The organism is Agrobacterium sp. lyk4-40-TYG-31, assembly GCF_030209855.1.
Taxonomy (GTDB): Bacteria; Pseudomonadota; Alphaproteobacteria; order Rhizobiales; family Rhizobiaceae; genus Agrobacterium; species Agrobacterium vaccinii.
Genome location: NZ_JARVRE010000005.1, coordinates 1 through 228,329 on the forward strand (window position 1 = coordinate 1; position 228,329 = coordinate 228,329).

The window sequence follows — 228,329 nt, forward strand, 5'->3', positions numbered from 1 at the left end:
GGCCCTGATCGAGCAGCTTGCGGAACATTTCAACGCCGGTAACCGTCGTCTTCGAGGTTGCCTTGATGCCGACGATTTCGACTTCTTCACCAACCTTGACGATACCGCGCTCAACGCGACCCGTCACAACCGTACCACGGCCAGAGATCGAGAACACGTCTTCGATTGGCATCAGGAACGGCTGGTCGATTGGACGCTCTGGCGTTGGGATGTAGGCGTCAACCTGAGCCATCAGCTCGCGGATGGCGTCTTCGCCGATCTTCTTGTCGCTGTCTTCAAGAGCAGCAAGAGCAGAACCCTTGACGATTGGAATATCGTCGCCTGGGAAGTCGTAGGACGACAGAAGTTCGCGAACTTCCAGTTCTACCAGTTCCAACAGTTCTGCGTCGTCAACCTGGTCAACCTTGTTGAGGAACACAACGATGGCAGGAACGCCAACCTGACGCGCCAGCAGGATGTGCTCGCGGGTCTGTGGCATTGGGCCGTCAGCAGCCGAGCAAACCAGGATCGCGCCGTCCATCTGGGCAGCACCGGTGATCATGTTCTTCACGTAGTCGGCGTGGCCGGGGCAGTCGACGTGCGCGTAGTGACGAGCAGGTGTTTCATACTCAACGTGGGCCGTCGAAATCGTGATACCGCGGGCCTTTTCTTCCGGTGCAGCGTCGATCTGGTCGTACGCCTTGAACTCGCCGAAGTACTTCGTGATCGCAGCAGTCAACGACGTCTTGCCGTGGTCAACGTGACCGATCGTGCCAATGTTGACGTGCGGCTTATTGCGCTCAAACTTGCTCTTTGCCATGTGAATTGCTTCCTGTGAACGTGAAGTCGTTTCCCCGGCGAACCGGTTTGGTGTCGCCGTTTAAGGCTTTGCACGCGAATGCGCAAGACTTAATTGCAAGTGTGTCTGTTGAGCCGGGAAAAGCGACGTGATGAGCCTCATATGGTGTGCATATTTCATATTATCAACGCCCGCTTACGTGGTTGATCAACGCATTAAGGGACACGCACTCTTTACGAAGATGTGATTCATGACATATTGACAGCAGGATTAGCCTGTGGGGACAGGCCGCCGGCTGCCTTGATGCCGGTACTCACACATCGCCTTTGACGCCGTTTTCTCCCACGGCACCCATTCGAATCCGCTTCGGGATCTACCATGGAAATTTTTACTGCTGCCGGTTTTACGGCATTTCTTCAGGTCATCGCGATCGACCTCGTTCTTGCGGGCGATAATGCCATCGTCATCGGCCTTGCCGCTGCCGGCCTCCCCGCAGAACTTCGCCGCAAGGCTATTCTCGTCGGTATCATCGCTGCCACCGTTCTGCGCATCGCTTTTGCTGCCGTGACGGTACAATTGCTCGCCATTGTCGGCTTGCAGCTGTTCGGTGGACTTCTTCTCGCATGGGTTTGCTGGAAGATGTGGACCGAGCTGCGTTCGCAAAGCAACAATGCAGACGGCCACGCCACCAATGACGATGCCGACCTGACGAAGGGAAACAAAACCTTCTTCCAGGCGGCGGTTCAAATCGTCATCGCCGACGTATCGATGTCGCTGGATAACGTTCTGGCCGTGGCAGGTGCTGCGCAAGACCACATCACCGTTCTCATCATCGGCTTGATCTTCTCCATTGCCTTGATGGGCCTTGCCGCAAACTACGTCGCGAAGCTGCTGCATCGCTACCAGTGGATTTCCTATCTCGGCCTCGCCGTCATCGTCTATGTCGCGGGCAACATGCTTTATCACGGCTTCGTTGAGGTCTGGCCTTACGTGCAGCCCTACTTTAGCTAAGCTGATAGCATTGCCGCTTTTTGGAACCCGGAGATCATCAAAATCTCCGGGTTTTTTATTGCCCGACCCGACGCGAAATTATTTCCACGGCCAAATCACCACGGCACCGACCGCAAGTCGTAAAACTCGCCTACACCTTTTCATGATTGCAGTAAGCCACGGGCAAGCTTAGAGACCCATTACTTTAGATATAAGAAATAACTACAAAGGTTATCTGAACAATGGCTTATGACTGGTCCGGCGGACGTGTTCGCCGTTTTCGCCAACTTAAATTCGGCGTCGCTGTAAGCGCGGCTTTTCTCACGCTGCTTATGCTGGGAACGTTATACGTGACGCTATAAAGCCTGAACGCTCATGGCGTCGATATCGGCACGTTCACATTGGATGCATCTGCGGTGGATGAGGCTGGGCTATCGAAGACTACACCGCTGAACAGCGTCGCGACGCCATCGACGTGGCGATAACATTTTCCAATTTCGGTGATCTTTGCGAATCCGTCGCCCCGGCGCACGCGGTAAACCATCTCGAAGGCCTCACCGGCCAGGACGGAATTTTTGATACCTTCCGCGACATATAGTCGGTCGTCTTCGTGGATGATTGGCATCATGCGCTCTACCGGCAGACCACCATCCAGTTCTTCTGGCGTAAAACCCATGATTTTGGCGAAGACCTCATCCGCCCAAAAGAGGTTTTGCTGGACATCCCAGACATAAAATCCACCGAGGTTCATTGCGACATAGCGCTGAATGGGTGTGTTATCAGGCATTCTCAATCCAGGGTTTACTCTAAACCGCGAAACCACCTTATGCGGTATCAGAGGACCGCACAATAAGGCAAAACTGTGTTTTCGCTCAAACAGAGTGATTGCAGAATGGTTCCACGCAGATAATTGATTTCTATCAATTCCGCTGGTCACGACCAAATGTCGTGCCAAAGCAAGCAGAAAGCCACAAACTGAAGTGTGTGGCGTACCGGTACACTGCTTGGTGGAGATGGAGCGGGTAGCGGGAATCGAACCCGCGTATTCAGCTTGGAAGGCTGCTGCTCTACCATTGAGCTATACCCGCGGTGGTGGTTTCGATCCGTGCAGAATGGTGGAGGAAGTTGGATTTGAACCAACGTAGGCTGAGCCAACGGATTTACAGTCCGTCCCCTTTAACCACTCGGGCATTCCTCCAGTATTCTACGAGGATCAAGCGACCAAGCTTCGTCAGATTTCCGGCCCGGCGTGTTGCCGTTTCGTCGTCTGTGGCCGCGTATATGACTGCCCTCGCCGCGTCTGTCAACACGATGTGTGTCGAAAAATCACGAAAAATTCGAACAGAGTCATAGGCCTGTGGATTACCGCAGTATCCTGGGTAAGAGAGCCTCAACTTTCACCATGACAGTCGGTAAAAAGGGAAAACGACGTGCAGCACTATAGAGAAAGGAAAGTGCGTCGGGCGTTTGAGGGTACTGGTGCGGAAGCAGCGCTGGAGATATAAGGCCCCATGAGCAAAGACGATCCCAACGAAAAATCCACCCGCGACACCCACTATGCAACGCTGCGCCGCCAGGTGCGCGATGCCAAGAGAGAACGTGGCGAAATTCCAACGCCAGCTTTCCAGAAGCGCAAGCCGAAAGGCGGCGAGGACTGGAAGGCACCGCAACTGGCGCCTGATCAGGTGCATCTTTATGGCCTGCACACGGTGCGCGCCGCCTTGGCAAACAAGGAACGGCAGATCGTCAAACTGTCCGTCACCTTGAATGCGCTGGCGCGTCTGGAAATCGGCACCGCGGAAGAACAGCCTTTCCCCGTCGAGATGGTTTCGCCGCAGGATATCGACAAGGTTCTGGGCCCCGACGCCATCCATCAGGGCGTGATGCTGGAAACGAAGCCGCTGCCCGTTCGCAGGCTTTCCGCACTCAAAGACAGTCCCCTCATTCTGGTGCTGGATCAGGTCACGGACCCGCACAATGTCGGTGCGATCATGCGCTCCGCCGTTGCCTTCAACGCGGGCGCATTGATCACCACCATGCGCCATAGCCCAACGGAATCAGGTGTGCTGGCCAAATCGGCCTCCGGTGCGTTGGAATTGATTCCCTATATTCAGATCACCAACCTTGCAGACGCTCTAGGTGAGCTTCACAAGCTGGGCTTCACCTCCATCGGCCTCGATTCGGAAGGCCCCGCGCCACTTGAGCAAACATTTCAGGGCGAGAAGATCGCTCTGGTGCTGGGGGCCGAAGGCAAGGGACTGCGGCAGAAGACGCGCGAGACCGTTTCCGCGCTGGCACGACTCGATATGCCCGGCGAAATCAAATCGCTGAATGTCTCGAACGCCGCAGCCATCGCGCTTTACGCCACCCGCCAGTTTTTACCCAAAACCTGATTTTCTTTTCATCGCTGCATTTTCATAGGGAGCCACAATGCCAGAACAGATCAAGCCCACCGGTGAACTTACACTTCGCACGCTGGCAATGCCTGCAGATGCCAATCCGGCAGGCGATATTTTCGGCGGTTGGGTGATGTCTCAGATGGACTTGGCCAGCGGCATCAGGGCAGCTGAACGTGCCCGCTGTCGCGTGGTCACGGCGGCGGTCAAGGAAATGGCGTTCGAACTGCCAGTCAAAATCGGAGACACGCTCTCCATCTACACCGATATTTCCCGCGTCGGACGTACCTCGATAACACTGACCGTGGAAGCATGGGCCCAGCGTTCGCGTTACGACGCCCTGGAAAAGGTCACGGCAGGCACCTTTATCATGGTGGCGATGGACGACGAAGGAAAGCCAAGGCCCATCATCAGCGCCTGATGGACAGGAGCGCCGTGGCGGTCTGCCATGGCGCTCGCACTCACACCTTTAGGTAGGATGATGACCTGTCGAAGTTGAGGCCCGGGAATACGCCGTTGGTCAAAGCTTCACTGCCGACATCGAACTGGCGATAGAGCATGGCGGCGGCCAGTTCCCGCACATCACCCGTGGGCATCAGATCCCGATCATCAAGCAGCTTGCCATCGCCAAGTCCAGGCCAGTTGCCCAGCACCCGCCCACCATCGATACCGCCACCGGCCAGAATGGCAGCGCCACCGGTGCCGTGGTCGGTGCCCTCCGTGCCGTTCTCACGGGCAGTGCGTCCAAATTCCGTCATCGCCAGCACGACGGTTTTCTTCCAGACATCCGGGCCCAGCGCATCCTTGAGCGTTGTCAGTGCAATCGTCAGGTCTTTGACCGTGCGGGCAAACTGGCCTTTCTGGCCTGCATGGGTATCCCATCCATCCACCGAAAAGCTGGCGATGCGATAATCTTCCCGCAACAAACCACCGGCCAGCTTGGCGACATCGCGAATGCCCTGCCCGCGCTTTTCATCCTGAAACAGTTGCTCGGCGGACATGTCTGTGCGCAACGCTTCCGCCAGCACACGGTTGAAATCCGCATCATTGGCGTAGAGCCGCTTGAAAAACGCGACGTCATCCGCGCCCATCGTCATGTTGGATGTCGAAGCCCAGACATCCGCATCGTTCGGCCCGGAGAGAATGAGCTCCATGGACGTGTTGATATCGATTGCCTTTCGATCTTCGGATCGGGGAATGGCCGATAGCGCGCGATTGAGCCAGCCGGTTCGCTCGCCATGCACGTGCTCGGCACCGCTTTCCAGCATATCCTGGCCGTCGAAATGGCTGCGCTGGTCGCGGTAGGGCGTCGAAACGGCATGAATGAAGGCCAGCTCCTTCGCCTGCCAGAGCGGCATCAAGGCTTGGGCCGCCGGGTTGAGGCCGAAATGACCGTCGAGATCGATCAGGCCGGTGTCCGGCGTCAGCGCCAAAGTGGGACGAAAGCCCGCAAAAGCTGCATCGCCATAGGGCTGAACCAGATCCAGCCCATCCATAGCCCCACGCAAAACGATGGTCACGAACCGTTTCTCGCCAGGCATGGCGGCGAAACTTACCGGTGAAAACATTGGCACAGCAGCGGCGCAACAGGCGGTGGCCAGAAAACTGCGGCGGCTGATGATCATATCCTGAGAGAAGGCCATTATCCTATCTCCTGTTGAATTCGGGCGAAGACAGCGCCAGCGTCATGCCGCTCACACGGTTGGGAGCCTGACTGACGACGCGGATCGTATCGTCACGCGCCATATCGGCCATGGCCACCTCCAGAAGCCGTTTCGGCTCCATATCACCACCCAGTGACTGCGATGCTTTGCGGGCCCAGAAAATCCGCTCGCTCATCTGGCTGGGTGAAAGCCATGACGCCACACCCTCCTCAAAACCGGCGGGGCTTGGCGGTTGCCACACAGGCTGGCCCATGCGCCGCAGCGAAGCGAGCGTCAGCGTCCGTGCAAGGCTCTGCTTTGGCTTAGGCGGTTGCATGGGCCCGGTCGCAGACTTCATGTCGGTGGCAGGTTTGTCCATCGTCATCTGGTCGCCATCTGCCTTCATGGCAGCGGCGGCCTCATCCTTCACCGCTGCCGGCATGCTGGTTACGGACTGCGCGACATCTTCGTCACCGGCTGGAGACATGCGGCTCTGCCAGTTCTTTTGCGTTATGCCGAAGGCGCGCAGGCCCGAAACGACGTAATCGAATGGAAGCTTCATTTTACGCCCCGGTTCTGCCCAAGCCCTGGGGTGGTTCAGCATGGCGGCATAGACTTTGACGAGATGGCCGTTGCTTGCCTTCCACTCATCCACCATTGCCGTCAGCACATCGGCTGGCACGTCATCGGCGATGAAATGCGCTGCCAGTTTGCGACAGACGTGAATGGCGGTTTCCGGTCGCGTCGCCAGATCGTCCAGCATATCGAGACAATCATCGGCAGTGCGCTTATTTCCGCCATAGGACACGCCCAGCACCTTGATCTGGCCGGGTTCTGCCATGCCGGGGCGGAACAGCATTTCATTGCGGTCATCCACCGTCATACCCGTCAGAACAAGTGCGGCTGAGCGCACATCCGTCTGCGTATAGCCGCTGCCTGCACCCATGGTGTGGAGTTCGAGCAATTCACGACCGAGATTTTCGTTCAAGCCACGCTTGTTTTTTTCGGCAGCGGCTGATTCCGGTCCCGCCGAGCGGTTCTGGTCCAGATAAATCAGCATTGCGGGGTGCAGAACCGCGGCCTGTAGAAGATCGCGAAATGTACCTGCCAGATGAGGACGGATCGCTTCGACTTCATAAAGAGGGGTTATCAGCCGCATCGGCACCGCCTTGCGGGCATTGACCGAAAAATGGTCCACCCAGAAAGACGAGAGGCGTTCGTGGAAGCCATAGGGCGAAAACACCGCCTGCATGACCCGCGCCAGACTGTCCCGCTGGAAGCTTTGCTCGGCCTTCTGCTGTATGATCTTGCGGCCATCACGATCCAGCTCGCCACCGTTGTTGCGTGCACTGGTCGCGATCAGTCTATCAGCGAGATCGTCTGAGCGCTGGCGCGCCTCGAATGCGCCGCCCACGGGAAAGAACGCCTCCTTCAGAGGCGCGTCGGCAAGCTGTACCAATAGATCATCTGCATTCCGGTCGAGTACCTGGCCGGGCGAGAGCCCGTAACCATAGCGGATCGCCGCCATCGTTGGAGAAAAAGGAGCCATTTCAGCCACTCCTGCCAACTTGAAGATGGCAATGAAAATCCTCGCCAAATCGGGCAAAAAAGTTGCCGGATCATGGCATTTTCCCGACATGGACAATTTGTAATTCGCCGGCAGCATGGACCGGAAAGCCAGGAAAAGCGCACTCTGTCGCAGTGACAATGCGGAAAAACTGTGGCACGTCACGAAGCATGAGGTTCTTACGCAAGATCATGCAGGACAAAAGTTCGGCTGGCGCCATCGCCATGCTGGCTGTTCTGCTGTTTCTCCTGCAAGGCCTCGCCAATGGTGTAACCAACGGAAGCATGGCTGCCTTGGCACTGGAAGCGGATGGGATCATCTGTTCCAGTCATCTACCGGAAGGCATATCCGGCAAGCAGGACCCGGCGGGTAAACTGGCCAACAATTGCTGCGGCACGCTCTGCCGTCTGGCTTCTACATCTGCCGCTGCGCTACTGGTCACGCCAATCGAACTCATCGGCAACGATGCCTCAAAGGTTGAAATCACCTTCTTCGGCCATGCTGCTGCAAGCCCGCCCCTGACGATAAATCGGGATTCGCAACCGCGCGGACCTCCCTCTCTCCCGCAAATCTGAGAATCATCCGGCCAAACGCCGTTGCGCCACCGTGCCAGCGCGCTCGCCACCGTAACCTCATCGTCTTGCGGAGACATCCCATGTCCGTGACAGCTTCTTCCGAAGCGGTGCGCGCACCTGCGCAATCCTCTTCCATCAATCTCTATCGCGCCGTCTGGCGCTGGCATTTTTATGCCGGTCTTTTCGTTCTGCCCTTTTTGATTTCACTGGCTATCACCGGTGCACTGTATCTTTTCAAGGATGAGATCGACGGCGTTGTCCACGCCGATGTGAAGCGCATCGAAGCGGTGCAGAATGCCGCAAAGGCAAGCCCATCCACTATCATCGCATCGGCACTTGCTGCCGTTCCCGGCACCGCCGTCAAATACACGACCCCCACCGACCCAGGCGCTTCAACGGAGATCACCGTCAATACGGCGGAGGGCAAGCGGGCCGTTTACGTCAACACCTATACAGGCGAAACTCTGGGTTCCCTGCCGGATCGCGGCACCGTCATGTGGACCATCCGTTACATCCACAGCCTCAAATATTTCGGAACCTTCGCCCGTTATTTCATCGAGATCGCGGCTGGCTGGTCCATCCTTCTGGTGGCGACGGGCATCTATCTTTGGTGGCCCCGCAGGCAGACGGGCGGCGTCATCACCGTGCGCGGCACGCCGAAAAAGCGCGTCTTCTGGCGCGATACCCATGCTGTCACAGGCATATTCGTCGGCGTCTTCATTGTCTTCCTCGCCATCACCGGCATGCCATGGTCAGGCGTGTGGGGCGCCAAGGTCAATGAATGGGCCAACGGCAGCAATTTTGGATATCCGGCAGGTGTACGCACCGATATTCCCATGTCCGGGCAGCATCTGAACGACGTCGCGAAAACCTCATGGTCACTCGAGCAGGCGCAAATCCCGCAATCCAGCACTCATGACCACGGCCAGCATATGGACATGGCGAACGATATGGCACCGATGGACGACCAACCGTCCATGCCACCGATCGGCATCGACAAGGCCGTCGCACGCTTCAATGAACTCGGCCTTCAGCCCGGCTACACCGTGGCCCTGCCAACCGCGACCACCGGCGTCTATAGCGGCTCGGTCTACCCGGACGATCTGTCGAAACAGCGCGTCGTCCATCTCGATCAATATAGCGGCGAACCGCTGATCGACATGAGCTATGCCGATTACGGCCCACTCGGCAAAGGTCTGGAGTGGGGCATCAACGTCCATATGGGCCAGCAGTATGGCTTGGCCAACCAGATCATCCTCGCCCTCGCCTGTCTCGGCATCGTTCTCCTCGCGGTCTCCGGCGGCATCATGTGGTGGAAACGCCGCCCGAAGGGTTCTCTCGGCGTACCGCCACTGCCACAGGAAAAACGCGTGCTGCGTGGGTTGATCGCCCTGCTCGCCATTGGCGGCGTGATCTTTCCGTTGGTCGGCGTGAGTTTGCTGGTGATGCTGGTGCTTGATTTTGTGGTGCAGAAATTGAGCAAGCCTCAAGCCGCTTGAAATGGAGGCCGGGAGCAATCCCGGCACTTTGCCTTTATAGATCGAGGCGGCATCCTGTCAAAGCCGGATGGCCGTCTCGTCTTTCGCCGTCCTGATAACGATCATCGTAAAAAAGCGCGCGACATTGGTCTGATCACGGAAAAGCCTGTCGCAGAGTGCATCGAACTCCTCCATATCCCTCAAACGCAACATCAGGACCACATCCGTTTCACCAGTCACCGCATAGGCTTGTGAAACGGCCTCCTCTTTAGACGCGATGTCCAGAAAGCGGCGCATGTGCTGCTCGCCATGCAACTTCAGTTCCACCGTAACCAGCGCCTTGATACCACGCCCAGATTTAGCGGGATTGAGAATCGCGACAATACGGTCGATCACACCTGATTTCCGCAGCCGCTGCATACGACGCAGGCAACTGGAAGGTGATAGCCCAACCTCATCCGCCATATCGATATTCGTGCGCGACGCATCACGCTGCATCAAATTCAAAAGTTTGCGATCAATCCCGTCCATCGAGACAAAATATCCGAGTGGACTGAATTTGCAATAATATTGCAAAGAAATGCAATTTTTGACCACAAGTTCGAAACGGCTCGCGCTAGCAGATGGAGACCGACGAAGAGGAGTCCTCCATGAAATTTTTGACGCCGTTCTTGCAAAATACACGCGCCACACTTGCGATTTATTGGGTGCTTATTCGGATCACGATTCCTATTGCGATCATCACGGAAATTCTCTCACGCATGGGGGCGATCGAAGCGGTGTCGCCGGCGTTTGCGCCAATCATGAACCTGATCGGCTTGCCTTCCGAGTTGGGCTTGGCATGGCTGACAGCCATGCTCGTCGGCATATGGGGTGCTGTCCCGCTCATTTTCACGCTCCTTCCGGCGTCGTCGCTGAGTGTTGCGGACGTTACGGTATTCTCGGCGCTCATTCTATTTGCGCATGGACTGCCGATCGAGCAAAAGATCATTCAGCAAGCCGGTCCCGGCTTCGTCACCACAACGACACTGCGCATCGCGGGTGGTTTGCTCTATGCGTTTCTTCTGCATCATCTCTTGCAGGCCACCGGCTGGCTATCCGATCCCGTCAATTCGGCCTGGATACCGATGACCGCCACGCCCGACTGGGCCGTGTATTTTTGTGGTCTCCTGGAGACGATGATCTCCATGCTCGTCATTCTCTTCGCCCTGTCGTGGAGTCTCGAAATCCTCAAAGCGATAGGACTGATGAGGGTGATGATGACGGCTCTGGCACCCGTATTGCGTCTTGCTGGCATCAAGGGTGAAGCAAGCCATCTCACTACTATCGGCTTGTTCCTGGGCATTTCCTATGGCGCAGGTCTGCTCATCCGCGAAGCGCGATCCGGCGCGATATCGCCGCGCCAAATCTTTCTCTCCTGCATCTTTATGGGATTTGCGCACAGCGTGATCGAGGACACACTTCTGATGGTCTCGCTCGGTGCCGATATCTACAGCATTCTCATCGGACGTGTCGTATTTGCCGTGGTCGCGACGGCAGCGATTGCCGCTCTGCTTTACAGGCTGTCGGATAGAACATTTTTCGCACGCATCTTCAGACTGCACGCGAGAGAGGTGTGAAGCCACAGAGGATATCAGAGAGTCGGGAAAATCCCGGCTCTTTCAGACGTCATCCAAGCTAAACTCAAGGCATCATTCCACTCGATAGGACTTGCATACCCGCCCCTCTGGGGTGCGATACGTCCGAAACCCCATTGCCTCATAATAGGCCTGCCCCAGCGGATTATCCGCGCCGATGCTGGCGTCTATGTTCTCAAGCCCGGCGGCTTTTGCAGCCGCCAGCGTCGCGCGAAACAGGGCTGAACCAACGCCCTGACGGGCAGCGTTCGGGCTGACATGGGTTCCGATGATGCCCCAGCCCTGCTCGACACCATAGGGATTGCCAGCCGCCGTCGCCAATCTCAGCGACTGGAATCCGAGAATACGGCCATCATCATCGACAGCCACCGTGCACTGGATACGGTCATCCGGCGTAAGGTAGTTGGCCAGTACAGTCGCGACATCCGTTGGCGTCTTGCGCAGGCCTGCCGCAAAGATTTCGTTTTGCACGGCGGCCATGCCCTCGGCATCGTCTAACTCTGCGGAACGCACGATCATCTTCTATCCAATCAAAGCAACGGTCAGCTTTTCAAATCACACAGCTTGAGGAACTGACCCAATTCATTCTGCATATCGTCGAACTTGAAAAATGCGGAATGCCCATTTTCGCTGGCGAACTCGAGGTAGCCTTTTGCATCGCCCATCGCTTTCAGATGCTTCGCTGCAGCCGCGCCCTCGAAGCCGAGATACTCTGCGACACGCGTGTACTTTCTCTTTTCCGTCGTCTGGCCGTACATCATCGTAACATTTTGCGGCTGCGTCTGATTCCGGCCTACGCCGAAATCGACACCGATGGCGAACCCGTTTGGCTTTTCTTCTGGCACGCACATGAACATGACCATGATCTCACGACCGTCCCATGACGTGGCCTGCTGCGCGATACCGTTTGCGACCCTGCCACCGCTGCTGAACTGCGGCATTAGCGATGTCACGCCGGTTTCCCTGTTCTGCCGCTTGGATTGCTCAGAACCATTATCCGACGAGAAGTTCAGTGTTAATTCGCGCCAATCGTCGTAGCTATCCGCGAATTTCGCTAGATCAAACGGCGCACAGCGCAGAACGGCACGCCGCGCCGCTTCCGCATAGACTGCGAACGAGGGGTCCTCTGAATGATTGGCGACGACAACGGACTTCACCGATCCGTCCCGTTCAAGCTGAGCATTCAAAATCGGTAGGACCACCGGCGGTTCAGCCGCCACGGTCCAGCAGGACGCGATTTGCGGAGCAAGCGCGGCAGAAACGCGCGGATCTGGTTCCTTGGCCTGCGACTGACCTGCGAGAAACGCCATCAGGAAGGCAGCGGAAATTGCTGCGGTCCAATTGGAATTCATAACAACGCCCTGTTTAAGACTTGAAGAGGAACGACGCGCCGAATGCAATCAGGGCAAAGCCGATCGCGTGGTTTATCGTCAGGCTTTCCTTGAGGTAAAATACCGAGAACAGCGCGAAGACCGTCAGCGTAATGACTTCCTGCATCGTCTTCAACTGCGCTGTCGAATAGACCTCGGAGCCCATGCGGTTAGCCGGCACGGCAAGGCAATATTCGAAGAAGGCGATGCCCCAGCTGGTCAGGATGGCCATGAACAACAGGCTACCCTTATGCTTGAGGTGTCCATACCAGGCGAATGTCATGAAGACATTCGAAGCAATCAACATGACAACCGGCCAGATGTGCGCAGGGGTGATGGAAAAAGGCATGACAGACCTTTGAAATTGGGAGGGAATAATCTCGCAAGAGGGGAACCTGTTCCGGCTTGCGGCGTATTGCTTAGCGCAGGACGCAGCAAACGGGAACAGGATTTTTGACGCGCGCTTCACCAGATTGTGAGAGCGCGTGAAGAACGCAAAACTTCGCAACACGTTCCCGAGCGCCCAACGTTTCCTGTTTGTACTCATTTTTTCGACCCCGCCCCTTTCCTTTCAACAGGACTCTCTCCATATTCCGACCATGGCCAGATCACCCAAAAAATCTCCCGACAAGACCTCCCGCTCCGATGGCTTCGCAGAAATGCCGCAGGCACCGTTCGAAGGTGCGCCGCTGTCCGGCAGCGTTTCCGATTGGGTGAAGCAGTTGGAGGCAGACGCCGAGGCGTCTTCTGTCGAGACCCAGCGTGAGGTTGCGTCGAAAGCGGGCAAGCACCGCAAGAAGATCGAGATCGAGGCACGCAAACAGGCGATCGATGAGGCCGAGAAGGCCAAGAGCGGCGGGAGCGTCAACAAGAAGGCCACCGCCCAGAAGACATCGCGTGGCGTCTCCATCGGTGCCTCCAACGATCCGAAGACGCGCGCCGCCGCTGGTTTGAACCCCGTCGCGGGTATGGATGTCAGCCTCGAGGATGCCGAAACCCTTGCCACCGGCGCGGTCACGGCGACGGTCGAGGCCCTATCGGCGCTGATCGAGAGCGGCAATCCGCTGTTCAAGGACGGCAAGATGTGGACGCCGCACCGCCCTGCCCGTCCGGCCAAATCCGAAGGCGGCATCACCATCCGCATGGCATCGGATTTCGAACCGGCGGGCGACCAACCAAGGGCGATTGCCGATCTGGTCGAGGGCATCAATTCCGGCGAGCGCAGCCAGGTGCTGCTCGGCGTCACCGGTTCCGGCAAGACCTTCACCATGGCCAAAGTCATCGAGGCCACCCAGCGCCCCGCCGTCATTCTCGCGCCCAACAAGACGCTGGCGGCGCAGCTTTATTCGGAGTTCAAGAACTTCTTCCCCGACAATGCGGTGGAATATTTCGTCTCCTACTACGACTATTATCAGCCCGAAGCCTATGTGCCGCGCTCGGATACCTTCATCGAGAAGGAATCCTCGATCAACGAACAGATCGACCGCATGCGCCACTCCGCCACCCGCTCGCTGCTGGAGCGCGACGACTGCATCATCGTCGCCTCGGTCTCCTGCATTTACGGTATCGGCTCGGTGGAAACCTACACCGCCATGACCTTCCAGATGGCGATTGGTGACAGGCTGGACCAGCGCCAGCTTCTGGCCGATCTCGTGGCCCAGCAATACAAGCGCCGCGATATGGATTTCCAGCGAGGTTCCTTCCGCGTGCGCGGCGATACCATCGAAATCTTCCCCGCCCACCTGGAGGATGCCGCCTGGCGCATCTCCATGTTCGGCGACGAGATCGACTCGATCACCGAGTTCGATCCGCTCACCGGCCAGAAGACTGGCGATCTGCAATCGGTCAAGATTTACGCCAACTCGCACTATGTCACGCCTCGCCCCACGCTGAACGGCGCCATTCGCTCCATCAAGGAAGAGCTGAAGGGCCGCCTTGCCGAACTGGAAAAGGCCGGACGCCTGCTTGAGGCACAGCGGCTTGAACAGCGCACCCGCTACGATATCGAAATGCTGGAGGCCACCGGCTCCTGCGCTGGTATCGAGAACTATTCGCGCTATCTCACCGGCCGCAACCCCGGCGAACCGCCGCCGACATTGTTCGAATATATCCCCGATAACGCCCTGCTGTTCATCGATGAGAGCCACGTCTCCGTCAGTCAGATCGGCGGCATGTACCGGGGCGACTTCAGGCGCAAGGCGACGCTGGCCGAATATGGCTTCCGCCTGCCGTCCTGCATGGACAATCGCCCGCTGCGCTTCGAGGAGTGGGATGCCATGCGCCCGCCGACGGTCGCCGTGTCGGCCACCCCCGGCAATTGGGAAATGGAACAGTCCGGCGGCGTCTTTGCCGAGCAGGTCATCCGCCCCACGGGCCTCATCGATCCGCCGGTCGAAATCCGCTCTGCCCGTAGTCAGGTGGATGACGTGCTGGGCGAAATCCGCGAGACGGCCGCCAAGGGTTATCGCACCCTCGTCACCGTGCTGACAAAGCGCATGGCCGAGGACCTCACCGAATATCTGCATGAACAGGGCGTGCGCGTGCGCTACATGCACTCGGACATCGACACACTGGAACGCATCGAAATCATCCGCGACCTGCGGCTGGGTGCGTTCGATGTGCTTGTCGGCATCAATCTGCTGCGCGAAGGCCTCGACATTCCCGAATGCGGCTTCGTCGCCATTCTAGATGCCGACAAGGAAGGCTTCCTGCGCTCGGAAACATCGCTCATCCAGACCATTGGTCGCGCGGCGCGTAACGTCGATGGCAAAGTTATTCTTTACGCTGATAACATCACCGGCTCCATGAAGCGCGCCATGGAAGAAACCTCCCGGCGCCGCGAAAAGCAGGTGGCCTACAACACCGAACACGGTATCACGCCCGAATCCGTCAAGGCCCGCATTTCGGATATTCTCGACAGCGTTTACGAGCGCGACCACGTCCGCGCCGATATCTCCGGCGCATCCGGCAAGGGCTTCGCCGATGGCGGCCACATGGTCGGCAACAATCTTCAGGCCCACCTTAACGCGCTGGAAAAATCCATGCGCGACGCCGCCGCCGACCTCGACTTCGAAAAAGCCGCCCGCCTGCGCGACGAAATCAAACGCCTCAAAGCCGCCGAACTCGCCGCCATGGACGACCCGATTGCCAAGGAAGAGGCGAAATCGCTTGAGAGTGGAGGCAGAAAGGGCACGAAGAAGGATCCTTCGAGGCTCCGCCCTTCGGGCTCCGCGCCTCAGGATGAGGACCGTGGTGCCGGTAGCCTTTATGGTGAAGACGGCGCAACAATGAGCCCTCATGGTGAGGAGGCCCAAGGGGCCGTCTCGAACCACGAGGGCGGCACCTCCAAATCCCTCTTCACCAAACCCAGCCTCGACGACATGGGCCCCGGCACCGACACCGCCAAACCTCTGTTCCGCAAGAACAACCTCGACGAAATGACCGTTGGCCGCACGGAAAAGCCGGTCAAGGGCGCCACCCCGACAAAGCCCGCGACCGAGCCCGGCAAACGCTTCTCGCCTCTGCTGGAAGGCCAGCCGGAGCGCGCCGCGGGAGGCAAGGACGACCCTCGCCCCATCGCGCGTGGCAAGGTCGGCGTCGGCTCTTACGAAGACCCCGGCGAGCAGAAGCGCAAGGGACGCACGAAGGGAAAGACCGGCAGGCCGGGGCGGTAAACACCCGGCCCGTCATGGCTGTTTTCAGGTCCGCGCGTTGCGGTGAAACGGCATGGACGCGAACTGAAGGTGAAAGGTAGAGGTGAGCATGCACGCGAGACTGTTGGCATTGTCCGTCATGGCCTTCCTATCTGCAGCCTCTGCCAGCATCGCCGGTACCCTCGCAGATGCCACCTTCCACAGCAAAGCTCTGAACGCCGATCTGCCGGTCAATATTTACCGCCCGGATGGCGATCCGCCGGACAATGGCTGGCCGGTGATCTATCTGCTGCATGGCCATGATGGCGATCAGAACAGTTGGCGCGATCTCGGCAATATCCAGAAGACGCTGGATGGCATGATTGCGTCAGGCACGATCCGTCCCGTCGTCGTTGTCATGCCGGGCGTGGAAAACAGCTGGTATGTCGATTCCGCCGATGTTGGCGGCCCCGGCAATTACGAGACTGCGCTGACCGGCGATCTGCGCGTGCATGTGGAAAAGACCCTGCCGGTGCGCAAGGACAGACAGGGCCGCGCCATCATCGGCCTGTCCATGGGCGGTTTCGGCGCGCTGCATCTGGCCTATGCCCATGAAGACCTCTACGCCGCCGTCGCCAGCCTCTCGGGCGCAATCTGGCAGAACGTGCCCGCGACCGATCTCGACAAGACGCCCGCCGAACTGAAACTCATTCAGGACAGCGCCTTCTTCCACCGCGTCGACCGTACGACCATCACCAGCGGCATCGTGCTCCCCTCGACCGGCGATCACTTCTCCGGCTCCTTCGGCACACCCTTCGATGCCCGACGCTTCAACGAACAAAACATCTTCACGACCGTCGCCCAGCACGTTGTCAAAAAACAAGACCTCCCCGCCACCTACCTCACCGTCGGCGACGATGACGGCTTCTCCCTATGGCGCGGCGCCGTCGCCCTCCACGAAACCCTGCAAGCCGACAACCGCAAATCCGAACTGCGGATCACGGACGGGGATCATGTTTGGGAGGTGTGGAAGGTGTCGATTATTGATGCGTTGAAGTTTGTGGATGGGGAGTGGTGAATACAGTAGTAAACATAAAGACGCCTCTACAATCATTGGCTGAACGATAAATTGACGCTATAAATTATTTACACTAATTTGATTCGAAGTTGGGGTTTTACTTGAGTAAAAGGCTACGGGATCCAGTCCACGGCTTAATCGTCTTCGATGAAAATAAGGCGGTTGATAAATTAGCGTGGCGTCTAATAGACACTCCAGAATTTCAAAGACTTCGCCGTATCAGGCAATTGGGAGTTTCGGAATTTACCTTTCCGGGCGCAGTTCACACTCGTTTTGCACATTCAATAGGTGTTTTTCATACTGCACGCTTGCTCGTCGAAATCGTTGAGCGTGAAATGAAACGAATTGATCAACTGCCAATACCAGCAAAAGCTGAAGTAGCAATGATCGCTGCACTCTTGCACGATCTGGGGCATGGTCCTTTCAGTCACACGTTTGAATCCGTGCAAGCGTCACGCGGCGTTAAAAAGAAACATGAAAAGTGGACGGCTGATATCATCCGGAATCCATTGGGAAAAGTTCAGCCGATTCTAGAAAGTTTTCGGCCGGGCTTCACCGATGAAGTTGCAGACCTTCTCGAGAAAGAAGATCCAGAGGACATATATCACTCTGTAGTCTCCAGTTCGTTCGATGCTGACCGTCTTGATTATTTGCGAAGAGACCGATTGATGACCGGCACCGGCGCTGGCGCGATCGATTTCGATTGGCTGAGAGATAATGTAAGAGTCGCGGAAATCGAGCTTGATGCCCCAGACGGGAATGAAGATGGTGAGCCTCGACGCGTGCCTACATTTTGTCTCACCGAGAAAGCGTTGCCTGCTGCTGAACAATTTCTTCTGGCAAGGTTCACATTATCTGAGCAGGTTTATTTCCACAGAGCTACGCGTTGCGTGGAACATATGATCGCAAGAATGTTACGAGGTATCGCGAGGGTCGCCGTAGGATCAAAGGCAGAAAGAAAAAAATCTGGTTTGCAGGATAATCATCCACTTCTTCGTTTCTTCGGTAAAGAAGGAGAAACGGTTGCGAACTATCTTTCACTTGACGACGCCCTTATTTTTGGGTCGCTCGAAGCGCTGTCAAACGCAGAAGATTTTTCGATAAAAGATATAGCGTGCCGACTCAGAGAGCGACGTTTATATAAAACGATGGATATTGCGGAGTTTGGAGCGGACTCAGGAAAACAGCGGCAACAACTCAGAAAAATCAAAGCCCAATTCGAAAAAGAAATTGAGAATGAGACTGTCATTGTCGACGATAAAGGTTCATTCGGCATTTACTCTGAAATAGGCGGCGAATCAGAAAAGATGCATAAAAAAATTCACATCCTCGAGGGGACCACTCCTGTAGAGATCACCGAGAAATCAAAACTCATCTCCGCTTTGGGTACAAAAAAGCTTTCTCGAATTTATTTCGCTGATGAAGAACAAAGAACACAGGCAAGAGGAAAAGCGGCCAATGGCAATCGAACCTGAAAATCGCATCGCAGAAATTATTTCTGCCGCAGGAGGCAGGCTTGTCAGTAAGATCCGACTGCAAAAAATTGCGTATCTGCTTGATCAGGTCAGCGGAGAGCACAACTTCGACTTTGTGTACTATCACTATGGTCCGTTTTCCAGAGATGTTGAAAACGCAGTTTTAGATGGCGAAGCGTTTGGCCTCATTGATGAGGAGGAGGCTTCAAGAGCGAGCGATGGTGCTAAATACAGTGTTTTCACGCTCATCGAAGAGGTCCGTGAGTACAAAGCGTTGACGACTAAAAAGCTACGAGACATGACGGCAGAATTGGCTCATGAAAACGTGATCGTGCTTGAACTCGCAGCAACTGCTCATTGGCTCGTAAAGCATGAAAATATCGTTGATTGGGAAATTGAGATCAGGCGCCGTAAAGGTTCAAAGAATGATAATGGGCGCTTAGAAAAAGCTAAAGATTTGTTAAATAAGCTGTCGCTCAAACTTGCCGGGTGATTGGATCATATAAGTCATGGGAACCAAACCCATCCCAACCCGTTCTTCCCCCGGACACCATGTCCGACACTGAAAAGGGAAGAAACATATGAAAAACAAGGTTTTCGCACTGGCTGCTGCGGCGGTTCTGACATCTTCTGTTGCGTTTGCGCAGACAGCGACGACGGCTCCTTCGGCGGCACCGGCCGCTGGCGCTGATGCGACAATGGCTGGCCCTGGTATAACCATGGGCACCAAGGCAAACGGCCCTTTGAAGTTCGTCAATGTGCAGAAGACCGACCTCACCGCTTCGCAGCTGGATGGCATGGACATCTACAATGCGAAGAACGAGGAGATTGGTGAGATCGAAGATGTGGTGATCGGCGATGGCAAGTCTGTCATCGGTCTGGTTGCCAGCGTTGGCGGTTTCCTCGGCATCGACAAGAGCTACGTCGTTCTCGACCCGGCCTCCGTTGCCATCAACAACGACAACGGCACATGGAAAGCCTACGTAGACACGACCAAGGAAGCGCTCGAAGCTGCTCCGAAGCTCGACTACGATAAGATGGACGACTAATTCTGCGAGATAGGCGGTAACATTCCGCCGGTCTTCTAGCCCACCGACAGTTGGTTCACTCCAATCGTCGGTGGGCTTTTTTGTTTGAGCCTCCATAGCTGCGCAGCGCAAATGGAGGATTTCTGCCACGTTGTGCTTAGGCGTGATATAGTCAGATCCTCGACACAAGGCCGAGGATGACGAAGGAGAGAGTTTAGATGCCCTCCGTACTCGTCCTCTTTCTGCTTACCCGCCGAACTTGCCGCTACGCGGAAAACCCTTGGGCACGGTGCGGCCTGCGGTGGCGCGGTCGGCCATCCATTCCAGCAGCTCGTCGCCCACCTTGGAGAAAGAGCGCCCCGCGCTATCTTCCCATGTGAGGCCTGTTGCCAGCGCAAAGCACTTCACGTCTGATATGCCGCCATCCTTGTAGCGTTGCAGGCGCACACCCTTGCCGCGTGACATTTCCGGCACTTGCGAGAGCGGGAAGGTCAGCATCTTGCGGTTTTCGCCAACGACGGCGACGTGGTCGCCCGTGACAGGCACCAGCAGCTTCATTTCATCTGGCATGGAGACGTTCATGATCTGCTTGCCCTTGCGGGTATTGGCGACCATTTCCGTTTCCGCGATGACGAAGCCGTTGCCGGCGGTGGAGGCCAGCAGCAGCTTGCGCGATGGGTCATGCACGAAGGCGCTCAGGATGTCCTGATCGTTTTCCATATCGACCATGATGCGCACCGGCTCGCCGTGACCGCGCCCGCCCGGCAGCTTGTCAGCACCCAGCGTATAGGCCTTGCCGCCTGTCGTCACCAGCAGCAGCTTGTCCGTCGTCTGCGCCGGGAAGGCCAGCTTCGGTCCGTCGCCTTCCTTGAAGGTCAGGGCAGAGGTGTCGGCCATATGGCCCTTCAGCGCCCTGATCCAGCCCTTCTGGGAAATGACGATGGTCACGGGTTCTTTTTCGATCATCGACTGTTGGATGGCATCGACATCGGCCGTCGGCGCCATCGCAAACAGCGTGCGACGCGCGCCGAGCTTGGTGGCTTTGGCGTATTTCTTTTTGACCTCTTCGATTTCCCAGGCAACCGTCTTCCACTGCTTGTCCGGCGATGCCAGCAGCGACTCGATCTCGGCCTTCTCGCTGCTCAGGCCTTCGAATTCCGTGCGGATCTCGAATTCTTCCAGCTTGCGCAGAGAGCGCAGGCGCATGTTGAGAATGGCTTCGGCCTGAATATCGGTCAGGTTGAAGCGTGCAACCATGACCGGCTTCGGCTCATCTTCCTCGCGGATGATGGCGATGATCTCATCGATATTGAGGTAAGCAATGAGGAAGCCGCCAAGAATTTCAAGGCGACGGTCGATGGCGGCCAGACGGAAGCGTGAGCGGCGCAGCAGCACATCGCGGCGGTGGTCCAGCCATTCCTTCAACACCTCGTTCAGCGCCATGACCTTGGGCACACGCCCCATGGACAGAACGTTCATGTTGAGCGGAATGCGGTTTTCCAGATCGGACAGACGGAACAGCGATTCCATCAGCAGCGTGGCATCGACGGTGCGGTTCTTCGGCACCAGCACCACGCGCACGTCTTCGGCGGATTCGTCGCGCACGTCTTCCAGCAGCGGCAAGCGGCGCGCCAGCAGAAGCTCGGCGATCTTTTCGATCAGTCTTGATTTCTGGACCTGATAGGGAATTTCGGTGATGACGATCTGGTAGCCGCCGCGGCCAAGGTCCTCGATTTCCCACTTCGCACGAACGCGGAAGCCGCCGCGACCGGTGCGGTAGGCCTCGATCATGCTTTCGCGGCTCTCGATGATGATGCCGCCCGTGGGCAAATCAGGCCCTTCGATGCCGCCCTTTTCCGGGTGGGCGGGGTCGAACATCAAATCCTCGACGCTCGCTTCCGGGTTCTTGATTAGGCGCAGCGCCGCATCGCACAGCTCATGGGCGTTGTGCGGCGGAATGGAGGTGGCCATACCAACCGCGATGCCGGAGGAACCGTTGGCGAGAAGGTTTGGAAACGCGCCCGGCATGACGACGGGCTCGTCGTCTTCCTCGTTATAGGTCGGGCGAAAATCAACCGCATCCTGCTCGATGCCTTCCAGCAGCAGCGCCGCGACATCGGTCATGCGCGCTTCGGTGTAACGATAGGCGGCAGCGCCATCGCCATCGATGTTGCCGAAGTTGCCCTGCCCGTCGACGATCGGGTAGCGCTGGGAAAAGTCCTGCGCCAGACGCACCAGCGCATCATAAACCGACTGGTCGCCATGCGGGTGGAACTTACCGATGACGTCACCGACGATACGGGCGCATTTCTTGAACGCCGAATTCGGGCGAATACCCATCTCGCTCATGGCGTGAATGATGCGGCGATGCACCGGCTTCAGGCCATCGCGAACATCCGGCAGCGCACGGTGCATGATGGTCGACAGCGCATAGGCCAGATAGCGCTCTTCGAGCGCGGCCTTGAGGTCGATCGGGAGTACGTTGTCGTCGTCTCCGCCGGACGGAGGAACAATATTTTTTGCCATGGCGCTTGACTAGCCGAAATGCCGATTCCCGGCAAGGAATCGCGCCTTTTCCGCTGTGGATGAAAGGCCGCAATCGTATATTTTTCGTTAATCTTGTTTTTATGCCGCAATTCGGCCACCCGTTAGAAAGTACGAATGCAGTGGACCCAGGCTATGCCTCGGATATAAATGCATGATTCCAGATATTGGTCGTCAATTTAAAGACATGTGAGGAAAGAATAGGATGAGACTTCAAACCACCCGGCATTTTCTGTTCGCCAGCGCCGCCGTCGTTGCATTCGCGTCGCCCGCTTTCGCGCTTGACGGTGCAGATGTCCTCAAGAAGATCAATGCTGCCTATGCCGCGCAGGGCGGTGAGATTGCTGCAAAATCCGTTGCGGTCAATGGTTCGACTGTCACCCTCTCCGGCGTTACCTTCGGTGCCTATGGCAACAAGGAACAGACCTTCCCCGTCGGTGACGTGACGCTCGAAGGCGTGGAAGAAGACAATGGCGGCTACAACATCGACAAGATGAGCTTCCAGAACATTGATTACGCTCATGAAACCGTCGCGGTCAATGTCTCCGACCTCTACATGTCCGGCATTGTCGTTCCCGCTGACACGGCGGCAGGCAACGTCGATTCACTGCTGTTTTACGATGAAGCCCACAGCGGCCCGGCGACCGTGAAGATCGATGGCAAGGAAGTCGCCTCCTTCGAAGAATCCACCGCCACCATGACCCGTAGCGAAGACAAGGGCACCATCAGCTTCGATGTAAACGCCAGCGGCTTCAAGGCCGACTTGGCCACTGTGCCGGACCCCAAGAGCAAGGAAGCGCTCGAAAAGCTCAACATGCAGACGCTCGCTGGTGAACTGTCCATCAGCGGTTCGTGGGAAGTCGCATCTGGCACCTTCAACATCGAGGAATACTCCATCGACCTGAAGGATGTCGGCCGTCTCAACATGGCGTTCAGCTTCTCGGGCTATACGCTGAAGTTCATCAAGTCCATGCAGGACGCCATCAAGGCTCAGGCTGCCAATCCCAACAAGGAACAGGCCGATCAGGCCGCTGGCCTTGCCATGCTTGGCCTCATGCAGCAGCTGACCTTCAACAGCGCCGAAATCAGCTTCGATGATGCTGGCGTAACGAAGCGTGGCATTGATTATGCGGCATCCGAACAGGGCACGACCGCAGACCAGCTTTCGCAGATGATCAAGGGCATGGTGCCGATGATGATGGCGCAGCTGAACGTGCCGGAATTGCAGAACGCCGTGTCTGAAGCCGTCAACACCTATGTCGACGACCCAAAGAACTTCACCATCTCCGCTGCACCGGCAAAGCCAGTGCCGTTCCCGATGATCATGGGCGCAGCCATGGGTGCACCAAACACCATTCCGCAGGTGCTTGGCGTTACGGTTACGGCCAACGACTGATCTGAAATCACATGAACTGAAACCGCCTTGCGCATCATCGCAAGGCGGTTTTTTTATTGCGCCGATGTGCGACACAAACAAAAAGGGCCAGCGTTTCCGCCAGCCCTTTGATGTTGAAACGGATTGTTCCGTATCAATCCTTCTTCGGCGTCGGCACCACACGCAGGGCCAATTCGCGAAGCTGCGTTGGCGAAGCGGGTGCAGGCGCGTTCATCAGCAAATCCTGTGCCTGCTGGTTCATCGGGAACAGCGTGATTTCGCGCAGGTTCTTGGTGCCGGTCAGCAACATCACCACGCGGTCCACACCGGCAGCCATGCCGCCATGCGGAGGCGCGCCGTACTGGAAGGCGCGGTAGAGGCCGCCGAAGCGGTCTTCCACGTCCTGCTGGCTAAGACCAACCTTCTCGAAGGCCTTGACCATCAGTTCAGGAGACTGGTTACGGATGGAGCCAGAGGCGATTTCGTAACCGTTGCAGACCATGTCGTACTGGTAGGCCTTGATCGTCAGCGGGTCCTGATTTTCCAGGGCATCCATTCCGCCCTGCGGCATGGAGAACGGGTTGTGCGCGAAGTCGATTTTCTTTTCTTCTTCGTTGTATTCGAAGAAGGGGAAGTCGACGATCCAGCACAGCTCGAAACGATCACGGTCAACGAGGTTCAGCTCCTCGCCTGCACGTGTACGGGCTTCGCCTGCAAACTTGTAGAACTTGGCAGGATCGCCGGCCACGAAGAAGCATGCGTCACCGGCTTCGAGACCGAGTTGCACGCGCAATGCTTCCGTGCGTTCTTCGCCGATGTTCTTGGCAAGCGGGCCGGAACCGACGACCTTGCCGTCCTCTTCCTTCCAGAAGATGTAACCAAGACCTGGCTGTCCCTGTCCCTGCGCCCATGCATTCATGCGATCACAGAATGCTCTGGAACCGCCGGTCTTAGCCGGAATGGCCCAGACTTCGACCTTCGGGTTGGACGCGATCATGTTCGCGAAGACCTTGAAGCCGGAACCGGCGAAATGGTCCGTCACGGCCTGCATTTCAATCGGGTTGCGCAGGTCCGGTTTGTCGGAACCATAGGTGCGGATCGAATCGTCATAGGCGATGCGGCGGAACTTCTGCGTTACGGGCTTGCCCTCGGCAAACTGCTCGAACACGCCGCGAATAACGGGCTCCATGGTTTCCCACACGTCTTCCTGCGTCACGAAGCTCATTTCGAGGTCGAGTTGGTAGAATTCGCCTGGCAGACGGTCTGCGCGCGGGTCTTCATCGCGGAAGCAAGGTGCGATCTGGAAGTAGCGGTCGAAACCGGCCACCATCAGAAGCTGCTTGTACTGTTGCGGTGCCTGCGGCAGCGCGAAGAACTTGCCTTCGTGGATACGGCTCGGCACGAGGAAGTCGCGCGCGCCTTCCGGCGAAGACGCGGTCAGAATCGGCGTGGAATATTCGGCAAAGCCGATATCGCCCATGCGGCGGCGCATATCGGAAATGATCTGCGTGCGCTTGACGATGTTCTTGTGCAGCGTATCGCGGCGCAGGTCGAGGAAGCGGTACTTCAGGCGCACGTCTTCAGGATAGTCAGGCTCACCAAAGACCGGCAGCGGCAGTTCCTTGGAAGCGGCCAGCACTTCGATTTCCTGCGCGTAAAGCTCGATTTCGCCGGTCGCCATGGTCTTGTTGACCGTGTCTTCCGAGCGCGCCTTAACGAGACCATCGATGCGGATGACCCATTCGCCGCGAACGACTTCAGCCGTCTTGAAGGCCGGGCTGTCCGGGTCTGCCACCACCTGCGTGATGCCGTAGTGGTCGCGAAGATCGATGAAGAGAACGCCGCCATGATCTCGCACGCGGTGAACCCAGCCGGACAGGCGAACGGTTTCGCCTACATGCGATTTGCGAAGAGCGGCACAGGTGTGGCTGCGGTAACGATGCATTTTGTTATCCTGAAACATAGCGGCGATCACGCACGTGTATCGCGTATTCTAAATCGGGCGGAAAAGCGCATGGCCTGCCCGATTTGTCAAGGCAAAGCACGATTTTGTGCCATTTCCCGGCCTTTCTCTTCTCTCGACTACGCGCTTCCGTTGACGTGCTTTCGAGCACGAACGGCCTCAAAACCCCAAGCAACTGCCCGATTTGGTCCAGAAAGACGGGACAGACGGACAAGAACAGCCGCCTTTGTATTGACATGGGCGCGTCAAAGGGAAAGTAAGTTCCGTACTTTCCATTGACTGGCAAAAAACAATGATCGACACGACCGCAGCACTCGCCGAAGCCTGTAAGGAACTGGCGAAATCCGAATTCATTACCATCGACACGGAATTCTTGCGCGAGACCACGTTCTGGCCGCAGCTCTGCCTCGTGCAGATGGCAAGCCCGACGCTTGAAGTGCTGGTCGATCCGCTGGCGAAAGACATCGATCTGACGCCCCTGTTCGAACTGATGGCCGATACCAGTGTCATCAAGGTGTTTCATGCCGCACGTCAGGACATCGAAATCGTCCATCATCTGGGCGGCCTCATTCCGCACCCGATTTTCGATACCCAGGTTGCGGCCATGGTCTGCGGCTTCGGCGACTCGATTTCCTACGATCAGCTTGTCCAGAGAATCAAGAACGTCCAAATCGACAAATCCTCGCGCTTCACCGACTGGAGCCGCCGTCCGCTGACCGAAAAGCAGCTGGACTATGCGCTGGCGGATGTCACGCATCTGCGCGATGTCTATCTGGCTCTGAAGGCACAGCTTGAACGTGATGGCCGCTCTTCCTGGCTCAAAGAAGAGATGGATATTCTGGAATCGGTTGATACCTATGACATGCATCCCGATGATGCATGGCTGCGGCTGAAATCGCGCCTTCGCAAACCAACCGAACTTGCCATCCTGAAATTCGTCGCAGCATGGCGTGAACGCGAGGCGCGCTCGCGCAATGTACCGCGTTCGCGCGTACTTAAGGACGATGCCATTTTCGAGATTGCCCAGCAGCAGCCGAAGGATGCCGATGCGCTCTCGCGTCTTCGCACCATCCCCAAGGGCTGGGAACGTTCCTCGTCCGGCACTGCCATCATCGAGACCGTCAATGCTGCTCTCGCCTTGCCGAAGGGTGATATGCCGCACGCTCCGCGTCAGAGCCATTCGCCTGAAGGTTCCGGTGCTGCGGTGGAGCTTCTCAAGGTTCTGCTGAAGTTGACGGCAGACAAGCACGGCGTTGCAGCCAAGGTCATCGCCAACAGCGAAGACCTCGACAAGATCGCTTCCGAGGGCGAAAAGGCTGAAGTCGCTGCCCTTTCGGGCTGGCGTCGCGATCTTTTCGGAGAGCCAGCCTTGAAACTGATCCGGGGCGAAGTCGCACTGCGTTTCGCGGGCAAGAAAGTGGAAGCGCTTGAACTGCCTCAGGAAGCCGAGGCAAGCTGACAACGACACGTCAGCGGATACTCCCACCGGCTGTGTTGTTCGTGACCGATGCAAGTCGGTCACAGGCGGCCCCCATCCGCTAGGCTTTGCCGAAACATCGCTTTTTGACCGGTGGTTTCCACAATAAAGTCGCAAGCGCGGAGGAATCACATTCCGGTCCCCGAGGATAGCGGCATGGTCTCCACCTGCGCTGCAAGCAAAGAGCGTATATGAGGAAATTTCTCGCCATGCTGGACTATGTCGTGCTGTTTCTGGCGATTGCCGGAAGCGGTGTGGCCTATGCCTTCCTGGAATATGGCGGCGGAGCGCTGATCGGCGCGACCTATGCTTTGTTTGCATGCGCGCCTATCCTTGCATTTGAGCGCGGCTATATCATGCCCGGTCTTGCCCGCCGCATCAGCATGCTGCCGACACCCGCTTACATATTGATTGGCCTTATCGTTTACGCCGTGCTGGTGTTTTGCGGCTTCGGTCTGGGTGGCACTATATTGTGGGCCACAGGCATCTTCCCGGTCAGTTGGCGGCGCGCGGTGCATGCCGAAATGCAAACGCTGCTGTTCACGCTCGGCGTCTGCGCCATCATCGTCTTCATCATGCGTGTGCGTGAATTGCTGGGCCGCGATATTTTCATCGACCTCATTCTCGGCAGATACCGCCGCCCAGTCAGCGAAGAACGGGTGTTTTTGTTCATCGATCTGGTCGGCTCGACATCCTTCGCCGAAATCCACGGGGATCTCCGTGCTCAGGAATATCTGGGTGAACTTTTTTCGACCTATGCCGGTCCCGTCAGGCGCCATGGCGGCGTGATCGATGACTATATCGGCGACGCCGCCATCATCACATGGCCCTACCATCTGGCGATCCGCCGTGCTGCCTGTATCAACTGCGTCTTCGATATTCTTTCGACCATCGAAAACAATCGCGCCGAATGGCTTCTGCGTTTCGGCACGGCGCCGAAGCTGCGCTTCGCCATTCATGGCGGCCCTGTCATCACTGCTGAAATCGGCGTCGATCACCACAAGATCACCTATTTCGGCGACACGGTGAACACCACGGCGCGGCTGGAATCGCTGAGCAAGATGCTGGGCCATCCGGTTCTCATCTCGTCCGATCTGGCGCACCAGTTGCTGCTGCCGAAAGGCATAAGAAGCGAATATCTCGGAGAACATGCCGTAAAGGGTCGCGGCCAGACGCTCGGCGTCTGTGCGCTCAGCCGCCAACCGGTCGCCGCCTGATTTCAGGCGCAGCAAATGTCATCAAACCGTCAACGCTACATTACGCCCCTGTCATGAAGTCTGCCTAACGGTCCTGCGTTACAGATGCAAACCGACAGGTGCCCCATGAAGACCATCCTCCTCGCCTCCGCCGCCATTTTTGCCCTTGGCACGGCCTCGGCTTTCGCTGCGGAAAAGGAATTTTCCGCCAAGCTCGTTTCCCAGGCCATCCTTCCGGCAAACACCATCATTCCGGCACCGGCAGATGCGCCGGAGCATCTCAAGACATCCGCGAAGTTTACCACGGCGGACCGCAAACGTGCGGAAGGCCTCGGGACTGTGCCGGGCAAGGATGGTGTCAGGTCAACCGGCCTCTCCATGCCTTTCAACGGTCAGGCGATGCAGGGTTTTTCCGGTATCAAGACCATGGCCGACGGTACGTTCTGGAGCCTTTCGGACAACGGGTTCGGCTCCAAGTTGAACTCCAGCGATGCAATGCTGATGCTGCACCATCTGAAATTCGATTGGGACAATGGCAAGGTAGCAGCGCTCGAAACCGTCTTTCTGTCCGACCCTGACAAAAAAGCGCCCTTCCCCATCGTGATGGAAGGTTCGGAAAAACGCTACCTGACCGGCGCGGACTTCGACGTCGAATCCATCCAGCCAACAAGTGACGGCTTCTGGGTTGGCGAAGAATTCGGCCCCTACATCCTGAAATTCACCCGTGACGGCAAGCTGACGGATGTGGTCTCGACAAAAGCTGGCGATATCGACGTCAAATCTCCCGACCATCCGGCGCTTGCCCTCCCCGGCAACCCAACCCAGAAAATGCCTGCGTTCAACCTCAAGCGCTCTGGCGGTTATGAAGGCATGGCCATGTCCAAGGATGGCTCCAAGCTTTACGGTCTTCTGGAAGGTCCGCTCTACACTGCAGACGGTCAGGTCGAGAAGACCGAAGACGGCGCAACCGGCCTGCGGATCATCGAACTCGACGTCGCTTCCAAAAACTGGACCGGGCGCACGTGGCTCTACCCTCTGGCCGAGGGCGGTGAAGCCATCGGCGATTTCAACATGCTGGACGACAACACTGCACTCGTCATCGAGCGTGACAACGGCGCTGGCACGACAGACAAAGCCTGCGCAGACCCGAAGAAGCCGGAAACCAATTGCTTTGCCGTTCCCGCCAAGCTGAAGCGCATCTACAAGATCGAGTTCAATGATGCGAATGTCGGCAAGGCCGCCCGCAAGATCGGTTACATCGACCTGATGAAGATCGCTGACCCGGACAAAAAGGCCAAACAGGGCAGCGCCAACGGCATCTACACCATGCCGTTCGTCACCATCGAGAATGTCGACAAGGTCGATGCGACGCACATCATCGTCGGCAACGACAATAACCTGCCCTTCTCGGCAGGCCGCGCGCTGGACAAGGCAGACGACAACGAGTTCGTGCTGCTTGAGGTGAAAGACTTGCTGGACGCGAAATAAGATCATGCAGGTGCTGCTCTATGGGCGGCACCTGTTTTTTCTTTATTCGAAAACGAAAGCCAGACGCTTTCCGGTCAGCTTCGACAATTGCTGGAGACGTCCTTCGAGACGCTCACCGGCGAAATCGCTGTACTCATGCGGCACCACGAATTCCAGATCGCAATCGGGGTTTTCGGATTTACGGAATTTCAGGTGATCGACGACGCCTGGCATGGATGCCGAGAACAGATAGATCACCCGCAGCAGGCCGCCCAGCAGCTTGGCAAGCTCCTGCATTCTCTCACCGGCGATCGTCGTCAGGTTCTGCGTCGCGCCGTTATCGTTCAGGCCTTCGAACCGGTAGTAATTGGCAAGCGCAATGTAGGCGCGGCCAGGATGGGTGATGGCGATGAAGGACGAATGAGCGATGATGTTGAGCGCCTGAAGTCCGCGATAATCGGGATGAGCGCGCCAGCTTATGTCGGCTAGTAGGCAGGCGGCTTGACGATAGCGGGCTTCCTCAGGCGTTTCATCGATACCGAAGATCGGAACGGTACGTCCGCTCCAATCGGCCAGTTCGCGGGCGTGTTCCGGTGACCTTGCGCGCAGGATTGCGAGTTCATCCGCGACCACCAGCAAAGGATCTGCGCTTTGCTCGGCTTCCGGCAGCAGCGAATAGAGATAGCCTTCGCGAACACCCTGCGCCGAGAACGCGATCTTAGCGGGCTTCATGGTCTCCAGCACTTCGCGCATGGCAACCGCACCGAATGGCAACAGCGTGCGGCGGTTCTTGGAAACGGCCTGCCATGCAGGGTCCTTGCTATCCTTGGAGGCAATGACCTCGTCCAAGAAGCTCAGCATATCGGCCAGCGGAAGTTCATAGCCCTGCATCATGTGCAGGGGATAGCCGCTGATTTCCATGTGCAGCTTGGCGATGTTACGCCATGTGCCACCCACGGCATAAAAAGTCCGCCCCTCGCCCTTGGCGAGCAGCTTGGCGGTCTTGACCTGCTTTTTTGTGAAGCTGGCAGCCTTTTCGATGGAGCCGCCAGAGTGCTCGGAAAGACGCAAACCACCAAGTGGCAGTGTGATGCCCTCGCCGCAAGTCGTGCCCTTGATATCGATCAGTTCCAGCGAACCTCCGCCAAGGTCACCTGCGATACCGTCGGCATCATGGAAACCGCTGATGACGCCATAGGCCGAATAGAGCGCTTCCTTCTCGCCGGAAAGCACTTCGATTTCGCAGCCGAGAATGGCTTCGGCATCACGGATGAAATCCGGGCCATTCGACGCTTCACGGGCAGCGGCGGTGGCCAGCACGTAGAGTTGTTTGGCCTGCGCCTGTTCCGACAGCGCGTGGAAACGGCGCAACGCTGCTAATGCGCGGGTAACGCCTTCCTCGTCCATGCGACCGGTGAGCGCGAGGCCCTTACCGAGCCCGCAGAGGACCTTTTCATTGAAGAGCACCGCAGGGGCGCGCGAGAGACCTTCATAAACAACGAGACGAACGGAGTTCGAACCAATATCTATGACGGAAACGGGGGCTAGACCGGTAAGCCGCCCCTGTGCTTCTGATCGTGTCATTCAGCCTGTTTCTTGCGGGATGATATCAGCCCAGCAATCAGTTTAGGCGCACTGGATTTCAAGGCTTCACCACGTCCAGAAAGGCTTGGATTGGTCATGAAATAGTGCTGCGCGTTGAACGGTTCCTCGCCTTTGCGCACCTCGATGCGCCTCGACGTTCCGTCCGGCAGTATCTCGTAGCTCTGCTGGTTGTCAATGAGATTGCCCAGCATGATCTGTGAAAGAACCTGCTCGTGCACCGTTGGATTGACCAGCGGCACCATGGTTTCAACGCGTCTATCAAGGTTTCGCGGCATCATATCCGCCGAGCCGATGTAGACCAAAGCCTTGTCGGATGGCAGGCCGTAGCCATTACCGAAGCAGAAGATGCGGCTGTGCTCAAGGAAGCGTCCAACGATTGATTTGACGCGAATATTGTCGGACAGGCCAGGCACCTGTGGACGCAAGCAGCATATGCCACGGATAACCAGATCGATCTCGACACCGGCTTCGCTGGCGCGATAAAGCGAATCGATGATTTCAGGATCGACCAACGAGTTCATCTTCATCCAGATGGCCGCTGGCACACCATTTTTGGCGTGTTCGGTCTCATCATGAATGTGCTTCAATATCCGTGACCGCATGGTGTAGGGCGAGACCGCCAGCTTCATGCCCTCTTCAGGCTCACCGTAACCGGTGATGAAGTTAAAGATATTCGCCATGTCATGGGCGATCTTCGGATTACAGGTGAAGAAGGAAAGGTCCGTATAAACCTTTGCCGTCACCGGATGGTAGTTGCCGGTGCCAAGGTGGCAATAGGTCCGCAGCTTGCCGTCTTCCCGGCGCACGACCATCGACATCTTGGAGTGCGTCTTCAATTCGATGAAGCCGAACACGACCTGAACGCCCGCACGCTCCAGATCGCGCGCCCAGCGAATATTCGCCTCTTCATCGAAGCGCGCTTTCAGCTCTACGAGAGCCGTCACCGACTTACCCGCATCGGCAGCGTCGATCAGCGCGCGCACGATGGGGCTGTCGTTCGAGGTACGATAAAGCGTTTGCTTAATCGCGAGAACGTTCGGATCGCGTGCGGCTTGCAGCAAAAACTGCACGACCACGTCGAAGCTCTCGTAAGGATGGTGAACCACCATGTCCTTTTCGCGGATGGCGGCGAGGCAATCGCCTGCGTGCTCACGCACGCGCTCCGGGAAACGCGCATTGTAGGGTTCGAATTTGAGGTCGTCGCGGGGTGCCTTGACGATTTCCGAAATCGTGTTCAGCGCCAGAAGACCGGGCAAAACGGCAACGCGGTTATCCGGCACGCCCAACTCGTGCACCACGAACTGGCGCAGCGCTGGCGGCATTTCACTATCGGTCTCGATGCGAATGACTGAGCCGCGACGGCGACGCTTCAGCGCGCTTTCGAAGTAACGGACCAAATCTTCCGCTTCTTCCTCAAGCTCGATATCGCTGTCTCTGATAATGCGGAACGTACCGAAACCTCGGACGGTGTAGCCAGGGTACAACCGGTGGATGAAGAGACCGACGACATCTTCCAGCGTGATGTAACGAACAGCGGTTTTTTCATCCGGCAAACGAATGAAGCGGTCGAGCGCAGGCGGCAGACGCAACAGGGCCGTCATCGGCTCGCGACCGTTGACGCTGTCCAGTTGCAGCCCCATGGAGAAGCCCAGGTTCGGAATGAAGGGGAACGGATGGGCCGGATCGATGGACAGCGGCGTCAGCACCGGGAAGATCAGTGCCTCGAACTCGTTCTCGAGCCAGACGCGATCTTCATCCGAGAGAGAGGCCGGGCGAACGATGTAGATGTCTTCCTTCGCCAAGTATTGCTGCAGCACAGCCAGAGACGCCTGCTGCTCCATCTGGAGATTGTCGATCTCTTTCAGGATGTTTTCGAGCTGCTCGGCAGGCGTCTTGCCATCCGGTGTCTTGACGGTAATGGACTGGCGCACCTGCCCTTCGAGACCCGCGACGCGCACCATGAAGAATTCATCGAGGTTGGCAGCGGAGATGGAGAGAAACCGCAGGCGCTCCAAAAGCGGATGATCCGTATTGAGTGTTTCCTCGAGAACACGGCGGTTGAACTGCAGCCAAGAAAATTCGCGGTTCACGAAGCGCGTCGGGCTGTCCCAGAGGTTCTCCACCTCTGTTGGCGTCTGCACGTTCTCGTTGGAACCTTCCTGCACTACCGAATCCATCAAATACTCCGCCCTTTAAAACCTGCTGATCAGCGCTGCACAAAGGCTTGAGCCCAGCAATGCACCCGATCGTGTTGAAGCATCGGGCGATCCTGAAACCACTTTCCGATGCCTAAAGCCCGTATAACAGTTTGACGACGGAACTGTGACAGTCAATCCTCGTCAACGTTGCCGCCAAGCTCTGTCAGCACTTCTGCTGCCATGGCCCGGCTGATGCGCGTGCCTCGCGACAGGCCCAAGCGATCCAATCTCTCAACGATCGTTTGTGCCATGTTCAGCGAACGCTCCATCCTCGCAACGATATAGCTGACAAGTTTGTCATCCATGTAAAGCTGCCGGTCTGCAAAGAGCTTCATCAAAACCTGGCCCAGCAAATCCTCGTCAGGTTCACCGATTTCCACGACCGTCGCGGCCTTGAGGCGCGAGCGGAGGTCTGGCAGCGTCACCGGCCATGCCGCAGGCCACTCGCGTGTCGTGATCAACAGCGAAGTGCCGTTCTCCCGCACGCTGTTGATGACATGGAAAAGTTCTGTATCGTCAAAACCGTTTCTATCGGCATCCTCGAACAGCACAGGACCATGTTCCGCCAACCGGGCGGCTTCAGCATCCTTGAAGGGAATGATCGTGACCGCATTGCTGGTGTTTTTCCAGATGCTGGCGAGATGAGACTTCCCAGAGCCTTGCGGCCCGACCAGAATGACGACCGGCGAAGGCCAGCGCGGCCATTCATCGACGATGCTGACGGCAGCATCCAGGGGTGCTGCGACCAGCAAGTCGTCGCGGCCCGTCGCCGTCTGGTGTGAGAAAGCAAGCGGCAACTGCTCGGCCTTGGGCCGCGCACCACCGGTTTTGTTGTTTTCGCTCATCGGCTCAGCTCTGGGAATCGATCTTTTTAGGGGGCAATTGCTCCACCTGCGCCCCTTCGGCCTCCCAAGGAAGGTTGGCTGCGCGTCCGTGATAAAGGTCGCTGTCCAGATAGCGTGACAGCACGAAACGCACCAGCACACCCACCGCTGCGGCAGCAGGTACGGCCACCAGAAGCCCGACGAAGCCAAAGAGAGCACCGAACGCAAACAGCGCAAACATCAGCCACACAGGGTGAAGTCCAACGCTGCTGCCGACCAGCTTCGGCTGCAAGATATTACCTTCGATGAACTGACCGGAGAAGAACACAGCCAGCACCAGAATAACATCCACGTAATCCGGCCAGAACTGGACCAGCGCAACGCCTACAGCCAGCACCAGCCCAACCATGGAACCGACATAGGGAATGAAGCTGATGGCTCCGGCGAAGAGCCCGATCAACAATCCGAAATTCAGACCGACCAGCGACAGGCCGACCGCGTAGTAAACGCCGAGGATGAGGCAGAGGGACCCCTGCCCGCGAATGAAGCCTGCAATAGTGCTGTCCATGTCGCGCGCGATCTGGCGCACGGTGCCGACATGGTCACGCGGTATCCAGCTATCGACCTTGGAAATCATACGGTCCCAGTCCAGCAGCAGATAGAACGCCACGACTGGCGTCACCACCAGCAACGAAATCACATCCACCAGCGACTTGCCGGAGTTCCAGATTTGCGTCAGCAGCGTACCGATAAATCCCGCACCTTCGGCCAGCAACTTGGAAAAGTTTTCTTTGACCGTATCGATCTGGGAACTGACCCAGCCGGGCAACAGGTTGGAGTCTGCTCCGGCGATGAGTTGTTGAAGCGAGGATATATATTGCGGAATGCGGGTGATAAATTCCGACGCCTGCGCAACGACCAGCGGAATGATGATGATCAGCGACAGCGTAAAGAGCAGCACGAAGGAGACGAGAATCATCACACTCGCCATCATGCGGCTCAAGCCGCGCCGTTCCAGCCAATCCGCAATGGGATCAAGGAAATAAGCGAGCGCCATGCCTGCCACGAAGGGCAGCAGGATGGAGCTGAACACCATGAGGAACACAATGAACACGACGAGCGCACCCAACCAGAAAAAGATCTGGCGTCGCAGATTCAAGCCTCTGATATGTGGTTGCATCGTCTGCTCCTTTGGGCGCCCATACGCTTAACGCCATGGTTAGGAGATAGGATGCGTGGACCGGGCTGGTCAAGTGTGACACCGTTGCCAAATTCGCCGATGCCAACCTTTCCCATGGCAATGCGGCTAAAACATCCAAAAGGCGTGAAAAACATGCCTTTTGACGCGCTCATACTTGCATCGTCACCCGTCTCATGCGAATGGCGACGCCAAATGGAACCAGTGGAGACGACAGCCATGAGCGAGCCAGGCAAGAACGGTCTTACCTACAGCGATGCAGGTGTGGATATCGACGCCGGAAACCTGATGGTCGAAAAGATCAAGCCAGCCGTTCGTTCGACCCGCCGCCCCGGCGCGGATGGCGAAATCGGCGGCTTCGGCGGTCTGTTCGATTTGAAGGCCGCTGGTTTCAAGGACCCGGTTCTCGTCGCCGCCAATGACGGCGTTGGGACCAAGCTCAAGATCGCCATCGACGCCGATTACCACGACACTGTCGGTATCGATCTCGTCGCCATGTGCGTCAACGATCTCGTGGTACAGGGCGCCGAGCCGCTGTTCTTCCTCGACTATTTCGCAACAGGCAAGCTTGATCCCGACCAAGGCGCTGCTATCGTCAACGGCATTGCTGCCGGTTGCCTTGAATCCGGTTGTGCGTTGATCGGTGGCGAGACGGCGGAAATGCCGGGCATGTATTCTGAAGGGGATTACGACCTCGCAGGCTTTGCAGTCGGTGCTGCCGAACGCGGCCAATTGCTGCCCGCAGGCGACATTGCCGAAGGCGACGTCATTCTCGGTCTCGCATCCTCCGGCGTTCACTCCAACGGCTTTTCGCTGGTTCGCAAGATCGTCTCGCTCTCCGGCCTCGGCTGGGATGCCCCTGCGCCCTTCGCAGAAGGCAAGAAGTTGGGTGAAGCCCTGCTGACGCCGACGCGTATCTACGTCAAGCCTCTCCTGAAAGCCATTCGTGAGACTGGCGCACTCAAGGCGCTCGCACACATCACCGGCGGCGGCTTTCCCGAGAATATTCCGCGCGTTCTACCGAAGCATCTGGCCGCTGAAATCGACCTCGACGCCATCAAGGTTCCCTCAGTCTTCTCATGGCTGGCGAAGACCGGCGGCGTTGCTCCGAATGAAATGCTGCGCACCTTCAACTGCGGTGTCGGCATGATCGTCGTGGTTTCCGCAGAAAACGCCCAGACGGTTACGGATGCGCTCTCAGCGGAAGGCGAAACCGTCTTCGCACTGGGCCGCATGGTCGCGCGTGCAGAAGATGGGCACGGCACCATCTACAAAGGCACGCTCGGCCTATGAGCACCGCCCCTGCCCGCAAACGCGTCGTCGTTTTCATCTCCGGCAGCGGCTCCAACATGATGGCGCTGGCGCAGGCGTGTGAGGCACCTGATTTTCCGGCCGAAATCGCCTGCGTGATCTCCGACAAGGCGACGGCGGGGGGGCTTGCAAAGGCACAGAGCCTTGGTATTCCCACACTCGTTTTCGAGCGCAAGACCTATGCGAGCAAGGTCGAACACGAGCAATCCATTCTGGCGGCGCTGAGCGAAATCGCACCCGACATCATCTGCCTTGCCGGCTATATGCGGCTCATCTCCGCGGAGTTTATCGCGCCCTATGAGGGCCGCATCATCAACATCCACCCCTCCCTCCTGCCGCTTTTTCCGGGCCTGCACACGCATGAGCGCGCAATCGAAAGCGGTATGAAGATCACGGGCTGCACGGTCCATTTCGTGACCGAAGGCATGGACGAAGGTCCGGTCGTTGGGCAGGCTGCGGTGCCAGTCCTTCTGGATGACACGCCTGACACCCTCGCAGCACGCGTGCTGGCCATCGAACATCAACTCTATCCGCTGGCACTCAAGCTTTTGGCTAAAGGTGTGGTGCGGATGGAGGGTGGCAAGGTCGTGCGCAGGCAGGATGCATGTGATGCGGAACAACAGCTGATTTCCGCCTGACCTGAATATCCTGTTTCAAGCTCTACCAATCTTTGGTACATTATCTGAATAAAGCAGGAGCAAGTGATGGGAAAAAGCACGTCCGTCAATCTCAATGATCATTTTGATGCGTTTATCGAGCAACAGATAGAAGATGGTCGCTACGCGTCTGCCAGCGAGGTCTTGCGTGCAGGTCTGCGGCTTCTTGAAGAACGGGAGGCTGAGCTTAGCCATCTCCGGGCTGCGTTGATCGAAGGAGAAAAATCCGGCGACGCTGTACCGTTTGACTTCCGTGAATTCGTTTGCGGCAAGAAAAAACCGGGATGAAAGCGCTCCTTCTTACCCCGAAAGCTCGATCTGATATCGAGGGGATCTGGGACTACACCGTTGATAATTGGGGCATCAATCAAGCTGAAGTCTATATCACAGCGATACAAAAAGCCGTTGAAGGCCTAGCTGATGGCTCAACCATCTCACAATCCGCAGAGTCCATAAGAAAACACTACCGCAAGACCATTGTCGGCTCGCACACCGTATTTTTCAGAGAGACCAACGCAGCCATCGAAGTCGTTCGTATTCTCCATCATCGCATGAGTTTGACACGCCTTTAGAGTTGCTCGCGGTTCAGCATTGCCCATTGCAGCAAAATGATTGTCTTGGCGTCGGTAATTTCGCCGGTGGCGATCATCGAGAAGGCCTTATCGAGCGGCACCGAGATGACTTCGATATCTTCACCTTCCGTCTCAAGCCCGCCGCCTTCGCCCGCTTTTTCGTCCAGATCGATCCGCGCGTAAAAAAGACCGATCTTCTCCGTCAATGTGCCGGGGCTGGCGTAGATGTCGAAAAGATATTGCACCTCTTGTACGGCATAGCCGGTCTCCTCCATCGCTTCGCGGCGGATCGCTTCGTCGGGGTGGTCTCCATCGGTCAGACCTGCCGGGACCTCAAGCATGAAACTCGGGTCACCATTAACGAAAGCGCCAGGCCGAAATTGGCGAACCAGAACGACGGCATCCTTATCGGCATCGAACAGCAAAATTGCTGCGGCACTTCCGTGGTCGTGCACTTCGCGGTTCAGACGGACGACCCGCCCGTCCGCCATCGTCTGGTCGAACACGAGTGTTTGCAGATGGACGAAACGCTTCCAGACTGTTTCCTTCGTAATGAGCCGCACGCGGCCCTCATCCTCAGTCACTGACAATTTCGGCTTATCGTTCATCGGAAACTCCATTTTCAGGCTGTGAGAGCAGCCTTGTTCAGGGCAGCCCATTGCAGCAGCATGATGGTCTTGCCGTCGCAAATGTCACCATCCTCGATCATCTTCATGGCGTCCGCCAAGGGAATGACGACGACTTCGATGTCTTCGTCTTCATGCACCGCACCGCCGCCCTCCTCCACCTTGTCAGAGGCGTCGACAATCGCGGCGAAGAAGTGCAGCACTTCCGTGACCGAACCCGGCGACATGAAGGACTTGAACAGGAAGCGCGTGTCGCGCAGCTTATAGCCCGTTTCTTCCATCACCTCGCGGGCGATAGCATCTGCCGGGTTGTCTCCGTCCAGCAGGCCTGCGGGCGTTTCCAGCAACCAGCCGTGATAGCCATTCACATAGGTTGGAACCCGGAACTGTCGAACCAGAATCACGCTATCGATCAGGGGATCGTAGAGCAAAATAGTTGCGCCGTTGCCGCGATCATAAGCTTCGCGCTTCAGCGTTTTGGTTTCACCCTTGGAGTTGGTGTAATTGTAGGTGATGTTGCGAAGGTGGTACCAGTTTTTCGAAAGCGTTTCGTCTTTGAGAATTTCAATTTTTACGTCATCAAATTTCTGCATTCCAAATCCTGCTATTGCCTTTGAAGCCAAACCTTGTTGTCGTGAAAAGCTGCGCCTCCATACGGGGCAACCGCGTCGCCACCCGTCAGCACATTGATGCCCTCTCCATCCAGATGCGCCTTGTTGGGCCACAATCCCTCAGCGATGAGAACACCTGCCCTCGCACCCTCGACGATCTTAACATGTATGCGGAGCGCGCCCCGCTGATTTCCGATGCGTACGATATCGCCGTCGCCAATACCAAGACGCGAAGCATCAGCGGGACAGATCATCAGCTCCGGGCGGCCCTCTTTCTGAACCGACGTCTTCGTCTCGGCAAATGTGGAGTTCAGGAAGTTGCGCGCGGGTGATGTCGCCAGCCTGAACGGATGCTCGGCATCGGCCACTTCGATGACATCGACCTGATCCGGGAATTTCGGCAATTCCGCCACCGGCCCCATGACGGGCACATTTTTCGGCGGCTTGTTGGGGGATGGACCGCTCTGCCAATCCGGGCTGAAGCGGAATTTGCCGTCAGCATATCCGAAGCCTTCGAGATAATGCGCGACCTCGAACGGTGGCTGCGCATCGATCCATTTTTCTTCGGCAAGACTGTCGAAATCGCCCCAACCGCCCGGGTTCAAAATGAGATCGATGTGCTCGCGCTCCGTCATGCCGAAACCCGGCATGTCAGCCACACCGAGGCGCTTGGCCAGTTCCTCGATCACGAAGAGATTGGTGCGAACGGTGTCCGGCGGCTCCACCAGTTTGGGGCCGAGCAGAATGTGGTTCTGGCCACCAGCGCGGTAGATGTCGTCATGTTCGAGGAACATGGTGGCAGGCAGCACGATGTCGGCAAGCTCTGCTGTCTCGGTCATGAACTGCTCGTGCACGGCCACGAAAAGATCATCGCGCAGGAAACCCTGCTTTACCAGCCGCTGCTCGGGGCAGACATTGACCGGGTTGGTGTTCTGGATCAGCAGTGCTGTTACCGGCCCGCCGTAACGCAGAGCCTCGGCGTCTCCGGTCAGCACACGACCGATCTGCGACTGGTCGAGCTGGCGCACATCGGGATCGGCATAGGCCGTGCCCATCAGCTCCGCCTTGTTCAGCCGGAAAATGTCGCCATTGTTGTGAAACGCACCGCCGCCCTCATATTGCCAGGAGCCCAGCACGGTGGCGATGGACAGGGCCGCATGCATGGCCACCGCGCCGTTACGCTGACGGGCAAAACCGTAGCCCAAACGGAAGAAGCTCTTCTGCGTGGTGCCAACGAGCTTTGCGAAAGCTTCGATTTCTTCGACCGAAAGCCCCGTAATGCCTGCGGCCCATTGCGGTGTCTTTGATGCAAGATGCGCTTCCAGCCCAGCAGGATCATCCGCGAATTTCGCCATATAGGCGCGGTCGGCATAGCCATCGCGAAAGGCGATGTGCATCACGGCACAAGCGAGAGCCGCATCCGTGCCGGGGCGCACGATCAGTTTCATATCCGCCTGTTTCATGGTCGGATTGTCGTAGATATCCACGACCACGATTTTCGCGCCACGTTCCTTGCGGGCACGGATCGCGTGGGTCATGACGTTGACCTGCGTGGCAACGGCATTGGTGCCCCAGATGACGACGACATCGGCCTTTGCAATCTCGCGCGGGTCTGGGCCGCGTAGCGCGCCCGTGCCCATGACGTAACCCGTCCAGGCCATGTTGGTGCAGATGGAGCCGAAGAAACCGGAATATTTCTTGGCGTGGCGAAGCCGCTCGATGCTATCGCGCTGCACCTGCCCCATCGTGCCCGCATAGAAATACGGCCATATGGCCTCGGCACCATGCTTTGCTTCCGCCTTTACGAACGCATTGGCGACTTCATCGAGAGCGGCATCCCAGCCAATCTCTTGCCAGTCGCCTACGCCTTTGGCGCCCTTGCGGCGCTTTGGGGTCAGCAATCGTCCCGGATGATAAATACGCTCGGAGTAACGCGCCACCTTGGCGCAGATGACGCCAGCGGTGTAGGTGTTGGCATTGGCCCCGCGCACACGGCCAATCCGACCATCCGCGTTGATATCCACTTCCAGCGCGCAGGCGCTCGGACAGTCGTGGGGACAGACGGTGTGGCCCATGCTGACAGCACCAGTCACGGCTTTGGCGGAAATCGGGGTCGCATCATTCATTGCTTTTGTATATTGCAAAGGCAATGCGGCCAAAAGGGCCAAGTGACGACCATCAAGAATATTCATAAAAGGCATCGGCGCGCATGAACTATCGGCATATCTATCACGCAGGCAATTTTGCCGATGTTCTCAAGCACGCCGTCATGGCACGGCTCGTTCGCTATTTGCAGAACAAGGATAAAGCCTTCCGGGTACTGGATACCCATGCCGGCATCGGTCTCTACGACCTTTCGTCCGACGAGGCGCAGAAAACCGGCGAATGGCAGACCGGCATCGGCAAGCTTCTGGAGGCAGACCTGCCGCCTGCGGTCGCCGATCTGCTGGAGCCCTATCTCATGGCAGTGCGGGAGTTGAACCCGGAGGGTGGCCTTCAATATTATCCTGGCTCTCCGAAGCTAGCCCGCATGCTGTTCAGACCGCAGGACCGTCTGTCAGCCATGGAGCTGCACCCGGATGACTACCGGGCGCTGGCACGCCTGTTCGAGGGCGATTATCAGGCCCGTGTGACGGAGTTGGATGGCTGGCTTTCGCTGGGCGCGCATTTACCGCCAAAGGAGAAGCGTGGCCTTGTGCTGGTCGATCCGCCGTTTGAAAAAGAGAATGAATATGCGCGCATGGCCGAAGGTTTTCACAAGGCCTATCGCCGCTTTGCGACGGGGACGTATTGCCTGTGGTATCCGCTGAAAAAAGGCGCGCCTATCAAGGAATTTCACGAACTGCTTCAATCCTACGAAATTCCGAAGATGCTGTGCGCGGAACTATCGGTGCGCAGCGACCGCTTGGAAGGCCTCAGCGGCTCCGGTCTCATCATCGTCAACCCACCCTTCACCCTGAAGGACGAATTACACACGCTGCTTCCAGTGTTGAAGACCATCATGGCGCAGGATCGCTACGCTTCGCACAGAGCGTTCTGGCTACAGGGCGAATAGTTACTTCTGCTCCAGACGTTGCTCTTCCCTTTCCGCAGCGGCCAATTGTGATCTCTCGAAAAAGAGGATGATGAACAGGCCGATGACGAAGGGAATGATGAGGTAGAACAGGCGGAACACCAGAAGCGCTGCGATGACATCTGCCGGGTTCATGTCCGGCAGGCCGGTGACGAAGACCAGTTCCAGCACACCAAGGCCGCCAGGCGCGTGGGAAATCAACGCTGCGGAAAATGATATCAGGAATATGCCAAGGATGACCATGAAGCCGGGATTTCCGACCTCCGGCAGCGCGTAATAAATGATACCGGCGGCGCCCAGCAGTTCGATCGGGCCGATGATCAGTTGTTGAATGACGAGACGCGGTGCCGGGTAAAACAGCGTGAACGACCCAAGCTTCAGCGGTCGCAGCTTGAGCAGGCTCCCCAGGACGTAAAGCCCGACGATTCCGAGCAGGATGAACCCTGTCGTCCGCGACGCCTCGACCGGCAGGACATTCACGAAGCGTTCGGTGATGTCGGGCTCATAAACGAGCACGAGGCCGATCAGCATGATGGTGCCGATGACGAATGTGAAAGAGCAGAGAGCAACGAGCACGCCTATTTCCGGCACGCTTAGCCCCTTTGAAGTGTACGCCCGGTATCGCACGACGGCACCTGAAAACACCGATCCGCCGACATTGTGAGACAATGCATAGGTGGTGAAGGAGGTGAGCGTGATGAAGAGCCAGCCGACCTTGCGTTTGAGGTGCTGAAGGGCAATGCGGTCATAACCAGCGAGGGCTGCGTATGCGACGAGCGTGCAAACACCAGACATCACCCAGTCATGTGTGCCGATGGCGGCGAGACTATCCCAGACGTCGTCGAGTGAAAGGTGCTGAAGTTCCCTGTAGAGCAACCAGACGGAAAATCCGATTGTTGCCGCCCCGACGACTGGCCAGATGTATTTCTTCAATTTCATGCGGACATGCCCGGGCTTACTCCTCTTCCGGCAGCAATGCCCCGGATGCGTAGAGCTTATTCGTTATACAAGCTCCGTTTCAACCTATGTTTCATTTTTCGGACGCCTGTTTGCCACAGGCGCGAGATGGTATAAAACCCAACAAACGATCAAGACTTCGTCATCATCCAGTGGAAAGACATCTGAGCCGATGAAACAATATGCCGGCTTTATCGCTCTTGGCGTGCTTTCACTTGCCGCCGCTGGGTGGATGATGATGGGAGGCCATGCCTGGGAACCATCTCAGAGCAATATAAGCGTATCTTCTAAATTACCCTCCCCAACACGAACGGCGCAGCCGGTGCAAGGTTCCGGTTTCGACTTCTACGTTCTGTCGCTATCATGGTCACCGGCATTTTGCGCCAGCGATGCCGGTAAAAATAGCCGCCAGCAATGTGGGACGAATCGTAGATACGGCTTCATCGTCCACGGGCTCTGGCCTCAGAACGAGCAGGGCTACCCAGAATTCTGCGGCAAGGATCGTGATGAGCGCGTGCCGGAAGCATTGGGGCGCGATTTGTTCGATATCATGCCGTCCATGGGTCTCATCGGCCATCAGTGGCGCAAGCACGGTACGTGCAGCGGGCTTTCGCAGAAAGACTATCTCACGACGAGTCGCGCGGCTTATGAACGCATCACCCTTCCCGGTAACATCGCTTCCGGCACTAGCAGTCAGACGCTTTCGGCAGATGCGATCGAGACCGCCTTCGTTTCATCCAACCCAGGCCTTTCAAAACGCGGCATCGCCATCAGTTGCGAAGGGCCGAAGCTGGAAGAGGTTCGTATTTGCATGAACAAGGACTTGAGCTTTCGCGATTGCCCGGAGGTGGACCGAAGGGGTTGCCGCGCAAGCTCCACTGAAATCTTACCCATCAGCCAGCCTTAAAGGTCAACATCAATGGAATTACTTTATTCGCCCGCCTCGCCCTACTCCGCCAAGGTTCGCATGGCCTCTCGCTATCTCGACATCGGCATTACCGATGTCCGCGTCGACACCAGCGCCGAACCGGCAACACTGATGGACAACAATCCACTCGGGAAAATTCCGGTCCTACTGCTCGATGACGGTGGTCCTGTCTATGACAGCGTTGCGATCATGCATTATCTAGACCGCCTCTCTGGCAACAAGCTCTACCCGAAAAAGAGCGAAAAGCGCACCGAGGCGGAAATTCTTGAGGCGCTGTGCGATGGCATCATGGATTGTCTGCTGGCCATCGTCTACGAGCGCCGCACGCGCCCGGAGGACAAGGTCCATCAGCCGTGGATCGACAAGCAATGGAGCAAGGTCGTGCGCGGGCTGGACTACCTCAATGCGAACCTGCCGAAAACGGGGAAGAATCTGCACGGTGGCCATTTCGCGCTTGCCGCCATGATCGGCTACCTAGACCTGCGTTTCGCAGGCGAATGGGCCGAAGGGCGCAAGTCTCTGGCCCAGTGGCCTGAAAAATTCGGCAAACGCTTCAAGGACTACGCGGAGATGAAGACCCCTGCTTAAAGCAGCTCGCGAATTTTCTGGCAACGTGTCTAGAGATGCGGCCACCTAAAACGCAAAAAGCCGGGGCGAACCCCGGCTTTTCACTTTAATCTCGGTAAGGATTAGAACTTTACGCCGATACCAGCCTTCACGCTGTGATCGTCGAAGCCGCGAGATACGGAGCCCGTATCGAGGCTGAAGTCCTTGTCCTGGTAATCGCTGTAACGGTATTCAACGCGAGCAGTGATGTTGTTGGTCACCATCGCTTCTACACCGGCACCGACTGTGTAGCCGAGCGCTGTTGCGTTGTCGCTGGACGTGGAATTGCTAACCTTCTGGTCAGCAATCGCCAGACCGCCTGTACCGTACAGCAGGAACGGGTTCATGTCGTAACCGACGCGGGCACGGATCGAACCGTTGACGCCCTGCTTGCCGTCGAGAGGCTCGCCGAGGTTGCCGGTTCCAGCAGAACCCTTGTTGTCGCCGAGGTTGACGTCAGCTTCCGCACCGTAGACCAGCTGGCCGCTCTGCCAGTTGTAACCGCCGTAGAGACCACCGCCAAAGCCGTCGGCATCACGATCGCCGCCGTTACCGGTGAAACGACCCCAGTCGTAGTTGGCAGTCGCACCGAGGTACGCGCCAGACCAGTTGCTGATAGGCGCTGGCTGCTCGTAAGCGACAGGTGCCTGCGGCACTTCGTTCACAGCGTCGGCTGCGTGTGCTGCCGAAAACGCCGCAGCTGCCATTGTGCTCGCCATGAGTGTTGCAACGATAGTACGCATGCTATTCTCCTTTTCATACCCGCGGGGTGCTCAAACACTTGTTCCCAAACGCGGTGTAAAACAGTTTGTTCCCTTGCCCGACTGATGATCAAAATGATTGGTGATTGAGGAGATCACACAGCCAAAATGTGAATTGATTGGGGCAACGACGTGACAGAAATGGGACGTTGCTAAAATGACACAAAAATTTATTAAGGATAATGACCGGTTAAGATAAGAATACTTCAATTTTACAGGTATTTAAATCAAATTACTTGGCATGAAACGTCAGGGCGTAATTCTGTATAAATGACAGTCGCTCTGGGCAAATCTTGCGCTTTCGCTTTATATCGGGTGTGGAAAACCAAGAAGGTAGGATGCAGGTCGGCTTTGAACGAGAATATACCCAAGACCGTACTGATTACCGGAGCCGCCCGCCGCATGGGGCGCGCTATCGCCGAATTCCTTGCGGCAGAAGGCTTTGCGATCGGCATTCATGCCCGCTCCTCGCTGGGTGAGGCGGAGGATTTCGCTAACACATTAAGGCAGAACGGCGGCAAAGCTGCCGTTATCCAGGCGGACCTGGAAGATTCGGCATCGACGGAAAAACTCATGGAGGTCGCGAATTCGGCGCTCGGCCCTATCGGAATTCTCGTCAACAATGCCTCCGTCTTCCGTCATGACAGTGCGGAGACCTTCGATAGCGCTGCTTTCGATGCCCATTTCGCCGTCCATGTCCGCGCGCCCTCGATTCTCGGCGCTGCGCTACTACGGCAACTGCCCGAGAATGCGTCCGGTCTGATCGTCAACATCATCGATCAGCGCGTATTGGCGCTGACGCCACGTTTCTATTCCTACACGCTGTCCAAATCCGCGATGTGGACAGCGACGAAAACCATGGCGCAGAGCTTTGCGCCGCGTGTTCGTGTGAATGCCATCGGCCCCGGTCCATCGTTTAAAAGTGAAAGACAGGAGCCTGAGGACTTTCAGGCGCAGATCGACGCCCTTATATTAAAGCGTGGGCCACGACCGGACGAATTCGGTCGAACCATCAGCTTTTTATATGACACCCCGTCGATCACCGGCCAGATGATCGCACTCGACGGGGGCCAGCACCTCGGCTGGGAAACCCCTGACGTCGCGGAGATACCTGAATGAACGGAAAGAAGCTGCCCGATGGCGGTATTCTCTTCGATGATAATGAAGAAGATGAAGACGACGTAGCCTCCCCTGTCACTGATGTGGTCGGGGAATACGCCGCCGCATCCATGGACTGGAATGCAGGCTGGAAAAACGAATCCGGCCTCAAGGGCATGGATCTCATCGGTGAGTTCGTCAAACATCTGCCCAACAGTCCCGGCGTTTACCGCATGTTCAACGATGCGGGCGATGTGCTGTATGTGGGCAAGGCGCGCTCGCTGAAGAAGCGCGTCAGCAATTATGCGCAGGGCCGGTTTCACTCCAACCGCATCGGTCAGATGGTGCGGGTGACCACGCATATGGAGTTCGTGACGACGCGCACGGAAATCGAAGCGCTGTTGCTGGAAGCCAATCTCATCAAGCGATTGCGTCCACGCTTCAACGTGCTTCTGCGCGACGACAAGTCCTTCCCCTACATTCTTATCACGGCGGATAATCGCGCACCTGCCATTTTCAAACATCGTGGCGCACGGGCACGCAAGGGCGACTATTTTGGCCCCTTCGCATCGGCTGGCGCCGTGGGCCGCACGATCAACTCGCTGCAGCGCGCATTCCTGATCCGCACATGCACCGACAGTGTCTTCGAATCGCGCACCCGCCCCTGTCTTCTGCACCAGATCAAGCGATGTTCTGGGCCTTGCACCCATGAGATCAGCGATGACGGCTATGCGGAACTGGTCAAAGAGGCAAAGGACTTCCTCTCCGGCAAAAGCCAGAGCGTGAAAGCCACCATCGCCTCGCAGATGAACGAGGCCTCCGAAGACCTCGATTTCGAACGGGCCGCCGTCTACCGTGACCGGCTGGCTGCGCTCTCGCACGTCCAGAGCCATCAGGGCATCAACCCGGCGAGCATCGATGAGGCGGATGTGTTTGCCATCCACCACGAAGGCGGCGTGTCCTGCATTCAAGTGTTCTTCTTCCGCACGGGCCAGAACTGGGGCAACCGCGCTTATTTCCCCAAGGCCGACCCATCACTGCCGGGCTCGGAAATCCTGAGTGCCTTTCTGGCGCAGTTTTACGATGACAAGCCTGTTCCAAAGCAGATTTTCCTGTCGGAGACTGTCGAGGAGCAGGAGCTTCTGGCCGCCGCGTTCAGCGAAAAGGCTAATCACAAGGTTACGATCTCGGTGCCGCAACGGGGCGAGAAAAAGGATGTTGTCGCCCATGTTCTCGGCAACGCACGTGAGGCGCATGGCCGCAAGCTGGCGGAAACATCGTCTCAGGCTCGGCTGCTGAAAGGCTTTGCCGAAACCTTTGCCCTTCCCTACGTGCCGCGCCGCATCGAGATTTACGATAACTCGCACATGATGGGCACGAATGCCGTGGGCGGCATGGTGGTTGCGGGGCCGGATGGTTTCACCAAGGCTCACTACCGCAAGTTCAACATCAAATCGACCGACATCACCCCCGGCGACGACTTCGGCATGATGCGCGAAGTCATGACACGGCGCTTTTCGCGGCTGCTGAAAGAAGAGGGACGACCGGACCGAACGCAGACTGTTGCGCCAGAGGATGCCGCTGACATCCCCTTCCCCGCATGGCCCGATGTCATTCTGATCGATGGTGGTCAGGGCCAGATGACGGCTGTGCGCACGATTCTCGAAGAGCTCGGCATCCGCGATTGCGTGACGGCCATTGGCGTTGCCAAGGGCGTGGACCGCGATGCGGGCCGCGAGCGGTTCTTTACCGATACGCGCAGCGATTTTTCACTGCCGCCACGGGATCCGGTTCTCTATTTCATCCAGCGCATGCGCGACGAAGCGCACCGTTTTGCCATCGGCTCGCACCGTGCTAGGCGCAAGAAGGAACTGGTCAAGAACCCGCTGGATGAAATCAGTGGCATCGGCCCCGGTCGTAAGCGCGCGCTGCTGCAACATTTCGGCACGGCAAAGGCTGTGTCGCGCGCAGCGCTGAGCGACCTGATGGCGGTGGGCGGTATTTCCGAGACGGTGGCGAGGCAGGTTTACAATCACTTCCATGAGAGTGGCCGAGAGTAAGGCCACGCTTTCGGGCCGCACCCGCAAAAAAACATAATAGGGTGTTGACGCTTGCTGCTTAGGGCTGCATCAACGTTCCATATCGACTGACAGGTTTCCCCCATGGCTTCGCGCACCTACAACATCCCCAATCTTCTGACCTATGGCCGCATTCTGGCCGTACCGGTCATCGTTTTGTGTTTCTTCGTGGAGGGGAAGCTCGAAAGTTCGGATTTTGCCCGGTGGACAGCGCTGTGGCTGTTCATCATCGCCTCGCTCACCGATTTTCTCGATGGATATCTTGCCCGCATCTGGAACCAGACATCCAATATCGGGCGCATGCTGGACCCCATTGCCGACAAACTGCTGATTGCATCCGTGCTGTTGCTGCTGGCTGCCGATGGTACCATTGCCGGCTGGTCGCTTTGGGCCGCCATCACCATTCTTTGCCGTGAAATTCTGGTCTCCGGCCTGCGCGAATATCTCGCCGCACTCAAGGTTTCTGTGCCGGTCACACAGATCGCCAAGTGGAAGACGACGATCCAAATGGTGTCCATCGCCTTTCTTCTGGCGGGCCCGGCTGGCGATCAGGTCCTGCCCTACACAACGGAAATCGGCATCACCCTTCTGTGGGTCGCTGCGGCGCTGACCATCTACACCGGCTACGATTACTTCAGGGCTGGCCTCAAACACATCGTGGATGCGGAATAATGGTCCATATCGTCTATTTCGCCTGGGTGCGGGAGCGGATCGGCAAGTCAGAAGAGGATTTGGAGCTTCCTGCTGATGTGACGACCGCCGGTGAATTGGTCCAGTACCTGACGACACGCGGCGACGAGTACGAGGCTGCCTTCGCATTTCCCGATGTCATCCGTGTCGCCGTCAATCAGGAACATATCGACCACGATGAGAGCATTGTCGGCGCTCGTGAAATCGGCATTTTCCCGCCAATGACTGGCGGCTGACGGCCATGACTGCTGCAATTACCCCCACAATCCGTGTGCAGCAGCAGGAGTTCGACGCCGCGCTGGAAGCAAAGCGTCTGACGGATGGCAACCTCGCGATCGGCGCCGTCGTCACCTTCACCGGCCTATGCCGCGATGATGGTGGCACACTATCCGCTCTGGAACTCGAACATTACCCCGGCATGGCGGAAGCCGAAATGCTGCGCATTGCCAATCTAGCAATCGAGCGCTTTGATCTCCTCGGCTTCACGGCCATCCATCGCTACGGCAAGATCGCGACGGGCGACACCATCGTTCTCGTCATCGCCGCGTCTACGCACCGGCAAGCGGCTTTCGACGGCGCGAACTTTGTGATGGATTACCTCAAGACCTCTGCCCCTTTCTGGAAGAAAGAGCACGGCAGGGATGGCACGGCCGGTGACTGGATATCCGCCAAGGATGCAGACAGTGCTGCCGAAGATAAGTGGCGCTAAGGCGCTTCCCGCTCGCTTCTGGTGATGACCAGCCACACAATTAACATCGACAGGACCGCTGTATCGCGCCATGTCACCGGGCCGTACGCTGCCCAGAATGTTTCGGCAAAGCCAATCGCGGCTGCTCCGGCTGCGCATTTCAGGGGACTACTGTAACCACCTGCCGCCGAAATCAGCACCACTTTCAGGCCGAAGGCCAGCCCGGCACCGAAATCCATATTGCCGTAATAAAATGTCGCCAGCACACCGCAGATGGAAGCGAAGAGCGCGGCGACGACATAGGCCCCTAGAAACACCCGTCCCGCATCGACGCCAAGCAGCGACGCGGCGAGGGCGTCCTCCGAGACAGCCTTCCATCGTCTTCCAACGTTCGATGTCTGCAATATCGTGTAGCCGACCGCCACCATCGCAACCATGGTTGTCGAATTGACAAGCTGCATCGGCGTGATGGTTACGCCGAAATCCGGGCTTCGCCAAACGTAAAGAGGCTCATTCAGAAAAGGCGGTAGCCATAGGGACCGCGTCCCCGCTGCCAGCCTCGCACTTTCCATCAGCGCAATCAGCGCGCCGATGGATGCCACGGTGACCGCGTTTGGAGACGCCTTCGACAATGGGCGCATCACTGCCCTGCCGATAAAGAGCCCAGCCCAGAGCCCGCCTGAAATACCTGCGACAGCCCCGAGTGCCAGCGTGGCGGGCAGGATCAGCCACAACTCATTCCAGCCGAAATCCGCAAACAGCAGACATGTGAGACCAGCGAACGCAAAGATGGCGCCATAGGTCACATCTGCGCGCTTGGTGATGGAGAAGGCGATGGCGTAACCGAAGGCGAGCGCGGCATAGAGCGCAGCCACCGGCAATCCGTTCAGCAACTGCTGCATGAAATACGCCATACCCCCGCCTTTCAAATTTATAACTGGTAAAATATGCTTTGTCGGTTATATTTACATCATGAATTTTGTCTGGACGCCACATCGTTTTGTCGGAGGTGCACTGGCGCTCGATGTCGCCAACAGCGTCATCCTGCGCTTCGACAACGAGAAATCCGTGGATCGCTTTGCTGTATCGGAACAGATGGACAGTTTTTGCGAGGCAGCGGCCCGGCTATCGGCAGAGCGGGACATATTCCCTGCCCTTGCCCCACCCTCTGCCACAAACCGAGTAAATCTGATCGAACTGCGCGAAGCGACCGACCGCTATTTCCGCCAGTTGATCGAAACGGGACAGGACGAAAACAACCTGCTGGCCGCCCTTCTGACCGCCTCTGCCAAGGCCCTCAAAAACGCGCCTTACAAACACAGCCTCGAAGCCGCAACCGCCCGCTCCGTGCTGAACCTCATGGCAGGGCCGGATCGCACGCGATTGCGGATTTGCGGCCATTGCGGGTGGCTGTTCATCGACCGCAGCAAGAACCGCAGCCGCATCTGGTGCGACATGGCGGTCTGCGGCAATCGCCAGAAAGCGGCCAAGCATTACAGGCGCAAGAAGGAAACGGCGTCATGAAGACGGTCGCCATTCTCCTCACTGCCACTCTCCTGCTCACAGCCTGCCAGCGTGAGGAGCAAAGAGAAATCGTCAGCGTGTCCGGTCGCATGTTCGTCTTCAATTATCGTGTGGCCACCGCGACTTATCTTGTAACGCTACAGCCGACTGCGCCTATCAGGGAAGGAAGCAGCATCGAAGCCAGCTTTGAAAATCCCCGTGGCGGTGGAGCATTCGCCGTGACGGAACGGCTGTTTCCCAAAAGTCCGAAAATCGTGCTGCAAAGCCCGCCAGTCGAATGCGTGAAAGAAGGCCGTTCCTATCAGGTGACGATCCGCCTGAAAGCGCCGGACGGACATGTGATGCAGACGATAAACACGAGCATTACGTCCGATACCGATCAATCGATGCTGCCCGCCAAGCCGCTAGTGGTGGGGCCGCTTTATACGCCCAACCCGGAGGTGTTTAAGGCGGATGGGAGTACGGATATGGCGCCGGTTTCTGGGTGTCCTGCTCGCTGAAATTGGTTGGCGTTTTGCCGTGTGGCTCACCCCCCTCTGGCCTGCCGGCCATCTCCCCCACAGGTGGGGAGATCGACTCGTGGCGGCCACTCGGCCATCTCCAACGTCGAGATGGAAGTAGGTGTTCGCGCCCAGCTGATCTCCCTCCTTGTGGGGGAGATGGCCGGCAGGCCAGAGGGGGGCAAGCCACACGGCAAAACGCCCACCAACGCACGCACAAAAAAACGGAGCCTCTCGGCCCCGTTTTCCAATTCGCATCATCACCTTAAAGCGCGTATCTCACAAAAAGATTCCGCCGCTTCAAAAACTGAATCAGCCGACGATTTCGGTTTCTGCGAACCAGTAGGCGATTTCCTGAGCTGCGGTTTCAGGGGCATCCGAACCGTGAACAGAGTTTTCGCCGATGGACAGCGCGAACTGCTTGCGGATCGTGCCTTCGTCTGCGTTGGCAGGGTTTGTTGCACCCATGATTTCGCGGTTCTTGAGGATTGCGTTTTCGCCTTCCAGAACCTGAACGATGGTCGGGCCGGATGTCATGCCTTCAACCAGTTCGCCGAAGAAAGGACGTTCCTTGTGAACAGCGTAGAAGCCTTCTGCTTCGCGCTTGCTCATCCAGACGCGCTTGGATGCGATGATGCGCAGGCCGTTGTCTTCAAATACCTTGGTGATCGCGCCGGTCAGGTTGCGCTTGGTCGCGTCAGGCTTGATCATCGAAAATGTGCGTTCAATCGCCATGTGTCTGTTCCTTGTCCTTGGAGAAAGTGGGCGGTGTTTACCCGCCCGAAGGCCCGAAAACAAGGGGGACTACCGGATTTGACATGTCCGGTGTCACATTTCACGCCGCTGTCACACTTCGTCCCCTTGCACCGTGCAGATCAAGGCACCGCTCGAACCAGTCGCGCACGGGGTCCTTGTCAGCGAACATGTCCACGCCGGAGATGATGCGGACCCATTGTAGTGCACCGAAAACGATGTAATCGGCAAACAGCGGGCTATCGCCACCAATGAACGGTTGGAAGGTCAGCATGCTACGGATCGGTTCCAGCTTTGCCGGAAACGCCGCAATCTCGGCGTCACGATTGGCAGTTACCTCCTCGAGCGTCCGGCCAAAACGCTTGGTGCGGCTTTCGCGGAAATAGACCCTGTCCTGCTCGTCCAATATGTCGTGAATATCCAAAACGGCAAATTTGGCGATGGCGGGATGAAGCTGGGTCTGCGACCAGCTTTCGACGAAACGGGCCAGAGCCTTGCCGCCCTCCCCATTGAAAAGTGATGGCGCGTCGGGATAGGCCTCGTCCAGATACAGTGCGATTTCAAAACTGTCTTTCACCAGTTGATCGCCATCTCGCAAGATCGGCACCGTTTTGGAATAGCCGTTTTCCACGCCGGGAATGGCGGTGAATGCGAGCGGACGCTCTTCAAAATTTAGCCCTTTGTGCGCCAACGATAAAACCGTCTTCCAGCAATGAGGCGAAAATGGCCGGGCGTCATCTGCTCCGCAAAGAGAATAGAGGGTTCTGGATGTCATGGCTGGTCCTTCCCGCATGTGAAACTGTTTTCATCAAATCAGCGGAAGTCACGATGATCAAATGATGAAATGTCATGGCACTCATCACGCCATCGAATGCAGCCGCTACTTGCAATTGTTGTCCGGCATTTATGGTATTTTAAAGTGTCTTGAACAATAGAATGCTGAAATCGTCAGACGTGCGGCGAGAGCGGCATATCGAGTGTATGGGGATGCGGGGGCATGACGACACCAACCAGCAGCAAAAGTCGGGATACGTCCAGAAGCGGCGTCATCGTCACCAAGGTTACGCAGTTCATTACGAAAATGAACCTTGCGCCGTTGCCACGAAACTATGAGCTTTTCTTCGAGGTTCTGGCCGGACACAACGCCGCCATGGGCCGCGATATCCTGGCGCTGGGAAATTCTCCGCAACAGCACGAAATCGACATGGTCGGCCAAAAGCACAATCTGCCGAGCTTTTCGCGCATGGCGGCGGCACATGCCGCAAGTGAAGCAGCCACCACAATCGAACAGATTTCTGTGCGCCTTTCTGCGGCACTGGACCGTTCCGAAGCCCTGCTGGCATCGGTTTCCGCGAAGTCCACCACGCCGTTGACGCAAGATTACCTCGTCCAGCTGCTGGAAGACATTCATCACGAACAGGCCAGCCTGCATAACTTCGTGCGCCACGGTCTGGAAAAAATCCGCGATCAGGAAAACAGCAGCCGCAAGCTTCAGGCAGCGTCGCTGAAGGACTCGCTGACCGCGCTTCCCAACCGCGCTGCGTTCCTGGCAAAGCTTGCCGAGCTGTTTCAAAGCGAACACAGCGCATCCGCCTGCCTAGTCCTCGTCAATATCGACCACTTCCGCGAGATCAACGAGAAGTACGGCACCATCGCTGGCAACAAGGCGCTGCGTCGTCTGGCCGCGCTGTTTCGCAAATCGATCAAGAAAGACGATTTCGCCGCCCGCATCGGCGGCAATGATTTCGCGTTTCTGTTTTCCGGCGTCTCGCAGGGCACCGCGCAAAGCATTGCCGAGCGCCTGCGCCACACCGTGGAAAACCTGCGTTTTGCTACCAAGGAAGGCGATGGCGAACATTTGACGGTCTCCATGGGCGTTGCCGCCTCGGAAAGCACCGTCAGCCCTGCCGAGTTCTATGGTCATGCCGAACTGGCGCTTCTGGCGGCCCGCAGCGGCGCACGCAATTGCGTCATTCCCTATTGCCGCGAAGTGGCCCAGCGTTCCCGCAACAGTTACTTGATGCAGATTGGCGGATAAAAGCGGTTGGAACTGTGGCTTTCGCGCTCTTGCGTTCGGCTGTGAGTTCGGCCAAAACGGCGCCATGATTACCATTTCAGACGTTTCTGCCCGTATTGCCGGGCGCCTCCTCCTCGATCATGCCACCGTGTCGCTCCCATCGGGCACGAAGGCCGGGCTCGTGGGGCGCAATGGCGCCGGCAAGTCCACCCTGTTCCGCATCATCACCGGCGATCTCGGTGCTGAAACGGGTGTGGTTTCCATCCCCAAGAATGCCCGCATGGGCCAGGTGGCGCAGGAAGCACCGGCAACGGAAGAAAGCCTCATCGACATCGTGCTGGCCGCCGACAAGGAACGTGCCGCGCTGATGCTCGAAGCCGAGACGGCGACCGATCCGGGCCGCATCGCCGATATCCAGATGCGCCTCGTCGATATCGATGCTCACTCCGCCGAAGCCCGCGCATCGAGCATTCTGGCCGGTCTGGGTTTCGATCAAGATGCCCAGCTTCGCCCGGCCTCGTCCTTCTCCGGCGGCTGGCGCATGCGCGTGGCGCTGGCGTCGGTGCTGTTTGCAGAGCCGGACCTGCTGCTGCTGGACGAACCGACCAACTATCTCGACCTTGAAGGTACCCTGTGGCTGGAAGATTACATCCGCCGCTATCCCTACACCGTCATCATCATCAGCCATGACCGCGATCTGCTCAACAACGCTGTCAATGCCATCGTGCATCTGGACCAGAAGAAGCTGACCTTCTATCGCGGCGGTTACGACCAGTTCGAGCGCCAGAAGGCCGAAGCTGACGAGTTGCAGACCAAGGCGAAGGTCAAGAACGATGCGGCCCGCAAACATCTGCAAAGCTTCATCGATCGCTTCAAGGCAAAGGCCTCCAAGGCCAAGCAGGCTCAGAGCCGCGTGAAAGCGCTGGAGCGCATGGGCACGGTGTCCTCCGTCATCGAAGACCACGTCCAGCCCATCACCTTCCCGGAACCGGAAAAGCAGCCCGCCTCGCCCATCGTCGCCATCAACAGCGGTTCGGTGGGTTACGAGCCGGGCAAGCCGATCCTCAAGGGTCTTAATCTGCGCATCGACAATGACGACCGCATCGCGCTCTTGGGCTCCAACGGCAACGGTAAATCCACCTTCGCCAAATTCATCTCCGGTCGCCTCGCGCCAGACAGCGGCGATCTGCGGCTGGCACCTTCGCTGAAAATCGGCTTCTTCGCCCAGCATCAGCTGGACGATCTCGTTCCCGAAGAAAACCCCGTCGAGCACGTGCGCAAGCTGATGCCGCAGGCACCGGAAGCCAAGGTCCGCGCCCGCGTGGCGCAGATGGGACTGGCAACGGAAAAGATGGCAACCCCGGCCAAGGACTTGTCGGGTGGCGAAAAAGCACGTCTGCTGATGGGTCTCGCCGCGTTCCACGCACCGAACCTGCTCATCCTCGACGAACCGACGAACCATCTGGACATCGACAGCCGCCGCGCACTCATCGAAGCGCTGAACGATTATAACGGCGCCGTCATCCTGATTTCGCATGATCGTCACCTCATCGAAGCAACCGTCGACCGCTTGTGGCTCGTCAACAATGGCACGGTGACGACCTTCGAAGGCGATATGGATGAGTATCGCGATCTCATTGTATCCTCGGGTAAAAAAAAAGACGAAAAAATTGAAGTCGTCGTAGACGGCGCTTCAAAAGCGGACCAACGCAAGGCCAACGCTGAAAAGCGCGCCTCGCTCGCCCCTCTTCGCAAAAAGATCAACGATATCGAATCCTTGACGGCAAAGCTTGAGAAGCTGATTCAGGCCCTTGATAAAGAGCTTGGAGACCCAGCCCTTTACGAGAAGGCTCCGGCCAAGGCCGCCCTGAAAGTCAAGGAACGCGGCGAAGCTGCCAGCAAACTGGCAGACGCAGAAGAACAGTGGCTGATGCTTTCCAGCGAGTATGAAGAGGCTATGGCGGGTTGAGACTATATCAGCTGGCCTGAAGCCTGCTGACATACATTTGCGGCAACCCTGTCTATGCCCTACCCCACGCGTACAAAGCTTTGCGTATACTGGCGAGTGATAAGCTCCTCGCAAACAGTAACCACGCGTTAACCATAATCAGCGAAATTCTCGGCAGTTCAATTCGTCCATTTTCCGAGAATCACAATGGTTTTTCGCCACCTCTTCGTCGCTGCATGTGTTGCCGCGTGCCTTTCCAGCTGTGCTGGCAAACCCCAGCCCGATGGCTCGCTCAAGACATCATTTGCGGCAACGATGCCAGCAGGCTCATCGCTCAAGGCACATGATCCCGTCGCACTCTCGCCAGCGGCATGGATGCGTCCGCGCAATCCGGGTGGCCTTGCCGGGCGTGATATCTACGTGTCATCGGTCAAGGACATTGCGCTTGCCAACAAGGAAGTGATCCTCAGTTTCGATGACGGCCCGGTGCCGGGCAAGACGGAAAGCATTCTGGCAACACTGGATGAATTCGGCGTCAAGGCGACGTTTTTGATGGTGGGCGAGATGGCACAGGCGCACCCGGCCATTGCCAAGAAGGTACTTGCCGAAGGGCACAGCATCGGCAGCCATACCTACAGTCACCCCAATCTTCGCAGCCTTTCGTTCGATCGTGCTTTGGCGGAAGTCTCGAAGGGCGCCATGGCGGTTGCCAAGGCCACGGATACCGACGCCTCGTTCTTCCGCTTCCCTTATCTGGCGGACAATGGGCGTTTGCGCCATATGGTATCGGACCGCGGCATGGTCATCATGGATGTGCAGATCGATTCGAAGGACTATTTCACCGATTCTCCGGCAGTTGTCGCCTCGCGAACCATGGCAGCGCTTCGCCATCGCGGCAGCGGTATCATTCTCATGCACGACATCCACAAACGCACCGCCACCATGTTGCCCGCTCTGCTGACGCAGTTGAAAGCCGAGGGCTACAAGGTGGTGCATCTGATTTACAAGAAACCGGCCCATAAGCCGCTGCTTGTCGCCTCGTTGGACTGACGAGGAGAAAAGCGGAGTCCCTTCGCGCTGGCCACGGTAGACGACAGAAGCCAAGGATCACTACTCTCCTCATTCCTGTGCTTGTCACAGGAATCCAGTCGTCGCGCGTCTGCGCGGCGGAGAGAAGTCTTTTCAGCCCAACGACTTGGGCTGGCTGGATTCCTGTGACAAGCACAGGAATGAGGGAGGATAATATCACCCCCCAGCATTTAGAATCCGTAGCATCGTACTGTAGCTGCCACCCTTGCCCACTCCGATGTTTCTGCTAGAACTCGATTAAGTAGTATTATTCGAGTGCAACATTCAGACGGGTTTTCTTACATGTCAGCTACCAAGCTCGCCATCGTCGGCGTCGGTAAAATCGTTCGCGATCAACACCTTCCAGCCATTGCCGCCAATCAGGATTTCGACCTGGTTGCCACGGCCAGCCGTCACGGCACTGTGGATGGCGTGCCGTCCTACGGCACCATCGAAGCTCTGCTCGAGGCAGTGCCGGACGTTCAGGCCGTCTCGTTGTGCATGCCGCCGCAGTATCGCTATACCGCAGCCTATGCCGCGCTGACCGCGGGCAAGCATGTTTTCCTCGAAAAGCCGCCCGGTGCCACGCTTTCCGAAGTGCAGGACCTGTCGCGTCTGGCAGCATCCAAGGGCGTTTCGCTGTTTGCCAGCTGGCATTCCCGCTATGCACCTGCCGTAGAAGCCGCCAAGTCTTTCCTCGCCTCGACAAAAATCAACAGCGTTCATGTCATCTGGAAAGAAGACGTGCGCCACTGGCATCCCAATCAGGACTGGATCTGGCAGGCGGGTGGTCTCGGCGTGTTCGATCCCGGCATCAATGCCCTGTCGATCATCACTCACATTCTGCCGCGAGCGCTGTTCATCACCAAGGCAACGCTGGAATTCCCTGAGAACCGCGATGCGCCGATTGCTGCCGACATCCGCTTTTCGGATGTCACGCAGTTGCAGGTCCATGCCGAATTCGATTGGCGCCAGACCGGCAAGCAGAGCTGGGACATCATTGCTGAAACCGATGCCGGACAGATGGTCCTGTCGGAAGGCGGCGCGAAGCTTTCTATCGATGGCGACCAGAAAATGGCCGAGCCGGAGCGCGAATATCCTGCCCTTTACGAACGCTTCGCCGAAATCATCAAGGCTGCAACATCCGACGTCGATCTGGCTCCGCTGACCCACGTGGCCGACGCCTTCCTTCTCGGTCGCCACAAGTTCGTCGATTCGTTCTTCGACTGATCGACGTCGCGACGTTAGATATTAGAGGGCGCGGCTGATGAAGCGGTTGCGCCCTTCTTTTTTGGCTTGATACAGCGCCTCATCGACGCGTTGCAACAGCGCCGCACGGTCCGCGCCGGCTTGCGGCGCGATGGCACCGCCGATGCTCAGATTGGCCACGACACCATGGCCATCGATATCGAAGGGTTCACGGAAGGCGTTCAAAAGACGCTCGGCGATTCTCTCCAGCGTTTCAGGCGCCTGCGGACGCGGCACGAAGATGGCGAATTCATCGCCTCCCATGCGCACCACCGTATCCTGCGTGCGAATACATGCGCGGATACGGTCTGCTGATTCCTGTAATACGCGGTCTCCAGCGGCATGGCCCAGCGTATCGTTGATAGCTTTGAAGCCATCCATATCCAGATAAAGTGCACCGAATGTGCCGTGATCGCGCAGTTCCGCACCCAATTGCGCGTCGATCAGTAGCTCCAACGCCTTGCGATTATAAAAGCCCGTCAACGGGTCGGTCATTGCGGCGTCGCGCAACTCTCTCTGGGCAAGGCTCATAGTAAAATTTGCGCGCTGCAATCTCAGCAGTGCACCAGCAAGCGTCGCGAACCGTTGAAGATTCGTCTGCTCCTCCGGGCCGAATTGACGCGGTTTGGTATCCGTCAGGCAGAAAGCTCCGACCGCCAATCCCGGCTCAAGCTCGATGGGCGTACCGGCATAGAAACGGATATTCGGGCTGGCAACCACATAGGGCATCGACTTCCATTTCGGATCGCCGAAAAGGTCGGGAATAACCACCGTTTCGTTCGTCATGACGACCACGTTGCAGGCGGAAATATCGCTGCTGCATTCACTGATCTGCTCACCGGACTGGTGCACGATGTGCATCCAGTGGTCGTCAATAATATGCACAGCCGCCCGCGAGGTGCCGAACATCTCTCTGGCAAGCCCCGATAGCGCGGCTAGCTCTTCTGCGGGAGCGTCGGCCAGCGGCAATATCTCGCGCACGGCCATCAGGCGGGCGGCTTCCTCTTTGGAAAATGGTGTCTCTTGCCCCATCAAACGTCCCTCACGCCCATGCGTACCCTGCCCTCATGCCTTCTTCTGCCAGCGGCCTTCCGGCGACTGCTGCCAGTAGGTCAGCGTGTGGCCTTCGCCCTTCAGCTTCTTCCACTGAGCGCGCGCGCCTTCCAGCTGGGCTGCATCATAACCGTCAAACATGAACACGATGCGCTCATAGGCGTCGAAAGCAGAAGGTTCGGCACCATCGACGATAAAGCGGACATTGGCTGCATTGGCGTTGTCGGCAGTCGCCGTCAACAGGACGGGCTGGTTGGCTGCTCTGTCAGACGCGTCGGTGGCGTGGGGCATGAAACTATCGTCACGAAACGTCCAGAGATGAACGTCGAGAGCATCCCGACGCGCCTCTCCAGCCGTCTGGACCGCGACCTTCCAGCCACGCTCCAGCGACTTTTCCAAAAGCGGTGGCAGGGCGTCTTCCAGTTTCGATTCCGTCAAATGGTAAAACAGTATGTCTGTCATCGAAACGCCCGTAGCCAGTTCCGCGTCAAGTTTCAATCCTCATAGTGCGCGCGAACCAGTTCATTCAGCAGCCGCACCCCGTAACCGGAGCCCCAGGACTGATTGATTTCCGTAAACGGCGACCCCATTGCGGTTCCTGCAATGTCCAGATGGGCCCACGGCGTATCGCCGACGAAGCGCTTCAGGAACTGCGCGGCGGTAACGGAACCGGCCAAACGACCGGAGCTGTTTTTCATATCCGCGAACTTCGAATCGATGATCTTGTCGTAGTCCTTGCCCAGCGGCATGCGCCACAAACGCTCCTGCGTCGTATCGCCGGCCTTAGTCAGTCGCTCTGCCAACTCATCATCATTGCAAAACAGGCCAGCCTGCAGATTTCCGAGTGCGACGGTGATCGCGCCGGTCAGAGTGGCCAGATTGACCATGAACTTAGGCTTGAAGCGGTCATTCGTGTACCACAGCGCGTCTGCCAGAACGAGGCGACCTTCCGCATCGGTATTGATGATCTCGATGGTCTGTCCCGACATGGAGGTGACGATATCGCCGGGGCGCTGCGCATTGCCGTCCGGCATGTTTTCCACAAGACCGATCACGCCGATAACATTGGCCTTCGCCTTGCGGGCAGCAAGCGTGTGCATAAGGCCAGTCACGGCGGCAGCGCCGCCCATGTCGCCCTTCATGTCCTCCATGCCTGCACCGGGTTTGAGGGAAATACCGCCCGTGTCGAAAACGACGCCCTTACCGACGAAGGCAATCGGCTCATCCTTCTTGGAGCCACCCTTCCACTGCATGATTGCGAGGCGTGGTGGACGAACTGAGCCCTGCGCAACGCCCAGCAGCGCGCCCATGCCCAGCTTCTTCATTTCCTTTTCGCCAAGGATTTCAACTTCCACGCCGAGTTTCTTCAACTCCTCGGCCTTGTCGGCAAACTCGACGGGTCCCAGAACATTCGGCGGCAGATTGACGAGGTCACGGGCCAGGATGACGCCTTGCGCCTCGGCTTCCGCAGTCTCGAATGCAGTCTTTGCCTCGACGTGAGCGGCGGTGACGATCGTCACATCCACGCTCTTGGGCGTTTTGTCGTCGTCGGATTTCTTTTTCGTCTTGTAGGTATCGAAGCTATAGGCCCGCAGCAGAAGACCGAGGGCGAAATCGGCAGCAGCCTTGCCATCGACTTCGATCCCTAAGGCGTCGAGATAGACGACGACTTTCTCGGCCTTCTTGAACTGGGCAGCGGCTGCCCCACCTGCGCGCAGCCAGTCATGCGCCGTCAGTTTGGCAGGTTTGCCGAGGCCGACCACCACGATCCGGTCAGCGTCAGAACCTTGTGGTGCCAACACGTCCAGAACGCTCATCGATTTTGCGGCAAAACCGGCCACTTTGGTTGCCTTGGCAAGAACACCGGATGGGTCGACCTGCGCCTGCCCTGCGGGGCCGCCATCACCGGTAACCTGCAACAGAATTGCGGTGGCATCTTCAAGATTGGCGGAATTGGCAAAAGAGATATCGAATTTGGCGGACATGTTCTCGCTCATCACTTTATTTCAGGATGCGGCGGATCATGGCTTTTTCCCGGCCCGGCGCAACCCTGCAATCCGCTTCCGCCATGTCAATTTTGTGAATCGGCCCGCGATCCCGATCAGAAATCACCTTCAACAAAAAGACACAGAGGTAAGAAAAATGACCGCACAAAACAGAATTGTGCGTGGTGCGGAATAGCCATTCGCGTTTGTTGCGGCTAGATAGGAGCCGTTCCCGCGGGGGGAACAGGCATGAAGACACCACATCAGGGACCGAATGACGCTTCTTGAACGATACATATTGCGACGTGCGACGCAGATGTTTCTGGTCGCGCTGCTGCCTGTTCTGGCGATTATCTGGACGATTCAGGTTCTTCAGAGAATCAACCTCGTCACCGATACGGGCCAGTCCATGGGGTCGTTCGTGACCCTTGCGACGATGCTTTTACCCACCCTCATCCCCGTCGTTCTGCCGTTTGCGCTGGTGATTGCCATCACCCAGACACTCACGGCCATGAATACGGATTCGGAACTGGCGATCATCGATGCATCTGGCGCGCCGCGCTCCATCATCTTCAAGCCTATCCTCATTCTCGGCACGGTTCTGAGCCTCGTCTCCTTCGGAATCACCAATTTTGCCGAGCCCCCTGCCCGCACCGCTGCGCGGCAGATGGTAGCCGCTGCCTATGCCGACCTTCTCTCGTCGGTGATCGAGGAAAAGACGTTCCGCACCATTCAGGATGGTCTCTACGTTCAGATCGGTCAACGACAGGGTCGCATTCTGCGTGGCCTGTTCGTGGCAGATCGGCGCGACCCGAATTACGACCTTATCTATTATGCCAAGGAAGGCATGATCGATGAAGGCGGCACATCTCTCACCATGCGCGATGGCGAAGTTCAGCAGAAGACGCCGGATGGCAAAGTGTCCGTGGTGAAATTCCTGTCCTACGCCTTCGACCTTTCGACGATGTCGGAGAAGTCCGATAACGAGACATCCATTTCATCCAGCGACGCGAGCCTGTCATTCCTCCTGTCGCCTGATCCGACTGTGGACAGTTACAAGAAATCTCCCGGCGGTTTTCGCTCGGAGCTTCACCGCCGTTTGTCGGACTGGATGTTCCCCTTCGTTTTTGCGCTGATTTCGCTGGTTGTCGCTGCCGATGCACGGTCTCATCGTGAGGCGCGGCTGCATCCGATGGTCGCGGCCCTTATCACCGCTTTCATGCTGCGCTGGCTCGGCTTCTACTTCACCAATCAGGTCAAGCAGAGCGCGGCTTTCATACCCTTCGTCTATGCGGTGCCGTTCGTCAGCGGCGGTATCGCCACGTTCCTGCTGCTCTCTGGCAAGAAGCTGTTGATGCCGCGCGCATTCGGTAATGCCTTGCAGACCATCCAGAAGCGCTTCTCGTCTTCCAAGGCGCCCGGCGCTGGAGGGCAAAGCGCATGATGTTCGGCACCCTCGCCCGCTATTTCCTTAAGCGTTATGCCATGACAACCTTCTGGTTTCTGCTTGGTATTTCCGCAATCATTTTCCTCGCCGATTTCAGTGAGACAGCCCGACGCATGTCTGGCCTGCCCGGATATTCGGTTCCAGCAGCACTTGGCCTGACGGCACTTCGTCTTCCGCTCATTTTGCAGCAGACGGTGCCGTTCATCGCCCTGTTCGTTGGTATGACGACGCTGATTTCGCTCAACCGTCGCTATGAGCTGGTTGTGACGCGCGCTGCGGGCATTTCCGCCTGGCAATTCATCCTGCCCTTTATCGGCGGAGCGATCCTTCTCGGCATTCTGGCCGTGACGGTGCTCAATCCTATCGCTGCCTGGGGCGAGAGCAAGTCACTCGCGGTCGAATCGGGCTGGCGCAATGAAGGTGGATCGACACGCCAGCAGCAGGTCCTCCCCTGGTTGCGCCAGAGCAGCGGCGGGCAAGACACGATCATCGGTGCCAAGAGTTTCGAAGACAACGGAACGCTGCTGAAAGACGTCGTCCTGATTCACCTCGACAAGGCCGGTAACATCCTTCTCAGACAGGATGCGAAGTCGGCTAAGTTGGAAGATGGTTACTGGCTTCTTAACGACGTGGCGGAGATCCGTCCCGGTCATGTACCAAGCCGGGAATCGACCGCACGAATCAGTACCAATCTGAGACGTGAGTTCGTGCAGGAGCGCCTGACACAACCCGAAACCGTTGCTTTCTTTGAGCTTTCTCACAAAATCGAGGTCGCTCAGTCCTTCGGTATCTCATCCAAGGCGCTTGAGACGCAGTACCACTTCCTGTTGTCCATGCCTTTTCTTCTCGTGGCGATGACCTTGATCGCCGCGACTGTTTCATTAAAGTTCAGCCGTTTTGCACAGTCTCGTTCAGTGATTCTGGGTGGAATCGTTTCCGGCTTCGTGCTTTATGTAGTAACCGTGCTCGTAAGGGCATTCGGGAGTAGCGGGGTTGTCCCTCCCTTCGTCGCGGTCTGGGTTCCAGTTGTCGTGGCATTGGCGTTGGGTGCAACCATTCTGCTTCATCAGGAGGACGGCTAGTGGCGGTATTTGACCGCGGGAATATCAGACGGCTGGCAACAGCTCTTCTGACTGGGGCTTCTGTGTGCGCATATGTAGCGACCGCTTCCAGCGTTTTTGCTGAAGACGGCGTTATCGTGGGCGATCCACAAGACCAATCAAAACTCCTGCTTACAGCAAATGAACTGACCTATAATAAGGATTCGCAGCGCGTGGTTGCGACCGGGGGCGTGCGCATGCACTACACCGGCTACCGCATGGTCGCCCAGCGCGTGGAATACAATCAGTCCACCGGTCGCGTTCTTGCGCGCGGCAACATCGAACTGATCGAGCCCGGCGGCAATCGCATCTACGCGGATGAGCTGGATGTCACCGACGATTTCGGACAAGGCTTCGTCAACACGCTTCGTGTGGAAACCACCGACAACACCCGTATCGCCGGTGAGAGTGCCGAGCGCCTGTCACAGGACGTCATGGTCCTCAACAACGGCGTCTACACAGCGTGTCTTCCCTGCGCAGAACGCCCGGACAAACCACCTCTGTGGCAGGTCAAGGCAGAGCGCGTCATTCAGGATGGCAAGACCCACACGGTTCGGCTGGAAAAAGCCCGCTTCGAGCTGTTCGGCAAGTCCATCGCCTATCTTCCGTTCATCACGGTTCCAGACAATACCGTGAAACGTAAGTCCGGCTTCCTGTTTCCGCGCATGAGCGTCACGGACAATCTCGGCTTCGGCATCGGCGTGCCTTACTACCAGATCCTGTCCGATACCGCCGACATGACTGTAACGCCGACCTATTACACGTCGCAGGGTTTGTTGCTGGAAGGCGAGTTGCGTCAACGGTTTGAGATGGGCACGCATACATTTCGTGCGGCCGGCATCAATCAGCAGAATCCACAGGATTTCGATCCGAATACCAGCGACTCCTTGAATGACACGCGTGCGATGGTCGCCTCCAAGGGCGAGTTCAACATCAACCCGCGCTGGGCGTTCGGTTGGGATGCTATGGTGCAGACCGACAACAACTTCTCGCGCACCTACGAAATCAAGGGCTACAAAAACTCTGTCCAGACCAACAGACTCTATCTCAATGGTCTCGGCGAACGTAACAATTTCGATCTGAATGCCTATTACTTCAATGTTCAGGATACCGACGATTCGGAAGCCAAGGAACGTCAGCAGGCCATCGTTCACCCAGCGCTCGACTATCGGTATTTCCTTCCAGATCCCGTTTACGGCGGCGAACTCTCGCTGACCACAAACTTCACCAGCCTGACCCGACAAAGCCAGGACGCCTATGATCTGGGATCATCCGTTCGCTATAACGGTCTCGAAGGCTCCTACACACGTCTGACGACGGAAGCGGAATGGAAGCGGACCTACACGTTCGACAGCGGCTTGCTGCTGACCCCTCTTCTGGCCGCACGCGGAGACGCGATCTGGTCTGATATGTCGGCCAACAGCTTTACGTCTGCCGGAACGTCCTATGTTTACGACGGCATGATCGACAATGACGCGACGTTGCGCGGCATGGCGACATTCGGTCTTGAAGCCCGATATCCGGTGCTCTTCACCGCGCTTCACAGCAATCACGTCATCGAGCCCATCGCCCAGATTTTCGTTCGTCCCAACGAATCCTACGCCGGAGAGCTTCCAAACGAAGACTCCCAGGCTTTCGTGTTCGATGCTACGAACCTGTTTGAACGCGACAAATTCTCGGGCTTCGACCGCATCGAAGGCGGCACGCGCGCCAATCTCGGTGTCCGATACAACGGTACGTTTGACAATGGTTATGGTATTCGTGCCGTCGCTGGTCAGTCGTTCCATCTTGCAGGCGTCAACTCCTTTGCGTCCAACGACCTCGTGAATGTTGGTGCAAATTCTGGCCTCGAAACAGATCGTTCCGATTATGTCGCCATGGCTGCCATTGATGCGCCTATCGGCCTTTCCTTTTCGTCAAGCTTCCGCTTCGACAAGGACAGCTTCGAGGTCAATCGTTCCGAAACGGCTGTTGCCTACACAAGCAATCGTCTTTCGGGCAAGGTCAGCTATACCCAGGTCGAAGCGCAGCCTGATTACGGCTATGACAGAAAGCGCGACATCGTCCAGACGTCCGGCAAGTTGCGCCTAGACGATAACTGGTCACTGTTCGGCGCGATCAACTACGATCTGAACAACAAATTCTCCAGCGAACGTCGTGTCGGCATTCTCTATCAGGATGAGTGCACGATCTTCACCGTCAGCTATTCCGACGAAGGCAGCATCAACGCGGTTCGTGAATCGGCAAATGACTGGTCGATCAATGCCCGTCTCGCCTTCAGAACGCTCGGTGATATCAGCGTTGGTTCTGCTGGAACGGATTGGGATGATGCCGAAATCGGTTGGAAGCCGAACAACTTCTAATTTTTTTGACGGCGGAGTGAAAACTCCGCCGTTATTATTTATTCGATGTGATCGGCAGTGCTATGGTGCGCCACCGTTTCGCCGCAAGATAACTGCACTGTTCTCCGCGCACATGATTGCCGTTTTGCCAGATCCGGTGATATATACGGTCGCGCTCAGATTTAATCTGTAGCAAAATGAAACCTGTTGGTTGACGAACGGCTCTCGCCGCTCCATCCGATCAGGGCCTTTATCAAAAACTAAGCCATGGCGATCTTACCAAGGCTTCGACAGGGAGAGAACAGGATGAAACTCGGAAAGACGGCGTTGCGCAGTGTAGCATTCGCCTTTGCGATTTTCGCAGTTCCCGTGGTCATTGCGCTTCCAACGCATCAGGCCTTCGCAGCAAGCGCCGTCAAAGTCGTTGTCAACAAGACGCCGATCACGAGCGATGATCTTGCGCGCCGCGTCGCGTTTTTGAAACTGCAGCGACAGTCCGGCAACCTTGCCGAAAAGGCCCGCGAGCAGCTCATCGATGAAGCTTTGAAGCGCGAGGAGATTGCGCGCGTCAAAATGTCGGTCAGCACGACCGATGTCGATGCCTCCTTCGCCCGTTTTGCGGCAACCAATAAGATGACGACGGATCAATTGACCAAAGTCCTGTCGCAGGCTGGCGTCGGAGCTGATCACTTCAAATCTTTTATCGCAGTGCAGATGAGCTGGCCACGTCTCGTCAATGCCCGCTATGGCGGTCGCAACAAGATGTCCACGCAGGATTTCGTCACACGGCTGAAAGAGCGCGGACAGAAGCCCGTTACCACAGAGTACTTCCTCCAGCAGATCATCTTCGTAATCCCCGAATCCAAGCGGAATGCGATTACGGGCAAGCGCAAGTCCGAAGCCGAGGCTTCCCGCAAGCGTTATCCCGGCTGCGAACAGGCGAGAACCTTCGCAGCAACAATGCTCGATGTTTCGATCAAGGATCTCGGACGGACGCTTGAACCGGAATTGCCACCGGACTGGAAGCCCCTGGTTGAAAAGACATCAGAGGGCGGCACGACTGGGACACGTGTCACGGAAAAGGGCGTTGAATATTTGGCTGTCTGCAAAAAGCAGCAGGTGTCAGATGATTATGCCGCCGAAATCGTCTTCCGCGCAGAAGACTTGACGAAAGCCGAAAAGGGTGAAAATCCCAACGAAAAGAAATACATCGAAGAGCTGCGGAAGAAAGCCCAGATCACCAGCACCTGACGTGAAAGCGTAATTTGTGACCATACCGCCATTGCCTCTCGCCCTCACCCAGGGCGACCCCGCCGGGATTGGTCCCGACATTACCATTGCCGCCTGGACAAAACGTCACGCGTTGGGGCTAGCACCTTTCCTTTTCATCGGCGATCCCGATGTCATTAAGAGCCGGGCCAATCTTCTCGGCGTCGACATCGAGGTGAAAGTGTGTGAGCCCGAGGAAGCCATCTCGGTGTTCCCCAATGCGCTTCCGGTTCTTGCACTTCCCGTGGGTTTCGAAGTCCTTGCCGGGCAGCCGCATGTCGGTGCTGCTCACGCGACCATCAAAGCTATCGAAACAGCCGTCACGCTGACTATCGAGAAGAGAGTTTCGGCAGTCGTGACCAACCCAATTGCGAAATCCGTTCTCTATGAGGCGGGCTTTGGCTTTCCGGGCCATACTGAATTCTTAGCTGAACTGGCAGCCAAGCTAACAGGGCAGATTACCAAGCCTGTCATGATGATCGCTGGACCAAAGCTGCGGGTCGTGCCTGTCACCATCCACATACCGGTTAAAGACGTGCCGGGTGCACTGAGCGAAGCGCTCATCATCGAGACTTGCCGGGTTGTTGGTGCTGATCTCATCAAGAAGTTCGGCATCGAGGCGCCCCGCCTCGCCGTTGCTGGCCTCAACCCGCATGCGGGGGAAGATGGCGCGATTGGCACCGAAGATCGGGACCTGATCCATCCCGCAACGATCCAGCTGCGAAAAGAGGGGATCGATGCTTTTGGTCCCCTGCCTGCCGATACGATGTTCCATGAAGCGGCCCGCAGGCGCTACGATGTTGCAGTCTGCATGTATCATGATCAGGCTCTGATCCCTGCCAAGGCTCTCGGTTTCGACGATTCCGTCAACGTTACACTCGGCCTGCCCTTCATTCGCACCTCACCGGACCACGGCACTGCCTTCGGCATCGCTGGCCAGGGCATCGCCAATGAATCGAGCTTGGTTGCCGCCCTGAAAATGGCAGCGGAGATCGCAGCACGGCAGGTGACGGTCTAATGGCAGCCATTGATGGTCTTCCGCCGCTGCGCGACGTTATCCAGCGGCACGGGCTCGATGCGAAGAAATCCCTCGGACAGAATTTTCTGCTCGATCTCAATCTCACCCAGAAGATTGCTCGCACCGCAGGTCCCCTCGAAGGTGTGACCGTGTTCGAGGTGGGTCCAGGCCCTGGCGGTCTCACACGTGCCATCCTGTCGCTGGGCGCAAAGAAGGTGATCGCGGTTGAGCGCGACAGCCGCTGCCTCCCCGCCCTTGCCGAAATCGCCGCGCATTATCCAGGGCGTCTCGATGTCATCGAAGGCGATGCCCTGAAGACGAATTTCGAGACGATGGTTCCGGCGGGCGAGCCGGTACGCGTCATTGCCAACCTGCCTTATAATGTCGGTACGCAATTGCTCGTGAACTGGTTGCTGCCCAAAGCGTGGCCGCCGTTCTGGCTTTCACTCACGCTGATGTTCCAGAAGGAAGTCGGCCAGCGTATCGTGGCTGAAGAAGGCGACAACCATTACGGTCGCCTCGGCGTGCTCGCAGGGTGGCGCACAGTGCCGGAAATGGCTTTCGACGTCCCGCCACAAGCCTTCAGCCCCCCGCCAAAGGTCACCTCGACCGTTGTTCACCTCCTGCCCCGTGAAAAGCCTTTTCCATGCGACGTCGCGAACCTCGAAAAGGTTACGGAAGCCGCTTTCGGCCAACGCCGCAAGATGTTGCGCCAGAGCGTGAAAAGCATTGGCGGCGAAGCCTTGCTTGAAAAAGCGGGTATCGATCCCACGCGGCGTGCTGAGACATTGTCGGTGGAAGAGTTTGTTCGATTGGCGAACATGCTTGACGTCAGGGATTAAACCCAGTTTTCGACCCGTAGGCCGGGCATTCGGACAAATTCCCGCATATTGTTGGTGACAACGATCAGACCCTCTGCGCGTGCGTGTCCACCGATCTGCATGTCGTGAACGCCACAAGGTGTTCCTGCGCGCGACAATTCAGCCCGGATTTGTCCGTAGTGGGCAGCCGCTTTATCGCCGAAGGGGAGTACGTCCAGCCTCGATACGAAATTATCGATAGCGGCAAGGTTTTCACTGCGGCGCGCCGATTTTTCAGCGCCGAAACAAAGCTCACCCAGCGTAATACTCGAAATGCAAAGCTGCTCTGCGGTCGCATTGAATCTATCCCTGAGTTCGGGAGGATAGGTCTTCATCACGTAGATGCAGATATTGGTATCGAGCATATAGGAAAGCATCAAAAAGACTCGCGCTCATCAAGAAGCGGCATTTCACGTTCCATCATAAAATCGTCGCTGGTGCGGGGGCCAGACGCGAAGAGATCGTCCCAGCGGCGCCCGTGGGGAACAATAACTCGACTTCGTCCAATTTTCAGTATGTCGACCTGATGAACGTCGTCGGGAAATGCAACTGCCTTTGGCAACCGTACGGCCTGACTTTTATTACTGAGGAATACCGTGGACGTGGTCATAGCGCTGCTCCGTATATCCAATCCGCATATACGTAACGCTTTTGCACTTCTGATTCAAGGCGGCGTACCGCCTACCCCTCACCGACCGGGCAGTGTCGGCACTTCCGCAAGCAGCTCTCGGACGAAGTCGAACATGCCGTGACGGCGGTCGCGGCGGACGCGTTCGGCTTTGACGATGGCTTCGATTGCTTCGAATGCTGCCTGCAAATCGTCATTGAGGATGACGTAGTCGTAGTCGCGCCAATGTTCGATTTCGGATCGGGAATTGGCAAGGCGAGTCTGAATGACCTCTTCGGTGTCTTCGGCACGGCGATGCAGACGAGATTGCAGCTCGGTCATTGTCGGTGGCAGAATGAAGATCGAGACGACGTCCGCCTTCATCTTGTCCTGAAGCTGCTCGGCACCCTGCCAGTCGATATCGAACAGCATGTCCTTGCCTTCTTCCATGGCTGCCTCGACAGGCTCACGCGGCGTACCGTAGAAGTTTCCATGAACCTCGGCCCATTCCAGCAGCTCTTCGCCTTCACGCATGCGTTCGAAATCACGATTGGAGATGAAGTGGTAGTGGATGCCGTCGATCTCGCTCTGGCGGCGCGCCCGGGTGGTGACGCTGACGGACAGGCTGATGTTCTTGTCCTTCTCCAGCAGGTTGCGGGCAATGGTCGACTTGCCGGCACCCGATGGCGACGAAATGACCAGCATCAAGCCTCTGCGGGCAATATGGACGGGAGGAATGCTGGCGGACGCCATGGGGTCTACTCCAGATTTTGGACCTGTTCGCGGAATTGATCGATCACCACTTTCAATTCTATACCAGCAGCGGTTACAGCACTGGCGTTGGATTTGGAACAGATTGTATTCGACTCCCGGTTAAATTCCTGTGCAAGAAAGTCGAGCTTGCGGCCCACCGGCACACCGCTGCTCAAAAGCTCCCTGGCGGCGGCGACATGCCCGTTCAGACGGTCGATCTCTTCACGTAGATCGGCCTTTGTGGCCAGCAATGCCGCTTCGGCGTGGAGGCGATCGCGATCAAGTCCGCTGCTGCCATCGGCAACGAGGGCGATCTGCGCTGCGAGACGCGCACGGATCTGCTCGGGCTGGCGTGATGGGTCTGCTTCGATGCCTTTCGTCAACTGTTCGATCCTGTCGATCTGGCTGGAAAGCACGCCGAACAGAGCCCCACCCTCCCGCTCGCGCATCGCCTTCAATGCCTCGATGGCAGCGGTGAAGCCGTTGATGACATCTCTGTTGCGCGCCTCCTGCGCATCCGCGCTTTCCTCCGGTTCGCGAAACTCCACCAGCCCCCTGACGGACAGTAAAGTATCGAAGCTGAGTGGTGCATCGCTGACGGCATCGCTCAGGTCTCGCTTGAGCGCTAGCACGGCATCCAGTGCATCGCGGTTGACCACGGCTTCCATCTTCACTTCGGATGCAGAAACGCTCAACCCCGCCTGAATATTGCCGCGCGACAGACTTTTGGTCGCGATGTCCCGCAGCTCGGTTTCCAGCCCTTCCAGTCCCGCTGGCAGACGCAGGCGCAGATCCAGCCCCTTGCCGTTGACGGAGCGCAGCTCCCAAGCCCAGCGATAGCGCCCGCATGATCCTTCGCTACGGGCAAAACCCGTCATGGATTGCAATGTCATGAAATACCCCAAACCAAAAGCTGCCGCCGGTTGGGGCGACAGCATCATATAAAATCAATTTCGTGTGGAAGGACGCTCGGCTTGAGAGCCATCAGGCTGTCCATCCACCACCGTCTCGGAGGAGCTGGCGGTGCCGCCGGATGCGGCTTTCTCGGCCTCGATCTTGCGCCAGCGGCGAACATTGGCGTTGTGCTCATCCAGCGTTTTGGCGAAGGTGTGCCCGCCCGTGCCATCCGCCACGAAATACAGGTCATCGGTGCGCCAAGGATTGGCCGTTGCCTCAAGGGCTGCCCGACCGGGATTGGCGATAGGGTGCGGCGGCAAGCCGCGGATGATGTAGGTGTTGAACGGCGTCTCTTTCTGTAGATCGGATTGGTAAATCGGCCGGTCGGATGGCTTACCCTCGCCGCCGAACAGACCATAAATGATGGTCGGATCGGATTGCAGGCGCATGTTCTTTTTCATACGGTTGTAGAACACCGATGCCACATGGCCGCGCTCGTCGTCCTTGCCCGTTTCCTTTTCCACGATGGAGGCCAGCGTTACGAACTCTTCGATGCTCTTGATCGGCAAATCGGGATCACGACGCTCCCAGGTTACCTGCACCAGCCGAGATTGCGCGGCGCGCATCTGGTTGACGATTTCTTCCCGCTTGGTGCCGCGTGTGAAGGGGTATGTATCAGGTCGCAATGTGCCTTCCGCAGGCAGCGCCGCTGGCAGATCGCCCTCAAGAATGGTGTCGGAGGCGAGCCGCGCGAACATCTGCTTCACCGTCAGGCCTTCCGGCATGGACACTGAGTAAAGAATAGATTTGCCGGATTCCAGCAGCGCCAGAATGTCCTTCATGGACGTATGGGCTTTGATTTCATATTCGCCAGGCTTGGGTGTCTGGCTTGGCGTCATGTAACGGTCTGCCATCAAACGGAAGACACGAGCGTTGGAAATCGTACCTTCGCGCTCCAGATTGTTGGCGATTTCCGCAAGACCCGCGCCGTTACGAACCGTCACCGTCTTGCTGATTTCCAGCGGACCGGGCTCATGAAACGAATTGATCATGTAATAGAAGGCGGCGACGCCAACGACGCAGACTGCAACCACCAGCGTCATGAGGAAGTTGAGGAAAATAACCACCTGGCTGTGGGCCTTGCGGGAACGCTTGGGTGGAGCCGGAACTCTCTCGGGTCTCAAAGCTTCGGTCGGTGATTTTGGAATGATCGGGCCGCCCTTGCTCTCGCCAGAGCCGTCACGTCCTTGGGGGGCCCGATTGTTCTCTTTCGTATCGCTCACCGGCGGTCCTTTTCAGTTCGGCATCACAGCGGCTTATTTGAGCAGGCAATGCGGCAAAAACAGGTTCGGCAGGCTATTCTGCACTCGGTACACAGGGAAACTTCGGACATATCTTTGTATCAGGATATGCCGGTTTTCCGGTCCTGACTGCACGCACTGGCAGGCAAGACGGTTATCCCGGCAATGGCCGGGATAGAGATGGTTTTCTGCGATTCCCTTGGGAACGGCAAGTGTCGTTCAATTATGCCTCGTAACGGCGAAGAACGAGCGAAGCGTTGGTGCCGCCGAAACCGAAGGAGTTGGACAATGCAACATTCACCGTGCGCTTGCGCGCCTTGTGCGGCACCAGATCGATTTGTGTTTCGACATCGGGATTATCGAGATTAAGCGTCGGCGGAACGATGTTGTCACGAATGGCAAGCACCGCGAAAATAGCCTCGATCGCACCGGCCGCGCCGAGCAGATGGCCCGTCGCAGATTTGGTGGACGACATGGAAACCTTCGACGCCGCATCCCCGACCAAACGCTCGACGGCACCAAGCTCGATGGTGTCAGCCATGGTCGATGTACCATGGGCGTTGATGTAGTCCACATCAGCAGGAGCCAGACCGGCGCGCTTCAGCGCCATAGTCATGCAGCGGAATGCACCGTCGCCATCTTCCGATGGAGCGGTAATGTGGAACGCGTCGCCGGAGAGACCGTAGCCTACAACTTCGGCGTAAATCTTTGCGCCGCGTGCCTTGGCATGTTCCAGTTCTTCCAGAACGACGATACCAGCCCCCTCGCCCATGACGAAACCGTCGCGGTCACGGTCATAGGGGCGAGATGCCTTTTGCGGATCGTCGTTGTGTTGGGTGGAAAGCGCCTTGCAGGCTGCGAAGCCAGCGAGCGAAATGCGGCAGACGGGCGATTCTGCACCGCCAGCGACCATAACGTCCGCATCACCCATCATGATCAGCCGGGCTGCATCGCCAATGGCGTGCGCACCAGTAGAGCACGCCGTGACAACCGAGTGGTTCGGGCCGCGCAATTTGTGGCGAATGGAGACCTGGCCGGACACGAGATTGATGAGACGACCCGGAATGAAGAACGGCGAAACGCGGCGTGGCCCCTTGTCCCGCAGGGTATAACCGGCTTCGACGATGCCATCGAGGCCGCCGATACCCGAGCCGATGAGAACACCGGTCATGATCTGGTCTTCGTCGGTGCTGTCGATGGGATGCCAGTTGGCGTCGTTGAGCGCCATTTCGGCGGCGGCCATGCCGTAAACGATAAAGGGATCGACCTTGCGCTGCTCTTTGGGCTCCATCCAGTCATCGGCGTTGAAAGTTCCGTTGGAACCATCGCCGACGGGAATGCGGCAGGCAATTTTAGCGGGCAGATCGTCGACTTGGAACTCCGTTACAAGACGCGCACCGTTCTGGCCGGCCAGCAGACGCTCCCAGGTAATTTCCGTTCCGCAGCCAAGAGGAGATACCATGCCGGTACCGGTGATAACGACACGTCTCATCGCCAATGCTCCGCCCTTATCCAAACATCGCTTTATGTGTTGTGACACTTACGCGATGCAAAGTGCCACAGAATAAATATTGGCCCGGACTGGCCGGGCCATATCGGGAAGGCTGGCGCCTTCCCTTACACGGATCAAACGATTAGGCCTGAGCCTTTTCGATGAACTTTACAGCGTCGCCGACTGTGAGGATCGAGTCAGCTGCGTCGTCTGGAATTTCAACGCCGAATTCTTCTTCGAACGCCATAACCAGTTCAACGGTGTCGAGCGAGTCAGCGCCCAGATCGTCGATAAAGCTTGCGCCTTCAACGACTTTTTCGGCGTCAACGCCAAGATGGTCAACTACAATTTTCTTTACGCGTTCTGCGATATCGCTCATGTCGGTTTCCTCGACCTTTACTTTGAAAGGAATGCCTCTTCAGACATCCTGCCCTGTTAAAATCCCAAAGCGCCTGTCATTGAGGCACCGTGGGCAAACCCGTTCAACCCGGTTCAAGCTAAACATCGTCGCATAAAATCGCAACGGTCGCTTTTCGTTCCGGAACGACTGTTCACAGTCTTCGCCCGCTTAACACGGTTTCCTGCGGGAAAAAAGCCTTAAAATAGTGCTAACCATCTTGCTCTACAGGCAATTTTTCCAGCAAGTCGCCTTGCGGAGCGAATATTAAATCATCGCCATGCCGCCATTCACGTGCAAGGTCTGACCTGTCATGTAGCTCGCTTCGTTGGAAGCAAGGTAGAGAACGGCAGATGCGATTTCCGCACCGGTGCCCATGCGCTTCATGGGAATGGCACCCATGATGGCTTCTTTTTGCTTGTCGTTCAACTTGCCGGTCATTGCGCTTTCGATAAAGCCCGGTGCCACACAGTTGACGGTCACGTTGCGGGTGGCGATTTCCTGCGCCAGCGACTTGGAAAAGCCGATCATGCCAGCCTTGGACGCGCAGTAATTCGCCTGTCCCGGATTGCCCGTCACGCCGACGATGGAGGTGATGTTAATGATGCGGCCAAAGCGGCGGCGCATCATTGGGTGGGTCAACTCGCGCGTCAGGCGGAACATCGACGTCAGATTGACCTCGATCACCTTGTCCCAGTCGTCATCGCTCATGCGAACGAAGAGACCGTCTTTGGTGATCCCGGCATTGTTGACGAGAATGTCTACGCCACCCAGCTCGGCTTCCGTCTTTTCGCCCAGAGCCTTGACCTCGGCGCGGTCGGCAAGGTTGGCAGCAAAAACGTGCGCACGCTCGCCAAGCTCGGCGGCCAGCGCCTCCAGCTTTTCGACGCGTGTGCCGTGCAGGCCAACGGTTGCGCCCCGCGCATGCAAAGTGCGGGCGATTTCTTCGCCGATGCCACCGGTTGCGCCTGTGATGAGAGCCTTGCGGCCTGTCAGATCGAACATAGGATTATCCTTTGATTTCTTTTGAACTCAGCCAAGAAGCGTTTGCAAGGCGGCGTCGATATCGGCAGCCGTATTGACCGAGATACCCGTAACCGTCTTGTCGATACGGCGGGCAAGCCCGGTCAGCACCTTGCCGGAGCCGATTTCATAGAGAGTAGTGACATCGTTGGCTGCAAACCATTCAACGGTTTCGCGCCAGCGCACCTGACCCGTCACCTGCTCCACGAGAAGGCCTGCGATCTCGTCGGCATCAGAAACAGGGGCAGCGCGCACGTTTGCGATGACAGGCACGACCGGGGCGCGCTTCGTCACATTCGCCAGTGCCTCACGCATCGCTTCGGCAGCAGGTGCCATCAGTGCGGAGTGGAAAGGAGCGGACACGGGAAGCATGATGGCGCGCTTGGCGCCTTTTTCCGAGGCAAGGGTTGCGGCCTTTTCAACCGGAGCCTTCGAGCCCGAGATGACCAGCTGTCCACCACCATTGTCATTGGCGATCTGGCAGACGCCGCCGATTGCGGCTTCCCGGCAGATGGCATCGACGTCGCCATGTTCGAGGCCGATAATGGCCGCCATCGCGCCCTCGCCCACCGGCACTGCGGCCTGCATGGCGTTGCCGCGAATGCGCAGCAAGCGTGCGGTATCGGCGAGCGAGAATGTTCCAGCGGCACAGAGCGCGGAATATTCGCCGAGCGAATGACCTGCAACATAGGAAACCTTTTCGGCAAGCTTCAGGCCACGGGCCTCCAGCACGCGCATGACAGCAACGGAGACCGCCATCAGCGCGGGCTGGGCGTTGGCTGTCAGCGTCAAGGTTTCTTCCGGTCCGTTCCAGATGATGTCGGAAAGCTTCTGGCCAAGCGCCTCATCGACCTCTTCGAAGACCGCGCGGGCCTCGGCAAAGTTTTCTGCGAGTTCCTTGCCCATGCCGACAGCCTGGCTGCCCTGACCTGGAAACGTGAATGCAATAGCCATGGGATATGGTCTTTCTTTTTCGGCCCGTTTGCCGGGTCTTGCCTTCAAATCGTGGTTTTCCATTCACATTCCAGCTTCGGAAGTCAAGGCTTTCCGCCTTTTACCCCCGTTTTGGGAGGTTTTTCAGCCGACTCATCCACAGACATCGATGAGAATATTTTTTCTTGCGCTGCGGTAATTCGATACTACGTTCTACCCACCTTCCAAGCGAGCGAGATCTCTCATGAAACAGAATACATTGGGTCGCACGGGTATTTCCGTGTCCGAAATTTGTCTTGGCACGATGACATGGGGTACGCAGAACACCGAAGCTGAAGCCCATGAGCAGATGGATTATGCCGTCGAGCAGGGCGTGAATTTCTTCGATACCGCTGAACTTTATCCCACCACGCCCGTATCTGCCGAAACGCAGGGGCGCACGGAAGAACACATCGGGACATGGTTCCAGAAGACGGGCAAGCGCAAGGACATCGTCCTCGCCACCAAAGTCGCCGGTTCTGGCCGCGATTACATCCGGGGCGGACGCGAGATCGACGCAGCCTCCATCCGCGAGGCCGTAGAAAGCAGCCTGACGCGTCTGAAGACAGACTATATCGACCTCTATCAGGTTCACTGGCCCAACCGCGGCACCTACCATTTTCGAGGTACGTGGGGTTTCGATGCCTCGACGCAGGATACGGCAAAGACGCTTGCCGAAATCACCGAGAAGCTGGAAACGCTTGACGAACTGGTCAAGGCCGGAAAAATCCGTGCCATCGGCCTTTCCAACGAAAGCGCATGGGGTACGCAGAAATACATCGACATCGCCGAAGCTAAAGGCCTGCCGCGTGTGGCATCCATTCAGAATGAATATAACCTGCTCTATCGCCCCTTCGATCTCGATCTGGCCGAAGTCGCGCATCACGAAAATGTCGGCCTGCTCGCCTATTCTCCACTCGCTGGTGGCATTCTGACAGGCAAGTACCAGAACGGTGCCCGCCCGGCGGGCTCGCGCGCGTGCATCAATGAGAACATCGGCGGGCGCTTGCAGCCTTTGCAGGAAGCACCTGTTAAGGCCTACCTTGAGCTCGCCTACGAACACGGTATCGACCCTGCCCAACTGGCCATCGCCTTTACATTGTCCCGCCCCTTCATGGCTGCTTCGATCATCGGTGCCACCACGATGGAGCAGTTGAAAGTCGATATCGCTGCCGCCGACGTCAAGCTCTCCGACGAAGTTCTCAAAGGCATTGCGGATATTCACCGCCAGTACCCGATGCCGATCTAAGGGCAGCCTTCCCCGCTTTTTAGGGCAGCGCGCTTGCATTCTCACGAGAAATCCGTATAAGCGCGCTGTTCACAACACCCGGTCCAATTGGCTGGTGGCTGAACGGAGGGCTGGTTTCGGTGACGAAACAGCAGGACCATAAGGTTTCCGGCCTCCCGTGTCTCCGCTCTCGACCGTCTCGAACAACGCTTTTCTTGCCCTTGGCTTTTGCCAAACAGGAGCAGTCGTTGAGGCTTAGCGCCGTTGCCGGGTGATGAATGAAACGCAAGAAAGGCAAAGCTTAAATGGCTCTTTACGAACACATCTTCCTTGCCCGGCAGGATATCACTGCCCAGCAGGTCGACGCACTTGTCGAGCAGTACAAGGGCGTTATCGAATCGTACGGCGGTAAGGTCGGACGCGTCGAAAACTGGGGCCTCAAGTCCCTCACATACCGCATCAAGAAGAACCGCAAGGCTCATTACGCTCTGATGGATATCGATGCTCCGGCAGTGGCAATCCACGAAATCGAGCGTCAGATGCGCATCAACGAAGACGTTCTTCGTTACATGTCCATCGCTGTTGAAGCCCACGAAGAAGGCCCATCTGCAATGATGCAGAAGCGCGACCGCGACGACCGTCCACGTGGCGACCGTCCTGACCGTGGCCCTCGTGAAGGTGGCTTCGACCGTGGTCCTCGTCCGCCCCGCGAAGGTGGCTTCGGCGATCGTGAAGACCGTCCGCGCCGTCCGCGCGAAGACCGTGCATAAGGAGACTATATAATGGCTGACTCTTCTTCTTCCCAGGCACGCCGCCCGTTCCACCGCCGTCGCAAGACGTGCCCTTTCTCCGGCGCAAACGCACCGAAGATCGACTACAAGGACGTACGTCTTCTGCAGCGCTACATTTCCGAGCGTGGCAAGATCGTTCCTTCCCGTATCACAGCTGTTTCGCAGAAGAAGCAGCGCGAACTCGCTCAGGCGATCAAGCGCGCTCGTTTCCTCGGCCTGCTGCCATACGTTCTGTCTTAATTGACAATGGCGAGGCTGCGCATTTGCGCGGCCTCGTTTCTTCTCGAAGTCGCTCGCTCTTCGTCAGCGGGCCGATAATTCCAAAATCCTTCCGCGTTGGGCGCGGATCGACATGAACTGAAAACCCATGTTGGGGACGTCATTCGAATGAATGGTCCTCTAACTGCTACCGTATCCGGGCAGGACAGCGACGTTGAAACAACTGAACCAGACAGTGCTGATTTCCGGCATCCTCGCCGGTGTATGCGCAGCGTTTCTCACGCTTGGCGCAACGGCGCAGTCGTCCATGTCATTCCTGCTTTATGCCGCCTCCGCGATGCCCATTCTCGTGGCCGGTCTCGGCTGGGGCAATGCTGCGGCCATCGTCGCCGTTCTGTCTGCCGCCTTCCTTGGCGCACTCGCCGTTTCGCCGATCTTTGCCGTGACGATTGCGATTTTTACGCTCGTCCCTGCCGGCTGGCTGTCCCACCTTGCCAATCTGGCACGTCCCGCATCGGAAATCGGCGGCCCTGACGACCTTCTGGCTTGGTATCCGTTGTCGGGCATCGTGCTGCATCTGTGTGGCATCATCACGCTCTCCGTTATCATTCTCGGCACGATGATCGGCTACGGCCCTGATCTCGTTTCTCAGCTGGTGGATGTGATGATGGCCTCGGTGCAGACGCGTGAAGCCGCATTCACGCCGGATGCGACGGCGCTTGCCCAGACGAAATCCCTGCTGGTGCTGATGCTGCCGATGATCCAGGGCGGGCTTTGGGTCATCATGCTGTTTGCAGCCTATTATTTCGCCAGCCGCATGGTTCGCTCCTTCGGCAAGGGCCTGCGCCCGCGCGAAGACATCGCAGCGGCCCTGCGCATGCACCGCAACGCGATCTTCATTTTCCTCGGCGGCATCGTGCTCACCTTTTTCGGCGGCACCGTGGCCATGGTTGGCGCAGTCATCTGCGGCACGTTCGGCGCGGGCTTCCTGATGGCGGGTTATGCCTCTCTGCACCACCGTTCCAAAGGCAAGGACTGGCGCTGGCCGGTTCTGGTCCTGTCCTATATTTCAGCGATCTTCGTCTTTCCGCTGTTCATCATTCTCGTACTGGGTCTCAGCGACGTGCGCAGCACGATCTCTCTTACCCCGGCACGGAAAACCGACAACACCAACGAAACCGAAAACTAGAAAGGATCAAGAAGATGGAAGTCATTCTTCTCGAACGTATCGCCAAGCTTGGCCAGATGGGCGAAACCGTAAAGGTTCGCGATGGCTACGCACGTAACTTCCTGCTGCCGCAGGGCAAGGCGCTCCGCGCCAATGCAAGCAACAAGACCCGTTTCGAGTCCGAGCGCGCAACGCTCGAAGCTCGTAACCTCGAGCGCAAGTCCGAAGCACAGACAGTTGCAGACGCACTTGCTGGCAAGAGCTTCATCGTTGTTCGTTCCGCTGGCGAAACCGGCCAGATGTACGGCTCTGTTGCTGCCCGTGACGTTGTTGAAATCCTCGGCGCTGAAGGCTTCAACATCGGCCGCAACCAGGTCGAACTCAACACGCCGATCAAGACCATCGGTCTGCACAACGTTACGCTTCACCTGCACGCCGAAGTCGAGCTGCAGATTGAATTGAACGTTGCTCGTTCTGCTGAAGAAGCCGAGCGTCAGGCCAAGGGCGAAAGCCTCACATCTGCTGACGCCATCTACGGCGTTGACGAAGACGCGCTTCGCCCAGAAGACTTCTTTGATCCAGATGCTGATCGCGATGGCGACGACGAGTAATATTTGCGGGCTTTAATGGCTCACAGACAGAACCCCGGATGGCGACATCCGGGGTTTTTGTTTGTCGAAAGTCTTGATGCCGACAGGTTCAGCGCGAGACCAGTGGAGCGCGCGACGGCAACGTCATGGCAATGACACCCGCCAGAATGCAGACGAGGCCAATCATCGTACTGGCATGCAGTTGCTCGCCAAGAAAGACGACACCGATTGCCACCCCTACCGGCACGCGCACATAGGCCTGCGCTGTGGTGCCGAGTGAACCGAGCGTCCGTACAAGGCGGAAATAGATGGTGAAAGCGAGCGCAGTCGAGAATATCGAAAGCCCGAGCAGCGCCATGAGAGACCTGCTGGAGGGCGCAAGCTCCCATGGTCTATCGACCACAAGGCTGACAGGGATGAGGATAACCGCACCGCAGATCAGCGAAGCGGCAGCCGGGATCATCGAATCGATGCCCTTGAAGTTCTTTCCGAAAATCGCCGCGCCTGCGTAAAAAGCGGTGGCGACGATGACGGCCATCTGCGCCAGCACGACATCGCCCAAGCCGTTGAGCGCCTGCGCGCCGATCATGACGACAGTGCCTGCCAGTCCGATCATCACGCCGAACAGCTTTCTTCCACTCAGCACTTCGTGGCGGGTAATGATAAGCGTCAGCAGAAATGTGAAAACCGGCGTCAGAGAGTTGAGGATAACCGCGAGCCCTGCGTCGATATAATGTTCCGCCCAGGCAATCAGGGTAAAGGGTAGCACACTGTTCAGAACGGCCTGAATGGCAAACATCTTCCACAGTGCCGGGTCCTTGGGCAGCCGCAAGCCTCGCCAGAATATGATGATGGTCAGAATGGTGCCAGCAATGGCGGTGCGGGCCGCGATCAAGGTCAGCGGCGGGATGGTCTCGATCCCGATCTTGATGAAAGTATAGGAGCTGCCCCAAAGGCACCCCAGCAGTAACAGCAGGGCCAGTTCGGGAAGCAGCTTTTTGTCGCCGGTCATTTCAATTCTCTCCACATGCGAGGCAAGTTTCTCTCTATAGAGTCTCGCAAGAATGAAAAGCTTCGGCATCGACCGAACCATGCACGGCTGACGTTCCCCGTCATGAATGCTAGTCTTGCGCCATGACCAATATCGCCTCACCCAACACCATCGCTGCCATCGCCAGCCTCATTGGCGATACGACGCGCGCCAACATGCTCTGTGCGTTGATGGGCGGGCAGGCCCTGACCGCAGGCGAGCTTTCGCGTCAGGCAGGCATCACGCCACAAACCGGCAGCGGCCATTTGGCGAAAATGGTCGATGCGCATCTGCTGACGACGGTGAAACAAGGGCGGCACCGCTACTATCGGCTGGCCTCCGCACAGGTGGCACATGGCATCGATGCGCTGATGACGATTGCCGCCGATGGCCCGCACCGTCACCATCCCGTGGGTCCGAAAGAGCGGGATATGCGCATCGCTCGCAGTTGCTACGACCACATCGCCGGGCGGCTGGCCGTCGCAATGGCCGACAGCCTTTCAGCAAACGGAAGCGTTCTTCTGTCGGATGAGGGTGCGCTGGTTACGGAAAAGGGCAAAGCCTTTCTCGAGGGCTTCGGCATTGATCTCGATAGCGGTTCGCCATCCAAACGTCCGCTTTGCAGAACCTGTCTCGACTGGAGCGAGCGACGACACCACATTGCCGGGCGCGTCGGCACGGCCTTGCTGGAGCGCACGCTGGAACTGGGCTGGATCGCTCGCAAGCCGGACAGCCGCGCGTTGCGTATTACACCTGCGGGCGAGAGCGGGTTTCGGGAGGCGTTTTCTTTGCCGCTGGGCTGGAAGGACGGCTTATAGCATTCATGGCGCTGTCAACGTCTCCCTCATTCCCGCGCTTGTCACAGAAATGAGGGAGAACGCGAGGACCTAGCGTGCGGCAGTTTCAGTTCTCTCTGAGGCCTGCCCCTTGTCCACCCGTACGACGACGGACATACCCGGCGAAAGCTCGGCGGCCAGCGGCTGATCTGGGTCGATGGAGATGCGCACGCCGAGACGCTGGGCGATTTTCACGAAGTTGCCCGTTGCATTGTCAGGCTTGATAACCGCGAATTCCGATCCCGCAGCAGGAGCCAAGCGCTCGACCTTGCCGGTCAGCTTCTTGCGGTGAAGGGCATCTACGGAGATCGAGACAGCCTGCCCTGCTTCCATGCCAGCGAGTTGCGTTTCCTTGAAATTGGCGACGACCCAGATGTCATGCGGAACAACCGCCATCAACTGTGTACCTGCTGCAGCATACTGGCCGATACGTACGCCAACTTCGCCGAGCTTGCCGTCCCTCGGCGCGTGAATTTCGGTGTTCTGCAAATCGATCTTCGCAAGCTCTATCGCCGCCTCGGCATTGGCCACAGCCGCCTGCAACGAGCCCCTGTTGATGATGATGGTTTGCAGATCCTGCCGGGCGACCTCAAGTGCGGCCTTGGACTGCGATAGACCGGCGCGAGCCTTGTCCAGACTGGCCTGCGCTTCTTCCTGAACGCTGGAGGTTCCGGCACCGCTGCGCACCAGATTATCCTGCCGGTCCGAAGCCAGTTGCGCCTGCTTCAGCGATGCCTGCGCGCCATCCACCGCTGCCTCACCCGAGGCGATGTTGGCCTTGGCGGCGATTTCCTGCTGACGCGAATTGTCGAAGGCAGCCTTCTGGCTGTCCAGAGACGCCTGCGCCTGTGCCAGTTTCTGGCGGAAGATGCGGTCATCTATTTTCGCCAGCAGATCGCCCTGCTTGACCTCCTGATAATCCTTGACCGGCACATCGACGACGTAGCCGCTGACCTGGGGGCTCATGGTCGTGACGTAACCGCGAACATAGGCATTATCGGTCATTTCCACCGAGCTGGAAAAGGGCGGCAGACGCCATGCGTAAAGGACCAGCGCCACACCGGCGACGCCGCCAAGGAGAACGATGAGAGTAAGAGGCGTGAATGTTTTTTTCAGCATTTTTATATCTCTGGACAATCAGGATTGAGGCGCGGCCACGGTCTCGTCTTCGCCTTTCAGCGCAGACTTGAGACGTAACCATGCAAGATGAAGCAAAAGCATGACAAGAGCAGCAGCGGCGCAGACCGAAATCAGCAGGAACGTGTCGTTATACGCCAGAATATAGGCCTCGCGCGTGACCTGCGCGCCGAGCAGCGACAGCCCCTCCGCCTTCAGAAGTGCTGCATCGGTAATGACGTGGCTGTACCCGGCGGAGAGCTGGCTGACGCGTTGCGCTACCTGCGGGTTCTGCAAGAGAATGCTTTCCACCAGAATATTCGAGTGGAATTTCTCCCGCAATGTCACGAACGAACCGAGAATGCCTGTCGTCAGCATGGAGCCTGTGATCTGCGTGAACAGAAAGATGGTGATGAAGTTGACGAGGTAAGGCGGCCCCTTGGCCAGCGCTGCACCAAAGCCCTTTGCCATCACCGGCGGCAGGAACATGGCAGCGCCAAACGCAATCATCGCCTGGCTCAAATACATCTGCTCCGGGCGCACCAGATTGGTCGAGGTGCTGTCCATATAGGCACCCAGCGCAATCAGCGTCAACGCGATGACATGGGCGGTATCGACATATTTCGTCAGCATCAGCACGGCACACAGCGCACCACCGAGCACAGTCGCCAGAATGATGAGTGCGTAAAGCCCCATCGTCTGTTCATTCAAAATGCCGAGTTGCTGGTAAAGGCCAACGGCGGTCGAGGACTGCTCAGAGGAAACCGCGCGGTAGATCAGCAAAATGGCGATGAGGTGCAGATTGGTCTTGGAGAAAATCCAGCGCAAATCCAGCATCGGATTTTTCCGGGGAAGTTCGATAATGGTCATGATCGTCAGCAGCCCCACCGAGCAGGCCAGCAGCACGCCTAGCCACCAGGTTTCGAACCACCAATAAAAACGTCCCAGCGTCAGAAACACCGCCAGACAGCCGAGGCCACCGGCAAACAGCAGATAGCTCAAGATATCGATGCGCTCTATGACCTTTGCGCGTGGCGGCGGCGTTAGCGGCAACAGATAAATGATGGGCAGAACGGCGAGCGACAGCCCGACCTCCATGGAATAAAGCGCCTGCCAGCCATCGATTTGCAGCAAATCCGGCGACAGAATGCGGGCCAGCGGCGACGACAGAAGCGTGCCGGTCAGCGCGATGCTGAGGCCCAGCGTCAGCTTTCGCTGTACGGGAAAAGCCTCGAGAATATAAAGAAACCCCAGCGAAGACAGCGGTGCCGCCGCCATACCGCTGACGAAGCGCACCACGATGGCGGAATGCAAATCCGTCACAAACAGGTTGAGACAGGACGCCAGCACGAAGCAAATGATGCTGATTTCCGCGAAAGGCCGCAGGCCATATTGCTGGCGGATCTTGAACAGCGCGATGGAAAAGGTCGCGTAAGGCGCCATATAAGCCGCCGACAGCCACGCGACCTCCGCCACCGTTGCTGAAAATTCCCCCTGCAACTGGTAGATGTTGGCCATGACGATATTCATGCCCATGCCTTGGGTCACGAAGAAACAGAGGCCAGCGAAGATATAGAGCAGCTTGCCGGAAAAGGATTTTTCAGGTGGAGGCGCGGGGGTAGCAGGTGTTTCCGCCGCCTTTTCGGCCACGTCCTCCGGCTCATCATGGATATCTGCGACGGCGTTGCTCACGACTGCACCTTTTCGCCAGCGAGGCTTTGCAGATTTGCAGACAGGCGGCGAACCACGTCCAATGCGGCGCTGATATCATCCGTCGAAATATCGGCAGCGATGTCGGCCCGCATGGATTTTGCCTGCATATGCACGTCCTCGAATGTCGTTAAACCATCTGGCGTCATGTGAATGCGCTTTGCACGCCGGTCGATCTCGTCAGAACGCCGTTCGATGAGGTTTTGTTTCTCCATCGCATCCAGCACGCGCACCAGCGTTGGCGTTTCGATTTCCAGCTCCTCGGCAAGCTCCTTTTGCGTCAACGGGCCGCGACGCGAGAGCGCGAAAAGCGCCCGGGCGCGTGCCAGCGTCAGCCCCTGCTCCGCCACTCTCGCGTCGAAGAAGGATCTGAGCTTGCGGTTGAACGCCGCCATCTCATCGAAAAGTTGCTCTTTTTCAGTCGCACGCGACAAAATATCTATACCTTATAATTAGCACGCTATCTATTTCATGCCTATTTATTTTCGAATGCGCTTAATTGCAAGATGCTTTGTCTGGATGGCAGCCATGACGTAAACTCATGGCGAACAAGAACCGATTCGCTGAACCTCCTATGGCGCTCACGAATCAGCCTGTGGATTACTGTTAACAACACAATTTGTGAGGCCACCTGCCACCGTTCCGGCAAGCCTGTCTGTTACTGTTGCCGCATTGTCCTTGACTGACGCTGTCTCCCGCTTCAAACCGGCAGGCTTGCGAGAAACGAAGGCTTGGAACGAGCCTCAAGGGAGATCACAGAAAACCATGAACGACGCTGTGAGAAAAATCACCCCCGCCCCGGCTGCTGAACCGCTCTACCGCGAAGCGCCGAACAACATCGAAGCGGAACAGGCACTGCTGGGCGCCATCCTCGTCAACAACGATGCCTATTACCGCGTTTCCGACTTCCTGAAGCCCGTCCATCTCTACGAGCCGCTTCATCGCAAGATTTTCGAGGTCGCCGGCGATATCATCCGCATGGGCAAGACCGCCAACCCGGTGACGATCAAGACGTTCTTGCCAGCAGACGGCAAGATCGGCGACCTGACGGTGGCGCAATACCTTGCGCGGCTAGCGTCCGACGCCGTTTCCATCATCAACGCTGAAGACTATGGCCGCGCGATCTATGATTTGGCGCTGCGCCGAGCCCTGATCCAGATCGGCGAAGATGTGGTCAACATCGCCTATGACGCGCCGCTCGACATGCCGCCACAGTCGCAGATCGAAGACACCGAGCGCCGCCTGTTCGAACTGGCGGAAACCGGTCGTTACGATGGCGGCTTCCAGTCCTTCAACGACGCCGTATCGCTGGCCATCGACATGGCCGGAGCAGCGTTTGAGCGTGACGGTAATCTCTCGGGCATCTCTACTGGCATTCATTCTCTGGATGGCCGCATGGGTGGCTTGCAGCGCTCCGACTTGATCGTGCTTGCGGGACGTCCCGGCATGGGCAAGACTTCGCTTGCCACCAACATCGCCTACAACATCGCCGCATCCTACGAGCAGGAAGTTCAGCCTGACGGCTCGTTCAAGGCCAAGAACGGTGGCGTCGTCGGTTTCTACTCCCTCGAAATGTCGTCAGAACAGCTGGCAACCCGTATCATTTCCGAGCAGACCGAAGTCTCGTCGTCCAAAATCCGCCGTGGTGAGATCACCGAGGCCGATTTCGAAAAACTGGTCGCTTGCAGCCAGATGATGCAGAAAGTACCGCTCTATATCGACCAGACCGGTGGTATCTCCATCGCCCAGCTGTCCGCCCGCGCTCGCCGTCTGAAACGCCAGCGCGGCCTCGATTGTCTTGTGGTGGACTATATTCAGCTGATGACGGGTTCCGGCAAGTCAGGCGAAAACCGTGTGCAGGAAATCACCCAGATCACAACGGGCTTGAAAGCGCTCGGCAAGGAACTCAACGTTCCCATCATCGCGCTCTCACAGCTCTCGCGTCAGGTGGAAAGCCGCGAAGACAAACGCCCACAGCTCTCCGACCTTCGTGAATCGGGCTCCATCGAGCAGGACGCCGACGTTGTGCTGTTCGTGTTCCGTGAGGAATACTACGTCAAGAACATGGAGCCGCGCGAGATGTCCGACCCCAAATATGCCGAATGGGAAGCCCATTTCGACCGCGTCAAAGGCACCGCCGACGTCATCATCGCCAAACAGCGCCACGGGCCGACCGGTACGGTAAAGCTCCAATTCCAGTCAGAATTTACCCGCTTCGCAGATCTGGCCGACCCATCGTTCACGCAATACGAAGAACAATGATCTCGCAAACCGCCCCGCTTCATCCAGAGTGGGCCGGTTTGTTTTCAAGGGCTTGGCGCAGTGGTCTCAAATTCTGATTCACGTACCGTCCGGCTTGGGAGAGCAATGACCTGATCGTCTGGGCGAACGCTGCTTTGCCGGTGCGTGATAGCAATGATCGTCATATCCGCATCTACCCTGCGCAACTGATCCATGATTTCGCGCTCCGTCTCATCGTCCAGCGCCGAACTTGCCTCGTCCAGCAGCAGTATGGATGGCTCACCATACAGCGCTCTGGCTATCGCAATGCGCTGGCGCTCTCCGCCCGAAAGCTTCAAACCACGCTCGCCAACAATCGTATCGAAACCTTCGGGCATTGCTTCGATGCGGCTGAGAATTGCGGCCCGCTCGGCGGCATACCTCAATCGATCTTTATCCATCGGGCGACCAAGAACGATGTTGGTGCGCAGGCTGTCATTCAGCAGTTGCACCTCCTGCGGCACGATGCCGACCGCCGAAAACCAGTCTTCGCGGGTAATGCACGTGATATCGACCCCATCCACGCTGATTCTGCCCTTTTGAGGCAGCATGGATTTTTGCAAAAGCTTGAACAAAGTCGATTTACCGGAACCGGTTTCACCGGTGATGAAAGTCAACTGTCCCGGCCTCGCCGTAAACGACACACCATCGACACCGCGCCCGTTTTCATAGAGGTAGCCCACGCCTGAGAACTCTATGACCTTTTGCGAGAGAACCAATCTTTGTGCATGTGCCGACCAGCCCTCTTCTGGCGCGTGCCACATTTTCGAATAGGGCACAAAACGAGCGAGGGATCGCAGCAATTCGTTGATGGGCTGACCAATCAGCTCAAAGGGAACGTTGAGTTGCAGCAGCAGCGTGTTGAACAGAACGATATCGCCGACTGATAGCTCTCCGGCCTGATGACGCGGCCATAGAAAATAGTAGCTGATGATGATCTGTACGCAGAGCGTCGTGACGATCATTCCGATGAAGGCCATGCGCCGCAGAGAGTAGAGACGCCAGTTGCTGTAGATGGAGCCTGCCTTTTCCGCAAAGCGCTGCTGCATCCACTCCGTGCTGGCCGTGTGGCGCAACGGCTCGATCATACCGATGGCATTTCCGACGAACCCGGCATTCTGCTGCGTTGCCTCGATTGCGCGCTCCATATAGCGCTTGGTAACGCGGTTCGACGCCAGCGTCAGTCCGATATAGATCGCACCGTAGCAGAGCACGATGACGATGATCTCGAAACTGATGGTCGCGCCCAGCATGATGGTGCTGAACAGAACCGTCGCAATGCCGGGCAGAAGATAGATCAATGAAACCTGCAGCAATATGGATGCCGATGAAGCTCCTTGAGACTGCGCTGCCTGGATTTCCGCAGGATTATGATCGGTGAAAAATGACGGCATCTTGCGGGAAAGTCGCTCAAAAAACCGTGTGGAGGCAACATATCCCAGCCGCTCCGAGTGGATGACGGCGAGATATTGCGTACAACTTTGAAGGCCGGACGATGCAGCCGTCAAAACCGCGTAAAGCGAGAAGGCCTTGAGCCATCGCGCGGGATCGGTGGGCAGATCATCGACGATGCGGGAAAAGACATAGGGGCCAGCAATCGTCAAAAGCGACCCCGCCAGAATCATCAACGCCAAAAGCACGATGGAAGCCCATGCCGTCTTGAGGTCATCCGCGTAAATGCGTAGCAGAGGACCCAATGTTGTTTTGTGAATACCGAACACGCAGCGCTCCCCGATTTCGTAGATAAAATGGAGGTGCTGCCGGGAATACAAGTTGCGTTGCAGCTCTACAACCCACAAGCGCTAAAACGTGATCAAACTCTGATGCGAAACATTGTGCATAGGCAAAGTTTCCGCCACTCCGTCATGACCGTCCTGAACAAAAGTGATAGACCATGCCCATCTTCGTTAGCGGTGCAGGACCATGACAGACGAGTTTGACGAAAGCCTTTACGAGACTGAAACCGATGCGTTCGACACCGCGCCGCTTCGTGTAACCGTTGATCTCGGCGCACTTGCCGATAACTGGCGCGGTATGGCCAAACGCTCCGGCAAGGCGCGCGCGGCTGCCGTGGTTAAAGCGGATGCCTATGGTATGGGCATCGAAGATTGCGGCTCTACGCTGTACCATGCGGGCGCAAGGGATTTCTTCGTGGCGACCGTTGCCGAAGGCGCAACCCTTCGCCCGCACGCGCCGGAGGCCCGTATCTTCATTCTCTCCGGCATCTGGCCCGGCCAGGAGCAACAGGTTTTCACCAACGACCTCGTTCCGGTGGTCGCTTCCGAAGAACAGCTGTCTTTCTGGATGCGGCTTATGGCAGAGCGCGGCGATCACCCTTTCGCGCTGCATGTCGACACTGGCTTCAACCGGCTCGGTCTGCCGCTGGACGATGCATTGTTTCTGGCCGATGATGTGACCCGCCCGGCCAGTTTCGATCCGGTGCTGGTGCTCTCTCACCTTGCCTGCGCCGACACGCCGTCCTCGCCGATGAACAAGACACAGCTTGAATCATTCCGGCAGGTTAGCGCCGCTTTCGAAGGCATCGAATCAAGCCTGTCGGCTTCCGCTGGCATTTTCCTCGGCCCCGATTATCACTTCGATCTCACCCGCCCCGGCATCGCGCTTTATGGTGGGGAAGCGGTCAACGGCATGGCAAACCCCATGCGCCCTGTCGCGAAAGCAGAAGCCCGCATCATTCAAATCCGCGAGGCGGGTGAAGGCCAGACTGTCAGTTATGGCGGCACCCACGTGCTGAAACGCGCCAGCCGTCTGGCAATTGCCTCCGTCGGTTATGCTGATGGCTATCACCGCTCGCTCTCCGGCTCCGGCATTCCGCTGCGCGACATGGGCAATGGCGGCGCATACGGCTTTATCAATGGTTACGAGGTGCCGGTTGCTGGTCGTGTGACGATGGACCTGACGATTTTCGACGTCACCGATGTTCCCGCTGGGGCCATCCGCGCTGGCGACTACATCGAACTCTTCGGCCTCAACGTGCCCGTGGACGAGGTTGCGCGTGCGGCAGGAACCATCGGTTACGAAATGTTGACCGGCCTTGGATTGCGCTATGAGCGACAATATCTGATCGAAGACGATTGAAGCTTTTCTTGGCCCTTGGAAAGCGCCGAAGACCTGTGCTATACGAGAACAAAAGGAGATCGAAATGACCGAAATCCATCTCAGCGAGCAGGATCGCAAGTTTATTGACGAGCAGGTCAAAGCGGGTGTGTACAGAAACGCTGACGCAGTTGTGCATGCTAGCTTGCGGTTGCTGAACAGCGATGAAGGTAAGAAAGCAGAACTTCAACGCCTGATTCAGGAAGGGCTGGATGACGTCGAGGCCGGGCGCGTTCATCACTATGATTCAGAAGAGGATTTCCTGAACGACATTCGCGCGTTATCGGCGCAGCAGAAAACGGGGGCTGGTCATTAAAACGCGCAGCACTGTTTGGACCACTGCTGCCAGACTTGACGTCGCCAAGGATCACGCCTTCATTTACGAAGAAAACATAGCGGCGGCCGATCGCCTCGCGCGAGATATTCGCAGAAAAGCTCATTCCATAGCCGAACTGGGGCTTACAGGTGTTTCCAAGGAAGCCTTCGGCCCCGGCGTCCGCAGCATCGCGTACCGAGAGCGACTCATTTTCTTTCGCGTTGAAGACACGGAACTGATCATTCTTCGCGTTCTACATGGCCATCAAAACATATCCAATATCGATTTCAAACAAGAAGAAAACTGACATTTATGGCCAAAGCCAAGACACAATTCATCTGCCAGAACTGCGGTACGGTGCACACCCGATGGGCGGGAAAATGCGAGGGCTGTGGTGAGTGGAACACCATTGTCGAAGAAGACCCGATGGGCGGTATCGGCTCTGGTCCGGGGAAGACGCCGAAGAAGGGAAGACCCGTCACCCTTACCTCTCTGTCCGGCGAGATTGAGGAGGCACCGCGTATTCCGACCGGCATGAGTGAACTTGACCGGGCAACCGGCGGCGGCTTCGTGCGCGGGTCTGCGGTGCTGATCGGTGGCGATCCCGGCATCGGCAAATCGACGCTGCTGATGCAGGCGGCGGCGGCACTGTCGCGGCGCGGACATCGCATCGTTTACGTATCGGGCGAAGAAGCGGTGGCGCAGGTGCGGCTTCGTGCGCAACGGCTAGGTGCTGCTGATACCGATGTTCTCTTGGCAGCGGAAACCAATGTCGAGGATATTCTAGCCACCATTTCCGAGGGCAAGCGCCCCGATCTGATCATCATCGACTCGATCCAGACGCTTTGGAGCGACACGGCTGATTCTGCGCCCGGAACCGTCACGCAGGTGCGCACCGGCGTGCAGGCCATGATCCGCTTTGCCAAACAGACGGGCGCGACCATGGTTCTCGTCGGCCACGTCACCAAGGACGGGCAAATCGCCGGTCCACGCGTCGTGGAACACATGGTGGATGCCGTGCTGTATTTCGAAGGCGATCGCGGCCACCATTACCGCATCCTTCGCACCGTCAAGAACCGTTTCGGCCCCACCGATGAAATCGGCGTGTTCGAAATGTCGGACAAGGGTCTGCGCGAAGTCTCAAATCCGTCCGAACTGTTTCTAGGCGAGCGCAACGAGAAATCGCCCGGTGCCGCCGTTTTTGCGGGCATGGAGGGCACACGCCCCGTGCTGGTGGAGGTGCAGGCTCTGGTCGCGCCCACGTCGCTAGGGACGCCACGCCGCGCCGTGGTCGGCTGGGATTCGTCGCGGCTGGCGATGATCCTCGCCGTGCTCGAGGCCCATTGCGGCGTGAAGCTCGGCAGCCACGATGTTTATCTCAACGTTGCAGGCGGATATCGCATTTCCGAACCCGCAGCGGACATGGCGATTGCCTCTGCACTGGTTTCATCGCTTGCCGGTCTTGCCCTGCCTGCCGATTGCGTCTATTTCGGCGAGGTCAGCCTTTCTGGCGCTGTCAGGCCTGTGTCTCACACGGGCCAGCGGCTGAAAGAGGCTGAGAAACTTGGCTTTTCCACCGCATTTCTGCCTTCGGCTTCTGCTGAGTTGCCGAAAGCCTCAAAAGGGCGCTGGACTGAAATCGAGAGCCTGCCGGACCTCGTCTCGCGCATTGCGGGGTCGGGCAACCGGTTCAGACAGGTTCAGGAAGACGAATAATGATCCTTTCGTTGGCTAAACGGCTAGTGTAAGAGGATCGCAAATTGGCACAGTGGCACGTTCAAAGGTGTCGCGACCTCCGGAGTTGGTAAATGCCCATCACGATTTTCGACGGCATCGTTATCGCCGTTGTCCTGTTCTCCGCCGTTCTCGCCATGGTGCGAGGTTTTTCGCGCGAGATCCTGTCTATCGCAAGCTGGGGTGGTTCGGTCGCAGCCGCTTATTATCTCTACCCGGTCCTGTTGCCCTATGCGCGCAACTACACGGATGATGACAAGATTGCGATTGCCGGTTCTGCCGGCGTCATCTTCCTGATCGCACTGATCATCATTTCGTTCATCACGTCGCGCATTGCCGATTTCATCATCGACAGCCGCATCGGCGCGCTGGATCGCACTTTGGGCTTTCTGTTCGGCGCGGCCCGCGGCATTCTTCTGCTCGTCGTGGCCGTTGCCTTCTGGAACTGGCTGGTGGATGTCCGAACACAGCCTGAATGGGTGACGCAGGCGAAGTCCAAGCCGTTCCTCGATGGCCTCGTGGCCAAGCTGGAAGCAGCGCTGCCGGATAATATCGAGCCGCAAATCAGGGCGCGCATCCTCGGCAAACCACCTGAGGGCGCCACGGAACAGACCCCTGCCGATGATGCGCCGGCAACAAATTCGCCCGCACCGGCAAACTGACGTCAATGCGCGTCTTGCAATACATGCAAGGCGCGCTATTTGTGCTAGATATTCAATATAGGCAGCAGACAAACCCCACTGGCGCACCACCCGCCGGAGCGGTTTTTGTTTTTGGCAGTTAAGCAAAGGCAAGCCAGATGAATGAGCCGCTTTCGCAGTCCACCTTCAACGACATCATCGATGGCGATACCCTGCATGAGGAATGCGGCGTGTTCGGCATTCTGGGGCACCCGGATGCGGCGGCCCTGACCGCCCTCGGTCTGCATGCTCTGCAGCATCGCGGCCAGGAAGCGGCGGGCATGGTGTCCTTCGATGGCAAGCGTTTCTACCAGGAACGCCATATGGGCCTCGTCGGCGATCATTATACAAACCCTGTCACGCTTGCCCGCCTGCCCGGCTCCATCTGCATCGGCCACACCCGTTATTCCACGACCGGTGAAGTGGCGTTGCGCAATGTGCAGCCACTGTTTGCCGAGCTGGAAGAAGGCGGCATTGCCGTTGCCCATAACGGTAACTTTACCAACGGCCTGACGCTGCGCCGCCAGATCATCGCGACCGGCGCCATCTGTCAGTCCACGTCCGATACCGAAGTCGTTCTCCACCTCATCGCCCGCTCGCGCCATTCCTCCACGGCAGACCGCTTCATCGACGCCATCCGCCAAATGGAAGGCGGTTACTCGATGCTGGCCATGACACGTACCAAGCTTATTGCCGCCCGCGATCCCACTGGCATCCGCCCGCTGGTCATGGGCGATCTCGATGGCAAGCCGATTTTCTGCTCCGAAACCTGTGCGCTGGATATCATCGGCGCAAAGTTCGTGCGCGATGTTGAGAACGGCGAAGTCATCATCTGCGAGATCCAGCCAGATGGTTCCGTGACCATTGATGCGCGCAAGCCGGTCAAGCCGCAGCCAGAGCGCCTCTGCCTGTTCGAATATGTCTATTTCGCTCGTCCCGATTCCGTCGTGGGTGGCCGCAATGTATACACGACCCGCAAGAACATGGGCGCCATCCTTGCCAAGGAAGCGCCGCTCGAAGCCGATGTCGTGGTGCCGGTGCCGGATGGCGGAACGCCAGCAGCGCTCGGTTTTGCGCAGGAAAGCGGTATTCCGTTCGAATACGGCATCATCCGCAACCATTATGTTGGTCGTACCTTCATCGAGCCGACACAGTCCATCCGCGCGCTCGGCGTCAAGCTGAAGCACTCGGCCAACCGGGCGATGATCGAAGGCAAGCGCGTCGTTCTGGTGGATGACTCCATCGTGCGCGGCACGACCTCGGTCAAGATCGTGCAAATGATCCGTGAGGCTGGTGCGAAGGAAGTTCATATCCGCGTCGCCAGCCCGATGATCTTCCACCCGGATTTCTATGGCATCGATACGCCTGACGCAGACAAGCTGCTGGCCAATCAGTATGCCGATGTCGCTGATATGGCGAAATTCATCGGCGTCGATTCGCTGGCGTTCCTGTCCATCAACGGTCTCTATCAGGCCGTCGGCGGTGTAGATCGCAACGACGCGCGCCCGCAGTTCACCGATCACTATTTCACCGGTGAATATCCCACTCGCCTGCTCGACAAGAACGGCGAATCCATGGGCAACAAGATTTCCATGCTTGCCAGCAACGGCTGATCCACCCTCGCCCGCGCGTCCTGCGCGGGCTTTCGGCCGAATGCGGCACGAACACATCATTCTCGGGGGAGACAATGACGACAGACCTTAAAGGCCGCACCGCGCTCGTCACAGGCGCATCCCGTGGCATTGGCTATTTCACGGCATTGGAACTGGCAAAAGCAGGCGGGCATGTCATCGCCTGCGCTCGCACGGTGGGCGGTCTCGAAGACCTGGACGATGCGATCAAGGCTGCGGGCGGCACGGCCACACTGGTGCCGTTCGATCTCGCGGATATGAACGCTATCGATGCGCTGGGCGCTTCCATAAACGAGCGTTGGGGCAAGCTGGATATTCTCGTTGCCAATGCCGGTGTTCTCGGCGTCATCTCCCCTGTCGGCCACATCGAGGCGAAGGTGTTCGAGAAGGTCATGACCATCAACGTCACCGCGACTTGGCGGTTGATCCGTTCGGTGGAGCCACTGCTGCTGAAATCCGATGCTGGCCGTGCGCTTATCCTCTCCTCCGGCGCGCCACACTCCTGTCGCCCGTTCTGGGGTGCCTATTCCACCTCCAAGGCTGCCGTCGAAGCGCTGGCCCGCACGTGGGCGGCAGAAACGGAAGCCACGACACTGCGCGTCAACAGCATCAATCCCGGCGCCACCCGTACTGCCATGCGCGCACAGGCGATGCCGGGCGAAGACCCTGATACCCTGCCCCATCCATCTGAGATCGCTGCCGCGATCCTACCGTTGGCTGCACCGGACGCTATGGAAACGGGCAAGATTTACGTCGTCAGAGACAAAAAATTCGTCAGTTACCGAATGCCTGAATGACGATGACGATCGGTGCAGCATCACGCACCAATCGCTCTTGACCAAATTGGCCTGCCGTTTCATAACGCAAGCCATGAAGACAACGATCTGCTGCTGTTGCTGAGTTAAATTTTGCTGGTCTCACACCCGGCCAGATCGTTTTCGTCTCCCGAAAGGTCAAAAGCAGACAAACGTTCCGGCTGGGGAAACTGATTGCCCTTGAGGAAGAGCCATGTCCTTGCGCCTGAAACTCCACAACACACTGACCCGCGAAAAGGCTGAGTTTCAGCCGATCGACGCAAATAATTTGCGCATGTATGTCTGCGGCCCCACGGTGTATGATTTCGCCCATATCGGCAATGCGCGGCCTGTCATCGTGTTCGATGTGCTCTATCGGCTGCTACGCCATATCTATGGCGATGCACATGTCACCTATGCCCGCAACATCACCGACGTCGATGACAAGATCAACGCACGCGCCCTGCGCGACTACCCCAACCTGCCGCTGAATGACGCCATCCACGCGGTGACGGAAAAGACGGCGCAGCAGTTTCATGACGACGTCGCCATGCTCGGCTGCCTTGAGCCGACCGTCGAACCGCGAGCCACCGATAACATTCCCCAGATGATCGAGATCATCGAAAAGCTGATCGCGCGCGGACACGCCTATGTCGCCAGCGGCGAAGTGCTGTTCGACACCAAATCCATGAGCGATTACGGCCAGCTGTCCAAGCGCCCGCTGGATGAGCAGCAGGCCGGTGCGCGTGTCGCGGTCGAGGTGCACAAGAAAAGCCCCGGCGATTTTGTGCTGTGGAAGCTTTCCAGCCACAACGAACCCGGTTGGGACAGCCCATGGGGTCGCGGTCGTCCGGGCTGGCATATCGAATGCTCTGCCATGAGCGAGCGCTACCTCGGCGAAACCTTCGACATTCATGGCGGCGGGCTGGACCTGATTTTCCCCCACCACGAAAACGAAATCGCCCAATCCCGTTGCGCCCACGGCACCCATGTCATGGCCAATGTCTGGATGCACAACGGTTTCGTGCAGGTCGAAGGCCGCAAGATGTCTAAATCCGACGGCAACTTCATCACGATCCATGAGCTGCTGCACACGGAAAAATTCGGTGGACGGAAGTGGCCGGGCGAGGTTTTGCGCCTTGCAATGCTGATGACGCATTATCGCGAGCCTATCGATTTTTCGGTGAAGCGATTGGAGGAAGCCTCAAATATTATCAAACGTTGGTCTGATCTCGCGTTGGGAACGAACACATCTGGCTACAGTGGGATTTTGCCTGAAGGCAACCCGTTACTTGATGATCTAAATACACCGCTTTTTGTCAACCAAATGCAGGGCTTATACAAAGATGCAAAGGCAGGAAATGACGATGCAAAATTGTCATTCAGACTTGGACTCCATCTTCTAGGATTTGAAAACATTGAATTTTTATCCCAAGCTGTAGCAAATTTAGTGGACGATGACATCGCGGCAGCGGTCGATGCCCTCGTCGCTATGCGTCTCGAAATGTTGAAGGCGAAGAACTTTGCGGAGGCGGATCGTATTCGCGATGAGCTTTCGGTGAAGGGCATCCAATTGAAGGATGGCAAGGATAAGGACAGCGGCGAGCGGGTGACGACTTGGGAGATCAAGCGGTAGGGTTTGGGATGTTTCCCACGAGGGGTCGGAGGGTGTGGCTTACCCCCCTCTGTCCTGCCGGACATCTCCCCCATAGGTGGGGAGATCGACTCGCCGTTAGCTTTCGACCATCTCCTACGCCGAGGTAAAAGCGATGTCCGAGCGCCCAGCCAATCTCCCTCCTTGTGGGGGAGATGTCCGGCAGGACAGAGGGGGGTGAGCCGCAAACTCCGACCTATCGGTAGGGCACAGACGCTCCAAACAAGAATACAATCGACTTGCGATTTCGGGCACGTTCGACCAATCTCTGGTCGAAACCAGACGAAGAGCTAATCATGCCCCACGCAGACGTGAAACCGCAGCATCGCGCTTACGCGCGGCAAATGCGAAAGGCGATGACCGACGCGGAGCTGAAACTCTGGAATGCTACTCGCGCCCATCGTTTGGAAGGGATAAGTTTCCGGCGGCAAATGCCAGTTGCCGGGTATATCGTTGATTTCGCCTGCTCAGATCATCGCCTCATTATCGAGATAGACGGCTCTCAACATACACAGAACGCGGCCATTATGTATGACGATGAAAGAACCGCTCGGCTTCAAAAAGACGGCTGGACAGTCATCCCTTTCTGGAACCACGACATCCTGCGCGATATCGATAACGTCTGCCTCCACATCATCAGAACAATTGGGGAGCATCAGCCATGACAACTCACACCGGCGGGTGCCAATGCGGTGCCATCCGTTTTCGAGTCGACGGTGACCTGACGGACAGTTCCATCTGCCATTGCCGCATGTGTCAGAAAGCGTTCGGAGCCTATTACGCGCCGCTGGTTTCCGTGCGTGGCACCAAGTTCGCATGGACGCGGGGAGAGCCGAAGCGGTTTCGGTCTTCCAGTGTGGTGAGCCGTGGTTTTTGTGGCGATTGTGGCACGCCGCTGACCTATGAGGCGCCTGACGGTATGGCGGTTGCCGCCGGGGCGTTCGATGATCCCTCAGCTTTTCCGCCGTCGATCCAGTGGGGCGTCGAAAAGAAATTCGCGTTTGTGGATCGCCTTCACGCCCTGCCTGCCGTGCCAACGGAAGATGACCTGACATCCGTGGACTATCTGGCCGACCTCGTGTCTTATCAGCATCCTGATCACGATACCGAAGCATGGCCGAAGGAGTAGGACAGATGAGTGATGCGGGTTATTCCGGCGGTTGCCAGTGCGGCGCGGTGCGGTTTCATGCGGGCAAGCTAGGGCGACCCTCCATCTGCCATTGCCGCATGTGTCAGAAACATTTCGGCAATTTCTTCGGCGCGCTGGTGACGGCGGATCAGGCGCATCTGACGTGGACGCGGGGGCAGCCTAGCCTCTTCCGCTCGTCTGCCAAAATCCATCGCGGCTTTTGCAACAAATGCGGCACGCCGCTGACCTATCATCATCCCGGCGGCGTGGAGATCGCCATCGGTGCCTTCGATCACCCGCAGGAGATCGAGCCGCAGGTTCAGGTGAACACGCATATGCAGATGCCGTGGATCAAGGCGCTGTTCGACAAGCCAACTGCAGAGCAAAGTCTGGATGAGAGCTCCATGGTCTCCTACCAACACCCTGATCACGACACCCACGTCTGGCCACCGGAAGATAATGTGAACCCATGACAGCAACGGCATACTCCGGCGGTTGCCAGTGTGGTGCCGTGCGCTACAGGATCGAAGGCGACATCCGCTATCCGCATGTCTGCCACTGCCGCATGTGCCAGAAGGCGTCGGGCAACTACTTCCTGCCGCTCGGTGCAAGCAGCCGTGATCGCTTCACTTTGACCCGAGGAGAGCCGAACTGGTTCCAATCCTCAGATCACGTTCGACGCGGCTTTTGTGGAGCATGCGGTACGCCGTTATTCTATGATATTCCCGGCATGGATTTCATCAATGTCACTCTTGGTTCGCTGGATGATCCGCAGAGCGTCTCGCCTGAGGCACAATCGAATCTTTCCAACAAGATGGGCTGGTTTGCTCATCTCGATATCCTGCCTGTAGAGCCGGAAGGTGGTGCAGCGCAGACCGTCAAAAACCGCCAGCATCCAGACGAAGATACCTTGCACTGGCCACCACAGGAAAAGACGACATGAGCGAAGAATTGCGCAGCTTCTACCCGGAAATCGAACCCTTCGAAACCGGCATGCTGGATGTCGGCGATGGCCATGTGATCTATTGGGAGCGGGTCGGCACCAAGGGCGGCAAGCCTGCCGTTTTTCTGCATGGCGGCCCCGGCGGCGGGGTTACCCCTACGCAACGCCGGGTGTTCGATCCCGCGCTTTACGATGTCATCCTGTTCGACCAGCGCGGCTGCGGGCGCTCCACGCCGCATGCGTCTCTGGATGCCAACACTACGTGGCATCTGGTGGCGGACATGGAGAGGCTGCGGGAAAAATTCGGCTTCGAGACATGGCAGGTTTTCGGTGGTTCCTGGGGCTCGACGCTGGCGCTTGCCTACGCCGAGACCCATCCTGAGCGGGTGAGCGAGCTCGTGCTGCGCGGCATTTACACGCTGACCAAGCCGGAGCTGGACTGGTACTACCAGTTCGGCGTGTCCGAAATGTACCCGGACCGCTGGGAAACTTTTATCGCACCCATCCCAGAGGCCGAGCGCCAAGAGACGATGGTGGCCTATAACCGCTACCTCACCGGCACGGACGAGAAAAAGAAACTGGAATGCGCCAAGGCCTGGAGCCAATGGGAAGGCGCAACGATCTCGCTGGTGACGGACCAGACACGCGTGGAAGAATTCGGTGAGGACCAATACGCAATCGCTTTTGCCCGCATCGAAACGCATTACTTCGTCAATGCCGGGTGGTTCGAGGACGGCCAGTTGCTGCGCGATGCCTATAAGCTGAAAGACATTCCCGGCGTCATCGTCCACGGGCGCTACGATATGCCGTGTCCGCTGAAATATGCATGGCAGCTTTCCAAAGCATGGCCGAAGGCCGATCTGCACATTGTCGAAGCCGCAGGCCACGCGCTCAGCGAACCCGGCATTCTCGATCAGCTCATCCGCGCGACGGATCGCTTTGCGGGCAAGTAAAGCCAATCATTACAGAGGCCTGGCTGTGCCGCCTGATATTCCGATTCAGGCGGCCTGTTCGTTTTGTGAACAGGTAAAGCTTTTCTCACCGCATGCTTCACGCAAATGAATTGGTATATAACGCCGAACAGGAATAGGCCGGTGCTATCCGATGAGATTGGTAGCTCCAATGGCCGTGAACCAGACAACAGAGACCTCGCAACCCGGCGATGGCGTGCGTGGCTTTGCCTACGCTTTTACCTCCTACATCCTGTGGGGTTTCCTGCCGTTTTATATGAAGGCCGTCGCGCATGTGTCGCCGTTCGAGGTGATCGCGCACCGTGTCATCTGGTCCGTACCCATCGCTGCCGCCGTGCTCATCCTTCTCGGACGCACCGCTGAAATCAGAAAAGCACTGACAACGCCGCGCATGCTGGCCATGGCGTGCCTGACGGCAACCATTATCAGCATCAACTGGGGCGTCTATATCTGGGCCATCGGCAGCGGTCGCGCGCTGGATGCCGCCCTCGGTTACTTCATCAATCCGCTGTTCAGCATTTTTCTAGGCGCCGTGCTGTTGAAGGAAAAACTCAGCCGTTTCCAGATATCGGCAATCGCCCTCTCCGCGCTGGCCGTCGCCCTGCTGACGTGGCACGCGGGCAGCCTGCCATGGGTCTCCGTCGCTTTGACGGTGTCATGGGGCTTTTACGCCTTCTTTCGCAAAACTTTGCCCATCGGCCCGACGCAGGGTTTTCTGCTGGAAGTGCTCCTGCTCACGCCGCCAGCGCTCGCCTTCATCGTCTATCTCATGAGCACGGGTCAGGCGCATTTCATGGCGGGAACGCCCACAGATACCTGGCTGCTGATCGCCAGCGGTATCGTAACCGCCACACCGCTTATTCTCTACGGCAATGGCGCAAAGCTGCTGAAGCTGTCAACCATTGGCATTATGCAATATATCGCGCCATCGATGATCTTCATCATCGCTGTCTTCATCTTCAAAGAACCGTTCGACACGGTGCGCCTGATCGCCTTTATCATGATCTGGGCGGCGCTGTTGATCTACACCGTGCCCGGACTAATCAGCAGCCGAAAAGCGAAACAGCTTTAGAGCTGGGAGATGACGGATGGATCGCCCTCGGGGTTCTGCTGGGCTGCGGCGCGTTCGATGATGGCGGGAACGATGTTCTCGATCTGATCGATCACCAGCGGGTTCAGCAGATGCGCGCGGTGGATGAAGCCCTGATCGCGCATATGGCGGATCAATTCCAGCATCGGGTCCCAGAAGCCGTTGATGTTGGCGAAGACCATCGGCTTGGCATGGCGGCCAAGCTGCGCCCATGTCATGATCTCGACGATCTCTTCCAGCGTGCCGATACCACCGGGCAAAGTCACGAAGGCATCCGAGCGCTCGAACATCATGTGTTTGCGCTCATGCATGTCCTTGGTAATGATCAATTCGTTCAATTGTCCGAGAGAATGGCGTGTGGCCTCCATATCCACCAGAAATTCCGGTATGATACCCGTAACTTCGCCGCCATTGGCCAGAACGCCGCTTGCCACGGCACCCATGATGCCCTTGGTACCACCACCGTATACGAGGCGCAGGCCGTTTTCAGCGATGGATTTGCCGAGTGCGCGGCCCGCTTCCATATAGGCCGGATCACGTCCGGGCTGGGAGCCGCAGTAAACGCAGATGGATCGAATCGATGTATTTTCTTCACTCATGGGCTGAAGGAACATCGGGGCAGCCGATCCGTCAAGAAAATTTGGGGGATGACAGGCTGGAAACGCTGCTTTTGCGGGCCTCCCGCTTGTATGAGCGTAACTTAGACGCTAGCTATCGCAACTTGAAGACAGGAAAGTTACCCGGAGATTGATGATGAACAATAAAAGGGCCGGACTGCTGGCGCTTATCGTGCTTGGCGTCGCGACGCTTCTCATGGTCTTCTTCGTTCTTCCACGCATGTCCACAGACGACAAGCCGATTGGTGATGCCATCAATCAAGCTGGCAACGACGTCAAGAACAGCCTGGAAATGGGTAGCGACAAAGCGGGTGACCTCCTGTCCGACGCCGCAAAAGAGACCACCAATATCGCCGAGAAGGTCGGACGTCTGGCTGAATCGGCAACCCAGTCCATCAAGGACATGACGGGCCGCTTCGCCGACAACAACGTTCCATCAAACGAAGACTTCGCAGCCACGCGCAAGAAGGTCGAGGATTCGCTGAAGGAACTGGACAATGTCGATATTCCAGAAGCGCTGGATGAGAACACCTCGCGCCTGATCACCACGGCACGCACGGCGGCGGAAAGAACGATCGCCTTCCTGCGCGGTCTGCCTGCGGATGCGCGGGAAGCAGCCGCACAGGTTCGCCGCCTGCCCGGCGTGTTTGCCGGCACGGATGATGGCGCACCGGTACCAGTCGCGCCTGCAACACCGACACCTGCTGCCCCTGCTACCGCACCCGCCGATGCAGCTCAATTGCCGACCTTCGATGTACTCCGCGTCGAGCCGGATGGCTCTGCGGTTATCGCTGGCAAGGCAACACCGGGCTCGAAGCTCGATATCATCAACAACGGTCAGGTCATTGCACAAACGACGGTTGAAGGCAGCGGCGATTTTGCTGCCGTTCTCGACAACCCTCTGCCGCCGGGCGACCACGAGATCGTGTTGCGCGCCACCGGTAAGGATGGCAAGGCAGCACAGTCTCAGGAAACCGCAACGGTTTCCGTGCCAGCGCAGAAGAACGGCGAACTTCTTGCTATGGTCACCACACCGGGCAAGGCAAGCCGCGTCATGACCATGCCGGACGCCGCGCCGCCTGCCCTGCAAGCACCTGCGACAGCGAATAATGAAACCGCCACGGCCCAGTCGCAGCCAGGCAACGCTACACTTGCGCAGAACGGTTCAGCACCGACAGCCCCTGCCGCGACTGCGGTTCAAGCGCCAGCAGCAAGCTCAACGGAAACGCCGTCCATCCGCGTGGTAGCTGTCGAGTTCGAGGGCACGAAGATTTTCGTTGCCGGTTCTGCGCCTGCAAACACGACAGTCCGTGTGCTGGTCGATGACAAGCAGATCGGCAGTGCCAAGGCAGAAGCTTCGGGCAGTTTCGTCATCGAAGGTGATGTCGATCTTTCCGTCGGCAACCACATCGTGACAGCGGAAGCACTCGATGCGGCTGGCAACGTTACCGTTCGCGTCCGGGTACCCTTCGCGCGTCCGGCAACGGATCAGGCGACCGTGGCCATGCAGCAGGCACCCGCACAGCCCGCGACACCCAACACCACAGCCGCTCCTCAACAGGATCCGGGCGTGGTCAGCGACCGCACGGCATTCGAAGCCCTGCGCGACGATGTCACCAAGGCATTCGCCATCCTTTCCGGTCTTTACAAGGACGGCAAGACGCCTGCTCTGGAAGAGGTCGCCGCTGCGAAATCCGCCACATCGATTGCGTTGCGCTCCCTTTCGGAGTTCCGCACGGCGGCGACTGCCGATCCGGCCTTTACCGCCTTCGTCGCTGACATCACTGCCAAGGCACGCGCTCTGTTTGCCGTCATCGATGGTTTGCCGAACGATGTCGCAGCTATCGGCAGGCAGATTGCCGGGCTGACGGATCGTTTCGCAGAACTGAATGCGGCAGCCCCCGTCACGGCGGAACCGACTTCCGCGCAGGCTCAGACACCCGCACCTGCACAGAGCGGCCCGAAAACCTTCGAACAGGCCCCCCTCGCCCATAGCGACAGCGCCGTCATCATTCGTCGGGGCGATACGCTGTGGCAGATTTCGCGCCGTGTTTACGGTCAGGGCGTGCGTTACACCACGATCTATCTTGCCAATCAGGACCAGATCAAAAACCCGGATCTGATCGAACCCGGCCAGATTTTTGGTGTTCCCGAAAACGCCCTGCCGAATGCGGAAGAACTGCACCGCAAGCGGATGACGGGCAAGTAAGCAGCGTCTTGCGGCATTGCAAAAGTGATGTGCAAATATTAATTAACGTCAAGACGGCGGCTCGCTCAGGGCCGCCGTCTTGCTGTCTGCACCCCGGCAGACGCCGGAGCAGAGCATGACCGACCCGAATAAGAAGACGATCGCAGCGGATGCCAGCAATCCGCTCCAGACCATCGTGAACCTTTGGCCCTATATGTGGCCGCAAGGCAGGCCGGACCTGAAAATGCGCGTGGTCTGGGCGACGTTCTTTCTGTTGGTCGCCAAGCTGGTGCTGATTTCGGTTCCCTATTTCTTCAAATGGGCGACGGATGCGCTGAACGGCAAGCTCGATCTCGCCGGGCTCGTCCCGACATTTCTGCTGGGTGCCGTGGTGCTGGTTGTTGCCTATAATCTGACGCGGCTGATCCAGATCGGCTTCAACCAGTTGCGGGATGCACTGTTCGCCAGCGTCGGCCAGCACGCCGTCAGGCAACTGGCTTACAAAACCTTCGTGCATATGCACCGTCTGTCGCTGCGCTTCCATCTGGAGCGCAAGACCGGCGGCTTATCTCGCGTCATAGAGCGCGGCACGAAGGGTATCGAAACCATCGTGCGCTTCACGATTTTGAATACCGCCCCGACCTTTATCGAGTTCCTGCTGACTGCTGTCATCTTCTGGCTGACCTATGGCTTCTGGTACGTCTTCGTCACGGTCATCACGGTGTGGGCCTATATCTGGTTTACGGTCAAAGCCAGCAACTGGCGCATCGGCATCCGCCGCTCCATGAACGACAGCGACACCGATGCCAACACCAAGGCCATCGATTCACTGCTGAATTTCGAAACCGTCAAATATTTCGGCAACGAACAGATGGAGGCCAGCCGTTTCGATGCCTCCATGGCGCGCTATGAAAAATCGGCGACCGCGATCTGGACATCGCTTGGCTGGCTGAACTTCGGTCAGGGCGTCATTTTCGGCCTCGGCTCCGCAATCATGATGGTCATGTCGGCGCTGGCCGTTCAGCGCGGCGAACAGACCATCGGCGATTTCGTTTTCATCAACGCGCTGCTTTTGCAGCTTTCCGTGCCGCTCAATTTCATCGGTTTCGTCTACCGCGAAATCCGCCAGGGGCTGACGGATATCGAGGAGATGTTCGATCTGCTGGAAGTCCAGGCAGAAGTGGTGGATGCGCCGGATGCCAAGGAATTGCAGATCGGCACCGGTGCCCTCTGTTTTCGCGATGTGCATTTCGCCTATGATGCGGAACGTCCCATTCTCAAGGGCATCTCGTTCGATGTGCCCGCCGGAAAGACCGTGGCCATCGTCGGCCCATCGGGTGCGGGCAAGTCCACCCTGTCGCGATTGCTCTACCGCTTCTACGATATCCAAGGCGGCGCGATCACCATCGATGGTCAGGACATTCGCGATGTCACCCAGAAAAGCCTGCGCTCGGGCATCGGCATGGTTCCGCAGGACACGGTGCTGTTTAACGATACGCTCGCCTACAATATTCGCTACGGTCGCCCTGACGCGACCGAGGCCGAGGTGATGGCCGCGGCCAATGCCGCCCAGATCAGCGGTTTCATCAGCAAGTTGCCGCATGGCTACGACACCATGGTCGGAGAAAGAGGCCTGAAGCTCTCCGGCGGCGAAAAACAACGTGTCGCCATCGCCCGCACCATCTTGAAGGCACCGCCGATCCTCATTCTCGATGAGGCAACGTCGGCATTGGACACGCACACGGAGCAGGAAATCCAGAGCGCACTGGATGTTGTGTCGAAAAACCGCACCACGCTCGTCATCGCCCACCGCCTTTCCACCGTCATCGGCGCAGATGAGATCATCGTGCTGAAGGATGGCATGATCGCCGAGCGCGGCACCCACACATCGCTCATCGCCTCCGGCGGGCTCTACGCCTCCATGTGGAGCCGCCAGCGCGAGGCCATTCAAGCGGAAGAGCGCCTGCGTGAAGTGCGTGAGAAGGACGATCTGGGTGTCGTGGATCGCGGCGAGCCTGCGCATTGACGGGTATAACCCCCGGCGCGCAGGCAGAACACATTGCCCGTGACACGGTTTGCCTGTAGTCACCTATGCGTGTTTTATCGCGTTAGAACATGTATATCGTCGTGAAATCATTATATATGCAGCGGTAATCAATTCGGAGAAGAAAGATCAATGAGCCTGTTCGACACCATTCGTAACACCATCGTGCCGATCCATAAGGAAGGTTATGTCTTTGTGGCCGCCTTCTTCGTCGCATCGCTGGTGCTTGGCTGGATAGCCGAACCGCTGTTCTGGGTCGGCCTCGTCCTTACCGCCTGGTGCGCCTATTTCTTCCGCGATCCCGAGCGCGTCACGCCGCAGGATGACGACCTTGTCATCAGCCCTGCCGATGGCAAGGTTTCCGCCGTGATGACCGTGGTCCCGCCGCTGGAACTGGAACTCGGCAAGGAGCCGATGGTCCGCATCTCCGTTTTCATGAACGTCTTCAACTGCCACGTAAACCGCGCGCCCGTGCGTGGCCGGATCATCAATGTCGCCTACCGCCCCGGCCTCTTCCTCAATGCCGAAGTCGACAAAGCGTCGGAAGACAATGAGCGTAACGGCCTCGTCATCGAGACGGCACACGGCAAGGTCGGCGTCGTCCAGATCGCAGGCATGGTCGCCCGCCGCATCGTCTGCTGGGTCAAGCCGAACGAGCCTGTCGATGCTGGCGAGCGCTTCGGCCTCATCCGCTTCGGTTCGCGTCTGGACATCTTCCTGCCGGAAGGCTTCCAGCCACGCGTTTCCGTTGGCCAGACAGCCATTGCCGGTGAAACCGTTCTGGCGGAATTCGGTTCTGCCAAGGGTCCGGTCATCAGCCGTCGCGGCTGATCAGACGATAGGAAGCGAGCACCATGGACACGCCGACGCCATCGCCCAGCACCAACGACAAGCCTGAGATGACCAAGGATAGCGGTCGCGGGCCGCGCCTTCGGGAAATCCCGCTGCGGCTCATCATCCCCAATCTCGTCACCGTGCTTGCCATTTGTGCGGGCTTGAGCGGTGTCAGGCTTGCTTTCGAAGGCCGGTTCGAACTGGCCGTCGCCATGGTGCTGCTCGCCGCATTCTTGGATGGTGTTGACGGACGTCTTGCCCGCATGATGAAGGCGACCTCCAAGTTCGGCGCGCAGATGGATTCGCTGGCGGACATCGTCAACTTCGGTGTTGCCCCGGCTCTCGTTGTCTACGCTTACCTTCTCGATCAGGCCCGCTCGCTCGGCTGGATCGCGGCCCTCATCTACGTCATCGCCGCCGGTCTGCGCCTCGCCCGCTTCAACGTCATGATCGAACGTGAGGTCAAGGCACCTTGGCAGAACGAATTCTTCGTCGGTGTGCCCGCCCCCATGGGTGCCATGCTGGTGCTGCTGCCCGTCTATCTTGGTTTCCTCGGCATCGAGCCCGGCAAGACCTTCGCGTATTTCGCTGCCGCTTACACGGTCCTGATCGGCTACTTTCTCATCAGCCGTCTGCCGGTCTGGTCAGGCAAGTCCGAAAGCCGCATCCGCCGCGATCTGGTCATGCCTGCCATTCTCATCGTCGTGCTCTACGTAGCGCTGCTGATGAGCTTCACGTGGGAAATTCTGGTTGTGACCGTTCTCGCCTATCTCGCCTTCCTGCCATTCAGTGCGCGCATCTGGCACAAGCGTTATGGCACGCTCACCATCGATGAGGACGCCCATGGCGATCATCACGATGGCATAGGCATGGATCGAGGCATCTGACGCTACGGCAACCGCCAGCTTTATTGCGGCGGGTTTGAGGCGCAGGGCGAACACGAAATGTCGCAGTGTGCAATTTTCAATTGATTAAAATTGCCTCGAATTCGTCACGATTTCCCACGACAGACGTCATCAGGCAAGCCCACGAATCGAAGGCTTGCACAGGACCTCTGGAGAGTGGAATGACCGAAACGAAGAAAGCCGAAGCCCCGGCAAAACCTGATCTCAACAGCCATTATCAGCCGCTTGGTCTGAGAGCCGTCGCAGCCGCCGCCATGATGGTGGCCCGCAAGCCGAAGACGGTGTGAGCGCAACTTTAGCTGCCACAGTTTTTTGAAGACAGACAAATGGCGCCACCGGGCGCCGTTTTTGTTTTGTGGATGTCGCTCGCACAGCGTCACTCATCATTTGACAACCAAACCGTGAAAGCGGCTTGGAATTTTATATTTTGCAATCTTTTCATGCGTAATTGCAGCTTCTTCGGATATTTCCGGGCAGATGCAGTGCCTTTCGACCGAAATTCATTTTCAGATCATCGCATTTTCAGATCGAGATATTGCCATGCAGGACAAGATTCTAATCGTCGAAGATTCTATCGCGCTTTCCATGTTGTTGAAAACCCGACTGAGTGCAGACACGACGGCGAATGTTTTTCACTGCGATACGCTCAAAGACGCGCAGATCCTGATCGAGCGTCACAGGTTTACGCTGGCACTGACCGGTCTCAACCTTCCCGATGCACCCAATGGCGAAATCCTCACCGCGCTGGAGAAGCGCAATGTGCCCACGATCGTTTTCACCGGAACTGTCGATGATACGGCGCGGCTGCACTACGCGGAACGCAAAATCATCGACTACATCGTCAAGGACACCCATCGCACCGTGGAAACGGTAGTCAAGACGGTCGAGCGAATTCTGACCAACCGGCAGTTCTCCATTCTGGTCGTAGATGATGCACGCGCTGCCCGCTCCAGCCTCGTCGAAATTCTGGCGCGGCAGAATTTCACCGTTCGCGAAGCCCATTCCGGCGCGCAGGCGTTGGAAATTCTGGCAAGCGAGCCATCCATCCAGCTTGTGATTACAGATTACCTGATGCCCGATATGGACGGTCACGAGTTGACCCGCCGCATCCGTCTCAGCCGCACATCGCAGGACCTGCGCATCGTCGGCGTTTCAGCTTCCACGGATCGCATGCTGTCTGCACAGTTCCTGAAAGCAGGCGCCTCGGATTTCATCTACCGCCCTTTCGTGCCGGAAGAATTGCAATGCCGGATCGACAACAACATCGAAACGCTCAAGCAACTGATGCGGCTGCGCCAACTTGCAGATCGCGACGACCTTACCGGCCTTTCCAACCGTCGTTCGTTTTTTGATCAGGCAAATGCCTTTCTTGAGACCATGAAAGCCCAGGGCGATCAGTCCCAGCGCGGCGCGGTCGCCATCCTCGACATCGACTATTTCAAGAAGATCAACGACACATTGGGTCACGAGGCTGGTGACAGGGCATTGACGAAGCTGGCCCGGCTGTTGTCAGACCTCTGCGCTCCACATGGTCACCTCGTCGCCCGGCTCGGTGGCGAGGAGTTTGGCCTGCTTCTGAAGGGATTAAGTGGCGAGCAAGCCTATGACTTCTGTGAAGCCATGCGCGAAGCGGTGGAAAAAAACGGGATGTACTTCAGCATCTGCGACGTGGCGCTGACGATCTCCATCGGCGTCGTGGAAATCGAAAGCAACGAGCCCATCGGCAATCAGCTAACCGCTGCGGATCGGTTGCTTTACATGGCAAAGGAGAATGGCCGAAACCGCGTTTATCCCGATCCCGTCATCACACAGGCGCGCGGAAGGCGGACGCCGCTAACTTCCTCGTCACAGACAACATCGTCTCTTTCTGCACCTTAAAACAGTGAGAGTTGCTCGTCTGAATTTTTAGAAACGGCTCGCGCAAGCGGTTGGCTTTCGGTGACGGCCTCTATGAGATCAGGTCCGGTATTTGCGACCTTGTTGACCCTGTCCGAAACGGGCACGAGATCGAAGAAATCTTCGCTCGCCGCCGTCATCAGGTCGGAAACGTCGCGCGGCTCCTGCGTCTTGCAGTCCAGCCAGCGGCTGAAATCCTCCGGCGCGATCACCACCGGCATCCGGTCGTGGACACGGGATATCGAGCGGTTGGCGGCGGTCGTCAGAATTGCACCCGTATCGACTTCCGATCCATCTGCCGACGACCATGTTTCCATCAGACCTGCGAAAGCGACGATACCGCCGTGTTTCGGCTTGATGTAATAGGCCTGCGCTTTACCGCCTTCTTCCTTCGCAGGCCTGCGCCACTCGTAAAAGCCGGTGGCTGGAATGAGAACGCGGCGGTGGCGCATGGCCGCGCGAAACGACGCCTTGCCAATGGCGGTTTCAGAGCGGGCATTGATCAACAACGGAAATTCCTTGGGGTCTTTCACCCAGCCGGGCAGAAAACCCCACCGCGCCAGCATGGCCTGCCGGTTCGGCAAATTGCTGCCCGGTTCGGGCCGCGCGCCTTCGAGGATGACCAGAATGGGCTGGGTTGGCGCGATGTTGAAACGGGCAGGAAAATCCTCCAGACCGATCAGGTCGAGATACTCCGCAACCTCTTCCGGCGTTGCATTCAAAACGAAGCGTCCGCACATCGCCGCCTCCCTTAAGCTCTTGGACCAAACAGGATGAGCGAAGCGCCCGCCAGACATACGACACCGCCCGCTATATCCCAGCAATCAGGCGTTTGCCCCTCCACGCTCCAGAGCCAGATCAGCGACGCGACGATGTAAATACCTCCATACGCCGCATAGGCCCTGCCCGCCGCTTCGGTCGGCACGAGCGTCAGCAACCATGCAAAGGCTACCAGCGAGATCATGCCCGGCACCAGCCAGCCCACACTCTCTCCCATCCGCAGCCACGCCCAGAATGCGAAGCACCCGGCAATTTCCGCCAAAGCGGCAGCGGCGTAGATGAGGTAGAGTTTCATTTGCGGCTTTCGAGACAACACCGAAGTGGCATTTTTGATTCCTTGAGCGCATCATAGCTGGCGCAGACCGATATTGAAGACCGCACGCTGTCACAACCATCAGCTATTGGAAATCGTGTCATGACCCTTCAGCTTTACCTCCACCCGCTATCGTCTTTCTGTCACAAGGTTCTCATCGCTCTCTACGAAAATGAGACGCCTTTTGAACCCGTTATCGTCAACTTCGCAGATTCTGAATCGAGACAGGAATTCCTCGAACGCTGGCCCATCGGCAAAATCCCGGTGCTGCACGACAGCGCAACCGACACGATACTGCCGGAGACGAGCATCATTATAGAATATCTCCAGCAGCACTATTCGGGGCCCGCCGTGCTCCTGCCAAAAGATGCGGAAACGGCGTTGCAGACACGGCTCTGGGACCGCTTCTTCGATCTCTACGTGCAGATGCCCATGCAGCGGATCGTGGCCGAGCGCTTTCGCCCACAGGACGGTCTTGACCCGCACGGCGTTGCAGAAGCCCATGCCACGCTGGATAAAGCTTACGGCGTTCTCGAAAAGCACATGGCCACCCGGGAGTGGTCAAACGGCAAGGAATTCTCGATGGCGGACTGCGCGGCGGCGCCTGCGCTGTTCTACGCATCGATCGTTCATCCATTCGGCACTGACATGCCCAATACAGAAGCCTACTTCGAACGCTTGATGGCGCGTCCCTCGGTGAAACGGACGATAGCGGAGGCTCGCCCGTATTTTGAGTATTTTCCCTTCAAGGAAAAGATGCCGCCACGTTTCCTGCAAGGTTGAGCGCATAATCGGGTGTTTCATCGCAAAGGATGTTCCATGCCCCAGCCACAACCTGCCTCTTCCGCAATCCTGCGCCGTGGGGATCGTCTGCTTCTCGTGCGGCGCATCAACCCACCTTCACAGGGCATGTTCGCCTTTCCGGGTGGCCGGGGCGATGAAGGCGAGATGCCGGAAGAAACGGCTCTGCGGGAGCTCGCGGAGGAAACGGGTGTCATCGCGCGGCATCCACGCCTTTTCGCGACCTATGATCTTCCGTCCCATGACGATGCAGGGCAGCTGACCAGCCACTTCTTTCTGTCGGTCTTCACCGTCGAGGCCGATGAGGACGCGCTTGTCACGGCAGCAGATGATGCGGCGGATGCTGGTTGGTACACGCTGGAGGAAATCCGCGCCCTACCCGCACCGGAAAGCGTACTGGAATGCGCACAACGTGTGCTGGGCCAGTTGCAATGCTGAGCAGAATCGCGGCTATTTGCACGAACGTTGTTGAAACAAACTGTCGGGTAATGCGTAAATTGATGAAACGACGACTTTCGCTTTCGCTGTTGATTGGCCTTGGTGTGGTGATGCCTTTCGCATCCCTTTCCGCCGCACAGCCGTCTGCGCCGTCACCATCCGCGCCACCCCAGCAAAACAAACCCGCCCCCTATGATAACCAGATGGCCCGTCTGTCTGAAATTCTGGGAGCCGTGCAATATCTTCGCACGCTGTGCCCCGCCACTGGTTCGGAAGAGTGGCGCAAGGCAATGGGCGACCTTCTGGCGGCAGATACCGCAACCGAACCGCAGCGCAAGCAACGCATGACGGCTGCCTTCAACCGCGGGTATCGCACATTCGCGGCGGTTCACACCGCCTGCACACCGGCTGCCATCGCCGCGGAAGAGAAATATCGTATCGAAGGGGCAACACTGGCGCAGGAAATCGCGTCAAGGTTTGGAAATTAGAGGTTTATTAACCTCTTTTGGCCGCAGGCCGTGCCGTTTTGATAAAAGACTGTTAGAGTTGTTAACAGGGTGGTAACGAGTTGCCTGCCTGTCGAGGATGAAAGATGCAAACAAGCCGTAACGAAATCCACGATATGATCGTGCATGAAAAGATGCAGGTCGCTCTGGAACATCAGAACGAAGCATGGGCCGATGGTATGGCCGATGGCATCGAGCCGGAGATTATCGCAGACGCCGCTATTGCTCTGGCCATGCGCGAAACCATCCGCATGCATGGCGAAGCGGGCGCCGAAGCCATGCTCGAATCGTTGCGCCAACGGATGCTCGAAGGCGAGTTTTCCCCGCATCGCATTATTCAATAAGCCGGAGTTCACTATGTCTTGCTCTCTCAAGGGGCTTTTGCGGTCATCTGCCGCGCTTTCCTTGACGCTCTCTCTGACGCTTGCCGCAGTCAGCTTTCCCAACGGTGCCTTCGCGCTGTCCGAACTCAAGCCTGCGCCGGGTGCTGCCACCGAAGAGGGCGAAAAGCCCGCCGACAAGCAGCAGCCGGTCGAGCCGGAGGCTATCGAAGGCGATTCGGACGGCATTCCCCTGCCCGACCCATTGGTTAACCGCTCTTCCGGTCAGCAGGCTGCGCCCGCAGACAAAGACACACCGCAGATTTCCGCGCAGATCGAGCATGACATCAGCAAGGCACCGGAGCCGGTTCGCCGTTTGCGCCAGATGATTATCGATGCCGCCGCGACCGGCAACATCGAAAAGCTGCGTCCGCTGGTCAATCCCGGCCCCAACCAGGCCCGCGTTGATGGCGATGGTGAAGACCCTATCGCGGCATTGAAAAGCTTCTCCGGCGACCCGGATGGTCTGGAAGTTCTCGCCATCATCATCGATCTTCTGTCCACCGGCTACGCCCATATCGACGCTGGCACGCCGGATGAAATGTATGTCTTCCCCTATTTCGCGGGTAAGTCGCTGACGACCCTGACGCCGCCGGAAAAAGTGGAGCTGCTGCGCATCATCACCGCTGGTGATCTGGCCGACATGCAGGAATACGGAAATTACAGCTTTTACCGCATCGGCATCTCGCCGGATGGTCAGTGGAAGTTCTTCACCGCAGGTGATTGAACCGGAAGCGCTTGTCGTTTCTCGTCAAAAACCCTAGAACATGTCGTGTGAACAGGGGCACGCGACATGTTTTTGTTCGAGATGAACAAACCCGAACGGTAACGCCCATGTCCTCCGCTTTTCTTCCAGACCGCGCACTCATCCGTGTTTCCGGCACCGGTGCCACGGACTTTTTGCAAAACCTCATCACGCCAGACCTCGATTCCCTGCCCGAAGGCGAAGCTCGCACAGGTGCGCTGCTGACGCCGCAGGGCAAGATCATGTTCGAGTTCCTGATCTGGCGCGATGGTGAAGGTTATATGCTTGAGACCGGAGCCGACCAGCAGGACGCCCTTCTGCGCCGTCTGACGCTCTACAAGCTGCGCGCGCCGGTCGAACTAAAAGCGGACGCGGCACAGGGCATCAGCGTTTACTGGAATGAGACTGCTCCAGAATGCGCCATCAAGGACAGCCGGTTTGCAGCCGCTGGTATCGATCTTGTCCGCGCGCCCGGCGCATCCGCTTCCGGTGATGCCGCGACCTACAACGCTTTGCGCGTCGAGAACGGTATCGTCATCGCAGGCGCAGATTACGCGTTGCAGGATGCTTTTCCACACGATGTCATGATGGATGTGAACGGCGGTGTTTCCTTCAAAAAAGGATGCTTTGTGGGCCAGGAAGTCGTGTCGCGCATGAAGCATCGCGGCACTGCGCGTAGGCGTGTCGTCATCGTCAGCGCGCAAACGGCGCTCCCGGCTGTCGGCACCGAACTTATGGCAGGCGGCAAGCCCATCGGCACGCTCGGCACTGTCAGTGGCAGCAAGGGGCTTGCCATCGTCCGCATCGACCGCGTTGCAGACGCCATCGCGTCCGGCACGGATATCACGGCAGACGATGTTGCCGTGACTGTCGCCCTGCCTGCATGGAGCGGCCTCAGCTTTCCCAGCGCAGACCCTGCGGCCAATGCGGAGGCCTGAGTTTGGCCGCGCCTAAGACGCCACGTGCATGGCAACGCATGCTGTCCGGCAGGCGGCTCGACCTTCTGGATCCCTCACCGCTCGATGTCGAACTGGTTGATATCGCCCACGGGCTTGCGCGTGTTGCCCGCTGGAACGGCCAAACGCGAGGCGACCATGCATTTTCTGTCGCTCAGCACAGCCTGATCGTCGAGACCATCTTCTGCCGCATGAACCCGGCTGTCACAGCAACTGATATGCTGTTTGCCCTGCTGCACGATGCACCGGAATATGTCATCGGCGATATGATTTCTCCGTTCAAATCCGTGGTGGGTGGCGGATACAAGAGTGTGGAAAAGCGGCTGGAGGCTGCCATACACCTGCGTTTCGGCCTGCCGCCGCATGCCAGCCGCGACCTGAAAGACCGGATCAAGAAAGCCGATACCGTCGCGGCTTATTTCGAAGCGACCGAGCTTGCCGGTTTCTCGATGGCGGAAGCGAACAAGTTTTTCGGCCTGCCGCGCGGCATCACCAAAGACATGATCGATATCGAACCGGCACCGGCACTTGCCGCGCAAAGCCGGTTCATGCAGCGTTTCGAGGCTATCGAACTGCTGCGAAAGGCAGGACCATGAGCGCTATTGTCGTATCGCCGCTATCGCGTATCGCGGAAATGGCAGTGCGCCATAAATCGAAAGAGATGATCACGCTGATCGCCAAGGAGCAGGCGTTTCATCGTCCTGCCGTCATTTCGGCAGACCGGCACCTGACATTGCAGATGAATGACATCACCTTCAAGGGCACCGACAAGCTGATTGCGCCGGATGAGGTCCATGTTCAGCAAGTGATTGATTTTGCGCGCAGTTGGGATCAGTCGGCGCCGCTTCTCGTTCATTGCTGGATGGGCGTTTCCCGCTCACCGGCAGCCGCGCTGATCGCTGTTCTGGCCGTGCAGCCACAACAGGATGACGCAGCACTTGCCGCCAGATTGCGCGCGGTCTCGCCCTATTCCACGCCGAATTCACGCATCATCGCCATCGGAGATCAATTGCTGGGACGGGGTGGCGCGCTCATTGCCGCCATCAAGACGATCGGGCGTGGTGCGGATACGGACGGCAACGTCCCCTTCGTGCTGCCGCTCAGTGACGCCATCGCATAACGTCCTGACCTGATTGGAACAATAAGCGCCGCCTTCTCGCTTGCGCGCGCTTTTTCAATTTTCAATGGAGCAAAATGCCGGAACCCTCGTTTGCCGAGGCATAGGACAAACCAAGAGGTTATGATAGATGGACCAGCAGACCACCGATATCATCGTTGCATCGCAAGCGGCGCTTCGCCAGGCCAGCGCCCTGGCGGTTCAATATTCGTTCTCGATCGTCGGCGCGCTCGTGCTTCTCATCATCGGCTGGATTGCCGCGACGCTGCTGCAACGCTGGTCCTTCGAAGGCCTCTCACGCATTCGCGGCTTCGATGAAACGCTTGCGCGCTTCTTCTCTGGCATCGTCCGTTACGTCGTTCTCATTCTCGTGCTGGTCATGGTGCTCGGACAGTTCGGCGTTCAGACCGCATCTATCCTCGCCGCCCTCGGCGCTGCAGGTCTGGCCGTTGGTCTTGCCTTGCAGGGTACATTGCAGAACATCGCCGCTGGCATCATGCTGCTCGTCCTGCGTCCATTTCGCGTCGGCGAATACATCGAAACGAGCGCCGTCACCGGCACCGTGGTCGAAATCGGCCTGTTCGCAACAGAGCTGAAAACCAGCGACGGCCTCTACCGTCTCGCCCCGAATTCGACGCTGTGGAATGTGCCGATCACCAATTACAGCCGCTTCCCCTCCCGCCGCCACGAACTCAGCGTGAACGTGCCCAAGGGTGAAAGCCTGGCGGAAGCGCAGGGCATGCTGATGGACCTCGCCCGCTCCGACAGCCGTGTCCTTTTGGACCCCGCCCCGACAACTTTCGTGGATTCCGTGAGCAACGACGGTGCCACAGTGACACTGCGCTACTGGGCCCGAAGCGACAACTGGTTCGCCACCACCCGCGACATGACCAAGTCCCTCAAAAACGCATTCGATGAACGCGATGTGAGACTGAGCGAACAGGCAGCGGAGTGATTCTCACTGGAACGCCTGCCTATATTCGTGTGGATGACGCGGGTAATGTGTTGTAAGTTGCCCCTATGGAAAAGGCAGTGGCTCTAGAGATGTTGAGACAACGCACAGATGCCGTGAAAGGCATGGGTGCGACTGCTCTTTATATTTTTGGCTCCACGGCGCGCGATGAGGCCTCTGTTGCCAGCGATCTGGACGTCTACATAGACTACGATCCTGCCAGCAAGTTCTCGCTTCTCGACCTCGTCGGTATCAAGCAGTTTCTCGAGGAAGAACTGGAAATCCCGGTTGATCTGACGACGCGAAACAGTCTTCACCCACTGTTGAAGACCGATATCGAGCATTCAGCAATCCGGGTTTTCTAGTAGCTACTGCCCCATGGTCGAGCGGTGGGCCCAGCCGGTCATGCGCCTTTCGACCCAGGCCATGATCGCGTACATGACGATGCCCTCCACGGCGAGCATGAGCAGGCCTGCGAAGACGAGCGGGACGTTAAACTGGCTTTGGGCAGAGCTCATCATATTGCCGAGGCCGTAGTTGGAGGCGACGGTTTCCGATACGACGGAGCCGACGAAGGCGAGCGTAATGGCGACTTTGAGGGAGCCGAAGAAATAGGGCATGGAGCGGGGTATGCCCACCTTCAGCATGATGTCCATCTTACGCGCGCCCAGTGCGCGCAACACATCTTCCGTTTCGGGCTCGATGGTCGCAAGGCCGGTTGCGACATTGACGACGATGGGGAAAAAGGAAATCAGGAACGCCGTCAGCACCGCAGGCACGGTTCCGATACCGAACCAGATCACGAGGATCGGCACCAGCGCCACTTTGGGAATGGCGTTAAAGCCGATCATGAGCGGATAAAGCCCCGCATAGATCGCCTTGGACCAGCCGATGAACAGCCCGATGGCGAGCCCTGCGACCACGGCCAGAGCAAAACCGAGCGTCGTCGTGTAAAGCGTTTGCAGCGAGTTTTTCCAGATCGGTGACCAGTATTGCACGATGGCCTGCCCCACCCGCACCGGTGATGGCAAAATGGTGGGCGGCATTTTCAGCGCGTAGACGAAAAGCTCCCAGGCAAGGAACAGCGCTACGGTGTATAGCCAGGGTGCGGCCCGCACCCAGTTGACGCGGGCAACCAGTGGCAGGCGCTGCGGCGGCACCGATGCTCTTTCAACAGTCGCGCTCATGCCGCAACCCTCGCCTTTGCGATTTCACCGTGCAGTTGCTGGACCATGGCATTGAAACTCTTCTCATACATCAGGTCGAGCTTGCGCGGGCGCTCGAACGGCACACGGTGCTGCGCCAATATGCGGCCCGGCCGCGCGCTCATGACGAAAATCTTGTCGGCCAAAAATGTCGCTTCGCGCAGATCGTGGGTGACGAGCACGATGGTAACGCGCTTGGCGGCGTGGAGATCGCGAATGACGCACCAGAGTTCTTCGCGGGTGAAAGCATCCAGCGCACCGAACGGTTCATCCAGCATCAAGAGGTCAGGCTCATGGATCAGGGCGCGGCACAGATTGGCGCGCTGCTGCATGCCACCGGAAAGCTGCCAGGGAAATTTGGAGCCGAAGCCTTTCAGCCCGACGATCTCTAACAGCCGCTCGGCCTTGGCAACATATTCCGCCTTGTTTGCCCGCAGCCGGTGACGGTGCTTTTCCACGATTTCCAGCGGTAGAAGAATGTTTTCCAGCGTCGTGCGCCATGGCAGCATGGTGGGGTTTTGAAACGCCATTCCGACAATCGAAACCGGCTCCGTCACCTGCTTGCCTGCAACGATGACATTTCCCTTTTGCGGAATGTGCAGTCCGGTGACGAGCTTCATCAGGGTCGACTTGCCACAACCGGATGGCCCCACCACGGCGGCGAACTCACCCTTTTTCACCTTGAGATCGAGACCGGAAACAGCCAGCGTGCCCGATGCCCCGCCATAGCGCATATCCACGCCATCGATTTCGACCAGATGCGCCATGTCCGTTCCTGTAATTCAAATTTTAGAAGCTTTACGAAGTTGCAACCGCGTCACCCCGCATTCAACGCCATCCTCGGCCTTGAGCCGAAAACCCACCCACGTCGAGACAAAACGAACGACAGTGGATGCTCGGGACAGGCCCGAGCATGACGGACGGGAATCCAATCAAGGCAGCATTCGCTCTTCCTTGGGCGGCAGATAGCTGGTGTCGAACACCTGTTCGGCCTTCACATTGCCCTTCAAGCCAACGGACACTTTCAGTGTTTCCAGGGAAGCGGCGAGCCGTGTGGGATCGATACCGCCCATGCCATTTTCAACGACATAGGGTGTCTTGATGTTCATGGCGTTGGCCATGGTCAGGCGCTGCAATTCGATATCGCTGTTGAGCGTCTCGTTGCGCTTCAGCACCGCAGCCACGCCCTCTTCCGGGTTCTTGACCGAGTCGGCAAAGCCCTTTGCCAGCGCCTTCAGGAAACCCTTGACCGCAGCAGGGTTTTTCTCAGCGAAATCAGTGTTTACCAGCACGGAATTGCCATAGAGATTCAAACCATGTTCGGCCATCAGAATGGTCGAAATGTCGTCGTCGGCAATGCCCTGTGCCTTGAGGTTGAGAATGACGGAGAATGCAAAGCCGAAGACGGCATCGACATCGCCCTTCGCCAGCATCGGCTCACGAACGGGAAAGCCGATGGACTGAATGTCGATCTTGCTGTCATCGATCTTGGCGACCTGCTTGAAGGCCTTCCACTGCGCAAAGGCACCATCCGGTGGCGGCGCACCCAGCTTCTTGCCTTCCAGCGACTTTGGATCACCCGTCACGCCCAGCGATTTGCGACCGACGACTGCAAAGGTCGGGCGCTCGTACACCATGTAGACGGCTTTCACCTTCTGGCTTGGATCTTCATCGAGAAATTTCACGACGGAATTGATGTCGCCGAAGCCCATTTGATAGGCGCCGGTCGCTACGCGCGGAATGGCTTCTACCGAGCCGTTGCCGCTATCGATGGTCACATCAAGCCCCTCGGCCTTGAAGTAACCCTTGTCGAGCGCCAGCAAAAATCCGGCGGCAGGGCCTTCGAATTTCCAGTCCAGCGTAAATTTGATGGGTGTCTCTGCGTAGGCTGGTGCGAGTGGGATAGAAAGTCCAGCAAACATACCCACAGCGACTATCGCCGCCGTTTTCGCAAACAGCCTACGCTTCAACATCCGATCATTCCCCTTGGAGATTTTTTTTGAATTGAGGGCATACAAACCAATTTACGCCATCATGGCAAGCAAAAATCGCACAGATTTTGCTCAAATATTTTACTGCACTTTATTTGTGCAAATTCGCAAAATTGATCGTGCAACCGCATATTTTCGAAGCACAAAAGCGCCGCTGTCACACGATTGTTTACATTGGCAACACATCGTTCTCATTTCACGGGATTGCCTCATCCACACATCTACAGGACACATGACACCATCAGGCAAGACGCAGGGAGAACCGCATGACATCCGCACTGGGCATTCACCATATCACCATGATTACCCGCAAGGTGCAGGCCAATGTGGATTTTTACGTCGGTTTTCTGGGCCTGCGGCTGGTCAAGCGCACCGCTGGTTTCGAGGATGCCATGCAACTGCATTTGCTCTACGGCGATGCAAAAGCAACGCCGGGCTCGCTGCTGACCTTCCTTGTCTGGGAAGATGGCGCCCAGGGGCGGGTCGGTTACGGCCAGACGCTCGAGGTCTCGCTTGCCATCCATCCCGCCAGCATCGGCTTCTGGTTGACGCGCGCGCTTCAGGCAGGCGTGCGGACGGAAGGCCCCATGGAAGAGTTCGGCGAACATGTTATCAGGCTGAAAGACCCTGATGGTATCATTCTCAAACTCGTCGGAACGACCGCTTTTGAGAAGAGTGTTCCGAACGTTGCTCAGGGCATTCCACTGGAACACGCCATCCGCCGCATCCGCGGTGCGACTTTGCTGAGCGAGGTACCGGAGGAGACCGAAAGTTTCCTCGCACAGCATTTCGGTTACGTCCACACGGCACAAAGCGGCAGCATTCGCCGGACTGTCTCAGCATCAGGCGATATCATCGATGTCCGCGATGCGACCGGCTTCTGGTCCAGCGCGCCCGGCACCGGCACGGTCGACCATATCGCTTTTCGCGCCCGGGACATGGATGATCTGAACCGGACCTTGGACGCGTTGAAATCGCGTAACTCCTCCCCCACCAACGCCCATGACCGCAAGTATTTCGCCTCGCTCTACATTCGCGAGCCGGGCGATGTGCTGATCGAAATGGCCACGGATTTGCCCGGCATGACCGTGGACGAGCCGCTGGAAACGCTGGGCGAGAAGCTGTTCATTCCGCCGCTCTTCATGCGGGATGAGGAGGATGTTCGCGTCGCACTGCCGCAGTTCGGCATGCCCGGCGAAGAGCGCGTCATATACCGTGACCTGCCCTTCATCCACCGCTTTCATACGCCTGCCGACCCGGATGGCAGCACCATCGTGCTGCTGCATGGTTCCGGCGGCAGCGAGACCAGCCTGATGGCGCTCGCCCACACAGCCAATCCGCGTGCCACGCTTTTGGGCGTACGCGGACGCAGCACGGAAGAAGACATTGCCCGCTGGTTCCGTAGGTTTGCGGACCTCTCTTTCGATGAAAAGGATATCGGCTCCGAAGCGGAAGCCTTCGCCGCTTTCATGGAGGGTGCGCTGCGCGCCTATGACCTTGATCGCGAAAAGCTGAGCTTCATCGGTCACTCTAACGGCGCAAACTTCCTCGCCGCGTTTTTCGCGCTCCACCCGGAATTTGCGCAGGATGCACTGTTGCTGCGCCCCATGGCCGTGCTGGCAGACTGGCCGCAGTCCGATCTTTCCGGCAAGCACTTCACGCTCGCGGCGGGCGAAACCGACCGGCACAAGGAGCGGACGCTGGCGTTGCGGGAGCATCTTGCGGCAAGCGGCGCGCAGGTGGCTGTGAATGTTCTTCCGCATGGCCACGAATTGGGGCTGGAGGACGTGGAACTGGCAAAGCAGTGGGTAAAAACCTTGTCCACAGGCGGCCTTGCATAAACAATAAGAAAAGGCTTAAAAAACAGGACCATATTTGAGGTCCTTATGACATCTTTTCTGATTTTGCTGATCGTCGGTTACGTCATTGCTTTCTTCTACACGTTGAATGCAAGCATCAAAAACTCCAGACGGCTCGATATCGTCGAGACGGAGCTGAAAGACCTCAAGGCGAAACTGGCTTCCGGTGAGTTTGCCTATCCACAGACCGTGCAGACGGACGCGCTTACCTCAACGGCGGCGACTGACGATGCCGTACCAGAAAACGCTCCCGTGGCGGAACCGCTGGAGGATGAAACACCGGTTGCGGCTCAGTCTCCAGCCGAAGACGATGCCGTCGCGACGATGGTGCTGCCTGCCCGCACCAAATCGACGGAGAGCTTCGAAAGCAAGCTCGGCGCACGTTGGGCCGTGTGGGCCGGTGGTCTGGCGCTGGCGCTGGGCGGTATTTTCCTCGTTAAATATTCCATCGAAAGCGGGCTTCTCAGCCCCGCCGTGCGGCTTTCGCTCGCCGCCATCTTCGGCCTCTTTCTGGCGGCAGCGGGCGAAGCGATCCGTCGCAAGGCCGTTCCCGGCATCGAGACCACCTATTCCAATGCCATGATCCCCGGCGTACTGACGGCGGCGGGTGCGCTGACGCTTTTCGGTGTGGTCTATGCCGCCTATGGCATTTACGACTATATCGGCCCGACGACGGCCTTCATCGCCCTTGCACTGGTGGCCCTTGCCACGCTTGCCCTCTCGCTCTTGCATGGACAGGCGCTGGCCGGTCTCGGCCTGTTCGGCTCGATGATCACCCCTGCCCTTATCTCCACCGAAAGCCCAAATGTCTGGGCCTTGTTCGGCTTCCTGACAATCTCTTGGACTGCAACCGCACTGGCCGCCCGCAGCCAACGCTGGCACGTCGTGCCCGCCCTTGCCAGTATCGGCATGGCGCTATGGGCAATCGGTTATATGGCTTTTGCGCCCCTTATCGAGGCAGAGCCGGTCCTGCTGGGCTTGGTATGCATGATTGCAGGCGCGATCTGGATCTGGCCCGGCAACATTTACGAACAGGTCTGGGATATCCCCAAGCGTAACGCGCGATTCGACCGCTTTCGTCCGGCATTGTCGGAACTGCTCAACCGTCCGCCATCGAACCTCAGCGCCATCATCGCCATCGCCGTGACTGTGCCTGCCGCAGCCTTTGCGATTACGCGAAACGGGGTGACGTTGCCGCCCGCTGTTGCCGTGGCAGCGCTCGTCCTGAGCTTGGCAGCCTACGGTGCCGGTCGTCACCACGCTGCCTTCCCCGCGATCTTTTCATCTCTGGCTGCTCTCGGCTGCGCCTGGCTTCTGACGGGTGGCGAATTCGTCTATCTTCCGGCCATTGGCGGTGACGTTTCCTATTCGCCGTTTATTTCCAATGACAATGTGTCGGGACCTGTCCTGCGCATGATGGGCATCATCTTCCTGTTCTTCAGCACATTCGTGACACGCCGGAAGGCTGAGAACGATCCTCGCTTCGGAACACTCTGGGCCGTCATTGGTGCAACCGTTCCGCTCGGTCTCGGCGTCATCAGCTTCGTGGAATATGGCAACCTCACGCGCGATTGGGGCCATGCCTTTTACGGGGTGGTCATCGGCTTGATCTTGCTCGGCTCCTCCTACCGTATGATGCAAAAAGGGAAACGAGCGTTTCTGTGGTCAGCCAATATCCTGGCCATTGGCTCTTTCCTTGGCTTCGTGCTGACCATTCACACGCTGACATCAGGGCTCGCGACGACCATTCTGATCCCGGTCCTCGGCTTTCTTTATCTTCTGGCGGCACGCTATCCGCATTGGTGGGCGATGCCCTGGATCACGGCTCTATCGATGCTCTTCGTTCTGGGCCGCATCGCCTGGGAACCAACAATCGTCGGGCCGCAACATCTGGGCACCACGCCGGTCTTCAACGCGCTTTTGCCGGGTTACGGCATTCCCGCCCTGCTCGCCGTTGCTTCTGCATGGCAGTTGCGCAACTGGCGAGACACACGCGTTAGAAACTTCATTCAGGCCATCGCCAGCCTCATGGCGCTGCTCGCCGTCGCCATTCTCGTGCGTCACGCCATGAATGGTGGCGTGTTGACCGAGACGGTTCCGACACTGGGCGAACAGTCGATCTACACGTTGCTGACCATCGGCATGTCCGGCGTGTTGATGACGCTCGACCTGAAAAGCCCCAGCCCCGTCTTCCGCTATGGTTCGATGCTGGCTGGCGTCATCGCCATGTTCAACGTGCTGGTCGCCCATTTTTTCGCGCTGAACCCTTACTTCACCGGGGAGAGCACAGGGCCGTGGCCGTTCCTCAATCTGTTGCTGATCGGATATCTTCTTCCCGGTCTGGCCTATGCTGGACTTGCCGTGTACGCGCGTGGCAAGCGCCCACCCGTCTATGTCACGCTGCTGGCACTGTCAGGCGCTGCCCTCGGCTTTGCCTGGGCCACCCTTTCCGTGCGCAGGTTCTGGCAGGGCGAAAACATCGCGGACTGGAAGGGCTTCTTGCAGGGCGAGACCTACAGCTACTCAGTCGTCTGGCTTGTCATCGGCGTGGTGCTTCTGGTGCTGGGTTCTCGCTTCAACGCCAAAAGCCTGCGTCTTGCATCGGCAGGTCTGGTGTTTCTGGCCGTTGCCAAGGCGTTCCTGATCGATATGAGCAACCTGGAAGGCGTTCTGCGTGCCCTGTCCTTCATCGGACTTGGCGTGGTTCTCATCGGAATCGGCCTCTTCTACCAGAAAATCCTCACCGCACAGCCAAAGCCGGAGGAAGCGCAAGGGTGATTGCGCCCCTCGTTTCCAGCCTCTAAACAGGCATCCGAGACAGGGGGGAATCACATGCGGGCAGAGGCTTTCGCACCGTTCGAGCAACTTGCCGAAAACTTGATGCCGCATGCGGCTGAGGGCGACGACGGCTCGCATGATCTGGCCCATATTCACCGCGTATTTCGCAATGCCATGCGCATACACACTTCGGAAGGTGGCAACGGGCCGGTTTTGGCGGCCAGCGTCTTGCTGCATGATTGCGTTGCCGTGGAAAAGAATTCACCTCTGCGTTCTCAGGCGTCGCGACTCGCCGCAGAAAAGGCGTCGGGCATTCTGGCTGGCCTCGGCTGGGCGGCTGCGGATATCGAAGCCGTGGCCCACGCCATCCTGACGCACAGTTTTTCCGCCAATCTCGCGCCAGAAACGCTGGAAGCGAAAATCCTGCAGGATGCAGACCGGCTGGATGCCATCGGCATGGTCGGGGCGGCGCGCTGCTTCTACATCGCCGGGCGTCTGGGCTCCGCGCTTTACGACCCTGAAGACCCGCTCGCGAAAAACCGCCCGCTGGATGACCGCGCCTTTGCCATAGACCATTTCGAAAACAAGCTGTTCAAGCTTGCGGATGGTTTTCAAACAGAGACCGGACGACAGATCGCACACGAAAGGCACCAGCGTTTGCAGCAGGTCCTTGATATGTTTCTGGATGAGATATGAGGCCCGCAATGCGCATCACCGAACTCAACATTTACCCGCTGAAAAGTGGCCGGGGCATCCCGCTTTCGCAGAGCGCAATCGCGGCGGAAGGTCTGGCGGGGGACCGTCGCGCCATGCTGATTGATCCCGACGGCCAGTTCATCACACAGCGGGAATTGCCTGATATCGCACAACTCATCGCCAAAGCTGAAGGCGCCGGTTTCCGTCTGGCCATCGACGGCAAGGGGGACGTTCTGGCCCTGCCCTCCGGCAATCGCGCCGATGTGACGGTCTGGAGATCGACGGTGGATGCCGCCGTGGCGTCGGATGACGCCAATGCCGCACTCTCCGGCTGGCTCGGTCGCGATGTGAAGCTCGTGTTTTTCGACGACCAATCCAGCCGCGTCGCCAACCCGGACTGGGCGGGAGACGACACGCCGGTCACCTTTGCAGATGGCTACCAGATCCTCGTCACCACCACGGCCTCGCTGGCCGCGCTCAACGAAAACATGGTGGCCAATGGTGAAGACCACGTCGGAATGGAGCGTTTTCGTCCCAACATCGTGCTGGAAACGGATGAATCCTGGGCCGAAGACCGCTGGGCCGCCATCGAGATCAACGGCATCCGTTTCGACCTCGTCAAACCTTGCACCCGTTGCATCATGACCACGCAGGACCAGAGAACCGGCTCCCGCGACGTGCCCTCGCCAATGAAAGCCATGGGCCGCCTGCGCATGTCCGCCGACCGCCGCGTCCCCGGCGTGCTGTTCGGCTGGAACCTCACGCCGCGCGGCGAAGGCTCGATTGCGGTTGGAGATGTGGCGAAGGTTGTGGAGGAGCGTGCGGAGGGTTGGGCGATCAAGAAGCGGTGAGAACGGTCGCGCATCGTTGATGGCAGAGTGCGCGGCTCACCCCCCTCTGTCCTGCCGGACATCTCCCCCACAAGGAGGGAGATTGGCTGGGCGCATGATCCCATCACTCCGTAGCGTTTGAGATGATCGAGAGCCAACCACGATTCGATCTCCCCACCTGTGGGGGAGATGTCCGGCAGGACAGAGGGGGGTAAACCACACCCACCGACTTTGACTAACTGCCCTCACCTTTCCACCTCCACCCATCAACCCCGCTCATATCCCAGTCAAGAAAAGTCGTTGGCGAAAAACATCTGCAAACGGTAATAATCGTTTCCTGTCTGGAGATCATTCACGTGTCCCGAATCGCCACCTCTTCTACCAACCCAATGCCCTGGCTCATTATCGTCGCCGGATCGCTGATCGCGGTTCTGACCTTCGGGCCCCGTTCCGCTATGGGCTTCTTTCAACTGCCGATGCTGGCCGATACTGGGTGGGATCGCTCCACATTCGGTTTTGCCATGGCGCTGCAGAATCTGTTCTGGGGTCTGGGCCAGCCATTTTTCGGCGCCTTGGCGGACAAGTACGGAACGGGCCGCGTGCTGGTTCTGTCTGGTTTGATCTATGCTGCCGGGCTTGTCTGCATGTCGATCGGCACATCGCCGCTTTGGCTGCATCTGGGTGGCGGCGTTCTGGTCGGGCTTGGCATTGCAGCAGGGTCGTTCAGCGTGATTCTCTCCGCCTTTGCCCGGCATGTGACACCGGAGCAGCGCTCCATGGCCTTTGGTATCGGCACGGCGGCTGGCTCTGCGGGCATGTTCGTGTTCGCACCCATCAGCCAAGGCCTGATCTCTAGCTATGGATGGTCGGATAGTCTTGTCTGGCTCGGGGCCATGATGCTGATCGTGCCGCTGCTGGCTTGGCCGCTGCGGGGCAACTCATCCTCCGGCACACAGTCACACGCGCAGTTTCAGCAGACTGCGGGACAGGCGCTACGCGAAGCTCTGGGGCACAAGAGCTACCTGCTGCTTGCCACAGGCTTTCTCGTCTGCGGGTTTCAGGTTGCTTTCATCACCGCGCATTTCCCTGCCTATCTCGGTGATATCGGCATCGAACCGCGCTACGCCGTCATCGCCATGGCGTTGATCGGCTTTTTCAACATTGCCGGTTCGCTGGCGGCAGGCTTCATCGCCCAGCGCTACTCGAAACCCTACCTTCTGGCCTACATCTATATCGGTCGCTCGATTGCGGTCACGGCGTTTCTGCTGCTGCCGCAATCACCGACGTCGGTGATCATTTTTGCCGCCACCATGGGCATTCTGTGGCTTTCCACCGTGCCGCCAACGAACGGCCTCGTCGCCATCATGTTCGGCACGCGTCACCTGGGCATGCTGGGCGGCATGGTGTTCCTGTCGCATCAGATCGGCTCGTTTCTCGGCGTATGGATGGGTGGCTATCTCTATGACAAGCTTGGGTCTTACGATGTGGTCTGGTGGCTGGGCGTGGCGATGGGCATCTTCGCCGCTATCGTCCACTGGCCAATCGAGGAACGCGCCGTGCTGAGGCCTGCCGCCGCCTGAGGCGCGCCGCTCAGCCAGCCTTGTCCAGGGCCTTCAACGCCGCCTGCACGAAACCGTCGCGGGTGGCGTTTTCGTTGAGGCCACGGGGTTCATAGACATGACGGTTCAGAAAATGGCCGGTCAGCTGAAAGGCTGCGGCGAGGCTTTCGCGGTCAGCGGCCTTGGAATGCTCCTGGCTCAGAAACGATGGCAACGACAGCATGCGCGAAGCATAAGGTGCACCCGCGGTGCGGCACACCGCCCTGCCCGTTTTCGGTGACACATAGACGAGATCGGTGCGCAGGCCGGTGGCTGCGCAAGCGCTGAGATCGAGCCCGAAACCGAGATCGTTCAGCACCGCCAGCTCGAAGCGCACGAAGAGTTCGCCAGCATCCGCCGGGTCCGACAGGTTTTCGAGAATCACATCCAGCGCTTCGAAGAGATGCGGGTGCGGGTCTCGCTCCGGCAGCAACCGCAGCAGGGCCGCCATCGCCTGAACACCGTAGACGGCGGTTGCCGTCTCCATCAACTGTGCAGCGCGCAGGCGGATAGGCTCGATGCGATATTCACCCAGATGGTCGTGCAGACGCGCCCGCCAGGTGACATCCACCCGGTTTCCGGGCTGCAAGACGGCCTGCATATTGCGGGAACGACCGGCACGCACGAGGCCGAGATAACGCCCACGCATGCGCGTCATCAACTCGGCGATCACGCTGGATTCGCCGTGACGTTTCACGCCCAGAATAATTGCATCGTCCTGCCACTGCATGGAATGTTTCGTCTATTGCACCTGAAGCAGCCACCATCATAGCCGATCCGGTGCAGAGATGCCTGGGTTTTCGTCAGCTCATGATACGCGTGACGAAGGCACGCAATTCCGCCTCGCCGAACGGTTTGTCGAGAAGATGCGAATCGACGAAATCGGGCGGAAAGCCGCTGGTGTCGCCATAACCGCTGACGAAACCGAAGGGTATGGAGAAATCTCTCAAATGACGTGCAAGTTCATAGCTCATGCCATCCGAAAGGCTGACGTCCAGAAGAACGCAATCGGGCTTCGCCCGCAGCAGCGCTTCCTTGGCCTGAAACAGTGTGGTCGCAATATCAATGGTCTTGACGCCCATGGATTGAAGGGAAGATTCCACATCCATCGCGACCAGATACTCGTCCTCCACGATGAGAACCCGTTGAGGCAACATATTTTATCTTTCTCTGGCTGCGGGCAATAACGCAGCAGCAAAAAATCCGTGACGTTCACGGAACCAATTCCTATGACATCGCAGATCGTCCGAAATACGTCATTTAAAAAAGACATATCAAAAAGATAGAGAATTACATCAGTAAATTCTAAATAAACGGTCTCAAATTGCGCAAATCGGCTTCCCACCCTGCGATTTGTGCCAGACCAGCGTCATCCAGAACGATGCACCCCTTGTCCGTCCAACGGATCAGATCCTTGTCGGCAAGTTTGCGCAAAGTCTTGTTGGTGTGGACGATGGAAAGACCCAGCGTATCGGCAACATGCTGCTGCGTGACGGGAATGGGCCCATCTTTCTCCAACAGCCCCACCCGCACGGCCTTGTCGTGCAGGAAGGCGAGCAGATAGGCCGCCCGCTCGATCGCCGTGCGCCGACCGATGCTGAGCAGATGGCTGTCCAGCATGCGTTCTTCACTGGCCGCAATCCAGGTGATGTCGTAGGCGAGCGACGGGTGGTCGGCAAACAGGCTGTTCAGCCGCCCGCGCTCGAACACGCAGAGCGTGATGGGCGACAGCGCCTCGACGGAATGCTGCATCTCACCCATAACAGTGCCCTGCAACCCGACGAGATCGCCCGGCATCAGATAGTTGAGGATTTGGCGACGGCCGTCTTCCAGCGTCTTGTAGCGGAAACCCCACCCCTGCAGGATCGTGTAGAGGTGGGCGCTGTGCGACCCTTCCATCAGCACGATGGCGCCCGGCTCTACCGACAGCTCGCCGGTTTTGAACCGGGAGACGAAATCCAGTTCCGGGGCCGAGAAGTCACGAAAATACTTCATGCCTCGCAGAGGGCATTGCTCGCAGGGCGTGGTGGAGGTGCCGTTTGGCTTCTTGGGCGACATGAGTATCCATGAACAACGAAATCGATAAGGCAATCATAGGCTTCACCCGGGCACCCCGGTCGGTTCCGTCGTGGATCGTCAGTTGCGCGGAAACTCGAGACCCATTTCACGGAAGCGCTCCGGGTCGTCGCCCCAGTTTTCACGCACTTTCACGAACAGGAACAGGTGGACTGTCTGCTCGAGAATAGCCGACAATTCCTTGCGCGAGGATGACGAGATCGCCTTGATGGCATCGCCGTTTTTGCCAAGAGCGATCTTCTTCTGGCTGTCGCGCTCGACATAGATGACCTGCTCGATGCGCACGGACCCGTCCTTACGCTCTTCCCACTTCTCGGTTTCGACGTGGGATGCGTAGGGCAGTTCCTGGTGAAGGCGTAGGAACAGCTTCTCGCGGGTAATTTCCGCAGCAAGCTGGCGCATAGGAAGATCGGAAATCTGATCTTCCGGGTAATACCAAGGACCCTCCGGCAACTCTTCGGAGAAATAGTTCATCAGGTCGTCGCAGCCGGAACCGTTGGTCGCCGAAATCATGAAGGTGCGGTCGAAAGCGACGATCTCGTTGGCATCGGACGCCAGCTTCAGCAAGTCCTCGCGCTGAACCTGATCGATCTTGTTCAGGCAGAGAATCTTCGTCTGCTTCACATCCTTCAGGCCTTCGAGGATCGTCTGTGCGTCGCCTTTCAGTCCGCGCTCGCTGTCGATCAGCAGCAGAATGATATCGGCGTCCTTGGCACCACCCCAGGCGGAGGTGACCATGGCGCGGTCCAGCCTGCGGCGCGGCTTAAAGATGCCGGGCGTGTCCATGAAGACGATCTGGGCGTTGTTGTGAATGGCGATGCCGCGCATCACGGCGCGTGTCGTCTGCACCTTGTGGCTGACGATGGACACCTTGGCGCCGACGAGGCGGTTGACCAGCGTCGATTTACCGGCATTGGTCGGGCCGATCAGCGCAACGAAACCGGAATGCGTCGGTCTGGTCTGCGCAGTCTCGTTACCATTATCGTCGGCCGGTGCGGCGTCGAATTCATTCTCGCTCATGGAGTATCCAATCAGTTTGCGGCAGAGGATTTCTGCCAAACGCCTTCGCGTTCTAATAGTCGTGTTGCGGCCACCTGCTCTGCGGCACGCTTGGAGCGATCGACGCCCGTTTCCGGCGCAACGCCGGGTACTTCCACCGTCACCGTGAAGCTTGGATCGTGATCCGGTCCGGTGCGGTCGTCAATCCTGTAAAGCGGGGTCACGGCAAATTTCGCGTGTGCCCACTCCTGCAATTCCGTCTTGGCGTCGCGGCGACCGGCATCGATGCTGGTGGCCCGCTTCTGCCAGTATTTCATAATGAACGCCCGTGCCGCTTCCAGCCCGCCATCCAGATAGATGGTCGCAATCAGGCTTTCCACCACGTCGGCGCGCACGTTGAGCATGGTCTTGCCCGTAAGCTTCTTCACATCGGCGCCGGTGCGGATGAAGGTGTGCAGACCCATCTCATCGGCAATCGCGGCACAAGAATCGGCGCTGACCAGCTGGTTCAGGCGAACCGAAAGCTCACCCTCGGATGCCGACCGGAATGTCGAAAACAGCAACTCGGCAACACAGAGGCCAAGAACGCGGTCCCCCAGAAACTCCAGCCGCTCGTAATTTCCAGCCTTGCCCGCATTGGCGCTCGCATGGGTCAAGGCCCGGTCAAGCCGGGCCTTTTCCTTGAACCTGTATCCGATGAGCGTTTCCAGTCGACCGATTTCTTCCATCGAAAGCGGTTTTGTCTTGCTCATTTGACAACCTTGAACAGGCGGTCCCAACGCATGTTGGCGGGCCACTCCCAAACGCGGCTGAACGGCGTGTCGTTGCCCAGCGAGAAGAAGATGACGCTTGCGCGACCAACCAGATTTTCAGCAGGCACGAAACCGACATCGAAACGGCTGTCCAGCGAGTTGTCGCGGTTGTCGCCCATCATGAAGTAATGGCCTTCAGGTACGATGAATTCGCGGGTGTTATCGCCACGCGAGTCCGGCGACTGGTCAAGCGTGTCGTAGGTCACGCCGTTGTCGAGCGTTTCGCGGAAGACGGGCACGTTTGCACCCGGGTCGGCGCGGTAATCGGAGGTGAAGACGCCATCGGCCTGCTTGGGCACGGGCTGACCATTGATCAGCAATACGCCGTTGGTGACCTGAATGCGGTCACCCGGAAGGCCGACGAGACGCTTGATGTAATCGACTTCAGGGTTCGGCGGCAGGCGAAAGACGACGACGTCGCCGCGCTTGGGCTCGCTGAACTCGAAGATACGCCCGGAAAACAGGTCCGGCGAAAACGGCAGCGAATATTTCGAATAGCCGTAGGAGAATTTATTGACGAACAGATAGTCGCCCACCAGAAGCGTCGGCATCATGGAGCCGGACGGAATGGTGAAAGGCTGGAAAAGCACCGTACGGATGACCATGGCCAGGAGCAACGCCTGCACGATGACCTTGACGTTTTCCCAAAGGGCGCTCTGCTTCTTTTCAGCTTTTTCGGACACTTAGAGACCTGCCTGCTCGTTCTTCAATTTCGACGGACTTCTCTAGAACCTTTCAAGGGTAAAGGGAAGCGTTTCCATCGCGCACCACCGGGCGAAACCACCGGAAGCATCGGAATTTCGCGTTATTTGGTTACCGGCAGCGCCTCGATGATCACAAAGGCCTGCGCATAAGGGAACTCATCCGTGATCGTCAGGTGAATGACGGCTTCGTGCCCCGCTGGCAAAAGCGTCTCCAGACGGTCCGCTGCGCCATTGGTCAGGCGCATCGTCGGCTTGCCGCTCGGCAGGTTGACCACGCCCATGTCCCGCCAGAAAACGCCCTGCGCCAGCCCGGTTCCCAGCGCCTTGGAGCAGGCTTCCTTGGCGGCGAAGCGCTTGGCATAGGAGGCCGCACGGTTTTTGCGCCTGTCCGACTTCGCCTGCTCGACGTCGGTGAAACAACGGTGGGTGAAGCGGTCGCCGAAACGCTCGATGGAGGTTTCGATACGCCTGATGTCGATGAGGTCGCTGCCCATGCCGATAATCATTCCGTCACACCCAAAATGGTTTTACGCTGCGCACTGTGCAGTGCCAGCTTGTCGTGCTGCTTCTTTCTGACACCGCTGATGATGGCGTAGACGCTGATATAGGCAACGATAGCCGAGAGAGCAGCGGGAATGAGCGCCCCGATCGTCATCGGCTCCAGCACAGGGCGCCAAAGCTGTAGGAAATTCATGTGGCTGAAAAGCGCAACGAAATCCACGTGCGACGACACGTTCTGGTCACTGCGACCGAGAATGAGGTGGCCAAGCTCCCATGTGGAAGCCCAGATCAACGGAAACGTCAGGGGATTTGCTAAGGTCGTGCCGAGAGCGGCAGCGACCAGATTGGCCCTGAAAATAAATCCAAGCGCCATGGCGATGATGATGTGGACACCGAGAAAGGGCGTCCATGCGACTGCCACGCCAATCGCCACTCCCGCCGCCACGGAATATGGGGATGCAGACAGCCGCACGAGCCTCAGCTTCAGATATCGAAGCGAACGGCGGAAACCCATGCGCGGCCACACAACGGCGCGTAATCTTTCAATGGGTCTGGCGGGTGTACGGCGACGAAACGGCATATTGCGAACTTATTGCATCGTTTCGATTACGCCAAGGGCGAAACCGCACGCTAACCCAGGAGCGCATATCGAACGCGCTCCCCAATGTCACATACCGACATAGCCGGTATGCATTTTTGCATTACTTGCGGAACATGCCGCGGTCGACTTCGCGCTGGCGGAATTCCAGATCGATACGCGATACCGAGTCGCTGAGGTAATCGAATTCACGTTCCTGCGTTGTCTTGCCACGAACAGCACGGGCGATCTTACGAAGCGGTCCAAACATTGTCTTTTCCTTTTCCAGTTGCATCGGCCACATCATCGGGTCTGTCCCGGCTGGCCTTTGCCTTGCTCTTGATTTCTGGAGTGAAGATAGTCCCGTTTGTCGCCGGTGACTACAGACAGGACAAGGCCGCTGCCATGCGCTGAATGCATAGCGGCGGCCTTCAGGCTCAATATTTGAGCAAAACTGCCTTAATCGAAGGCACGTTTGACGGTTGAGACGCAATCCAGGTCTTTGAGCTGTGACAGAAGCTGGTTCAGCTGCCGCAGGTCCCACACCTCGATATCGAGCGCCAGTTCGGAAAAATCGGTCCCGATGCGCACCATGTTGAGGCCGCGAATATTCACATCCAGCGTGGCGATGGATTGCGCGACCGAGGCCAGCGTGCCGGGCTCGTTCAGCGCATTGATCATCACCCGTGCCATGAACCGCGACTTGTTGGCCTCATCCAGATCCCAGCGCACGTCGATCCAGCGCTCCGGCTCGTCATCGAAGCGTTGCAATGCGGGCGACTGGATCGGGTAGATGGTGATCCCCTTGCCTTTTTCCATGATGCCGACAATACGGTCACCCGGCACGGCACCGGCGGCACCGAAATGCACCTCGACATTATCCGACAGGCCGCGAATGGGCAGCGGGTCGGGGCTTTCAAGCACTTCGGCAGCACCGTCGTCTTCCAGTACCGAGCGTGACTTGCCGGGTATCTTGAAGACCATGCCGGATGCGCTGCGCATATTGAACCAGCCGTCGTCGCCGGTCATCTTCACCGTGACGCGCTCATCCTGATAATCCGGGTAGACGGCGCGCAGCACGTCGAGCGAGGAGACCTCACCACGGCCAACAGCGGCAATCGCGTCTTCCACATCCTTCTGGGCCAGACGATGCAGCACGGGCTTGAGCCCTTCGCGCGAGAACGGCTTGCCCGCGCGCTCGAAAGTGCGCTCCAGAATACGGTAGCCGAGACCGGCATATTGCTTGCGAATGGCCATGCGTGTGGCACGGCGAATGGCGGAGCGCGCCTTGCCGGTCACCACCACCTCTTCCCACGCGGCAGGCGGAACCTGCACGCCGGAGCGGATGATCTCAACCTCGTCGCCATTGTTCAGGCGCGTGACCAGCGGCATGATCCGCCCGTTGATCTTGGCGCCAACGGTGGTATCGCCGATATTGGTGTGCACGGCATAGGCAAAGTCGATGGGCGTCGCACCGCGCGGCAGCGCAATCAGCTTGCCCTTCGGCGTAAAGCAGAACACCTGATCCTGGAACAGTTCGAGCTTGGTGTGCTCCAGAAACTCTTCCGGGCTGTCTCCGTCTGCCAGCGCCTCAATGGTGTGGCGCAGCCAGGAGTAAGCATTGGATTCGGGCGACAGCACATCGCCATCACCGATCTCCCCATCCTTGTAGAGGGAATGCGCGGCAATGCCGAATTCGGCAATTTCGTGCATGCGCTGGGTGCGAATCTGCAATTCGATACGCTGGCGCGAAGGACCGACGATGGTGGTGTGAATGGAGCGATAGTCGTTCTGCTTCGGCGTCGAGATATAATCCTTGAACCGTCCCGGGACCACACGCCAGCGCGTGTGGACGATGCCGAGTGCGCGGTAGCAGGCGGGAATATCCTGCACCAGAATGCGGAAGCCATAGACGTCGGATAGCTGCTCGAAGGACAGCGACTTCGACTGCATCTTGCGAAACACCGAATGCGGCTTCTTCTGGCGACCCTTGACGTAGGCACCCTCGACGCCATTGGCGAGCAGCAGCTCGCGCAATTCGTCTTCGATCTTCTTGATCAGGCCCTGATTGTGCTCTTCGAGGTCCTGAAGGCGCTTGGTCACCGTCGCGAACGCTTCGGGGTTGAGATAGCGGAAGGACAGGTCTTCCAGCTCGTCGCGCATGTCCTGCATGCCCATGCGTCCGGCTAGCGGCGCATAGATTTCCATCGTCTCTTCGGAAATCCGGCTGCGTTTGTCCTCCGGCATATGCTCCATGGTGCGCATATTGTGCAGCCGGTCTGCCAGCTTCACCAGGAGAACGCGCACGTCATCGGAAATGGCAAGCAGCAGCTTGCGCAGATTTTCGGCCTGCTTGGCTTTCTTGGTAACGAGATCGAGTTTCTTGAGCTTTGTCAGCCCTTCCACGAGGCGACCGATATCTTCGCCGAAAAGATCATCGATTTCCGCGCGCGTGGCGCTGGTATCTTCGATTGTGTCATGCAGCAACGCGACCGCGATGGTCGATTCGTCCAGATGCATTTCGGTGAGGATGGCCGCGACTTCGAGCGGATGCGAAATATAGGGGTCGCCGTTGGCGCGCTTCTGCTGGCCGTGCTTTTGCATGGCGTAGACATAGGCCTTGTTCAACAAGGCCTCATTGGCTTCAGGCTTGTATTTTTGAACCCGTTCGACGAGTTCGTACTGTCGCATCATGTATGGGATGCCCCGAAAAAAAAGCGCGCCGATCTGGACCGGCGCACATTGCTGCATAATCTGGGTTCAGATTATGACGACAAAGCTTTACAGAGCGTAACCGGTCCCTGCCCGGCTGCGCGTCGGCAAAATCAATAGTCGTCGTTCTTTTCCGGCGGCACAAGGCCTTCGATGCCAGCGAGAAGATCTTCTTCCGACATCTGGTCGAAGTTGACGGTCTCGGGAGCGTCGTCGTCTTCTGCGTCGCTGGAAGAACCGGCAGCCGCGATCGAAACCGGATCGGGCTCTGGCTCGTCCACTTCCACATGCTTCTGCAGCGAGTGGATCAGGTCTTCCTTCAGGTCGTCTGGCGACAGCGTTTCGTCGGCGATTTCGCGCAGCGCAACGACAGGGTTCTTGTCGTTGTCGCGATCGATGGTGATCTGCGACCCCTGCGAAATCTGGCGCGCACGGTGGCTGGCCAACAGAACCAGTTCGAAGCGGTTGTCTACTTTATCAATGCAATCTTCTACGGTGACACGGGCCATTGCCTGTCCTTTGCGGTCTTAATGTCGCGGATTACCCGTCCCGATACAGGCATTGGCCAAAGATTTCAAGTTTTTCCTGTTCAGGGCGTTTAAGAGGCGCTTTCTATGTCGAATTCATACAATTGGATTAAACTTTCCACATAATTTCCATGGGGGGCTGGACGGCGGAACTATGACGCTTATATGAATGCTTAATAATGTACCGTATGAAGCGCTGATATTCGCTAAGCCGATACTGTTTGAATTACTGGCGGTCGTTCGCCAAGGGAGGATTTTGTTTCAATGTTTGATCCACGCGAAAAAATTGCGCTCTTTATCGATGGCGCCAACCTTTACGCCGCATCTAAAAGCCTCGGTTTTGATATCGATTATCGCAAACTTTTGAAGGCATTCCAGAAGCGCGGCTACCTCTTGCGCGCCTATTATTACACGGCGCTGATCGAAGATCAGGAATATTCCTCGATTCGCCCGTTGATCGACTGGTTGGACTATAATGGTTACAAGGTCGTGACGAAGCCCGCCAAGGAATTCACCGATGCGATGGGCCGCCGCAAGATCAAGGGCAACATGGATATCGAGCTTGCCGTTGATGCCATGGAACAGTCCGAGACCGTCGATCACCTCGTTCTCTTCTCTGGCGATGGCGATTTCACCACGCTGGTCGATGCGCTTCAGCGCCGTGGCCGCAAGGTGTCCGTGATCTCCACAATGTCGACGCAGCCACCGATGATTGCCGACGATTTGCGCCGCCAAGCCGACCACTTCATCGACCTGTTGTCGCTCAAGGCAGAAATCGGTCGCGACCCGAGCGAACGTGCGCACCGCGTTGTCGAGAATACCGAATCGGTCGAGTAAACCTTTCCACCACATCTGAAACTTGAACGCGAGGCCCACCAGGGCTTCGCGTTTTGCTTTGTGGTTCGACGTTATTATATAAGCAATCTTGAAAACTTAGCACTTCATTAAGTATAAAAGTATTCATTACGCCTGGACTAGACGCGGTGGGGATCGCGTTTCGAAAATCAGGGGTTACGACATGAGTGGACAACAGGCCGGACATCAACTTTCGGAAAGGCTTGCGTTTTTGGGTCTTGGCCCGGAGCAAAAGAAAAACCTGGCTGCGTTGAAGCCCGCCATCGTCGCCTCGCTAAGCGGCTCACTGGACGATTTCTACACCAAGGCCCGCGCCGTTCCCGACACCGCGAAATTCTTCGCCAACGAAGCGCATATCCAGCACGCCAAATCCATGCAGATCAAGCACTGGTCGCGCATCGCATCCGCCTCGTTCGACAGCGAGTACACTTCCGCCGTCACCGCCATCGGTCGCACCCATGCGCGTCTCGGCCTTGAGCCGCGCTGGTACATCGGCGGCTATGCGCTTATTCTCGAAGGCATCATCAAGGCCGTCGTAGACGCGCAGCTCAAGGGCTTCATGTTCGAAAAGAAGGGCAAGCAGGTCGCTAAAGACATCACCGTTGCGGTCAAGGCAGCCCTTCTTGACATGGATTATTCGATCTCGGTCTATCTGGAAGCCCTTGCTGAAGAGCGCGCTGCATCCGAGTTGGAACAGCAGCGCATGAAGCAGGAGCAGCAACAGGTCCTGTCACTTCTGAACACAGCGCTGAACCACATGGCGCAGGGCGACCTGACTTCACGCATGGACGGCGATCTTGCAGCGGAATTCGATGGTCTGAAGACCAATTTCAACACTGCCCTTGCCAAGCTGTCCGGCGCCTTCTCCGAAATCGTTGAGGAATCGCACAAGATTTCGGCCAACACCCGAGAGCTGACATCTTCCACCGATGACATGGCGCGCCGCACCGAGCAACAGGCAGCCTCTCTGGAGCAGACCGCCGCAGCACTTGAGCAGATCACCACCATCTCCAGACAATCCGCGCAGCGTACCGAACAGGCGCAGGATATCGTGAAAAGCTCTGCAGAGGAGGCCGCGCGCTCCCGCCACATCGTGACGGAAGCCGTGGAAGCCATGAGTGCCATCGAGCACTCCTCGCAGAAAATCACCCAGATCGTCAGCGTCATCGATGAAATCGCCTTTCAGACCAATCTTCTCGCACTGAATGCAGGCGTTGAAGCCGCACGTGCCGGTGAAGCGGGCAAGGGCTTCGCTGTGGTCGCGCAGGAAGTGCGAGAACTCGCCCAGCGTTCCGCAAATGCTGCCAAGGAAATCCGTGTCCTGATCGACAAGTCCTCGCAGGATGTCGCAAACGGCGTATCGCTGGTCAGCCGCACGGGTGAAGCGCTCAACTCCATCGGCGGCAAGGTGGACCATATTCAGGACCACATCGGCGCCATCACCCAGGCGGTGCAGGAGCAGGCGATGGGCATTCAGGAAATCAATTCCGCCATTGCCAGCATGGATCAATTGACCCAGCAGAACGCCGCCATGGTGGAAGAAACCAACGCCGCAACGCATGGTCTGAGCGACATCAGCAGCAATCTCGCAGCCCTCGTCAGCCGGTTCAACGTGCAGAAATCCATGCGCCACCAGCAGGCGGTCTACCGCGCCGCATAGCCCCACAGGCCTTGCCCGGGAACGGAAAAACGCCGATGCGGTTGTGGACACCGCACCGGCGTTTTTTTCGTTCCGAATGCGAGATCATCAACATGACGATATGACCCCAATCAATTGATTGAGCACATTCTTTTTTTCTTATGCGATTGGATTAAACTATTGTATCAAATGAGCCGAACGATCGGCTGCTTCGGGCCGGCACGTCAGTGATGGCTCCAATTTTCAAAGGCCCATGGAAGGTATCTCGTCCAAAGAACAGCGCCGCTTGGCTGCACTCGATAGCTACAATGTTCTTGATACACCGCGAGAGCAGGATTTCGACGACCTCGCGTTACTGGCCTCCACCATTTGCGACACGCCGATCGCAGTCGTCAACCTCATTGGCGATGGCAGGCAGTTCTTCAAGGCCGAGGTTGGTTTGGGCGTTCGCGAAACACCGTTGGACACGTCGTTTTGTGCCCGCGCCATTCTCGAAGACGATTTTCTGGTCATTCCCGATGCGACCCGCGATGCGCGCTTCCAGACCAATCCGTTGGTCACTGGCGAGCCCCACATCCGTTTTTACGCCGGTGCGCTTCTGAAGTCTGATGACGGGCTTCCAATCGGCACCATTTGCGTTCTGGGCCACGAGCCGAAAGACATTACCGACGCCCAGCAGAATGCGTTGAAAGCGCTGGCGCGGCAGGTCATGTCGCACTTGGAGCTGCGCCGCACCCTGCAAAGCGCGACGTATGATCTCGCGCTGGAGCGTCGCCTTTCCGCAAAGCGCCAGCTGCGCGTCAGCAAGGTGGGTGCCAAGAACGAGGAGTTGCGGGTCAACCACGAACGCTCCAAGGCGGCCCATGATGCGGGCCAGATCGGCATTTTCGAAATCGATATCGAAACGAACGAAGCTATCGTCTCCGAAGAGTTCTGCCGCATTTTCGGCGTGCCGGAACAGCCGAGTTACGATTCGTCCGTTTTCGAAAAGCTCGTTGTCGATACCGACCGCAAAACGGCATCTGAAACCACTAGCCGGATATCGGCGACAGCGCAGCTCAGCGTCGAATATCGCATTCGTCGTGGCAGCGACCAGCGTGTTCGCTGGGTAGCGCGGCGCGCGCAGTTCATTCTGGATGACCGCGGAATACCGGTGAAGATGATCGGCGTCATCATCGACATCACCGATTCCAAGCGCAAGGATGCCCGAATCGCCGCCCTGTTGACGCTGGGTGACAGATTGCGCGCGGGCAAGACTGTTCAGGACATTTCGCGCATCGCGTCTGAGATTCTGGCGGAAGGCCTTGCCGTCAATCGCTCCGGTTATGCAACTGTCAATTCGGCGACCGATAGCCTGTTCGTGGAGTTCAACTGGCTTGCCGCGGAGGCACAGTCCATTGCCGGACATCACAAACTCACCGATTTTCAGGCAACGATGAAGCGTCTGGAAATCGGCGACACGCTGGCCGTACCCAATATCAACGCCGCCAGTTGGCTGGATAGCGATGCCTCAGGCTATGCGGAGATGGGCGTTCGCTCCTTCGTCAAGGTGCCGATCATTGACCGTGGCGCGCTCGTCGGCATTCTCTTTGCGCATGATGCCAAGCCCCGTTTCTGGAGCAAGCTGGAACTCGATTTTGCCTGGGGCGTTGCGGACCGCGCCTATGCCGCGATTGCAAGGCTGAATGCCGAGTCGGAGCAGCGCATCCTCAATCAGGAACTCAGCCACCGCCTGAAAAACACGCTGTCCATCGTCCAGGCCATTGCCGCCCAGACGCTGCGCAACGTCACGGAAAAGGACGCCGTCGCCGCCTTCAACGGTCGGCTTCAGGCTCTCAGCTCCGCTCACAACGTGCTGCTCCAGCAATCCTGGTCGACGGCGCGCCTGCGCGAAGTCATCGGCAGGGTCATGCATCTCCACGCCGGAGATGGGAAAGTCGTTATGTCGGGCCCGGAAGTGCCGCTTGGCCCCAAGGCCGGGCTATCGCTTTCGCTTCTGCTGCACGAACTCGGCACCAACGCCATCAAATACGGTGCGCTCTCGACCGATGCCGGTCTGGTCGACATTAGCTGGCACGTCTCTGATGATTCCGAAAAGCCGATCCTGACCCTGAAATGGGAAGAAAAAGGCGGCCCGCCCGCCTCAGAACCCGAACGCCGTGGCTTCGGCTCCCGCCTCATCCGCATGGGTATTGCCGGAACGGGTGATGTGGAGAAAAACTTTTCGCCAAGTGGCCTGATCGCGACGTTCCGCGCGCCATTGTCGCTGGTCATGGAACTGGGCGAGTAGGCTCAAGGTTCAGTGCCGATGCCTTTGGCTGTTACGACAAAGGCTTAACATCAGTCAGAGAGCGTACGCGGCCAGCGTGAGTAAACGCCACCCTATCAGGCAGCGCCACCCTTCATCAAACGCGATTTCTGACGATTCCAGTCGCGTTCTTTTTCCGTCTCGCGCTTGTCGTGCAGCTTTTTACCCTTGGCCAGCGCCAGCTCCAGCTTTGCACGGCCCTTGTCGTTAAAGTAGATTTTCAACGGCACCAGCGTCATGCCTTCGCGGTTGATGCCCACGCGCATGCGATGGATTTCGCGCTTGGACAGCAGCAGCTTGCGGCGACGGCGCGGCTCGTGGTTGAAACGATTGGCTTGAAGATATTCCGGCAGATGGGAATTGATCAGCCAGATCTCGTTGCCTTCATCCGACGCATAGGATTCGGCAATGTTCGCCTTGCCATCGCGCAGGGATTTAACCTCAGTGCCCGTCAGAACAATGCCAGCCTCGTAGGTATCGAGGATTTCATAATTGAAGCGGGCCTTGCGGTTTTCCGCAACAACCTTGTTCACAACGCGCTGACTGCCTTTAGGGGCCATTTCTTAATCCGTCTTTTATTCGTCCGCAATGATTTGCGGTTCGGCCCCTATGTAGTGGCTAAGGCACCGAAAGTGAAGGTGCGCCGTTGCCAGCGCACCTCGGGTTCATCTCAATTGATCAGGCCCGCATGTTTCAGTGCGGCATCAATGGCCGCTTCCGTCGCAGGCTCAAGTGTATCCATCAACGGCGAGCGCACCTTGCGGCTGACATTGCGACTGCGCGCCAGCGCGTATTTCGTGCCGCAGACACCGGGCTCCATGAAGATCGCCTTGTGCAACGGCATCAGGCGATCCTGATACTCCAGCGCCAGCGCGTAGTTTCCGGCCAGCATCGCCGCCTGAAACTCGGCACACAGACGCGGCGCAACGTTTGCCGTCACCGAAATGCAGCCCACGCCGCCATGAGCGTTGAAGCCCAGCGCCGTGCCATCTTCGCCCGAAAGCTGAATGAAATCAGGGCCGCAGGTGATGCGCTGTTCCGAAACGCGGTCCAGCTTGCCGGTTGCGTCTTTTACACCAACGATGTTCTTATGCGCCTTGACCAGCGCACCCATCGTTTCCGGCGTCATATCGATGACCGAACGCGGCGGGATGTTGTAGATCACGATGGGCAGCGTCACGGCCTCGGCGATTGCCGAAAAATGCGCAAACAGGCCCTTCTGCGTCGGCTTGTTATAGTAAGGCGTGACGACCAGCAGCGCGTCTGCGCCCACTTCCTGCGCATGCAGGCCGAGCTCTATCGCTTCGTGGGTGTTGTTGGAGCCTGCACCGGCGATGACCGGAACCCGTTTACCCGCCGTTTCCACGCACAGTTCAACGACTCGTTTGTGCTCGTCGTGAGACAAGGTCGGGGATTCCCCGGTTGTCCCGACGGGCACGAGGCCGCTGCTGCCTTCGGCAATCTGCCACTCCACATGGGCGGCAAACGCCGTTTCGTCCACTGCGCCTTGCGCGGTGAACGGCGTAATGAGGGCGGGAATGGATCCCTTGAACATGCAATACTCCTTGCGGTGAGCCAGTCCATGCTTCAGCCGCATTCCATGGTTAAAACGTCGTCACATTAAAGCGGGCCCACGCTACCGACAAGCTGTTAACGATGCCTTTTGATGTGCGAAACACAAATAGTTTCAGGCTTCACAGCATCGACAGCGCCGCGCCCGCCAATGATGGTTCAGACGCCCGTACACGCCGTTTCTGACCGAAATTTGATCAGCACCGGCCTTCGGGATTAAGGTTCTGTTAAGGCTGAAAGCAGCTAATGGAGGCATGACACCTGCAAGACACAGAGCCGCAAAACCAGACAGCCCTTTCCAGGTCGTACGCCCGGCAAAACCCGGCGTTGCGGCCAAGCGGCGGTCCAAAGTCGCGAGTGAACGCATGAAGAAAGCAGCTTTAGGCCTGGCCATGGCTGGCCTTGCGGCCACAGTCTGGGGTGCGTGGGCCGGGCCCGCGACCGAAAGCGCCATCGTGCCCCTGCCCTATGTCAAGCCCAATTCACCTGCGACCCCAGCATTCATGCCTGCGACGCCTGAAATCACCGGCTCGATCATGCGGCCGAACGCGCCGCTCGACGTCTCCGATCTGAAAGCAGGTCTCGATGCGCTGTCCAGCCGTGATGCTCTGCGCGCCATCGCCATTCGCAACTCCCTGCCCGCAACGGCTCTCGACCGGCATATCCTGACATGGGCGATTGCCATTTCCGGCCAGAAAAACGTCTCCTCCGCCGAGATCGCCACTGCCCAGACCGAACTCAAGGGCTGGCCGGGCACCGCCACATTCCGTGCCAATTCCGAGCGTGCCATGCTGCGCGAAAGTCCGCCTGCGGAACAGCTCATCGCCTATTTCGCCAACGGCGCGCCTGAAACGCCGGAGGGCACAATTGCCCTTGCTCAAGCGCAGAACACCAGCGGCAATACGGCGCAAGCGCAGAAGCTCATCCGCACATTATGGATCAACGAAGGTATGGACACGGCGCTGGAAGACCGCGTCATCGATGAATTTCCCGGATTTCTCTCTGCTGCCGATCACAAGGCGCGGATGGATTATCTGATGTATCGCAGCCGCGTCAGCCAGGCCAAACGCTTTGGTGATCTCGGCAAGGCGCAGCCACTCTATGCCGCCTGGGCCGCCGTGTTGCAGCGTGCGAAAAACGCGCCTGCCGCACTCGCCGCCGTGACCGGCCCTGCCCGCAACGATCCGGCCTATCTCTTCGCCCGCATCGAAAACCTGCGCCATCAGCAGAAATACGCCGATGCAGCAGCGCTTTTGGCGCAAGCGCCGACGGATCAGGCAAAGCTCGTCAACCCCGGTGAGTGGTGGAACGAGCGGCGCATCATCGCGCGGGGACTGGCAGACCTTGGCGATTTCCGCCAAGCCTACACCATTGTCGCCAATCACGCCGCGACGTCAGCAGTGGATATTGCCGATGCGGAATTCCACGCGGGCTGGTACGCGCTGCGCGCGCTACAAGACCCCACCGATGCTGCAAAACATTTCAACCGACTGCTTGAGACATCGAACCGACCCCTTTCCGCGTCGCGCGCCTATTACTGGCTGGGCCGCACCGCCGAAGCTGGCGGCCCAGGCAATGCCCGCGAGTTCTTCACCAAGGCAGCCGCCAATCCCGGCACATTCTATGGCCAGCTTGCCGCCGCGCGAATCGGTACGACCACAATCAACGTGACCTACCCTTCCCCTAGCGACAACGACCGCCAGCATTTTGCCGAGCGTGAAGCCGTGCGCGCCATCGAAAGACTTGAGGCTGCAGGTTACAGCTGGCGGGCCGATAGCCTCTACCGCGCATTGGCCGAGCAGATGGACAGCCCAGGCGAATTGGCGATCCTCGCCTCGCGCGCGGAAAAGAACAACAACCATCAGGTCTCGCTCCAGATCGGCAAGACGGCCTTCAGCCGTGGAATCGATGCCGCAGCGCTCGCCTACCCGATCGGCGTCATTCCCGGCACGGCCAACATCTCCGGCTCCGGCATGGCGCTGGCCTATGCGATTGCGCGCCAGGAAAGCGCCTTCAACCCCGCAGCCGTCTCGCCCGCAAATGCGCGCGGCCTCTTACAACTTCTGCCCGGCACCGCCAAAGGCGTCGCCAGCCGCCACGGCATGGATTTTACGCAAGCGAAACTCACAACCGACGCAGGCTACAACGCCACACTCGGCGCCCATTACCTTGGCGAACAGATCGACAGCTTCGGCGGCTCCTACATCCTCACCTTCGTCGCCTACAACGCCGGCCCCAAACGCGTCCCCGAATGGATCAGCCGCTACGGCGACCCCCGCGGCAAACCCATCGACGACGTGGTCGACTGGATCGAACGCATCCCTTTCCCAGAGACCCGCAACTACGTGCAGCGGGTGATGGAGAATTATCAGGTGTATAAGACACGGCTGGGTCAGAAAGCGGATATTGTCAGCGATTTGCGGGATGGTCGTTCGGGCTGATGCCGTCACGACATAACTGGACCATCCAAAGCGCCGAGTGATCGGCGCTTTTTTGTATTCAAGGCTGGCAACCGTGTCCGAGCATCCAAAAACTCCACACAGTCACCCCACCGCAAAACGAAAAAGCCCGGCTCGAGAGCCGGGCTTCCCATCACTGACCGAAGTCAGATCAGATTAGAAGTCGCGCTGAAGGCGAACGAAGCCAGTCCACTGGTCGGTGTCTGCACCATCTTCGTCGTAGTAGTTAGCCGTAACCTTCGTGGTCAGACCTTCGGTGATTTTGTAATCAACCGTTACGCCAGCAGTCCATGCATCACGGTTGGACCAATCGTTGGTGACGATGGCAGAGCCAGCGTCAACGAGGCCAATCGCACCTGCGCCCGTGATACCAGGAGTCACGAGGTTTACACTGTTAGCTACATTCGCAAGGTACTGAGCAGCAGGCGTAATCGTCAGCTTGTCAGTTGCCTTGATTGCGTATTCAGCAGCAACAGTCCACTCGGAGAGAGCGTAGTAAGCATTTGGACCGGAAGCCCAAACACCGGCAAGACCGAGTGTACCAGGTCCGATGTCAGCAAACATCATTGCGCGTACTGCGCCTTCTTCCTGATCAACATCGTAGGAACCGATGACCTGGAGAGTAGCTGCGCCGAACTTCGCACCAACGCCAGCAGTGATACCGACGTTGTTGTCAGCTTCTACAGATACTGGGAAAACGCCACCAACGGCTGGGCCAGTGATCGTGCGGAACTGGCTGTTTGTGCCTTCGAGTTCGTCAACCGAAACGCCTGCCCAGAAAGAGCCTGCATCGTAGGTGTAACGAATGGAGTTGAACAGCGTGTTGGAAGAAAGAAGGTCAGTTTCGCCCGAGAGATCATCATCCCACCAGCTGTAGAACTTACCAACGCGAAGACCACCAAGCTCGATAAATGCCTGACGAGCTTCCAAGCTCGAAGAGGACGTAGAACCAGCATCAGCATCTGCACGGAATTCGATGAAGCCACGCAGTGCGCCGAGTTCAGTGTCTGTACGTGTGTCAACGTTAAACTGAGCGCGTGTGAACGAGTCCCAATCAGACGTGCCGGACAGGTCACGACCGAAACCGGTCTGGAAACGAACGTAACCAGAGAACTTCAAGCAAGTCTCGGTGCCAGGGATGTAGAAGAAGCCTGTGCCGAAAGCGTCGCAAACGCGAACGTATTCCATTGGCTCTGGCTCAGCAGCGACGATTGCGTCGGCAGCCTGGGCGCCAGATACTGCTGCGAGAGCTGCAGCGGAGCCGATCAAAAGGCTCTTAATGTTCATGTTGACCTCCAAGTCAATTGTTTAAGCCGCAAGGTGGATTGCTGCTCTGAAAGTGATTACATCGAAAAGCGCAGATTCGCGCAATCTCGAAGTAATTGTTTCCGTCACAATCCAGCCAGCTTCCTGCCTTGCTGTTGCCCATTCGCTACAAATTAGCTGTTTGGTGTCCTGGTCGTTACCTAAACATTAAATTCCGACCCTGATATCAAAAATAAAATTTACGCAAAAAAACAAAAAAACCCGGCTCGAAAGCCGGGTTTCCCGTCACTGATACTATCAGATCAGATTAGAACGAACGCTGCAGACGAACGAAACCGTTCCACTGGTCAACGTTAGAACCATCTTCGTCGTAGTAGTTAACTGCAACCTTTGTGGAGAGACCGTCTGTGATTTTGTAATCAACAGTCAGGCCAGCCTGCCAAGCGTCACGGTTAGAGAAATCGTTCGCAACGATAGCTGTACCAGCAGATACTGTACCGATGGCACCAGCAACGATACCTGGTGTGAAGAGCGCTACGCGATCAGAAACGTTACCGAAGTACTGGCCGCCTGGAGTGATCGTCAGCTTGTCAGTTGCCTTGATTGCGTATTCAGCAGCAACAGCCCATTCAGACTGTGCGTAGTAAGCATTTGCGCCGGAAGCCCAAACACCTGCCAGGCCAAGCGTGCCAGGACCGATGTCTGCAGTACCCATCAAACGAACTGCGCCTTCTTCCTGGTCAACGTCGTAGCCGCCGATCAGCTGAAGCGTAAAGCCAGCAACCTTTGCACCAAGACCAGCAGAAATACCTACGTTGTTGTCGGCCTCTGCGGATACAGGGAACACACCAGCAACTGCAGGACCAGTGATTGTGCGGAACTGGCTGTTTGTGCCTTCGAGTTCGTCAACCGAAACGCCTGCCCAGAAAGAGCCTGCATCGTAGGTGTAACGAATGGAGTTGAAGAGTGTGTTCGTTGCGAGAACGTCAGCTTCGCCAGAGAGACCATCGTCCCACCAGTTGTAGAACTTACCAACCTTCAGGCCGCCCAGCTCGATGAAAGCCTGGTTGACGTGGAAGCCAGAAGAAGCAGTAGAACCGTTGTCAGCGTTGCCGCGGAAACCGATGAAGCCACGCAGAGCGCCGAGTTCGGTGTCTGTCTTGGTGTCAACTTCGAACTGAGCGCGTGTGAACGAATCCCAGTCAGATGTGCCAGAAAGGTCACGACCGAAGTCGGTCTGGAAACGAACGTAACCGCCGAACTTCAGGCAGGTTTCGGTACCAGGGATGTAGAAGAAGCCTGTGCCGAAAGCGTCGCAAACGCGAACGTATTCCATTGGCTCTGGCTCAGCAGCGACGATAGCGTCGGCAGCCTGGGCGCCAGATACTGCTGCGAGAGCTGCAGCGGAGCCGATCAAAAGGCTCTTAATGTTCATGTTGACCTCCAGTCAAGTTTCAAAAGGGTCTGGGTTCTTAAGCTGAAGGACAGCATTCCCTGCCCCATTCCCGTGTTCTTCGAAAACGGACGATCCACCGCCTCGCTTCCGTTGCCGAAAATACAAAAGGATGGCGCAGTTGCAATCGGCAATGATGGATATGACAGCTTTGTGGGCCTGCTTCATTTTGCGTTGTTGCTGAAACAACACATTTGCGGGGTCCGGCGGCGTCAAAGGTTTACAGAATATTAAAAAATGCCTTTGGAATCCGGGGCTTATCCCCTCGCCATCGAGAGTGCCGCCATGTGGATAAGGTGGCTTGATGCCCTGGTAAGCCCGCATTCCCAAGGATTTTGCTGAGCCAGCGCATCGCCTGCGGTAACCACGCTGCACACTTCCTATATAGCAATGCAGCTGTTTGGGCGGATGAGCAACGCCGATTCCTCTGAAACGATTCTCTTTGCCTTTGTGAGAACTTGCTGATTCTATGTTTCTCAACCGCCATGCCCTTGAGAAAACATTGGAGGAAACGGTTCTTTTTCGTCTCTTTATAGAAAAGGCCTTGCATTCGATTTTTATACGCCATAATCAGGCGGCACCGGAGAGGTGGCCGAGTGGTCGAAGGCGCTCCCCTGCTAAGGGAGTATACGTCAAAAGCGTATCGTGGGTTCGAATCCCATCCTCTCCGCCATCATGACAAAATCCCCATTTAAAATCTGAACACATGAATTCGCTGCATTGCGGAACATTTCGTTTGGCCGCTGCGTTATCACCCCGGAAACAGCAAGAGGTGATTTCACATGGCTCAGACCAAATTGAACGTTGTCGAAGATACAGTTGAGAATCAGATTGCAGAGCTGCGTGCGCAGATCTCTTCCCTGTCCAAGTCGGTTTCGGCGCGGGCTGGCACACTTTCCGAAGATGCTTCGGAATTTGTGGATGAGGCACGCGGTCGTGTACAGCGTGTCGCGCAGACAGCTGCACAGACCGTGAAGGCACAGGGCCACAATGTGGTCGAAGCCGTCAAAGAAAATCCAGGCACTGCGACATCGCTGCTGACAGTCGTCGGCGCTCTCGGCTTTGCACTTGGTTACTGCGTGGCCAATGCCGCGACAGAGCAGAAGAGCAGCCTTTATCGCTGGCGCTAAGCTCTGACTTCAAGACATTCGAGAGGCAAGGAGCGTTCGGCTCCTTGCCTTTTTCGTTATTGGGATGGGAGATACAAAATGATGTTCAATGAAGAGCTCGAAACGGCATTGGCTGCCTTCGTGCAGGAAAGCGGCCTTGATCGAGAAGAGGCGATACAACGGATTTTGCGAGAGTGGTTGGTGCGGGAAGGCTTTCTTTTTTCCGGTCAGGAGGGTATTCGCCCGGAAAAACTCAATGCCAGCAATGATGACTGAGCAGTTTCAGTAGCTCGATGCCTTCTCCGGCGCACCGCCTTTGTAACGCGCGCAGAGCGAGCGAATGGCGTTGGAAAACTCCGTAACATCCGCGCCAACCGCCACGAATGACGCGCCGAGTTCGAGATAACGCTTATTATAGGTCTCGTTGAAGGTCAGAATACCAGCGGCTTTGCCGGATGCGACGATCTTGCGAATGGCCGCTTCGATGGTCTCCTGCACCTCCGGCTCGTCGATCCGCCCGAGATAGCCCATATCGGCGGCCAAATCCGCGGGGCCGATGAAGACGCCGTCGATACCATTCACCTGCAATATATTGTCGAGATCGGCGATGGCCGCGCGCGTTTCTGCCTGCACCAGCAAACACAGGCCATCGGATGCGTTTTGCGCATAGTTGTCGATGGTGTTGAAAGCCGACGCTCTTGCTACCACAGCGCCCATGCCGCGAATGCCGCGCGGCGGATAATGCATGGCGGCAACGAGTTCCGCTGCTTGCGCAGCCGAATCGACCATCGGCACCAGCAGCGTGCGCGCACCGGCATCAAGCAACTGCTTGATGATCCAGCTCTCCCCCACGGGAACACGCACCACAGGCTCAGCGGGGAATGGGGCTAGCGCGCGCAACTGGTCGATAATGCTGCGCAGATCATTGGGGCCGTGTTCACCATCGATCACCAGCCAGTCGAACCCGGCTGTTCCGGCAATTTCTGCCGTGATCGCCTCGCCCATATCCAGCCAGAGGCCGATTTGCGGTTTGCCTTCGCGAATGGCGGTCTTGAAGCGGTTTTCCTCGGCGCGCATGGGTGTTCCTTCAGGCCAGCAGCAGTTTCAGGTCGGCAGAATGATCGGCCAGAATGGCACGGTCCGGCTGTTTGCCGGTCTCCAGCAGCTTTTTGCCGCTGACATAGGCCTTGGCATCGTTGATGGCATCCACGGCGATGAAGCGGCCCGCACGGAAATACCAGATGGAATGGCTGCCTTCCCGCTGGCCGGGCCGCAGCACCGTCTCATCGTAACCCATGTTGAACCCGGCAATCTGCAACTTCACATCATATTGGTCGGACCAGAACCATGGCTTGGGCTGGTAGGGTTTCTCCTCACCGGTCAGGACGAGAGCCGCCGCCTCGGCCTGATCGACCGCGTTCTGCACCGATTCGAGCCGCACCCGCGCGCCATCAAGCGGCAAAAGTGCGCAATCGCCCATGGCGTGAATATCAGGATCGGATGTGCGGGTGAATTCATCGACCAGAATACCGTTGCCGATATCGAGGCCCGAATCACGCGCCAGCCGGTCATTCGGCAAAACGCCGATGCCGACGATGACGAAGTCCACCTCCAGCACCGTTCCGTCTGAAAGCTCGGCTGCGCTGACATGGCCATCCGTTCCGATCAACCGCACGAGGCCGGTCTTCTCGCGGATGGAAACGCCGTGCGGGTTGTGAATGTCGCGCATGATGCGCGCTGTTTCGGGGGCGGCCACGCGTTGCAAGATGCGGTCGGCCATTTCGATCAGCGTCACCTCCAGCCCCAGATGCCGCGCAACGGCTGCCGCTTCTAGCCCGATATATCCACCACCGATCACCAGCAATTTGCGCCCAGGCTTCATCTCTTCCATCAGCCGGTCGGCATCGCGCTTGTCGCGCACCGTCAAGACTCCTTCGAGATCGCCACCGACACCGGCTGGCAGGGTGCGCGGGGCAGAGCCCGTCGCCAGCGCCAGCTTGTCATAGGCAAGCGTGCTGCCATCCTGCATGCGCACCGTCTTCGCCGTGCGGTCGATCTCTTCGACCCAGGTGGACAGGCGGATGTCGACATTGTTGTCCGTGAACCATTCGGCATCGCGAAACTGTAGCCTGTCGAAGCTCATCTCGCCCATCAGATATTTCTTGGATAGCGGTGGCCGCTGGTAAGGCAAAACGTCTTCCGAACCGATGATCGTAATCGGTCGTTCGTCCTTCAACGCCCGCAGTTTCGCGGCAAGGGAAAAGGCGGCCTGGCCCGCACCAACGATGACGAGTGTGCCTGCCATATGTCGCTCCATCACTCCATGAGATGTCACAGGCGTAACGACAAGTACGCCTGCCGTCAACCGATTAAGGACGAACGGACGCCTCCTCGCCCCCACCCGTCTACAGTTTTGCGCAACCTAATGGCACTACATACGTTTCAAGCTCGAAGCCGGTTCGCGCGGGCTGAAATGCTGTGGCATAACGTGCCAGAAACACTGGTGTTTTATCGTTTTTCTTCAGCATTTGGCAATGAAGCGGGCCTATGATTGTAACAAGACAAAAGGCAATCGGGAGGTTGTCATGGCGCTCAACGTAAACATCACTGCAAGCGACGCCGTACCGCACGACGAACTCTATGAGAAATTTCCGGTGGATCGCCCCGGCAAGATCACCTTCATTGGTCATCATCTCAGTGCGAAAAACACCATGCGTTGCCTCATTCGCAACGTCTCGCTCTACGGCGCGGATCTCGAGGTCAGCCCTCATTTGGACATGCCGACGAACTTCTATCTGGAAATCCTCGGCATTCGCGATGAAATCGGCTGCACGCTGATACGTCGTGAGGCAGAACAGGCAACCGTCGGCTTCAACATGCTGATCGATGCGGAATTCCTGCACCATATTCGCCGCCTGAGTTTCGAAACGGCACTATAGAGTAACCCTGTTTTCCGGGTACTTGGGAAAACCTTTCAAAATTCCGCCAATTCCATTGGCCTGCCTTGCGCGGGCCAATTTTGATTCTATTGTGAGGTCCGTCTGTCAATAGATAACGGAACTCTCTGAAATGTCCGCATTTTCGCGCTTTACGTCGCTCGCCGCTTCGCTTCCCTCTTCGGTGCCTTTCGTCGGGCCAGAGGCGATAGAGCGCAACCGCAAGCTCGCCGTCAAAGCACGGATCGGCGCGAATGAAAGCGGCTTTGGCCCGGCCGCATCGGTGCTGGAAGCCATGAAGCAGGCAGCGTCCGAAACCTGGATGTATGCCGACCCAGAAAATTTCGAATTGCGGGAAGCGCTGGCCATCTATCACGGCATTTCCCGTAACAACATCGCCATCGGCAATGGCGTGGACGGTTTGCTGGGCGAGATCGTGCGGTTGGTGGTGGAGCCCGGAACCCCTGTTGTCACGTCCTTCGGCGGTTATCCCACCTTCAATTATCACGTCGCCGGTTACGGCGGACGTCTGGTGACGACGCCCTATCTGGATGACCACGAGAACCTCGACGGTCTGCTGGACCTCGTCAAGAAAGAGAACGCGCCGCTGGTGTATTTCGCCAATCCCGACAATCCTATGGGAAGCTGGTGGGAAGCAAGCGAAGTCCTGACTTTTGCAAAGGCGCTGCCGGAAAGCTGTCTGCTGGTGCTGGACGAGGCCTATTGCGAGACCGCGCCGGAAAGCGCCATCCCCAGCGTTCGCGCCATGATCGGCATGCCGAATGTGCTGCGCATGCGCACCTTCTCAAAAGCTTACGGTCTGGCAGGCGCGCGCGTTGGCTATGCCATCGGCACGCTGGGCAATGCGCAGGCCTTCGATAAAATCCGCAATCACTTCGGCATGCCCCGCGTTTCAATCGTCGCAGCACTCGCCGCATTGAAAGATCAGGCCTATCTGCGCGATGTGGTCAAGCGCATCGCCAACGCCCGAGAGCGCATCTCCACCATCGCCCGCCAGAACGGCCTCTCACCCCTGCCCTCCGCCACCAACTTTGTCACCATCGATTGCCACAAGGACGGCGTTTACGCCAAAGCCATCGTGGACGGCCTGATGGACCACGGCGTCTTCATCCGCATGCCCGGGGTGGAGCCACTCAACCGTTGCATCCGCGTCAGTGCCGCGCCGGACGCCAAGCTGGATTTGTTTGCAGATGCGCTGCCGAAGGTGTTGAAGGCGCTGGAATAGATGGAGTGCGATAATCAACGAATGGTTGATTGCGCATGGCGCTTATGAGACACTGCATACAGTATCTGTAGTGAGCGCTCGATATGAACGAAGAAGAATTTCAAAAGACAAAAAAAGCACTGCGTGAGACGCGTGAAGCGGCGACGCAGTCAAAGGAATCTGCGCTTCGTTATTTGCAAGACATTGGTATGGTCGATGAAAATGGCGAGTTGACTGCCGAATACAATCACAAAAAAGTTGCCTGATCTGCCTTGCACTCGCTCAACACCTCTTTCGTTCTTGGATATCACGGTTGCAGCAAAACTGTCGCCGCGAGTTTGCTGAACGGCGATCCCTTTCGCCCTAGCGAGAACGCCTATGATTGGCTTGGAAAGGGAATATATTTCTGGGAGGCCAATCCAAGAAGAGGCATCGAGTTTTTCCGCGATGCCCAAGTCCGAAAAGAACGCGACCCAAACGATGTTGCTGTTGTCGGCGCGATACTTGATCTCGGGTTTTGTCTAGATTTATCGTCGTCTCGTGGGGTCGATGCAATCAGCAACGCTTACACGGACTTGAAAGCAATTTTCCAAAAAATACCTGAACTCGATATGCCGAATAATAAACTTGGAGACGACTTGCTTTTGCGTGAGTTAGATTGTGCTGTTATCAATCACCTGCATTCAAGTCGAGAACGCGCTGGCTTGCAAAAATTTGATTCCGTTCGTGGAATTTTTCAGGAAGGCGAGACAGCCTATCCCAACTCAGGCTTTAAGACTCGTACGCACGTCCAGATAGCTGTCTGCAATCCTGCCAAAATTCGTGGCGTTTTTCGCGTTCCTTCCTCAGACCTCTAAACAGCTCGGCCAACAAAAAAACCGTGCCAGCCTTGTTTCTGCTGGTCACGGTTTGATGTGTCGGCGTGGATCTGGCCGCTTGCCTTTTAAGGCTTATATTTTGTGCCGACCGGGACTGGAGGATACCGGTTGGGAGGGGAATGGCGGGCTTGAGCCCGCTCTGTCTTTTTGATCTGTCCTGTAAGAGTCTCACCTGAACTTAGTGCGAGGTCATCCAGTCGCGGGCGGCGCGCAGTGCCGTTGCCAGGTCTGCCTTGCTCATGTTGCGGGCCAGATCGGCGCGCAGTGAAACCGCCCGTTCCGAACCCTTGATCGCGGCGATGTTCAGCCACTTGTGGGCAGCGATGAGGTTCACCGGGCAACCGCGGCCTGTCGCGTAGATAAGGCCGAGGTTGCAAAAGACGTCCGCGCGGCTCTGGCCACCGGCGACTGCCATTTCGATATCGCGAACTTCAAAGCGTGCCATTTTCTCTATCCTGTTTGCCCGTTTTTCTCTCTGTCTTCGCCCCGCTGCGGGAGCTTTGGCGGATGGGACCTTACCGTCTTCTGCGGCTTGTTTTGGCCTTGTCCGTTGGCAGATTTGCTCTGCTCTTTCGATGTCCCCACTATGCCAAACGGGCTTCAACGGGCGCTTAAAATCCATGATTAATAGGGGACAAACAAAGTCCAAACGATTGGTAAAGTTGGGTTTTTGTTAAATATCACAAGCCCCGGAAATTAAGGACTTTGCAGACAATTTTACGAAAAGTTTACGGATGAAATTCAACCCTTTCGTAACCACGTCTCAACTCGGCATTTTTGGATGGATGATTTTCAGCGGCGCAAAGAGCTGAAAATCGCCGAATTTTGCCGCCGCCATATTTCCTTTTACGTCCACGTAAACTATAAATCTGCGTATTCGCATGAGGAGATGCGAGAGCGAACCTTTGGAACACTGCAAGGTTCAGCCAAAGCTGGATTGGGAGGTCCCTATGAAGAGAATGACGATATTTGCCGCCGCCGCATTTTTGATGGGCAGCAGCGCCTTTGCTGCAGAAGCCATCGAGGGCAACTGGAAGACGGCCAGCGGCGAGACCGCAGCGATCACCCAGTGCGGCTCTGCCTATTGCGTGACCCTGAAGACCGGCAAGCATGCCGGAAAGCAGATCGGCAAGATGAGCGGTAAGGGCAACAGCTATTCCGGCGAAATCACCGACCCCGCCAATGACAAGACCTATGCCGGTACCGGCACCGTTTCGGGCAGTTCGCTGAGCATGAAGGGCTGCGTACTAAAGGTGCTGTGCAAATCCCAGACTTGGTCGCGGCTTTAATCAGCACGGCACAGGCTGAATGCATGTATGCAGGCGGGTAAAACCCGCCTGTATCTGTGATTCCACACAGGTGTAATTACTATAGGTTGCAATATATGCAATAAATCGAATTTTCTCCGTCATATCGCTGTAATAAACCCTCTTTAGTTGCCCTCTCTGGAACTATTCCAAACAACGAGCGGATGGAGAGCGCTATGACAAAGATCGACACAAGCAAGCTGAGCTGGGATGAGTGGGACGAGCTTCAGAACCCGCCACCAGCAGTGACGGATTTTGATCGCGTGGTGGAATCGGCCATTTCGCGTCGCGGTTTTCTGGGCGGCGTTCTGGCCTTTGGTTCTGCTGCCGCCGCACTCGGCACGTTTGGCAACCTCGCCTCCAGCACATCCGCACAGGCGCAGGAAGCCGCATCGCGCTTTCCGTTCAAGCCAATTGCTGCAACTACCGACAACACCATCCACGTGCCCGAAGGCTATAGCTGGAAGCCGGTTGCCAAGTGGGGTCAGCCGCTGTTTCCCAATGTGTCGGATATCGACCCGGTCAAGGGTGTCAGCCTTGAGAACTCGGACAAGGTTTTCGGCGAAAACACCGATGGCATGGAGTTGTTCGTGGTCGGCAGCCATCAGCTGATCGCCGTCAACCATGAATATGTGAACAACGAAACCAACCTCCCCCACCGGGAAAAGGGCATGCCTGCCAATCTGGACGAGGTCAAAATCCTCCAGCACATGCAGGGCGTGACCGTCATGGAAGTGGCGGAAGGCAAGGATGGCTGGGGCATTGTGGTCGGCAGCCCCTTTAACCGCCGCATTCACCACAACACGCCGATGAAGCTGTCCGGCCCTGCCGCAGGCTCCGAACTGGTCAAGACCAAGACCGATCCCAACGGCATCGACTGTCTTGGCACCTTCAACAATTGCGGCGCGGGCCGCACACCGTGGGGCACCTACCTGACCTGCGAAGAAAACTTCAACGGCTATTTCGGCTCCACCGACGCCGCCTTCAAGATGCCGGATGATTACAAGCGTTACGGCATCGCGGCCGAAACCCGTTACGGCTACGAGCTGTTCGATGAGCGCTTCGACGTGTCCAAGCACCCCAACGAGCCGCGCCGTGCCGGTTACGTCGTGGAAATCGATCCGTCCAACGCCTCCTCCACGCCGATCAAGCGCACGGCCCTTGGCCGCATCAAGCATGAAAACGCCGCCGTCGTCATCGCGCGCGATGGTCGAGTCGTCGTTTACATGGGCGACGACGAACGTGGCGAGTTCCTCTACAAGTTCGTCTCCAACGGCATCTACGTGCCGGGTGGCGATACCTCCAAGCTGCTCGACGAAGGCATGCTCTACGTTGCCAAGTTCAGCGATGATGGCAGTGGCGAGTGGGTGGCACTGACGCCTCAATCCACCGGCATGAAGATGGACGAGATTTGCGTCTTCACCCGCCAGGCCGCCTCAAAGGTTGGTGCCACCACGATGGACCGCCCGGAATGGGTTGCCATCAACCCCGTTGCCATCGAAGCCTATTGCGCACTGACCAACAATACCAATCGCGGTGTTATGAAAGACGGCAAGCTGCGCGCCAATGGCGGCGGCGATGCCATGGCTCTCAACGCCGCAAACCCGCGCGAGAAGAACGAGTACGGCCAGATCGTGCGCTGGTATCCCGAAAATGACGACCATGCCGATGGCAAGTTCAAGTGGGACCTGTTCTGCATGGCTGGCAATCCTGACGTTCACAAGGATGCCTATGCGGGCTCCTCCAACATCAATTCCGGCAACATGTTCAACTCGCCTGATGGCATGATGTTCGATTCGACCGGCCTGCTCTGGATTCAGACAGACGGCGAAGACAGCAATGACGGCCAATATGCCGGACAGGGCAACAACCAGATGCTGGCAGGCGACCCCTTCACCGGTCGTATCGAGCGTTTTCTGACGGCACCGAAGGGCGCGGAAGTCACGGGCCAGACATGGTCTGCCGACAAGCGCACCCACTTCGTCGGCATTCAGCACCCCGATGCGCCCTTCCCGGATGGCGAAGGCAAGCTGCCCCGCTCGGCCCTCATCGCCGTCAAGCGCGATGACAACGCCATGATCGGCTGATCACGCGACACCAATAAAAAAGGCGCCGTCCACGCGGCGCCTTTTTTGATTCTGCTTCAGGCCTTCAGAAACCTGTCAAATCCAGTCGTTGCTGCCACCAGCACTGCAGCCAAGCGGCGGCACAGCGTTGCCGAAGGTCTGGTGCAGTTTGTCACAGCCCCATTTTCTGATTGGCGCTGGCATGCGGCTGTTCAGCTCGATGCCCACTTCGTCGTATGGGCTCTCGGTGTTGGTGACGTAGCTGTACCAACGGTAACCGAAGATCACGACGGCGAAGATCACAACCATCGTCAGCACTCTTATAATTTTCACAGTATGTCCTTACGCGTCATATGAATGTCGACCCGCGCCACAGCTCTTTCGCACGATCTGCGTGAGAGCCGCCCTTGCACGAGCCAGGCCCGGTCCTAGCCGGGAAAGCCGGTTTCAGCAAGCAACCTGATCTTTATGCTTCCCCCGCCAGTGCGCAGTTGAAAAGGCAGGGTGCATCTGTCAGTTTCGGGCCGGGGGTAACGTAATTTGGAGGACATATTTTCATGCGCATGCTTTTGCCTTGCATCCTTTTGGCCAGTTGCATCATGACCGCACCCGCTTTCGCTGCCGAACCACCCGCCTCGCCACCGGCAGACCGACCGTTGAACGAATTCGTCACCGCAGTCGAAAAGGACGGATCGATCACATTCCGCCTCTTCGCGCCTGCGGCCAAGGCAGTATCCGTCACTCTCGGCAGCAATGCGCCGCTGGAAATGAAGCGAGCAGACAACGGCGTCTGGAGCGCCAAGAGCGACGTGCTGAAGCCCAATCTCTATGAATACTACTTCAACATAGACGGCTTCCGCAGCATCGACACCGGCACCAATTATCCCAAGCCGCAGCGGCAGGTGAACACCAGCCTCATTCTTGTCCCAGGCAGCATTCTCGATGTGCGCGATGTGCCGCACGGCGAACTTCGCCTCGTCACCATTCCGTCTAAAGCCTTGAAATCCCAGCGCGCAACCTATGTCTACACGCCACCGGGCTACACGGATGCGTCCGAACCTCTGCCGGTCATGTATCTCTACCACGGCTTCGGTGACACGGTTGCCTCCTGGGTCACCCAGGGCCGCGCCCCGCAAATCCTCGACAATCTCCTGGCCGAGAAGAAAATCGAGCCGATGATCGTGGTCATTCCCGATACGGAAGCGGACATTCCCGAGGCCATCGCCGAAAACTTCCCCGGTGCCGACCGTCGCAAGAACTTCTACCCCATCAATGCCGATGCCATCGACCGCGAACTCGTGGAAGACCTCATCCCCTACATGAAGCAGCACTATAAGGTGCGTGACGATGCCGATGGCCGCGCCGTGGTCGGCCTGTCGCAGGGCGGCTACCAATCCCTCGTCTCCGGCCTCACCCACTTGGGCACCTTCGGCTGGGTCGCCACCTTCAGCGGCGTCACCACCACAACGGTGCCAAACAAGGCCGTGGATGCCGCGCTGGCCCAGCCCGACAAGATCAACAAAGCCTTGCGCAACCTCACCGTCACCGTTGGTACAAAAGACGTCGTCACCGGCAAGGACATCGCAGGCCTCAAAGCCACGCTGGACAAAAAGAAGATCGCCCACGACTACACGGATTACAAAGACCTCGGCCACGAGATGGACGTCTGGCGCCCATCGTTCGAGGCGTATTTGCAGAAGGTGTTCAAGAAGTAGAGACTAAAAAAAGTTGCCGCCTTGTCTCACTGGGGCAAGGCGGCAAATTAAAAGTGTTACCAGCGCCGCTGTTCCTCATGGACCGTCGCGCCATAACGCCACTGGTCGTAGTAACGCACCGCAGTATCTTGCGCATTCCGCAGCAGAACGGGATTGTGCCAAACCATCAGCCCCCCGATTATGATAGCCGCCAGCAAGGCAATGCCGATCAGCTTGCGTACGACAAACAGCACCAACCAGATCGCAACGACCACAACAGCGCCCATCACCAACAGCGAATAGACGTCTTCGGGAATATAGGTCTCAAGGATTTCCATACCTGCTTATAGGGGGAGTGTTTTGGCCGAAGAAAGGCAGTTTGAAAAGCGAGGTAGCTGCGCTCTCGAAATCGCCGATATTTTCATGATCTTGAAAATATTTCCCCAAAACATCAAAGGGCAAGTGCGGTTTTGATGAAGAGAACTGCAGCTACCGCCGTGGCGATAAAGGCCCAGTATTTCATCGGCACAAACATAAACATGTGGCTCGATCGGTTGATCGTCAGCTCTTCACCGGTTTCCTTGTCGATGACGACGCGATCTCCATTCTTTTGAAGGGCTGTTCCAAGGACCCAAATGAACGGCGCAGCGACCAACAGAGCTAACGGAAACCATATCGGTTGAGTGGAATATGCCCCCTCACCATAAATTCCATCGACAACCATATTCATGAGTAATGACACGCCAAACACAATAGCTGCGACGAGATAACCTTGTCCGCTCCAGATCATCATATCTCCTTTCACATCATCGTTTACCAGAACATAAAACCATGGCTGGCAGATTGATAAACGGCAGCACGTGTAGTGAAAAGAGGCAATTGAAACCTGCTTTGTGCCTCATCGTGAAAATCCCAAACATGACAGTACTTGTTGGTTCAACGTCGCAAAACGAGTCATTCAACGTTTGGTTTTTCGAATACTCCCATTATCGACCCGATAGCTGAAAGCAGCATCCCTGCCCCCGCCGCTCTCATCCGTTACGACAAAGCTTTCGGCGTCCATTGCCTTTTGTATGGCTCCGGTCACGAAAGAGAAAACGGCTTTTCCATCGCTTCCCCAGAAATCGTTGAGTTTGACGAAGTGGCGACCATCTATGCCCGCAACAATGAGCGTACCGTTGGAGCGGTAGAGCCCCTTGTCATCCGCCGCCCAGCAGTTGGTCTTAGTTTCGCAGAGAAACCGGAAGCTGGCGGCATCCAACTTTTTCTGATGTTCGCCCCGCAGATAGACCCTAGCAGCATCAGCCGCCCACACGCCGCGCTTTCCAAACACCTGAAAACTCTTGGCATCTGCGTCATCCAGCGCAACTAGAATGTCGTCCGGGCACCCGAACGGCCAAGTCGTGCGCGCATGGGCGGCCACGTAAACCCGCTTATTGTCTTTCGCCAGCGGAACCACTGACCGGAGAACTTGAAACTTCGCCGGGTCGGCATGCTCGACAGGATAGCCGTTGAAATAAACGCCCGCCTTATCTTTCCCGAAAAGGCCCTCGATCGGCAGGAAAGTCTCTCGATCAACACCGTCAATCCGCCTTGATCTGCAGAACACATTTTTCGCGTCGCGCGCATGGAAGGCATCCAGCGGCTCGAAACTGGCGGAATCTGCGCCGCGAACAAGATTGAAGACCTCTTGGGACGTCCGCATCGTCGTCAGTGTCTCTTTGAAAAACACGGCGTTCGAGGTCCTGTACCAATCATCCGCGATCTGTTCTGCGCCATCTGCATTGAACGGGTAAGCGGGATGCCACCAGCCGACGATGTCGGGGTAGTGTTTGGCAAACCAGTCCTTCAACAGCATATGATGCTCTTTGCAGAGCGAATACCGCACGGTCTCATTGAGCTTCGAACTGTTACTCAGCGTCAAGGAATCGAACAGATAGTAGAGATCGTGCTTGTCCCCGACGTAGGGTCCGTTTGCCACCAGGGTGGCCGGATCGAGTTTATCGACGTGGAAAAAACGGGAGCTGGTTTTGACGTACAGGCGATGCTTATCCTTGGCGAAATAGTTAGTGTTTTCCATGAGTGAAAAACTGCGCGGATCAGCACCGGGAATGACCCGATCTTCAAGATAGACTTGGGCGCCGTCCAACCCGTAGTCATCATTCACCACACGAAATCCATCGGCGTCGCTCGTGACGAACTTCGCCTTTTTGTTGCGCTGATGATACCACCAGATACCCTTTTTATCCCGCAGATATCCGCTCCAGAGATACCGATCAGGAGACTGGCTTACCACCGCGAAATCCTGCGGGGAAATGCCACCCTTCACCTCCACCGGTTCGTCGCTGCCATCGACGAGGAAAACTTTTTTGTCTCGAACAGTGAATGCGTCGCTCATCACTCTTCCTCCACTTTTGATAGAAACTTTACCACAACCAAAACTCAGCATACTGCAATCTTTAGTAAGCCGAAGCCATTACTAACGAACACAAGAAAGAAGAGTTGTGAATGGAGAAATCAACCTGCCCGCCAGATGTTCATGGACCTCATCAAAAGCGGCGGGGCCATCTCCTGCCGGCGCTGCGCATCGCAGCAGGCCTTGCCATTGCTGTTGCGACGGCGATTTATGTGATGGGATTTGGGGGAAACGCTTTATTTGCGCTCGGCGCCTATGTCCTGCTTATTATCGCGTGCGGGCCTGCAATGCTGAAAGTCCTGAGGGGCTGGGTTGCCATTGCAAATGGTGGAGAAGGCATTCTAAGGATACTCTTGCTATTCGTACTTATAGCTCTGCTACCCTTGGCCGCACTGGTTTTTCTCGCTCTTGCGTTGCTGAAAGCCGCTTTTGCTGGCCGAAACAACAAAGCCTGAGGCAAGACAGGCATCGACTTCACCCGATGATCGCCGCCTTGAAGTAATAAACCGGCACGAAGGTTTCGCTAGCGATTGGACGATATTCAAAGCGCAGCTCGGCGAATTCCACCATATAGAACCGCGACATCAGGATGAGCGGCTTTCGCTCACCGGCCGCCGAAAAATTGATTTCCGCCACATCATCCGATTCGTCGCCCGGAGCGCCATAGATTCTCCAATCCTTCTCCTTGGCCAAATCGCTGTCGACAAACACCTCCAGACGAGGGGTATTCTGTCCATCCGTCGTGTAAGAAAGCTTGAATACGAGGTCGAAGACCTCCGCATAAGCGGGATTGAACGGCCATCTGTACAGACTGAACGACGCCCATGTTTCGTCCGCCATTACCGTTTCCATCTCCCGTTGGACGCCACCAATCGTGCTCTGTTCCCTGAACCCCACATGAACCCGGCTCTCAGCATCGGTTCAGTCCAAACGTGGCAATGTCGTGTCAACAGTAAGGGACACGGTTACACACAAAGGGGAAATGGGCATGGCAATCTTGGTACGTCGGTTCAGCATCATCGTTTTGTTGATGGCAATTTTCGCGATGTCGTTCGCGGCGCTGGTGGTCAATCCCAACCGCAGCTTTCAGCGGGTCAATGTCGGCGCATCGATCGCCTGCCAGCAAAATCTTTCCACAAACTGCCACATGACGATTTAAGAGCTACGCTGAGGGCTTACCCGCTCAACGCGTAGCGATAGCCGCAGCGGCCAGAGCCATTGCTGCGCCACTGATTTGATTGATGCGGCGGATCGCGCGGCTGTTTTGCAGAAACCTGCGAGCCTTTGAAGCAAGAAATACCCAGGAGAGATCAACTGCGATCAGCGTTACGACCAAGGTTGCCAGCAGTTGCGCCCAGCCCATGGCTGTCACACCCTGAATGTCGATCAGCGATGGCATCAATGTCAGATAGAACAGCATGTTCTTTGGGTTGCCGATAGACACCGAAAGGCCTGAAAAGAACGCTTTCAGGCCGCTTCCTTTGACGGGCAGTTCGCCTTGCGCAACATCGGGCTTTTGCGTGAAAAGCGTCCAGGCCAGATAGAACAGGTAGACGACGCCCAACCATTTGATGATTTCAAAAACCACGTAGAAGGTCGATGCGAGCGCTGCCAATCCTGCGAGAGCAACGCTGAGCCAGATCGCCTCCCCAATCCAGATTGCGATTAGAAACGGCAAGACATCGCGAACCCCACGCGACAGCACGCGCGCAACCAGTGCTGCAACGGTTGGCCCGGGGCTGATGCTATCTGCAATCAGGGCTCCGGCGAAAATCAAGAGCGCCATCAGAGTCATGGGAAGACGTTATCCATTGCGCCCTTGAAAGCAAGCGTCACCAACGGTTGTAGCGCGTAATTTTTCGAATGCTCATATTTCTGTCGCTTGCCTGTCGAAATTGGCTCTCTATAATAGGCCATGACAATAGCAAAGCACACGATTCCGCCCCTCGCCTTCATCACGCCGGAGCCTTTCGCGCCGCAGACTTTCACTGATCCGAAAGAAGCCGTGGATGCGTTGACGGCGCTTTATGAGCGCAACACGAATTTCCTCATCAAATCGTTCACCGATCTGGCGCAGGGCGCGCCGATCGAGGGTCGATACCGGGCGTGTTATCCCCAGGTCAGCATCGAGACATCGACCTTTGGTCATGTCGATTCGCGCCTGTCCTATGGCCACGTCACCTCGCCCGGCGTCTACACGACGACGATCACGCGGCCACAGCTTTTCCGACATTACCTGAAGGAGCAACTCGGCCTTCTCATCAAGAACCACGGCGTGCATGTCACGGTTGCCGAATCGGCCACGCCCATTCCGCTGCATTTCGCCTTTGGCGAAGGCGCCTATGTCGAGGCTGCCGCGGCGTCTTCTCTGTCGGATGTGCCCCTGCGCGACCTGTTCGATACGCCTGATCTCAACAACACCGATGACCTGATTGCCAATGGCGAATATGATCAGGTGCCCGGCGAGCCCGCGCCGCTGGCGCCGTTTACGGCGCAGCGCATCGATTATTCGCTGGCCCGCCTCAGCCATTACACGGCCACCAGCGCCAATCACTTCCAGAACTTCGTGCTGTTTACCAACTACCAGTTCTACATCGATGAATTCTCCGCCTGGGCGCGCAAGATGATGGCGGATGGCGGCGAAGGCTATACGGAATTCGTGGAACCGGGCAACATCGTCACGCAGGCCGGTTCAGACCGCCCGATCACCGATATGACACTCGGTCGCTTGCCGCAAATGCCCGCCTACCACCTCAAGAAAAAGGGCCATGCGGGCATCACGCTCGTCAATATCGGCGTCGGCCCCTCCAATGCCAAGACCATTACCGACCACGTCGCGGTGCTGCGTCCACATGCATGGCTGATGGTTGGCCATTGCGCAGGTCTTCGCAACAGCCAGCGCCTGGGCGATTATGTTCTGGCGCACGCCTATGTGCGTGAAGACCATGTTCTGGATGATGACCTGCCCGTCTGGGTGCCCATCCCCGCGCTTGCCGAAGTGCAAATGGCGCTGGAGGGCGCGGTTGCCGAGGTGACCGGTTACGAAGGCTTCGAGCTGAAGCGCATCATGCGCACCGGCACCGTCGCCACCATCGATAACCGCAACTGGGAACTTCGCGATCAGGCAGGCCCGGTCAAGCGCCTGTCGCAATCACGCGCCATCGCGCTGGACATGGAATCCGCCACCATCGCCGCCAACGGCTTCCGCTTCCGCGTGCCCTACGGCACCCTGCTCTGCGTCTCCGACAAGCCCCTGCACGGCGAGTTGAAACTGCCCGGCATGGCCACGGAATTCTACCGCACCCAGGTCGCGCAACACTTGCAGATCGGCATCCGCGCCGTGCAAAAGCTCGCCGCCATGCAGAAGGAAACGCTGCATTCTCGGAAGTTGCGAAGCTTTTACGAGACGGCGTTTCAGTAGGATTGCGGCAGAACGATCAGAAAATCGTTCGAACCGGCCGCAACTCTACCGCTTCTTCGGCACGAACAGCGCCAGCGTCGTGCCGATCAGCGATGAGATGATGACCAACAGGTGGACGTTAACGGCGGCTTGGCCGAGGGTGGATAGCGCGGCTTCACCGGATGCTGCGCCAAAGCCGATGGCACCGGCAATGATTCCAGCAGGATAGGTCCCTACCCCGCCGGGTGCGTGGATGGGCAGAACCGAGGATAGCTCACCGCCCAGTGCACCGCCAAAGCCAGGCGGCAGGACGATGTTTCCCATCAGCATCAGCACCCATGCCAGTACGGCGATTTTGACGAACCAGTTGATCAGCGTTACGCCCCAGGCGCGCAGGAAGGCAATGTTGTCAGCAGGCAACCCCTCCTGCACCTCGGCCAACAGCTTGATGAGCTTCGGCGAAGGAATGCGCCCGACCAGCCCGAACAGCACCGCGCGAACACCAAAGCCAAACGCGGGAAGCAGCAAGAACGCCGTCCAGCCCAGCCAGATCAACGTGCCACCTTTCTCCAGCGCCAGTCCCACGCCCGCGGCGGCCAGTAGGGCGTGGAGATCGAACAGGCGCATGACGAACAGCGCCGACGTGCCGCGCAACAGCCCCACGTCGAATTCCTTGCGCATCAACAATGGAAAACTGGTCTCGCCACTGCGAAAGGGCAGCATGATGTTGAGCAGATTGTGGATCTGCACGACCCGAAAAAGCGCTACAAAACGCCCATTGGTCTCGCGCGGAAAGTAATCGTAAATGCGCCAGGTGCGCAGCACATAGGTGGAGACCAGTAGTGCAAGAGCCAGCACGATTGCGCCCCACCCGGCGGTGCGCCAGAGGTCGAAAATGCTGCGCCAGCCCCACATCCACTGTATGAAGCCCGCATAGGCGGCAATCACCAGCACGGTGAAAAGCGTCATCGCGTTGCGGCTAAGCCACGCCGTTGGTTTCATAGTGCCCGGATTCCCTGTCAAACTACGGCCTTATCTGGACAAAAACCCTGGGGCGTCCTATCCGGCTGAGAGTATATGTCCCATGCCTTAACTGGAGAGAGCCTCGGTGCCAACAACGACTGCGTTTCGCGACGAGTTTCTGATGAAAGATACACCGGAACTATCGCTTGTCGTGCCGATTTTCAACGAGCAGGAAAGCGTTGGCCTGCTGATCGAGCGTGTGGTGGAGGCCATGTCCTCCTACGCTGCTGGCTGGGAACTCATTCTGGTCGATGATGGCAGCACGGATGCGACCATCGCCAATGCCCGGCCCTATCTCTCGCAGGACGGACTGTCGCTGAAGATCGTCGCATTGCAGCGCAATTTCGGCCAGACCGCTGCCATGCAGGCGGGCATCGACAACGCTCGCGGGCGCCTCATCGCAACGCTTGATGGCGACTTGCAGAATGACCCCAAGGACATACCCATGCTGGTCGCGGAGTTGGAGCGCCGGGAACTGGACCTTCTGGTGGGTTGGCGCAAGAACCGGCAGGACGGCTTGTTTCTGCGCAAGGTCCCCTCCTGGATTGCCAACCGGCTGATCGGCAGGATCACCGGTGTGCGCCTGCACGACTATGGTTGCAGCCTCAAGATATACCGCTCATCAGTTATCAAACAGGTGAAGCTGATGGGTGAAATGCATCGTTTCATTCCGGCCTGGGTGGCGGGCGTGGTGCCCAGCACGCGCATCGGGGAAATGGCTGTCACCCACCATGCCCGGCAGTTCGGCGCATCGAAATACGGCATCTCGCGCACGTTCCGCGTCATTCTCGACTTGCTGTCGGTCATGTTCTTCATGCGCTACAAGGCGCGTCCGGGGCATTTCTTCGGCTCGCTCGGCCTCGGTCTCGGCGCACTCGCCACCGTCATCCTGTTTTATCTTTGCGTAGACAAGTTCATCTTCGGAAACGATATCGGCACACGTCCGATGCTGATGGTGGGTGTCGTATTGCTCTTGTCTTCGGTTCAGATGATCACCACCGGCATCCTCGCCGAAATGATCGCCCGGCTCTATTACCGCGATGAGCGCACCCCGAATTACATCGTCGCCAAGACCTTCACCGCAACCGAGTCCTGAGCCCCATGCGCAAAGCTCTTTCCCGCAATGCAGATGTGGTTCTGGTGCTGATTGCGGGATATTTCCTGCTTGCGGTCGCAGCAAGGCTCATCCGTTCGCCAGCTCTGGAAGTAGACGAGACGCAACAGGCACTGTTTTCCCAGTTTCTGCTGTTTGGCTATGGTTCACAACCGCCCATCTACACATGGCTGCAATATGGCGCCAACAGCATTCTCGGCCCTTCCGTTGCGGCTTTGAGCCTGCTGAAAAACGGCCTAATGTTTCTCTGTTGTCTCTATGTCTGGTTGGCCGCGCGCCTGCTCATCCGCGAAAAAGCACTGGTGAACATAGCGACGCTGGGCGTTATCACGCTGCCGACTGTTTTCGTCATGGTGCAGCGTGATCTTTCGCACACCGTGCTGGCGCTCTTTGCAGTGGCCCTGTTCATCTATGCTTTGTTCAGCACGTTGCAGAAACCGACGGCCTGGGGCTACATCCTCACCGGTGCTGCCATCGGTCTCGGTGCATTGTCGAAATACAATTTCGTCGTCCTGCCCGTTGCGGCCCTGATGGCAATTGCACTCGAAAAGGACATGCGCGCGCGCCTGCTCGACTGGCGCATGCTGCTGACCATCGCCGCTGCACTGGTCATCGCGACCCCACATATTATGTGGGTGCGGGATCACCTCAATCTGGCCGTCAGCCAGACCACGACCGAAATGCGGGAAGGCGATGACGACGTGGTCTTTCATGCGCTCGAAGGCTCCCTCGAACTCCTGTTCGCCTTCGTGAAAGGCATGGCGCTGACCGCCGCCATCTACGCCCTTCTGTTATTCAAGGACCTCAAGGCAATCATCCGCGCCAGCGATCAATCCACGCGAATCGTTGGCCGTATCATGCTGATTTCATTCATCTGTGTCATGTTTATCATCTGGGGTCTGGGTGCCACGCAGGTGCGCCAGAAGTGGGTAACGGTCTATCTGTTGCTGTGGCCGCTTTACCTTGCTCTCAAGGTTCAGGCCGCAGGCATCCTTGCGGAACGCAAACTGCCATCGATGCTGGCGATCACGGCCACCTTGTCCGTCGGCTTCGTCATCGTCCTCTTGTCGCGCGGATTGATCGCCCCCTATTTCGAGCGCTATTCGCTGGTTCACATTCCCTATGACAAATTCGGCGAAGCGGTGCGCAAGGATGGCCAACCGGAGCCGCGTTATGTCATCGCCTCAGGCGGTCTGGTGGGCGGTAATCTGAAAATGCAGTTCCCCAATGCAACCGTCTTTTCCGGCAACAAGGATGTCGAAACGCTGCCGGCAGAATGGCCCGCCGGAGCGATCGTTCTGCTAGCTGGGACGAGCGACGATGGCGTAATGCCGGAAAATCCGGGCGCCGAACTGGAGAAGCTTGCGCAGAGGTCTGCCCTGCCAGCGCCGACGGAAATACGGAATGCCAACGTGCCCTATACCGGCAAGGGCAACAAGCGCCATGCCTTCTACTACGCCTGGGAAACCATTCCGGCGCGATAGGAGAACCTGTCGTCGACTCACACCGACCTGATCTGCGCTTCAACGCGGATTGGAAAATTCACCGAATTGGCGATGAAGCATTTCTCGTGCGCGTCGTTGTGCAGTTCCTGTGCCGTCTGCGCATCGCCCTTGGAGATGGTCACGATCGGCTTCAGCACCACCTCGGTGAACTGCCCTGCCCCATCTTTCGCCAGCACCATCGTGCCATCTGGCTCATCCACATAATCCGTTACCACCACGCCGGAAACGGCGCAGAAATGCAGATACCAGAGCTTGTGGCAGGCAGAGACGGAGGCAAGCAGCAACTCCTCCGGGTTCCAGCGCGATGCGTCTCCCCGGAAGGCCGGGTCGGATGAGCCTGATATATCGGTCTTGCCCTCGGCTGAAATAAGATGGTCGCGGCCATACTCGCGGTAGCCGGATGTGCCGGTGCCGCGATTGCCGGTCCATTCGATTTTCACCCGGTAGTGATGCTCGTTGTCTGCCACGTCTTTCAAACCTTTATTGTATCGCGAAGGTGGTCCAGCCCCTTGCGCAGTTTCTCGATGATCTGGTCCACCTCGGACCGGCTGATGGTGAAGGCAGGCGATGCCAGCATGCGGTCGCCGGTGGCACGCATCACCAGCCCATTCTCCAGGCAATGATTGCGCACCAGTGCACCGATATCGTCAGGCTTGTCGTAACGCCTGCGCGTGGCCTTGTCCGCCGTCAGTTGCAGCCCGCCGATGAGACCGACATTGACCGCTTCGCCCACCGTTTCATGGTCGGCCAGGCTTTCCCAGCCCTGTCGGAAATAGGGGCCGATTTCATCGCGCACCCGCTCTACTAGTCCCTCGTCCTCGATGATGCGAAGATTTTCAAGTGCAGCGGCGGCACAGACGGGGTGGCCGGAATAGGTGAAGCCGTGGTTGAAATCACCCACCTTTGTCAGCATCACCTCGGCCACACGGTCCGAGACCAGAACGCCACCGATCGGCAGGTAACCGGATGAAAGCCCTTTCGCGATGGGTGCCAGATCGGGCTCATAACCGAAGTGCTGATAACCGAACCACGAGCCCAGCCGCCCGAAACCGCAGATCACCTCGTCTGAGACCAGCAGAATGTTGCGCGCCTTGCAGATCCGCGCGATTTCCGGCCAGTAGGTCTCCGGCGGCACGATGACGCCGCCTGCCCCCTGAATGGGTTCCGCCACAAAGGCGGCAACATTTTCTTCGCCGATTTCATCGATCTTGGCATCCAGTTCTCGCGCAACCGTCAGGCCGAATTCGGCAGGCGTCAGGTCACCCCCTTCGACATACCAGTAGGGCTGGCCGACATGCGACACGCCTTCGATGGGCAGATTGCCCTGCTCGTGCATCCACGTCATGCCACCCAAAGAGGCGCCCGCCACAGTAGAGCCGTGATAGCCGTTTCGCCGTGCAATGACGTGTGTTTTCGTCGGGTGCCCCAGCGCTTTCCAATAGACGCGGGCCATACGAAACCACGTGTCAGTGGCCTCTGAGCCGGAATTGGTGAAAAACACATGGTTCATGTTCGGCCCGGCATGGGCGGTTATTTTCTGCGCCAGAAGGGTCGCCGGAGGCGTCGTCGTGCCGAAGAAGGCGTTGTAGTAGGGCAGCTCATTCATCTGCCGGAAAACGGCATCGGAAATCTCACGCCTGCCGTAGCCGATGTTGACGCACCACAGACCGGCAAAGGCGTCCAGATATTTCTTGCCGGTACTGTCATAGATGAAAACGCCTTCCGCCCGCTCGATGATGCGCGTGCCCGTCGCGTTCAGTTTGCCCATGTCGGAAAAGGGATGCAGGTGGTGTGCGGCGTCGATGGCGGCGAGGTTCGATATCGTCCCGGCATTGTCGTTCATCGCGTCATGCACTCCCATTGACTCATACGGGCGCAGCATGGAGGGCGCGGCAGCATTTTGCAAGGCTGTCTATACGTTACAAACCGTCTTTCGGCATTGCCACTCAGCCAATAATATCAGTGGCTTGAGAAGTCTTTGGGAACGATGACTTTCAGTTCACCAGCATGAATTTTCAGCGTGACATCGCGTTTCATCGGCAGCAATTCGCCATCGATCACGCATTTCACGTCGCCATGCCGCTTGGGAAAATGCAGATCGGCATTCGTCACGGCCATGGCCGTCACCGCCGCATTTTCCTTCAGCTTGCCACGCAGAATATCGATGGCAAGACCCATGACGCCAGAGGGCGTCAACGCCTCGGCGATGTAAAGGCCAAGCTTGCCTTGGGTGATATCGTCGGCGACCAGCAGCGGGCTTTGCCCGAATTCGTTGTTGGATGCGGAAATGGCGCAGGCGCGGCGGTGCTGGGTTTTCCCGTCGACCGTGAATTCCATGTCGAATTTCGGTGGGTTGAAGACCACACCAATGGCTGCGCGAATATTCGCCCGGATCTTGCCCAGCCGTGAAGCATATTCCATCTGGTCGCGGTAGCGCACCATGCGGGCATGCAGGCCTGCGGAAAACTGGTGCACAAAGGGTCGTCCATTGGCGCTGGCAATATCGACATTCTCGACATGCCCCAGCGCCAGCGTGTCCACCGCCTGCCAGATATCCAGCGGCAGCTTCAGGGAGCGGGCAAAGAGGTTCATGGTTCCGGCGGGCACAACGCCCAGCGCAATGCCGTGCTTCCAGGCAATACCGGCAGCGGCTGAAATGGTGCCGTCGCCACCACCTGCAATCAGGCCATCCAGCCCTTTGTCATCGGCAGTGCGTTCCATTTCCTCGACGATGTCCTTGCCGGACACCAGACGGCATTCGATGTCGTGTCCCGCAGCCTGGAAAACCGTTCGTGCGTGTTCGCAGAATGCATCCATATCCGTGGTCTTGAAGGTACCGCCATCGCGGTTAAAAATCGCAACCAACTTCATATGACTGTCCAGCCCCCGTTGCGCCCATGCGCGCGACCTAAATGGAATAGCGAACGTTCCGTTCCGTACACCTTTGCGTGAGTCGAATATTTTGCCGAATCAGAGACTACCGCAACGCACAAGCCTGTGCTATGCGTGGAGATAAGGTCATTTTGGTGGCCACATAACTCCAGTCAGGGCAGGCCGAGACCTCGGTCTTGCCCTTTTTTTTGCTCGTTTCACCGCAGAAATCATGACCCAGATACTTAACTCCGAAATCCGCGTAGACGCGGCTGCAACGCCCGTTGCACCAGTATCGACAGCAGCACTCACCCCTCTTTCCATTGCATTGATCGAACTGGCGCTTGCCGCCGGTGGCTTTGGCATCGGCACGGGTGAATTTGCGATCATGGGTCTTCTGCCGGATGTCGCCACCACCTACGGCGTCACCGTCCCGCAGGCAGGATATGTTATTGCAGCCTACGCGATCGGCGTCGTCATCGGCGCACCCATCATCGCCGTCCTTGCCGCCCGCATGACACGACGCGTGCTTTTGCTGGCATTGATGAGCCTCTTTGCGGCGGGCAATATTCTCAGTGCCATCGCGCCTGACTTCGCCACCTTCACGGCACTGCGGTTCATAACCGGCCTGCCGCACGGTGCCTATTTCGGCGTGGCAGCGCTGGTGGCCGCCTCCATGGCGCCCATTCACAAACGCGCCCGCGCTGTGGGCCGCGTCATGCTGGGCCTCACCATCGCGACACTGCTCGGAACTCCGCTTGCCACCTTCTTCGGCCAGATGTTTTCCTGGCGCGCAGCCTTCATGATGGTGGGCGGCATTGCACTGTTGACCGTCGTACTGCTGTGGCTGTTTCAGCCCCGCGACAAGGTGCAGGAAGGTGCCAGCATCTGGCGTGAACTCGGCGCCTTCAGACGCGTGCAGGTGTGGCTGACACTGGCCGTTGCCTCCGTCGGCTTCGGCGGCATGTTCTCCGTCTTCAGCTATATCGCCAAGACCACGACCGATGTTGCCATGATGCCCGTGTCTTCGGTCTCGCTCGTTCTGGCGCTGTTCGGCATCGGCATGAATGTGGGCAATGTCGTTGGCTCACGCCTTGCGGATTGGTCGCTCAACGGCACCATCGGCGGCATGCTGGCGCTCAATGTGCTGCTCATGGCGCTTTTCAGCCTCACCGCCCATAATCCTTACATGCTGTGCCTGTGCGTCTTCCTCATCGGCTGCGGCTTTGCCGCCTGCCCTGCGGTCCAGACACGCCTGATGGATGTGGCCGCGGACGCGCAGACGCTCGCCGCCGCCTCCAACCACTCCGCCTTCAACATCGCCAATGCACTCGGCGCATGGCTCGGCGGTCTCGTCATCGCCATGGGTTACGGCTATGCGTCGACGGGGTACATCGGCGCGGTTCTGTCGCTGGGCGGCCTCATCGTGTTTGCCGTGGCCGTGGTGCTGGAACGACGCGAGAAGGCGGCGTTAACGGCTTGATTTCATGGCGCTTTAGAAACCTCTAAAGCGCCTCTTTACGCCCGAATATCTACCTTGCCAAAATTTCATATTTGCCCGCTTGACTCGGCCTTTTTTCAGGCGCAACAGATAGCACATGCGCAGGTCAAACCATCGATCTGGCGCAGATATCCACGGAGCATCATTAGATGTCTAGCGACAGTAGTAGTCGATTGCCTTTGCCGAACACGGCGAGACGTGCACTGATCTGACTCCTGTCGGCTCACCACGTTCCGCCGTGATCGGCGGATCGACTGGAAGGTGAGCAATCATGAACTTTCACAACCTCTCTGAAAGAGCCAGCAAGGCTGCCCGCATTCTGCGTACCAGCAGCATCGGCCCAACCACGACAGCAGAACGCGTCGATCAGCTGAACACGCTCGACGTGCCTGACGCAGTCGATGCTTTGCTGAAACTGCCTCAGGCAAAAGCCGTTGCCGTTCTGGACCGTCCTGAACTGCATCATGCCTCCGAGATCATCGCCCTGATACCGCTGGAACAGGCTGCCCGCTTCGTCAACCTCATGTCGGATGACCGCGTGGCAGACGTGATGGCCGAAATGGACGACGAGCCACGCGCCAAGCTGTTTTCCCGGCTGGACCGTGCAACGGCCACCGCCATTCAGCACCTGATGACCTATCCGCCCCGCACGGCTGGCTCCATGATGACCACGGAGTTCGTCAGCGTGCCGGACCGCTGGACGGTGGAGCAGACCCTTGCCCATATCCGCATCGTCGAGCGTTCCCGCGAAACGGTCTACGCCATCTATGTGCTGGCCGAAGACGGAACGCTGACCAAGGTCGTCACCCTGCGCAGCCTCGTGACGGGCGAGCCCACCGCATCCATCCTCACCGTCGCATCCAAGGAAGGCATCACCTATGCCGACCCCATGATGTCGCAGGAGGATGTCGCGCGCCTCATCCGCAAGCATGACCTTCTGGCCATTCCTGTCGTGGATGAGCACGTCCACATTCTGGGCATCGTCACGGTGGATGACGTCATCGACACCATGATTGCAGATACGACGGAAGACGCCCATAAATTCGGCGGTATGGAAGCACTCGGCAAGCCCTATATGGCGATGGGCTTTACGGACATGATCCGCAAACGCGCCGGCTGGCTGTCCGCCCTCTTCCTCGGTGAAATGCTGACGGCCAGCGCTATGCAGCATTTCGAAGGGGAACTGGAAAAGGCTGTCGTACTGACGCTGTTCATCCCGCTCATCATGTCCTCGGGCGGCAACTCCGGGTCGCAGGCCACATCGCTCATCATCCGGGCGCTGGCGCTGGGCGAACTGAAGCTCTCCGACTGGTGGAAGGTGCTGCTGCGTGAACTACCAACAGGCCTGACGCTCGGCGCCATCCTCGGTGCCATCGGCTTCCTGCGGCTCACCATCTGGCAGCAGGCTGGTTTTTACGATTACGGCGAACACTGGCTTCTGGTCGGCTTCACCGTCTTCTGCGCCCTCATCGGCATCGTCACCTTCGGCTCGCTCGCAGGCTCCATGCTGCCCTTCCTACTGCAACGCCTGCGCCTCGACCCCGCCAGCGCTTCCGCCCCCTTCGTGGCAACATTGGTGGATGTGAGCGGCCTCGTCATCTACTTCTCGGTGGCGTTGGCTATCTTGAGCGGGACGCTGCTTTAAGGTGGAAAAAAGTGTTCCGGTTGCGTCTTTCGCGCCTCCGGGACACCCTTCATAAACGGGCTTGCGAATAGTATATAATTTTTTGTATAATTCGCGATATGAAGACAATAAGGTTTCGTGGCAGCGCCCTTGGTGACTTACGTGCGTTTCCGGAAACGGCGCGGCGGGAAGCCGGTTATCAACTGGATAAAGTGCAAAACGAGCAGATGCCCACCGATTGGAAGCAGATGGCGACTGTCGGAAAGGGTGTTCAGGAAATACGGATCAGAGATGAAAGTGGCGCGTTTCGCGTGATCTATGTCGCGAAATTCAGCGATGCAATCTACGTCCTGCATTGCTTCCAGAAGAAAACCCAAAAGACCAGCAAGGCAGATATCGACCTGGCAGCAACACGTTACGGCGATCTGGTGAAGGAGTTAGGCCAATGAGCAGTGAATCGTTCGGAAGCGTCTGGGATGCCATCGAGGACACGACCGGTGAAGCGGAGAACATGAAGCTGCGCTCCACGCTGATGATGGCACTCGAGCGGCAGATCAAGGAAAAGGGCTGGACACAGGCGGAAGCGGCTCGCAAGCTCGGCGTCACGCAACCGCGCGTGTCCGATCTCTTGCGTGGCAAAATCAATCTGTTCGGCCTGGATACGCTGGTCAACATGGTGGCTGCGGCTGGCCTGCATGTTGAAATGCAGGTTCTGGACGCTGCGTGAACGGACGAATGCACACGCAGCGCTGCGAGCCGATTACCGAGCCGTAAGCGCACCCGCAACCGTATGAATATGCGCAGCCCCAATGCCGCAGCAACCGCCGATCATCGTCGCACCGGCATCGGCCCATCCGCAGGCGAAGCGGGAATAGGCGTCGTCGGTCAGGTCCGCGCGGGTGCCGTGCAGGCCTTCATTGGCGGCAGAATCGCCCTGTTCGCCTTCGAAGGCGTTGGCGTAAACGCCGATTTCGATGGAGACGCCCTTGTCCTTGAAGACGGATGCGGCTGTCTCGACAGCAGCTTTCATGACTTCCGGCTTGCTGCAATTGAACAGCAACGCCGCAGCGCCTGAGCCTGCGGCCCATTCCGCCGCGGCGCGCACGGTTTCGCCGGAGCGAAGCTGCGGTTCGTTGCCGCCAACCTGCGCTGCATCGTCGTTCAGGGTGAAGGAGACCCAGAAGGGCTTCGCCGTCCCAGCCACCGCTTCACGCACCGCCTCACCTTCCGCAATCAGGCTCAACGTTTCGCCCAGCCAGACATCGACATGGGGAGCGAGGTTTTCTACGAGCACCTTGAGGTAATCCTGCACGCGGGCGGGATCGAAATTCTGTGGCTCATAGGAGCCGAAGATGGGCGGCAGGCCACCGGCGACGGTGACCTTGCGGCCAGCAGCATCGGCTGCTTCGCGGGCCAGCTTGCCTGACAGCGCAATGAGCGATGCGCCTTCTTTCTGGAAGCGTTCCTCACCGATGTGAAACGGCACCAGCGCATAGGAATTGGTGGTGACGACATCGGCACCCGCATCGATGAATTCCGCATGCACCTGGCGCACGATGTCTGGCGTGTCGATCAGCGCCAGGGCCGACCATTCCGGCTGCTTCAGCTGCGCACCCAGCCGCTGCAATTCACGGCTCATGCCGCCGTCGAGAATACGGATATCGCCCATGTGGAACTCCTTAGGTATGTTACCGCCGCTGCGGCACCTGCGCCTCGACAAAGCCGAAACAGCGCACGATGATGGCGGTGAGGATGAGATAGAAAATGGTGACGACGAAGAGCGGTTCATAGACCAGCAGCGTATCCTGTCGCACCTTGTAGGCCACGGCGTAGAGGTCCATGACGGTGACGGTGAAGGCCAGCGGCGTCGCTTTCAGCTGCATCACCACCTCGCCCGCAATGGTCGGCAGGGCGATGCGGATGGCGCGTGGCAGCCAGATGCGGCGGATCAGCGTGAAACGGCTCATGCCGAATGCCCTCCCCGCCTCAAGCTCGCCCTTCGGCACCGCCAGCAGCGCGCCGCGCAGCACTTCGGCCTCATAGGCCGCATAGTTCAGCGTGAAGCTGACGGCAGCAAAGAAGAAGCCTTCGCGCAACACCGGCCACATGAAGCTTTGCCGCAAACCGGGGATCATCGGCAGCAGAGAACCGACGCCGTAATAGAGCAGCCAAAGCTGGATGAGCAGCGGCGTGCCGCGAAAGAAGGTGCAGTAGCCCCGCGCCAGCACCCGTGTCAGTCTGCCGCCGCTCACCTGCGCGAAGGCTAGACCGATAGCGAAAATAAAGCCGAGGACAACGGAAATGACCAGCAGCGCCACCGTCTGATAGGCACCGGATAAAAGCAGCGGCCAGTATTTTTCGATCCAGGAGAATTCCATGATCTTCCCCTAAACCAGAGCCGGTTGGCCGCGCCGGACGCGGCGCTCGATCAATGAAAAGACGAGATTGGAGACGAGCGTGATCGCCAGATACATCAGGGCTGCTGCGGCAAAGAACAGGAAATACTGCTTGGTGCTGGCCCCGGCCAGACGCGTCGCCAGCGCCAGTTCCTGATAGCCGACGACGGCCACCAGCGCGCTGTCCTTGGTTACCGCCAGCCAGAGGTTCGCCAACCCCGGCAGCGCATTGGGAATGAGTGCGGGCAACACAACGCGGCGGAAGCGCAGAAATGGCGACATGCCGAAGGCCCGCGCCGCTTCGATCTGACCACCCGGAATGGCGAGGATTGCGCCGCGCAGAACCTCGGTCATATAGGCGCCCTGAACGAAGCCCAAAACAGCGATGGCGGCGGCGAAGCCGTTGATTTCCAGCGGCGGCATTCCGGCCCATTGCAGCAGCCGGTTCAGGCCATCCGTTCCGGCATAATAGAGCCCGACGATGAGGATCAGCTCCGGCACGGCCCGGATCATCGTGGTGTAGAAACTCAGCACCACACCCAGCGCCCTGTTGCCGGAAAGCTTGCCTAACGCACCGGCCATGCCGATGACGATACCGATGAGATAGGCACCGGCAGAAATGGCAAGCGTGGAAACGGCACCGGTCAACAGCGTACCGCCCCATCCCGGAGGATAGGGCGACAGAAGTTGAACCATGGTTTCAAAGCTTGCCATCGACTCGACCGAGATTTACTTCGCGCCGTAGATGTCGAAGGTGAAGTATTTCTTGGTGATCTCGTCATATTTGCCGCTGGCGCGAACGGCAGCCAGAGCCGCATTCAGCTTCTGCTTCAACTCGGTGTCATCCTTGCGCAGACCGCCTGATACGCCCAGTCCCAGGATTTCCTTGTCGTCGGCCACGTTGCCAGCATCCGCGCAGCAATCCTTGCCCGCATCGCTTTTCAGGAAGGCGTCAAGAACAAGCGAGTCACCGAAGACATAGTCGATACGACCGGCAGCCAGATCCTGAAACGCTTCGTCCAGCGTCTGGTAGGTCTTTTCGTCAGCCGCATCCTTGAAATACTTGGCATAATAGGCGGACTGGATGGTGGAGACCTGAATGCCGATGGTCTTGCCCTTCACGTCTTCAGCGGTCGCACCCGGCTTGCCATCCTTGGCGCCGATCAGCTTGCTCGGCGTGTTGTAATATTTGTCGGTGAAGGTGATGACCTTCTGGCGTTCCTGCGTGTTGGACATGGACGACCAGATCACGTCGAACTTTTTGGCTTCAAGCGCCGGAATAAGGCCATCCCAGGACAGTTCCACGATGGAGCATTTTTCCTTCATTTCCGCGCAGACGGCGTCCATCAGGTCGATTTCCCAGCCCTGCCATTTGCCGGATGCATCCTTGGCGAAGAATGGCGGGTAGGACTCGTTCATGATGCCGAAGCGCACATCGGCGCTGGCGGTAAAGGCGGATAGCGCGAATGCCGAACCGGCAAGCAGCGTGGCGAACAGTTTCATGGAAAATCTCTCCGGTTAAAACGATGATAAATCAGTTGGCGATGGCGCCGGTAAAGTCGCGGGTGCGGGTGCTGGTCGGGTTTCCGAAGACCTGGTCCGGCGTCCCCTCCTCTTCCACGCGGCCCTGATGCAGAAACATGACGTGGTTGGACACATCGCGCGCGAAACGCATCTCATGCGTCACCAGCAACATGGTGCGGCCTTCTTCTGCCAGATCGCGGATGACCTTCAGCACCTCGCCCACCAGTTCCGGGTCGAGTGCCGAGGTCGGTTCATCGAACAGCATCACGGCAGGCTCGACGCAGAGCGCACGCGCAATTGCCGCACGCTGCTGCTGGCCACCGGAGAGAAACGCCGGATAGGCATCCTTCTTGTCGTAAAGGCCGACCTTGTTGAGCAGCGCTTCTGCCTTCTCAATCGCGTCCTGCCGCTTCACACCCATCACATGGACGGGCGCTTCGATGATGTTTTCCAGCACCGTGCGGTGGGCCCAGAGATTGAAGTTCTGAAACACCATGCCAAGCCCGGTGCGCAGGCGCTCCACCTGCCGCCAGCTTTTCGGCACGGCCTTGCCATCGCGACCGATCTTGACGGAAACTTCCTCGCCATTGACGGTCACGCGGCCACGGTCTGGCATTTCCAGAAAGTTGATGCAGCGCAAAAATGTGCTCTTGCCAGAGCCGGAGGAGCCGATGATCGAGATCACGTCACCCTTGCGGGCGTTCAGCGAAATGCCTTTGAGGACTTCATGCGTACCGAAGCTCTTGTGGATGTCCTCCACCGCCAAAGCGTAACCGCCCTCAATACTCATCAACGGGTCCCGACTGTCCTTGTTGCGGATGGATACTTATAGAAGCAAACGAAAAATACCGCGCAATAAACGGCTCTATTGCACATCCGGGGTGAAAAATCATTCCACGGGAAAGATTTCAAGGAAAATCGTCAGTCGGTCCTCGGCCCTAAAGCCGAGGATGAGACATGACTGCGTCGTCGCTTCTTACGCCGCGCTGATCACGCCCGTGGAGAGAAGCACCAGAAGCAACACGCCCAGACCCACGCGGTACCAGACGAACGGCATATAGCTTTTGCTCGAAACCAGCTTCAGGAAGCCGACGATGACGGCATAGCCGACAATGAAGGATATCAGCGTGGCAAGTGCTGTCGGACCCCATCCAACCGGATTGACCTGACCGATGCTCTTATAGAGCTGGTAGAAACCGGAACCGAAGACGGCGGGAACGGCGAGCAGGAAGGAATAGCGTGCAGCTGCCTCACGGGTATAGCCCAGCAGCAGGCCTGCCGTAATCGTGCCGCCGGAGCGGGAGACGCCGGGGATCAGCGCCATGGCCTGTGCAAAACCGAACAGAATGCCATCGCGCCAGATGAGCTTGTTCAGCGGGTATTTCTTCTTGCCGATTTTATCCGCATAACCAAGGATGATGCCGAAGACGATCAGCATGACGGCGGTTATGTAGAGATTGCGCAGCGACGTTTCGATGGAATCTTTGAACAGCAAGCCCAAGAGCACGATCGGAACCGAGCCGATAATGATGAGCCAGCCCATGCGGGCATCGGCAGCATCGTAACTGCCGCCAAGGCGCAGGTTCTGGCGAAGCCACGCCATGGCGATGCGCATGATGTCGGACCAGAAATAGACCAGCACCGCCAGTTCGGTACCGATCTGAATAATGGCGGTGAAGGCAGCACCCGGGTCTTCACCCGTTCCCAAAAACTCCCCGGCGATCCGCAGATGCGCGCTGGAAGAAATCGGCAAAAATTCCGTAAGACCTTGAATAAAACCGAGAATCGCGGCCTCGATCCAACCAATACCCATGCTTGTCGTCCCTGACTGAGAATCACTGCCGCGACGCTATGAAGCAATCCGGGCAGATCAATGTTGCACTGCGGAAATTTTTATCGAAGCAGAAATGCCAGCGTCCAGTCTGTCAGCCGCCCGAATGGCGCGCGCAACAGGGTCGGCAGGCTCCACCGCCCCTGCACGAACACGCCTTTGGCGTGGCTCATGCGGCGAAAGCCCTCTATGCCGTGGTAGGCGCCGGTGCCGCTGGCCCCTACCCCGCCAAACGGCAGATCATCCTGCGCCACATGCAGGATGGTGTTGTTGATGCCGACATTGCCGGAGATGGTGCGGGCCAGCACCGCGCGGCAATCCTCGCTCTTTTCATCGCCAAACACGTAAAGCGCCAGAGGCCTTGGCCTTGCATTGATGTAACCAATCACTTCGCCGATCTCGCGATAGGTGCGCACGGGCAGGATCGGCCCGAAAATCTCTTCGCGCATCACCGCCATCTCGTCGGTCGCGTCGAAGACCAACGTTGGCGGCAGAACGCGGATGCGGCTTGTGGCGGACGGCGCGTCATTGCCGACCTCCACCACCCGCGCGCCCTTTTGCCGTGCGTCATCCAGCAGGCCGTTCAGCCGTCCAAAGTGCCGCTCGCTGACGATGGAGGCGAAATCGATGGTCGATGGTCCGTTGGGATAGGATTTCGCCACCGCTTTGCCGAAGGCATCGGTAAAGGCGTCCAGATCATCCTCATGCACGAAGACGTAATCCGGCGCCACGCAGGTCTGCCCGCCATTGGTCAGCTTGCCGAACACGACGGAGGCCACATTGCTTTCGCTGGCATGGCCTTTCTCAATAATCGTCGGGCTCTTGCCGCCCAGTTCCAGCGTCACCGGCACAAGGTTCTCGCTGGCCGCCTTCATGACAGCCTTGCCCACCTGCGTGCTGCCAGTGAAGAACAGATGATCGAAGGGCAGACCGCTGAAGGCCGCGCCCACCTCGGCATCCCCTAAAATGACGGCGGCTTTTTCCTCCGGGAAAATGCTGGCCAGCATGTCCTTCATCAATTGGCTGGTGCGTGGCGTTAGCTCGGAGGGCTTCAACACTGCCCGGTTTCCGGCAGCAATGGCCGTTGCTAGCGGCACCATGGCCAGCAAAAACGGGTAGTTCCACGGCGACATGATGCCGATGACGCCCAGCGGCTGATACTCCACATGGGCCCGCCCCATCTGGAACGTCGCCGCCACATGGCGACGCTCCGGCTTCATGAAGCGTTTCAGATTACGCGTCAGGTAATCGATGCCCTGCACCACGCCCAGAATATCCAGCAGCGCCGTTTCACGCGGTGAACGCCCACCGAAATCCAGATCGACCGCCTGCTCGATATCTCGTCTGCGCGCCGTCACCACTTGGCGCAGCGCTTTCAGATCAGCCTTGCGCGCCTCGAGTGTCGGCGGTCCGTCACGCAGAAACGCATCGCGCTGACGGGCGAGAATCTCGACGGCGTCGCTCATTCGGCGGCCTCCAGCGACCTGATCAGATCGGCGGGGGAAACGAAGCGCTTTGCGCCATCCTCGCAGACCACATGCGCCTCGCCCCACGTCTTCAGCGCGGCGATAACCGGCTGCATGCTGAGCCCCAGCGGCGTCAGAGCGTAATCCACACGTGGCGGCACCACGGCAAAGACCTTACGGGAAATCAGCCCGGCCTCTTCCAGCTCACGCAACTGCTTGGTCAGCATGCGCTGGGTCACGCTGGGAATGTGGCGGCGCAGCTCGTTGAAGCGTAGCGTGCCCTCGTTCATCAGGTGATAGAGGATCACGCCCTTCCATTTCCCATCCAGAAAACTCAGCGTCGACTCCACCGGACAACCGGGAAAATTGCCGGTCAATTTGGCACGGGGACGGGACATCGTAGTATCCTTTTTGTGCGTATATACAGAATATGTGCATTCTTGCGGTGCGCGCTCATCTCTATCAAATAGAGGTCAACGCAACAAGCAAAGGAGAATACGCCATGCGTGCTATCGGTTACAAAAGCGCAAAACCCATCACGGAAGCAGATGCGCTTGTTGACCTCGATGTATCCGTGCCGGAAGCTGGAGGGCATGATCTTCTGGTCGAGGTGAAGGCGGTGTCCGTCAATCCTGTCGATACGAAGGTACGCCGCAACCAGCCGCCGGAAGAAGGCCAGGCCCGCATTCTCGGCTTCGATGCTGCTGGCATCGTCAAGGCCGTGGGCGAAGGCGTGACGCTGTTCAAGCCAGGCGACGAGGTGTTTTACGCCGGTGCCATCAACCGCCCCGGCTCCAACAGCGAATTGCATCTGGTGGATGAGCGCATCGTCGGCACCAAGCCCAAAAGCCTCAGCTTCGAGGAAGCCGCCGCCCTGCCGCTCACCGCCATCACCGCTTACGAGGCGCTGTTCGACCGGCTCAAGGTGAAAGATCCCGTCGCCGGTGCAGCCAATGCCATCCTCATCATCGGCGGCGCTGGTGGTGTCGGCTCCATCGCCATCCAGCTTGCCCGGCAGCTGACCGACCTCACCGTCATCGCCACGGCCTCACGCCCTGAAACCAAGGAATGGGCCAAATCCCTTGGTGCGCACCACATCATCGACCACAGCCAGCCGCTCGCCCCGCAGGTGGAAGCGCTCGGCCTCGGCGCACCCGCCTTCGTCTTCTCCACCACGCAGAGCGATCTCCACGCCGCCGACAGCATCGCGCTGATCGCCCCACAGGGACGCTTCTGCCTGATCGATGATCCCGCAGGCGGCTTCGATGCCATGCCCTTCAAACGCAAGGCCATCTCCATCCACTGGGAAATGATGTTTGCCCGCCCGGTCTTCGAAACAGCCGATATTCTCGAACAGCACAAACTGCTGAACCACGTGTCTGAACTGGTGGATGCGGGCAAGATCAAGACAACGCTAACAGAGGTGTTCGGCACCATCAACGCCGCCAATCTGATCAAGGCGCATGCGTTGATCGAAAGTGGGACGGCTCGGGGTAAGATTGTTTTGTCGGGGTTTTGAGGGCGGAGACGTCATGAGTGGTTGAGACTGCGCTCACCCCCCTCTGCCTTACCAGGCATCTCCCCCTCAAGGGGGAGATCGACTCGCGGCAGCCCTTCGGCCATCTCGTACGTCGAGACTGACGCAATGTCGGCGCACCTTGCTAATCTCCCCACCTGAGGGGGAGATGTCCGGCAGGACAGAGGGGGGTAAGCCACACCCACCGGCCCTGCGTCCCGCCCGACCCTCAATCGTCGTCCGGGTCCTCAGGGCACGGCCATTCCGCAGGTGCGGTCAGTCCCTGCGGCAGTTTGGTCTTGGCATCGCCGCAGGCAATATCCACCTGCTTCTGCTCAAGACCGGTCGCGGCCGAAAGGTCCAGCCCTTCGATGCGGGCCAGAAGAAGAAACGCATTGGCGAAATCGATGGGCCCGGTGAATTTCGCGCCTTCGAAACGCGAGCGCGACAGGTTGGCCATCGAGAACTTGGCGCCCGTCAGCGTCGCGCCTTCGAAATCGGCCCTGCCAAGTTCAGCCTTGCTGAAATCGGTACCCACGAGCTTGGCATTCTGAAAATTCGCCCGCTGCATTTCAGCACTGTTGAACTTCGCATTTTCCGCATCCGCATCGCTGAAATCACCGCGATAGGCCTCGACCTTCACGAAATTTCCGCCCTGCAATTGCGATGACGCCAGAGACGTACGGATCAGCTTGGCCTTTTCCAGATTGGCTTTCTTGAAGGAAGAACCACGCAGATCGGTAAAGGTGAAATCCGTTCCGCGCAAATCCGCACCATCCAGCACGCTGCCGCCCAGCATCAGAAGACGCTTGTTGCACGCACTCCAGTCGATCTCCGCAGCGGCATCTGCACGGCAGCTTGCGGCTAGGCTATCCTTTGTCGGAATGGTCACAGCCGCAAAAGCCGTCAAAACCGCCCCGTAAACCAGCCTTGCACCGCGGTGAGAAAAACCCTTACCTGCTGCCGTCGTCATCATCTGCTCCCACATCCGACCTTGCCAGCACATCCATGAACGCCTGTCGGACTACACCCATACAACTATGGTATTCGTGGTAATCCTGCAAATACCAAACTGGAGAACAACCGACACGGTCAAGATGGATGGTGATATTTTTCTTGAGAATGAAAGTTCAGAACGCTTCGTCAGACAAATCCATTTGCATGGCAACTCGACGATCGGGGTCGAGACCAGCCGAGATTTGCATCTCCAACCGCTCCCGCAGAAAGGGCGGAATGTCATTTCCCTCCAGAATGCGAAATCCCAGCCTTGCATAAAACGGCGCATTGAAAGGCGCGAAGCGGTCTGTCGTCAGCACAGCATGCTTCAGTCCGGCTTTCGAACCTTCGGCAAGCAGCGCCAGCATCAGCGCACGCCCCAGGCCTTTTCCCTGCGAAAAGGTTTCGACATCGACTTCTACGATATGGAGGTGATGGCCCAACCTATGCCCTGCGGCAAAACCAGCGACATGTCCCGTGGCGTCTTCTGCCACCAGCAAGAAAGCCTGATCGAGACTTTGCCGAAGAACGAAGTCGGGTGCCGATGACGGCTCTGATGTGACGCCGCAGGCCTTCGCCCAGACCACAAACGCATCGAGTTCGATCTCTGCCAGCCGCGCAAACTCTTCAGCCCGCGCGGCGCGGATGCTCACCATGGGATTTGCCATCTGCGAGAACTGGCTCACATATTGGCGTAAACCGGCCCTTCGCCGCCCTGCGGCGGCACCCAATTGATGTTCTGGTTGGGGTCCTTAATATCGCAGGTTTTGCAGTGGACGCAGTTTTGCGCGTTGATGACGTAGGTCGGCTCGCCGTCCTTCTCTACCCACTCATAGACCCCGGCGGGACAGTAGCGGGTCGAAGGACCGGCGTAGACATCGTGTTCGGATCGCTTCTGCAGGTCCATATCCTTCACCTGCAAGTGCACCGGCTGGTCTTCCTCGTGGTTGGTGGAGGAGAGGAACACGGATGACAGGCGGTCGAAGGTCAGCACGCCGTCGGGTCTTGGATAAGCGATGGGCTTGTGGAACTTCGCTGGCTCCAGGCTTTGCGCATCGGTCTTGCCGTGCTTCAGCGTGCCGAAAATCGAAAGGCCGAGCAACTGGTTGGTCCACATATCCAGCCCGCCCAGCGCCACGCCGATCGCCGTGCCGAACTTCGACCACAGCGGCTTGACGTTGCGCACGCGCTTCAGATCCTTGCCGATGTCGCTGCCGCGCCATTCGTTTTCGATCTCGATGACTTCGTCATTGGCACGGCCCGCGGCGATGGCATCCGCCAGCCTGTCCGCCGCCATCATGCCCGACAGCACGGCATTGTGGCTGCCCTTGATGCGCGGCACGTTGACGAAACCGGCGGAACAGCCGATCAGCGCACCGCCGGGGAAGGTCAGCTTCGGCACCGACTGATACCCGCCCTCGGTAATCGCGCGCGCGCCGTAGGACAGGCGCTTGCCGCCTTCGAATGTCGGGGCAATTGCCGGATGCGTCTTGTAGCGCTGGAATTCCTCGAAGGGATAGAGATAAGGGTTCTTATAGTTCAGGTGCACGACGAAGCCGACGGCAACGAGGTTGTCTTCGAGGTGATAGAGGAACGATCCGCCACCCGTCTTCATGCCCAGTGGCCAGCCGAAGGAGTGCTGCACGAGGCCCGGCCTGTGGTTCTCCGGCTTTACCTGCCAGAGTTCCTTGATACCGATGCCGAATTTCTGGACATCGCTGTCCTTGGAGAGGTCGAATTTCTGGATGAGCTGCTTGGCCAGCGATCCACGCACACCCTCGCCGATCAGCACATATTTGCCGTGCAATTCCATGCCGCGCGTAAACGCCGGGCCGGGTTCGCCGTTACGTTCCACGCCCATGTCGCCGGTCGCAACGCCGATTACGGCGCCTGCGTCGTTGTACAGCACTTCGGTCGCCGCAAAGCCGGGATAGATTTCAACGCCCAGCGCTTCCGCCTTTTCCGCCAGCCAGCGACAGACGAGCCCGAGCGAGACGATGTAGTTGCCGTGGTTGTTCATCAGCGGCGGCATGGCGAAGTTGGGCAGGCGGATGGAGCCAGCGGGGCCGAGAAGCAGAAACTGGTCGTCCTTGACTTCCGTCTTGAAGGGATGTCCCTCCTCTTCGCGCCAACCGGGCAGCAGACGGTCGATGCCGATCGGATCGACCACAGCGCCGGAGACGATATGCGCACCGACTTCCGCGCCCTTTTCCAGCACGACGACGGAAAGCTCAGGATTGACCTGCTTCAGCCGTATCGCCGCCGAAAGCCCCGCAGGTCCTGCACCAACGATCACAACGTCGAATTCCATCGATTCGCGTTCCGGCATTTCCATCGCGTCCGTCATATCCATCCTCTCAGCTCGCCGGTCCCATCCGGCGTTGTTTTTCTAACGTGCCAACCGCCGCAGGGTTCACAACCCAGCTGCACCCGCCTGCTTTTCAGGCACTGTCTCAACTCCTTCTTCGCAAAGCAAAAAGCCGTTGTCGAGGTTGAAACGCGGCAAATCCTGTTCGAGCTTATTACATTATCGACCGCACATGTAATATCTTACTCTTACGTTCACGTAAGTTGCCGGGATTTGCGAGGAGGTCAAGGTTGTAGGTGAAGAGCGCATCATCTCGTAGACGAGCTGCGAAATAAACACCTTCAAAACTCTGACGCCCACCCCTATAACCACCCCAACACTTTCAGGAGGATTACCCCATGGATCTCGGCATTTCCGGCAAACGCGCGCTCGTTCTGGCCTCTTCTCGCGGCCTTGGCCTCGGCATTGCAACGGCTCTGGCGAAGGAAGGCGCGCATGTGCTTCTGGTCGGACGCACCAGCGAGAAACTGGCAGCCAATGCGGACGCCATCAATGCGCTGGGCAAGGGCAAGGCGTATTGGGTGCAGGGCGATCTTTCGCAGGAGAATTTCGTCGCTTCCATGGTCGACGCCGTTCAGACGAAGCTTGGCGGCATCGATATTCTCGTCAACAACACCGGCGGCCCGACGCCCGGTACGGCGCAGGACATCACTGTCGAGAAGCTGGAAACCTTTTTCCAGTCCATGGTGCTGCGCGTCATCACACTGACGGGCGCGTTTCTGCCGCAGATGAAGGAGCAAGGCTGGGGCCGCATTCTGACGGTCGCCTCATCCGGCGTGTTCGAGCCCATCCCCAACCTCGCCCTGTCCAACACGTTGCGCGGCGCGCTGGTTGGCTGGAACAAGACACTTGCCACCGAAATCGCAGGTTCCGGCATTACCGCCAACATGCTGCTGCCCGGACGCATCCACACCGACCGTATCGACGAACTCGATGGCGCCAACGCAACCCGGCTGGGCAAAAGCGTGGAAGAAGTGCGTGAAGCGTCCCTCAAGACCATACCCGCCGGTCGCCTCGGCAAGGTCGAGGAATTCGCCGCAGCCGGTGCCTTCCTTTGCTCAGAGCCTGCGAGCTACATCACCGGCACCATGCTGCGGGTGGATGGCGGCGCGTCGAAATCGATCTGATGTAAACAGGGTATGCCCGTCATCGCTGCGGCATGGCGGGCTCTCTACTTGCCCTCTACAGTGACGGGCCCGTGGAACCTTGGCCGCACAATGCACGCACAAGCTTAGCCGAATACCTCCGATGTATAGATAGCCACCTGAATTGCGGCTGCCCTAATATTGATCAGAGGGATTCCATGCATACCATCGTTTTAGCGAGATACAGCGAAGCACTTGAGTGGATCGTTGATATTCCAACAGATTTTAAAGTCATCATCTATAATAAGGGCCAGGAAATCACCTCGCCTGCCGTGCTTCAGCGCGCCGACGAGATCATCGCACGCCCCAATGTCGGTCGCGAATCCGAGACCTACATTCACCACATGATGACCCGCAAAGCGGACAATCGCGACTTTACCGTCTTCAGCCAGGGCGATCCCATCACGCACAGCCCTGACTTCATCGATCTGCTGAAGAACTGGCGCAGGTGGGATGATATTCAGGCTCTTTCCTGGCAGTGGCTGACGACGAACAACATTCCAACAGCAGAAACGCTGGCGCGCTATCAGGAGTATTTTCCGATTCACCTTCGTGTCCGGCCTGAAACATTCTCGCTGATGGACTGGAAAGCCCTCGAATTCAAAGATGCCGGCGCATGGAACATGGGGCTGGTGTACAAGACACTGGAAGGCATCTCGCCCAATACCAGCAATATTGCGGCCTATGTCTTGAAAAAATGGAAGCTGGATGCGCAGGCCGAAGAAGCTGCACGGCATACGGTTGGCGTCTTCTCCTATGGCGCGATCTTCGCCGTGCGCAACGAGAATGTTGCACGGCTATCGGACGAAACGAAGCAACTGATCTACGAATTCGCGACCGGAGCAGCCAACGCAAACGGCTATATTCTGGAACGCATGTGGCTCCATATTTTCGGAGAAGGTTTCTATCGCCGCGTTCCGTTTATCGATCAGCACGCCAGTGCACTCAACCTGCCGGGCGTACCGGATACGACACGCGTCGATCTGAGCAACCTCGTCCTGGGCCTCGCAGATCAGGGCATGTCGATGGACGATGTTGGAACCCTCTTGCAAGGCGTAATGCGTGAGCGTCTGGCCGAACTGAAGCTTGCTGCCAAAAACGCCGCCCATAATTCATAAGCGGCAACCGTTCGGGTGTAGCCGGGCCCGCGAAATCCATTGGCTATTGCACCCTCCCCGGGGTAACCTCCGGGGAGATTTTCTCCTGTCGAGGCCTACCATGCAGATACTTCGGATTTCCCTCGTTGTCTTCGGCGCATTGCTCACCCTCATCGGCCTCGTCTGGATTGGGCAGGGCAGCGGTTACTTCCCCTACCCTGCCTCCAGTTTCATGATCAACCAGAGCCCGTGGATGCTGCGCGGGGCAATCGTTGCCATCATCGGGTTGGCCCTGATTTTTGCTGCCCGGCGCTTCGTTCGCTGAGTTACTTCACCAGCTTCGGCAGGTCCGCAATCAGCGCGTCGCGGGTTGCTAAGCTGATGGGCTCGTCGCTTTTCCAGTCCTTGACGTTCATAGCGGCGAACACGACCTGCCGGTCACCCTTTTGCGCCCAGCCGACGAACCAGCCTAGTCGGTAATCGCCGTCGAATTTTCCAGTTTTGGTCTGCATACGCCCGGAGCCGGTTTTGCCGTGCACCTGCCAGCCATCGGCTGCGGCAAATTGCGGAATGATCGCCATGGTCTTTTTCGTAGCCTCGGCGGAAACCGGCAGTTTGCCCGTCACGAAGCGACGAACGAAGTCCGCCTGCGCATCGCCGGAAATTTTCAGCGATGACATCAGCCAGGATTCGGTCAGCCCGTCCGTTCGGCCTTTCACGCCCTTCACATCCGCATTGCCGTAATCGAAGCGGCGCACGTAATCGGCAAATTTTTCGGCACCGAGACGCCGCGTGATTTCCTGTGAATACCAGACGATGGAATCGCGCTCCCAGATGGTCGGGTCGGTCGCCTTCTGCTCGCGCTTGGGTCGCTTCCATTCCGCCTTGTAGTCCCAGCGCGGGTTCGTCTCGTCCTTGAGAATACCAGCATCGTAACCCATCACCGCCAATGGCAGCTTGAAGGAGGATTGCGGCGCAAATGCCTTGTCGCAGGCACCGTCGCGATGCAGGGCTTTGCCGCTGGCAGCATCCAGAACCACCGTGCAGTGCGCCGTCTCGGCGGCAGACGCAGGCGTCATGGAAAGGCAGCATAGAGAAACAGCAGCAAAACTTGCCGCTGCAAAAGGTCGTTTCAAGGCCATTGGCACTCCACTCATCCGCATAAGAGATTTCCCAGCAACCTTATAAGCGCGATGTGGGCGGGCATTATTATGGCAGCATCAGGGAAAATCCGCCCTTGTGCTTGCCATTCACAATTCGCTGTGCGATCACGCGCCCTCTTCAAAACAGGCGGATGCTTTTGCATCCCGTTCATGACCGGACGCCATTGGCACCCGGCACAGCTATCACTGACTTTGGGAAAAACACGCTATGGCAAGAACACTCGGGCTCGATTTCGGCACGACCAACACGGTCATGGCAATGTCTGACAACGGTAACACCAGCCAGTCCATGCGCTTTACCAGCAGTGCAGGCACGACCGATAGCATGCGCACGGCGCTGTCCTTCATGAAGACGGGCACATTCGGTGCCGCAGCCCTTCAGGTCGAAGCCGGTCATGCCGCCATCCGCCAGTTCATCGATAATCCTGGCGATTGCCGTTTCCTGCAATCCATCAAGACCTTCGCCGCCTCCTCGCTGTTTCAGGGCACGCTGGTCTTCGCCAAGCGCCAGAGCTTCGAAGATCTGATGGAGGTCTTCCTGCGCAAGCTGAAGACCTATGCGGGTGACGACTGGCGCGACGACGTCTCCACCGTGGTAGCCGGTCGTCCGGTCCGTTTTGCTGGCAGCAACCCGGATGAGGCACTGGCCATCGCCCGTTACAATGATGCCCTCACGCGCGCTGGTTTCCCGGAAATTCATTACGTTTACGAGCCCGTGGCAGCCGCCTATTACTTCGCGCAGAGCCTGAAGAAGGACGCCAATGTGCTGGTTGCCGACTTCGGCGGCGGCACCACCGACTATTCGCTGATCCGGTTCGAAACCCATGGCGGCAAGCTGTCGGCCACCCCCATCGGCCATTCTGGCGTCGGCGTTGCGGGCGACCATTTCGACTTCCGCATGATCGACAATCTCGTATCGCCTGAAATCGGCAAGGGCAGCAAATTCAAGAGCTTCGACAAGGTGCTGGATGTTCCAGGCGGGTACTACGTGAACTTCGGCCGCTGGAACCAATTGTCCATCTTCAAGACCTCCAAGGAATTCTCGGACCTGAAATCGCTGGTTCGCTCCGCACTTGAGCCGGAGAAGCTGGAGATGTTCGTGGAGCTGGTGGAGCATGATGAGGGCTACCCGCTCTACCAGGCCATCTCCGCGACGAAGATGGCCTTGTCTTCAAGCGAAGAAGCCGAGTTCAACTTCTCGCCTCTGGGCAAGGCTGGCCGCAAGACGGTCAAGCGCGCAGATTTCGACCGCTGGATCAGTGATGATCTCGCCAAGATCGAAGGCGCGCTGGACGAAGTATTGGAGAAAACCCAGACCGCCCCTGAAGCCATCGACAAGGTCTTTCTCACCGGCGGTACCTCTTTCGTGCCCGCCGTACGCCAGCTTTTCACCCGCCGTTTCGATGCCGATAAGATCGAGACCGGTGGCGAGTTGCTCTCCATCGCCCACGGTCTGGCCATGATCGGCGAAAGTGGCGACATTGAGCGCTGGACAGCGTGATGACAGGGGTTTCGCGGGGCGAGCACTTAAGGTAGTTTTGCGCTATGATCTTGGCCCAAGACCTTTCACCAGCAGAACTGGCGGCGCTCCTGCATTTCCATGCGGATGCGGGCGTGGACTGGCTGCTGGAAGACACGTCTCTGGATCGCTTCGCGGAATTTGCCGCCACCCGGCAAAACCGGGCGCCACAAAGGGAAGCACCACCCCGCCAGAACGATGCACCGCAGAACAGCCCGTCCCGCTCGACCCAGTCGGCACCGCAGACCCGTAGCTCGGCGCCCGCTGCGCCCGCTATCCAGACCAATGTGGCCATGCCGGACGAGCAGGCCATTGCCGCCGCCCGGTTTGCTGCGGAAACCGCTCGTTCCCTGCCGGAATTGAAGACGGCGCTGGAAAGCTTCAACGGCTGCAATCTCAAGAACAGCGCTCGCAACACCATCTTTGCCGAGGGCGACCCCTCCTCCGGCATCATGGTAATCGGCCCCATGCCGGATGCGGATGATGACCGCGAAGGTCAGCCCTTCGTCGGCAAAACCGGCGTTCTGCTGGATCGCATGCTGGCCGCCATCGGGCTCGATCGCGCCAATCTGCTGCTGACCAACGTCGTGCCGTGGCGCCCGCCGGGTAATCGCTCGCCATCGGGCCCGGAGATGGAAATTTGCCGCCCCTTCATCGAACGACAGGTCGCTTTGGCAGAGCCGAAAGCACTGTTGCTTTTGGGCAACTTCACTGCACGTTTTTTCTTTGGCGGCACCGGTACCATCCATACGCTGCGCGGACAGTGGCGTGATGTCGCATCCGGGCACGGAATCGTGCCCGCAATCGCCACCCTGCACCCTCAGGAGCTTTTGAACGCTCCAGCCAGTAAACCATTGGCGTGGCAGGATTTATTAGCATTTCAGGCCCACATTCGCCAAATGTGAATGCTTCCTTTTTGATCAATATGAATCATTTATGAAAATAGCCATGCAAATGACGCATAACAGCGGCGCATTTGCCCTGATTGCCGAATCCATACCGCACTGCAATAAGTGATCTCGTCTTGGGAGGAAAAGGTTTAAGGAACCAAGGCAATGACCACTCGCTTCCGTCCGGTTCACTCCGGCTTCGAAACTCTCCGACTTGCAGGCCTTGGCCCGCGCTCGGGTGATAGCTACCACCGCTTCGGTGGCACCAACGAACAGCTGACCGCTCGCGCGTCATCTCAGCAGGTTCGCACGACACGTCCTTCGGCAGTCTTCGCGGATTTCCGTGAGCGCTGATAGAAGTCGTCTTCAGGCAAAGCCCTGAAAGACATTCAAGATACGACGCTTTCGCAGCGCCTTTCCCATGGAGAGGCGCTTTTGCGTTTTAATGGTGCCGATATTTTACATATGGCATGTTTTACGCGGTGACGGATTGCGTCGCCCCACTTACGGATATGTCGTGGCAACGCCCTCAGCACGCAAATATGCCCTGAAAAATCCCAGATCAAAAGCTGCCGCTCAAAGTCGAACCCTCTCCGCACGAGAGGGCACCCTTATGCCCCCCTTGTAATCGAGCGGGCTGTTTTCAGAGGGAACGGCGGCATGATTTCGGAAGCAGATCAGACAGCTTTCGCCTTGGCCTCGATGAATGCATCCTGGACATATTTGAACTTGATTGCCTGCCATCGGCAATACTCTTCCAAAAAGTCGCGCGCAAACCACATGCCGCTACGAAGGCCGCTGTCATGCCAGCCCATCGCACCCTGCTCTGCAGCCTTATTGAGAAGACGCTGCAAATGCGTGCGTGACATCATGAATTCCGCCGCCAGAGCGCGTGCATCGACAAAACCGATATCGATACGCTCTACTTCGCGGTCTGCATCTTCAATCCGGCTGATGAATTCATCCATGACCAGAGCCCCTGCCTCTGTCCATAGAAAGAGCCCAACGCGCGGAGGCGGGTTCACCCATGCAGGATCCATGAGGCACAGACGAGCGGCCAATGGTTGCGCCACCTCCAGCAAGTTTGAATGCGCCATCATCTCAACGGCGCGTATTCCCCCATCAAGACAATCGAGAGCTGCCAGATTGGCGATATACCACATCAGGATTGCCTCTTCGCTTATGGGCGTCGCCTTGTATCGGCGGGGTCGCTGAGAGGCCGGGCTGACCCTTTCGACGTATCGATAAATTTCAAGTTGATCGAGATAGTTCTGAACCGTGTTACGGCTTGCGACATGATTGGTTGTGATGAGTTCCCGCGCTTGTGCAACCGTGAAGCCACGCGGTCCGCTTTCCAGGTTCAGGGCCATCCCCGCCTGCGTCATCAACCATTTCTGGTGCGCTGAAAGTAACCGAGCTATCCGCGGATTACTGTTATAGGCGCCCCGCAGATTGCGGGCGAGTGTTCTTATTGCTCCCAGCAATTCAGGATGCGCAACGAGGTCGTCATACGAATACGTCATGACCACCCCTGAAAAATGATGAAAAGAAATTTGTTTTGTGGCGACCGTTCTTCGCCACGTCATTGCCCTGCCAAACACGAACGCCCATTAACAGACGCGCGTTATCAGGCTCCACGCGTTTTACCCCAAACACGATTATGCCACCTTAGATTTGCTTTTTACCACCCGTGTGTTCAATAACACACTCGTGCGCAAATTGAATAAAACTTTGATAAAAACATCGTTTTTTGAAGCTGCTGAAATCACCCAATCAAACGAATGTTGCGACTAGCCCTGCGGGGTGGATGCTTTTCGCGCCGCCTTGCGGGCAAGTCCGAGCTGATGCTCGCGAAAGATGATGAATATCCCCGCAAAGACCACGATTGCCGTTCCCACCAGCATCGTCACCGTCGGAATGTCGCCGAACAGGATATAGGACACGCCGATACCGAAAAGGATCGAGCTGTATTCGAAAGGCGCGATGGTCGAGACTTCGGCGTGGCGATAGCTCTCGGTCAGCAAAATCTGGGCGATACCACCGGCGATACCACAGGAGATCAAAAGGGTGGTTTGCTTCCAGTCCAGCCATTCCCAGGCAAAGGGCAGGCTGAGAGCCGAAAGCAGGCTACCGGTCAGCGAGAAGTAGAGAACGATCGTCGCCGTCTTTTCCGTCACCACCAGTTGGCGCACCTGCACCATGGCCAGCCCGCCCAGCACGGCTGCTAGCAGAACGGCTAGCGCACCGATCCCCTCACCCGCTTCAAAACCGCCCTGCTGCAAAAGCGTCAGTTTCGGCCATAGAATGATAATGACGCCGGACATGCCGATCAGAACCGCAGACCAGCGATAGATGCGCACCGCCTCACCCAGCACCAGCGCGGCAAACACCACGGCCATCAGCGGCGAAGCATAACCGATGGCAATGAACTCCGGCAGCGGCAACAGCGTCAGCCCGTAAAAGCCACAGATCATCGAGAGGATGCCAAGCAGCCCGCGCTTGAAATGCCCGAAAAGATTTTCCGTGTGAAATGCGCTGCTGAGACTGCGCAGATAGGCCAGATAGATGACGATCGGGACAATGGCGAAGGTCGAGCGGAAGAAGCTGATCTGCCCGGCAGGCACGTCCGAACCGGCCGCCTTGATACAGGTCTGCATGACCAGAAAAAACGCAACGGATATCAGCTTGAAACTTATGCCCCGGATGGGGTTGTTGGGGGCGGCACTCATGGGAATTGGCATTCATAGGTTCGAAGTGTGAACCGGTTGCACCTCACAGACCGCAACGTCAGCCTGCATGTTCACCCTGCCTAGCAGATTATCGAACCCGAGTCGGACACAAATTTGATCATCCTGTTCACCCCAAGGCATTTTTGCCGGACACCGTGCGCAAATGCCACGTCGCGCCCAAACCGCCGTGCAGTCGTCAAGTTCTGCCGCAAAGTAATGCATATGCCCACTTAGTACGCATTGCATGATCAACTGCATGACAACTTGTCGTAGTTCTGTATAAATCAAATATTAACCACGCTCTATTCTAATTTCAACAGTTCGAAACTCAGCTCTGCAATCCGGTGGATGGAAAGACTGACACTGTTTTCATATCTATTTGGAATTGATGGCACCCCATGAACAGCGCTTTACGGACAGCCGGGAAAAACGCATCGCAATCCGCGACGCCGCGCGGCATGCGTGTTGTCACCGATGGCATGTCCACAGACCTCAAGCGGTTCAGCACCGACAATACACACATCGTCAAGCAGATCCGCCTGCTCGCCATCAACGCCCTCATCGAGGCGGCAAGAGCGGGTGAAGCGGGCAAGGGCTTTGCCGTCGTCGCCAATGAAGTGCAGCGCCTCGCGCAGATTGCCTCGGATATTTCATCGACTTTCGAACAGAACGTGCTCAGCCGCATCGGTCTCAGCCGCGATATGGCCGAGGCGCTGGTGGAGGAGATGGAAGGTGTGCGCCTGATGGACACGGCGCAGACGCTGGTCCAGCTCATCGTCCGCAATCTGTTCGAGCGAACCGCCGACGTGCGCTGGTGGGCGACGGACACCGCCCTCTGGCAGGCCCTGCAAAGCAGGGACAAGGCCGACGCCGCATTCGCTTCGGAGCGTCTCGGCGTCATCAACCGTTTCTACACTGTCTATCTCGACCTCGTCATGACCGACATGAACGGCATGGTCATCGCATCGGCCAATCCGCGGCACCAGCGCAATCTCATCGATCGCAGCTTGAAGCTCGAACCATGGTTTATCGCCGCCTCGCAATGCCGCAGCGGCGACGAATATATTGTCGATCAGGTCAAGAGCAGTCCATTCCACGATGATCGCGACGTTCTGGTCTATGCGACCGGCATCCGCGAAGGTGGAAAGAATGACGGCGCGTTGCTTGGCACGCTCGGCGTTTATTTCGACTGGCAGGATCAGGGTCAGGCCATTGTGGAAAAGGAAGCGAACCTGCCGCCGCAGGTGGCGGAACGCACCGTCGTCATGCTTCTGGATGAAGACATGCGGGTCATCGCCAGCAACAACGCTGCTCTGCGCTTCACCCGGTTCCCGCTCGCCAACGCCGCGGATGCCATGCGTGGCAGCTATTACGACTCAAACGGCGCAATCGTCGCCTTCGCTAAAACGCTGGGATATGAAGACTATAGCGGCCTTGGCTGGTACGGCGTCGTCGTGCAGCAAACGGAAAACGAAGATGCGATCAGGGCCAGTCTCGGCCTCAAGTGCTGAACCATACCCGCCAGTGCCCCGGCTTTTTGGGGCGGCAGCATAAATTTGCCGTCATGCAGCCTGTTCTAATAGAATTGATAACCAAGTGAATATTTTATCATAATATAATTCTGGCACGGCGATAATTTCAGTAATCGTTCAACATTTAATGGAATGATGTGCCAATGCGAGACACATTCATTGATCCTCTCTGAGCGGTTGGTCTGGCGAGGACAACACGCAGGACATCATGTCTTGCGAATTTCACATGTATGTGACCCTCTTTCAATTTTACTTTCAGGTGGCATGCGGCATGAAACCTGAATCGTGGCAGACAAGGTTCATTCAGGAATAGTCATGCGAACAGACATAGGCCAAATCGTTCACCTGGCGGATTATCGCCCTTTCGATTTCGTTCTCGAACGAGTTGACCTCACCTTCGAACTCGATCCGCAAAACACCAAGGTCGAAGCGCGGCTGATCTTTCATCGGCGCGAAGGCGTCGATGTCTCGGCACCGCTGGTTCTCGATGGCGATGAGCTTGCGCTATCTGGTCTGCTTCTGGACCAGATCGACATTCCGGCAGCGCAATATGATGCGACGCCGGATAGCCTGACGATCCGCGATCTGCCAGCGGCAGAACCGTTCGAAATCTGCGTCACCAACTACATCAACCCGGAAACCAATACGCAGTTGATGGGTCTTTACCGCACCAACGGCGTCTATTGCACCCAGTGCGAAGCCGAAGGCTTCCGCCGCATCACCTATTTCCCTGATCGTCCTGACGTTCTGGCGCCCTACACCATCACCATCATCGCGGCGAAGGAAGGCAATACCTTCCTGCTGTCGAACGGCAATTTCCTCGGTGGCGGCAATTACGATGAAGGCCGTCACTTCGCGGCATGGTTCGATCCGCATCCCAAGCCAAGCTATCTCTTCGCGCTGGTCGCTGGCGATCTCGGTCTGATCGAAGACACATTCACCACCATGTCCGGTCGTGAGGTCGCGCTGAAGATTTACGTCGAGCACGGCAAGGAGCCCCGCGCGGCTTACGCCATGGATGCGCTGAAACGCTCCATGAAATGGGACGAAGAGCGCTTCGGTCGCGAATACGACCTCGATATCTTCATGATTGTCGCCGTGTCCGATTTCAACATGGGCGCGATGGAAAACAAGGGCCTCAACGTCTTCAACGACAAGTACGTTCTGGCCGATCCAGAGACAGCGACCGATACCGATTACGCCAATATCGAACGCATCATCGCGCATGAATATTTTCACAACTGGACCGGCAACCGCATCACCTGCCGCGACTGGTTCCAGCTCTGCCTGAAGGAAGGCCTGACGGTCTATCGCGATCAGGAATTTTCCTCCGACATGCGCTCGCGCGCCGTCAAGCGTATTGCCGATGTGCGCCACCTGAAGTCGGAACAGTTCCCGGAAGACGGCGGCCCGCTGGCGCATCCGCCACGCCCGGATAAATACCGCGAAATCAACAACTTCTACACCACGACCGTCTACGAAAAGGGTGCCGAGATCACCGGAATGATCGCCACCATTCTGGGCCCGGATGATCTGCGCAAGGGCATGGACCTTTACTTCGAGCGTCACGATGGCGATGCCTCGACGGTCGAAGACTTCATCAAGTGCTTCGAAGAAGCAAGCGGTCGCGATCTCCAGCAGTTCTTCCGCTGGTACGTGCAGGCCGGTACGCCGCTCGTCAGCGTATCGACGGCCTTCGACGCCGCCACCTTGACCTTCACGCTGTCGCTGGAACAGACCGTTCCGCCGACGCCCGGCCAGAGCAAGAAAGAACCGCTGCACATTCCGCTCTCCACCGCGCTCATCCTCGACAACGGCCAGATTGCCGAACCGTCGAAGGTCGAAGGTGGTGAGTACCGCGATGGCGTTCTGCACCTGACCGAACGCAGCCAGGCCTTCACGTTTTCCGGCATACCGTCGCGTCCGGCGCTGTCGCTCAATCGCGGCTTTTCGGCGCCGATCAACTTGCATCTGGAACAGCCGACCGACGACCTCGTGCTGATCGCCCGCCACGATACGGATATGTTCTCCCGCTGGCAGGCGCTCACAGCACTGGCGATGCCGAACCTCGTCAAGGCAACACATGCCGTGCGCGCTGACGCCCCTGTGGAGTTCGATCCAGCCTTCATCGCAACGCTCATCGAAATTGCTGCTGACGAGACGCTGGAACCTGCCTTCCGGGCGCAGGCGCTGGCATTGCCGAGCGAAGCCGATGTGGCCCGCGAGATCGGCAGCAACAACGATCCAGAAGCCGTTCACACCGCACGCAAGGCTGCCATGACAGCCATAGCCGAAGCAGGTTTGGCGACCTTCACGTCGCTCTTTGCTGATTTCGAAGACAAGGGCGCCTACTCGCCAGACGCAACAAGCGCTGGCCGCAGGTCCCTGCGCAACAGCGCCATGAGCTATCTGTCGTTTGCGCAACCGACACCGGAGCGCGCTGCTGCAACCTTTGCCGCAGCAACCAACATGACTGATCTGGCCCATGCGCTCAGCGTTCTAACACAGCGTTTCCCGGATGCACCAGAGACGACGCAGGCACTGGCAACCTTCGAGAGCCGCTTTGCCGATAACGCTCTGGTTCTGGACAAGTGGCTGTCCATCCAGGCTGCCATTCCCGGCGATGGCGCGCTTGCCCGCATCAAGCAGCTGACAAGCTCGAAGCACTTCATCGCCACCAATCCGAACCGCGTTCGCTCCCTCATCGGCACCTTCGCCTTCGGAAATCCGACCGGCTTCAATCGTGCCGATGGTGAAGCCTATCGCTTCCTGGCCGAACAGATCGTCAGCATCGACAATCGCAATCCGCAGCTCGCTGCCCGCATCCTCACCTCCATGCGTTCTTGGCGCTCCCTGGAGCCTGTTCGGGCCGATCACGCACGCGACGCACTGGCCACAATCGAGCGGGCTCCAGCCCTCTCGACGGACGTTCGTGACATCGTCGAACGCGTGCTAAAAGCTTGACGTTACGTGAGTTTGGTGGCTTTTCAGCAGGCCGCCAGACATGTCCCAAAAAAATACGGAGTCGGTTCAAAGGGTTAAAATTCTTTTAACCTCAAGCTCTGGACAAGCCGAATCAGCTTTGATTCACTGGTGTCAGATTCGAGCGGCGGCGCTTCGAATTCCACTGGGGAGATCAAGGCGGGACAATGACGAACGTGCGGCGGGCGACCGCGGGCGATGAACGCCCGTATGCCAAATTTGCTGACATAGCTGCATGGGGCGAGAAGCTTTCTGGATATCTGACGGCATTTGCCACAGTGCCCAGAAGCAGTCTTCAGTTACCACAATTGGAAGTGCTGCTAAAGCGGCTCATACCGGTCCTCATTCTGGCCTTTCTGGTCGTCGTGGCCGCCTCGCGCATGGTCGGCATCGTCGCGGAATCTGGCCGCATGGAAGCATCCGCGCGGCAAGCCACCGCCCTCTCCGCTCTGGCAGCCAAGGCATCGCTCAACGGCGCTGAATCGCTGTTCATGACGCAGGATCAAGGGGCGGCAGAGGCGCGGATGCGCACCGCTTTCCCCGCTGGCAGTCTCGATGACGACACGCTGCTTCTGGTCGCGGGCAATGATGGCCGTATCTTCGGCGGCATCGGCAAACATGCAGGGCTTTATCTTGGCACATCGCTGACCAATCTCCTGCCGGAAATCGCAATCGTCAGACGTTTCCCAGGCGCTCCAGGCACCATTGAGACCAACATCGAAGGCACGGCCCACTACGCAACCATGCTGCCCCTCGGCATGGATGGCGGCATGATCATCGCGGCGCGTTCGCTGCAACCGATCCGCTCGTTCTGGCGAAGCGAAGTGGCGATGAACGTCACGCTGTTTACCGGCATCTCGGCCATTCTCCTCGTCATTCTCTACGCCTATTACATGCAGGTGAAGCGCGCTCGCACGGCGGATGAAATCTTCGTCGAATCCAACCTGCGCGTCGAGACGGCTCTGTCTCGCGGACGGTGCGGCCTCTGGGATTTCGATCTGTCGAACCGTCGCATGTTCTGGTCCACCTCGCTCTACGAAATTCTCGGCCTTCCTCCCAGAACCGAACCGCTGTCGTTTAGCGATGCCGCCCGCATGATGCATTCGGAAGATGGCAACCTCTACGAACTCGCCCGCTCCGTCGGCTGTGGCGACCTGCGCCAGATCGACCAGATTTTCCGCATGCGCCATGCACACGGCCATTACGTCTGGCTCCGCGCGCGCGCTCAGGTCATCCGCACTTCCAACGGCCCCCGCGTCATCGGCATCGCCATGGACGTAACTGAGCAGCACCGTCTGGCCCAGCGTTATGCGGAAGCCGACCAGCGTCTTGCAGATGCCATCGAAAGCACGTCGGAAGCCTTCGTCCTCTGGGACAAGAATGATCGTCTCGTGATGTGCAACGCCCACTTCCAGCAGGCCTATGGTCTACCGGATAGCGTGCTGGTCGCCGGCACCGAGCGTTCCGTCGTCAACGCCGCCGCCTGCCGCCCCGTGGTGGAACGTCGCGTGGCCGACCCGGATCAATCGGGCCTTTCCCGCACCACCGAAGTTCAGCTTGCCGATGCGCGCTGGCTACAGATCAACGAACGCCGCACCCGTGATGGCGGTCTGGTTTCGGTCGGCACCAACATCACCCTTCTCAAGCGACACGAAGAGCGTCTGCGCGACTCCGAAAAACGCCTGATGGCAACTATCGGCGATCTCTCCGCCTCCCGCCACAAGCTGGAACGTCAGAAGACCGAGCTGTCCAACGCCAACGCCAATTATCAGGCTGAAAAGGAACGTGCGGAAGCGGCCAATACGGCGAAATCCGAGTTCCTCGCCAATATGAGCCACGAACTGCGCACTCCGCTGAACGCCATTCTCGGCTTCTCCGAAATTCTGCTGGCGGAAATGTTCGGCCCCGTCGGTTCATCGAAATACAGCGAATATGCCCGCGACATTCACGATAGCGGCAAGCACCTGCTTAACGTCATCAACGACATTCTCGATATGTCCAAGATCGAAGCCGGGCACATGCGCATCAATCGCGAAAAGGTCGATCTCGCACCACTGGTCGAGGAAACGCTTCGCCTCACCGCCATTCAGGCCGCTCAGAAAAACATCGCCATCCAGCAGCGTGTCTGCCGCGACATGCACATGACCGGCGACCGCCGCGCCATGAAGCAGATCATGCTCAACCTGCTTTCAAACGCCGTGAAATTCACAGGCGATGGCGGGCGTGTCGAACTTCGCACCCATATTCACCAGAAAGGCCTGATGCTGACCATCGCCGACACAGGCATCGGCATCCCCTCTGCCAACATCAACAGGATCGGCCAGCCGTTCGAGCAGGTTCAGAGCCAGTACGCCAAGAGCCAGGGTGGCTCCGGCCTCGGCCTCGCCATCTCCCGGTCGCTGGTCAAACTGCACGGCGGCACCATGAAAATCCGCTCCTGCGTCGGCAAGGGCACTGTGGTCACCCTGTTCATTCCGAACACGGAAACCGCATGAGGGACTTGGCGGGGAGATTGATCGTCACCCCGCACGGCGCAACGTGATCCGCGTGAGCTCCGATGGAACTCCCAAGCGTATCGCAAATCCAGGCCAGAGCGCTGTACCGTTGTTCACGTAAAGCTGCATGCCGCCGATCTGATAGAACCCCGATACGAGGCCGTTATTGGCGCGCGCCACGAGGCTTTTGAGACCCAGAACCATACCGCCATGCGTATGGCCGGAAAGCTGCACGGCAACACCCGCAGCCGCGTTGCGTGCCGCCTCCTTTGGCTGGTGATCCAGCAAGATCACCGGCGCAATTTCCGGCGCGCCATTCAGCGCTGCTGCGATATCGGGAGGGGGAGCGCCGGTTCTCGATGACGACAGGTCGGTCACTCCAGCGATGACGATTTTCGCCCCGCCTCGCTCGATGATCGCATGGCCGTTGGCCAGCGTCTTCATGTTCAGGCCCTCGTAATACTTCATCCAGTCCTCGTACCCGAAGAAGTATTCGTGGTTTCCCGGAATGGTGTAGACGCCGTCCTTTGCCTTGAGGTTGGCAAGCGGCGCGATATCACCCCGACGACTCTGAATATTGCCATCGATCAGGTCACCCGTGATGACGATCAGATCGGCGTTCAGCGCATTCGTCTTGGCCACCACCTTTTCGGCCCAGCCTGTTGAAAACAGACGACTGATGTGCAGGTCCGTCAATTGCACCATCTGGTAGCCGTCGAAGGCTGCTGGCAGGCCTTTTATCTGTATCTCGATATCTTTGAGAGGCGGAACGCGAATGGCCTGACTGACACCCAACGCCGCCATGCCGAAAGCGACGATACCCATGGCGTATCGCAGCCCCACAGGCGCTCGTGGAAAATGGCCCTTGAACGGAAGCAGGACCAACGAGACCAGATCCAGCGCAATCTGAAAGAATGCCAGCAGGATCACCGTGCCCATCACAACGTTGAAGGCAATGACCAGCACCCTCGGGAACTCAGGGGAAAACACCGAACCGGACGAAAGACGGTTGAACAGCAGATATTGAGACCCGATGAGAAGAAGGATCGCAAGCGACACCTTAACGGACAAAATCCAGGGAAGCGGCTGGATGAAACGTGTCACGACCAGCAGCCAAGGCAGTCCGAAGATCAGATGAAACATGAATGCGCCTTTGTTAAACATCGTATGACGAACTTGGCCGCCCGGCAGATCAGTCCGCCAAGGGCCAATGCCCGTCCTAGTCATCTGGTGCGTCAAACGGCCAAGTCAATGATTTCCTCATTTCTTCGCAGTCCGAGAACCCTCAGCCGCTCTTGTTAACGTCGTAGCAAACGAATGCGATCTTGTTACCATCGGGATCGCGCACATAGGCGGCGTAAAAGCCTTCGCCGTAATCCGGGCGCAGGCCCGGCGCGCCCTCATCCGATCCACCATTTGTCATGGCAAGTCCGTGCAGCCTGTCGATCGTATCGGAACCATCGATCACGAACGCCGTCATCGTGCCGTTGCCAACACCAGCCTTGCCACCATCGAAGGGATAACCCGTTGCAAAACGAGGCGCGTTGACATCGCTCTTGTCACCCCAGAACGAGACCTGCTCGTCTTTGTAGCACTGCTTCAGTCCCATCTCGGTAAAAATCGGATCATAGAACAGCACAGCACGGTCCAGATCCGTCGTGCCAACCATGGTGTATCCAATCATCTGCTAATCTCCAGCTTGAGGTTGGTACATCCTATAATTTAGTCCTTTACTGCCACAACCGCAGAAAACGCCTTCCGCACAGTTTTCGACAGTCGCTTCACCTCACCCTCTAGCGTGCCGATATCAGGGCAATCGCCGGCACGGCAGACGAGGTCGATCAGCCCGGCTGGCGCTTGCTTCGGTTCGAAATCGCTGTCGATGCACAGGCGGATGATCTGGGAAAGTTCCGTAAAAAGGTTGAGCGCGGCCATGCAGTCGTCATAGGTTTGCGGCTCCATCGCGCCTGCCGCGACGCGTTTCCAAACATCTGCCGTGCTTTCCCCGGCCACATGCGGCGGCAGGTCCTTTGCGGGCGCAACCAGTGTCAGGTATTGCGCGATGAACTCCAGATCGACCAGACCGCCGGGGATCAGCTTGAAATCCCAGCTATTGGCAGGCGGCTTTTCCTCGCCGATCAGCTTGCGCATCTCGGCCACGTCAGCCGCAATCTTCGCCACATCCCGCTTCTGCGAAAGAACGGATGCGATGATGCGTTCGGCGTCCTCAATCAGCGAGGCATCGCCGCAGATCAACCGCGCGCGGGACAGCGCCAGATGCTCCCATGTCCACGCTTCCTCCCGCTGGTACTTCTCGAAGGTGGAAATGCGCGTCGCCACCGGCCCCTTGTTGCCGGAAGGCCGCAGCCGCATATCGACTTCGTAGAGCACACCTTCCGCAGTCGGCGCTGAGAGAGCCGAAATCAGCCTTTGCGTGACGCGGGTGAAATACCTAACCGCATCCAGCGGCTTTGCCCCATCCGATTCAGACGCCGCATCGTCGTAATCATACAGCAGAATCAGATCGACATCGGAGCCCGCGGTCAGTTCGAACGAGCCAAGCTTGCCCATGCCCACGACCGCCACGCGGCCACCCGGATATGTGCCATGCGCCGTCTCCATCTCGGCCATCACCGCTTTTACTGCCGCCTCGATCACAAGATCGGCAAGATAGGTGAAGGCGCGCGCTGCCACCTCTCCCCGGATGGCACCTGTCAGCAGCCGCACACCGATCAGGAAGCGCTGTTCAGCTGCAAAGATGCGCAGCCGATCGAGGATGTCTTCATAGTGCCGCGCCGGTGCGAGAAACCCCTGCATGCGCTGGCCGAGATACTCGCGTGTCGGGATTTCCGTCATCAGCGCCGGGTCCAGCATGCCATCGAACACATGCGGGCGCGCAGCGATAATTTCTGCCAGTCGAGGCGCAGACGACATGATCGTCACCAGCAGTGATAGCAGCGCCGGATTGTTGCCCAGCAGCGAAAAAAGCTGAATACCGGCAGGCAGACCGGACAGGAAATTGTCGAACCGCAATAACGCCTCATCGGCCCGCTTGCTCTTGCCGAAAGCCTGCAATAGCTCCGGCGTCAGCTCCGTCAATCGCTCCCGCGCCTCGACGGATTGCGTGGCGCGGTAACGCCCATTGTGCCATGTGCGGATGACGCCCGACATGGATTCGGGTCGCTCGAAGCCGAGCCTTGCCAGCGTCTTCAGCGTATCGGGATCATCCTTCTGCCCGGTGAAGACCAGATTGCCGCTTTCGCCCGAAAGCTTGGTTTCCTGCTCGAACAGCGCCGAATATTTTCGCTCCACCAACCGCAGCACCGTCTCCAGCTTTTCGGAAAACGCCTTGGTATCGGCAAAGCCCAGCATGAAGGCGATGCGTTTCAGCTCCGCCTCGGTATCGGGCAGAATATGCGTCTGCTCGTCGCGCACCATCTGGATGCGGTGTTCCACCTCGCGCAGAAACCAGTAGGCATCCGTCAGCTTGTCACGTGTGCTGGCATCGATCCACTTCGCCTCCGTCAACGCTGCCAATGCTTCCTGCGTCGAGCGCACCCGAAGCGGTGCCATCCGCCCGCCCGCAATCAACTGCTGCGTCTGCGCAAAGAACTCGATCTCGCGAATACCCCCGCGACCGAGCTTGACGTTGTGCCCCTTCACCGCAATCGCGCCGTGGCCCTTGTGGGCATGGATCTGCCGCTTGATGGAGTGGATATCGGCAATCGCCGCATAATCCAGATATTTGCGAAACACGAAGGGCGTCAGTTCCCGCAGGAAGCTTTCACCCGCCTTGATATCTCCCGCTACCGGCCGCGCCTTGATATAGGCCGCACGCTCCCAGTTCTGCCCCCGTCCTTCATAATAGGTCAGCGCCGCCTCAACCGGTATGGCCAGCGGCGTCGAACCCGGATCCGGGCGCAGCCGCAGGTCGGTTCTGAAGACATAACCATCCGCCGTCCGCTCCTGCATGATACGGATCAGGCGGCGCATCATGCGCCCAAAGATTTCCAACGCATCCAGCGGGTCGGGGATGATGCCGGAGGATGGCTCGAAGAACACGACCGCATCGATATCCGAGGAATAATTCAGCTCCTGCGCACCCAGCTTGCCCATGCCCAGCACGATCAGGCCAGAGCCTTCACTCGGCGCATCCAGATTCTCCAGCGTCAGCTTGCCACTATGGTGGTTGGCCAGAAGCAGATGGTCGATCGCCGCCGCCAGACTGGCATCGGCCATATCGCTCAGCCATCGGGTCGTATCGCGAGCCACGAAAATCCGCGCCAGATCGGCAAGTGCCGCGATAAAGGACAGTCGTCGTTTGGCAATCCGCAGCCGGGTCATCACCTCGGCCTCGCTCGGCAGGGCGCCCTCATCATCAGGTCGCCAGCAATTGCGGGCATCCTCGACCAAACGCGCGAGTGTTGCATCCAGCGGTCCAGATATGGCCAGCGTCAGCAACCCCTCATCGGCCACCGCAGCGTCCCGCAGATAGGGAGACAATGACAAAGCCTGCGCGACAAAATCCTTGAGCGGCCTGTCGCTCGCCAGAAGCGTCGCGACATCCGGCTCGCTTTTGCCGATATCCTTCAGGGTAGAGAGAACGGATTTCAGCTCCGTCTGCGTATAAGGACGGATCACCCCCGGCTGCACGTCTTCCAGCCGTCTTTCGACGGTTGCGGCTTCTTGCACTGTCTCTCTCCCTACTCCAAGCTCCCCTCATTCCTGTGACGAGCACAGGAATGAGGGCTAACATCTTTAGCTTAAGGTGTGGAAACAGGAAAAACCATCGAAACAGTCAGGCCGGGTGCCTCGGCGTTGTCAGGATCGGTATCGGAGAGCCGCAGCGAACCGCCATGCAGTTCCATCACCGCCTCCACGAGTGAAAGGCCAAGACCAGTTCCCGGCTTGGAGCGGCTTTCGTCCAGCCGCACAAAACGCTTGATGACCTCATCGCGCTTGGCTGCGGGAACACCGGGGCCATTGTCGGCAACCGACAAAACAATCCCCTCGTCCTGCCGCGCCAGCCGCACGGCCAGCGCCTTCTTGCCCTCATGCCCACCGGCATATTTGATGGCATTGTCGATGATGTTTGTCAGCGCCTGACCGATCAGTTCGCGGTTGCCCTGCACGATCAGCCCCGGCGCAATATCCGCCGTCAGCGTCAAGCCTTCCTCATCGGCCACCGGCTCGTAGAGCTCAGCGCTATCCTCGGCAATCGCAGAAACATCTACATCGCTCATCTCGGCGGCAATCGAACCGGCCTCGACACGGGAAATCATCAGCAAGGCGTTAAAGGTGCGGATCAGTTGGTCGGATTCGGCAATGATGCCCTCCAGTGCTGCCCGGCGCTTGCCGTCATCCCGGTCTTCCAGCGCCTCGGTCGCCTTGTTGCGCAGGCGCGTCAGCGGCGTCTTGAGGTCGTGGGCAATATTGTCGGAGACCTGCCGCAGACCCTCGTTCAGCTTCTCGATGCGCCCCAGCATGGCGTTGAGCGAACCGGAGAGACGGTCGAATTCATCGCCGGAACGCCCCTGCGGCAGTCGCTGCGAAAGGTCGCCCGCCATGATTTTCTTGGTCGCATCCGACATGCGGTTGAGACGCTTCAGCGCATTACGCCCGATGGCGAACCAGATCAGAACCGCACCACCACCCATAATCGCCAGCGCCACCATCAGCGCATTGCGCACCAGCAGACGGAACTTCGTCGGCTCGCCCAGATCGCGACCGACCAGAATGCGAAGTCCATTGTCGAGGCGGAAGATGTTGGCCGTAGCGAGATGCTTCACGGCGTCGCCGCTTTCGGAATAGCGCTCGTAACCGAACGGTAATTCGGTCCAGCCCTCGCTGTCGAAAACACCGGGCTGCACGGAGGCGACATTGCCCGCCAGAATTTCCCCATTCGGCCCGGCAATCACATAAAGGCTCGCCCCCGGCTGACGTGCGCGGCGCTCCATCATCCGCAGCAGCGGGTTGATGCCACCGCGATTATAGACGCGCTGAACGTCGTTGACCTCCTGCTGCACGGCATCGCGCGTCTGCTGGTTCAGCAACCCTTCGGACAGCGCGGTAACATAGAAAACCAGGAAGGCGGCACAGAGCGCGAAAAGCAAAATATAGAGCGCCGATAGGCGCACCGCCGTCGAGCTGAACAAAAGACGAAGACGGGCCATGAGGCGGCGTTACCCCTCATCCTTCATCATATAACCGGCACCGCGAATGGTTTTCAGCAGCGGCTTGTCGAAGTCTTTCTCTATTTTGGAGCGAAGGCGCGACACATGCACGTCGATGACATTGGTCTGTGGGTCGAAATGGTAATCCCACACATTTTCCAGAAGCATGGTGCGCGTCACCACTTGGCCCGCATTCTTCATCAAATATTCCAGCAGGCGAAACTCGCGCGGCTGAAGGAGAATTTCCTTGCCGCCACGACGAACGTCGTGAGAAAGACGGTCAAGTTCCAGATCACCGACACGGTAGATCATATCCTGCTCAGGCTTGCCCTTGCGGCGGCCCAGCACTTCGATACGCGCCAGAAGTTCGCTGAAGGCATAGGGCTTCGGCAGATAATCATCACCACCGGCGCGCAGACCCGTCACGCGGTCATCCACTTGCCCCAGCGCCGACAGGATCAGCACCGGCGTCTCGATACCGCGACGTCGCAGCTCGCTGATGACGGATAGGCCATCACGGCGCGGCAGCATACGGTCGATGACCATAACGTCATAGGCATTCTCGACGCCCATAAACAAACCGCTCTCGCCATCGCTGGCGTGATCGGCCACAATGCCCGCTTCCCGGAACGCCTTGGTCATATAGGCCGCAGCTTCCAGATCGTCTTCGATAACAAGAATCTTCATGTGCGGGACAATAGCGTCCTCGGCCTTCGCCACACAACTGGAAACAGTGGGGTTGCTATCGTTATGCAGATTGCTTTCCATATGTTTCGGCTCCTGGGTGCTAGCAGACGATCGAAGTGAAACCTTATGCCGCCTTTTCAACCGTCACCCCGCACTTGGATAGCGGGGTCCAGTGCGATCAGGTCTCTGATCGCTTAAGACTCTTCTGCCGCGCAGACGCGCGGCGGCTGGCTCCCGGCTCAAGGCCGGGATGACGGAGAGAATGAGACGCACTCCGCAAAATATTTCGCCTTTAAAAGTGATACCGGGTGTCTACACACCCGGTATCCTATTTTCTCATCAACCCTGGTCGATATCCAGCGCGATGAAGCGGCTGCCATCGTCCGTCTGTATCTGGAACAGCGCCTTGGAGCGCCCATCCTTCTTGGCCTGCTCGAGAATTTTCTCGACATCGGCTGCCTTGGCCACCTGCTGGTTGTTCACAGAGGTGATCTTTTCACCGGTCTTCAAACCACGCGCTGCGGCATCGGAGTCGGGGTCGACATCGGTAATGGCAAGCCCGTTGCCGTCGTCAGCCGGCGCAACCGAGAGTCCGAGGCTCGACAGTGCCTTCTCGCTGGAGGACTGGCCGCCCTTATCGTCGTTCTGGCTTGCCGTTGCCTTGGAAGCATCATCGCTCGCCAGATCGCCCAGCGTTACGCTGACCGGCTGCGACTTGCCACCGCGCCACAGCGACAGCTCAACCTTGGTGTTCGGTGCCATCGCACCGATGCGGCGTGACAGATCGCGAGCATCCTTCACCGTATCACCGTTGATCGCAGTGATGATGTCACCCTGCTTGATGCCAGCCTTGTCACCGGGCGAACCGGCCTGCGGGGCAACAACCAGCGCACCGCTTGCCTCGGAAAGTCCAAGCGATTCGGCAATATCCTTGCTTACGGGCTGAATCTGCACACCAAGCCAGCCGCGCTCGACCTTACCATCCTTGATCAGATCCTGAATGACGTCCTTGGCAACGGAGGCAGGAATGGCAAACGCGATACCGACGTTACCGCCAGATGGCGAGAAGATCGCCGTGTTGATGCCGATCACTTCGCCGTTCAGATTGAACGCCGGACCACCCGAGTTACCACGGTTCACGGCAGCATCGATCTGAAGATAATCGTCGTAAGGGCCAGAGCCGATATCACGGCCACGGGCCGAAATGATACCCGAGGTCACCGTACCGCCGAGGCCGAACGGGTTACCCACGGCAACCACCCAGTCACCCACGCGGATTTTGCTGTCATCCGCAAACTGCACATAGGTAAACTTGCGGTTCACATCCACTTTCAGCACGGCCAGATCGGTGCGGCTGTCGCGACCGACCAGCTTGGCGTCAAGCTCGGTGCCGTCATTCATGACAACCGTGTAGGCGGAACCATCGTCAACAACGTGGTTGTTGGTCACGATGTAACCGTCTTCAGAGATGAAGAAGCCGGAGCCCTGAGCCGTTGGACGCAGCGGACCCTTGCCATCACGGTGAGCCTTCGGTCCACGGTCGGCACGCTTGTCGTCACCGGAGCCGGGGCCACCGAATTCTTTAAAGAAACGCTTCAGCGGGTGGTCATCGGGAAGCTGGTCGAGACCACGACCGCCAAAATTGAACGAGTAGCCACTGTTGTCGTCGGAAGCAGGCTGCACATTGGACTGCACACGCACCGAAACGACAGCGGGCGAGACCGCGTCAACGACATTTGCAAAGCTCGGCACCTGTGGCGCGGTCACTTCAACGGGTGCTGCAAAGGAATGAGCGATTGGCCCGGCCACACCGGTCGTCAGCATCAGAGCCGCCAGACCGCCAACAGCGGAAGACTTGAGAATGGTCTTCAACGAGGGACGTCTGTTTTGCGAATTCAACATGGAACTTACCTTCTTTCTTCATTCAGACTGGAGCCCCGGTGGATCGGGGAAGCGGTGGATGACTAAAGATATAGGTCGCTCTACCTTACAGCGAAGTGTCTGGTGCGTGAAAAATCGGTAATGTTGGGGGATTTGAGAGAGGTGGGATGATGAATTGCGACTAAATCACTGAAGTCTTTACGTTTTTGGTTTTTTGACTAACAACTAATAATATCGAACGGTGGGTGTGGCTTACCCCCCTTTGTCCTGCCGGACATCTCCCCCACAAGGAGGAAGATTGGCTAGACGCACCAACCCCGCTTCACCTGGACTTCAGAGATGGCCGAGAGCTATCCACGAGTCGATCTCCCCACCTGTGGGGGAGATGTCCGGCAGGACAGAGGGGGGTGAGCCACACACTCAGCGGTAAATAACAGGCCACCTACCCCAACAAATCCCGAATCCGCGCCTCTTCATCCACCGTCAACTTCTGCCCCTCCGACACCGCCACCCGACGTCGCGCAAAAACAAAAATCGCTGTCGCACCAATCAAAATCAGCGCAATCGGCGCACCCCAAAGCGCAATCGTCCGCGCGCTGAAACGCGGCTTCAGCAGCACAAATTCGCCGTAGCGAGACACGACATAATCGATCACCGCCTCGTCACTATCGCCCTGCGTCAACCGCTCTCGCACCAGCACGCGTAAATCCCGCGCCAACTCCGCATTGCTGTCATCGATGGACTGGTTCTGGCACACCATGCATCGCAGTTGAACGGTGAGCGCCCGCGCACGGGCTTCCAGTGCCGGGTCGGAGAGAACTTCGTCCGGGTTGAAGGCGAAGGCGGGGAGCGCGGTGAGGAGAATGGTGAAGAAAAAAGCGATGGTTCTGAGGTGGCGGACAACGCCCCCTCTGGCCTGCCGGCCATCTCCCCCACAAGGGGGGAGACACGGTGCGGCACCCACCCGGTCCAATGGAAACGAAAAGCGTGAGGCCAGGTTAAGCCCCTCCCCCTTGTGGGGAGGGGTTGGGGAGGGGTTCTTTTCTCGGCGAGTAAAATTCATTCCGCAGGCTCCGGCACTGGCCCGGCCTTCACGGCCTTCGCCTTGCGCGTCGGCGCACCCACGCGCAATCGGCGGTCAGACAGTGAAACAAACCCACCGATCATCATGAACACGGTGCCACCCCAAATGCACAGAATGAACGGTTTCCACCAGATGCGAACCACCATGCCGCCGTCGCTCATCGGGTCACCCAGCGAGACATAGAGCTGCGAGAGTCCAAATGTCATGATACCGGCTTCCGTCGTCGGCATGCGCCGCGCCGTGTAGAGCCGTTTTGAGGACCACACATCGGCCACCTCCGCTCCGCCTTTGCGCGCCGTGAAGTGCCCGCGATCCTCGGTATAGTTGGGGCCGACATGGTGGCGAATGCCGTCGAAGGTGAGGCTGTAGCCGCCCGCATCCACCGTCATTCCCTGCTTCATCTCCACGACGGTTTCCGTCTCGAAGGTCGTGACGGTGACGATGCCCAGCACACTGATGCCGAGGCCCATATGCGCCAGCGCCGTGCCGAATGTCGAACGCGGCAGGCCTTTCAGGCGGCGAAAGGCGATCCCGAAGGCCAGTTTGCCGAAATTGGCGCGGTACCACAGATCGGCCAGCGCTCCGAAGATGAGCCAGAACCCGGCCACGATGCCGAGAACCGCCAGCACCGGCCCGCCATGTTCTGCGTACCAGAGCGCAAGACCCGCAAGTGCAGCCAAACCTGCCGCCACGAACAGTCGCTGAAACGCGCCCAGCAGATCGCCGCGCTTCCACGCCAGCATCGGCCCGAAGGGCGTCACGATCAGAATCGGGATCATCAACAGCCCGAATGTCAGGTTGAAGAACGGCGCTCCGACGGAAATCTTCTCGCCCGTCAGCGTTTCCAGAACCAGCGGATAGAGCGTGCCGATCAGCACGGTCGCCGTCGAAACCGTCAGGATCAGATTGTTGAGAACCAGCGCACCCTCGCGTGAGATCGGCGCAAACAGCCCGCCCGCTTTCAGCATCGGCGCACGCCATGCAAACAGCGAAAACGCGCCGCCGATGAAGATCATCAGGATGCACAGAATGAAAATGCCACGGCTCGGGTCGGTCGCAAAAGCATGCACCGACGTCAGCACGCCGGAGCGCACGAGGAAGGTGCCGAGCAGCGACAGCGAAAACGTCATGATCGCCAGCAGCACGGTCCAGATTTTCAGCGCCTCGCGCTTTTCCATCACCAGCGCCGAATGCAAAAGCGCGGTTCCCGCAAGCCAAGGCATGAAGGATGCGTTCTCCACCGGGTCCCAGAACCACCAGCCGCCCCAACCGAGTTCATAATAGGCCCAGTAGGAACCCATCGAAATGCCCGCCGTCAGAAATGTCCAGGCGGCCAGTGTCCAAGGCCGCACCCAGCGCGCCCAAGCGGCGTCGATGCGCCCTTCGATCAGCGCTGCGATGGCAAAGGAGAAGCAGACGGAAAAGCCGACATAGCCGAGATAAAGCAGCGGCGGATGGATCGCGAGGCCGAAATCCTGAAGGATCGGGTTCAAATCCTGCCCCTCAGCTGGCACCGGCGAAAGCCGGGCAAACGGGTTGGAGGTCAAGAGAATGAACAGCAGAAACGCCGTCGTTACCCATGCCTGCACGGCCAGCACATTGGCCCGCAGCGTATCGGGGAGATTGCGGCCATAGACGGCCACCATCGCGCTGAATAGCACCAGAATCAGCAGCCACAGCAGCATCGATCCCTCATGATTGCCCCACACGCCCGTCAGCTTGTAGAGCATCGGCATCAGCGAATGGGAGTTCTCGTAAACGTTCTTCAGCGAGAAATCGGAGACGGCATAGGCATGCGTCAGTGCCGCAAACGAAATGCCCACCAGCAAAAACAGCAGAACCGAACCAATGGGCGCGATGTCCATCAGCGCCTTGTCGTTGCGCCGCGCGCCGAACGCGGGCAGCGTGGACACGATAAGCGCCACACCCAACGCCAGCACCAGAGCATAATGGCCGATTTCGGTGATCATTGCGTTGCTCCGGTTTTGGCGGTGCCATCTGGTGCCTGCTGCCACAGGCCCTTGTCCTTCAGGCGGTCGGCGACTTCCTTGGGCATGTAGTTTTCATCATGCTTGGCCAGAACGCTGTCGGCCACAAAGGCATGCGTCGCGGCATCGAAGGTGCCCTCGGTCACCACGCCCTGCCCTTCACGAAACAGGTCCGGCAAAATTCCGGTATAGCTCACCGGCACACTCGCCCCGCCATCGGTTACCGCAAAACTCACCGTGCGCCCCTCGCCGCGCTTGACCGAACCTTCGGCCACCAGACCACCGAGGCGGATGCGCGTGCCGGGTGCGACTGCGGTCTTTTCCAGATCGCCCGGCATGTAGAAGTAGGCAATGGATTGCCCGAAGGCGAACATCACCAGAAACGCCGCGATCATGATAAAGCTGACGCCACCGCCGATGATCGCCAGTCTTTTCTGCTTGCGGGTCATTGCGTTACTCCCTGCGCATTCACGCCCAGCTGCTGCGCCAGCGCCAGCAATTGCTTGCCCTGTTCACCGGCGGCCGGAAAGGCTTTCAGGCCATCGGCCAAAGCCTGGCGCGCCTTCTCATCATTTTTCAACATCGCGTAGGACCGCACCAGCCGCATCCAACCCTCGAAATTATCAGGATTTTCCTTCAGCCGCGCGTCCAGACTTTCCACCATGCCCGCCACCATCGCCTGCCGGTCTTCGCTCGACATATTGCTGGCCGCAGCCACATCCTCGGCGCTCGGTCCACCCGGCGCCTGTGGCTTTGGCGCTGCTGCTATATCGGCACCACCGGTGTTTTGCAGATGCGCCTGCACCAACGGTATCCACGGCGCACCCTCGGGCGATTCCTTCAGCAGCGCGGCAAAGGCATCGCGCGCTTGATCCGTTTTACCCGCCTGCTCCAGCGAAAGCGCCAGATAAAAGCGCACACGCGGATTGCCGGGGCTCATCTTCTCCGCATCTTCCAGTGCCGAGCGCGCATCCTCGACGACGACGCCGTCATTGGTCGCAATCAGCGTTTCGGCAAGTCCGGTCAGCCGCGGAGCGTTTTCGCCCTGAAGACGGATGGCATTGCGATACGCCATCTCCGCATCACCCAAACGCATGGTCTTGAAGTAGATCGGGGCCAGCACATCCCATCCCGCACCATCATCAGGGTTCTGTGCAAGATGCCGCTCGGCCTTGGCAATCATCAGGTTCATGTCGTTGCCGGGCTTTTCCAGCCGCGCGGCAAGCGGCATATCCGGCGTGTTCGGACTGCCCATATACAAGTAAAGACAGAGTCCCATCAGCGGCAAAAGCACGGTCACGATACTGGCGAGCGCATTGTGCTTGCGGGGCGACATCGCTGAGACCTCGCCCGTTTTGTCGGATGCCGCCCCCAGAAGCCGCCGACCGATTTCGGCCCGCGCATACTCGGCCTCGGTCTCGCCGATCAGCCCGCTTGCGCGCTCGCGCTGCAATTCAGCCAGCTGGTCGCGGTAGACCGCCACCTCGCCCTCACGGGCAGTGTCGGCTATGCCTTTGCTGCGCATCAGCGGATAGGTCAGAACGAGGGCCACGGCCGCCGTCAATAGGGCAATGATAATCCAGAACATGCCGTTTCAATTACTCGAATGCGCACCGCTTTGGAATAAGCCGCTGCGGGATGACGTGAATTTGAGGCCCTATGCCGCGGGCGGTCGCACCAAGGCGTCCTGCGGCAGATGACCCAACCAGTCCAAGTTCTTAAACGACAAGCCTTGCGCTTGCCTTGACATGTGTCAAGCGGCCATCAGGTCAGCGGCGTCCAGGTGCCGTCTGCGTTGCGACAGGCTGCACCGCGCACCTTGGCCTGCTTGCCATCGATCGTCAGATTGTGTGCGTATTGGCGGCAATTCTGGTTGCCTACCTGGTAGGGTGCGTTGGCAATCACTTCGCCGCGCGTATCGCCGCTGCCCCAAGTCACTGCTTGGCCGCCGGGTGCCGTTTCCAGCGCCTGATATTCGGCTTCCAGCGCCTTGTTGAAATCACCACGACCCATCTGCAAGCCGCTGCGGCCAACGATTCCGCCCTGAAGCGAAGAGATATACGGCGTAGATGGCGACGCGCTGCGTCCCAGCAGTCCGCCGCCGGTGGAACGTGTATCGGATGTCGTGCAGGAGCTGAGTGCCATCAGGCAGATGACCGGCAGAACGGCAGGGCGCATCAGGTTGGAATTCTTCCCGGCAAGTCCGGCTTTGCCCATCATGTCAAACAAGAATACACTCCCTATCAACGCGCCATCCTGGCACGGTCTGCTCCCGCCATCTCTTGCCAGTTTTTGGCCGTCATGCAAGCTCTTTCGAAAGTCCGGGTAGAAGCAATTCTGCTTTTAAGCCCCCAAGCGAACTGCGCGACAGGGCAAAGGTACCGTGGTACTCAGAAACCACCTCGCTGACGATGGAAAGACCAAGCCCGGTGCCCGGTCGGCTCTCGTCCAGACGCCTGCCGCGCTTCATCGCTTCGGTGATCTGCTCGGGTTCCAGACCCGGCCCATCGTCCTCCACCAGCAGCGTCACCCAGGAACGGCGTGTCACATCCGGGTCGGACGATGGATGAACGCCGGGCATCACGCTCACGACCACCTTCGTATCCGCAAAACGCGCTGCGTTTTCCAGCAGGTTGCCAACGGCTTCCTCCAGATCCTGTTGCTCCATGGCCAGCACGACTGCCGGTTGCTGCATATCCAGCTCGAACGTTTTCTCGGGGTTCAAACGCCGCATCACACGCACCAGCCGCTCAAGCGCGGGTTCGGCCTCCGCGCGCGCCAGAATGGAGCCGCGCTGCGCCGCGATCCGGGCGCGCGACAGGTAGGATTGCACCTGCGCCTGCATCGCCTCCACCTGTCCGCGCACCAGATCACCATGATGGCTGTCCAGCGTACGCGCCTCGTTCAGCAGCACGGCGATCGGTGTTTTCAGCGAATGCGCCAGATTGCCCACCTGCATGCGCGCCCGTTCCACAAGCCTCCGGTTGCTTTCGATCAGCGCATTGATCTCCGTCGCCAAGGGCTGGATTTCCCTTGGAAATTCGCCCTCGAGACGCTCGGCATCGCCGCCGCGTATTTTGCCCAGCGCCACACGCGCATGGTCCAGCGGTCGCAGACTGTAGAGAATGGCAAGACCATTGACGACCAGACTGCCCACGCCGAACACGGCCAGTGCCAGATAAAGACTGTTGGAAAAGTCACGCACATCGTCTTCAACGACGTTGAGATTACCCGTCACGCGAAACCGCGCCGCCCTGCCTTCGCCATCCAGCACAACTTCTGTTTCCGCCACCTGCACGCGGTTCTGCGCGCTATCCGTCACCACGTAATAACGCTCGTAGCGATTGTCGAAGGGCACATCCAGAATACCGGGAACCGGCAGTGTCGACACACCCAGAGACGATGACACCAGAGGCGCGGTCTGGAAATTGCCCAGCGGCTCCACCACCCAGTACCAGCCGGTATCGGGCTGCGAAAACCGGAGGTCTCCCAGCTGCGGACTTCCCGCCAGCGTGTTTTCGTTGGAAACGGTGATGGAATTGATGACGTTGTAAAGCTGCGCACGCAGCAGATCGGTAAAACTGCGCTCCACGCCCTGTCTATAGAGCGTGGAAATCACCACCGCGATCACCACCAGCGCCAGCATCGACCATGCCGATGCCAGCAACAGAACGCGGGCGGTGAGTGAGTTACTTCGCATCTGCGGGTGCTTGCATCCGGTAGCCGAGGCCACGGATGGTCTCGATCAGATCGACGCCCAGCTTCTTGCGCAAACGTCCGACAAACACCTCGATCGTATTGGAATCACGGTCGAAATCCTGATCGTACATATGCTCGACCAGCTCGGTACGCGAAACGACTTCGCCCATGTGGTGCATGAGGTAGGACAGCAGCCGGAACTCGTGCGAGGTCAGCTTCAGCGTCGTGCCGTTGACGGTCGCCTTGGAAGACTTGGTGTCCAGCCTGACAGGTCCACAGACGATTTCAGACGATGCATGGCCCGCAGCACGGCGGATCAGTGCGCGCACACGCGCCAGCACTTCTTCCACATGGAAAGGCTTGGTCACATAGTCGTCGGCCCCGGCATCGATTCCCGCCACCTTATCGCTCCAGCGGTCACGCGCGGTGAGGATAAGGACAGGCATGGTCTTGCCGCTGGCACGCCATTTCTCGACAACGGTAATGCCGTCCAGTTGCGGCAGGCCGATATCGAGAACAATGGCGTCATAGGGTTCGGTATCACCCAGATAATGCCCCTCTTCGCCATCGAAAGCCTGATCGACAACGTAGCCCGCCTCTTTCAACGCGTCGGTCAGTTGGCGATTGAGGTTGGTATCGTCCTCGACCACGAGAATGCGCATCATCAGCCCTTTCATTCCATCCGGCCTGCAGACCGGCAATCCAAATCACATCTATAACAGATTAAAGCAGATTTCGATGGGGCTTGACCTACATCGGCACGCGCATCGTCACCTTGCGCGGGCGCTCGCCATTGCCCTGCACCAGCACGGTCACGACACAATTCTGGCCGTCATTGGAGGGATAGACCGAAAGCAACTGCCCACCGGTCTCACGGACCACTCGGGATACGGCAGACGAGCAATCGCTTGCAACCTGCTGCACACGTGCCGGGGCTGACGAACCCTGCCCATCTGCCTGCGGCGCAGGAAAGCCGGAGAGACCGGCTGCAAGCGTCGCGATGATGAGAGGTGATGCCATTGCAAAAACTTCCAAGGAAAAATCGGATGCACGTCGAAACGAATTCTTGCCCGAATATGTATCGCAAAGCGTCTGAATGGCAAATGAATGTGGGATGTCGCGGATTTGAGGAGGTGGTGAAGTGTCGAGGGGGCGGCTCACCCCCTCTGCCTGCCGGCATCTCCCCCACAGGTGGGGAGATAGGCTAGACGCTCGCTCACCACCTTATCCGCAGCCCTCAAAGATGGCCAAGAGCCATCCGCGTGTCGATCTCCCCACCTGTGGGGGAGATGTCCGGCAGGGCAGAGGGGGGCTAACCACACCCACCGCCCTATCTGAAACCACCGCCCCTACCGAATAACCCGCGTCGCCGACAACCGCCCATACAGCGCAATCAACCCGCCCACGCCACCAGCCACCGTCATCAGCCCCTCAACAAGCTCGCCTTCAAACCCCCTCGGCAAGTTCAAACCCACCACCTGCAACAGCGGTGCCATCACGGCAACCAGTGCGCCCCAGACGGTTTTCGACTGATACCAGGCTTTCATATCGTCCATGTTTCTACCCTTTCCCGGTTGACGTCATTGTGAAGTTCAAAGGTCCAAGATCGCGCTCGCTGCGATCCCCAACGGCACCGCCCGCCCAAGCTGGCGCACCCGGACCGAAAGCGTCGCCTGCTTCGCGCCGAAATCGGAAATCTCGTCGTTGGCGGCATAAAGACAGGCGGCCTCAGCCACCTCAATCGTCCGGCGCACTGCCTCCCCCGCCAGAATGTCCACGCGGTAGCGCTCGGCCACCTCATCCAGAGGAATATCGGCTGCGTCCCAGCCATCGGCATCCACGCGCCCGCGCCGCACCCATGTCAGGCGCACACCGTCCGCCTGTCGCACCGCGCGCAGATGCACCGGTGCCAGCGGCGTCTCGGCACGCGTTCCACCGGCAAAGGCAAAGGGACCGATGCTGGAAATCTGCTTACCCGCCGCCTCGATGATCCAGTTCAGTTGCAGGCCGCGTTCTTCGCTGCGCAGCCCCATCGCCACCACGCCCGCGTCCAGAATCACCACGTCGCTTCCAGAAACGGCACCCACCGCCATTGCATCCTCGGTCCCGGCCAGCCCGCGCAGCAACCGGGAAAGCCGCCACGCGCCGCTTGCCACCTCCTGCGCGCGGCCGAACGCCGCCACCTCCCACGCACCGTTGGCACAGCGAATGGCAATGCGGTTGGCACCGTTCAGCACCGCAAGGTCGCTGGCAGAGGCCAGATCGCCATAGGGCAAGCTGATGTCTATCGTCCCCGCCGAGTTGAAACGACCTGCCACCCCCTGCGGCAGGGCGCTCGTCAGCGCGCCGATCTTCGCTGGCTGATCCAGCACCGCGCGTGCCTCATAGCCTTCCGTCCCGGCTGAAACGGATAGCGCCATTCGCCGCCATGGACGCGCATAGGCGGCTACGCGGGCAAAGCCCGCCGCCTCGCCCGTTTCGAAACGCGGCAGATCCATCAGCACGATATCGGGGTCGAAACCATCGGACGCACCACCACTGCCATTGCGCGACGGCTCCGTTTCGCCGGATGCGGCGACTGCCGAGGGTGAAAACTCCCGCGCCTCGATCCGCCTGACATCGCCATCCTCGATTCGGCTCACCAGAAACCGCCCGCTCGGGCCGCCAGCCAGTTGCACGCAGTCGCCGGGGTCGAGCGCGATCTCCTGCGGCGAGATCGAAAACCGCACCGTGCGCCGCGCCAGCCGGTTGTCGCGCAGCAGCGCCTCCACGGCATTCTGCGCCGTTTCCTGCGCCAGCACCGCACCCAGATCGTACCGCAGCACCCGGTTTCCGGCATTCTCGATACGGCGCGAGCGCACGCTGGCCTGCTCGTAGTCCAGCGCCGGGTTGAAGGCCGTCAGCACCGCTTCAGCGGCAAAATCACTGTCGTGCCCCCGCGCCTCGGACCACAGCGCCGCATCCTCGATATCCGCATAGGCGGAAATGACCGTCGTGCGCGTCGCAGCCTTGCCGCGAGACACGAACCGCAACACCGTTCCGTCCTCGATCACATCCACCTGAAACGCGTCCAGCAACGGCTCCAGCAGATTGCGCGCCGCCGTCACGTCGCCCTGCACATAGCCGCCGACATCGCCGGTGACGGCTGCGACGTCATAGTCGGTAAAACCATGTTCAGTCAGAACCGCAGAGATGAGGTCGGCCAATGTCGTTGCGCCCAGCCTGCCGTTCAGCCAGTGGCCGGTGCGCCAGTTCGCGCCATCGTTCCAGCTCGCCGTATCTTGCGGAAAGGCCGGATAGGGCCGCGCATCCCAGGTCCACACGAAAATCCTGTCGGGATCGACCATACCGGCAGGCGCAGCAGCACCCGCCCAATGGTCGTGATGCGCCTCCAGAAAACGCCGCTGCTGGCTGTCGGCACGGTTGCGGGTGGAAAAATGCGGGGAAGCGCTTTCGGAAGACTTCGGGTCGATGAAGGTATTGGGCCGGTTCGCCCCCTTGTCGATGGCCGGGCAACCCAGCTCCGTAAACCAGAATGGCTTCATGCCCGGCATCCAGGCTGTCGGGGCAGACCGTTCCGTACCACCCACCCGGTCGTAATGTCGGTTCTGCCACCAGCCAGCCAAATCCTTGTACCGATAAAGCCAGTGCTTGCCCTTCAAACCGTCGGAAATGGCACTTCGCTGTCGCGCCGCGCGGTCGGCATCGCTGGCGTAGTACCAGTCGAACCCCTCTCCCGCCGTCACGTTGCGCGCAAAACCCGCCGCATCGTCGGCCCCCACGAAACCATCCGGGTTGCCGCCCTCCACATCCTCGTCACGCCAGTCGGAAACCGGCATGTAGTTGTCGATCCCGACAGCATCGATGGCTGGGCTCGCCCATAGCGGATCGAGGTTGAAGAACACGTCGCCCGTGCCGTCCACCGGGTGATAGCCGAAATACTCGCTCCAGTCGGCGGCATAGGTCAGCTTCGTCGCAGCACCCAGCATCCCGCGCACATCGCCCGCCAGCCGCACCAGCTCCTCTACGAAGGGAAACGCCCCGGCCTGATCGCGCACCCGCGTCAACCCGCGCAGTTCGGAACCGATCAGAAATGCATCCACCCCGCCCGCCTGTTTCGCCAGCGCTGCATAATGCAGCACCATGCGCCGGTAACCATCGGCTCGGGTGCTGAAGGTGGTCACCTGTGCGCGCGCCGCTGCCGTGCGGTCAACGCTCCCCACCCGCCCCGCCGCCGGGTGGCAGGTAATGTTGCCGCGCCAGCCATAGGCGTCCTGCTCGCTTTTGCCGTAGGGGTCGGGCAGACCATTGCCCGAGGGAACATCCATCATCACGAAGGGGTAGAGGCACACCTTCAGGCCGCGCGCCTTCAGGTCGGCAATGGCCTGCAACACGCTCCCATCGCTGGGCGTACCGCCATAGGCCGGGCCGCCGTCACGATGGCTTACCAGCCGCGCCTGCCCGCGCCCCATCCCCGCCACGGACCACATGGCGCTTTCGCGGTCGCGATAGGCCACCTCCACCCCCGGCAGAACGCGGCATTCGCCCGCCCGCATGTCGGTGCCGAACCACGTCACCACCAGCGCAACGCTTGTCAGATTGGGGCACAGCGCCTGCAACTCGTCGATGGAAGCCTGCCAGTCGGTCGTCGCCACCAGCGTGTTGCGGTTCAGAATACGGCTTTCGCCAGCACCCGTGCGCTCGGAAACGGCAGTCGTCGCATAACCATATTCCGTTGCACCGGGAATGACGGTCACCGCCCGCATCTGGCGTTCCAGCTTGCCGATGGGCCTGATCACCTCGAATTGCAGCAGCGGAATACGGTTGCCAAAACTATCCAGCGGCAGTCGCTCGAACACCATATAGGACAGGCCGCGATAGGCCGGTGCATTGCCTGCGCCCTGCTTGGCCTCGATCAGCGGGTCGGGGAGCTGGTCGTCACTTCCGGGATAGAACCGTTTTTCGATGCCGGTCAGATCCAGCTCCTGCCCATCGGCCCACACCCGCCGCACCATGGCCACCTCGCCTTCGCACAGGCCGATGGCGATGTTGGCGAAATAGGTGAAGGTCTCCACCGTCGTCGTGCTGCCGCTGTTGCTGCCCTTGCCGCCCTGCCGCTCCCGCGTCACGCTTTCCTCAAACCGCGTCGCCCAGATCAACGTGCCGCCAATACGCACCGTGCCATAGGCCCGTGATATGGCCGCCCCCTCCTCGGCACCGGGAATACGCGCCGTCGAAAGCCGCGCACCCGTTACCGTTCTGGAACTCGACAGCAGCGCGCTATCGATAGCACTCCCCGCCAACGCCCCCGCCGCCCTGCCGATGATGGCACCCACCGGCCCGAAAAGACTGCCAACAGCAGCACCAGCCGCCTGTAGAACAAGGGTCGCCATAGCTCTCTCTTCTTAGGTTTATCGAGACTTTTATGGATGAACACAGTGGGTGCACCTTGCCGCCTTCGCCCCGCCGGGGAGAAGGTCGCGGCAGCGGATGCGGGGGGCTAGCTATCCGTTCCCATCAACGCCCGCCCCTCATCCGACCTCACCCCTTCGGGAAACCGAAACACCCCCGCAACACGCCTGCGCCAAGAGGGCACCAGCGCAGACCGCAGCACCGCTGCCGCCTCATAGGCATGAATAAAGTGGTCGGGCCCGGCCAGAATGCCCACATGCTTGGCAGCAAATTCTGGCCGCCAGCGAAACAGCAACATGTCGCCCGGCAGCGCATCTGCCATGCTGGCAACGGGCTGAAAATGCCGTTGCGCCGCCGCCATAAGCCGGTCCTCGCCACTGCGCTCGGCCCAGTCGCGCGCATAGGGCGGCGGCAGTTCCGGCTCGTCACCGTACAGCGCGCGCCAGATACCGCGCACCAGCCCCAGACAATCGCAGCCCACACCGATGGTGGAAGCCTGATGCCGATAGGGCGTGCCGATCCAGCTTTCGGCCACGGCCAGCACACGTTCTCCCGTATCGCTCATAGGTATATCGCCCCGCCATCGTGTTGCGTCCGGCTCGTCACATAGGAATAGGCAAAATCCGCTCCCGGCATATGCGGAAAGCCCCGAAAATTCAGATGATTGGCAAACTTCGTCTTGCAGGTCGCAAAGCTCTTGTCGCACCCTGCCGTCACCGTGAACGTGTCTCCCTGCTGCGGCAAAACCTCCAGCGGCAGCCACAACCGAAACGTCACTACCCCATCGCGCAGCGCATGGTCATCGAGGTCGAAACTGCGGCCTTTGTTCGCCCCGCTGGTAAAACGCATCTTGCCCTGCTTGAAAAACCCATCCGCAAAGGCAGACAGTCCAGACACCGTCAGTCGCCCCGCCGCATCCGTTGAAACCACCGCGCCACCGGCCTGAAACGCCCCCACATTGGCACCGCATCTGCCATCGCCCAGCGCCGCATCGCATCGCCGTCCATAGACCCGCCCCTGCGGCTGGCTCAGCCTGTGCGCGAAACTGCGCAGTTCCGCCGTAAACGCCCCGCCCGCCCGAGTCACCTCGCCAATCTCGCGGACCTTCAGCAGAATGTGCTGCTCCGGCGCCTGCCAGTTCACGAGGTAAAGCTCCACCCGGGCACCATCGAAACGCCCCGCGGCAAGGTCTGCCTCGCTCACCGCCTCGCTGGAAAATCCGCCTGCCACCTCGCCGCTGCTGGCCGCCAGTCCCGTCTCGCTGTCGTTTTCACTGGCCTGAAAACCGCTAGCGGCCAGATAGGTCACGCCGCCAAATGTCAGCGCCTCGTCATGCTCGGTAAAACCCATGATGACGCCATCGCGAAGGCTCACCTTCCAGCAATGACACGTCGTCGTCGCCTCGCCCGCCAGATGCGCGGCGAGAGCCGTAGGCACGGTCTTCATGGCAAAATCTCCACCAGTGGAATGGACGGAATACGTCCGGCCTCGAAGGCGCTGAGACTCACGTCGATGCGGTCGATATCGAACCGCACAGGCACATCGAACTCGAAGCCCGCCCGAATGGCGGACCCGGCAGCAGGCACATGCCCTGGCGCAAACGTCACGATCCCGGTCGCGTAATCGGTGCTAAAATTCACCGTCGCCACACCATTCACCGAAACCAGCACCGACCCCTCCACCGGCTTCGCGATACCTCGCGTCCACCCGCCACCTGCATCGGCATAGGTCTTCAACAGAGGAAACGCAGCCGTCACCCCATCGCCAGTGCCGATCCGCTGATCCATGGCTGTGGGTGTCGTCAGCGGCGGGCAGGACCTGAAATCCACCGGATCACGAAACCGAAACCCATAAAGCTGCCCGCCCCGCGCTTCGAAAAACTCCATGACAGCATAAAGGTCGCTCACCGAGCGCACCCCAGACCCCGCATCATAAGCCCGCCGAGAATTCCGCCACCGCTGGTTCCGGTTCTCCCGCCCATTGGACAAATTGACAATATCCGTCCGCCGCACCGGCCCTCCACTGGTCCCCAACGCCAACCGCAACGGAAACCGCACCTCATGAAATGCTGCCATGGCTCTGATTTTCCTGAATTTAAAATGAAATTTTTGCGGATAGAATCCCGCTTGCGTTCTCCGCCATCAGGCAGCAGTGGGTGGGGCTTACCCCCCTCTGTCCTGCCGGACATCTCCCCCTCAAGGGGGGAGATCTACTCGTTGAAACCTCTTGCCCATCGCTAATGCTGCGGATGGAGTGGGAGCATGCGCCTTGCCAATCTCCCCACCTGAGGGGGAGATGTCCGGCAGGACAGAGGGGGGTAAGCCACAAACTCAACGCCAACCGTAAGAAGCGTCTGCCACACCCTCAACGCCAACCGCATAAAGCAAAAACTAAAGCCCCCGCTGCCCCCGCCCCACACTCCGCGCCAGCATCGCTGAAATCTGCCCCTCGCTGCGCCGAAAACTCGCCGCATCGCTCGCCGTCACATTGAACACGATCTGCGTGCCCCCACCGCCACCGGCAGCAGCCACGCCCAAGGACCCATCCGCCCCGCGCTTCAGCGGCAAAATCGCCTCACTGCCCGCCTCGCCCATCAATCCCATATCGCCGCCCATGGGAAAAAACGTCGGGCTCGAAACCACCCCGCCATCCGCAAACGGCGTCACCCGCCCCGGCACGCCGCCGCTGGCAAAGGCAAACAGCGACCCCGCGCCGGATGTGAGGCCGCTCACCGCCGAAGACAACATATTCTCCAGCGGCTTCAACCCCGCAGACAGCGCAATATTCGACAGCCGCATTCCCAGCCCCTGCAACACGCTGTCCAGCCCCTTGCCGCCCGTCGTCGCTGCCTGCAGCGCAGACGTCAGCGCCGACCCAAACCGCTGCGACCGCCGCTCCAGATCGTCCATCACGTCAGCCAAAACCTGCGCCTCGTCACGCTGGTCGGCAAAACTCGTCTCATCCGCCATCGGCCTTGCCTTTCTGATTCAACTTGGGAAGCTAGGGGATTGGAATTATACAGCAATTGCTAGACGACTTGAAAAACCCAAGAAGTTAGGTTATTTATAAAATGGTAACTGTTCTTCGCCAGCATGGAATGCGTTTCGTCATCTACACGGCGGATCACGAACCGCCTCACGCCCATGTCTACGGCGAAGGAGAAAGCCGCATCGACATCATCAACCTCAGTGTTATCACGCAGGGAGGCATGTCAGATCGGGATGTGCGCCAAGCGGTAGACGTAATCGAAGAACACCGGCAATTGTTTCTCGATACATGGAGAAAATATCATGGTTGAGATCAGCGATCAGGAACTTGCCCAGGCAAAAAAGCGCTCTGCTGAAGAACGCGCCGAGCGTCCGATCCCCAATGCGGTCCGCTTCGATGGCCCATCGGAACGGATCATTGTGGATTTCACCAATGGTGCATCCTTCATGTTCCCCGCCCG

The 228,329-nt window shown here is 58.1% G+C and carries 223 protein-coding genes and 3 tRNA genes (1 of these 226 running past the window's edge); 117 read left to right on the forward strand and 109 right to left on the reverse strand.

From position 1 onward, the window contains the following. On the reverse strand, nt 1-799 hold a 799-nt coding region (locus QRN55_RS10280), incomplete at its 3' end, for an elongation factor Tu (RefSeq protein ID WP_284776635.1). A gap of 357 nt (nt 800-1,156) precedes the next feature. Between QRN55_RS10280 and QRN55_RS10285 the strand changes: the two genes are divergently transcribed. Beyond that, complete coding sequence (locus QRN55_RS10285; RefSeq protein ID WP_111839660.1) at nt 1,157-1,789, forward strand: TerC family protein; 633 nt, start codon at nt 1,157-1,159, stop codon at nt 1,787-1,789. 352 nt (nt 1,790-2,141) lie between these two features. Here QRN55_RS10285 and QRN55_RS10290 read toward each other — a convergent pair whose 3' ends face one another. The 3 genes from QRN55_RS10290 to QRN55_RS10300 all read right to left on the reverse strand — a co-directional run bounded on the left by QRN55_RS10290 (nt 2,142) and on the right by QRN55_RS10300 (nt 2,966). Next, a complete protein-coding gene (locus tag QRN55_RS10290) occupies nt 2,142-2,555 on the reverse strand; it encodes a PAS domain-containing protein (RefSeq protein ID WP_112499229.1) in 414 nt (137 codons plus the stop codon). Nucleotides 2,556-2,782: 227 nt separating this feature from the next. Further along, nucleotides 2,783-2,856 (reverse strand) — tRNA-Gly (locus QRN55_RS10295). A gap of 25 nt (nt 2,857-2,881) precedes the next feature. Next, a tRNA-Tyr gene (locus QRN55_RS10300) sits at nt 2,882-2,966 on the reverse strand. Between the two features lie 313 nt (nt 2,967-3,279). Between QRN55_RS10300 and QRN55_RS10305 the strand changes: the two genes are divergently transcribed. Together QRN55_RS10305 and QRN55_RS10310 are read left to right on the forward strand one after the other, a co-directional pair. Then, nucleotides 3,280-4,161: a TrmH family RNA methyltransferase gene (locus QRN55_RS10305; protein ID WP_284776636.1), complete on the forward strand. Its 882-nt coding sequence runs from the start codon at nt 3,280-3,282 to the stop codon at nt 4,159-4,161. 37 nt (nt 4,162-4,198) lie between these two features. Then, the gene (locus QRN55_RS10310) at nt 4,199-4,585 is read left to right on the forward strand and encodes an acyl-CoA thioesterase (protein WP_111839663.1); all 387 of its coding nucleotides are present in this window, start codon (nt 4,199-4,201) and stop codon (nt 4,583-4,585) included. A gap of 40 nt (nt 4,586-4,625) precedes the next feature. On the opposite strand, the gene QRN55_RS10315 is transcribed toward QRN55_RS10310, so the two are convergent. Both QRN55_RS10315 and QRN55_RS10320 read right to left on the reverse strand, forming a co-directional pair. Then, nucleotides 4,626-5,807 (reverse strand): DUF1501 domain-containing protein, encoded by a 1,182-nt coding sequence (locus tag QRN55_RS10315; RefSeq protein WP_284776637.1) that lies wholly within the window; start codon nt 5,805-5,807, stop codon nt 4,626-4,628. A 4-nt stretch (nt 5,808-5,811) separates the two neighbouring features. Next, complete coding sequence (locus QRN55_RS10320) at nt 5,812-7,356, reverse strand: DUF1800 domain-containing protein (protein ID WP_284776638.1); 1,545 nt, start codon at nt 7,354-7,356, stop codon at nt 5,812-5,814. Nucleotides 7,357-7,544: 188 nt separating this feature from the next. Here QRN55_RS10320 and QRN55_RS10325 point away from each other — a divergent pair, with 188 nt between their 5' ends. Then, nucleotides 7,545-7,949, forward strand: a complete 405-nt coding sequence (locus tag QRN55_RS10325; RefSeq protein WP_284776639.1) for a DUF2946 domain-containing protein — start codon at nt 7,545-7,547, stop codon at nt 7,947-7,949. An 80-nt stretch (nt 7,950-8,029) separates the two neighbouring features. Continuing rightward, nucleotides 8,030-9,448, forward strand: a complete 1,419-nt coding sequence (locus tag QRN55_RS10330) for a PepSY-associated TM helix domain-containing protein (protein WP_284776640.1) — start codon at nt 8,030-8,032, stop codon at nt 9,446-9,448. A 57-nt stretch (nt 9,449-9,505) separates the two neighbouring features. Here the strand turns inward: QRN55_RS10330 and QRN55_RS10335 are convergent, their stop codons facing one another. Continuing rightward, entirely contained in the window at nt 9,506-9,958 is a 453-nt protein-coding gene (locus QRN55_RS10335; RefSeq protein WP_284777154.1) for an Lrp/AsnC family transcriptional regulator, read from the reverse strand. 119 nt (nt 9,959-10,077) lie between these two features. Between QRN55_RS10335 and QRN55_RS10340 the strand changes: the two genes are divergently transcribed. Beyond that, nucleotides 10,078-11,046 (forward strand): nucleoside recognition domain-containing protein, encoded by a 969-nt coding sequence (locus QRN55_RS10340; protein WP_284776641.1) that lies wholly within the window; start codon nt 10,078-10,080, stop codon nt 11,044-11,046. A 72-nt stretch (nt 11,047-11,118) separates the two neighbouring features. Here the strand turns inward: QRN55_RS10340 and QRN55_RS10345 are convergent, their stop codons facing one another. From QRN55_RS10345 to QRN55_RS10355, 3 genes are read right to left on the reverse strand one after another with little or no spacing between them, the layout of a single operon-like run. Next, entirely contained in the window at nt 11,119-11,583 is a 465-nt protein-coding gene (locus tag QRN55_RS10345; protein ID WP_284776642.1) for a GNAT family N-acetyltransferase, read from the reverse strand. Nucleotides 11,584-11,606: 23 nt separating this feature from the next. Beyond that, complete coding sequence (gene tolA, locus QRN55_RS10350) at nt 11,607-12,416, reverse strand: cell envelope integrity protein TolA (RefSeq protein ID WP_284777185.1); 810 nt, start codon at nt 12,414-12,416, stop codon at nt 11,607-11,609. Nucleotides 12,417-12,429: 13 nt separating this feature from the next. Continuing rightward, nucleotides 12,430-12,783 (reverse strand): DMT family protein, encoded by a 354-nt coding sequence (locus tag QRN55_RS10355; protein WP_112499221.1) that lies wholly within the window; start codon nt 12,781-12,783, stop codon nt 12,430-12,432. A gap of 250 nt (nt 12,784-13,033) precedes the next feature. Between QRN55_RS10355 and uvrB the strand changes: the two genes are divergently transcribed. The 5 genes from uvrB to QRN55_RS10380 all read left to right on the forward strand — a co-directional run bounded on the left by uvrB (nt 13,034) and on the right by QRN55_RS10380 (nt 19,668). Beyond that, nucleotides 13,034-16,108 (forward strand): excinuclease ABC subunit UvrB, encoded by a 3,075-nt coding sequence (uvrB, locus tag QRN55_RS10360; RefSeq protein WP_284776643.1) that lies wholly within the window; start codon nt 13,034-13,036, stop codon nt 16,106-16,108. Nucleotides 16,109-16,196: 88 nt separating this feature from the next. After that, nucleotides 16,197-17,144 carry an alpha/beta hydrolase gene (locus tag QRN55_RS10365; protein ID WP_284776644.1) on the forward strand — a complete coding sequence of 316 codons (948 nt, stop codon included), beginning with the start codon at nt 16,197-16,199 and terminating at the stop codon, nt 17,142-17,144. A gap of 101 nt (nt 17,145-17,245) precedes the next feature. Continuing rightward, nucleotides 17,246-18,619: an HD domain-containing protein gene (locus QRN55_RS10370; protein ID WP_284776645.1), complete on the forward strand. Its 1,374-nt coding sequence runs from the start codon at nt 17,246-17,248 to the stop codon at nt 18,617-18,619. Beyond that, nucleotides 18,603-19,112: a Panacea domain-containing protein gene (locus QRN55_RS10375; protein ID WP_284776646.1), complete on the forward strand. Its 510-nt coding sequence runs from the start codon at nt 18,603-18,605 to the stop codon at nt 19,110-19,112. Before QRN55_RS10370 ends, QRN55_RS10375 begins: the two co-directional genes overlap by 17 nt. An 88-nt stretch (nt 19,113-19,200) precedes the next feature. Next, a complete protein-coding gene (locus QRN55_RS10380) occupies nt 19,201-19,668 on the forward strand; it encodes a PRC-barrel domain-containing protein (RefSeq protein WP_233136301.1) in 468 nt (155 codons plus the stop codon). A gap of 225 nt (nt 19,669-19,893) precedes the next feature. Here the strand turns inward: QRN55_RS10380 and parC are convergent, their stop codons facing one another. Then, complete coding sequence (parC, locus tag QRN55_RS10385; RefSeq protein ID WP_045231877.1) at nt 19,894-22,173, reverse strand: DNA topoisomerase IV subunit A; 2,280 nt, start codon at nt 22,171-22,173, stop codon at nt 19,894-19,896. Between the two features lie 223 nt (nt 22,174-22,396). Here parC and QRN55_RS10390 point away from each other — a divergent pair, with 223 nt between their 5' ends. Beyond that, nucleotides 22,397-23,587 (forward strand): aq_1923 C-terminal domain, encoded by a 1,191-nt coding sequence (locus QRN55_RS10390; RefSeq protein WP_284776647.1) that lies wholly within the window; start codon nt 22,397-22,399, stop codon nt 23,585-23,587. A gap of 133 nt (nt 23,588-23,720) precedes the next feature. On the opposite strand, the gene aspS is transcribed toward QRN55_RS10390, so the two are convergent. After that, nucleotides 23,721-25,511, reverse strand: a complete 1,791-nt coding sequence (aspS, locus tag QRN55_RS10395; protein WP_284776648.1) for an aspartate--tRNA ligase — start codon at nt 25,509-25,511, stop codon at nt 23,721-23,723. 310 nt (nt 25,512-25,821) lie between these two features. Here aspS and rnd point away from each other — a divergent pair, with 310 nt between their 5' ends. The 3 genes from rnd (at nt 25,822) to QRN55_RS10410 (ending at nt 29,690) form a co-directional block, all read left to right on the forward strand. Then, nucleotides 25,822-26,988: a ribonuclease D gene (gene rnd / locus QRN55_RS10400; RefSeq protein ID WP_284776649.1), complete on the forward strand. Its 1,167-nt coding sequence runs from the start codon at nt 25,822-25,824 to the stop codon at nt 26,986-26,988. A 209-nt stretch (nt 26,989-27,197) separates the two neighbouring features. Then, complete coding sequence (locus tag QRN55_RS10405; protein ID WP_284776650.1) at nt 27,198-28,223, forward strand: adenylate/guanylate cyclase domain-containing protein; 1,026 nt, start codon at nt 27,198-27,200, stop codon at nt 28,221-28,223. A 105-nt stretch (nt 28,224-28,328) separates the two neighbouring features. Continuing rightward, nucleotides 28,329-29,690: an esterase-like activity of phytase family protein gene (locus QRN55_RS10410; RefSeq protein WP_284776651.1), complete on the forward strand. Its 1,362-nt coding sequence runs from the start codon at nt 28,329-28,331 to the stop codon at nt 29,688-29,690. Between the two features lie 42 nt (nt 29,691-29,732). Here the strand turns inward: QRN55_RS10410 and ppx are convergent, their stop codons facing one another. The 4 genes from ppx to QRN55_RS10430 form a co-directional block, all read right to left on the reverse strand. Next, a complete protein-coding gene (gene ppx / locus QRN55_RS10415) occupies nt 29,733-31,253 on the reverse strand; it encodes an exopolyphosphatase (protein ID WP_112499211.1) in 1,521 nt (506 codons plus the stop codon). Beyond that, nucleotides 31,250-33,451: an RNA degradosome polyphosphate kinase gene (locus QRN55_RS10420; protein ID WP_112499210.1), complete on the reverse strand. Its 2,202-nt coding sequence runs from the start codon at nt 33,449-33,451 to the stop codon at nt 31,250-31,252. Before QRN55_RS10420 ends, ppx begins: the two co-directional genes overlap by 4 nt. 152 nt (nt 33,452-33,603) lie before the next feature. Continuing rightward, nucleotides 33,604-34,317, reverse strand: a complete 714-nt coding sequence (hdaA, locus tag QRN55_RS10425) for a DnaA regulatory inactivator HdaA (RefSeq protein WP_284776652.1) — start codon at nt 34,315-34,317, stop codon at nt 33,604-33,606. A 4-nt stretch (nt 34,318-34,321) separates the two neighbouring features. Next, entirely contained in the window at nt 34,322-35,476 is a 1,155-nt protein-coding gene (locus QRN55_RS10430; protein ID WP_111839682.1) for an AI-2E family transporter, read from the reverse strand. A gap of 237 nt (nt 35,477-35,713) precedes the next feature. Here QRN55_RS10430 and purM point away from each other — a divergent pair, with 237 nt between their 5' ends. The 4 genes from purM (at nt 35,714) to QRN55_RS10450 (ending at nt 38,033) form a co-directional block, all read left to right on the forward strand. Then, nucleotides 35,714-36,787, forward strand: a complete 1,074-nt coding sequence (gene purM, locus QRN55_RS10435) for a phosphoribosylformylglycinamidine cyclo-ligase (RefSeq protein ID WP_065698459.1) — start codon at nt 35,714-35,716, stop codon at nt 36,785-36,787. Beyond that, nucleotides 36,784-37,443: a phosphoribosylglycinamide formyltransferase gene (purN, locus tag QRN55_RS10440; RefSeq protein ID WP_284776653.1), complete on the forward strand. Its 660-nt coding sequence runs from the start codon at nt 36,784-36,786 to the stop codon at nt 37,441-37,443. The genes purM and purN overlap by 4 nt, the downstream gene beginning before the upstream one ends. A 66-nt stretch (nt 37,444-37,509) precedes the next feature. After that, nucleotides 37,510-37,749, forward strand: a complete 240-nt coding sequence (locus QRN55_RS10445; RefSeq protein ID WP_284776654.1) for a type II toxin-antitoxin system ParD family antitoxin — start codon at nt 37,510-37,512, stop codon at nt 37,747-37,749. Beyond that, nucleotides 37,746-38,033, forward strand: coding sequence for a type II toxin-antitoxin system RelE/ParE family toxin (locus QRN55_RS10450; RefSeq protein WP_284776655.1), 288 nt, complete (start codon nt 37,746-37,748; stop codon nt 38,031-38,033). Before QRN55_RS10445 ends, QRN55_RS10450 begins: the two co-directional genes overlap by 4 nt. Here the strand turns inward: QRN55_RS10450 and QRN55_RS10455 are convergent. Genes QRN55_RS10455 through QRN55_RS10465 form a run of 3 tightly spaced genes read right to left on the reverse strand, consistent with a single transcriptional unit; the run spans nt 38,030 to nt 41,462 of the window. Then, complete coding sequence (locus tag QRN55_RS10455) at nt 38,030-38,641, reverse strand: NUDIX domain-containing protein (protein WP_284776656.1); 612 nt, start codon at nt 38,639-38,641, stop codon at nt 38,030-38,032. The genes QRN55_RS10450 and QRN55_RS10455 overlap by 4 nt on opposite strands. Before the next feature lie 14 nt (nt 38,642-38,655). Next, the gene (locus QRN55_RS10460; RefSeq protein WP_284776657.1) at nt 38,656-39,252 is read right to left on the reverse strand and encodes an NUDIX domain-containing protein; all 597 of its coding nucleotides are present in this window, start codon (nt 39,250-39,252) and stop codon (nt 38,656-38,658) included. A gap of 11 nt (nt 39,253-39,263) precedes the next feature. After that, nucleotides 39,264-41,462, reverse strand: a complete 2,199-nt coding sequence (locus tag QRN55_RS10465) for a molybdopterin-containing oxidoreductase family protein (protein WP_284776658.1) — start codon at nt 41,460-41,462, stop codon at nt 39,264-39,266. Nucleotides 41,463-41,479: 17 nt separating this feature from the next. On the opposite strand from QRN55_RS10465, the gene QRN55_RS10470 reads away from it, so the two are divergent. Beyond that, complete coding sequence (locus tag QRN55_RS10470; protein WP_284776659.1) at nt 41,480-42,325, forward strand: 23S rRNA (adenine(2030)-N(6))-methyltransferase RlmJ; 846 nt, start codon at nt 41,480-41,482, stop codon at nt 42,323-42,325. Here the strand turns inward: QRN55_RS10470 and QRN55_RS10475 are convergent, their stop codons facing one another. Continuing rightward, the gene (locus QRN55_RS10475) at nt 42,326-43,282 is read right to left on the reverse strand and encodes a lysylphosphatidylglycerol synthase domain-containing protein (protein WP_284776660.1); all 957 of its coding nucleotides are present in this window, start codon (nt 43,280-43,282) and stop codon (nt 42,326-42,328) included. A 190-nt stretch (nt 43,283-43,472) separates the two neighbouring features. On the opposite strand from QRN55_RS10475, the gene QRN55_RS10480 reads away from it, so the two are divergent. Together QRN55_RS10480 and QRN55_RS10485 are read left to right on the forward strand one after the other, a co-directional pair. Then, nucleotides 43,473-44,207 carry a ribonuclease T2 family protein gene (locus QRN55_RS10480; protein ID WP_284777155.1) on the forward strand — a complete coding sequence of 245 codons (735 nt, stop codon included), beginning with the start codon at nt 43,473-43,475 and terminating at the stop codon, nt 44,205-44,207. Between the two features lie 12 nt (nt 44,208-44,219). Continuing rightward, on the forward strand, nt 44,220-44,816 hold the full coding sequence (locus tag QRN55_RS10485; RefSeq protein WP_284776661.1) for a glutathione S-transferase: 597 nt from the start codon (nt 44,220-44,222) through the stop codon (nt 44,814-44,816). A gap of 101 nt (nt 44,817-44,917) precedes the next feature. Here the strand turns inward: QRN55_RS10485 and QRN55_RS10490 are convergent, their stop codons facing one another. Further along, nucleotides 44,918-45,577, reverse strand: a complete 660-nt coding sequence (locus QRN55_RS10490; protein WP_284776662.1) for an outer membrane protein — start codon at nt 45,575-45,577, stop codon at nt 44,918-44,920. A 369-nt stretch (nt 45,578-45,946) separates the two neighbouring features. On the opposite strand from QRN55_RS10490, the gene QRN55_RS10495 reads away from it, so the two are divergent. The 5 genes from QRN55_RS10495 (at nt 45,947) to QRN55_RS10515 (ending at nt 50,170) form a co-directional block, all read left to right on the forward strand. Beyond that, the gene (locus QRN55_RS10495; RefSeq protein ID WP_284776663.1) at nt 45,947-46,714 is read left to right on the forward strand and encodes an SDR family oxidoreductase; all 768 of its coding nucleotides are present in this window, start codon (nt 45,947-45,949) and stop codon (nt 46,712-46,714) included. Next, entirely contained in the window at nt 46,711-48,753 is a 2,043-nt protein-coding gene (gene uvrC / locus QRN55_RS10500; protein WP_284776664.1) for an excinuclease ABC subunit UvrC, read from the forward strand. Before QRN55_RS10495 ends, uvrC begins: the two co-directional genes overlap by 4 nt. A gap of 102 nt (nt 48,754-48,855) precedes the next feature. Beyond that, complete coding sequence (gene pgsA, locus QRN55_RS10505) at nt 48,856-49,443, forward strand: CDP-diacylglycerol--glycerol-3-phosphate 3-phosphatidyltransferase (protein ID WP_233136284.1); 588 nt, start codon at nt 48,856-48,858, stop codon at nt 49,441-49,443. After that, nucleotides 49,443-49,697 (forward strand): molybdopterin converting factor subunit 1, encoded by a 255-nt coding sequence (gene moaD, locus QRN55_RS10510; protein ID WP_284776665.1) that lies wholly within the window; start codon nt 49,443-49,445, stop codon nt 49,695-49,697. The genes pgsA and moaD overlap by 1 nt, the downstream gene beginning before the upstream one ends. A gap of 5 nt (nt 49,698-49,702) precedes the next feature. Beyond that, a complete protein-coding gene (locus QRN55_RS10515; RefSeq protein ID WP_284776666.1) occupies nt 49,703-50,170 on the forward strand; it encodes a molybdenum cofactor biosynthesis protein MoaE in 468 nt (155 codons plus the stop codon). On the opposite strand, the gene QRN55_RS10520 is transcribed toward QRN55_RS10515, so the two are convergent. Next, nucleotides 50,167-51,063 (reverse strand): branched-chain amino acid ABC transporter permease, encoded by an 897-nt coding sequence (locus QRN55_RS10520; RefSeq protein WP_284776667.1) that lies wholly within the window; start codon nt 51,061-51,063, stop codon nt 50,167-50,169. The genes QRN55_RS10515 and QRN55_RS10520 overlap by 4 nt on opposite strands. A 58-nt stretch (nt 51,064-51,121) precedes the next feature. Between QRN55_RS10520 and QRN55_RS10525 the strand changes: the two genes are divergently transcribed. Next, nucleotides 51,122-51,673 carry a CGNR zinc finger domain-containing protein gene (locus tag QRN55_RS10525; RefSeq protein ID WP_284776668.1) on the forward strand — a complete coding sequence of 184 codons (552 nt, stop codon included), beginning with the start codon at nt 51,122-51,124 and terminating at the stop codon, nt 51,671-51,673. Next, the gene (locus tag QRN55_RS10530) at nt 51,670-52,173 is read left to right on the forward strand and encodes a hypothetical protein (RefSeq protein ID WP_284776669.1); all 504 of its coding nucleotides are present in this window, start codon (nt 51,670-51,672) and stop codon (nt 52,171-52,173) included. The genes QRN55_RS10525 and QRN55_RS10530 overlap by 4 nt, the downstream gene beginning before the upstream one ends. 312 nt (nt 52,174-52,485) lie before the next feature. Here QRN55_RS10530 and ndk read toward each other — a convergent pair whose 3' ends face one another. Both ndk and QRN55_RS10540 read right to left on the reverse strand, forming a co-directional pair. After that, entirely contained in the window at nt 52,486-52,908 is a 423-nt protein-coding gene (gene ndk / locus QRN55_RS10535) for a nucleoside-diphosphate kinase (RefSeq protein WP_042618581.1), read from the reverse strand. Between the two features lie 100 nt (nt 52,909-53,008). Further along, nucleotides 53,009-53,701: a glutathione S-transferase family protein gene (locus QRN55_RS10540; protein ID WP_284776670.1), complete on the reverse strand. Its 693-nt coding sequence runs from the start codon at nt 53,699-53,701 to the stop codon at nt 53,009-53,011. A 222-nt stretch (nt 53,702-53,923) separates the two neighbouring features. Between QRN55_RS10540 and QRN55_RS10545 the strand changes: the two genes are divergently transcribed. The 4 genes from QRN55_RS10545 (at nt 53,924) to QRN55_RS10560 (ending at nt 59,189) form a co-directional block, all read left to right on the forward strand. Further along, nucleotides 53,924-54,964 carry a GGDEF domain-containing protein gene (locus tag QRN55_RS10545; protein ID WP_284776671.1) on the forward strand — a complete coding sequence of 347 codons (1,041 nt, stop codon included), beginning with the start codon at nt 53,924-53,926 and terminating at the stop codon, nt 54,962-54,964. A gap of 64 nt (nt 54,965-55,028) precedes the next feature. After that, a complete protein-coding gene (locus tag QRN55_RS10550; RefSeq protein ID WP_284776672.1) occupies nt 55,029-56,912 on the forward strand; it encodes an ABC-F family ATP-binding cassette domain-containing protein in 1,884 nt (627 codons plus the stop codon). A 186-nt stretch (nt 56,913-57,098) separates the two neighbouring features. After that, on the forward strand, nt 57,099-57,941 hold the full coding sequence (locus QRN55_RS10555) for a polysaccharide deacetylase family protein (RefSeq protein WP_284776673.1): 843 nt from the start codon (nt 57,099-57,101) through the stop codon (nt 57,939-57,941). A gap of 321 nt (nt 57,942-58,262) precedes the next feature. Next, nucleotides 58,263-59,189, forward strand: a complete 927-nt coding sequence (locus QRN55_RS10560; RefSeq protein ID WP_284776674.1) for a Gfo/Idh/MocA family protein — start codon at nt 58,263-58,265, stop codon at nt 59,187-59,189. A 21-nt stretch (nt 59,190-59,210) separates the two neighbouring features. Here the strand turns inward: QRN55_RS10560 and QRN55_RS10565 are convergent, their stop codons facing one another. Genes QRN55_RS10565 through QRN55_RS10575 form a run of 3 tightly spaced genes read right to left on the reverse strand, consistent with a single transcriptional unit; the run spans nt 59,211 to nt 62,245 of the window. After that, the gene (locus QRN55_RS10565; protein ID WP_284776675.1) at nt 59,211-60,239 is read right to left on the reverse strand and encodes a sensor domain-containing diguanylate cyclase; all 1,029 of its coding nucleotides are present in this window, start codon (nt 60,237-60,239) and stop codon (nt 59,211-59,213) included. 33 nt (nt 60,240-60,272) lie between these two features. Then, on the reverse strand, nt 60,273-60,722 hold the full coding sequence (locus tag QRN55_RS10570; RefSeq protein ID WP_284776676.1) for a DNA polymerase III subunit chi: 450 nt from the start codon (nt 60,720-60,722) through the stop codon (nt 60,273-60,275). 32 nt (nt 60,723-60,754) lie between these two features. Continuing rightward, nucleotides 60,755-62,245, reverse strand: a complete 1,491-nt coding sequence (locus tag QRN55_RS10575) for a leucyl aminopeptidase (protein WP_284776677.1) — start codon at nt 62,243-62,245, stop codon at nt 60,755-60,757. On the opposite strand from QRN55_RS10575, the gene QRN55_RS10580 reads away from it, so the two are divergent. From QRN55_RS10580 to rsmA, 7 genes are all read left to right on the forward strand, one after another. Continuing rightward, nucleotides 62,235-62,441 (forward strand): hypothetical protein, encoded by a 207-nt coding sequence (locus tag QRN55_RS10580; RefSeq protein ID WP_284776678.1) that lies wholly within the window; start codon nt 62,235-62,237, stop codon nt 62,439-62,441. The two genes, QRN55_RS10575 and QRN55_RS10580, sit on opposite strands and share 11 nt — an antisense overlap. A gap of 78 nt (nt 62,442-62,519) precedes the next feature. Then, complete coding sequence (gene lptF, locus QRN55_RS10585) at nt 62,520-63,689, forward strand: LPS export ABC transporter permease LptF (RefSeq protein WP_112499185.1); 1,170 nt, start codon at nt 62,520-62,522, stop codon at nt 63,687-63,689. Beyond that, a complete protein-coding gene (gene lptG, locus QRN55_RS10590; protein ID WP_112499184.1) occupies nt 63,686-64,774 on the forward strand; it encodes an LPS export ABC transporter permease LptG in 1,089 nt (362 codons plus the stop codon). Before lptF ends, lptG begins: the two co-directional genes overlap by 4 nt. After that, nucleotides 64,774-67,155, forward strand: coding sequence for an LPS-assembly protein LptD (locus tag QRN55_RS10595; protein ID WP_111839707.1), 2,382 nt, complete (start codon nt 64,774-64,776; stop codon nt 67,153-67,155). The genes lptG and QRN55_RS10595 overlap by 1 nt, the downstream gene beginning before the upstream one ends. Before the next feature lie 285 nt (nt 67,156-67,440). Beyond that, nucleotides 67,441-68,385, forward strand: coding sequence for a SurA N-terminal domain-containing protein (locus QRN55_RS10600; protein ID WP_111839708.1), 945 nt, complete (start codon nt 67,441-67,443; stop codon nt 68,383-68,385). A 16-nt stretch (nt 68,386-68,401) separates the two neighbouring features. Further along, a complete protein-coding gene (gene pdxA, locus QRN55_RS10605) occupies nt 68,402-69,421 on the forward strand; it encodes a 4-hydroxythreonine-4-phosphate dehydrogenase PdxA (RefSeq protein WP_284776679.1) in 1,020 nt (339 codons plus the stop codon). Next, the gene (rsmA, locus tag QRN55_RS10610; RefSeq protein ID WP_284776680.1) at nt 69,421-70,263 is read left to right on the forward strand and encodes a 16S rRNA (adenine(1518)-N(6)/adenine(1519)-N(6))-dimethyltransferase RsmA; all 843 of its coding nucleotides are present in this window, start codon (nt 69,421-69,423) and stop codon (nt 70,261-70,263) included. The genes pdxA and rsmA overlap by 1 nt, the downstream gene beginning before the upstream one ends. Here rsmA and vapC read toward each other — a convergent pair. The 9 genes from vapC to fabD form a co-directional block, all read right to left on the reverse strand. Beyond that, entirely contained in the window at nt 70,260-70,658 is a 399-nt protein-coding gene (gene vapC / locus QRN55_RS10615; protein ID WP_111839711.1) for a type II toxin-antitoxin system tRNA(fMet)-specific endonuclease VapC, read from the reverse strand. The genes rsmA and vapC overlap by 4 nt on opposite strands. Further along, nucleotides 70,658-70,891 (reverse strand): type II toxin-antitoxin system VapB family antitoxin, encoded by a 234-nt coding sequence (gene vapB / locus QRN55_RS10620; protein ID WP_284776681.1) that lies wholly within the window; start codon nt 70,889-70,891, stop codon nt 70,658-70,660. The genes vapC and vapB overlap by 1 nt, the downstream gene beginning before the upstream one ends. Nucleotides 70,892-70,969: 78 nt before the next feature. After that, nucleotides 70,970-71,641, reverse strand: coding sequence for a guanylate kinase (gene gmk / locus QRN55_RS10625; protein WP_284776682.1), 672 nt, complete (start codon nt 71,639-71,641; stop codon nt 70,970-70,972). A 5-nt stretch (nt 71,642-71,646) separates the two neighbouring features. After that, nucleotides 71,647-72,534, reverse strand: coding sequence for a YicC/YloC family endoribonuclease (locus tag QRN55_RS10630; RefSeq protein ID WP_284776683.1), 888 nt, complete (start codon nt 72,532-72,534; stop codon nt 71,647-71,649). 54 nt (nt 72,535-72,588) lie between these two features. Continuing rightward, a complete protein-coding gene (gene mltG, locus QRN55_RS10635) occupies nt 72,589-73,821 on the reverse strand; it encodes an endolytic transglycosylase MltG (RefSeq protein WP_284776684.1) in 1,233 nt (410 codons plus the stop codon). A 241-nt stretch (nt 73,822-74,062) separates the two neighbouring features. After that, a complete protein-coding gene (gene fabF, locus QRN55_RS10640) occupies nt 74,063-75,331 on the reverse strand; it encodes a beta-ketoacyl-ACP synthase II (RefSeq protein WP_111839715.1) in 1,269 nt (422 codons plus the stop codon). 142 nt (nt 75,332-75,473) lie between these two features. Next, nucleotides 75,474-75,710, reverse strand: coding sequence for an acyl carrier protein (locus QRN55_RS10645; RefSeq protein ID WP_006727438.1), 237 nt, complete (start codon nt 75,708-75,710; stop codon nt 75,474-75,476). 285 nt (nt 75,711-75,995) lie between these two features. Next, entirely contained in the window at nt 75,996-76,733 is a 738-nt protein-coding gene (fabG, locus tag QRN55_RS10650; RefSeq protein WP_111839716.1) for a 3-oxoacyl-[acyl-carrier-protein] reductase, read from the reverse strand. Between the two features lie 27 nt (nt 76,734-76,760). Then, nucleotides 76,761-77,705 (reverse strand): ACP S-malonyltransferase, encoded by a 945-nt coding sequence (gene fabD, locus QRN55_RS10655; protein ID WP_284776685.1) that lies wholly within the window; start codon nt 77,703-77,705, stop codon nt 76,761-76,763. Nucleotides 77,706-77,928: 223 nt separating this feature from the next. Here fabD and QRN55_RS10660 point away from each other — a divergent pair, with 223 nt between their 5' ends. The 5 genes from QRN55_RS10660 to rplI all read left to right on the forward strand — a co-directional run bounded on the left by QRN55_RS10660 (nt 77,929) and on the right by rplI (nt 81,740). Next, a complete protein-coding gene (locus QRN55_RS10660) occupies nt 77,929-78,972 on the forward strand; it encodes an aldo/keto reductase (RefSeq protein WP_284776686.1) in 1,044 nt (347 codons plus the stop codon). 284 nt (nt 78,973-79,256) lie between these two features. Beyond that, the gene (gene rpsF / locus QRN55_RS10665) at nt 79,257-79,721 is read left to right on the forward strand and encodes a 30S ribosomal protein S6 (RefSeq protein ID WP_284776687.1); all 465 of its coding nucleotides are present in this window, start codon (nt 79,257-79,259) and stop codon (nt 79,719-79,721) included. A 12-nt stretch (nt 79,722-79,733) separates the two neighbouring features. Continuing rightward, a complete protein-coding gene (rpsR, locus tag QRN55_RS10670; protein ID WP_111839719.1) occupies nt 79,734-79,982 on the forward strand; it encodes a 30S ribosomal protein S18 in 249 nt (82 codons plus the stop codon). Between the two features lie 193 nt (nt 79,983-80,175). Continuing rightward, a complete protein-coding gene (locus tag QRN55_RS10675) occupies nt 80,176-81,150 on the forward strand; it encodes a YybS family protein (RefSeq protein ID WP_112499175.1) in 975 nt (324 codons plus the stop codon). Nucleotides 81,151-81,164: 14 nt separating this feature from the next. After that, nucleotides 81,165-81,740, forward strand: coding sequence for a 50S ribosomal protein L9 (rplI, locus tag QRN55_RS10680; protein ID WP_111839721.1), 576 nt, complete (start codon nt 81,165-81,167; stop codon nt 81,738-81,740). An 88-nt stretch (nt 81,741-81,828) separates the two neighbouring features. Here rplI and QRN55_RS10685 read toward each other — a convergent pair whose 3' ends face one another. Then, the gene (locus QRN55_RS10685; protein WP_284776688.1) at nt 81,829-82,731 is read right to left on the reverse strand and encodes a DMT family transporter; all 903 of its coding nucleotides are present in this window, start codon (nt 82,729-82,731) and stop codon (nt 81,829-81,831) included. A 122-nt stretch (nt 82,732-82,853) separates the two neighbouring features. On the opposite strand from QRN55_RS10685, the gene QRN55_RS10690 reads away from it, so the two are divergent. Further along, on the forward strand, nt 82,854-83,567 hold the full coding sequence (locus QRN55_RS10690) for an ArsR/SmtB family transcription factor (protein WP_284776689.1): 714 nt from the start codon (nt 82,854-82,856) through the stop codon (nt 83,565-83,567). A gap of 69 nt (nt 83,568-83,636) precedes the next feature. Here the strand turns inward: QRN55_RS10690 and QRN55_RS10695 are convergent, their stop codons facing one another. From QRN55_RS10695 to QRN55_RS10705, 3 genes are read right to left on the reverse strand one after another with little or no spacing between them, the layout of a single operon-like run. Continuing rightward, nucleotides 83,637-84,704 carry an HlyD family secretion protein gene (locus QRN55_RS10695; RefSeq protein WP_284776690.1) on the reverse strand — a complete coding sequence of 356 codons (1,068 nt, stop codon included), beginning with the start codon at nt 84,702-84,704 and terminating at the stop codon, nt 83,637-83,639. A gap of 18 nt (nt 84,705-84,722) precedes the next feature. After that, nucleotides 84,723-86,393, reverse strand: a complete 1,671-nt coding sequence (locus tag QRN55_RS10700) for an MFS transporter (protein WP_502871311.1) — start codon at nt 86,391-86,393, stop codon at nt 84,723-84,725. Then, nucleotides 86,390-86,845, reverse strand: coding sequence for a MarR family winged helix-turn-helix transcriptional regulator (locus tag QRN55_RS10705; protein ID WP_284776691.1), 456 nt, complete (start codon nt 86,843-86,845; stop codon nt 86,390-86,392). Before QRN55_RS10705 ends, QRN55_RS10700 begins: the two co-directional genes overlap by 4 nt. Before the next feature lie 331 nt (nt 86,846-87,176). Between QRN55_RS10705 and QRN55_RS10710 the strand changes: the two genes are divergently transcribed. After that, nucleotides 87,177-88,673, forward strand: a complete 1,497-nt coding sequence (locus QRN55_RS10710) for a replicative DNA helicase (RefSeq protein WP_045231824.1) — start codon at nt 87,177-87,179, stop codon at nt 88,671-88,673. Nucleotides 88,674-88,717: 44 nt separating this feature from the next. On the opposite strand, the gene QRN55_RS10715 is transcribed toward QRN55_RS10710, so the two are convergent. Beyond that, nucleotides 88,718-90,412, reverse strand: a complete 1,695-nt coding sequence (locus tag QRN55_RS10715; RefSeq protein WP_284776692.1) for an ABC transporter ATP-binding protein — start codon at nt 90,410-90,412, stop codon at nt 88,718-88,720. Nucleotides 90,413-90,614: 202 nt separating this feature from the next. Between QRN55_RS10715 and alr the strand changes: the two genes are divergently transcribed. The 14 genes from alr (at nt 90,615) to rarD (ending at nt 102,732) form a co-directional block, all read left to right on the forward strand. Next, a complete protein-coding gene (alr, locus tag QRN55_RS10720; RefSeq protein ID WP_284776693.1) occupies nt 90,615-91,790 on the forward strand; it encodes an alanine racemase in 1,176 nt (391 codons plus the stop codon). Nucleotides 91,791-91,854: 64 nt separating this feature from the next. Then, complete coding sequence (locus QRN55_RS10725) at nt 91,855-92,124, forward strand: type II toxin-antitoxin system ParD family antitoxin (protein ID WP_284776694.1); 270 nt, start codon at nt 91,855-91,857, stop codon at nt 92,122-92,124. After that, complete coding sequence (locus QRN55_RS24420; protein WP_350225187.1) at nt 92,120-92,431, forward strand: type II toxin-antitoxin system RelE/ParE family toxin; 312 nt, start codon at nt 92,120-92,122, stop codon at nt 92,429-92,431. The genes QRN55_RS10725 and QRN55_RS24420 overlap by 5 nt, the downstream gene beginning before the upstream one ends. A 5-nt stretch (nt 92,432-92,436) precedes the next feature. Next, nucleotides 92,437-93,840, forward strand: coding sequence for a DNA repair protein RadA (gene radA / locus QRN55_RS10730; protein ID WP_045231819.1), 1,404 nt, complete (start codon nt 92,437-92,439; stop codon nt 93,838-93,840). A gap of 92 nt (nt 93,841-93,932) precedes the next feature. Beyond that, complete coding sequence (locus QRN55_RS10735; RefSeq protein ID WP_045231818.1) at nt 93,933-94,520, forward strand: CvpA family protein; 588 nt, start codon at nt 93,933-93,935, stop codon at nt 94,518-94,520. A gap of 137 nt (nt 94,521-94,657) precedes the next feature. Beyond that, nucleotides 94,658-96,151, forward strand: a complete 1,494-nt coding sequence (gene purF, locus QRN55_RS10740) for an amidophosphoribosyltransferase (protein WP_284776695.1) — start codon at nt 94,658-94,660, stop codon at nt 96,149-96,151. A 74-nt stretch (nt 96,152-96,225) separates the two neighbouring features. Next, nucleotides 96,226-96,966 carry an SDR family NAD(P)-dependent oxidoreductase gene (locus QRN55_RS10745; RefSeq protein ID WP_284776696.1) on the forward strand — a complete coding sequence of 247 codons (741 nt, stop codon included), beginning with the start codon at nt 96,226-96,228 and terminating at the stop codon, nt 96,964-96,966. A 211-nt stretch (nt 96,967-97,177) separates the two neighbouring features. Further along, a complete protein-coding gene (gene cysS, locus QRN55_RS10750) occupies nt 97,178-98,599 on the forward strand; it encodes a cysteine--tRNA ligase (protein ID WP_284776697.1) in 1,422 nt (473 codons plus the stop codon). A 314-nt stretch (nt 98,600-98,913) separates the two neighbouring features. Further along, nucleotides 98,914-99,282 carry an endonuclease domain-containing protein gene (locus QRN55_RS10755; protein WP_284776698.1) on the forward strand — a complete coding sequence of 123 codons (369 nt, stop codon included), beginning with the start codon at nt 98,914-98,916 and terminating at the stop codon, nt 99,280-99,282. Then, nucleotides 99,279-99,746 (forward strand): GFA family protein, encoded by a 468-nt coding sequence (locus QRN55_RS10760; protein WP_284776699.1) that lies wholly within the window; start codon nt 99,279-99,281, stop codon nt 99,744-99,746. Before QRN55_RS10755 ends, QRN55_RS10760 begins: the two co-directional genes overlap by 4 nt. A 5-nt stretch (nt 99,747-99,751) precedes the next feature. Beyond that, nucleotides 99,752-100,219, forward strand: a complete 468-nt coding sequence (locus QRN55_RS10765; RefSeq protein ID WP_284776700.1) for a GFA family protein — start codon at nt 99,752-99,754, stop codon at nt 100,217-100,219. Further along, entirely contained in the window at nt 100,216-100,689 is a 474-nt protein-coding gene (locus QRN55_RS10770; protein ID WP_284776701.1) for a GFA family protein, read from the forward strand. The genes QRN55_RS10765 and QRN55_RS10770 overlap by 4 nt, the downstream gene beginning before the upstream one ends. Then, a complete protein-coding gene (pip, locus tag QRN55_RS10775) occupies nt 100,686-101,642 on the forward strand; it encodes a prolyl aminopeptidase (protein WP_284776702.1) in 957 nt (318 codons plus the stop codon). The genes QRN55_RS10770 and pip overlap by 4 nt, the downstream gene beginning before the upstream one ends. Before the next feature lie 169 nt (nt 101,643-101,811). Then, nucleotides 101,812-102,732: an EamA family transporter RarD gene (gene rarD / locus QRN55_RS10780; protein ID WP_284777156.1), complete on the forward strand. Its 921-nt coding sequence runs from the start codon at nt 101,812-101,814 to the stop codon at nt 102,730-102,732. Here the strand turns inward: rarD and QRN55_RS10785 are convergent. Beyond that, nucleotides 102,729-103,349, reverse strand: a complete 621-nt coding sequence (locus QRN55_RS10785; RefSeq protein ID WP_284776703.1) for an LOG family protein — start codon at nt 103,347-103,349, stop codon at nt 102,729-102,731. The two genes, rarD and QRN55_RS10785, sit on opposite strands and share 4 nt — an antisense overlap. A gap of 154 nt (nt 103,350-103,503) precedes the next feature. Here QRN55_RS10785 and QRN55_RS10790 point away from each other — a divergent pair, with 154 nt between their 5' ends. The 6 genes from QRN55_RS10790 (at nt 103,504) to QRN55_RS10815 (ending at nt 111,216) form a co-directional block, all read left to right on the forward strand. Continuing rightward, nucleotides 103,504-105,576 carry a LysM peptidoglycan-binding domain-containing protein gene (locus QRN55_RS10790; protein ID WP_284776704.1) on the forward strand — a complete coding sequence of 691 codons (2,073 nt, stop codon included), beginning with the start codon at nt 103,504-103,506 and terminating at the stop codon, nt 105,574-105,576. 115 nt (nt 105,577-105,691) lie between these two features. Continuing rightward, entirely contained in the window at nt 105,692-107,581 is a 1,890-nt protein-coding gene (locus tag QRN55_RS10795) for an ABCB family ABC transporter ATP-binding protein/permease (protein ID WP_284776705.1), read from the forward strand. Nucleotides 107,582-107,731: 150 nt separating this feature from the next. Then, entirely contained in the window at nt 107,732-108,430 is a 699-nt protein-coding gene (locus QRN55_RS10800) for a phosphatidylserine decarboxylase (RefSeq protein WP_111841639.1), read from the forward strand. A 23-nt stretch (nt 108,431-108,453) separates the two neighbouring features. Further along, complete coding sequence (gene pssA / locus QRN55_RS10805; protein ID WP_284776706.1) at nt 108,454-109,320, forward strand: CDP-diacylglycerol--serine O-phosphatidyltransferase; 867 nt, start codon at nt 108,454-108,456, stop codon at nt 109,318-109,320. A 179-nt stretch (nt 109,321-109,499) separates the two neighbouring features. After that, entirely contained in the window at nt 109,500-109,625 is a 126-nt protein-coding gene (locus QRN55_RS10810; protein ID WP_277877901.1) for a hypothetical protein, read from the forward strand. 253 nt (nt 109,626-109,878) lie between these two features. Continuing rightward, nucleotides 109,879-111,216, forward strand: a complete 1,338-nt coding sequence (locus QRN55_RS10815; protein ID WP_284776707.1) for a GGDEF domain-containing response regulator — start codon at nt 109,879-109,881, stop codon at nt 111,214-111,216. Here QRN55_RS10815 and QRN55_RS10820 read toward each other — a convergent pair. Continuing rightward, nucleotides 111,213-111,974, reverse strand: coding sequence for an SOS response-associated peptidase (locus tag QRN55_RS10820; protein WP_284776708.1), 762 nt, complete (start codon nt 111,972-111,974; stop codon nt 111,213-111,215). The two genes, QRN55_RS10815 and QRN55_RS10820, sit on opposite strands and share 4 nt — an antisense overlap. Nucleotides 111,975-111,985: 11 nt before the next feature. Next, on the reverse strand, nt 111,986-112,309 hold the full coding sequence (locus QRN55_RS10825) for a YnfA family protein (protein WP_284776709.1): 324 nt from the start codon (nt 112,307-112,309) through the stop codon (nt 111,986-111,988). A 120-nt stretch (nt 112,310-112,429) separates the two neighbouring features. Between QRN55_RS10825 and QRN55_RS10830 the strand changes: the two genes are divergently transcribed. From QRN55_RS10830 to QRN55_RS10875, 10 genes are all read left to right on the forward strand, one after another. After that, entirely contained in the window at nt 112,430-113,110 is a 681-nt protein-coding gene (locus QRN55_RS10830; protein ID WP_284776710.1) for a glutathione S-transferase family protein, read from the forward strand. Nucleotides 113,111-113,146: 36 nt separating this feature from the next. Next, nucleotides 113,147-113,566 (forward strand): NUDIX hydrolase, encoded by a 420-nt coding sequence (locus QRN55_RS10835; RefSeq protein WP_284776711.1) that lies wholly within the window; start codon nt 113,147-113,149, stop codon nt 113,564-113,566. A 62-nt stretch (nt 113,567-113,628) separates the two neighbouring features. Further along, complete coding sequence (locus QRN55_RS10840) at nt 113,629-114,054, forward strand: TIGR02301 family protein (protein WP_431355646.1); 426 nt, start codon at nt 113,629-113,631, stop codon at nt 114,052-114,054. A 104-nt stretch (nt 114,055-114,158) separates the two neighbouring features. Continuing rightward, the gene (locus tag QRN55_RS10845; protein WP_111841631.1) at nt 114,159-114,416 is read left to right on the forward strand and encodes a hypothetical protein; all 258 of its coding nucleotides are present in this window, start codon (nt 114,159-114,161) and stop codon (nt 114,414-114,416) included. A 13-nt stretch (nt 114,417-114,429) separates the two neighbouring features. Beyond that, a complete protein-coding gene (locus tag QRN55_RS10850) occupies nt 114,430-115,179 on the forward strand; it encodes a hypothetical protein (RefSeq protein WP_233122962.1) in 750 nt (249 codons plus the stop codon). Nucleotides 115,180-115,286: 107 nt separating this feature from the next. Continuing rightward, entirely contained in the window at nt 115,287-116,135 is an 849-nt protein-coding gene (gene ygfZ, locus QRN55_RS10855) for a CAF17-like 4Fe-4S cluster assembly/insertion protein YgfZ (RefSeq protein WP_284776712.1), read from the forward strand. Between the two features lie 2 nt (nt 116,136-116,137). Continuing rightward, on the forward strand, nt 116,138-116,749 hold the full coding sequence (locus QRN55_RS10860) for a YfbR-like 5'-deoxynucleotidase (RefSeq protein WP_284776713.1): 612 nt from the start codon (nt 116,138-116,140) through the stop codon (nt 116,747-116,749). Continuing rightward, on the forward strand, nt 116,746-117,273 hold the full coding sequence (locus QRN55_RS10865; RefSeq protein ID WP_112499147.1) for a tyrosine phosphatase family protein: 528 nt from the start codon (nt 116,746-116,748) through the stop codon (nt 117,271-117,273). The genes QRN55_RS10860 and QRN55_RS10865 overlap by 4 nt, the downstream gene beginning before the upstream one ends. Nucleotides 117,274-117,400: 127 nt before the next feature. Next, a complete protein-coding gene (locus QRN55_RS10870; protein WP_112499146.1) occupies nt 117,401-118,225 on the forward strand; it encodes a mechanosensitive ion channel family protein in 825 nt (274 codons plus the stop codon). 65 nt (nt 118,226-118,290) lie between these two features. Further along, nucleotides 118,291-118,587: a nucleotidyltransferase family protein gene (locus tag QRN55_RS10875; RefSeq protein ID WP_284776714.1), complete on the forward strand. Its 297-nt coding sequence runs from the start codon at nt 118,291-118,293 to the stop codon at nt 118,585-118,587. Between the two features lie 3 nt (nt 118,588-118,590). On the opposite strand, the gene QRN55_RS10880 is transcribed toward QRN55_RS10875, so the two are convergent. The 3 genes from QRN55_RS10880 to QRN55_RS10890 all read right to left on the reverse strand — a co-directional run bounded on the left by QRN55_RS10880 (nt 118,591) and on the right by QRN55_RS10890 (nt 121,400). Beyond that, nucleotides 118,591-119,409, reverse strand: coding sequence for an ABC transporter permease (locus QRN55_RS10880; protein ID WP_112499144.1), 819 nt, complete (start codon nt 119,407-119,409; stop codon nt 118,591-118,593). Further along, nucleotides 119,406-120,194, reverse strand: a complete 789-nt coding sequence (locus QRN55_RS10885) for an ABC transporter ATP-binding protein (RefSeq protein WP_162694738.1) — start codon at nt 120,192-120,194, stop codon at nt 119,406-119,408. Before QRN55_RS10885 ends, QRN55_RS10880 begins: the two co-directional genes overlap by 4 nt. A gap of 165 nt (nt 120,195-120,359) precedes the next feature. Then, nucleotides 120,360-121,400 (reverse strand): ABC transporter substrate-binding protein, encoded by a 1,041-nt coding sequence (locus tag QRN55_RS10890; RefSeq protein WP_284776715.1) that lies wholly within the window; start codon nt 121,398-121,400, stop codon nt 120,360-120,362. A gap of 284 nt (nt 121,401-121,684) precedes the next feature. Between QRN55_RS10890 and QRN55_RS10895 the strand changes: the two genes are divergently transcribed. The 5 genes from QRN55_RS10895 (at nt 121,685) to QRN55_RS10915 (ending at nt 129,161) form a co-directional block, all read left to right on the forward strand. After that, complete coding sequence (locus QRN55_RS10895) at nt 121,685-123,259, forward strand: VOC family protein (RefSeq protein WP_284776716.1); 1,575 nt, start codon at nt 121,685-121,687, stop codon at nt 123,257-123,259. A gap of 45 nt (nt 123,260-123,304) precedes the next feature. Then, nucleotides 123,305-126,055 carry a DUF2339 domain-containing protein gene (locus QRN55_RS10900; protein WP_284776717.1) on the forward strand — a complete coding sequence of 917 codons (2,751 nt, stop codon included), beginning with the start codon at nt 123,305-123,307 and terminating at the stop codon, nt 126,053-126,055. Nucleotides 126,056-126,109: 54 nt separating this feature from the next. After that, nucleotides 126,110-126,751 (forward strand): HD domain-containing protein, encoded by a 642-nt coding sequence (locus tag QRN55_RS10905; protein ID WP_284776718.1) that lies wholly within the window; start codon nt 126,110-126,112, stop codon nt 126,749-126,751. A gap of 8 nt (nt 126,752-126,759) precedes the next feature. Continuing rightward, a complete protein-coding gene (locus QRN55_RS10910; RefSeq protein WP_284776719.1) occupies nt 126,760-127,602 on the forward strand; it encodes an MOSC domain-containing protein in 843 nt (280 codons plus the stop codon). Nucleotides 127,603-127,970: 368 nt separating this feature from the next. Further along, nucleotides 127,971-129,161, forward strand: a complete 1,191-nt coding sequence (locus QRN55_RS10915) for an MFS transporter (RefSeq protein ID WP_502871319.1) — start codon at nt 127,971-127,973, stop codon at nt 129,159-129,161. Nucleotides 129,162-129,171: 10 nt separating this feature from the next. Here the strand turns inward: QRN55_RS10915 and recO are convergent, their stop codons facing one another. From recO to rpoZ, 11 genes are all read right to left on the reverse strand, one after another. Further along, entirely contained in the window at nt 129,172-129,909 is a 738-nt protein-coding gene (gene recO / locus QRN55_RS10920) for a DNA repair protein RecO (protein WP_233122950.1), read from the reverse strand. A 73-nt stretch (nt 129,910-129,982) separates the two neighbouring features. Then, the gene (locus QRN55_RS10925) at nt 129,983-130,336 is read right to left on the reverse strand and encodes a response regulator (protein ID WP_111841619.1); all 354 of its coding nucleotides are present in this window, start codon (nt 130,334-130,336) and stop codon (nt 129,983-129,985) included. 148 nt (nt 130,337-130,484) lie between these two features. Next, on the reverse strand, nt 130,485-131,237 hold the full coding sequence (locus QRN55_RS10930; protein ID WP_111841618.1) for a Crp/Fnr family transcriptional regulator: 753 nt from the start codon (nt 131,235-131,237) through the stop codon (nt 130,485-130,487). Nucleotides 131,238-131,315: 78 nt separating this feature from the next. Further along, nucleotides 131,316-132,275 carry a GTPase Era gene (gene era / locus QRN55_RS10935; protein ID WP_284776720.1) on the reverse strand — a complete coding sequence of 320 codons (960 nt, stop codon included), beginning with the start codon at nt 132,273-132,275 and terminating at the stop codon, nt 131,316-131,318. A gap of 11 nt (nt 132,276-132,286) precedes the next feature. Beyond that, nucleotides 132,287-133,006: a ribonuclease III gene (gene rnc, locus QRN55_RS10940; protein ID WP_111841616.1), complete on the reverse strand. Its 720-nt coding sequence runs from the start codon at nt 133,004-133,006 to the stop codon at nt 132,287-132,289. Continuing rightward, the gene (gene lepB / locus QRN55_RS10945; protein WP_284776721.1) at nt 133,003-133,749 is read right to left on the reverse strand and encodes a signal peptidase I; all 747 of its coding nucleotides are present in this window, start codon (nt 133,747-133,749) and stop codon (nt 133,003-133,005) included. Before lepB ends, rnc begins: the two co-directional genes overlap by 4 nt. 122 nt (nt 133,750-133,871) lie before the next feature. Further along, nucleotides 133,872-134,276, reverse strand: coding sequence for a holo-ACP synthase (acpS, locus tag QRN55_RS10950; RefSeq protein WP_284776722.1), 405 nt, complete (start codon nt 134,274-134,276; stop codon nt 133,872-133,874). Continuing rightward, the gene (locus tag QRN55_RS10955) at nt 134,273-134,785 is read right to left on the reverse strand and encodes a DUF2062 domain-containing protein (RefSeq protein WP_284776723.1); all 513 of its coding nucleotides are present in this window, start codon (nt 134,783-134,785) and stop codon (nt 134,273-134,275) included. Before QRN55_RS10955 ends, acpS begins: the two co-directional genes overlap by 4 nt. Nucleotides 134,786-134,972: 187 nt before the next feature. Further along, nucleotides 134,973-135,119, reverse strand: coding sequence for a DUF3563 domain-containing protein (locus QRN55_RS10960; protein WP_077106133.1), 147 nt, complete (start codon nt 135,117-135,119; stop codon nt 134,973-134,975). A gap of 188 nt (nt 135,120-135,307) precedes the next feature. Then, complete coding sequence (locus tag QRN55_RS10965) at nt 135,308-137,542, reverse strand: RelA/SpoT family protein (protein ID WP_111841653.1); 2,235 nt, start codon at nt 137,540-137,542, stop codon at nt 135,308-135,310. A 131-nt stretch (nt 137,543-137,673) separates the two neighbouring features. Beyond that, nucleotides 137,674-138,069, reverse strand: coding sequence for a DNA-directed RNA polymerase subunit omega (rpoZ, locus tag QRN55_RS10970; RefSeq protein WP_111841612.1), 396 nt, complete (start codon nt 138,067-138,069; stop codon nt 137,674-137,676). 282 nt (nt 138,070-138,351) lie between these two features. On the opposite strand from rpoZ, the gene QRN55_RS10975 reads away from it, so the two are divergent. The 3 genes from QRN55_RS10975 (at nt 138,352) to QRN55_RS10985 (ending at nt 142,871) form a co-directional block, all read left to right on the forward strand. Then, nucleotides 138,352-138,924: a LabA-like NYN domain-containing protein gene (locus QRN55_RS10975; protein WP_062452507.1), complete on the forward strand. Its 573-nt coding sequence runs from the start codon at nt 138,352-138,354 to the stop codon at nt 138,922-138,924. 181 nt (nt 138,925-139,105) lie between these two features. Beyond that, nucleotides 139,106-140,602, forward strand: a complete 1,497-nt coding sequence (locus QRN55_RS10980; protein ID WP_284776724.1) for a methyl-accepting chemotaxis protein — start codon at nt 139,106-139,108, stop codon at nt 140,600-140,602. A gap of 265 nt (nt 140,603-140,867) precedes the next feature. After that, nucleotides 140,868-142,871: an HWE histidine kinase domain-containing protein gene (locus tag QRN55_RS10985; protein WP_502871312.1), complete on the forward strand. Its 2,004-nt coding sequence runs from the start codon at nt 140,868-140,870 to the stop codon at nt 142,869-142,871. A gap of 95 nt (nt 142,872-142,966) precedes the next feature. Here QRN55_RS10985 and smpB read toward each other — a convergent pair whose 3' ends face one another. Further along, entirely contained in the window at nt 142,967-143,449 is a 483-nt protein-coding gene (gene smpB, locus QRN55_RS10990; RefSeq protein WP_111841609.1) for an SsrA-binding protein SmpB, read from the reverse strand. A gap of 110 nt (nt 143,450-143,559) precedes the next feature. Next, nucleotides 143,560-144,444 carry a 4-hydroxy-tetrahydrodipicolinate synthase gene (gene dapA / locus QRN55_RS10995; protein WP_284776726.1) on the reverse strand — a complete coding sequence of 295 codons (885 nt, stop codon included), beginning with the start codon at nt 144,442-144,444 and terminating at the stop codon, nt 143,560-143,562. Between the two features lie 382 nt (nt 144,445-144,826). Between dapA and QRN55_RS11000 the strand changes: the two genes are divergently transcribed. Beyond that, nucleotides 144,827-146,902 carry a lytic transglycosylase domain-containing protein gene (locus tag QRN55_RS11000; RefSeq protein ID WP_284776727.1) on the forward strand — a complete coding sequence of 692 codons (2,076 nt, stop codon included), beginning with the start codon at nt 144,827-144,829 and terminating at the stop codon, nt 146,900-146,902. Nucleotides 146,903-147,076: 174 nt separating this feature from the next. Here QRN55_RS11000 and QRN55_RS11005 read toward each other — a convergent pair whose 3' ends face one another. Both QRN55_RS11005 and QRN55_RS11010 read right to left on the reverse strand, forming a co-directional pair. Then, nucleotides 147,077-148,207, reverse strand: coding sequence for a porin (locus QRN55_RS11005; protein WP_284776728.1), 1,131 nt, complete (start codon nt 148,205-148,207; stop codon nt 147,077-147,079). Nucleotides 148,208-148,493: 286 nt separating this feature from the next. Further along, nucleotides 148,494-149,621 (reverse strand): porin, encoded by a 1,128-nt coding sequence (locus tag QRN55_RS11010; protein ID WP_284776729.1) that lies wholly within the window; start codon nt 149,619-149,621, stop codon nt 148,494-148,496. A 600-nt stretch (nt 149,622-150,221) separates the two neighbouring features. Between QRN55_RS11010 and QRN55_RS11015 the strand changes: the two genes are divergently transcribed. From QRN55_RS11015 to QRN55_RS11025, 3 genes are all read left to right on the forward strand, one after another. Further along, a tRNA-Ser gene (locus QRN55_RS11015) sits at nt 150,222-150,312 on the forward strand. A gap of 109 nt (nt 150,313-150,421) precedes the next feature. Next, nucleotides 150,422-150,769 carry a hypothetical protein gene (locus QRN55_RS11020; RefSeq protein WP_111841603.1) on the forward strand — a complete coding sequence of 116 codons (348 nt, stop codon included), beginning with the start codon at nt 150,422-150,424 and terminating at the stop codon, nt 150,767-150,769. Nucleotides 150,770-150,847: 78 nt separating this feature from the next. Continuing rightward, nucleotides 150,848-151,024 carry a hypothetical protein gene (locus tag QRN55_RS11025; RefSeq protein WP_284776730.1) on the forward strand — a complete coding sequence of 59 codons (177 nt, stop codon included), beginning with the start codon at nt 150,848-150,850 and terminating at the stop codon, nt 151,022-151,024. Between the two features lie 6 nt (nt 151,025-151,030). Here QRN55_RS11025 and QRN55_RS11030 read toward each other — a convergent pair whose 3' ends face one another. Together QRN55_RS11030 and QRN55_RS11035 are read right to left on the reverse strand one after the other, a co-directional pair. Then, on the reverse strand, nt 151,031-151,825 hold the full coding sequence (locus QRN55_RS11030) for an aldolase/citrate lyase family protein (protein ID WP_284776731.1): 795 nt from the start codon (nt 151,823-151,825) through the stop codon (nt 151,031-151,033). Between the two features lie 10 nt (nt 151,826-151,835). Further along, a complete protein-coding gene (locus QRN55_RS11035) occupies nt 151,836-153,053 on the reverse strand; it encodes an NAD(P)/FAD-dependent oxidoreductase (RefSeq protein WP_284776732.1) in 1,218 nt (405 codons plus the stop codon). 280 nt (nt 153,054-153,333) lie between these two features. On the opposite strand from QRN55_RS11035, the gene QRN55_RS11040 reads away from it, so the two are divergent. From QRN55_RS11040 to QRN55_RS11055, 4 genes are all read left to right on the forward strand, one after another. Further along, nucleotides 153,334-153,687 carry a hypothetical protein gene (locus tag QRN55_RS11040; RefSeq protein WP_111841600.1) on the forward strand — a complete coding sequence of 118 codons (354 nt, stop codon included), beginning with the start codon at nt 153,334-153,336 and terminating at the stop codon, nt 153,685-153,687. Between the two features lie 130 nt (nt 153,688-153,817). Next, entirely contained in the window at nt 153,818-154,930 is a 1,113-nt protein-coding gene (locus QRN55_RS11045) for a pyridoxal phosphate-dependent aminotransferase (protein ID WP_284776733.1), read from the forward strand. 83 nt (nt 154,931-155,013) lie between these two features. Beyond that, nucleotides 155,014-155,175: a hypothetical protein gene (locus QRN55_RS11050; RefSeq protein ID WP_233122938.1), complete on the forward strand. Its 162-nt coding sequence runs from the start codon at nt 155,014-155,016 to the stop codon at nt 155,173-155,175. 6 nt (nt 155,176-155,181) lie between these two features. Beyond that, the gene (locus QRN55_RS11055) at nt 155,182-155,766 is read left to right on the forward strand and encodes a hypothetical protein (protein WP_284776734.1); all 585 of its coding nucleotides are present in this window, start codon (nt 155,182-155,184) and stop codon (nt 155,764-155,766) included. A 199-nt stretch (nt 155,767-155,965) separates the two neighbouring features. Here the strand turns inward: QRN55_RS11055 and QRN55_RS11060 are convergent, their stop codons facing one another. Continuing rightward, the gene (locus tag QRN55_RS11060) at nt 155,966-156,232 is read right to left on the reverse strand and encodes an SEL1-like repeat protein (RefSeq protein WP_045231893.1); all 267 of its coding nucleotides are present in this window, start codon (nt 156,230-156,232) and stop codon (nt 155,966-155,968) included. A 505-nt stretch (nt 156,233-156,737) separates the two neighbouring features. Between QRN55_RS11060 and QRN55_RS11065 the strand changes: the two genes are divergently transcribed. Next, nucleotides 156,738-157,076 (forward strand): DUF2147 domain-containing protein, encoded by a 339-nt coding sequence (locus QRN55_RS11065; protein ID WP_284776735.1) that lies wholly within the window; start codon nt 156,738-156,740, stop codon nt 157,074-157,076. 194 nt (nt 157,077-157,270) lie between these two features. After that, nucleotides 157,271-159,181, forward strand: a complete 1,911-nt coding sequence (locus QRN55_RS11070) for a PhoX family protein (protein WP_284776736.1) — start codon at nt 157,271-157,273, stop codon at nt 159,179-159,181. Between the two features lie 75 nt (nt 159,182-159,256). Here QRN55_RS11070 and QRN55_RS11075 read toward each other — a convergent pair whose 3' ends face one another. Next, the gene (locus QRN55_RS11075) at nt 159,257-159,469 is read right to left on the reverse strand and encodes a hypothetical protein (RefSeq protein ID WP_065698440.1); all 213 of its coding nucleotides are present in this window, start codon (nt 159,467-159,469) and stop codon (nt 159,257-159,259) included. A 248-nt stretch (nt 159,470-159,717) separates the two neighbouring features. On the opposite strand from QRN55_RS11075, the gene QRN55_RS11080 reads away from it, so the two are divergent. Next, on the forward strand, nt 159,718-160,875 hold the full coding sequence (locus tag QRN55_RS11080) for an esterase (protein ID WP_284776737.1): 1,158 nt from the start codon (nt 159,718-159,720) through the stop codon (nt 160,873-160,875). A gap of 56 nt (nt 160,876-160,931) precedes the next feature. Here the strand turns inward: QRN55_RS11080 and QRN55_RS11085 are convergent, their stop codons facing one another. The 3 genes from QRN55_RS11085 to QRN55_RS11095 all read right to left on the reverse strand — a co-directional run bounded on the left by QRN55_RS11085 (nt 160,932) and on the right by QRN55_RS11095 (nt 163,252). Continuing rightward, complete coding sequence (locus QRN55_RS11085) at nt 160,932-161,192, reverse strand: hypothetical protein (protein ID WP_284776738.1); 261 nt, start codon at nt 161,190-161,192, stop codon at nt 160,932-160,934. Between the two features lie 113 nt (nt 161,193-161,305). Beyond that, nucleotides 161,306-161,644 carry a hypothetical protein gene (locus QRN55_RS11090; protein WP_162698255.1) on the reverse strand — a complete coding sequence of 113 codons (339 nt, stop codon included), beginning with the start codon at nt 161,642-161,644 and terminating at the stop codon, nt 161,306-161,308. 168 nt (nt 161,645-161,812) lie between these two features. Beyond that, on the reverse strand, nt 161,813-163,252 hold the full coding sequence (locus tag QRN55_RS11095; protein WP_284776739.1) for a DKNYY domain-containing protein: 1,440 nt from the start codon (nt 163,250-163,252) through the stop codon (nt 161,813-161,815). 110 nt (nt 163,253-163,362) lie between these two features. Between QRN55_RS11095 and QRN55_RS11100 the strand changes: the two genes are divergently transcribed. Next, complete coding sequence (locus QRN55_RS11100; RefSeq protein WP_284776740.1) at nt 163,363-163,725, forward strand: hypothetical protein; 363 nt, start codon at nt 163,363-163,365, stop codon at nt 163,723-163,725. Between the two features lie 19 nt (nt 163,726-163,744). Here QRN55_RS11100 and QRN55_RS11105 read toward each other — a convergent pair whose 3' ends face one another. Further along, entirely contained in the window at nt 163,745-164,110 is a 366-nt protein-coding gene (locus tag QRN55_RS11105) for a hypothetical protein (RefSeq protein WP_284776741.1), read from the reverse strand. A 148-nt stretch (nt 164,111-164,258) separates the two neighbouring features. Between QRN55_RS11105 and QRN55_RS11110 the strand changes: the two genes are divergently transcribed. Continuing rightward, nucleotides 164,259-164,429, forward strand: coding sequence for a hypothetical protein (locus tag QRN55_RS11110; RefSeq protein WP_233123571.1), 171 nt, complete (start codon nt 164,259-164,261; stop codon nt 164,427-164,429). A 24-nt stretch (nt 164,430-164,453) separates the two neighbouring features. Here the strand turns inward: QRN55_RS11110 and QRN55_RS11115 are convergent, their stop codons facing one another. After that, nucleotides 164,454-165,065 (reverse strand): LysE family translocator, encoded by a 612-nt coding sequence (locus QRN55_RS11115; RefSeq protein WP_233122928.1) that lies wholly within the window; start codon nt 165,063-165,065, stop codon nt 164,454-164,456. Between the two features lie 120 nt (nt 165,066-165,185). Here QRN55_RS11115 and amn point away from each other — a divergent pair, with 120 nt between their 5' ends. Further along, the gene (gene amn, locus QRN55_RS11120; protein ID WP_112500105.1) at nt 165,186-166,691 is read left to right on the forward strand and encodes an AMP nucleosidase; all 1,506 of its coding nucleotides are present in this window, start codon (nt 165,186-165,188) and stop codon (nt 166,689-166,691) included. Nucleotides 166,692-166,736: 45 nt separating this feature from the next. Here the strand turns inward: amn and QRN55_RS11125 are convergent, their stop codons facing one another. After that, nucleotides 166,737-167,672, reverse strand: coding sequence for a lysylphosphatidylglycerol synthase transmembrane domain-containing protein (locus QRN55_RS11125; protein WP_284776742.1), 936 nt, complete (start codon nt 167,670-167,672; stop codon nt 166,737-166,739). Between the two features lie 142 nt (nt 167,673-167,814). Between QRN55_RS11125 and QRN55_RS11130 the strand changes: the two genes are divergently transcribed. Beyond that, the gene (locus QRN55_RS11130) at nt 167,815-168,789 is read left to right on the forward strand and encodes a glycosyltransferase family 2 protein (RefSeq protein ID WP_284777158.1); all 975 of its coding nucleotides are present in this window, start codon (nt 167,815-167,817) and stop codon (nt 168,787-168,789) included. Nucleotides 168,790-168,794: 5 nt separating this feature from the next. After that, complete coding sequence (locus QRN55_RS11135; RefSeq protein WP_284776743.1) at nt 168,795-170,291, forward strand: ArnT family glycosyltransferase; 1,497 nt, start codon at nt 168,795-168,797, stop codon at nt 170,289-170,291. A 17-nt stretch (nt 170,292-170,308) separates the two neighbouring features. On the opposite strand, the gene QRN55_RS11140 is transcribed toward QRN55_RS11135, so the two are convergent. From QRN55_RS11140 to QRN55_RS11150, 3 genes are all read right to left on the reverse strand, one after another. Continuing rightward, on the reverse strand, nt 170,309-170,779 hold the full coding sequence (locus QRN55_RS11140) for an OsmC family protein (protein WP_284776744.1): 471 nt from the start codon (nt 170,777-170,779) through the stop codon (nt 170,309-170,311). A 5-nt stretch (nt 170,780-170,784) separates the two neighbouring features. Next, a complete protein-coding gene (locus QRN55_RS11145) occupies nt 170,785-172,155 on the reverse strand; it encodes an aspartate aminotransferase family protein (protein ID WP_284776745.1) in 1,371 nt (456 codons plus the stop codon). A gap of 116 nt (nt 172,156-172,271) precedes the next feature. Next, nucleotides 172,272-173,183: a diacylglycerol/lipid kinase family protein gene (locus QRN55_RS11150; protein ID WP_284776746.1), complete on the reverse strand. Its 912-nt coding sequence runs from the start codon at nt 173,181-173,183 to the stop codon at nt 172,272-172,274. 232 nt (nt 173,184-173,415) lie between these two features. Here QRN55_RS11150 and QRN55_RS11155 point away from each other — a divergent pair, with 232 nt between their 5' ends. The 4 genes from QRN55_RS11155 to QRN55_RS11170 all read left to right on the forward strand — a co-directional run bounded on the left by QRN55_RS11155 (nt 173,416) and on the right by QRN55_RS11170 (nt 177,035). Beyond that, complete coding sequence (locus QRN55_RS11155) at nt 173,416-174,666, forward strand: MFS transporter (protein ID WP_284776747.1); 1,251 nt, start codon at nt 173,416-173,418, stop codon at nt 174,664-174,666. 289 nt (nt 174,667-174,955) lie between these two features. Next, nucleotides 174,956-176,329, forward strand: coding sequence for a magnesium transporter (mgtE, locus tag QRN55_RS11160; protein ID WP_284776748.1), 1,374 nt, complete (start codon nt 174,956-174,958; stop codon nt 176,327-176,329). A gap of 98 nt (nt 176,330-176,427) precedes the next feature. Continuing rightward, nucleotides 176,428-176,757 carry a type II toxin-antitoxin system RelE/ParE family toxin gene (locus tag QRN55_RS11165; protein ID WP_284776749.1) on the forward strand — a complete coding sequence of 110 codons (330 nt, stop codon included), beginning with the start codon at nt 176,428-176,430 and terminating at the stop codon, nt 176,755-176,757. Beyond that, nucleotides 176,754-177,035 (forward strand): helix-turn-helix domain-containing protein, encoded by a 282-nt coding sequence (locus QRN55_RS11170; RefSeq protein WP_284776750.1) that lies wholly within the window; start codon nt 176,754-176,756, stop codon nt 177,033-177,035. Before QRN55_RS11165 ends, QRN55_RS11170 begins: the two co-directional genes overlap by 4 nt. Before the next feature lie 33 nt (nt 177,036-177,068). Here QRN55_RS11170 and QRN55_RS11175 read toward each other — a convergent pair whose 3' ends face one another. The 8 genes from QRN55_RS11175 to QRN55_RS11210 form a co-directional block, all read right to left on the reverse strand. Continuing rightward, the gene (locus QRN55_RS11175; RefSeq protein WP_284776751.1) at nt 177,069-177,977 is read right to left on the reverse strand and encodes a homocysteine S-methyltransferase family protein; all 909 of its coding nucleotides are present in this window, start codon (nt 177,975-177,977) and stop codon (nt 177,069-177,071) included. Between the two features lie 19 nt (nt 177,978-177,996). Beyond that, nucleotides 177,997-178,686: an ABC transporter permease gene (locus tag QRN55_RS11180; protein WP_284776752.1), complete on the reverse strand. Its 690-nt coding sequence runs from the start codon at nt 178,684-178,686 to the stop codon at nt 177,997-177,999. 9 nt (nt 178,687-178,695) lie between these two features. Then, nucleotides 178,696-179,418 carry an ABC transporter permease gene (locus tag QRN55_RS11185; protein ID WP_284776753.1) on the reverse strand — a complete coding sequence of 241 codons (723 nt, stop codon included), beginning with the start codon at nt 179,416-179,418 and terminating at the stop codon, nt 178,696-178,698. A 15-nt stretch (nt 179,419-179,433) separates the two neighbouring features. Continuing rightward, nucleotides 179,434-180,207, reverse strand: coding sequence for a transporter substrate-binding domain-containing protein (locus QRN55_RS11190; RefSeq protein WP_173996485.1), 774 nt, complete (start codon nt 180,205-180,207; stop codon nt 179,434-179,436). Nucleotides 180,208-180,238: 31 nt separating this feature from the next. Next, on the reverse strand, nt 180,239-181,018 hold the full coding sequence (locus tag QRN55_RS11195) for an ABC transporter ATP-binding protein (protein WP_284776754.1): 780 nt from the start codon (nt 181,016-181,018) through the stop codon (nt 180,239-180,241). 186 nt (nt 181,019-181,204) lie between these two features. Further along, nucleotides 181,205-182,041: an undecaprenyl-diphosphate phosphatase gene (locus QRN55_RS11200; protein WP_173996482.1), complete on the reverse strand. Its 837-nt coding sequence runs from the start codon at nt 182,039-182,041 to the stop codon at nt 181,205-181,207. An 80-nt stretch (nt 182,042-182,121) separates the two neighbouring features. Then, a complete protein-coding gene (locus QRN55_RS11205) occupies nt 182,122-183,525 on the reverse strand; it encodes a coniferyl aldehyde dehydrogenase (RefSeq protein ID WP_284776755.1) in 1,404 nt (467 codons plus the stop codon). Then, a complete protein-coding gene (locus tag QRN55_RS11210) occupies nt 183,522-183,923 on the reverse strand; it encodes a winged helix-turn-helix transcriptional regulator (protein ID WP_284776756.1) in 402 nt (133 codons plus the stop codon). The genes QRN55_RS11205 and QRN55_RS11210 overlap by 4 nt, the downstream gene beginning before the upstream one ends. Nucleotides 183,924-184,027: 104 nt before the next feature. Between QRN55_RS11210 and QRN55_RS11215 the strand changes: the two genes are divergently transcribed. Next, nucleotides 184,028-185,044, forward strand: coding sequence for a zinc-binding alcohol dehydrogenase family protein (locus QRN55_RS11215; protein ID WP_284776757.1), 1,017 nt, complete (start codon nt 184,028-184,030; stop codon nt 185,042-185,044). A 226-nt stretch (nt 185,045-185,270) separates the two neighbouring features. Here the strand turns inward: QRN55_RS11215 and QRN55_RS11220 are convergent, their stop codons facing one another. The 3 genes from QRN55_RS11220 to QRN55_RS11230 all read right to left on the reverse strand — a co-directional run bounded on the left by QRN55_RS11220 (nt 185,271) and on the right by QRN55_RS11230 (nt 188,384). Beyond that, nucleotides 185,271-186,014, reverse strand: a complete 744-nt coding sequence (locus tag QRN55_RS11220) for a pentapeptide repeat-containing protein (RefSeq protein ID WP_284776758.1) — start codon at nt 186,012-186,014, stop codon at nt 185,271-185,273. 157 nt (nt 186,015-186,171) lie between these two features. Beyond that, on the reverse strand, nt 186,172-186,693 hold the full coding sequence (locus tag QRN55_RS11225; RefSeq protein WP_284776759.1) for a GNAT family N-acetyltransferase: 522 nt from the start codon (nt 186,691-186,693) through the stop codon (nt 186,172-186,174). A 26-nt stretch (nt 186,694-186,719) separates the two neighbouring features. Beyond that, nucleotides 186,720-188,384 carry an electron transfer flavoprotein-ubiquinone oxidoreductase gene (locus QRN55_RS11230; RefSeq protein WP_233122912.1) on the reverse strand — a complete coding sequence of 555 codons (1,665 nt, stop codon included), beginning with the start codon at nt 188,382-188,384 and terminating at the stop codon, nt 186,720-186,722. Nucleotides 188,385-188,743: 359 nt separating this feature from the next. On the opposite strand from QRN55_RS11230, the gene QRN55_RS11235 reads away from it, so the two are divergent. From QRN55_RS11235 to QRN55_RS11245, 3 genes are all read left to right on the forward strand, one after another. Beyond that, entirely contained in the window at nt 188,744-189,532 is a 789-nt protein-coding gene (locus QRN55_RS11235; RefSeq protein WP_284776760.1) for an SDR family oxidoreductase, read from the forward strand. A 176-nt stretch (nt 189,533-189,708) separates the two neighbouring features. Further along, complete coding sequence (locus QRN55_RS11240; protein ID WP_112500086.1) at nt 189,709-190,668, forward strand: hypothetical protein; 960 nt, start codon at nt 189,709-189,711, stop codon at nt 190,666-190,668. A 100-nt stretch (nt 190,669-190,768) separates the two neighbouring features. Beyond that, nucleotides 190,769-190,972 (forward strand): hypothetical protein, encoded by a 204-nt coding sequence (locus tag QRN55_RS11245; protein WP_111841569.1) that lies wholly within the window; start codon nt 190,769-190,771, stop codon nt 190,970-190,972. Nucleotide 190,973: 1 nt separating this feature from the next. On the opposite strand, the gene blaOXA is transcribed toward QRN55_RS11245, so the two are convergent. Continuing rightward, nucleotides 190,974-191,726 carry a class D beta-lactamase gene (blaOXA, locus tag QRN55_RS11250; RefSeq protein ID WP_502871320.1) on the reverse strand — a complete coding sequence of 251 codons (753 nt, stop codon included), beginning with the start codon at nt 191,724-191,726 and terminating at the stop codon, nt 190,974-190,976. Nucleotides 191,727-192,018: 292 nt separating this feature from the next. On the opposite strand from blaOXA, the gene QRN55_RS11255 reads away from it, so the two are divergent. The 3 genes from QRN55_RS11255 to QRN55_RS11265 all read left to right on the forward strand — a co-directional run bounded on the left by QRN55_RS11255 (nt 192,019) and on the right by QRN55_RS11265 (nt 194,573). Then, complete coding sequence (locus QRN55_RS11255; RefSeq protein ID WP_111841568.1) at nt 192,019-193,311, forward strand: Hsp70 family protein; 1,293 nt, start codon at nt 192,019-192,021, stop codon at nt 193,309-193,311. Nucleotides 193,312-193,355: 44 nt separating this feature from the next. Further along, the gene (locus QRN55_RS11260) at nt 193,356-194,234 is read left to right on the forward strand and encodes a uracil-DNA glycosylase (RefSeq protein ID WP_284776762.1); all 879 of its coding nucleotides are present in this window, start codon (nt 193,356-193,358) and stop codon (nt 194,232-194,234) included. A 150-nt stretch (nt 194,235-194,384) separates the two neighbouring features. Beyond that, nucleotides 194,385-194,573: a hypothetical protein gene (locus tag QRN55_RS11265; RefSeq protein ID WP_112500082.1), complete on the forward strand. Its 189-nt coding sequence runs from the start codon at nt 194,385-194,387 to the stop codon at nt 194,571-194,573. Nucleotides 194,574-194,896: 323 nt separating this feature from the next. Here QRN55_RS11265 and QRN55_RS11270 read toward each other — a convergent pair whose 3' ends face one another. Beyond that, a complete protein-coding gene (locus QRN55_RS11270) occupies nt 194,897-195,805 on the reverse strand; it encodes a hypothetical protein (protein WP_284776763.1) in 909 nt (302 codons plus the stop codon). Between the two features lie 204 nt (nt 195,806-196,009). Then, nucleotides 196,010-196,948 carry a DMT family transporter gene (locus QRN55_RS11275; protein WP_284777159.1) on the reverse strand — a complete coding sequence of 313 codons (939 nt, stop codon included), beginning with the start codon at nt 196,946-196,948 and terminating at the stop codon, nt 196,010-196,012. A gap of 398 nt (nt 196,949-197,346) precedes the next feature. On the opposite strand from QRN55_RS11275, the gene QRN55_RS11280 reads away from it, so the two are divergent. The 3 genes from QRN55_RS11280 (at nt 197,347) to QRN55_RS11290 (ending at nt 203,957) form a co-directional block, all read left to right on the forward strand. After that, nucleotides 197,347-198,459, forward strand: a complete 1,113-nt coding sequence (locus tag QRN55_RS11280) for a methyl-accepting chemotaxis protein (protein WP_350225185.1) — start codon at nt 197,347-197,349, stop codon at nt 198,457-198,459. Between the two features lie 336 nt (nt 198,460-198,795). Then, nucleotides 198,796-201,444 (forward strand): aminopeptidase N, encoded by a 2,649-nt coding sequence (gene pepN, locus QRN55_RS11285; protein ID WP_284776764.1) that lies wholly within the window; start codon nt 198,796-198,798, stop codon nt 201,442-201,444. Between the two features lie 185 nt (nt 201,445-201,629). Beyond that, nucleotides 201,630-203,957: a PAS domain-containing sensor histidine kinase gene (locus QRN55_RS11290; RefSeq protein ID WP_284776765.1), complete on the forward strand. Its 2,328-nt coding sequence runs from the start codon at nt 201,630-201,632 to the stop codon at nt 203,955-203,957. Nucleotides 203,958-203,981: 24 nt separating this feature from the next. On the opposite strand, the gene QRN55_RS11295 is transcribed toward QRN55_RS11290, so the two are convergent. The 20 genes from QRN55_RS11295 to QRN55_RS11390 all read right to left on the reverse strand — a co-directional run bounded on the left by QRN55_RS11295 (nt 203,982) and on the right by QRN55_RS11390 (nt 227,850). After that, entirely contained in the window at nt 203,982-205,100 is a 1,119-nt protein-coding gene (locus QRN55_RS11295) for a metallophosphoesterase (RefSeq protein ID WP_284776766.1), read from the reverse strand. A 142-nt stretch (nt 205,101-205,242) separates the two neighbouring features. Next, entirely contained in the window at nt 205,243-205,641 is a 399-nt protein-coding gene (locus QRN55_RS11300; RefSeq protein WP_284776767.1) for a VOC family protein, read from the reverse strand. Between the two features lie 38 nt (nt 205,642-205,679). Beyond that, nucleotides 205,680-208,649 carry a bifunctional [glutamine synthetase] adenylyltransferase/[glutamine synthetase]-adenylyl-L-tyrosine phosphorylase gene (locus QRN55_RS11305; protein ID WP_284776768.1) on the reverse strand — a complete coding sequence of 990 codons (2,970 nt, stop codon included), beginning with the start codon at nt 208,647-208,649 and terminating at the stop codon, nt 205,680-205,682. A 71-nt stretch (nt 208,650-208,720) separates the two neighbouring features. Continuing rightward, nucleotides 208,721-210,130, reverse strand: a complete 1,410-nt coding sequence (locus tag QRN55_RS11310) for a sensor histidine kinase (RefSeq protein WP_233122900.1) — start codon at nt 210,128-210,130, stop codon at nt 208,721-208,723. Between the two features lie 9 nt (nt 210,131-210,139). Beyond that, complete coding sequence (locus tag QRN55_RS11315; RefSeq protein WP_284776769.1) at nt 210,140-210,898, reverse strand: response regulator transcription factor; 759 nt, start codon at nt 210,896-210,898, stop codon at nt 210,140-210,142. 258 nt (nt 210,899-211,156) lie between these two features. Beyond that, nucleotides 211,157-212,719, reverse strand: a complete 1,563-nt coding sequence (locus tag QRN55_RS11320) for a Do family serine endopeptidase (RefSeq protein ID WP_284776770.1) — start codon at nt 212,717-212,719, stop codon at nt 211,157-211,159. A gap of 421 nt (nt 212,720-213,140) precedes the next feature. After that, nucleotides 213,141-213,581, reverse strand: a complete 441-nt coding sequence (locus QRN55_RS11325) for a cytochrome c-type biogenesis protein (protein WP_284777161.1) — start codon at nt 213,579-213,581, stop codon at nt 213,141-213,143. 176 nt (nt 213,582-213,757) lie between these two features. Then, entirely contained in the window at nt 213,758-215,752 is a 1,995-nt protein-coding gene (locus tag QRN55_RS11330) for a heme lyase CcmF/NrfE family subunit (protein WP_284776771.1), read from the reverse strand. Next, complete coding sequence (gene ccmE, locus QRN55_RS11335; protein ID WP_045231155.1) at nt 215,749-216,219, reverse strand: cytochrome c maturation protein CcmE; 471 nt, start codon at nt 216,217-216,219, stop codon at nt 215,749-215,751. Before ccmE ends, QRN55_RS11330 begins: the two co-directional genes overlap by 4 nt. Then, on the reverse strand, nt 216,216-217,358 hold the full coding sequence (gene ccmI / locus QRN55_RS11340) for a c-type cytochrome biogenesis protein CcmI (protein ID WP_284776772.1): 1,143 nt from the start codon (nt 217,356-217,358) through the stop codon (nt 216,216-216,218). The genes ccmE and ccmI overlap by 4 nt, the downstream gene beginning before the upstream one ends. A gap of 176 nt (nt 217,359-217,534) precedes the next feature. Next, on the reverse strand, nt 217,535-217,990 hold the full coding sequence (locus QRN55_RS11345; protein WP_284777162.1) for an RT0821/Lpp0805 family surface protein: 456 nt from the start codon (nt 217,988-217,990) through the stop codon (nt 217,535-217,537). Nucleotides 217,991-218,069: 79 nt separating this feature from the next. Beyond that, nucleotides 218,070-219,470: an ATP-binding protein gene (locus tag QRN55_RS11350; RefSeq protein WP_111841661.1), complete on the reverse strand. Its 1,401-nt coding sequence runs from the start codon at nt 219,468-219,470 to the stop codon at nt 218,070-218,072. After that, nucleotides 219,460-220,131 carry a response regulator transcription factor gene (locus QRN55_RS11355; protein ID WP_111841664.1) on the reverse strand — a complete coding sequence of 224 codons (672 nt, stop codon included), beginning with the start codon at nt 220,129-220,131 and terminating at the stop codon, nt 219,460-219,462. Before QRN55_RS11355 ends, QRN55_RS11350 begins: the two co-directional genes overlap by 11 nt. An 88-nt stretch (nt 220,132-220,219) precedes the next feature. Continuing rightward, nucleotides 220,220-220,489: a hypothetical protein gene (locus QRN55_RS11360; protein WP_111841660.1), complete on the reverse strand. Its 270-nt coding sequence runs from the start codon at nt 220,487-220,489 to the stop codon at nt 220,220-220,222. Between the two features lie 329 nt (nt 220,490-220,818). Further along, nucleotides 220,819-221,025: a hypothetical protein gene (locus QRN55_RS11365; protein ID WP_112500067.1), complete on the reverse strand. Its 207-nt coding sequence runs from the start codon at nt 221,023-221,025 to the stop codon at nt 220,819-220,821. A 36-nt stretch (nt 221,026-221,061) separates the two neighbouring features. Further along, complete coding sequence (locus tag QRN55_RS11370) at nt 221,062-224,862, reverse strand: baseplate multidomain protein megatron (protein ID WP_284776773.1); 3,801 nt, start codon at nt 224,860-224,862, stop codon at nt 221,062-221,064. 107 nt (nt 224,863-224,969) lie between these two features. Beyond that, a complete protein-coding gene (locus QRN55_RS11375; protein ID WP_284776774.1) occupies nt 224,970-225,446 on the reverse strand; it encodes a C40 family peptidase in 477 nt (158 codons plus the stop codon). After that, nucleotides 225,443-226,327, reverse strand: a complete 885-nt coding sequence (locus QRN55_RS11380) for a phage/gene transfer agent baseplate hub protein (protein WP_284776775.1) — start codon at nt 226,325-226,327, stop codon at nt 225,443-225,445. The genes QRN55_RS11375 and QRN55_RS11380 overlap by 4 nt, the downstream gene beginning before the upstream one ends. Next, complete coding sequence (locus QRN55_RS11385) at nt 226,324-226,956, reverse strand: DUF2460 domain-containing protein (RefSeq protein WP_284776776.1); 633 nt, start codon at nt 226,954-226,956, stop codon at nt 226,324-226,326. Before QRN55_RS11385 ends, QRN55_RS11380 begins: the two co-directional genes overlap by 4 nt. Nucleotides 226,957-227,271: 315 nt before the next feature. After that, the gene (locus tag QRN55_RS11390; RefSeq protein WP_284776777.1) at nt 227,272-227,850 is read right to left on the reverse strand and encodes a phage tail tape measure protein; all 579 of its coding nucleotides are present in this window, start codon (nt 227,848-227,850) and stop codon (nt 227,272-227,274) included. Between the two features lie 101 nt (nt 227,851-227,951). Here QRN55_RS11390 and QRN55_RS11395 point away from each other — a divergent pair, with 101 nt between their 5' ends. After that, on the forward strand, nt 227,952-228,179 hold the full coding sequence (locus QRN55_RS11395) for a DUF4160 domain-containing protein (protein ID WP_284776778.1): 228 nt from the start codon (nt 227,952-227,954) through the stop codon (nt 228,177-228,179). Then, nucleotides 228,172-228,329, forward strand: partial view of a DUF2442 domain-containing protein gene (locus QRN55_RS11400; RefSeq protein WP_284776779.1) — the 5' end (the start) only. It continues 253 nt past the right edge of the window; only the first 158 of its 411 coding nucleotides appear in the window; its start codon is at nt 228,172-228,174; its stop codon lies off the right edge, out of view. Before QRN55_RS11395 ends, QRN55_RS11400 begins: the two co-directional genes overlap by 8 nt.

Coding starts and splice junctions, on each gene's coding strand:
- QRN55_RS11085 (WP_284776738.1), bottom strand. CDS start 161,192: ATGGAAATCCTTGAGACCTATATTCCCGAAGACGTCTATTCGCTGTTG.
- moaD (WP_284776665.1), top strand. CDS start 49,443: ATGGTCCATATCGTCTATTTCGCCTGGGTGCGGGAGCGGATCGGCAAG.
- recO (WP_233122950.1), bottom strand. CDS start 129,909: ATGCAGTGGCAGGACGATGCAATTATTCTGGGCGTGAAACGTCACGGC.
- QRN55_RS10895 (WP_284776716.1), top strand. CDS start 121,685: ATGACATCCGCACTGGGCATTCACCATATCACCATGATTACCCGCAAG.
- QRN55_RS11180 (WP_284776752.1), bottom strand. CDS start 178,686: ATGGAATTCTCCTGGATCGAAAAATACTGGCCGCTGCTTTTATCCGGT.
- pip (WP_284776702.1), top strand. CDS start 100,686: ATGAGCGAAGAATTGCGCAGCTTCTACCCGGAAATCGAACCCTTCGAA.
- QRN55_RS10795 (WP_284776705.1), top strand. CDS start 105,692: ATGACCGACCCGAATAAGAAGACGATCGCAGCGGATGCCAGCAATCCG.
- QRN55_RS10320 (WP_284776638.1), bottom strand. CDS start 7,356: ATGGCTCCTTTTTCTCCAACGATGGCGGCGATCCGCTATGGTTACGGG.
- QRN55_RS11150 (WP_284776746.1), bottom strand. CDS start 173,183: ATGAAGTTGGTTGCGATTTTTAACCGCGATGGCGGTACCTTCAAGACC.
- QRN55_RS10335 (WP_284777154.1), bottom strand. CDS start 9,958: ATGGACGGGATTGATCGCAAACTTTTGAATTTGATGCAGCGTGATGCG.
- era (WP_284776720.1), bottom strand. CDS start 132,275: ATGAGCGAGAATGAATTCGACGCCGCACCGGCCGACGATAATGGTAAC.
- amn (WP_112500105.1), top strand. CDS start 165,186: ATGACAATAGCAAAGCACACGATTCCGCCCCTCGCCTTCATCACGCCG.
- QRN55_RS10660 (WP_284776686.1), top strand. CDS start 77,929: ATGAAACAGAATACATTGGGTCGCACGGGTATTTCCGTGTCCGAAATT.
- QRN55_RS11205 (WP_284776755.1), bottom strand. CDS start 183,525: ATGAGCGACGCCGTCGAGATTCTCGCCCGTCAGCGCGATGCGTTTCTG.
- QRN55_RS11005 (WP_284776728.1), bottom strand. CDS start 148,207: ATGAACATTAAGAGCCTTTTGATCGGCTCCGCTGCAGCTCTCGCAGCA.
- dapA (WP_284776726.1), bottom strand. CDS start 144,444: ATGTTCAAGGGATCCATTCCCGCCCTCATTACGCCGTTCACCGCGCAA.
- QRN55_RS10760 (WP_284776699.1), top strand. CDS start 99,279: ATGACAACTCACACCGGCGGGTGCCAATGCGGTGCCATCCGTTTTCGA.
- QRN55_RS11260 (WP_284776762.1), top strand. CDS start 193,356: ATGATCTTGGCCCAAGACCTTTCACCAGCAGAACTGGCGGCGCTCCTG.
- QRN55_RS10455 (WP_284776656.1), bottom strand. CDS start 38,641: ATGAACGATAAGCCGAAATTGTCAGTGACTGAGGATGAGGGCCGCGTG.
- QRN55_RS10710 (WP_045231824.1), top strand. CDS start 87,177: ATGAACGACGCTGTGAGAAAAATCACCCCCGCCCCGGCTGCTGAACCG.
- QRN55_RS10410 (WP_284776651.1), top strand. CDS start 28,329: ATGAAGACCATCCTCCTCGCCTCCGCCGCCATTTTTGCCCTTGGCACG.
- QRN55_RS10520 (WP_284776667.1), bottom strand. CDS start 51,063: ATGGCGTATTTCATGCAGCAGTTGCTGAACGGATTGCCGGTGGCTGCG.
- pgsA (WP_233136284.1), top strand. CDS start 48,856: ATGGCTTCGCGCACCTACAACATCCCCAATCTTCTGACCTATGGCCGC.
- QRN55_RS11380 (WP_284776775.1), bottom strand. CDS start 226,327: ATGAAGACCGTGCCTACGGCTCTCGCCGCGCATCTGGCGGGCGAGGCG.
- QRN55_RS11220 (WP_284776758.1), bottom strand. CDS start 186,014: ATGACGACGGCAGCAGGTAAGGGTTTTTCTCACCGCGGTGCAAGGCTG.
- lptF (WP_112499185.1), top strand. CDS start 62,520: ATGACGCTTCTTGAACGATACATATTGCGACGTGCGACGCAGATGTTT.
- QRN55_RS11360 (WP_111841660.1), bottom strand. CDS start 220,489: ATGGCATCACCTCTCATCATCGCGACGCTTGCAGCCGGTCTCTCCGGC.
- QRN55_RS11035 (WP_284776732.1), bottom strand. CDS start 153,053: ATGGCAGGCACACTCGTCATCGTTGGTGCGGGCCAGGCCGCCTTTTCC.
- QRN55_RS10525 (WP_284776668.1), top strand. CDS start 51,122: ATGAATTTTGTCTGGACGCCACATCGTTTTGTCGGAGGTGCACTGGCG.
- QRN55_RS11050 (WP_233122938.1), top strand. CDS start 155,014: ATGAACGAAGAAGAATTTCAAAAGACAAAAAAAGCACTGCGTGAGACG.
- fabF (WP_111839715.1), bottom strand. CDS start 75,331: ATGAGACGTGTCGTTATCACCGGTACCGGCATGGTATCTCCTCTTGGC.
- QRN55_RS11200 (WP_173996482.1), bottom strand. CDS start 182,041: ATGGGTATTGGTTGGATCGAGGCCGCGATTCTCGGTTTTATTCAAGGT.
- QRN55_RS11365 (WP_112500067.1), bottom strand. CDS start 221,025: ATGGACGATATGAAAGCCTGGTATCAGTCGAAAACCGTCTGGGGCGCA.
- QRN55_RS11145 (WP_284776745.1), bottom strand. CDS start 172,155: ATGAACGACAATGCCGGGACGATATCGAACCTCGCCGCCATCGACGCC.
- QRN55_RS11155 (WP_284776747.1), top strand. CDS start 173,416: ATGACCCAGATACTTAACTCCGAAATCCGCGTAGACGCGGCTGCAACG.
- pssA (WP_284776706.1), top strand. CDS start 108,454: ATGGACACGCCGACGCCATCGCCCAGCACCAACGACAAGCCTGAGATG.
- QRN55_RS10980 (WP_284776724.1), top strand. CDS start 139,106: ATGAGTGGACAACAGGCCGGACATCAACTTTCGGAAAGGCTTGCGTTT.
- QRN55_RS11065 (WP_284776735.1), top strand. CDS start 156,738: ATGAAGAGAATGACGATATTTGCCGCCGCCGCATTTTTGATGGGCAGC.
- QRN55_RS10850 (WP_233122962.1), top strand. CDS start 114,430: ATGTCTTGCTCTCTCAAGGGGCTTTTGCGGTCATCTGCCGCGCTTTCC.
- QRN55_RS10915 (WP_502871319.1), top strand. CDS start 127,971: ATGCCCTGGCTCATTATCGTCGCCGGATCGCTGATCGCGGTTCTGACC.
- QRN55_RS11245 (WP_111841569.1), top strand. CDS start 190,769: ATGCAGATACTTCGGATTTCCCTCGTTGTCTTCGGCGCATTGCTCACC.
- lptG (WP_112499184.1), top strand. CDS start 63,686: ATGATGTTCGGCACCCTCGCCCGCTATTTCCTTAAGCGTTATGCCATG.
- aspS (WP_284776648.1), bottom strand. CDS start 25,511: ATGCATCGTTACCGCAGCCACACCTGTGCCGCTCTTCGCAAATCGCAT.
- QRN55_RS10955 (WP_284776723.1), bottom strand. CDS start 134,785: ATGGGTTTCCGCCGTTCGCTTCGATATCTGAAGCTGAGGCTCGTGCGG.
- rpsF (WP_284776687.1), top strand. CDS start 79,257: ATGGCTCTTTACGAACACATCTTCCTTGCCCGGCAGGATATCACTGCC.
- hdaA (WP_284776652.1), bottom strand. CDS start 34,317: ATGAGCGAAAACAACAAAACCGGTGGTGCGCGGCCCAAGGCCGAGCAG.
- QRN55_RS10900 (WP_284776717.1), top strand. CDS start 123,305: ATGACATCTTTTCTGATTTTGCTGATCGTCGGTTACGTCATTGCTTTC.
- QRN55_RS10645 (WP_006727438.1), bottom strand. CDS start 75,710: ATGAGCGATATCGCAGAACGCGTAAAGAAAATTGTAGTTGACCATCTT.
- fabG (WP_111839716.1), bottom strand. CDS start 76,733: ATGTTCGATCTGACAGGCCGCAAGGCTCTCATCACAGGCGCAACCGGT.
- QRN55_RS10835 (WP_284776711.1), top strand. CDS start 113,147: ATGCCCCAGCCACAACCTGCCTCTTCCGCAATCCTGCGCCGTGGGGAT.
- QRN55_RS10565 (WP_284776675.1), bottom strand. CDS start 60,239: ATGGGGCAAGAGACACCATTTTCCAAAGAGGAAGCCGCCCGCCTGATG.
- uvrC (WP_284776664.1), top strand. CDS start 46,711: ATGAACGGAAAGAAGCTGCCCGATGGCGGTATTCTCTTCGATGATAAT.
- QRN55_RS10475 (WP_284776660.1), bottom strand. CDS start 43,282: ATGAAATTGAAGAAATACATCTGGCCAGTCGTCGGGGCGGCAACAATC.
- QRN55_RS11010 (WP_284776729.1), bottom strand. CDS start 149,621: ATGAACATTAAGAGCCTTTTGATCGGCTCCGCTGCAGCTCTCGCAGCA.
- QRN55_RS10745 (WP_284776696.1), top strand. CDS start 96,226: ATGACGACAGACCTTAAAGGCCGCACCGCGCTCGTCACAGGCGCATCC.
- QRN55_RS10390 (WP_284776647.1), top strand. CDS start 22,397: ATGAGACTTCAAACCACCCGGCATTTTCTGTTCGCCAGCGCCGCCGTC.
- parC (WP_045231877.1), bottom strand. CDS start 22,173: ATGGCAAAAAATATTGTTCCTCCGTCCGGCGGAGACGACGACAACGTA.
- QRN55_RS11280 (WP_350225185.1), top strand. CDS start 197,347: ATGAACAGCGCTTTACGGACAGCCGGGAAAAACGCATCGCAATCCGCG.
- QRN55_RS11230 (WP_233122912.1), bottom strand. CDS start 188,384: ATGACGGACGCGATGGAAATGCCGGAACGCGAATCGATGGAATTCGAC.
- QRN55_RS11060 (WP_045231893.1), bottom strand. CDS start 156,232: ATGGCACGCTTTGAAGTTCGCGATATCGAAATGGCAGTCGCCGGTGGC.
- rnc (WP_111841616.1), bottom strand. CDS start 133,006: ATGAGCAAGACAAAACCGCTTTCGATGGAAGAAATCGGTCGACTGGAA.
- rpoZ (WP_111841612.1), bottom strand. CDS start 138,069: ATGGCCCGTGTCACCGTAGAAGATTGCATTGATAAAGTAGACAACCGC.
- QRN55_RS10905 (WP_284776718.1), top strand. CDS start 126,110: ATGCGGGCAGAGGCTTTCGCACCGTTCGAGCAACTTGCCGAAAACTTG.
- QRN55_RS11235 (WP_284776760.1), top strand. CDS start 188,744: ATGGATCTCGGCATTTCCGGCAAACGCGCGCTCGTTCTGGCCTCTTCT.
- QRN55_RS11125 (WP_284776742.1), bottom strand. CDS start 167,672: ATGAAACCAACGGCGTGGCTTAGCCGCAACGCGATGACGCTTTTCACC.
- QRN55_RS10755 (WP_284776698.1), top strand. CDS start 98,914: ATGCCCCACGCAGACGTGAAACCGCAGCATCGCGCTTACGCGCGGCAA.
- QRN55_RS11000 (WP_284776727.1), top strand. CDS start 144,827: ATGAAGAAAGCAGCTTTAGGCCTGGCCATGGCTGGCCTTGCGGCCACA.
- QRN55_RS10485 (WP_284776661.1), top strand. CDS start 44,220: ATGGAATTACTTTATTCGCCCGCCTCGCCCTACTCCGCCAAGGTTCGC.
- QRN55_RS10545 (WP_284776671.1), top strand. CDS start 53,924: ATGACGACACCAACCAGCAGCAAAAGTCGGGATACGTCCAGAAGCGGC.
- QRN55_RS10735 (WP_045231818.1), top strand. CDS start 93,933: ATGCCCATCACGATTTTCGACGGCATCGTTATCGCCGTTGTCCTGTTC.
- QRN55_RS10840 (WP_431355646.1), top strand. CDS start 113,629: ATGAAACGACGACTTTCGCTTTCGCTGTTGATTGGCCTTGGTGTGGTG.
- QRN55_RS10820 (WP_284776708.1), bottom strand. CDS start 111,974: ATGTGCGGACGCTTCGTTTTGAATGCAACGCCGGAAGAGGTTGCGGAG.
- QRN55_RS10975 (WP_062452507.1), top strand. CDS start 138,352: ATGTTTGATCCACGCGAAAAAATTGCGCTCTTTATCGATGGCGCCAAC.
- blaOXA (WP_502871320.1), bottom strand. CDS start 191,726: ATGACGCCTGCGTCTGCCGCCGAGACGGCGCACTGCACGGTGGTTCTG.
- QRN55_RS10285 (WP_111839660.1), top strand. CDS start 1,157: ATGGAAATTTTTACTGCTGCCGGTTTTACGGCATTTCTTCAGGTCATC.
- QRN55_RS11195 (WP_284776754.1), bottom strand. CDS start 181,018: ATGAGTATTGAGGGCGGTTACGCTTTGGCGGTGGAGGACATCCACAAG.
- QRN55_RS10480 (WP_284777155.1), top strand. CDS start 43,473: ATGAAACAATATGCCGGCTTTATCGCTCTTGGCGTGCTTTCACTTGCC.
- QRN55_RS10865 (WP_112499147.1), top strand. CDS start 116,746: ATGAGCGCTATTGTCGTATCGCCGCTATCGCGTATCGCGGAAATGGCA.
- QRN55_RS11295 (WP_284776766.1), bottom strand. CDS start 205,100: ATGTTTCATCTGATCTTCGGACTGCCTTGGCTGCTGGTCGTGACACGT.
- QRN55_RS11300 (WP_284776767.1), bottom strand. CDS start 205,641: ATGATTGGATACACCATGGTTGGCACGACGGATCTGGACCGTGCTGTG.
- QRN55_RS11210 (WP_284776756.1), bottom strand. CDS start 183,923: ATGTCCCGTCCCCGTGCCAAATTGACCGGCAATTTTCCCGGTTGTCCG.
- rarD (WP_284777156.1), top strand. CDS start 101,812: ATGGCCGTGAACCAGACAACAGAGACCTCGCAACCCGGCGATGGCGTG.
- QRN55_RS11025 (WP_284776730.1), top strand. CDS start 150,848: ATGATGTTCAATGAAGAGCTCGAAACGGCATTGGCTGCCTTCGTGCAG.
- QRN55_RS10685 (WP_284776688.1), bottom strand. CDS start 82,731: ATGACCGGCGACAAAAAGCTGCTTCCCGAACTGGCCCTGCTGTTACTG.
- QRN55_RS11175 (WP_284776751.1), bottom strand. CDS start 177,977: ATGGGCGATATCCGTATTCTCGACGGCGGCATGAGCCGTGAATTGCAG.
- QRN55_RS10470 (WP_284776659.1), top strand. CDS start 41,480: ATGAACTATCGGCATATCTATCACGCAGGCAATTTTGCCGATGTTCTC.
- QRN55_RS11185 (WP_284776753.1), bottom strand. CDS start 179,418: ATGGCAAGCTTTGAAACCATGGTTCAACTTCTGTCGCCCTATCCTCCG.
- QRN55_RS10790 (WP_284776704.1), top strand. CDS start 103,504: ATGAACAATAAAAGGGCCGGACTGCTGGCGCTTATCGTGCTTGGCGTC.
- QRN55_RS11350 (WP_111841661.1), bottom strand. CDS start 219,470: ATGCGAAGTAACTCACTCACCGCCCGCGTTCTGTTGCTGGCATCGGCA.
- pepN (WP_284776764.1), top strand. CDS start 198,796: ATGCGAACAGACATAGGCCAAATCGTTCACCTGGCGGATTATCGCCCT.
- ccmI (WP_284776772.1), bottom strand. CDS start 217,358: ATGTTCTGGATTATCATTGCCCTATTGACGGCGGCCGTGGCCCTCGTT.
- QRN55_RS11135 (WP_284776743.1), top strand. CDS start 168,795: ATGCGCAAAGCTCTTTCCCGCAATGCAGATGTGGTTCTGGTGCTGATT.
- QRN55_RS11255 (WP_111841568.1), top strand. CDS start 192,019: ATGGCAAGAACACTCGGGCTCGATTTCGGCACGACCAACACGGTCATG.
- QRN55_RS10445 (WP_284776654.1), top strand. CDS start 37,510: ATGGGAAAAAGCACGTCCGTCAATCTCAATGATCATTTTGATGCGTTT.
- QRN55_RS10305 (WP_284776636.1), top strand. CDS start 3,280: ATGAGCAAAGACGATCCCAACGAAAAATCCACCCGCGACACCCACTAT.
- QRN55_RS11030 (WP_284776731.1), bottom strand. CDS start 151,825: ATGCGCGCCGAGGAAAACCGCTTCAAGACCGCCATTCGCGAAGGCAAA.
- QRN55_RS10630 (WP_284776683.1), bottom strand. CDS start 72,534: ATGACATTGCAATCCATGACGGGTTTTGCCCGTAGCGAAGGATCATGC.
- QRN55_RS10815 (WP_284776707.1), top strand. CDS start 109,879: ATGCAGGACAAGATTCTAATCGTCGAAGATTCTATCGCGCTTTCCATG.
- uvrB (WP_284776643.1), top strand. CDS start 13,034: ATGGCCAGATCACCCAAAAAATCTCCCGACAAGACCTCCCGCTCCGAT.
- QRN55_RS11020 (WP_111841603.1), top strand. CDS start 150,422: ATGGCTCAGACCAAATTGAACGTTGTCGAAGATACAGTTGAGAATCAG.
- QRN55_RS10930 (WP_111841618.1), bottom strand. CDS start 131,237: ATGTCGCCCAAGAAGCCAAACGGCACCTCCACCACGCCCTGCGAGCAA.
- ccmE (WP_045231155.1), bottom strand. CDS start 216,219: ATGACCCGCAAGCAGAAAAGACTGGCGATCATCGGCGGTGGCGTCAGC.
- rpsR (WP_111839719.1), top strand. CDS start 79,734: ATGGCTGACTCTTCTTCTTCCCAGGCACGCCGCCCGTTCCACCGCCGT.
- ppx (WP_112499211.1), bottom strand. CDS start 31,253: ATGACACGATCAGAAGCACAGGGGCGGCTTACCGGTCTAGCCCCCGTT.
- QRN55_RS10845 (WP_111841631.1), top strand. CDS start 114,159: ATGCAAACAAGCCGTAACGAAATCCACGATATGATCGTGCATGAAAAG.
- QRN55_RS11370 (WP_284776773.1), bottom strand. CDS start 224,862: ATGGCGACCCTTGTTCTACAGGCGGCTGGTGCTGCTGTTGGCAGTCTT.
- ndk (WP_042618581.1), bottom strand. CDS start 52,908: ATGGCGATTGAACGCACATTTTCGATGATCAAGCCTGACGCGACCAAG.
- QRN55_RS11320 (WP_284776770.1), bottom strand. CDS start 212,719: ATGTTGAATTCGCAAAACAGACGTCCCTCGTTGAAGACCATTCTCAAG.
- QRN55_RS11345 (WP_284777162.1), bottom strand. CDS start 217,990: ATGATGGGCAAAGCCGGACTTGCCGGGAAGAATTCCAACCTGATGCGC.
- QRN55_RS10560 (WP_284776674.1), top strand. CDS start 58,263: ATGTCAGCTACCAAGCTCGCCATCGTCGGCGTCGGTAAAATCGTTCGC.
- QRN55_RS11225 (WP_284776759.1), bottom strand. CDS start 186,693: ATGGTGAGCATCCGCGCCGCGCGGGCTGAAGAGTTTGCGCGGCTGGCA.
- QRN55_RS10770 (WP_284776701.1), top strand. CDS start 100,216: ATGACAGCAACGGCATACTCCGGCGGTTGCCAGTGTGGTGCCGTGCGC.
- QRN55_RS11310 (WP_233122900.1), bottom strand. CDS start 210,130: ATGGCCCGTCTTCGTCTTTTGTTCAGCTCGACGGCGGTGCGCCTATCG.
- smpB (WP_111841609.1), bottom strand. CDS start 143,449: ATGGCCCCTAAAGGCAGTCAGCGCGTTGTGAACAAGGTTGTTGCGGAA.
- QRN55_RS11375 (WP_284776774.1), bottom strand. CDS start 225,446: ATGAGCGATACGGGAGAACGTGTGCTGGCCGTGGCCGAAAGCTGGATC.
- QRN55_RS11115 (WP_233122928.1), bottom strand. CDS start 165,065: ATGACTCTGATGGCGCTCTTGATTTTCGCCGGAGCCCTGATTGCAGAT.
- QRN55_RS11165 (WP_284776749.1), top strand. CDS start 176,428: ATGAAGACAATAAGGTTTCGTGGCAGCGCCCTTGGTGACTTACGTGCG.
- QRN55_RS11080 (WP_284776737.1), top strand. CDS start 159,718: ATGCGCATGCTTTTGCCTTGCATCCTTTTGGCCAGTTGCATCATGACC.
- QRN55_RS11075 (WP_065698440.1), bottom strand. CDS start 159,469: ATGGTTGTGATCTTCGCCGTCGTGATCTTCGGTTACCGTTGGTACAGC.
- QRN55_RS11100 (WP_284776740.1), top strand. CDS start 163,363: ATGGAGAAATCAACCTGCCCGCCAGATGTTCATGGACCTCATCAAAAG.
- QRN55_RS11070 (WP_284776736.1), top strand. CDS start 157,271: ATGACAAAGATCGACACAAGCAAGCTGAGCTGGGATGAGTGGGACGAG.
- QRN55_RS10465 (WP_284776658.1), bottom strand. CDS start 41,462: ATGAATATTCTTGATGGTCGTCACTTGGCCCTTTTGGCCGCATTGCCT.
- QRN55_RS10695 (WP_284776690.1), bottom strand. CDS start 84,704: ATGCTGAAAAAAACATTCACGCCTCTTACTCTCATCGTTCTCCTTGGC.
- QRN55_RS11110 (WP_233123571.1), top strand. CDS start 164,259: ATGGCAATCTTGGTACGTCGGTTCAGCATCATCGTTTTGTTGATGGCA.
- QRN55_RS11270 (WP_284776763.1), bottom strand. CDS start 195,805: ATGACGTGGCGAAGAACGGTCGCCACAAAACAAATTTCTTTTCATCAT.
- QRN55_RS10310 (WP_111839663.1), top strand. CDS start 4,199: ATGCCAGAACAGATCAAGCCCACCGGTGAACTTACACTTCGCACGCTG.
- vapB (WP_284776681.1), bottom strand. CDS start 70,891: ATGACCACGTCCACGGTATTCCTCAGTAATAAAAGTCAGGCCGTACGG.
- QRN55_RS10550 (WP_284776672.1), top strand. CDS start 55,029: ATGATTACCATTTCAGACGTTTCTGCCCGTATTGCCGGGCGCCTCCTC.
- QRN55_RS11130 (WP_284777158.1), top strand. CDS start 167,815: ATGAAAGATACACCGGAACTATCGCTTGTCGTGCCGATTTTCAACGAG.
- ygfZ (WP_284776712.1), top strand. CDS start 115,287: ATGTCCTCCGCTTTTCTTCCAGACCGCGCACTCATCCGTGTTTCCGGC.
- QRN55_RS11090 (WP_162698255.1), bottom strand. CDS start 161,644: ATGATCTGGAGCGGACAAGGTTATCTCGTCGCAGCTATTGTGTTTGGC.
- QRN55_RS10405 (WP_284776650.1), top strand. CDS start 27,198: ATGAGGAAATTTCTCGCCATGCTGGACTATGTCGTGCTGTTTCTGGCG.
- purF (WP_284776695.1), top strand. CDS start 94,658: ATGAATGAGCCGCTTTCGCAGTCCACCTTCAACGACATCATCGATGGC.
- alr (WP_284776693.1), top strand. CDS start 90,615: ATGACAGACGAGTTTGACGAAAGCCTTTACGAGACTGAAACCGATGCG.
- QRN55_RS10800 (WP_111841639.1), top strand. CDS start 107,732: ATGAGCCTGTTCGACACCATTCGTAACACCATCGTGCCGATCCATAAG.
- cysS (WP_284776697.1), top strand. CDS start 97,178: ATGTCCTTGCGCCTGAAACTCCACAACACACTGACCCGCGAAAAGGCT.
- QRN55_RS10530 (WP_284776669.1), top strand. CDS start 51,670: ATGAAGACGGTCGCCATTCTCCTCACTGCCACTCTCCTGCTCACAGCC.
- QRN55_RS11265 (WP_112500082.1), top strand. CDS start 194,385: ATGACCACTCGCTTCCGTCCGGTTCACTCCGGCTTCGAAACTCTCCGA.
- rplI (WP_111839721.1), top strand. CDS start 81,165: ATGGAAGTCATTCTTCTCGAACGTATCGCCAAGCTTGGCCAGATGGGC.
- QRN55_RS10555 (WP_284776673.1), top strand. CDS start 57,099: ATGGTTTTTCGCCACCTCTTCGTCGCTGCATGTGTTGCCGCGTGCCTT.
- QRN55_RS10380 (WP_233136301.1), top strand. CDS start 19,201: ATGAAAAACAAGGTTTTCGCACTGGCTGCTGCGGCGGTTCTGACATCT.
- mgtE (WP_284776748.1), top strand. CDS start 174,956: ATGAACTTTCACAACCTCTCTGAAAGAGCCAGCAAGGCTGCCCGCATT.
- radA (WP_045231819.1), top strand. CDS start 92,437: ATGGCCAAAGCCAAGACACAATTCATCTGCCAGAACTGCGGTACGGTG.
- QRN55_RS10290 (WP_112499229.1), bottom strand. CDS start 2,555: ATGCCTGATAACACACCCATTCAGCGCTATGTCGCAATGAACCTCGGT.
- QRN55_RS11275 (WP_284777159.1), bottom strand. CDS start 196,948: ATGAGTGCCGCCCCCAACAACCCCATCCGGGGCATAAGTTTCAAGCTG.
- QRN55_RS11290 (WP_284776765.1), top strand. CDS start 201,630: ATGACGAACGTGCGGCGGGCGACCGCGGGCGATGAACGCCCGTATGCC.
- QRN55_RS10540 (WP_284776670.1), bottom strand. CDS start 53,701: ATGACATCCAGAACCCTCTATTCTCTTTGCGGAGCAGATGACGCCCGG.
- QRN55_RS10825 (WP_284776709.1), bottom strand. CDS start 112,309: ATGAAACTCTACCTCATCTACGCCGCTGCCGCTTTGGCGGAAATTGCC.
- QRN55_RS10570 (WP_284776676.1), bottom strand. CDS start 60,722: ATGACAGACATACTGTTTTACCATTTGACGGAATCGAAACTGGAAGAC.
- QRN55_RS10885 (WP_162694738.1), bottom strand. CDS start 120,194: ATGGCGCATCTGGTCGAAATCGATGGCGTGGATATGCGCTATGGCGGG.
- QRN55_RS11170 (WP_284776750.1), top strand. CDS start 176,754: ATGAGCAGTGAATCGTTCGGAAGCGTCTGGGATGCCATCGAGGACACG.
- QRN55_RS10340 (WP_284776641.1), top strand. CDS start 10,078: ATGAAATTTTTGACGCCGTTCTTGCAAAATACACGCGCCACACTTGCG.
- QRN55_RS10890 (WP_284776715.1), bottom strand. CDS start 121,400: ATGTTGAAGCGTAGGCTGTTTGCGAAAACGGCGGCGATAGTCGCTGTG.
- tolA (WP_284777185.1), bottom strand. CDS start 12,416: ATGAATTCCAATTGGACCGCAGCAATTTCCGCTGCCTTCCTGATGGCG.
- QRN55_RS11240 (WP_112500086.1), top strand. CDS start 189,709: ATGCATACCATCGTTTTAGCGAGATACAGCGAAGCACTTGAGTGGATC.
- QRN55_RS11355 (WP_111841664.1), bottom strand. CDS start 220,131: ATGCGCATTCTCGTGGTCGAGGACGATACCAACCTCAATCGCCAACTG.
- QRN55_RS11040 (WP_111841600.1), top strand. CDS start 153,334: ATGGCGCTCAACGTAAACATCACTGCAAGCGACGCCGTACCGCACGAC.
- rsmA (WP_284776680.1), top strand. CDS start 69,421: ATGGCAGCCATTGATGGTCTTCCGCCGCTGCGCGACGTTATCCAGCGG.
- QRN55_RS11215 (WP_284776757.1), top strand. CDS start 184,028: ATGCGTGCTATCGGTTACAAAAGCGCAAAACCCATCACGGAAGCAGAT.
- fabD (WP_284776685.1), bottom strand. CDS start 77,705: ATGGCTATTGCATTCACGTTTCCAGGTCAGGGCAGCCAGGCTGTCGGC.
- QRN55_RS11190 (WP_173996485.1), bottom strand. CDS start 180,207: ATGAAACTGTTCGCCACGCTGCTTGCCGGTTCGGCATTCGCGCTATCC.
- QRN55_RS10365 (WP_284776644.1), top strand. CDS start 16,197: ATGCACGCGAGACTGTTGGCATTGTCCGTCATGGCCTTCCTATCTGCA.
- QRN55_RS10965 (WP_111841653.1), bottom strand. CDS start 137,542: ATGATGCGACAGTACGAACTCGTCGAACGGGTTCAAAAATACAAGCCT.
- QRN55_RS10515 (WP_284776666.1), top strand. CDS start 49,703: ATGACTGCTGCAATTACCCCCACAATCCGTGTGCAGCAGCAGGAGTTC.
- QRN55_RS10345 (WP_284776642.1), bottom strand. CDS start 11,583: ATGATCGTGCGTTCCGCAGAGTTAGACGATGCCGAGGGCATGGCCGCC.
- QRN55_RS10925 (WP_111841619.1), bottom strand. CDS start 130,336: ATGTTGCCTCAACGGGTTCTCATCGTGGAGGACGAGTATCTGGTCGCG.
- purM (WP_065698459.1), top strand. CDS start 35,714: ATGAGCGAGCCAGGCAAGAACGGTCTTACCTACAGCGATGCAGGTGTG.
- QRN55_RS10420 (WP_112499210.1), bottom strand. CDS start 33,451: ATGGATTCGGTAGTGCAGGAAGGTTCCAACGAGAACGTGCAGACGCCA.
- QRN55_RS10325 (WP_284776639.1), top strand. CDS start 7,545: ATGAGGTTCTTACGCAAGATCATGCAGGACAAAAGTTCGGCTGGCGCC.
- QRN55_RS11095 (WP_284776739.1), bottom strand. CDS start 163,252: ATGAGCGACGCATTCACTGTTCGAGACAAAAAAGTTTTCCTCGTCGAT.
- QRN55_RS10315 (WP_284776637.1), bottom strand. CDS start 5,807: ATGGCCTTCTCTCAGGATATGATCATCAGCCGCCGCAGTTTTCTGGCC.
- QRN55_RS10355 (WP_112499221.1), bottom strand. CDS start 12,783: ATGCCTTTTTCCATCACCCCTGCGCACATCTGGCCGGTTGTCATGTTG.
- QRN55_RS11390 (WP_284776777.1), bottom strand. CDS start 227,850: ATGGCGGATGAGACGAGTTTTGCCGACCAGCGTGACGAGGCGCAGGTT.
- gmk (WP_284776682.1), bottom strand. CDS start 71,641: ATGGCGTCCGCCAGCATTCCTCCCGTCCATATTGCCCGCAGAGGCTTG.
- QRN55_RS10785 (WP_284776703.1), bottom strand. CDS start 103,349: ATGAGTGAAGAAAATACATCGATTCGATCCATCTGCGTTTACTGCGGC.
- QRN55_RS10575 (WP_284776677.1), bottom strand. CDS start 62,245: ATGTCCGCCAAATTCGATATCTCTTTTGCCAATTCCGCCAATCTTGAA.
- QRN55_RS10450 (WP_284776655.1), top strand. CDS start 37,746: ATGAAAGCGCTCCTTCTTACCCCGAAAGCTCGATCTGATATCGAGGGG.
- QRN55_RS10375 (WP_284776646.1), top strand. CDS start 18,603: ATGGCAATCGAACCTGAAAATCGCATCGCAGAAATTATTTCTGCCGCA.
- QRN55_RS11105 (WP_284776741.1), bottom strand. CDS start 164,110: ATGGCGGACGAAACATGGGCGTCGTTCAGTCTGTACAGATGGCCGTTC.
- QRN55_RS10875 (WP_284776714.1), top strand. CDS start 118,291: ATGGAAAAGGCAGTGGCTCTAGAGATGTTGAGACAACGCACAGATGCC.
- QRN55_RS11045 (WP_284776733.1), top strand. CDS start 153,818: ATGTCCGCATTTTCGCGCTTTACGTCGCTCGCCGCTTCGCTTCCCTCT.
- QRN55_RS10880 (WP_112499144.1), bottom strand. CDS start 119,409: ATGAGCGCGACTGTTGAAAGAGCATCGGTGCCGCCGCAGCGCCTGCCA.
- QRN55_RS10460 (WP_284776657.1), bottom strand. CDS start 39,252: ATGCAGAAATTTGATGACGTAAAAATTGAAATTCTCAAAGACGAAACG.
- QRN55_RS10830 (WP_284776710.1), top strand. CDS start 112,430: ATGACCCTTCAGCTTTACCTCCACCCGCTATCGTCTTTCTGTCACAAG.
- QRN55_RS10910 (WP_284776719.1), top strand. CDS start 126,760: ATGCGCATCACCGAACTCAACATTTACCCGCTGAAAAGTGGCCGGGGC.
- QRN55_RS10810 (WP_277877901.1), top strand. CDS start 109,500: ATGACCGAAACGAAGAAAGCCGAAGCCCCGGCAAAACCTGATCTCAAC.
- QRN55_RS10490 (WP_284776662.1), bottom strand. CDS start 45,577: ATGCGTACTATCGTTGCAACACTCATGGCGAGCACAATGGCAGCTGCG.
- QRN55_RS10725 (WP_284776694.1), top strand. CDS start 91,855: ATGACCGAAATCCATCTCAGCGAGCAGGATCGCAAGTTTATTGACGAG.
- vapC (WP_111839711.1), bottom strand. CDS start 70,658: ATGCTTTCCTATATGCTCGATACCAATATCTGCATCTACGTGATGAAG.
- acpS (WP_284776722.1), bottom strand. CDS start 134,276: ATGATTATCGGCATGGGCAGCGACCTCATCGACATCAGGCGTATCGAA.
- QRN55_RS10960 (WP_077106133.1), bottom strand. CDS start 135,119: ATGTTTGGACCGCTTCGTAAGATCGCCCGTGCTGTTCGTGGCAAGACA.
- QRN55_RS10690 (WP_284776689.1), top strand. CDS start 82,854: ATGACCAATATCGCCTCACCCAACACCATCGCTGCCATCGCCAGCCTC.
- purN (WP_284776653.1), top strand. CDS start 36,784: ATGAGCACCGCCCCTGCCCGCAAACGCGTCGTCGTTTTCATCTCCGGC.
- QRN55_RS10600 (WP_111839708.1), top strand. CDS start 67,441: ATGAAACTCGGAAAGACGGCGTTGCGCAGTGTAGCATTCGCCTTTGCG.
- QRN55_RS11330 (WP_284776771.1), bottom strand. CDS start 215,752: ATGATCACCGAAATCGGCCATTATGCTCTGGTGCTGGCGTTGGGTGTG.
- QRN55_RS10330 (WP_284776640.1), top strand. CDS start 8,030: ATGTCCGTGACAGCTTCTTCCGAAGCGGTGCGCGCACCTGCGCAATCC.
- QRN55_RS10430 (WP_111839682.1), bottom strand. CDS start 35,476: ATGCAACCACATATCAGAGGCTTGAATCTGCGACGCCAGATCTTTTTC.
- QRN55_RS11395 (WP_284776778.1), top strand. CDS start 227,952: ATGGTAACTGTTCTTCGCCAGCATGGAATGCGTTTCGTCATCTACACG.
- QRN55_RS10765 (WP_284776700.1), top strand. CDS start 99,752: ATGAGTGATGCGGGTTATTCCGGCGGTTGCCAGTGCGGCGCGGTGCGG.
- rnd (WP_284776649.1), top strand. CDS start 25,822: ATGATCGACACGACCGCAGCACTCGCCGAAGCCTGTAAGGAACTGGCG.
- QRN55_RS11315 (WP_284776769.1), bottom strand. CDS start 210,898: ATGGAAAGCAATCTGCATAACGATAGCAACCCCACTGTTTCCAGTTGT.
- QRN55_RS11385 (WP_284776776.1), bottom strand. CDS start 226,956: ATGGCAGCATTTCATGAGGTGCGGTTTCCGTTGCGGTTGGCGTTGGGG.
- QRN55_RS10870 (WP_112499146.1), top strand. CDS start 117,401: ATGGACCAGCAGACCACCGATATCATCGTTGCATCGCAAGCGGCGCTT.